The organism is Pseudoalteromonas luteoviolacea NCIMB 1944 (assembly GCF_001625565.1).
GTDB lineage: Bacteria > Pseudomonadota > Gammaproteobacteria > Enterobacterales > Alteromonadaceae > Pseudoalteromonas > Pseudoalteromonas luteoviolacea_F.
Window position 1 is genome coordinate 1 of sequence record NZ_AUXS01000042.1, and the last position, 230,686, is coordinate 230,686.

General features: G+C 42.6%; 205 protein-coding genes and 2 pseudogenes (1 of these 207 cut by a window edge). 88 read left to right on the forward strand and 119 right to left on the reverse strand.

Annotated features, from left to right (window positions below):
• Positions 1-78: 78 nt before the first annotated feature.
• Positions 79-1,425 carry an amino-acid N-acetyltransferase gene (gene argA / locus N483_RS15395; RefSeq protein ID WP_023399641.1) on the forward strand — a complete coding sequence of 449 codons (1,347 nt, stop codon included), beginning with the start codon at positions 79-81 and terminating at the stop codon, positions 1,423-1,425.
• A 51-nt stretch (positions 1,426-1,476) separates the two neighbouring features.
• Here argA and N483_RS15400 read toward each other — a convergent pair whose 3' ends face one another.
• Complete coding sequence (locus N483_RS15400) at positions 1,477-2,172, reverse strand: VC0807 family protein (protein ID WP_023399642.1); 696 nt, start codon at positions 2,170-2,172, stop codon at positions 1,477-1,479.
• 204 nt (positions 2,173-2,376) lie between these two features.
• Between N483_RS15400 and N483_RS15405 the strand changes: the two genes are divergently transcribed.
• The 3 genes from N483_RS15405 (at position 2,377) to sdhD (ending at position 3,549) form a co-directional block, all read left to right on the forward strand.
• Positions 2,377-2,625, forward strand: coding sequence for a hypothetical protein (locus N483_RS15405; protein WP_023399643.1), 249 nt, complete (start codon positions 2,377-2,379; stop codon positions 2,623-2,625).
• A 211-nt stretch (positions 2,626-2,836) separates the two neighbouring features.
• Positions 2,837-3,217 (forward strand): succinate dehydrogenase, cytochrome b556 subunit, encoded by a 381-nt coding sequence (sdhC, locus tag N483_RS15410; protein WP_036976394.1) that lies wholly within the window; start codon positions 2,837-2,839, stop codon positions 3,215-3,217.
• Positions 3,208-3,549: a succinate dehydrogenase, hydrophobic membrane anchor protein gene (sdhD, locus tag N483_RS15415; RefSeq protein ID WP_023399645.1), complete on the forward strand. Its 342-nt coding sequence runs from the start codon at positions 3,208-3,210 to the stop codon at positions 3,547-3,549. Before sdhC ends, sdhD begins: the two co-directional genes overlap by 10 nt.
• Positions 3,550-3,567: 18 nt before the next feature.
• On the opposite strand, the gene N483_RS15420 is transcribed toward sdhD, so the two are convergent.
• The 3 genes from N483_RS15420 to chrA form a co-directional block, all read right to left on the reverse strand.
• Positions 3,568-3,864 (reverse strand): hypothetical protein, encoded by a 297-nt coding sequence (locus N483_RS15420; protein WP_036976396.1) that lies wholly within the window; start codon positions 3,862-3,864, stop codon positions 3,568-3,570.
• Between the two features lie 194 nt (positions 3,865-4,058).
• Positions 4,059-4,214: a hypothetical protein gene (locus N483_RS27030; RefSeq protein ID WP_023399646.1), complete on the reverse strand. Its 156-nt coding sequence runs from the start codon at positions 4,212-4,214 to the stop codon at positions 4,059-4,061.
• A gap of 145 nt (positions 4,215-4,359) precedes the next feature.
• Positions 4,360-5,505: a chromate efflux transporter gene (chrA, locus tag N483_RS15425; RefSeq protein WP_023399647.1), complete on the reverse strand. Its 1,146-nt coding sequence runs from the start codon at positions 5,503-5,505 to the stop codon at positions 4,360-4,362.
• 113 nt (positions 5,506-5,618) lie between these two features.
• On the opposite strand from chrA, the gene N483_RS15430 reads away from it, so the two are divergent.
• Positions 5,619-6,539, forward strand: a complete 921-nt coding sequence (locus N483_RS15430) for a LysR family transcriptional regulator (RefSeq protein ID WP_023399648.1) — start codon at positions 5,619-5,621, stop codon at positions 6,537-6,539.
• A gap of 40 nt (positions 6,540-6,579) precedes the next feature.
• Here the strand turns inward: N483_RS15430 and N483_RS26675 are convergent, their stop codons facing one another.
• Complete coding sequence (locus N483_RS26675) at positions 6,580-7,341, reverse strand: spondin domain-containing protein (RefSeq protein WP_023399649.1); 762 nt, start codon at positions 7,339-7,341, stop codon at positions 6,580-6,582.
• Positions 7,342-7,437: 96 nt separating this feature from the next.
• On the reverse strand, positions 7,438-8,370 hold the full coding sequence (locus N483_RS15440) for a LysR family transcriptional regulator (protein ID WP_023399650.1): 933 nt from the start codon (positions 8,368-8,370) through the stop codon (positions 7,438-7,440).
• Positions 8,371-8,483: 113 nt separating this feature from the next.
• Between N483_RS15440 and N483_RS15445 the strand changes: the two genes are divergently transcribed.
• The 3 genes from N483_RS15445 (at position 8,484) to nth (ending at position 10,417) form a co-directional block, all read left to right on the forward strand.
• Positions 8,484-8,702, forward strand: coding sequence for a hypothetical protein (locus N483_RS15445; protein WP_023399651.1), 219 nt, complete (start codon positions 8,484-8,486; stop codon positions 8,700-8,702).
• Between the two features lie 3 nt (positions 8,703-8,705).
• Positions 8,706-9,635 (forward strand): sodium-dependent bicarbonate transport family permease, encoded by a 930-nt coding sequence (locus N483_RS15450; RefSeq protein WP_023399652.1) that lies wholly within the window; start codon positions 8,706-8,708, stop codon positions 9,633-9,635.
• A gap of 113 nt (positions 9,636-9,748) precedes the next feature.
• A complete protein-coding gene (gene nth, locus N483_RS15455; protein ID WP_023399653.1) occupies positions 9,749-10,417 on the forward strand; it encodes an endonuclease III in 669 nt (222 codons plus the stop codon).
• A gap of 211 nt (positions 10,418-10,628) precedes the next feature.
• Here the strand turns inward: nth and N483_RS15460 are convergent, their stop codons facing one another.
• Together N483_RS15460 and N483_RS15465 are read right to left on the reverse strand one after the other, a co-directional pair.
• A complete protein-coding gene (locus tag N483_RS15460) occupies positions 10,629-11,321 on the reverse strand; it encodes a tellurite resistance TerB family protein (RefSeq protein ID WP_023399654.1) in 693 nt (230 codons plus the stop codon).
• Positions 11,322-11,559: 238 nt separating this feature from the next.
• On the reverse strand, positions 11,560-11,790 hold the full coding sequence (locus tag N483_RS15465) for a helix-turn-helix domain-containing protein (RefSeq protein WP_023399655.1): 231 nt from the start codon (positions 11,788-11,790) through the stop codon (positions 11,560-11,562).
• A gap of 268 nt (positions 11,791-12,058) precedes the next feature.
• Here N483_RS15465 and N483_RS15470 point away from each other — a divergent pair, with 268 nt between their 5' ends.
• On the forward strand, positions 12,059-12,628 hold the full coding sequence (locus N483_RS15470; RefSeq protein ID WP_023399656.1) for a hypothetical protein: 570 nt from the start codon (positions 12,059-12,061) through the stop codon (positions 12,626-12,628).
• A 61-nt stretch (positions 12,629-12,689) separates the two neighbouring features.
• Here N483_RS15470 and N483_RS15475 read toward each other — a convergent pair whose 3' ends face one another.
• On the reverse strand, positions 12,690-13,085 hold the full coding sequence (locus N483_RS15475; RefSeq protein ID WP_023399657.1) for an ExbD/TolR family protein: 396 nt from the start codon (positions 13,083-13,085) through the stop codon (positions 12,690-12,692).
• Positions 13,086-13,322: 237 nt separating this feature from the next.
• Here N483_RS15475 and N483_RS15480 point away from each other — a divergent pair, with 237 nt between their 5' ends.
• From N483_RS15480 to N483_RS15495, 4 genes are read left to right on the forward strand one after another with little or no spacing between them, the layout of a single operon-like run.
• Complete coding sequence (locus N483_RS15480; protein ID WP_023399658.1) at positions 13,323-14,444, forward strand: porin; 1,122 nt, start codon at positions 13,323-13,325, stop codon at positions 14,442-14,444.
• Between the two features lie 16 nt (positions 14,445-14,460).
• A complete protein-coding gene (locus tag N483_RS15485; RefSeq protein ID WP_023399659.1) occupies positions 14,461-16,698 on the forward strand; it encodes a hypothetical protein in 2,238 nt (745 codons plus the stop codon).
• Positions 16,699-16,739: 41 nt separating this feature from the next.
• Positions 16,740-18,680 carry an SLC13 family permease gene (locus N483_RS15490; RefSeq protein ID WP_023399660.1) on the forward strand — a complete coding sequence of 647 codons (1,941 nt, stop codon included), beginning with the start codon at positions 16,740-16,742 and terminating at the stop codon, positions 18,678-18,680.
• Positions 18,681-18,695: 15 nt separating this feature from the next.
• Positions 18,696-19,784, forward strand: a complete 1,089-nt coding sequence (locus tag N483_RS15495) for an ABC transporter substrate-binding protein (RefSeq protein WP_023399661.1) — start codon at positions 18,696-18,698, stop codon at positions 19,782-19,784.
• On the opposite strand, the gene N483_RS15500 is transcribed toward N483_RS15495, so the two are convergent.
• The gene (locus N483_RS15500; protein ID WP_023399662.1) at positions 19,785-20,219 is read right to left on the reverse strand and encodes a hypothetical protein; all 435 of its coding nucleotides are present in this window, start codon (positions 20,217-20,219) and stop codon (positions 19,785-19,787) included. It lies immediately after the preceding gene.
• 171 nt (positions 20,220-20,390) lie between these two features.
• On the opposite strand from N483_RS15500, the gene N483_RS15505 reads away from it, so the two are divergent.
• Positions 20,391-21,758, forward strand: a complete 1,368-nt coding sequence (locus tag N483_RS15505; RefSeq protein WP_023399663.1) for a serine hydrolase domain-containing protein — start codon at positions 20,391-20,393, stop codon at positions 21,756-21,758.
• A gap of 46 nt (positions 21,759-21,804) precedes the next feature.
• On the opposite strand, the gene N483_RS15510 is transcribed toward N483_RS15505, so the two are convergent.
• The 3 genes from N483_RS15510 to N483_RS15520 all read right to left on the reverse strand — a co-directional run bounded on the left by N483_RS15510 (position 21,805) and on the right by N483_RS15520 (position 27,481).
• Positions 21,805-23,991 carry a DUF6359 domain-containing protein gene (locus tag N483_RS15510; RefSeq protein ID WP_023399664.1) on the reverse strand — a complete coding sequence of 729 codons (2,187 nt, stop codon included), beginning with the start codon at positions 23,989-23,991 and terminating at the stop codon, positions 21,805-21,807.
• A gap of 105 nt (positions 23,992-24,096) precedes the next feature.
• Complete coding sequence (locus tag N483_RS15515; RefSeq protein ID WP_023399665.1) at positions 24,097-26,136, reverse strand: bifunctional 2',3'-cyclic-nucleotide 2'-phosphodiesterase/3'-nucleotidase; 2,040 nt, start codon at positions 26,134-26,136, stop codon at positions 24,097-24,099.
• Between the two features lie 262 nt (positions 26,137-26,398).
• On the reverse strand, positions 26,399-27,481 hold the full coding sequence (locus N483_RS15520; protein WP_023399666.1) for a helix-turn-helix transcriptional regulator: 1,083 nt from the start codon (positions 27,479-27,481) through the stop codon (positions 26,399-26,401).
• Between the two features lie 195 nt (positions 27,482-27,676).
• Between N483_RS15520 and N483_RS15525 the strand changes: the two genes are divergently transcribed.
• The gene (locus N483_RS15525) at positions 27,677-28,525 is read left to right on the forward strand and encodes a DUF2306 domain-containing protein (RefSeq protein ID WP_023399667.1); all 849 of its coding nucleotides are present in this window, start codon (positions 27,677-27,679) and stop codon (positions 28,523-28,525) included.
• A gap of 48 nt (positions 28,526-28,573) precedes the next feature.
• On the opposite strand, the gene N483_RS15530 is transcribed toward N483_RS15525, so the two are convergent.
• Positions 28,574-29,017 carry a nuclear transport factor 2 family protein gene (locus N483_RS15530; RefSeq protein ID WP_023399668.1) on the reverse strand — a complete coding sequence of 148 codons (444 nt, stop codon included), beginning with the start codon at positions 29,015-29,017 and terminating at the stop codon, positions 28,574-28,576.
• Between the two features lie 203 nt (positions 29,018-29,220).
• Positions 29,221-29,916, reverse strand: a complete 696-nt coding sequence (locus N483_RS15535) for a LipL32 family surface lipoprotein (protein WP_023399669.1) — start codon at positions 29,914-29,916, stop codon at positions 29,221-29,223.
• Positions 29,917-30,166: 250 nt separating this feature from the next.
• Between N483_RS15535 and N483_RS15540 the strand changes: the two genes are divergently transcribed.
• From N483_RS15540 to N483_RS15555, 4 genes are all read left to right on the forward strand, one after another.
• Complete coding sequence (locus N483_RS15540; RefSeq protein WP_023399670.1) at positions 30,167-31,288, forward strand: saccharopine dehydrogenase family protein; 1,122 nt, start codon at positions 30,167-30,169, stop codon at positions 31,286-31,288.
• Positions 31,285-31,761 carry a DUF2269 family protein gene (locus tag N483_RS15545; protein ID WP_023399671.1) on the forward strand — a complete coding sequence of 159 codons (477 nt, stop codon included), beginning with the start codon at positions 31,285-31,287 and terminating at the stop codon, positions 31,759-31,761. The genes N483_RS15540 and N483_RS15545 overlap by 4 nt, the downstream gene beginning before the upstream one ends.
• A 3-nt stretch (positions 31,762-31,764) precedes the next feature.
• The gene (locus tag N483_RS15550) at positions 31,765-32,148 is read left to right on the forward strand and encodes a DoxX-like family protein (protein ID WP_023399672.1); all 384 of its coding nucleotides are present in this window, start codon (positions 31,765-31,767) and stop codon (positions 32,146-32,148) included.
• Positions 32,149-32,241: 93 nt separating this feature from the next.
• Positions 32,242-33,243 carry a tetratricopeptide repeat protein gene (locus N483_RS15555; protein WP_023399673.1) on the forward strand — a complete coding sequence of 334 codons (1,002 nt, stop codon included), beginning with the start codon at positions 32,242-32,244 and terminating at the stop codon, positions 33,241-33,243.
• 132 nt (positions 33,244-33,375) lie between these two features.
• On the opposite strand, the gene N483_RS15560 is transcribed toward N483_RS15555, so the two are convergent.
• Positions 33,376-33,579 (reverse strand): hypothetical protein, encoded by a 204-nt coding sequence (locus N483_RS15560; RefSeq protein WP_023399674.1) that lies wholly within the window; start codon positions 33,577-33,579, stop codon positions 33,376-33,378.
• Positions 33,580-33,897: 318 nt separating this feature from the next.
• On the opposite strand from N483_RS15560, the gene N483_RS15565 reads away from it, so the two are divergent.
• Complete coding sequence (locus tag N483_RS15565) at positions 33,898-35,955, forward strand: S9 family peptidase (RefSeq protein ID WP_023399675.1); 2,058 nt, start codon at positions 33,898-33,900, stop codon at positions 35,953-35,955.
• Between the two features lie 39 nt (positions 35,956-35,994).
• On the opposite strand, the gene N483_RS15570 is transcribed toward N483_RS15565, so the two are convergent.
• The 6 genes from N483_RS15570 to N483_RS15595 all read right to left on the reverse strand — a co-directional run bounded on the left by N483_RS15570 (position 35,995) and on the right by N483_RS15595 (position 41,609).
• Positions 35,995-36,780, reverse strand: a complete 786-nt coding sequence (locus N483_RS15570; RefSeq protein ID WP_023399676.1) for an ABC transporter permease — start codon at positions 36,778-36,780, stop codon at positions 35,995-35,997.
• A gap of 234 nt (positions 36,781-37,014) precedes the next feature.
• Positions 37,015-37,644 carry a protocatechuate 3,4-dioxygenase gene (locus N483_RS15575; protein WP_023399678.1) on the reverse strand — a complete coding sequence of 210 codons (630 nt, stop codon included), beginning with the start codon at positions 37,642-37,644 and terminating at the stop codon, positions 37,015-37,017.
• A gap of 212 nt (positions 37,645-37,856) precedes the next feature.
• Complete coding sequence (locus tag N483_RS15580) at positions 37,857-38,567, reverse strand: hypothetical protein (protein WP_023399679.1); 711 nt, start codon at positions 38,565-38,567, stop codon at positions 37,857-37,859.
• A gap of 77 nt (positions 38,568-38,644) precedes the next feature.
• Positions 38,645-39,433, reverse strand: a complete 789-nt coding sequence (locus tag N483_RS15585; protein WP_023399680.1) for a lipoate--protein ligase family protein — start codon at positions 39,431-39,433, stop codon at positions 38,645-38,647.
• A 60-nt stretch (positions 39,434-39,493) separates the two neighbouring features.
• Positions 39,494-40,411: a LysR family transcriptional regulator gene (locus N483_RS15590; RefSeq protein ID WP_023399681.1), complete on the reverse strand. Its 918-nt coding sequence runs from the start codon at positions 40,409-40,411 to the stop codon at positions 39,494-39,496.
• 241 nt (positions 40,412-40,652) lie between these two features.
• Complete coding sequence (locus tag N483_RS15595) at positions 40,653-41,609, reverse strand: alpha/beta fold hydrolase (protein WP_023399682.1); 957 nt, start codon at positions 41,607-41,609, stop codon at positions 40,653-40,655.
• Positions 41,610-41,806: 197 nt separating this feature from the next.
• On the opposite strand from N483_RS15595, the gene N483_RS15600 reads away from it, so the two are divergent.
• Both N483_RS15600 and N483_RS15605 read left to right on the forward strand, forming a co-directional pair.
• Positions 41,807-41,989, forward strand: coding sequence for an alternative ribosome-rescue factor A (locus N483_RS15600; protein WP_023399683.1), 183 nt, complete (start codon positions 41,807-41,809; stop codon positions 41,987-41,989).
• A 76-nt stretch (positions 41,990-42,065) separates the two neighbouring features.
• Positions 42,066-42,500, forward strand: a complete 435-nt coding sequence (locus tag N483_RS15605; RefSeq protein WP_023399684.1) for a hypothetical protein — start codon at positions 42,066-42,068, stop codon at positions 42,498-42,500.
• On the opposite strand, the gene N483_RS15610 is transcribed toward N483_RS15605, so the two are convergent.
• On the reverse strand, positions 42,497-43,459 hold the full coding sequence (locus tag N483_RS15610) for a bile acid:sodium symporter family protein (protein WP_023399685.1): 963 nt from the start codon (positions 43,457-43,459) through the stop codon (positions 42,497-42,499). The genes N483_RS15605 and N483_RS15610 overlap by 4 nt on opposite strands.
• A gap of 202 nt (positions 43,460-43,661) precedes the next feature.
• Here N483_RS15610 and N483_RS15615 point away from each other — a divergent pair, with 202 nt between their 5' ends.
• Entirely contained in the window at positions 43,662-45,068 is a 1,407-nt protein-coding gene (locus tag N483_RS15615; protein WP_023399686.1) for an alanine/glycine:cation symporter family protein, read from the forward strand.
• A gap of 52 nt (positions 45,069-45,120) precedes the next feature.
• On the opposite strand, the gene N483_RS15620 is transcribed toward N483_RS15615, so the two are convergent.
• Complete coding sequence (locus tag N483_RS15620) at positions 45,121-46,167, reverse strand: PLP-dependent cysteine synthase family protein (RefSeq protein WP_023399687.1); 1,047 nt, start codon at positions 46,165-46,167, stop codon at positions 45,121-45,123.
• Between the two features lie 276 nt (positions 46,168-46,443).
• Between N483_RS15620 and N483_RS15625 the strand changes: the two genes are divergently transcribed.
• Positions 46,444-48,237 (forward strand): ABC transporter transmembrane domain-containing protein, encoded by a 1,794-nt coding sequence (locus N483_RS15625; RefSeq protein ID WP_023399688.1) that lies wholly within the window; start codon positions 46,444-46,446, stop codon positions 48,235-48,237.
• On the opposite strand, the gene N483_RS15630 is transcribed toward N483_RS15625, so the two are convergent.
• Positions 48,234-49,001, reverse strand: a complete 768-nt coding sequence (locus N483_RS15630) for a hypothetical protein (protein WP_023399689.1) — start codon at positions 48,999-49,001, stop codon at positions 48,234-48,236. The genes N483_RS15625 and N483_RS15630 overlap by 4 nt on opposite strands.
• A 208-nt stretch (positions 49,002-49,209) precedes the next feature.
• Between N483_RS15630 and N483_RS15635 the strand changes: the two are divergent.
• Positions 49,210-49,661 (forward strand): annotated as a pseudogene (locus tag N483_RS15635) (CreA family protein).
• A 354-nt stretch (positions 49,662-50,015) separates the two neighbouring features.
• On the opposite strand, the gene N483_RS15640 reads toward N483_RS15635, so the two are convergent.
• Complete coding sequence (locus N483_RS15640; protein WP_023399690.1) at positions 50,016-50,780, reverse strand: hypothetical protein; 765 nt, start codon at positions 50,778-50,780, stop codon at positions 50,016-50,018.
• Positions 50,781-50,980: 200 nt separating this feature from the next.
• Here N483_RS15640 and N483_RS15645 point away from each other — a divergent pair, with 200 nt between their 5' ends.
• Entirely contained in the window at positions 50,981-51,448 is a 468-nt protein-coding gene (locus N483_RS15645; protein ID WP_023399691.1) for a CreA family protein, read from the forward strand.
• Between the two features lie 40 nt (positions 51,449-51,488).
• Here N483_RS15645 and N483_RS15650 read toward each other — a convergent pair whose 3' ends face one another.
• Complete coding sequence (locus N483_RS15650) at positions 51,489-51,866, reverse strand: YybH family protein (RefSeq protein ID WP_023399692.1); 378 nt, start codon at positions 51,864-51,866, stop codon at positions 51,489-51,491.
• 102 nt (positions 51,867-51,968) lie between these two features.
• On the opposite strand from N483_RS15650, the gene N483_RS15655 reads away from it, so the two are divergent.
• On the forward strand, positions 51,969-52,841 hold the full coding sequence (locus N483_RS15655) for a LysR family transcriptional regulator (protein WP_023399693.1): 873 nt from the start codon (positions 51,969-51,971) through the stop codon (positions 52,839-52,841).
• A gap of 34 nt (positions 52,842-52,875) precedes the next feature.
• Here N483_RS15655 and N483_RS15660 read toward each other — a convergent pair whose 3' ends face one another.
• Positions 52,876-54,975, reverse strand: coding sequence for an alpha-amylase family glycosyl hydrolase (locus tag N483_RS15660; RefSeq protein ID WP_023399694.1), 2,100 nt, complete (start codon positions 54,973-54,975; stop codon positions 52,876-52,878).
• A 215-nt stretch (positions 54,976-55,190) separates the two neighbouring features.
• On the opposite strand from N483_RS15660, the gene N483_RS15665 reads away from it, so the two are divergent.
• Positions 55,191-56,903 carry a CocE/NonD family hydrolase gene (locus N483_RS15665; RefSeq protein WP_023399695.1) on the forward strand — a complete coding sequence of 571 codons (1,713 nt, stop codon included), beginning with the start codon at positions 55,191-55,193 and terminating at the stop codon, positions 56,901-56,903.
• A 4-nt stretch (positions 56,904-56,907) separates the two neighbouring features.
• On the opposite strand, the gene N483_RS15670 is transcribed toward N483_RS15665, so the two are convergent.
• Positions 56,908-58,434: a response regulator gene (locus N483_RS15670; protein WP_023399696.1), complete on the reverse strand. Its 1,527-nt coding sequence runs from the start codon at positions 58,432-58,434 to the stop codon at positions 56,908-56,910.
• A 242-nt stretch (positions 58,435-58,676) separates the two neighbouring features.
• On the opposite strand from N483_RS15670, the gene N483_RS15675 reads away from it, so the two are divergent.
• Entirely contained in the window at positions 58,677-64,211 is a 5,535-nt protein-coding gene (locus tag N483_RS15675) for a two-component regulator propeller domain-containing protein (RefSeq protein WP_023399697.1), read from the forward strand.
• A gap of 152 nt (positions 64,212-64,363) precedes the next feature.
• On the opposite strand, the gene N483_RS15680 is transcribed toward N483_RS15675, so the two are convergent.
• Positions 64,364-65,587, reverse strand: coding sequence for a right-handed parallel beta-helix repeat-containing protein (locus N483_RS15680; RefSeq protein WP_023399698.1), 1,224 nt, complete (start codon positions 65,585-65,587; stop codon positions 64,364-64,366).
• 177 nt (positions 65,588-65,764) lie between these two features.
• Between N483_RS15680 and N483_RS15685 the strand changes: the two genes are divergently transcribed.
• Positions 65,765-66,871 carry a LamG-like jellyroll fold domain-containing protein gene (locus tag N483_RS15685; protein ID WP_023399699.1) on the forward strand — a complete coding sequence of 369 codons (1,107 nt, stop codon included), beginning with the start codon at positions 65,765-65,767 and terminating at the stop codon, positions 66,869-66,871.
• Positions 66,872-66,978: 107 nt separating this feature from the next.
• On the opposite strand, the gene N483_RS15690 is transcribed toward N483_RS15685, so the two are convergent.
• Positions 66,979-69,015, reverse strand: a complete 2,037-nt coding sequence (locus tag N483_RS15690; protein ID WP_023399700.1) for a S9 family peptidase — start codon at positions 69,013-69,015, stop codon at positions 66,979-66,981.
• A 397-nt stretch (positions 69,016-69,412) separates the two neighbouring features.
• Between N483_RS15690 and N483_RS27035 the strand changes: the two genes are divergently transcribed.
• Complete coding sequence (locus tag N483_RS27035) at positions 69,413-69,559, forward strand: hypothetical protein (protein WP_155735414.1); 147 nt, start codon at positions 69,413-69,415, stop codon at positions 69,557-69,559.
• Between the two features lie 79 nt (positions 69,560-69,638).
• On the opposite strand, the gene N483_RS15695 is transcribed toward N483_RS27035, so the two are convergent.
• Both N483_RS15695 and N483_RS15700 read right to left on the reverse strand, forming a co-directional pair.
• Entirely contained in the window at positions 69,639-70,064 is a 426-nt protein-coding gene (locus N483_RS15695; RefSeq protein ID WP_023399702.1) for a GNAT family N-acetyltransferase, read from the reverse strand.
• A gap of 17 nt (positions 70,065-70,081) precedes the next feature.
• A complete protein-coding gene (locus N483_RS15700) occupies positions 70,082-70,687 on the reverse strand; it encodes a LysE family translocator (RefSeq protein ID WP_231105471.1) in 606 nt (201 codons plus the stop codon).
• Positions 70,688-70,792: 105 nt separating this feature from the next.
• Here N483_RS15700 and N483_RS15705 point away from each other — a divergent pair, with 105 nt between their 5' ends.
• Complete coding sequence (locus N483_RS15705) at positions 70,793-72,178, forward strand: PLP-dependent aminotransferase family protein (protein ID WP_023399704.1); 1,386 nt, start codon at positions 70,793-70,795, stop codon at positions 72,176-72,178.
• Between the two features lie 37 nt (positions 72,179-72,215).
• Here N483_RS15705 and N483_RS15710 read toward each other — a convergent pair whose 3' ends face one another.
• The 6 genes from N483_RS15710 to N483_RS15735 all read right to left on the reverse strand — a co-directional run bounded on the left by N483_RS15710 (position 72,216) and on the right by N483_RS15735 (position 82,795).
• Positions 72,216-72,572 carry a RidA family protein gene (locus N483_RS15710; protein ID WP_023399705.1) on the reverse strand — a complete coding sequence of 119 codons (357 nt, stop codon included), beginning with the start codon at positions 72,570-72,572 and terminating at the stop codon, positions 72,216-72,218.
• Between the two features lie 312 nt (positions 72,573-72,884).
• Positions 72,885-73,514 (reverse strand): J domain-containing protein, encoded by a 630-nt coding sequence (locus N483_RS15715; protein ID WP_023399706.1) that lies wholly within the window; start codon positions 73,512-73,514, stop codon positions 72,885-72,887.
• A 156-nt stretch (positions 73,515-73,670) separates the two neighbouring features.
• Positions 73,671-75,854 (reverse strand): penicillin-binding protein 1C, encoded by a 2,184-nt coding sequence (pbpC, locus tag N483_RS15720; protein ID WP_023399707.1) that lies wholly within the window; start codon positions 75,852-75,854, stop codon positions 73,671-73,673.
• A 46-nt stretch (positions 75,855-75,900) separates the two neighbouring features.
• A complete protein-coding gene (locus N483_RS15725) occupies positions 75,901-80,427 on the reverse strand; it encodes an alpha-2-macroglobulin family protein (protein WP_023399708.1) in 4,527 nt (1,508 codons plus the stop codon).
• A gap of 298 nt (positions 80,428-80,725) precedes the next feature.
• On the reverse strand, positions 80,726-81,598 hold the full coding sequence (locus N483_RS15730; protein WP_023399709.1) for an AraC family transcriptional regulator: 873 nt from the start codon (positions 81,596-81,598) through the stop codon (positions 80,726-80,728).
• 144 nt (positions 81,599-81,742) lie between these two features.
• Complete coding sequence (locus tag N483_RS15735; protein WP_023399710.1) at positions 81,743-82,795, reverse strand: alpha/beta hydrolase; 1,053 nt, start codon at positions 82,793-82,795, stop codon at positions 81,743-81,745.
• Positions 82,796-82,898: 103 nt separating this feature from the next.
• On the opposite strand from N483_RS15735, the gene N483_RS15740 reads away from it, so the two are divergent.
• The gene (locus N483_RS15740) at positions 82,899-83,774 is read left to right on the forward strand and encodes a LysR family transcriptional regulator (RefSeq protein WP_036976401.1); all 876 of its coding nucleotides are present in this window, start codon (positions 82,899-82,901) and stop codon (positions 83,772-83,774) included.
• 1 nt (position 83,775) lies between these two features.
• On the opposite strand, the gene yacG is transcribed toward N483_RS15740, so the two are convergent.
• The 7 genes from yacG to nadC all read right to left on the reverse strand — a co-directional run bounded on the left by yacG (position 83,776) and on the right by nadC (position 90,269).
• Positions 83,776-84,015 carry a DNA gyrase inhibitor YacG gene (gene yacG, locus N483_RS15745; protein ID WP_023399712.1) on the reverse strand — a complete coding sequence of 80 codons (240 nt, stop codon included), beginning with the start codon at positions 84,013-84,015 and terminating at the stop codon, positions 83,776-83,778.
• A gap of 79 nt (positions 84,016-84,094) precedes the next feature.
• A complete protein-coding gene (gene pilB / locus N483_RS15750) occupies positions 84,095-85,771 on the reverse strand; it encodes a type IV-A pilus assembly ATPase PilB (RefSeq protein WP_023399713.1) in 1,677 nt (558 codons plus the stop codon).
• A 128-nt stretch (positions 85,772-85,899) separates the two neighbouring features.
• Positions 85,900-86,505: a dephospho-CoA kinase gene (coaE, locus tag N483_RS15755; RefSeq protein WP_023399714.1), complete on the reverse strand. Its 606-nt coding sequence runs from the start codon at positions 86,503-86,505 to the stop codon at positions 85,900-85,902.
• Position 86,506: 1 nt separating this feature from the next.
• On the reverse strand, positions 86,507-87,391 hold the full coding sequence (locus N483_RS15760; protein ID WP_023399715.1) for a prepilin peptidase: 885 nt from the start codon (positions 87,389-87,391) through the stop codon (positions 86,507-86,509).
• A gap of 34 nt (positions 87,392-87,425) precedes the next feature.
• On the reverse strand, positions 87,426-88,661 hold the full coding sequence (locus N483_RS15765; RefSeq protein ID WP_023399716.1) for a type II secretion system F family protein: 1,236 nt from the start codon (positions 88,659-88,661) through the stop codon (positions 87,426-87,428).
• Positions 88,662-88,727: 66 nt separating this feature from the next.
• Positions 88,728-89,177 (reverse strand): pilin, encoded by a 450-nt coding sequence (locus tag N483_RS15770; RefSeq protein ID WP_023399717.1) that lies wholly within the window; start codon positions 89,175-89,177, stop codon positions 88,728-88,730.
• A 252-nt stretch (positions 89,178-89,429) separates the two neighbouring features.
• Entirely contained in the window at positions 89,430-90,269 is an 840-nt protein-coding gene (nadC, locus tag N483_RS15775) for a carboxylating nicotinate-nucleotide diphosphorylase (RefSeq protein WP_023399718.1), read from the reverse strand.
• 166 nt (positions 90,270-90,435) lie between these two features.
• Between nadC and ampD the strand changes: the two genes are divergently transcribed.
• Entirely contained in the window at positions 90,436-90,999 is a 564-nt protein-coding gene (ampD, locus tag N483_RS15780; RefSeq protein WP_036976403.1) for a 1,6-anhydro-N-acetylmuramyl-L-alanine amidase AmpD, read from the forward strand.
• Between the two features lie 5 nt (positions 91,000-91,004).
• Positions 91,005-91,889, forward strand: a complete 885-nt coding sequence (ampE, locus tag N483_RS15785) for a beta-lactamase regulator AmpE (RefSeq protein WP_023399720.1) — start codon at positions 91,005-91,007, stop codon at positions 91,887-91,889.
• Between the two features lie 19 nt (positions 91,890-91,908).
• On the opposite strand, the gene N483_RS15790 is transcribed toward ampE, so the two are convergent.
• The gene (locus tag N483_RS15790; protein ID WP_023399721.1) at positions 91,909-94,407 is read right to left on the reverse strand and encodes a PilZ domain-containing protein; all 2,499 of its coding nucleotides are present in this window, start codon (positions 94,405-94,407) and stop codon (positions 91,909-91,911) included.
• A gap of 139 nt (positions 94,408-94,546) precedes the next feature.
• On the opposite strand from N483_RS15790, the gene radA reads away from it, so the two are divergent.
• Together radA and N483_RS15800 are read left to right on the forward strand one after the other, a co-directional pair.
• A complete protein-coding gene (radA, locus tag N483_RS15795; protein ID WP_023399722.1) occupies positions 94,547-95,917 on the forward strand; it encodes a DNA repair protein RadA in 1,371 nt (456 codons plus the stop codon).
• A 9-nt stretch (positions 95,918-95,926) separates the two neighbouring features.
• Positions 95,927-96,850: a hypothetical protein gene (locus N483_RS15800; RefSeq protein WP_023399723.1), complete on the forward strand. Its 924-nt coding sequence runs from the start codon at positions 95,927-95,929 to the stop codon at positions 96,848-96,850.
• 46 nt (positions 96,851-96,896) lie between these two features.
• On the opposite strand, the gene N483_RS15805 is transcribed toward N483_RS15800, so the two are convergent.
• On the reverse strand, positions 96,897-98,234 hold the full coding sequence (locus tag N483_RS15805) for a peptidoglycan DD-metalloendopeptidase family protein (RefSeq protein WP_023399724.1): 1,338 nt from the start codon (positions 98,232-98,234) through the stop codon (positions 96,897-96,899).
• 151 nt (positions 98,235-98,385) lie between these two features.
• On the opposite strand from N483_RS15805, the gene tyrS reads away from it, so the two are divergent.
• Positions 98,386-99,585 (forward strand): tyrosine--tRNA ligase, encoded by a 1,200-nt coding sequence (gene tyrS, locus N483_RS15810; RefSeq protein WP_036976467.1) that lies wholly within the window; start codon positions 98,386-98,388, stop codon positions 99,583-99,585.
• A 38-nt stretch (positions 99,586-99,623) separates the two neighbouring features.
• On the opposite strand, the gene N483_RS15815 is transcribed toward tyrS, so the two are convergent.
• The 4 genes from N483_RS15815 to folE2 form a co-directional block, all read right to left on the reverse strand.
• Positions 99,624-100,568 carry a cobalamin biosynthesis protein CobD/CbiB gene (locus N483_RS15815; protein ID WP_023399726.1) on the reverse strand — a complete coding sequence of 315 codons (945 nt, stop codon included), beginning with the start codon at positions 100,566-100,568 and terminating at the stop codon, positions 99,624-99,626.
• Position 100,569: 1 nt separating this feature from the next.
• On the reverse strand, positions 100,570-101,277 hold the full coding sequence (mtnN, locus tag N483_RS15820; protein ID WP_023399727.1) for a 5'-methylthioadenosine/S-adenosylhomocysteine nucleosidase: 708 nt from the start codon (positions 101,275-101,277) through the stop codon (positions 100,570-100,572).
• A gap of 119 nt (positions 101,278-101,396) precedes the next feature.
• Positions 101,397-101,987 carry a DUF2726 domain-containing protein gene (locus N483_RS15825; protein ID WP_023399728.1) on the reverse strand — a complete coding sequence of 197 codons (591 nt, stop codon included), beginning with the start codon at positions 101,985-101,987 and terminating at the stop codon, positions 101,397-101,399.
• Positions 101,988-102,097: 110 nt separating this feature from the next.
• Entirely contained in the window at positions 102,098-103,018 is a 921-nt protein-coding gene (gene folE2 / locus N483_RS15830; RefSeq protein ID WP_023399729.1) for a GTP cyclohydrolase FolE2, read from the reverse strand.
• 262 nt (positions 103,019-103,280) lie between these two features.
• On the opposite strand from folE2, the gene arcB reads away from it, so the two are divergent.
• Positions 103,281-105,608 carry an aerobic respiration two-component sensor histidine kinase ArcB gene (gene arcB, locus N483_RS15835; RefSeq protein ID WP_023399730.1) on the forward strand — a complete coding sequence of 776 codons (2,328 nt, stop codon included), beginning with the start codon at positions 103,281-103,283 and terminating at the stop codon, positions 105,606-105,608.
• A 4-nt stretch (positions 105,609-105,612) separates the two neighbouring features.
• Here the strand turns inward: arcB and arcA are convergent, their stop codons facing one another.
• The 5 genes from arcA to trmB (N483_RS15860) all read right to left on the reverse strand — a co-directional run bounded on the left by arcA (position 105,613) and on the right by trmB (N483_RS15860) (position 110,578).
• The gene (gene arcA, locus N483_RS15840) at positions 105,613-106,338 is read right to left on the reverse strand and encodes a two-component system response regulator ArcA (RefSeq protein WP_023399731.1); all 726 of its coding nucleotides are present in this window, start codon (positions 106,336-106,338) and stop codon (positions 105,613-105,615) included.
• 107 nt (positions 106,339-106,445) lie between these two features.
• Positions 106,446-106,973 carry a YfiR family protein gene (locus N483_RS15845; protein ID WP_023399732.1) on the reverse strand — a complete coding sequence of 176 codons (528 nt, stop codon included), beginning with the start codon at positions 106,971-106,973 and terminating at the stop codon, positions 106,446-106,448.
• Positions 106,973-108,592: a sensor histidine kinase gene (locus N483_RS15850; RefSeq protein ID WP_023399733.1), complete on the reverse strand. Its 1,620-nt coding sequence runs from the start codon at positions 108,590-108,592 to the stop codon at positions 106,973-106,975. The genes N483_RS15845 and N483_RS15850 overlap by 1 nt, the downstream gene beginning before the upstream one ends.
• 145 nt (positions 108,593-108,737) lie before the next feature.
• Entirely contained in the window at positions 108,738-109,775 is a 1,038-nt protein-coding gene (locus N483_RS15855; RefSeq protein ID WP_023399734.1) for a methyltransferase, read from the reverse strand.
• 77 nt (positions 109,776-109,852) lie between these two features.
• Positions 109,853-110,578: a tRNA (guanosine(46)-N7)-methyltransferase TrmB gene (gene trmB, locus N483_RS15860; RefSeq protein ID WP_036976469.1), complete on the reverse strand. Its 726-nt coding sequence runs from the start codon at positions 110,576-110,578 to the stop codon at positions 109,853-109,855.
• Positions 110,579-110,703: 125 nt separating this feature from the next.
• Between trmB (N483_RS15860) and mutY the strand changes: the two genes are divergently transcribed.
• Together mutY and N483_RS15870 are read left to right on the forward strand one after the other, a co-directional pair.
• Positions 110,704-111,762 (forward strand): A/G-specific adenine glycosylase, encoded by a 1,059-nt coding sequence (gene mutY, locus N483_RS15865; RefSeq protein WP_023399736.1) that lies wholly within the window; start codon positions 110,704-110,706, stop codon positions 111,760-111,762.
• Positions 111,763-111,801: 39 nt separating this feature from the next.
• Positions 111,802-112,074, forward strand: coding sequence for an oxidative damage protection protein (locus N483_RS15870; protein ID WP_023399737.1), 273 nt, complete (start codon positions 111,802-111,804; stop codon positions 112,072-112,074).
• Between the two features lie 33 nt (positions 112,075-112,107).
• Here N483_RS15870 and ispB read toward each other — a convergent pair whose 3' ends face one another.
• Positions 112,108-113,082, reverse strand: coding sequence for an octaprenyl diphosphate synthase (gene ispB / locus N483_RS15875; RefSeq protein WP_063383359.1), 975 nt, complete (start codon positions 113,080-113,082; stop codon positions 112,108-112,110).
• A 379-nt stretch (positions 113,083-113,461) separates the two neighbouring features.
• Between ispB and rplU the strand changes: the two genes are divergently transcribed.
• From rplU to galU, 7 genes are all read left to right on the forward strand, one after another.
• The gene (gene rplU / locus N483_RS15885) at positions 113,462-113,773 is read left to right on the forward strand and encodes a 50S ribosomal protein L21 (RefSeq protein WP_023399739.1); all 312 of its coding nucleotides are present in this window, start codon (positions 113,462-113,464) and stop codon (positions 113,771-113,773) included.
• A 19-nt stretch (positions 113,774-113,792) separates the two neighbouring features.
• Positions 113,793-114,050 carry a 50S ribosomal protein L27 gene (gene rpmA / locus N483_RS15890; RefSeq protein ID WP_023399740.1) on the forward strand — a complete coding sequence of 86 codons (258 nt, stop codon included), beginning with the start codon at positions 113,793-113,795 and terminating at the stop codon, positions 114,048-114,050.
• 129 nt (positions 114,051-114,179) lie between these two features.
• Positions 114,180-115,328: an Obg family GTPase CgtA gene (gene cgtA / locus N483_RS15895; RefSeq protein ID WP_023399741.1), complete on the forward strand. Its 1,149-nt coding sequence runs from the start codon at positions 114,180-114,182 to the stop codon at positions 115,326-115,328.
• Positions 115,329-115,380: 52 nt separating this feature from the next.
• On the forward strand, positions 115,381-115,872 hold the full coding sequence (folA, locus tag N483_RS15900; RefSeq protein WP_023399742.1) for a type 3 dihydrofolate reductase: 492 nt from the start codon (positions 115,381-115,383) through the stop codon (positions 115,870-115,872).
• Positions 115,873-115,950: 78 nt separating this feature from the next.
• Positions 115,951-116,325, forward strand: a complete 375-nt coding sequence (locus tag N483_RS15905) for a DUF3718 domain-containing protein (protein ID WP_023399743.1) — start codon at positions 115,951-115,953, stop codon at positions 116,323-116,325.
• A 250-nt stretch (positions 116,326-116,575) separates the two neighbouring features.
• On the forward strand, positions 116,576-116,932 hold the full coding sequence (gene hpf / locus N483_RS15910; protein ID WP_023399744.1) for a ribosome hibernation-promoting factor, HPF/YfiA family: 357 nt from the start codon (positions 116,576-116,578) through the stop codon (positions 116,930-116,932).
• 108 nt (positions 116,933-117,040) lie between these two features.
• Positions 117,041-117,916, forward strand: a complete 876-nt coding sequence (galU, locus tag N483_RS15915) for a UTP--glucose-1-phosphate uridylyltransferase GalU (protein WP_023399745.1) — start codon at positions 117,041-117,043, stop codon at positions 117,914-117,916.
• Positions 117,917-117,982: 66 nt separating this feature from the next.
• Here the strand turns inward: galU and N483_RS15920 are convergent, their stop codons facing one another.
• The gene (locus N483_RS15920; protein WP_023399746.1) at positions 117,983-118,660 is read right to left on the reverse strand and encodes a hypothetical protein; all 678 of its coding nucleotides are present in this window, start codon (positions 118,658-118,660) and stop codon (positions 117,983-117,985) included.
• Between the two features lie 112 nt (positions 118,661-118,772).
• On the reverse strand, positions 118,773-119,042 hold the full coding sequence (locus N483_RS15925; protein ID WP_023399747.1) for a ribbon-helix-helix domain-containing protein: 270 nt from the start codon (positions 119,040-119,042) through the stop codon (positions 118,773-118,775).
• A 14-nt stretch (positions 119,043-119,056) separates the two neighbouring features.
• Between N483_RS15925 and N483_RS15930 the strand changes: the two genes are divergently transcribed.
• Complete coding sequence (locus tag N483_RS15930) at positions 119,057-119,452, forward strand: VOC family protein (RefSeq protein WP_023399748.1); 396 nt, start codon at positions 119,057-119,059, stop codon at positions 119,450-119,452.
• Here the strand turns inward: N483_RS15930 and recG are convergent.
• The 3 genes from recG to asnC all read right to left on the reverse strand — a co-directional run bounded on the left by recG (position 119,449) and on the right by asnC (position 122,789).
• Positions 119,449-121,533 (reverse strand): ATP-dependent DNA helicase RecG, encoded by a 2,085-nt coding sequence (gene recG, locus N483_RS15935; protein ID WP_023399749.1) that lies wholly within the window; start codon positions 121,531-121,533, stop codon positions 119,449-119,451. The genes N483_RS15930 and recG overlap by 4 nt on opposite strands.
• A gap of 2 nt (positions 121,534-121,535) precedes the next feature.
• The gene (gene trmH, locus N483_RS15940; RefSeq protein WP_023399750.1) at positions 121,536-122,237 is read right to left on the reverse strand and encodes a tRNA (guanosine(18)-2'-O)-methyltransferase TrmH; all 702 of its coding nucleotides are present in this window, start codon (positions 122,235-122,237) and stop codon (positions 121,536-121,538) included.
• A 93-nt stretch (positions 122,238-122,330) separates the two neighbouring features.
• Positions 122,331-122,789, reverse strand: a complete 459-nt coding sequence (gene asnC, locus N483_RS15945) for a transcriptional regulator AsnC (RefSeq protein ID WP_023399751.1) — start codon at positions 122,787-122,789, stop codon at positions 122,331-122,333.
• 177 nt (positions 122,790-122,966) lie between these two features.
• Here asnC and asnA point away from each other — a divergent pair, with 177 nt between their 5' ends.
• Entirely contained in the window at positions 122,967-123,962 is a 996-nt protein-coding gene (asnA, locus tag N483_RS15950) for an aspartate--ammonia ligase (RefSeq protein WP_023399752.1), read from the forward strand.
• A 24-nt stretch (positions 123,963-123,986) separates the two neighbouring features.
• Here the strand turns inward: asnA and N483_RS15955 are convergent, their stop codons facing one another.
• The 12 genes from N483_RS15955 to N483_RS16005 all read right to left on the reverse strand — a co-directional run bounded on the left by N483_RS15955 (position 123,987) and on the right by N483_RS16005 (position 136,985).
• A complete protein-coding gene (locus N483_RS15955) occupies positions 123,987-125,597 on the reverse strand; it encodes a DUF342 domain-containing protein (protein WP_023399753.1) in 1,611 nt (536 codons plus the stop codon).
• A gap of 378 nt (positions 125,598-125,975) precedes the next feature.
• Positions 125,976-126,368, reverse strand: coding sequence for a RidA family protein (locus N483_RS15960; RefSeq protein ID WP_023399754.1), 393 nt, complete (start codon positions 126,366-126,368; stop codon positions 125,976-125,978).
• Between the two features lie 11 nt (positions 126,369-126,379).
• Positions 126,380-128,482, reverse strand: coding sequence for a bifunctional GTP diphosphokinase/guanosine-3',5'-bis pyrophosphate 3'-pyrophosphohydrolase (gene spoT, locus N483_RS15965; RefSeq protein WP_023399755.1), 2,103 nt, complete (start codon positions 128,480-128,482; stop codon positions 126,380-126,382).
• Between the two features lie 183 nt (positions 128,483-128,665).
• The gene (gene rpoZ / locus N483_RS15970; protein WP_023399756.1) at positions 128,666-128,941 is read right to left on the reverse strand and encodes a DNA-directed RNA polymerase subunit omega; all 276 of its coding nucleotides are present in this window, start codon (positions 128,939-128,941) and stop codon (positions 128,666-128,668) included.
• Positions 128,942-129,063: 122 nt separating this feature from the next.
• Positions 129,064-129,687 (reverse strand): guanylate kinase, encoded by a 624-nt coding sequence (gmk, locus tag N483_RS15975; RefSeq protein ID WP_023399757.1) that lies wholly within the window; start codon positions 129,685-129,687, stop codon positions 129,064-129,066.
• A 97-nt stretch (positions 129,688-129,784) separates the two neighbouring features.
• Entirely contained in the window at positions 129,785-131,797 is a 2,013-nt protein-coding gene (locus N483_RS15980; protein ID WP_023399758.1) for a methyl-accepting chemotaxis protein, read from the reverse strand.
• Positions 131,798-132,484: 687 nt separating this feature from the next.
• Complete coding sequence (locus N483_RS15990; RefSeq protein ID WP_023399760.1) at positions 132,485-133,300, reverse strand: hypothetical protein; 816 nt, start codon at positions 133,298-133,300, stop codon at positions 132,485-132,487.
• A 762-nt stretch (positions 133,301-134,062) separates the two neighbouring features.
• Positions 134,063-134,203, reverse strand: coding sequence for a hypothetical protein (locus N483_RS27040; protein ID WP_023399761.1), 141 nt, complete (start codon positions 134,201-134,203; stop codon positions 134,063-134,065).
• Positions 134,204-134,618: 415 nt separating this feature from the next.
• Entirely contained in the window at positions 134,619-134,765 is a 147-nt protein-coding gene (locus N483_RS27045) for a hypothetical protein (RefSeq protein WP_023399763.1), read from the reverse strand.
• A 200-nt stretch (positions 134,766-134,965) separates the two neighbouring features.
• Positions 134,966-135,493 (reverse strand): hypothetical protein, encoded by a 528-nt coding sequence (locus tag N483_RS15995; protein ID WP_023399765.1) that lies wholly within the window; start codon positions 135,491-135,493, stop codon positions 134,966-134,968.
• A gap of 6 nt (positions 135,494-135,499) precedes the next feature.
• Positions 135,500-135,784, reverse strand: a complete 285-nt coding sequence (locus N483_RS16000) for a helix-turn-helix transcriptional regulator (protein ID WP_023399766.1) — start codon at positions 135,782-135,784, stop codon at positions 135,500-135,502.
• A 526-nt stretch (positions 135,785-136,310) separates the two neighbouring features.
• A complete protein-coding gene (locus N483_RS16005) occupies positions 136,311-136,985 on the reverse strand; it encodes a hypothetical protein (RefSeq protein ID WP_023399767.1) in 675 nt (224 codons plus the stop codon).
• A gap of 242 nt (positions 136,986-137,227) precedes the next feature.
• Between N483_RS16005 and N483_RS16010 the strand changes: the two genes are divergently transcribed.
• Together N483_RS16010 and N483_RS16015 are read left to right on the forward strand one after the other, a co-directional pair.
• The gene (locus N483_RS16010) at positions 137,228-138,352 is read left to right on the forward strand and encodes a helix-turn-helix domain-containing protein (RefSeq protein WP_172642412.1); all 1,125 of its coding nucleotides are present in this window, start codon (positions 137,228-137,230) and stop codon (positions 138,350-138,352) included.
• Positions 138,353-138,503: 151 nt separating this feature from the next.
• A complete protein-coding gene (locus tag N483_RS16015; RefSeq protein ID WP_023399769.1) occupies positions 138,504-139,361 on the forward strand; it encodes an alpha/beta hydrolase in 858 nt (285 codons plus the stop codon).
• Between the two features lie 153 nt (positions 139,362-139,514).
• Here N483_RS16015 and N483_RS16020 read toward each other — a convergent pair whose 3' ends face one another.
• The 7 genes from N483_RS16020 to N483_RS16050 all read right to left on the reverse strand — a co-directional run bounded on the left by N483_RS16020 (position 139,515) and on the right by N483_RS16050 (position 150,386).
• Entirely contained in the window at positions 139,515-141,617 is a 2,103-nt protein-coding gene (locus N483_RS16020; RefSeq protein WP_023399770.1) for an AIPR family protein, read from the reverse strand.
• Positions 141,595-142,590 carry a PD-(D/E)XK motif protein gene (locus N483_RS16025; protein ID WP_172642413.1) on the reverse strand — a complete coding sequence of 332 codons (996 nt, stop codon included), beginning with the start codon at positions 142,588-142,590 and terminating at the stop codon, positions 141,595-141,597. The genes N483_RS16020 and N483_RS16025 overlap by 23 nt, the downstream gene beginning before the upstream one ends.
• Entirely contained in the window at positions 142,577-145,372 is a 2,796-nt protein-coding gene (locus tag N483_RS16030) for a Z1 domain-containing protein (RefSeq protein ID WP_023399772.1), read from the reverse strand. The genes N483_RS16025 and N483_RS16030 overlap by 14 nt, the downstream gene beginning before the upstream one ends.
• Positions 145,360-146,718: an ATP-binding protein gene (locus tag N483_RS16035; protein WP_023399773.1), complete on the reverse strand. Its 1,359-nt coding sequence runs from the start codon at positions 146,716-146,718 to the stop codon at positions 145,360-145,362. The genes N483_RS16030 and N483_RS16035 overlap by 13 nt, the downstream gene beginning before the upstream one ends.
• The gene (locus N483_RS16040; RefSeq protein WP_023399774.1) at positions 146,711-147,052 is read right to left on the reverse strand and encodes a hypothetical protein; all 342 of its coding nucleotides are present in this window, start codon (positions 147,050-147,052) and stop codon (positions 146,711-146,713) included. Before N483_RS16040 ends, N483_RS16035 begins: the two co-directional genes overlap by 8 nt.
• Before the next feature lie 622 nt (positions 147,053-147,674).
• Positions 147,675-149,213, reverse strand: a complete 1,539-nt coding sequence (locus N483_RS16045; protein WP_036976414.1) for a DNA cytosine methyltransferase — start codon at positions 149,211-149,213, stop codon at positions 147,675-147,677.
• 312 nt (positions 149,214-149,525) lie between these two features.
• Positions 149,526-150,386 (reverse strand): YicC/YloC family endoribonuclease, encoded by an 861-nt coding sequence (locus N483_RS16050; protein ID WP_023399776.1) that lies wholly within the window; start codon positions 150,384-150,386, stop codon positions 149,526-149,528.
• A 153-nt stretch (positions 150,387-150,539) separates the two neighbouring features.
• On the opposite strand from N483_RS16050, the gene rph reads away from it, so the two are divergent.
• The 6 genes from rph (at position 150,540) to N483_RS16080 (ending at position 155,756) form a co-directional block, all read left to right on the forward strand.
• Complete coding sequence (gene rph, locus N483_RS16055; protein WP_023399777.1) at positions 150,540-151,253, forward strand: ribonuclease PH; 714 nt, start codon at positions 150,540-150,542, stop codon at positions 151,251-151,253.
• 14 nt (positions 151,254-151,267) lie between these two features.
• On the forward strand, positions 151,268-151,912 hold the full coding sequence (pyrE, locus tag N483_RS16060; protein WP_023399778.1) for an orotate phosphoribosyltransferase: 645 nt from the start codon (positions 151,268-151,270) through the stop codon (positions 151,910-151,912).
• A gap of 139 nt (positions 151,913-152,051) precedes the next feature.
• Positions 152,052-153,401, forward strand: a complete 1,350-nt coding sequence (gene mpl, locus N483_RS16065) for a UDP-N-acetylmuramate:L-alanyl-gamma-D-glutamyl-meso-diaminopimelate ligase (RefSeq protein ID WP_023399779.1) — start codon at positions 152,052-152,054, stop codon at positions 153,399-153,401.
• A 4-nt stretch (positions 153,402-153,405) separates the two neighbouring features.
• Positions 153,406-154,023 (forward strand): flavin prenyltransferase UbiX, encoded by a 618-nt coding sequence (locus N483_RS16070; RefSeq protein ID WP_023399780.1) that lies wholly within the window; start codon positions 153,406-153,408, stop codon positions 154,021-154,023.
• 42 nt (positions 154,024-154,065) lie between these two features.
• Positions 154,066-154,986 (forward strand): ABC transporter ATP-binding protein, encoded by a 921-nt coding sequence (locus N483_RS16075; RefSeq protein WP_023399781.1) that lies wholly within the window; start codon positions 154,066-154,068, stop codon positions 154,984-154,986.
• 2 nt (positions 154,987-154,988) lie between these two features.
• Positions 154,989-155,756, forward strand: a complete 768-nt coding sequence (locus N483_RS16080) for an ABC transporter permease (RefSeq protein ID WP_036976472.1) — start codon at positions 154,989-154,991, stop codon at positions 155,754-155,756.
• Positions 155,757-156,081: 325 nt separating this feature from the next.
• On the opposite strand, the gene N483_RS16085 is transcribed toward N483_RS16080, so the two are convergent.
• Positions 156,082-156,438 carry a hypothetical protein gene (locus N483_RS16085; protein WP_023399783.1) on the reverse strand — a complete coding sequence of 119 codons (357 nt, stop codon included), beginning with the start codon at positions 156,436-156,438 and terminating at the stop codon, positions 156,082-156,084.
• Positions 156,439-156,739: 301 nt separating this feature from the next.
• Between N483_RS16085 and trmB (N483_RS16090) the strand changes: the two genes are divergently transcribed.
• The gene (trmB, locus tag N483_RS16090; RefSeq protein WP_023399784.1) at positions 156,740-157,414 is read left to right on the forward strand and encodes a tRNA (guanine(46)-N(7))-methyltransferase TrmB; all 675 of its coding nucleotides are present in this window, start codon (positions 156,740-156,742) and stop codon (positions 157,412-157,414) included.
• Positions 157,415-157,429: 15 nt separating this feature from the next.
• Here the strand turns inward: trmB (N483_RS16090) and N483_RS16095 are convergent, their stop codons facing one another.
• Positions 157,430-159,319: an EAL domain-containing protein gene (locus N483_RS16095; RefSeq protein ID WP_023399785.1), complete on the reverse strand. Its 1,890-nt coding sequence runs from the start codon at positions 159,317-159,319 to the stop codon at positions 157,430-157,432.
• 295 nt (positions 159,320-159,614) lie between these two features.
• Here N483_RS16095 and panP point away from each other — a divergent pair, with 295 nt between their 5' ends.
• A complete protein-coding gene (gene panP / locus N483_RS16100; protein WP_023399786.1) occupies positions 159,615-161,243 on the forward strand; it encodes a pyridoxal-dependent aspartate 1-decarboxylase PanP in 1,629 nt (542 codons plus the stop codon).
• A gap of 329 nt (positions 161,244-161,572) precedes the next feature.
• The gene (locus tag N483_RS16105; protein WP_231105466.1) at positions 161,573-162,658 is read left to right on the forward strand and encodes a sensor domain-containing diguanylate cyclase; all 1,086 of its coding nucleotides are present in this window, start codon (positions 161,573-161,575) and stop codon (positions 162,656-162,658) included.
• A gap of 5 nt (positions 162,659-162,663) precedes the next feature.
• Here the strand turns inward: N483_RS16105 and N483_RS16110 are convergent, their stop codons facing one another.
• Positions 162,664-166,083, reverse strand: a complete 3,420-nt coding sequence (locus N483_RS16110; RefSeq protein ID WP_023399788.1) for a PAS-domain containing protein — start codon at positions 166,081-166,083, stop codon at positions 162,664-162,666.
• Positions 166,084-166,484: 401 nt separating this feature from the next.
• Here N483_RS16110 and N483_RS16115 point away from each other — a divergent pair, with 401 nt between their 5' ends.
• The 10 genes from N483_RS16115 (at position 166,485) to N483_RS16160 (ending at position 178,381) form a co-directional block, all read left to right on the forward strand.
• Positions 166,485-166,748 (forward strand): DUF4212 domain-containing protein, encoded by a 264-nt coding sequence (locus N483_RS16115; RefSeq protein ID WP_023399789.1) that lies wholly within the window; start codon positions 166,485-166,487, stop codon positions 166,746-166,748.
• Between the two features lie 11 nt (positions 166,749-166,759).
• The gene (locus tag N483_RS16120) at positions 166,760-168,484 is read left to right on the forward strand and encodes a sodium:solute symporter family protein (protein WP_023399790.1); all 1,725 of its coding nucleotides are present in this window, start codon (positions 166,760-166,762) and stop codon (positions 168,482-168,484) included.
• A gap of 61 nt (positions 168,485-168,545) precedes the next feature.
• Positions 168,546-170,399: a DUF294 nucleotidyltransferase-like domain-containing protein gene (locus N483_RS16125; RefSeq protein WP_023399791.1), complete on the forward strand. Its 1,854-nt coding sequence runs from the start codon at positions 168,546-168,548 to the stop codon at positions 170,397-170,399.
• Positions 170,400-170,403: 4 nt separating this feature from the next.
• Entirely contained in the window at positions 170,404-171,024 is a 621-nt protein-coding gene (locus N483_RS16130; RefSeq protein WP_036976477.1) for a 3'-5' exonuclease, read from the forward strand.
• Between the two features lie 159 nt (positions 171,025-171,183).
• Positions 171,184-172,197: an erythrose-4-phosphate dehydrogenase gene (epd, locus tag N483_RS16135; protein WP_023399793.1), complete on the forward strand. Its 1,014-nt coding sequence runs from the start codon at positions 171,184-171,186 to the stop codon at positions 172,195-172,197.
• 30 nt (positions 172,198-172,227) lie between these two features.
• On the forward strand, positions 172,228-173,406 hold the full coding sequence (locus tag N483_RS16140; protein ID WP_023399794.1) for a phosphoglycerate kinase: 1,179 nt from the start codon (positions 172,228-172,230) through the stop codon (positions 173,404-173,406).
• 148 nt (positions 173,407-173,554) lie between these two features.
• A complete protein-coding gene (fba, locus tag N483_RS16145) occupies positions 173,555-174,619 on the forward strand; it encodes a class II fructose-bisphosphate aldolase (protein ID WP_023399795.1) in 1,065 nt (354 codons plus the stop codon).
• 636 nt (positions 174,620-175,255) lie between these two features.
• A complete protein-coding gene (gene phoB / locus N483_RS16150; RefSeq protein WP_023399796.1) occupies positions 175,256-175,945 on the forward strand; it encodes a phosphate regulon transcriptional regulator PhoB in 690 nt (229 codons plus the stop codon).
• Between the two features lie 61 nt (positions 175,946-176,006).
• Positions 176,007-177,335: a phosphate regulon sensor histidine kinase PhoR gene (gene phoR / locus N483_RS16155; RefSeq protein WP_023399797.1), complete on the forward strand. Its 1,329-nt coding sequence runs from the start codon at positions 176,007-176,009 to the stop codon at positions 177,333-177,335.
• A 77-nt stretch (positions 177,336-177,412) separates the two neighbouring features.
• Complete coding sequence (locus N483_RS16160) at positions 177,413-178,381, forward strand: PstS family phosphate ABC transporter substrate-binding protein (protein WP_036976419.1); 969 nt, start codon at positions 177,413-177,415, stop codon at positions 178,379-178,381.
• A gap of 89 nt (positions 178,382-178,470) precedes the next feature.
• On the opposite strand, the gene N483_RS16165 is transcribed toward N483_RS16160, so the two are convergent.
• From N483_RS16165 to sfsA, 8 genes are all read right to left on the reverse strand, one after another.
• Positions 178,471-178,707, reverse strand: coding sequence for a hypothetical protein (locus tag N483_RS16165; RefSeq protein WP_023399799.1), 237 nt, complete (start codon positions 178,705-178,707; stop codon positions 178,471-178,473).
• Between the two features lie 199 nt (positions 178,708-178,906).
• Positions 178,907-179,755, reverse strand: a complete 849-nt coding sequence (gene panC / locus N483_RS16170) for a pantoate--beta-alanine ligase (RefSeq protein ID WP_023399800.1) — start codon at positions 179,753-179,755, stop codon at positions 178,907-178,909.
• Entirely contained in the window at positions 179,755-180,549 is a 795-nt protein-coding gene (gene panB, locus N483_RS16175) for a 3-methyl-2-oxobutanoate hydroxymethyltransferase (protein ID WP_023399801.1), read from the reverse strand. Before panB ends, panC begins: the two co-directional genes overlap by 1 nt.
• Complete coding sequence (gene folK, locus N483_RS16180; RefSeq protein ID WP_023399802.1) at positions 180,549-181,055, reverse strand: 2-amino-4-hydroxy-6-hydroxymethyldihydropteridine diphosphokinase; 507 nt, start codon at positions 181,053-181,055, stop codon at positions 180,549-180,551. The genes panB and folK overlap by 1 nt, the downstream gene beginning before the upstream one ends.
• Entirely contained in the window at positions 181,052-182,473 is a 1,422-nt protein-coding gene (gene pcnB / locus N483_RS16185) for a polynucleotide adenylyltransferase PcnB (RefSeq protein WP_080672613.1), read from the reverse strand. Before pcnB ends, folK begins: the two co-directional genes overlap by 4 nt.
• 277 nt (positions 182,474-182,750) lie before the next feature.
• Positions 182,751-183,716, reverse strand: a complete 966-nt coding sequence (gluQRS, locus tag N483_RS16190) for a tRNA glutamyl-Q(34) synthetase GluQRS (protein ID WP_023399804.1) — start codon at positions 183,714-183,716, stop codon at positions 182,751-182,753.
• A 45-nt stretch (positions 183,717-183,761) separates the two neighbouring features.
• Entirely contained in the window at positions 183,762-184,205 is a 444-nt protein-coding gene (dksA, locus tag N483_RS16195; protein ID WP_023399805.1) for an RNA polymerase-binding protein DksA, read from the reverse strand.
• A 163-nt stretch (positions 184,206-184,368) separates the two neighbouring features.
• Positions 184,369-185,076: a DNA/RNA nuclease SfsA gene (gene sfsA / locus N483_RS16200; protein ID WP_023399806.1), complete on the reverse strand. Its 708-nt coding sequence runs from the start codon at positions 185,074-185,076 to the stop codon at positions 184,369-184,371.
• 82 nt (positions 185,077-185,158) lie between these two features.
• On the opposite strand from sfsA, the gene pepB reads away from it, so the two are divergent.
• On the forward strand, positions 185,159-186,454 hold the full coding sequence (gene pepB / locus N483_RS16205) for an aminopeptidase PepB (protein WP_023399807.1): 1,296 nt from the start codon (positions 185,159-185,161) through the stop codon (positions 186,452-186,454).
• 52 nt (positions 186,455-186,506) lie between these two features.
• Here the strand turns inward: pepB and N483_RS16210 are convergent, their stop codons facing one another.
• The 5 genes from N483_RS16210 to gpmM form a co-directional block, all read right to left on the reverse strand.
• A complete protein-coding gene (locus N483_RS16210; protein WP_023399808.1) occupies positions 186,507-186,926 on the reverse strand; it encodes an HPP family protein in 420 nt (139 codons plus the stop codon).
• Positions 186,927-187,024: 98 nt separating this feature from the next.
• The gene (locus tag N483_RS16215) at positions 187,025-187,786 is read right to left on the reverse strand and encodes a divergent polysaccharide deacetylase family protein (protein ID WP_023399809.1); all 762 of its coding nucleotides are present in this window, start codon (positions 187,784-187,786) and stop codon (positions 187,025-187,027) included.
• A gap of 114 nt (positions 187,787-187,900) precedes the next feature.
• Positions 187,901-189,124, reverse strand: coding sequence for a S41 family peptidase (locus N483_RS16220; RefSeq protein WP_023399810.1), 1,224 nt, complete (start codon positions 189,122-189,124; stop codon positions 187,901-187,903).
• 38 nt (positions 189,125-189,162) lie between these two features.
• A complete protein-coding gene (locus tag N483_RS16225) occupies positions 189,163-190,308 on the reverse strand; it encodes a murein hydrolase activator EnvC family protein (RefSeq protein ID WP_023399811.1) in 1,146 nt (381 codons plus the stop codon).
• 2 nt (positions 190,309-190,310) lie between these two features.
• Positions 190,311-191,855: a 2,3-bisphosphoglycerate-independent phosphoglycerate mutase gene (gpmM, locus tag N483_RS16230; RefSeq protein WP_023399812.1), complete on the reverse strand. Its 1,545-nt coding sequence runs from the start codon at positions 191,853-191,855 to the stop codon at positions 190,311-190,313.
• A gap of 272 nt (positions 191,856-192,127) precedes the next feature.
• On the opposite strand from gpmM, the gene N483_RS16235 reads away from it, so the two are divergent.
• From N483_RS16235 to gpsA, 4 genes are all read left to right on the forward strand, one after another.
• Complete coding sequence (locus N483_RS16235) at positions 192,128-192,559, forward strand: rhodanese-like domain-containing protein (protein ID WP_023399813.1); 432 nt, start codon at positions 192,128-192,130, stop codon at positions 192,557-192,559.
• A gap of 12 nt (positions 192,560-192,571) precedes the next feature.
• Complete coding sequence (gene grxC / locus N483_RS16240; protein WP_023399814.1) at positions 192,572-192,829, forward strand: glutaredoxin 3; 258 nt, start codon at positions 192,572-192,574, stop codon at positions 192,827-192,829.
• Between the two features lie 76 nt (positions 192,830-192,905).
• Positions 192,906-193,388, forward strand: a complete 483-nt coding sequence (gene secB / locus N483_RS16245) for a protein-export chaperone SecB (protein WP_023399815.1) — start codon at positions 192,906-192,908, stop codon at positions 193,386-193,388.
• 3 nt (positions 193,389-193,391) lie between these two features.
• Complete coding sequence (gene gpsA, locus N483_RS16250; protein ID WP_023399816.1) at positions 193,392-194,399, forward strand: NAD(P)H-dependent glycerol-3-phosphate dehydrogenase; 1,008 nt, start codon at positions 193,392-193,394, stop codon at positions 194,397-194,399.
• A gap of 53 nt (positions 194,400-194,452) precedes the next feature.
• Here gpsA and N483_RS16255 read toward each other — a convergent pair whose 3' ends face one another.
• Entirely contained in the window at positions 194,453-195,616 is a 1,164-nt protein-coding gene (locus N483_RS16255) for a DcaP family trimeric outer membrane transporter (protein WP_023399817.1), read from the reverse strand.
• Between the two features lie 368 nt (positions 195,617-195,984).
• Here N483_RS16255 and acs point away from each other — a divergent pair, with 368 nt between their 5' ends.
• Both acs and N483_RS16265 read left to right on the forward strand, forming a co-directional pair.
• The gene (gene acs / locus N483_RS16260) at positions 195,985-197,925 is read left to right on the forward strand and encodes an acetate--CoA ligase (protein WP_023399818.1); all 1,941 of its coding nucleotides are present in this window, start codon (positions 195,985-195,987) and stop codon (positions 197,923-197,925) included.
• 92 nt (positions 197,926-198,017) lie between these two features.
• Positions 198,018-198,671, forward strand: a complete 654-nt coding sequence (locus tag N483_RS16265) for a response regulator transcription factor (protein ID WP_023399819.1) — start codon at positions 198,018-198,020, stop codon at positions 198,669-198,671.
• A 38-nt stretch (positions 198,672-198,709) separates the two neighbouring features.
• On the opposite strand, the gene purU is transcribed toward N483_RS16265, so the two are convergent.
• The 4 genes from purU to N483_RS16285 form a co-directional block, all read right to left on the reverse strand.
• Complete coding sequence (purU, locus tag N483_RS16270) at positions 198,710-199,540, reverse strand: formyltetrahydrofolate deformylase (RefSeq protein WP_023399820.1); 831 nt, start codon at positions 199,538-199,540, stop codon at positions 198,710-198,712.
• 144 nt (positions 199,541-199,684) lie between these two features.
• Positions 199,685-200,278: a Crp/Fnr family transcriptional regulator gene (locus N483_RS16275; protein ID WP_231105467.1), complete on the reverse strand. Its 594-nt coding sequence runs from the start codon at positions 200,276-200,278 to the stop codon at positions 199,685-199,687.
• Between the two features lie 37 nt (positions 200,279-200,315).
• Positions 200,316-201,182: a DMT family transporter gene (locus N483_RS16280; protein ID WP_023399822.1), complete on the reverse strand. Its 867-nt coding sequence runs from the start codon at positions 201,180-201,182 to the stop codon at positions 200,316-200,318.
• A 23-nt stretch (positions 201,183-201,205) separates the two neighbouring features.
• A complete protein-coding gene (locus N483_RS16285; RefSeq protein ID WP_023399823.1) occupies positions 201,206-202,024 on the reverse strand; it encodes an arylamine N-acetyltransferase family protein in 819 nt (272 codons plus the stop codon).
• 199 nt (positions 202,025-202,223) lie between these two features.
• On the opposite strand from N483_RS16285, the gene N483_RS16290 reads away from it, so the two are divergent.
• A complete protein-coding gene (locus tag N483_RS16290; protein WP_023399824.1) occupies positions 202,224-202,865 on the forward strand; it encodes an NAD(P)-dependent oxidoreductase in 642 nt (213 codons plus the stop codon).
• A gap of 10 nt (positions 202,866-202,875) precedes the next feature.
• Here the strand turns inward: N483_RS16290 and N483_RS27510 are convergent.
• A pseudogene (locus N483_RS27510) lies at positions 202,876-203,121 on the reverse strand (helix-turn-helix transcriptional regulator); the annotation flags it as partial.
• A gap of 12 nt (positions 203,122-203,133) precedes the next feature.
• Complete coding sequence (locus N483_RS27515; RefSeq protein WP_231105469.1) at positions 203,134-203,592, reverse strand: AraC family ligand binding domain-containing protein; 459 nt, start codon at positions 203,590-203,592, stop codon at positions 203,134-203,136.
• 163 nt (positions 203,593-203,755) lie between these two features.
• On the opposite strand from N483_RS27515, the gene N483_RS16300 reads away from it, so the two are divergent.
• Positions 203,756-204,472, forward strand: a complete 717-nt coding sequence (locus N483_RS16300; protein WP_023399826.1) for a glutamine amidotransferase-related protein — start codon at positions 203,756-203,758, stop codon at positions 204,470-204,472.
• Positions 204,473-204,561: 89 nt separating this feature from the next.
• Positions 204,562-205,047 (forward strand): MarR family winged helix-turn-helix transcriptional regulator, encoded by a 486-nt coding sequence (locus N483_RS16305; RefSeq protein WP_023399827.1) that lies wholly within the window; start codon positions 204,562-204,564, stop codon positions 205,045-205,047.
• A gap of 9 nt (positions 205,048-205,056) precedes the next feature.
• Here the strand turns inward: N483_RS16305 and N483_RS16310 are convergent, their stop codons facing one another.
• The 6 genes from N483_RS16310 to N483_RS16325 form a co-directional block, all read right to left on the reverse strand.
• On the reverse strand, positions 205,057-207,009 hold the full coding sequence (locus N483_RS16310; RefSeq protein ID WP_023399828.1) for a BCCT family transporter: 1,953 nt from the start codon (positions 207,007-207,009) through the stop codon (positions 205,057-205,059).
• 83 nt (positions 207,010-207,092) lie between these two features.
• The gene (locus tag N483_RS16315) at positions 207,093-207,923 is read right to left on the reverse strand and encodes a GNAT family N-acetyltransferase (protein ID WP_023399829.1); all 831 of its coding nucleotides are present in this window, start codon (positions 207,921-207,923) and stop codon (positions 207,093-207,095) included.
• 488 nt (positions 207,924-208,411) lie between these two features.
• Positions 208,412-209,554 (reverse strand): fibrinogen-like YCDxxxxGGGW domain-containing protein, encoded by a 1,143-nt coding sequence (locus tag N483_RS16320; RefSeq protein ID WP_023399830.1) that lies wholly within the window; start codon positions 209,552-209,554, stop codon positions 208,412-208,414.
• Positions 209,555-209,901: 347 nt separating this feature from the next.
• Positions 209,902-210,057 carry a hypothetical protein gene (locus tag N483_RS27050; RefSeq protein ID WP_023399831.1) on the reverse strand — a complete coding sequence of 52 codons (156 nt, stop codon included), beginning with the start codon at positions 210,055-210,057 and terminating at the stop codon, positions 209,902-209,904.
• An 18-nt stretch (positions 210,058-210,075) separates the two neighbouring features.
• On the reverse strand, positions 210,076-210,246 hold the full coding sequence (locus tag N483_RS27055; protein WP_023399832.1) for a hypothetical protein: 171 nt from the start codon (positions 210,244-210,246) through the stop codon (positions 210,076-210,078).
• A 420-nt stretch (positions 210,247-210,666) separates the two neighbouring features.
• The gene (locus N483_RS16325) at positions 210,667-211,083 is read right to left on the reverse strand and encodes a hypothetical protein (protein ID WP_023399833.1); all 417 of its coding nucleotides are present in this window, start codon (positions 211,081-211,083) and stop codon (positions 210,667-210,669) included.
• A 155-nt stretch (positions 211,084-211,238) separates the two neighbouring features.
• Between N483_RS16325 and N483_RS16330 the strand changes: the two genes are divergently transcribed.
• The 7 genes from N483_RS16330 (at position 211,239) to N483_RS16360 (ending at position 219,838) form a co-directional block, all read left to right on the forward strand.
• On the forward strand, positions 211,239-211,793 hold the full coding sequence (locus N483_RS16330; protein WP_023399834.1) for a TetR/AcrR family transcriptional regulator: 555 nt from the start codon (positions 211,239-211,241) through the stop codon (positions 211,791-211,793).
• Positions 211,794-212,115: 322 nt separating this feature from the next.
• Complete coding sequence (locus tag N483_RS16335) at positions 212,116-214,953, forward strand: TonB-dependent receptor (RefSeq protein WP_023399835.1); 2,838 nt, start codon at positions 212,116-212,118, stop codon at positions 214,951-214,953.
• Between the two features lie 61 nt (positions 214,954-215,014).
• A complete protein-coding gene (locus N483_RS16340) occupies positions 215,015-216,397 on the forward strand; it encodes a DUF5690 family protein (protein ID WP_023399836.1) in 1,383 nt (460 codons plus the stop codon).
• Positions 216,394-217,200: a phosphonoacetaldehyde hydrolase gene (gene phnX / locus N483_RS16345; RefSeq protein WP_023399837.1), complete on the forward strand. Its 807-nt coding sequence runs from the start codon at positions 216,394-216,396 to the stop codon at positions 217,198-217,200. The genes N483_RS16340 and phnX overlap by 4 nt, the downstream gene beginning before the upstream one ends.
• A complete protein-coding gene (locus N483_RS16350; protein ID WP_023399838.1) occupies positions 217,197-218,591 on the forward strand; it encodes an FAD-dependent oxidoreductase in 1,395 nt (464 codons plus the stop codon). The genes phnX and N483_RS16350 overlap by 4 nt, the downstream gene beginning before the upstream one ends.
• Entirely contained in the window at positions 218,588-219,139 is a 552-nt protein-coding gene (locus tag N483_RS16355; protein ID WP_023399839.1) for an HD domain-containing protein, read from the forward strand. The genes N483_RS16350 and N483_RS16355 overlap by 4 nt, the downstream gene beginning before the upstream one ends.
• A gap of 6 nt (positions 219,140-219,145) precedes the next feature.
• A complete protein-coding gene (locus N483_RS16360) occupies positions 219,146-219,838 on the forward strand; it encodes a UTRA domain-containing protein (protein WP_023399840.1) in 693 nt (230 codons plus the stop codon).
• 65 nt (positions 219,839-219,903) lie between these two features.
• On the opposite strand, the gene phnW is transcribed toward N483_RS16360, so the two are convergent.
• The 8 genes from phnW to N483_RS16400 all read right to left on the reverse strand — a co-directional run.
• Entirely contained in the window at positions 219,904-220,995 is a 1,092-nt protein-coding gene (gene phnW, locus N483_RS16365) for a 2-aminoethylphosphonate--pyruvate transaminase (protein WP_036976426.1), read from the reverse strand.
• A 511-nt stretch (positions 220,996-221,506) separates the two neighbouring features.
• Positions 221,507-224,416 carry a type III restriction-modification system endonuclease gene (locus N483_RS16370; protein ID WP_023399842.1) on the reverse strand — a complete coding sequence of 970 codons (2,910 nt, stop codon included), beginning with the start codon at positions 224,414-224,416 and terminating at the stop codon, positions 221,507-221,509.
• Positions 224,416-226,365: a site-specific DNA-methyltransferase gene (locus N483_RS16375; protein WP_023399843.1), complete on the reverse strand. Its 1,950-nt coding sequence runs from the start codon at positions 226,363-226,365 to the stop codon at positions 224,416-224,418. Before N483_RS16375 ends, N483_RS16370 begins: the two co-directional genes overlap by 1 nt.
• A gap of 27 nt (positions 226,366-226,392) precedes the next feature.
• Positions 226,393-226,677 (reverse strand): hypothetical protein, encoded by a 285-nt coding sequence (locus N483_RS16380; protein ID WP_023399844.1) that lies wholly within the window; start codon positions 226,675-226,677, stop codon positions 226,393-226,395.
• Positions 226,678-226,817: 140 nt separating this feature from the next.
• Positions 226,818-227,243 (reverse strand): hypothetical protein, encoded by a 426-nt coding sequence (locus tag N483_RS16385; protein WP_023399845.1) that lies wholly within the window; start codon positions 227,241-227,243, stop codon positions 226,818-226,820.
• Positions 227,244-227,386: 143 nt separating this feature from the next.
• A complete protein-coding gene (locus N483_RS16390; protein ID WP_023399846.1) occupies positions 227,387-227,824 on the reverse strand; it encodes a hypothetical protein in 438 nt (145 codons plus the stop codon).
• Positions 227,817-229,904 (reverse strand): hypothetical protein, encoded by a 2,088-nt coding sequence (locus N483_RS16395; RefSeq protein ID WP_023399847.1) that lies wholly within the window; start codon positions 229,902-229,904, stop codon positions 227,817-227,819. The genes N483_RS16390 and N483_RS16395 overlap by 8 nt, the downstream gene beginning before the upstream one ends.
• Before the next feature lie 9 nt (positions 229,905-229,913).
• Positions 229,914-230,686, reverse strand: the 3' end of a protein-coding gene (locus N483_RS16400; protein WP_023399848.1) for a hypothetical protein. 931 nt of this gene lie beyond the right edge of the window; 773 of the gene's 1,704 nt are visible here — the last part of the coding sequence; the start codon falls outside the window, past its right edge — the gene reads right to left on this strand; its stop codon occupies positions 229,914-229,916.

Genomic DNA, 230,686 nt, shown 5'->3' on the forward strand with positions numbered 1-230,686 from the left:
ATTTTGAATTTTAATTCTCTATGATGGGGTTGTTTTGGTAAGTTAAATTATTGGCACTTTTATAAAAGGTAAATGCTCGTGCGCACGACCGAACTCGTAGATGGTTTTCGTCAATCAACTCCTTATGTAAATGCTCACCGAGGGAAAACTTTTGTTGTGATGCTAGGTGGTGAAGCTGTTGATCAGCCTGGATATCGCAGCATTATTAACGATGTGGCGTTGCTGACCAGTCTTGGTATTAAAATTGTGTTGGTGTTCGGTGCTAGACCTCAGTTTGATACTGCGTTGGCCAATGCGGGTATTCACAGTGAATTTCACAATCATATTCGAGTCACTGATGGAGATTCACTCCACATTATCAAGCAAGTGAGTGGGGCTATGCAGCTTGATATTACAGCCATGTTATCAATGTCTCTGAGTAGCACACCAATGTCAGGAACATCACTTAATGTGGTGAGTGGGAATTTTGTAATTGCGCAACCAATAGGTATTGATGAAGGGGTGGATTATCACCATTCTGGTCGAGTGCGGCGTATTGATGTAGAGGGTATTCGACACCAACTTGATAATAACAGTATTGTCTTACTCGGCCCCATTTCGGCCTCGGTAACAGGAGAAAGTTTTAATTTAACTGCCGAGGAAATTGCAACGCAAGTCGCACTGCGTTTAGATGCGGATAAGATGCTTGGTTTTTGCCATGAAGCCGGTATCTTGGACGAACACGGTGAAGCCATTGCTGAGTTAATGCCCAATGAAGCTGAGCTGTTACTGGCCCGTGGAGAAACTTGTAATGCACCTTGTAAAAGTGCAGCCGTGTTTTTACAGGCCTCAATTGATGCATGTCGTGGCGGGGTACACCGCTGTCATTTAGTCAGTTATCGAGAAGATGGTGCCTTGTTGCAAGAGCTTTTTTCACTTGATGGGATCGGTACTCAAATTGCGCCACAGAGTTCAGAGCAACTGCGAAGCGCCAGTATCGCTGATATCAATGGCGTGCTTAACTTAATTCGCCCTTTAGAGGAGCAGGGTTATCTAGTTAGGCGCTCTCGTGAGCAGCTGGAAATGGAAATAGAGCAATTTACTGTGATAGAGCGTGATGGGGTGATTATTGCGTGTGCTGCGTTTTACCCTTTTTCGGAGGAGCAGGTAGGTGAATTTGCCAGCCTTGCTGTTCATCCACAATATCGAGATGCCGATCGGGGCAGCTTTTTACTGCGCACTGTCATTAATAAAGCGCGCAGGCAAGGGTATAAGGCCCTGTTTGCGCTGACAACACGAAGCATTCATTGGTTTTTAGAACAAGGCTTTGATTGTGCGGGTATAGAAGACTTACCAGCAAAGAAGAAATCACTTTATAACTACCAAAGGCGCTCTAAAATTCTTAAGTTAGATTTAACTCGGTTGCCTAAAAACCGATTGTTATAAAAAACGGGGCTGAAAGGCCCCGTTTTGCGTAATAACGTGAAATGTATTGCGCTATTGCTCAATAAACATCTCTTCCATTTTCAACCCTGTGAGCTTTTTCAGCGAGTTAATTAGGTAGTACAGGGCAACAAAAAAGATCACCATGGTGGGTAATACAATAACCGGATAACTCAATGCGGTCATACGGCCTAATTCATTGTTATATGCTTCAGTCCCAGCTGGACTAACGACAATCATTTTAGCGAGCACATAATTGAGTACGGATGATAGGAAAAAAGATCCAGCAAGAATATTAGACGCAACAATTTGCACTTTGGGTAACTTATCTAAATTCCCTTTTTCTTTTAACGCGGAGTCAATTTTGGGAATGTCCATGACGTTTTCATTAAACAGCATGGTTTTAAGCAATGGGTACTTGGTATACTGACTGACCACAATCGCAACCCCTATCACCCCAGGGATCAAGGCTTCTTTAATGGCGATATATTTGGCGTCGAGCTCGAGAAGGCTAATCCCGCCAGTTAATAAAACAGAGACAATACCAAGGGCGGAAATAAAGTTAAACTTCCCCGTTTTTTGGCGCTCCCAAAGACCAAATCCAACAGGGAATGCCAGTGCGACTACGACACCCAGTGACGGCCCTAAGTGCTCTTCTCCTGAAAAGCGCGTCAAAATAATCACTGGAAGAATAATATTAAAAAGCATCTGGCTAAAGAAGCCAGAGGGTTTGTTGTCGGGTTCAGCCATTGATACCTCAAAAAATAAAATGCATTAATGCCCAGAGTGTACGGCAAGAGGGGGCTGTGCGGCAATCCCTATACGCCATAGTGGTAATATTGCAGAGCACGTAGCTGGCAAATGGATTGCGAGATATAATAGAGCCATTAATGTTTATTTTGAGTTTAATTCATCTCAAAGTAGCGTGAATAAGTGTATAGAGAGTTAAAAACCATGATCAACGACCAAGAAGAAATCAGCAGTTTAGCTGAATTAGAAGCATTTTTACTGCTAGTGGAAAACGGCGGGTTAGGCCTTGAAAACGTGGCGGGAATTGCACTGGCAACCCACAATAGCAATGGTCACCCATTCGTCGCAGTACTTGACGACAAACATCAACTGCTACTAGGGCGTTGGGTTACCCAAGACGTATTTGAGAACGGTAAAGAGTTGGTACGTACTGGACCGAAAAAAACACATTGATGGCTTCGGTGAGGGTGGGGGTCTATCCTCACTAACTCACTCCCCTCATGGTCGTCATGATCAACTCATTGATACGAACCTAATATACACAAGTTAATTTGGTTCCTATTTCTCTTCGCATACCCACCCTTACAAGATAATATTTTACTACATTTGTAACTGGTAATGATTTGCGTTAGCATTTATGTACATTTGCATTTGGGTATTTAATATGAAAAGAGAACGGCCTACGAATCTGGCAATTCAGACTATGGCGTTACCTATCACGGCGTACGCGTCAATTTTACACCGTGTCAGCGGCGTAATTGTTTGGATGGCATTGGTTGTTTTATTACCGCTGCTTATCTTCGCACTTCAATCGACACACAACTTTAGTACATTAACGTCTTTATTTACCGAAAACTTCTTGATCCAGTTTATTGTTTGGGGCCTGTTAACAGCATTGGGCTATTACTGCTTGGGTACAATTAAGCATATTATTCAAGAGTTTGGCTACTTTGAGGAGCTTGCCAGTGGCTGCATGATTTCACGGGTTGCTATTGGTTTGGGGATCGTATTGAGTATCGTAATTGGAGTTTGGATATGGCTATAACGGGAATTGCACGCTCGGGAACAAAGCAGTGGGTATTACAGCGTATTGGCAATGCACTGATCGTTGCATACAGCATTATGTTGCTTGTATTGCTGTTCAATGCGCCTATTTCGGATCACCAGAGTTTGCGTGATTTTCTAGCGCCAACTTGGTTCAAAGTGGTGTCTACGCTGTGTGTGAGTATTTTTGCTTTGAATGGCATGCTTGCCGGGTGGCAAATAGCTGGTGATTACGTTAAAGGCACCGGCGCAAATAAGGTATTTAACACACTGTGTGTTATTTTAAGTTTAACAACCATTGCTGCGGTGATTAAACTGCTTTGGTTATCCTGATTTGATCAACCAGCTATGCTAGTGCTCTTCTTCTAAGGAGAAGAGCAAATCTAGCCCAGGTAACAACACACTGACAGCCAGTAGAGCTGCACACAATGCCCAAGCATAGCTCAATTCAGTATGCGTCTTTACCAGCCAAGAAACGCTGCTACTTAGCCAAAAAACATTAATAAGCATAATACTAAAATTGGGTCTTAGCGGCTTGGCACAGTATTTACAAGTCAAGGGCTCGCGATTCAGTAAAGCGATACGCTCGGTTAGCTTGAGTGGCTTATTACAGCAGGGGCAGGTTCGAGTAGCAAAATCTTTAAACATACGCGTAGACTTGAATGATAATTGTTATCATTCAAGTCTACGCGTATTATGGAATAATTAAAAGCCCAATGAGAAATTTATTGTGTAGTAAGGGGCGTTTTTGTGTTTCAGTTGGAGGGGGAGTTGTGGTTGGTTTTGACTGCGTTAAAACGGGTAAGTAGCGAAGGTGAGTTTCCTTCGCTATGATGATGGTGTTACGCCGTAGTACCTGGGCAGGCAAAAGCGAGTTTGGTTGGCAAAGGCATATCACCTTGTCTACCACCTGCAATGATTGCTGTGGTATGTGGTGAAATCGCCTCGCTGTGTTGAGACAAATTCTTAAGTTGCTTTTTATTAATTTTTGTTTTCATAAAATATTCCTTATTTATGTTGTTATTTGAAACAAATATACAATTTCATGTTTGTAATTGAATTGCAAGCCTTTTAAGGCCTTTAAGTACAATAATAAGTAGCTGAAAATGCAAATGAAGACATCCGTGTCTCCCGTTTAATTAGTTAAACAAGTCCAGTCACGATCCCGGCCAATATAAAAGTTAACACCAACCAAATGATGGGGAGCTTGAGTTGTTTCAGTAAGAAAAAACCCACCAGTACTAGCGCAATATCATAGGGAGCGAAGACCGCGCTGACAAATACCGGCTGGTACAAAGCGGCTATTAACAGTCCCACTACGGCGGCATTAACGCCATTGAGAGCTCCTGCGACGTGCGGCATTTGCGCGAGTGTTTGCCAGTTTTTTAGCACTGCCAACAGCAGTAAAAAGCCAGGTAAAAACACGGCGATTGTTGCAATCAGAGAGCCTGCAATCGGGTTGTCTGGTAGTAGTTCATAGCCGATATATGTTGCAAAAGTAAACATTGGACCGGGTACAGCTTGTGCCGCGGCATAGCCAGTTAAAAAGCTATCTTGGCTGAGTTGATCACCTACGATGTTTTGTAATAGAGGCAGAACAACATGACCACCACCAAATACTAGGCTGCCCGCTTGATAAAAATCATTAAACAGGGCGACCGAGGGCATGAGCTTTGCGGCAAATGGCAGACCAATTAAAAGTGCTAAGAATAAAAAAAGTGGGGTGTAACTCGGTTTAAAAACTTGGTTTGTTGGTTTGGGTTGCGTCTGTTTTAAATAATGTGCACCGACCATAGCTGCAAGTAGTAAGATCCCAATTTGCACTGAGATACTTGGTGCGATGAGTAACACCGTCGCTGTTAAAATACACAAACCAACGGTAAGGGTGCTTTTGCAAAAGTTTTTGTACATACCCCATGCAGCGTCGGCAACCACGACGACAGCAAGCAATTTCAAGCCATGTACTACGCTCTGAAAGAGGTCATTTTGGGTGATTTGGCTGGCAACCACAGCTAAGCCAATCATGATTAATATCGACGGTAGTGTGAACCCTAAAAAGGCGGCCAAAGCGCCGGGCAAGCCTCCTCGTTTATAACCAAGAGCAAAGCCCACTTGACTTGATCCCGGCCCTGGTAAAAATTGGCTGAGAGCAACTATTTGGCCATACTCATGGTCATCGAGCCATTTGAGTTTTTCAACAAAGGTTTGTCTAAAATAACCGATATGTGCAGCGGGTCCGCCAAAGCTAACCCAGCCAAGCAAGAAAAAGAGTTTAAATATGGTAAACATGTTGAGTGCTTTTTTGGATGCGAGTTTAATTCATGCCATTAGGTTAAAAAATGCATTACAATTAATCAAATTAATAGTATTGATTGTTTCTATGAATTATATGGGATGTTTGGGTGAGTTTTAGTGACGTACAGTGGCGTAATGTAGATCTGAATTTATTGGTGGCCTTTGCGTATTTATATCGTTACCAAAGTGTGAGTGTTGCAGCACACAAAAGTTGTGTTAGCCAATCCGCTATGAGTCATAGTCTTTCACGACTGCGCTCGCTGTTTAACGATGTGCTATTTGAACGGCAAGGACATAAAATGGTGGCCACCGAGCGTGCGCATCTCTTGGCACCAACAATCACCAAACTACTAGATAGTGTAAGTAACGACCTTTTGACGAGCACACCATTTAATCCGGCAGAGTATGCAGGGGTGTGCCGTATCGGGCTAACCGATTATGCGGAATTTATCTTTGCTCCGGCGATTTTTGATGCCATCCGTAAGCAGGCACCGAAGGCACAAATTAGCTTTATCAATGTAAATCGAAGTAACTACGTCACTTTGGCAGAGCAAGAGAAATTGGATATTGTCATCGGCAGTATCGCAAAGCCTGATCCCGCTTTTTGTGCTCATCATCTTTACACTGAACGGCACGTATGTATTGCTGATCCTAGGCATGTTGTATGTGAAGAAGGGCTATCTGCAGCGGCATTTGCACAGGTTGAGCACGCCTTGGTCAGCCCCGATGGACAGTTGACAACGGGCGTTGACGACACGTTAAAAACGCTAGGGCTCACACGCAGAGTCACTGTGGCCACGCGTAACTTTATGACTATCCAGAGTTTATTACAGGGTCGAAAATTAATCGCCATAGTGCCAAAAAAGATGGCTGATATTGCATGTAAAAACAGCCGGCTGCGTCATTTTGAGCCCCCCATTGTGGTGCCCGATTTCGCCATTGCGATGCTGTGGTTTAACCGCAAAGAAGGCGATGACAAAAATGTGTGGCTCAGAGCCCTATTACATGACTTGCTGGCAAGTGCATAAATGATAGCCACCGTTGACTAACCGTGGCTATCTTATGAGCCTATTGCATTAAAGTGATCTTGATAAATCCAATATTCTCTCCACTTGTAAAGTGAACGCCATTTGTAAAGTCAGTATCAGTGCGTTCACTGCTGAGTAAAGTGATGGTGGCTTGTGGATCTGTGGGCGAATCAGCGGCGCTAAATGTCGCGCCACTGTCACTGCCAGCATCGTACACTTTAAGTTGGATAGTTTGTTCATCTACCCACTGATTATCATTAAAAAGTAACAAGCTATCGATCCCAATAAACCAGTCAGGGCTGGGAGCAACCATAGAAACCACACTCAGATAAGGGAAAGACTGGCTTGCCTCAAATGTCATTGAAACACTTTTACTGCTACCTGAAATGCCAGATTCATCAATTAAGTAACTCGAATTACCCAGATTTTGTATATCGCTTATTTCATTTCTAAGTAGTGTCTTTGAGCCAGTTTCTGCCATGCTGGCAATCCCCGCGCTCGCCGAGGTTTCTCGCTGAAAAATCCGCCCTTGTTCATTGTGTGTGAGGCCGATAACAGGTGAGAAGTGAGTACCGCTGGGGTAATTTGTCGGAAAGTTGCTGCGCTCCCAAGTACGGGTAAATGTCAGCTCATAAGTCACTGTATTGGCAGGTGCAGGCGTCGTGGTTGTTGTAGAACCAGTGGATGTATTGGTGGGTGTTGTTGCGGCTGGCGAATTTGTTGGAGATGACGAGGAGCTGCCGCCGCAAGCAGTTAAGCCCATAACCGTACACAGTATTGCCAATTTGAGTGGATTTATCATAATTGAGCCCTCAAGCGAATTAAAGTTGCCTGTCACACAGACCTTAATAACAGTAGTTATATTTCACTTATTCTGCGTTTTTTTTGCACAAAAGTGCTAAATCCTGATCGCGTTTTGCATAATGGCTCTGCCTTCGGTTTCAACATAGGTGAGAAACACACTGGCAATGGGGGAGAGTGCTTTTCGCTTGGTCCAAGAAAAAGACCACTTGGAGCGAATCGGTAGTGACTCGACATTGATCACGTTGACATCATGTATCTCGCCAAATGCGAGGGTATGCGACGAGAGTATGGAAACCCCTAAACGTGACAGCACTGAGTGGATAATGGCCTCGTTACTGGCTATGGTCATTTTGATATTGGGTGTAACATCTTTGTTTTTGAAAAAAGCTTCGGTTGCAAAGCGGGTCCCAGATCCAGACTCACGGATCAAAAAATCTTCTTTGCAAAACGCCTCTAGCGATACGCATTCTTGTTGGCTAAAAGGATGAGAAGCTGGTGCAATGGCAACCAGATCATTGGACATAAATTCAATCACTTCCAAATCTAATCCCTCTGGTAAATGACTAAACACATAAAAGTCATCCAACCCTTGTTCAAGACGCTCTATTACCTGCTGTCTGTTGGCAACCGTAAACTGAATATCAATATCTGGATAACGCTCGCAAAATGGCCCAAGTAAATGGGGGATAAAATATTTTGCGGTGGTTGCGCTGGACAATCTGAGTGTGCCGGCTTTGAGCCCACGCATATTGGCAAGGTGCATGTCTAATTCTTCGCAACTTTGCAATATTTGTTTTGCCGTAGAAACGGTTGCTAGCCCGGCATCGGTAAATTTCAGCTGTTTTCCTACTTGTTGATATAAAGGGAGTCCGATAGCCTCGGCTAATTTTTTAAGCTGCATTGAAACCGTTGGTTGGGTTAAATACAGCTTTTCGGATGCCGCTTTAACACTGCCGCCTTCATGCAAAGCAAGCAAAATTTCGAGTTGTCTAAAGGTGCCGATGTGGGCATGTAATCTGGAAGCCATATATCCTACTTAATTATCAAGTTAGATTTTTATCTATGGTTATCATAGTTACTATCTATTTTTATCTATGTTGTGACTTTTGTAAAATCTTCAAAAATACAGAGGAGAGAGTTATGGCATTTAAAAGTTTGGTGTTATCCCTTATAACGAGCTTAAGTCTGTTGGCGTTTTCTTATTTGAGTAACTTACTCGGTCATGGCGGCATTGGGTTTATTTTATTGGCCGTACTTCTCTTTACGTTGTCAATTTTTAGCGTGTTAAAATCTTCACCTAACAAAGCTCAAAAATCGCAAAGCACCTCTCATTCTTCTCGTTTAGCTGAGGTTAAGTAATCCATGATAGACGCGGTTGTTGCTTTTTTTATACTGGGTATCCTAGCCCAATTATTAGGTGCAAAACTCTCGTTCCCAGAGGGTCTGTATAAGACATTAAGCCTCTTTTTGATGGTGGCTATTGGCCTAAAAGGCGGAATAGCACTGCAGCAACATATTGACCCCGCACTGCTGACAATGTCTCTTGCCGTTGTGGCGTTTGGACTACTATTGCCGTTGGTGGCGTACCCGCTATTACGTTATTTTGGTCAACTAGATAAGATCAACGCCGGTGCGATTGCGGCGCATTATGGCTCGGTCAGCGTAGCAACTTATGCTGTGGCTGTGGCGCTTTTAGAAGCCGCGAATATTGCCTATGAAGCCTATTTCCCGCTGTTTGTGGTGTTACTTGAAATGCCTGCAATTGTGGTTGGTTTAGTACTTGCTAAAGGGAATATAAAGGTTATCAATCGCGCGTTTGTGAAAAAAGAACTGATAGCCAACCAGAGTATTTTGTTAATGGTAGGGAGCTTAATCATCGGCTTTGTCGGTGGTGAGAGCGTGCAAAAACTCACGCCTTTTTTTGTCGAGTTATTTTCCGGTGTTCTGGCTCTATTCTTATTAAAGATGGGCCTAGTTGCGGGTGAGCAATTGGGCACATTAAAAAAGAACAGTATATTTTTAATTAGCTTCGCGATTTTAATGCCAATGTTAGGTGGCCTAGCAGGGACAGGTCTTGGCGTGATGTTAGGGCTCAGTGCCGGTGGACTTGCGCTAATGGCGGTGCTTGGTGCCAGTGCCTCTTATATCGCGGTGCCAGCTGCAATGAAAGAGAGCTTACCTGAGGCCAATGCTGGGATGTCTATCACAGCGTCACTGGGGATCACTTTTCCGTTTAATGTGCTACTTGGTGTGCCTTTTTTCATTGCTTTAGGGCAATATCTCGGTGCTTAGTCAAATGTACAATGTGAAGTAAAATCGAGAAATTGATGTTTTATGCTGACGCAGCTGTGGCGTCAGTGTAAATTAGGCGCACTGCAATGAGAAAGTAACCTAGGCTAGCAAGTGTGTCTGAAAAAAATCTATTAAAAGCTGAGCGTGTAGCATATATATTGACAGAGCTTCAATCTCGTTACCCTGAGCCTCCAATCCCCCTTGATCACAAAGATCCGTATACATTATTGGTTGCGGTTTTATTATCAGCGCAATGTACCGATGAACGTGTCAATCAGGTAACACCGGCACTGTGGCAACTGGCTGATAATCCATTTGATATGGCAAAACAGTCGGTTGAGGATATAAAAGCGATTATCCGCCCATGTGGTTTATCACCACAAAAATCCAAAGCGATTAAAAAGTTGTCAGAAATTTTAGTCGCTGAATATGACGGGATTGTGCCTGAAGATATGGATACTTTGGAAACCCTACCGGGCGTTGGACACAAAACCGCAGGTGTTGTGATGTCGCAGGCATTTGGCGTGCCCGCTTTTCCTGTTGATACCCACATTCACCGTTTGGCACAGCGCTGGGGTTTAACCAGTGGTAAAAACGTGGCGCAGACTGAAAAAGACCTAAAGCGACTATTTGCAAAACAGTATTGGAATGACCTTCATCTGCAGTTTATTTACTATGGTCGCGAGTTTTGTACCGCCAGAGGGTGTGATGGCACTGTATGTCCTATGTGCACCACCTGTTACCCAAACCGTAAAAAGCCCAAAGTGGTTAAAAAGCCATAAGTGTGTTGTTGCAGGTTATAAAAGGTTATTCCCTCTGTGTTTATAGTGGAATGACCCGAGTTTATCTGCTCAGTTTTAACTAACTTAGAAAGGGTAAGCCATCCACACTTAGGCGTGCTCTTTTGTGTACTTTGTTGAGCAAATTCAAGTTTAAAAGAGTCACGCCTGCTTAGCTAATTCCTTGGTAAATAATCAATATGATTGTTTTCCACTATAGCGTATCAAGTTGTTGATGGATGCTATTGACCAACTCGCGAGGCAAACAAAGCTGATTGGCTAGCGCTTGCAAATACTGTAAAGAGACTGCCTGTTTAAGGTCAATCGCGCTCGCACTTGCTGCATATACTTCAATACCCGTTTGTGCGTTTGGCACCGCTGCCACTAATTCGTTAAGGCTCATAGGTGCTCTTAACTCATCAAACAACATGGCCTTCTCTTGTACGCTTAAGGTCATGGTTTCGACTTGCGCAAATATTTTTTGCCGTTCAGTCTCATCGATATGGCCGTCGGCATATGCGGCAGCAATCATTGCCCGCATGAGTAACAGTTGCCCTGAACCCGTATCATCTTCGACAACTTGTTCGAAGCTTTGTTCGGGCATACTTGCAGGTTGAAAATCAAATGTCCGATGAGAGTGTGAACGTTTTGCCATCGCTTGTTCATATGCTTGGCTGTCGCGTTGTTGTGATGCGGATTGAGTTTGTTCGCTGTACTGTTTGTATGCTTTCCAAGCGAGCCCACCAACAGCTGCTAAGGCACCATATTTAACCGCTTTTTTGCCGGTTTTTTTACTTTTTTTACCACTTAATAGGCTGCTGACCCCGCCTCCGGCGACACCACCTAAAAAGCCGTTCAGTGCACCAGATTTATTCAAGCCACTGACTAACTTTTGTAATTCTTTCATCGCGTTCTCCATTTGCTTTTACCGTTTTAGAGTAGGGGAAAGCATTGTCATTGAAAATAGCAAATTTGTTACAAATCGATTCAGCAATACGACGCTTGTGCTCAGGGGGAATCTATAAATTCATCATGCGTTTTTAGTCGCTGTTTACTAACGAATACAGGCCTAAAACATCAGCGCATTCATACTGTGGCTCTATTTAGAACAAAAACGACTTTATTTCGCAGTTGAGTGCTGTAGTTTAAATGGGTTGATCGCTCAATAAATCTTTTACCGGGATTTGATAGAAGCGAGCCAGTTCCCGTGCAGTTCGGTGGTATACTTTGCAGCCGCATTCAGCGCGTTTAAGGGTTGCAATGGAAACACAGAGTGCTTTCTCTTGACATGCACATGCGAGCTTTTCCTGACTTAACCCCAAGTCACGGCGTAGCTGTTTTAGAATTTTACAATCCAGTTTTACCCTGCCATCCATAATCTGACTCCTTGAAAAAGGGATGTTAAGACTAGCAACGCGCGGTGATTTACGCCAATAACTGAGGTGAAGTTGGGTGTGCGGATTAGTGTACAAAGATGTCAAAAATGTTGCACAAATTTACGGCATTTAATCTGATACCAAAGTGATACTAAAGTGATACTAAAGTGATACCAACAGGCCGCCCAATTACGCCTAGACTAGTCGCATCTCAAGCAACTCCGAGGTATGGAGTATCTCTTTCTCAATGACATAAAAGGATAAGACAATGTCTGAAGCAAATCGTATTTTAGGTGGTTTTGGCCCAATCGTATTGGCGCAGGATTTTGACAAAGAATACATCAATGCATTTGAACATATTAATAAGCGTGAAGGTGTGGATATCAAACCTTTAGCTGGACAATCTCAGATTGTAAATGGCACCAACTATGCGTTTTATTGCTTTGTGTCACCGGCTGTGGCGCCAAACGTACCAAAAGTAAATCGCCTAGAGCTGATTGTAGTCAATCAACAAGGTGAACATTTTACTCAGCTATCGGATCGCACATTCAGTGAGCCTGTATTAGTGCCGCCGATTGGCTCGTTTGATTCAGTTGCCTTACGTGATGACTTCAGTGAAGCGGAGCTGCGTGCCGCACAACAGATCGAATCACTGGAAGGTGTTAATTACAAGATTCTGGCCGCACAGCAACAGGTTGTTGCAGGTCTTAACTTTGCGTTTTATTCAGTTGTGATCCCGGTTACACCAAATGCTCAGGCATTCTTTGCGCGAATTGATGCACACCGTGATTTTGAAGGCAAGTTAGTCAACACCCAGCTTCACCATATTAACCCTTAGTATTGGCTGCCATGGTGTAATGTGATGCGACACCATGGCTTCTTCCCTTCGCCTTTCTCTACTAACTACCCAAAGCAACGGGGGCATCAGTTTGTGATTTAATCGCATTTAACACTGTAACCAGCGTGTTGTGCTCACTCATTGCGTGTGCTTTTAAGCTAATCGAAGTTATCTCCCCTTGGGCTGCCAATCGAGCGATGTTCACTGCGATGGCGTCAGGGTCTACCTGTTTTTGATTCAAGAAAATACGGTTTCGCTGATCGATGCTAAATTGGGGAGTCAAAGTTTGCGAGAGTGTAACGTTTGCCTTGTTTGGTCTATCAATATCAAGAACGTGTGCTTTTTGAAAGCTGGCTGTCACAATAAAAAAGATCAGCAGAATGAAAACGATATCGAGCATAGGGTTCATATCAACATCAGTGTTCGAGGGCGCAGCGGTGTGGTTTTTATGCTTCATATAGTTCACCTTGTTTCTGAGGAATGTGTGTTTATATGTATAACGTTGGGCGCAGAAAAAAGGGGTGATGAATGGGCCACTTTTTTGTGAAAAGTGTGTATTTGGGTGTTGTACTTGGTTTTTAGCATTAATGAATGAATCGTAATATTCACGCTATTTTACCTTCAGAGCCCCAATTATTGTGCGCTCAACATACAGATACTGGATGTGTTTATAGCAACCAATCTGAGTATCAAAATGAAATTAAGCTCTCTATTTCCACTCTGTGCATCTGGATGTTTTTTGGTGCCATCACTGACTCATGCGACGACTTCGTCACTTCAGGCTAAAAATGACCATGCCCCTCAGGTATATGGCCGTGCTCGTTTGTCCTTTAATACAGCCGATTTGGGAGAACAAAGTACGGCTGAGGATACCCGCCGACAGTTTATTGCGACGCATGGTTCTAGGTTAGGTGTAAAAGGCAAACAAACGGTCGATGAGCAATGGCAAGGGCTGTATAAAATTGAATTTGGCATTAAGGCCTCAGGTGATGAAGACAGTGAATTTTGGTCTTTGCGTAATACCTATGTGGGGCTAAAGCACCGTGATGCTGGGCGGTTCCGAATTGGTAAAATTGATACTGCTTATAAATCGATGACAGGAAAGCTCGATATATTTTCTGGCACTGTGGCAGATTACAATCAAGTCATTGGTGCGGCCAGCGGCGAAAAAGCATCGAAGCTTTTCAACGTACGGGCCAAGCAAGTGGTTGTCTATGATAGAGCCCTGCTCAAAGATTTATCCATATCAGCTAGTTACTCAGAAAATCAGCTGGCAACTGAAGATGTTGAAGTCGGTGAGCGAGACAATGTGTCATTCGCACTGCGCCAAAACAAAGGTGCTTTTACATTTGTTACGGGCTATGAACGGCAGCGCTTCGCTGATATCGAGTTGTCTGGCAAAAAAGTTGCGCTGCAATATCGACTGCAAAAGGGCAAATTTAGCTGGATGTATGAATCCATCACGGATTCTCGCCTTGCCTCTAGCTATTCCCGAGATGCTTTTTTATTCAATGCGCAATGGCAACACGATCATTTCACCTATAAAGCGCAATTGTGGCGAGCGGGAGAAAGCGACGCAGGCAACGATGGCGCAAAAGGTGTGAGCATCGGGGTTATATATCGTTTCTCCAAGCAGTTAAGCTCGTCGCTTATTTACTCTGCAATCAATAATGAGGCTCATGGCCGCTATGGTTTTAATGCCGGAGTTAGTCCCACCGTTACACCAGCCAAGTCTAATATCCTGAGCGATGGCACTGAGCAAGGGGCAGATCTCGCCATTGTGTCACTGGGTTTAAATTATCACTTTGGCTATTAAGCAGGTGTAACAGTGTATGCTTGATTATTTGATCCGATGCAATCGCTATGTTGGACTGTTGTTACTGCTCTTGCTTATTTATTTGGTCCCTCAGTACTTCCAAAATAAAACCCAGGTGTTTGAACAAAAAAACACGTTGGCGTACGAAGAGACCCTCTATGCAGCTAAGCATATTGAGCGACAAATTGCATACCTTATCGAGGTTGGCGACACCATAAAATCTCAGCTAAGTGAAGAGAATTTCAGCCAGCAGCATATGAGTTTAGCGTTAAATACAAAAGTTAAACGCATATTGACTCAGACATTGCAGAGCAACAAACACCGCCAAGAAGGACAGATTTTTGCTGTTGGCGTATCGCTGGACAAGCATATACTCAATACACCGGATGCAATTGCCAGTGATCAATATGAATTGAAGTCTTGGTATGCATTTCAGTCTAACAACCAAATTCAAATTAAACCCAAAAACTATGATTACACGCAAATAGGCAGTAAAAAAACTCAGTGGTATACCAAAGCCGTAGAGCAAGGGCGTGCAATTTGGCAAGAGCCTAAATTCAGCAGCACCAGTGGTGCATACATTATCGGCTACTCTATCCCATTTTTTACCGATGCGAGTCGCTCTCAAATTGCGGGTGTGATCTCTCTCAACTACTCCCTGACCGAGCTTAAATCCATTATGCGTGCGCGGCACTTTTGGAAAACTGGATATGGTTTTGTGGTGTCTGAGCAAGGCAATCTGATTTATCACCCGAATGAACAACTGGCTAAACAAGAAGTGGTGCTAACTAATGGCGGTGTGAGCCAGTATGCCAGTAAAAAAGATGTGATTTTAGCCTGTTATCTGCGCGGTGGGGCTTGTTTTACAGAGCGGTTGTTGCAGCGAGAGGCACAAGCAAAAACATTTCAATTGCAAAGTGGTAAAGCAAAAGTGTTCTCTAAACTCATTGCCCACACCAACTGGCAATTGCATGTGGTGTTTATGACCAATGAACTGGGATATAACGCCAAAGAATTGCATCGCATGTACGTTAACTTGGTATTGGTTTCAACACTATTTGTGATCAACTGCATTATAGGTCTGTATTTTAAGACTAGACATCGCATTACAACACCGAGTTGGTTGCCATCTAGTTGGCTGTTTGTCGGGGCGATTTCCATGAGTTTTATGGTGGGCCTTGCACTGATCGCCAAAGAGGCAAGTGTTCATTTATACGAGCACCAGAGCGACTCACTTAAGCTCACCGATGAGCAAGATGTATCAAAAGCGCGGGCGAGATACCTGAGATACAGCGATCAAATAAAACAGCACCCTGCCCAGTTTGTGAAAACAGGTATATTGGTGCGCTCCATTGAATACCAAAACCTCAATGAGCTGGTGATCAGTGGGTACATTTGGCAAAAGTATGATCTTGACGGTCTTATTGAAGATGAGCAAAAGGGCGTGGTGTTTGCCGATGCTGTAGATGGCAAGTTATTTTATCGCTTCGGTGAGCATCACTATCGGGACATAACACATAACACCGAAACCCTTGGCTGGTATTTTAAAGTCGTCTTGCCATTGGCAATTGACCACAGTTATTACCCATTTGACAGTGGTACGGTTTCATTGCGCTTAAAGCACCTAAACATGGCAAATAACATTGTTTTGGAGCCCGATTTAAATGCTTACCCCTTGGTTTACCACTCTGCTAAACCAGGCCTCAACACCGCCGCTAAATTGGCTGGGTGGGATATCGCAAATAGTTATTTCAGTTTGCGCAAAAGTCATTATGAAACGGACTTTGGTATAAGCAATTACATCGATAGATATAACCTCGCTGAGCTGTACTTCAATGTGTCTATCAAGCGCGCTTTTATCAATCCATTAATCACCCATGTCGCGCCGATGATGATGGTGTTTATCATTTTATTTTTGTTATTGATTTTATCCACGGCAAATCAAAGCCAGGCGGATGTGTTTGGATTCAACCCCATGGCGGTGATCACAGGTTCCTCAGCTTTGATGTTTTCAACCATGCTGTGGCACAGCACACTCAGAGGCGAGTTAAACGATGCGGGGATCAATTATTACGAGAGTTACTATTTTCTCGCCTATTTAGCCTTAGCGCTAGTGACCATTAATAGTGTGTTGTTGTCACGTACAGAGCGTATGTATTTCATCCACCACAAAGATAACTTATTACCCAGACTGTTTTATTGGCCCTTTTTAAGTTGTGCCTTGTTTTTTATTACCTATTTGAAACTAGGTTGATTTCAATTCGATTTAAGTAGCGACAAGCTCGGAACCATATTATGAATGAACAATTATTAGCAAATAAACACAGTGCGCTTGACGGCGTCCACTCAGATGGGGAGGCCAGTCGTGATTTACCTGTATTACAGCGAGATATTGAGCGCCTTAGCCAAACAGAAGAGTTCGAAGATTGGAGCCGACAGCAGCTCGCGAGATTATTGCCTTATATACAAAAGTATCAAGTTGCCCCTGGTGAAAAACTGTTTCAACAAGGGGAGTCGGCTGAGCAATATTATGTACTACTAACTGGTAGTGTGCTGCTGACGAGCTCCACAGGAGAGTGCCAAACCTTGAGTGAGGGGGTAGTAGGTAAAGAAGCGCTACTTGGCGTGAATGGCTATCTCAGTGAGGTCGTTGTTTTAGAGTCATCGATATTTTTGGCCATTCCAAGTGATAAAGCCCATGAAATTGCGCCTGAACACACCGCCTCTAAGGACATGTTTCGCAAAGTGTTACTAGAGCAAGTGCACACGCCTGCGGCGCTGGATGCACAGCAAGAGCTGCTAGAAGTCCCTGAAGTTGATACTCAATATAAAGACTGGTTCAAGGCGCTGGGTTGGCTTTTGGTTGTTCTGACGCCCGCTTGTATCTTGTATTTTGGCGAGCAAGGAGGAGATGCACTGCTTAATTGGCGGCAAAAGCAATTTATCGCCGCATTTAGTGTGACTTTAATTATGTGGGTATTTCAACTCATTCCTATGTACGCCGCAGGTTTGTTTACTCTCATTATTTGCTTAAGTTTGGGCGTGGTGCCCAGCGAGGTCGCGTTGTCAGGCTATGCGTCGGGGAGTTTTTTTATGGCCTTGAGCATTTTTGGTTTGGGCTCGGTGTTGGTCGCATCAGGCGCAACATACCGCGTTGTATTATGGATTTTGCAACGCTGCCCAAACTCGACCTTCAGTTACAATTTTAGTTTGTTGCTACTGGGGATTTTCTTGACGCCCATGATCCCAAGCTCCAATGGCCGAGTGGGGCTATTGTCACCCATGTTGGTCGATATGAGTAAAAGTCTGGGATTCAAAAATGGCAGTGCGGCAGCAACGCGTTTAAGCCTATCTATGTTTGCTGGCGTGAGTATTTTTTCAGCCATATTTATGACCAGTAAATCACTTAACTTATTGGTGTTTAGCTTACTGCCTGTGCAGCGCCGAGAAGAATTTCAATGGATGAATTGGTTTACCGCGGCATCTGTAGCGGGCTTGGTGATGTTGACACTATTTTTGGTGTGTTCACATTTTATGTTTAAACACAGTGAAAAACCTAAAATATCGAAGCAAGACATAAAAGATCAACTGGCTATGCTAGGCCCAATAACGAGTTTAGAGTGGTTTGCCTTGTGTGGCGTATTGTTTTTTCTGTTGGCTGTGGTCACAGCTTCATTTCATAAAATCCAGCTATCATGGGTAAGTTTAACGGTATTATTTGTCTTTTTAGCTCTGGGTATGATCAGCAACAAGCAAATTAAAAATGACATTGATTGGCGTTTTTTGATTTTGCTTGGTTCAATGATTGGCATGGTGCATATCCTCAACTATACACAAATTGATGTGTTACTCAGTGAACGACTAAATCTTGTTGGTGTGTTTATGGCCCAAGATTTTGAGTTTTTTGTACTGATATTAATAGGCATTGTTTTTGCGCTGCGATTATTCTTACCGATAAATGCTGCCGGTATGCTCACTGCCGCTATTTTTATTCCTTTGGCAGAGTCACATGGTATTGATCCTTGGGTGGTGGCCTTTATCATTCTCATGCTTGCAGAGTGTTGGCTTTTTCCCTATCAAGCCTCGTATTTTGTGATGTTTCAGGGAGTCGTTCAGAAAAAAGCAAAACTTTACAACCATGCCTCTTTTCTTAAATTTAACGCGCTGTCGGTGCTGTTTCGCATCGTGGCCATCTATTGCACACTGCCGTTTTTTCGCTGGTTAAACATGTTATAAGACAAGGAGCCCATCATGGTTAATCACTTAAATCGATTGATCCCGTTACTATTTATATTCGGATTTATTGCTTACACCCTTATTGCGGTACAAAACAAACCCAGAGTGCTGGTTCTGCACAGTTATCACATTGGTTACTCTTGGACTGATAGGGTTAATATCGGGATAGCCCAAGTCCTAAAAGATGAGGCATTTTCGGTACGATATCATTATATGGATACCAAGCGTCATTCTGGCAGCGGGTTTAAATCGCGCGCGGGCACGCGTGCTCAAAAGTTGATTGATAGCTGGGAGCCGCATGTGATCATCGCAGTTGATGACAACGCGCAAAAATATGTGACCAAACACTATTTAAATCACCCCAAGATAAACGTGGTATTTTCTGGCGTAAACGCCAAACCTGAGGCGTATGGTTTTGATCAAGCAGATAATGTAACGGGAATTTTAGAGCGACGGCCGCTGCCGATTGTCAAAGAAAGTATCTTAAAAATATTTTTTCCCGATAGCATTAATATCGCCGATTCTAATCCGGTAGACGTGGTTTTCATTACCGATAACTCGACAACCAGTAAGTTAAATATTGAGTTGATCAAGCAATATACTTGGGCGCCAGAAATTAACCTAGATATCATCAAAGTTTGTAGTTACAAACAATGGCAAGAAGCGGTGTTATTGGCCAATCAGCAATCTGATTTAATTTTATTAAATGGCTACAAAACACTGGTCCCAGCCAAAGATGCCGAAGGGAAAGATCCATGTAATAGCAAAGGGAAAGATCGTGTAGCAGTTAAAGAAGTGATCAAGTGGACACAGGAAAACACCGCCAATGTGCCTGTACTTGGGTTTTCTTCTTCCTATGTTAATGATGGAGGACAAATAGCGTTTAGTGCGTCGCCAGTTGAGCAAGGCCATGTAGCCAGCGAAATGGCCATTCAAATAATTCACGGTAAACGCCCCAGTGAGCTGCCTATAGAAAGTGCTAAGCAGTTTACCTTTTACATGCGTGAGTCACTATTTGAGCGTTACCCTGATATTGAAATTCCTTTTGTATATAAAGCATTGGCAAGGGCGACGGGCAATTACTATGAAAGTGATAAAAAGTAACTAGATGGGTGTCTGCGAGTCTTTAAGGCGTTCCAACACATTAATGGCACTGAGGTAATGCTCTTTAGAAGCGCGGGAATGCCCCCCCAATGAAGCTGATATCTGAAACGTATATTTCATATCATTGAGCATGTCATGTTTTTTTAGAGGTGTCTCGTTCATAGATGAGGGGGCCATTAAGATCATCATTTGGGAGGTATTAATAAAGCCGGCTTCGAATAAATCTCGTGACATAGCGCCTGCTTCTGCCTCTGAGATATTGTGCACATCATATTTATTGGCAATGGATTGCCATTTAGTTTCCGCAGTTTTGCCGCCTTCGCTTATCAGTACCTGCTCTGTGTCGGTGGCATTGTTCTGATCGAGCTTTGCTGTTTTTGCCGTTGCGGTGCTCGAATAGTTGTAAAGTGAGTATGTTGCGTCGTTTACATTCATCGTTTGCGTGTCCTTTGCATATCGCGAGTGTAAATAACTAAGCAGGCTTAATGCCAAGAATATCCCGACAGTTTTATATACTTTGTAACAACAAAGAACACTTTTTCGACAACAAAAGGAGAGCCTAGATGCTTGAATAATAGGCGTAAACCAAACCACAAGGAAATTGAGATGAAACCTTCTTTAATTGTTACAGTAATAGCGGCAACTTTGTCACTAGGCACCGCAGATGCGATGGCTAGTGATTCCAAATCTTATCAAAAGGAATATCGTAAAGTACTGCGCAGTGAACTTAGCCACAGTGAACCTGGGGCTGCTGCTTTGATCAGTAAAGACGGTGACGTGATTTTTAAAAAAGCCATTGGCCGTGCCAACTTAGAGTTGAATGTACCCCTAAAAGCCAAAAGTGTTTTTAAAATTGGCTCAATCACCAAGCAGTTTACCGCCGCGGCGATTATGATTTTGCAAGAGCGTGGGAAGTTGTCTGTAACGGATGATATTCATAAATATGTGCCCAACTTTCCTACTGACGGGCATGTGGTCACTATCGAGCACTTATTAACGCATACGTCAGGCATTGCCAATTACACCGAGGATAGAGAGTTGATGCTAAAAGAAGCAACAGCTCCAGCAACCTTGGATGAGATACTTACAAGGATTGCTCAGCACCCGATGAAATTCCAGCCCGGCGATGATATGGCTTATTCAAATACAGGCTATCTATTGCTAGGTAAGATCATAGAGGTGGCCAGCGGACAGTCCTATGCGGAGTTTATAGATGAGCAAATCTTTCAAAAACTAGATATGAAAAATAGCCATTATGCTGGACGCAAAGTCATCAAAAATCACGTGTCAGGCTATGATGCTACATCAAATGGTTATATTACTCCCGTCCATGTTGACACGAGTTGGCCTCATGCTGCAGGTGCGCTTTCTTCCAATGTGTTTGACTTAAATACTTGGTTTTATGCGCTTGCAAATGAACAATTAATCAGTGAGCAAAGCTACCAGCAAATGCTGGCACCGGTAACATTAAATGATGGTCGCATTTCGAATTATGGATATGGCATTGCTGTGGCCACCTTGGGCGATTACCAAGTGATCACGCACAATGGCGGGATCAATGGCTTTGTTTCTGATGCGCTATATGTGCCTGAAGAGGCACTTTATGTTGCTGTGTTGTCAAACAACACCAATATTTCGCCACCAGTTCTTAGCCAGCGCTTGGCAGCAAAAGCGCTAGATATAAATATGCCGAGCTTTAAAGAAGTTTCTCTCTCCGATGAACAACTTCGCGCGTTTGCGGGTGATTATCGCCTGCAAAATGGGGCTGTCTATACGGTCGCTTATTATCAAGGTGACTTGTATTTCCTACAGCAGGGATGGGGGTATCAAGAGTTATATGCGATGTCGCCAAATAGCTTCTTTTTTGAGGACAGTAATATCTACCTCACTTTCACCCAAAATAGCGATGGTCAGGCGGTATTGAATCAATATGTGAACTTTTCATCGACACCTATTAAAGCAATAAGACAGTAAAACAAAAGGTTCGGGCCAATGTTGCCCGAACCTCGTCACGATATGATTAATTTAACAGCGTTAACTTGCTCACACTGCGCACACCTGGGTGGCTCATATAGTCATTTTTAATGCCTTCGACTCTCAAGCGTTTACCGATTAATTCAGGATTGAGTAAAGGGCTGTATGTATCGCGCTGTGAAGACTCAAGCTTAATATAAAGTTTATTACCAGTATTGTTTGAGTCTGTCAGTTCCAGTGCATATTTATTATTAATTGCTGCTGTGATAGTGCCAGATACAACCACAGGTTGACCATTGCTCATTGCTAACACATCAGAGACACTGAGATCGCTGCCTTGATCTGGGTTAGTGCTATTGTCATCTGAAGTCAGAGTAATACTCGAAACTTGGCGTACCCCGGGCTGACTCATATAGCTGTCACGTACCCCTTTGATCACTAAAGTTGCATTGAGCACATCCGGGTTCAACACAGGACTAAACTGCGCGCGCTGGCTGCTTTCTAATTTGATATTGATGGTAAAGCTTGGATCATTAATGTCTTCTAAAATCAATGCATAAATATTATTTAAAGCAGACTTTACTCGACCAGTTAACTCGATAGACTCACCTTGTGCAGTGGCCAATGCTTGTTCAACTGACATGTATGACGGCGCTATTTGCAATTCAGTGACATAGCGAATGCCTGGTTCACCCATATAGCTGTTGCGCTTTCCTGTCACAATAATATTTTGATTTAAAATTGCAGGGTTTAGCTGTGGGTTAAAGTCGGCTCTTTGGTTGCTTTCCAGCTTAACAAAAATGTGTGTTGCGGGATTGTTGAGGTCGCTTAGTTGCAATCCGTAAATACCATTGACCGCCGCAGTAACCTTACCGATCACGACCAGAGGTGTATTCTGCTGTGCCGCTAACGCATCGCTGACAGATACAGCATTACCCGGTGTAGGGTTTGGATCCGGGTCAGGATCAGGATTTGTTTGACCGTCTCCATATGGAGCATTAAACGAATTGTTTTTGTAGGTATCTGTGTCCCATGGATTAAAACCGCTAGCTGGCGTGCCCCACGGTTGACCATTGTTGGGATCTGACATTTCTTGAGATGCCATGGGGGTCGGTGTAGCAAACCCGCTGGCATGGCCATTTTGACCATCGAAGTATTGATAACTTTCAGGGGATGCAAGCCAGTTTATGATATTAACAGCGAGTACAGAAGCATGACCGGGATCTGTCCAACCAGGATAGGTTTTTTTAGTGTTGCCGTTGTCTTGGCGACGGTATTTTGGTGTCGCATCTTCTATCGGAGATGAATCACCGATGAAAGCGGCTTTACCGGCACCAGATTTGGCGATAGCAACGTAGGGGCCTTCAGCTTTTCCGCCAAAATATAATCCGTCATCTTTGGCATGTCGCCATTTGACTGGTGTATCTGACTCTGAGAAGTAAACCAGTCCCTTGGCTTTTTGTGGGTCAACAATTGCGAGGGTTGCACCAGCTGCCATCAAGATCGGGTCAACACCTTGTGTGATCCCTTCAGTTTGAGTGCTAGGTTCTACACCACTCACACCTTGTTTGTAATCAACACCATTAAAACGGAAGCGGATCCCAAAGTTTTCAACTAGCCATCCAGCATGAGCCGATTTGGGGTTGCGCCAGTCGCCATATGCGCCACCCATGTTATATTTACTCAGATCTGAGCGGTTGTAGCCGTTGAATACTTCGGTCGCGTCCCAAGTATTTAAATTGCGATCCGCATCATAGTGATCGGCAACGAAAAATATGCCTTTGCCACTGGCGACATATTGCTCAAGCGCAGCTTGCTCAGCCAATGTAAATGGTCTATTGGTTTCCGCCAGTACAAACACATCGGCGTCTTTGATTGCATCAAAGGTAATGATGGCTTCATTTGTTTGTGCGCCATTAGTACGATCATCGTAAAAGCGGATACGGCCATCATTGTTTAGGTCAACACCGCGGTATTCTTTGACGGTATAACCTTGTTGAACAAGTGCGTCTGCAAAGTCTGAAAAAGCGCCGTCAATGACCCAGTCAGCATTGCCTTCAACGCCACCATGAGATACGTCAAAATAAACGGTCTTGCCGTTATTATTGGCTGCACTAGGTACTTTAACTGGCGCTGTGTTATTCCAGTCGTAGGCTGCGGCGGTTGTAAAGGTTGAATGGGCAAGTAAACCCGCACTGAGCAAGACTGATAAAGTCAGTTTATTTACAGTCATTTTTCAATTCCCGTTGGTTTGGTTTATTGTTACAGCCAACTTCCTAAATAGCTGCAAAGGAGGTGAGGTGCACTCTTTTGTGCACCCCGTATGGGTATTTGGGTGTTATTGGTTGTTAAGTTGAGATAAGTTCAGCTGATACAGTGCAAAGCCAGCTTCATTGGTTTTATCAAGCGGCTGAATATGGTTGAATTGTTCACTGTATGTTTTAGCGTGTTCACTGTTTGACGTAGTGAACTGAATTTGTGCGTTTTCAATGGCAGTAAATGACCAGTTCAAATCGGCAGAAGGATCTAAACCTTTCCCTTCATTAGCACCGCTTTGGTGGGTGATATAATTGGCAACAACTTGACGATTCTCATCAGGTGATGGGTTGATGATTTTATCAGCGCTGATGCCCGGGAAGTTACCACCACCAGAAGCGCGATAGTTATTGGTGACAACTAAAAAAGCTTGTTCTTGGGAAATAGGCTTTCCTTGATATGAGAGTGCTTTGATACGCTGCCCATCAGATACTTTTTCGCCTTTGCTGTTGTAACGCGCAGGTTGAGTGATATCTATTTGGTAAGTGACGCCGTCGATAACATCGAAATTATATGAAGGGAAGTCGCCATTGATCAATGACTGCATTTCCATTGAATCAGGGTCAATTTGATTAAACTGCCCAGCCGACATTTCTAGCCACTCTTTTACTTCGGCGCCATTTAACTTCAAGATTGTTAGTGTATTTGGGTAGATATACAAATCGGCAACGTTACGGTAGGCAATATCACCAGCAGCGATATAGGTATAGTCGTCGGCGCCTCCACGTCCAGCTCTAAATGGTGCGCCGGCAGAAAGAATAGGTAAGCCATCATACTCACTTCCCTGCACCGCTTCTTGAGTATACCAGGTCTGTGCATCGGTCACGATTTGGATGGAAGGGTCATCGTTGACGAGGGCAAAGAAGCTATTTACTTGATTGGTGATTTTTGCAAAAGGTTCATTTACCCAAGTGCGAGTTTCTTCGTGGTCATGATGCACAGCAGCTTCAATATCGGCATCGTTGTCAGCCAAAGAGGTGACGTTTCTATCTGCATCTTGTTCATATATCGGCATGAGTGTCGATTGCGATCCTGTTACAGCCCAGCCGTCAGCTTGATAGGTGAGAGTTACATCGATAATACCGAGGTGATTGCCCCAAAAGCCCGGCATAACGGCGGCCACGCCATTAACCGTGCCTTTTTTGGTGTCAATCCCTTTGTCTTCCATGCCTTCATAGCGTGGGCCTGGGAAATTGGTATGAGAATGACCAAACATGATGGCATCAATACCGGCAACTTTAGACAGGTGGTAGCTGGCGTTTTCTTGTTTTTCAGTATGTGCGGAGGTATCGATCCCTGAGTGTGGAATGGCAATGATGATATCCGCGCCTTTTGACTTCATCTCTGGCACGTATTTGTTCGCCATCGCGACGATGTCTTTGGCAATGACTTTACCTTCAAGGTTAGCCTTATCCCATTGCATGATTTGCGGAGGCACAAATCCGATATAACCGACTTTGATGGTATGAGTATTACCATCTGTATCTACAAATGCTTTGTCTTGAATAAGATAGGGAGAGAACAGAGGCTCATCATTGCTATCATCATCGTCTCCATCGTATTTAAAGACATTGGCAGAAATATAGGGGAAATTTGCGTCATCAATGGCTTCTTGTAAAAACTCTAAACCGAAATTAAATTCATGGTTACCAATATTGGCAACGTCATAGTCCAAGGTGTTCATCGCTTTATAAACAGGGTGAACTTCACCGTCTTGCAGGGTTTTTATTTTAGCTATGTAGTCACCTAAGGGACTACCTTGGATGAGATCGCCATTGTCGACAAGTACTGAGTTTTGCGCTTCGTTTCTTGCTTTATGGATTAAGGCTGCGGTTTTTACTAGGCCGACTTTGTTGTCTTGCGCATCTGTAAAATAGTTAAAATTAAGCACATTGGCATGTAGATCTGTGGTTTCCATCAGGCGCAACTCGATAGCTGTGCCAATCACCACTTCTTGATTTGGGACTTTGGCTTTAACTTCGTTGTCATCTGAATCAAAACAACCCGTTAATAAGGTGGTTGTGCTACATAACAGCGCCAATGGCAGTAATTTTGTTTTCATAATCCTTTCTCATTTATCGGTTTTAGTGACGCTACTATAGAGAGCAAAAAAGACAAATAAGCTAAGAAAAAGTGGCAAGTTGGTTCCAAAAATATGACAAAAATATTGAGTGGAAGAATCGTGTTCGGTTTGTTCTGAAATACTTTTACCTTATTAATTTATATGAAATTATTTATTTTTAGGTTGGGTGAAATGCCTGTGGGTTAGAATTTTTTATTTTGGTTTTAGGCGTATTTTACATCGTTTTTAAGACCGGAGAGGGTCAGATAGATACCTGTGTCGCAGGTGGTAGAGTTTGTCTATATTGGTTTGGTGTTGAGCCTGTATAGGCTTTAAAGGCGCGAGTAAATGGACCGACGGAGGCAAAACCGCTTTCAAGCCCAACGACAAGTACCGACCAATGTTGTTTATCGGCGTCGCTTAATAACTGCATGGCATGTTGAATACGAAGCTCATTGATATACTGGTTAAAGTTACGGGCGCCCATATGCTCTCGTAATGTTTTGCTGATCTTGTACTCAGAGACATCGAGTTTCCTTGCAATGTCTGCCACTTTTAAATTTGTTTGCAAGTAGCCTTGTTGCTCGATGATAAGGTTGTGAATTTGCTTTGCAAGGAAGTTAGTCGCTTCAGCGCTGGGAGCTAGTGGTTTTAAACTATGTGCGTGAGGCGCAGTAGTGTCCTCTTGTGCTTGTTTGCGCAATGTGCTGCGCCAAATAAGCAGTGCTTGTAAGCAAATTAAGATACCTATGGTGAGCAGCGATGTGATCAAATCCAGCTGGGCTGGGTTTCCATTAAGCACATTTTGCGCGGTTTTACTGATCAAAATAGCACTACCAAAAATGCTTAAAAACACAATGCGCTGTTGTTTATCCCTGCGAGATGCACGATTAAACCCTCTACAGGCTTCCCAGCAAGAGAGCATCAATATGCCTGACGACAGTAAAAGGGTGACCTCTCCCAACGAGCTGACCAACAAGCTAAGCCAGCGGGAGTGCAGGGTCCAGTGTGCCGTGACAAAGAGGTAACCTTGCTGAAACACGACCAGTACAGCAATCGTAATTGCAACGGCGATGTGCTGCCATGCAATCGGATTCTTTTCTCGAAAGAGCGCTCTTGCGATCAACCAAAAGCAATTACAAGTTGCACAGGCAAGCATGCCGATAAGGTATTGATAGGGACCAAAGTCTGCGCCAGTAATACGTTTGGCTGCGGTCATTGCAACTGAGCCACAGAAGATTGCAAATAAAATATGGAGTGTCTTTTTATTACGCACACCGAGCTGAGCAAATAGCAATATAAGGCTAACAGCTAGCAAAATGACATGAATGTGTGGCTGTGTCATGTTGTGGTCCTAAAGCTCGAGCGCAGGTAAAAAGTCAACATGTCAATCGTACTCAACTGGTCCCCATACCTCAATTTTGCTTTTGTAAGTAAAGATTGCAAAAAATCATGCGCCGAATTTCGAATTCGGTGCGACTAGTCGCTTTATTTTTGCCACCTTAGTAAATAAATCAATAGATTACAAAAAGGGGCTAAGATGATTTCTTCGACTTTATCACAATTTAAAATACCCACATTGACGGCTGAAAAAACGCTCTACGGTGCGGCTAAAAGCTGGATGGTGGTGGCCTTGGTAGGCCAGTGGGCATTTGCCATCTATATCTTGAGTTTATATGCGCTGCCATTGGTTATGGGGAGTATTGAAAAAGCGGGAGCGATATCTCCAGCGCAAGGACTCAATAGCAATATTAATTTTCAATCAGCGATATTTTTTGCGCATGTATTACCAGCAGCTTTAATGGCATTAAGTGGTTTATTTCAACTGATCCCGAATGCGCGCAAGCGCTACCCTCGTTTTCACCGCTACAATGGTCGCGTATTCTTTTTACTTGGCCTGTCAGGAGCGTTGACCGGGTTATATCTAACATGGGGTGCAGGTCACCGACTAAGCGATATAGGGTCATTGGGGGTCACGCTCAATGGGATTTTGATCCCTATTACCATTTACTTTGCTTGGCGTTATGCCATCGAAAAGCGTTTCGGTGCACATCAACGTATGGCGGTACATAGTTTCTTATTGGTAAATGGGGTTTGGACGTTTCGTCTGTATCTGATGGGGTGGTATTTGGTCAATCAAGGGATGAATGGTAACACGCTAACACTTGATGGTCCTGTTGATATATTTCTTTCATTCGCCTGTTATCTGTTGCCAATGGCCATGTATGAAATAATTTTATGGGGTAAACGCCACCAACATGTGGGTGTTAAATGGTGTGTAGCTGGGGTAGCTTGCTTTGGTGTTTTGATCACTTTTATTGGTGTTTCTGCCGCTGGGATGATGATGTGGTATCCAAGCATAAATGCAATCTTAACGGCTGTGCTTTAAATTTCCTTCAGTGCGCTGAGCTTATGCGGTCAGCGCGCTTGTTCGAGCTTAGGGTAGTTCAGGTATGACTGTTTGTTTGAAACGGGTATAACCTTTGTGTGCTATTTTCCACTCGTTTTGTACTTTAAGGAAAAATAAGTAATCGGTATAGGCTGTGCCCGTTTCGACATTGACATTGTTGACCTTGGCCATCGCTGCATCATGTGTGATGTCGATAAAATAGACTCTTGTTTTTAAGGTCTCCGGCGCACGGGTCTTTAATCCCTCTGCTAGTTTGTCACCTTGTAGTATCCAAGGTTTGCCTCTGACATTACCTATCATTTGCATCTCAGGTAGAAATACGTCTTGTAAGTTTTGTGCATTGGCTTCAGAAAAGGCAGCGAAATATTTGTTGATAGCAGCGCGGATTGCGGTTTCATCATCTGATTGTGCCGCGCTAATTGGGGTATGTAGCAATGTGACTAAAAATAAAAAGCACTGGTACTTTTTCATAACGAGTTCCTTGTAAATTCTTATTAAATGACCTCTTCTATGTGTGTGAAAATACAAATTTGGCCTATTAATTAGCCTAGTTTGTACCCCTAGTTGGTGCAAGTGTGTGCAGCTTATAAAATAAGCTATTGGTCGCAGGATCCTGTAGGCTGGTTACTGGTGGGGAGGGTTAAGGTGATGCACTGCATCACCTTGATGTATTTTTATAACTTACCGTCATTAACCAGCTTATGAAGTTCTTCCAATGAAGCCGCAATTTTCACACCGGGTACATTGGTACCAATGGTGGCTTCAAACGAGCCCTCTACTTGAGAGCGGAAAGAAGTGAATGAAATACGATAAACCCCTCTGACTAAAGATTCGGTCGGGTTGTTTAAATTGGTTGTTTGTCTCAATAGCGAGTTGTAATAAGCGCCACTGGGATTTGCTGGTAGCTCTTGTGTGTCATCGTTGTATCCCAATGGCTGCAATACTTTACCGCCTTGCGCTATTTTTTTGCTATCGATGATATTCATGCGATCAAAAACGATGTAAGTATCAAAGTACTTAGCTTGGTCTTTTTCCATTCCCGGAGCAAAGTTTGTGTGCACAAAGTCTTTGTCAGTTGGTTTTGACTCAACGGGCGATTGCATTGAGATACCAATTTCGTCAACAGCGGCAGGTACCCAAGCGTACAAATAGTATGTATCTTTCCCTTTATACACGCCTTCTGGTTTGACCGTAGCGTCAACATAGCCATAGTAATTGACGTAGTTTGCATAAGGGGCTCTAACCTCTAATGGACCAACTCCCTGAGATAGAGAACTTTTTAAATAAGGTGATTGAGATGTGCTCATACAAGCGGTAAGTGTGGCAAGAGAAAGGACAGCTATCACCTTTCCTGTTGTTTTAAGCGTCATTAAATAACTCCTTGTCCTGATAGAATTCAAGGCAAGTCTAGTTGTGATCGCACACTTTGCAATGTGAAATGAATGGATTTTTCTTCATCTTAAAAAGTTGAAACTGCGTCAACCCCATCGCTTTTTTGTGTCTGTGATTTTAGGTATTATAGCGGTCTGTAAAGGTTGTTGATTTGTAATAGATTCTTTTGCCTTTATGGGCTTAAAACCTGCAATCTTGATGCTGTGGTGTTAGAAGTAAGGATAGGCAATGTCAAAAAAGGTAATCATATTAGGCGGCTATGGTAATTTTGGTCAGCGAATAGCTAAATCTTTAGCTAGTCACGATATTACCTTGGTAATAGCAGGAAGAAATCTAGCAAAAGCAGAACACTATGTGGAGCTACTGAAACAATCCGCTAAAGCAACACTTGAAGCTTGGCAGATAGATTTGCATGCAAGCGCATTTTCACAGCAATTAAAAGCACAAAAGCCGTTTATGGTGATCCACACAGGGGGGCCTTATCAAGGCCAAAGCTACGCAGTACCGAAGGCCTGCATTGACGCTGGTGCCCATTATATTGATTTGGCTGATGACCGACAGTTTGTATGTAATATTGGCAGTTTAGATAAATTGGCGCGGGAAAGTGGTGTGTTAGTCGTAAGTGGTGCCAGTTCGGTGCCGGGGTTATCTTCGGCGGTGATCGAGCACTTTTTACCTTTGTTTGAAAATATAGACAGTATTGATATCGCCATCGCACCCGGTAACAAAGCCCAAAGAGGCACCGCAACAATTGAGGCCATTCTAACCTACACCGGGCATCCTTTTTCGGTATTTAGACAAGGTCGCTGGCAACCCGCCTATGGTTGGATGGATGCTAAAAGCCATGACTTTGGCGGTATTGCAAAGCGCCGTTTGTTAGCCAATGTAGATGTGCCAGATCTGGCCTTATTTCCCGATCGGTATGGTGTTTCCGAGCGAGTTAGTTTTCAAGCTGGGTTGGAATTACCTTTATTACACTGGGGAATGGTCGCAATGGCCGCCATTGCAAAGTGGAAAATAGTCAAAAATTGGGCTCCTTTGGCCAAGCGGCTCGATGTTTTGAGCAACTGCTTTTTAAAATTTGGCAGCGATATTGGCGCAATGGAGGTATCGATTAAGGGACGAGATTTAAGCGCCCAGCCTCAGACATTGACTTGGCGACTGTATGCGCCAAATGGTCAGGGGCCTTATATTCCCACTTTTTCAGCGATAATTCTTGCTAAAAAACTGTTATCAGATAGCGTCGCTCACCGAGGAGCCACCGCGTGCGTTAGTCTGCTGAAACTATCGGAATTTTATACGCACTTCAATGCGTTTGGCATATATCAAAAAGAGCAGGTATTGAAATGATGGAGCCTTATTTTATCGCCAAATTTATTCATATCTTAGCGGCGATTGTGGTGATGGGGACGGGCGCAGGTATCGCGTTTTTTATGTTCATGGCAAACCGCTCTAATAACCCTCAAGCAATTTATGTGACCACGCAACATGTTGTATTAGGAGACTGGCTATTTACTACACCGGCCGTTGTCACACAGATAGTAAGTGGTCTCTATCTAATGCATTTGCTTGGCTATTCCTTTCAATCCCCTTGGTTTTTCGCGGTTGCCGGGCTTTTTGGTTTTATAGGTCTTTGTTGGCTACCAGTATTGAAAATACAATATCGATTACGTCGATTAGCCAAAGAGTCTATCGAAAAAGGGCATGTGACTGCAGAATTTAAAGCCTTAATGCGACGTTGGACCCTGTTGGGGGTCCCGGCTTTTATCGCTATTTTAGGGTTATTAGTGCTCATGGTCTTTAAGCCACTATCGGTGGTATAACTGATGTTTTTACAGCACAACACATTGTATAACTATGCCTGCTTTAGCCTCGCTTTTATCTGGATATTTACTGGCTTAACTTCAGTGTTTTTTGCGCCACATATTGGTTTTGATATTCTTGCAGAAGCACAAATTTATGGCTCCGTGGCCAAGGCCGCTGTCTATGGTGGTGGCGCATTGGATATTGGGTTGGGGTTATGGTTGTTGGTTAAGAAAAAAATCAAATTGTGTTGTGTGGTGCAGGTGCTGACTATTATTGTATATAGCGGGCTATTATCTTGGATTGATAGCAGTTTTTGGTTGCATCCGTTTGGGCCCGTTACTAAAAACTTGCCAATAATTGTGCTTATTTTATGGGTCTATCATACTGATTCAAAGCAACCATAGCGGTCAGTGTTTTGCGTATCAAGCGCTCGGTTATTTTGAATAATACGCGCTGCCTATCTATATTTTAGTTAACTTATTCGGTGGAGAGGTGATGTGCGAGCTGCTGAGGTAATTGCCTTACTTAGTCTTATTTCAGGTACGGTTGTGGCCGCTCCGCTGGACGATAAGCTTAAAGAAGCGGAGGATTATCTACGTGTTGATCCTTCTCGAACACTGAAAATTCTCAATAATATACCTACGCCTCACGCCTTGACGGATGTACAGCAAATTAGATGGCATATTGCTGCGATGCGGGCGTCCGTATTTACTGGCGATCTGAAACAAATTATTGATTCTATAGAAGCAATTTTTCATCATCAAACACATCCATACTTTATTGATAAGCTCGTAACTGTAACGAGTGGCACTGGTATTTGGCTGCGTAAACACGATTACATCATTGACGCACAGATCAGTCTTGAGTGCTCGGTGAAGTATGCCATTAACGATAGGCAAAGGCTGACCATTACAAATAGTTTGGCACTGCTTGCTCGGCAACTTGATGAATTGGAAAAAGCGAAAGCCTTGTATAGCAAAGCGCAGAAATTAGCGAAACTTGCAGATAGAAAGAACTTATTGGCAATCATTGAGAATAACCAGGGTTTGATCGCACTGGAAGAGGGGCGTATTGAGCGGGCAGAGCAGCACTTCAGGGCGGCACTGGCAGGTTATCAAAATATTGATAAACGCTCGGGCCAGATCTCTGCAGGCGTAAATTTACTATTTGTCTTTGCCTTGCAGCAACAATGGGTCAATTTTCAAAGGTTATATAGCCCAACAGAAACCTTAACGTTGGCATTTCCAAATGCGGGCAAGCAGGCTTTGCTACTGTGGCTCAATACACGATTTAAGCATATGCATGGGGAGCCTTTAACCGTTGAAGAAAAGAAATCGCTGCTCGACGCTTACGCACAGTTAGATGATGATAGGATCCGTAAGTTAGTGCGCGAACACTTATCAACAGGCATGGATATGGTGTTACCAGGATTAAAAAAGCCGGCCACAAAGCGTTTTAATCGACCATGGTTTGAAAAAGTGAAGCGCTGTGACTGGTAGTCGCTGAAACGGATTGCAGTTGCTTGTGGGCTCATCGGTAACTAAAGCGAGCTATCGCATGTGGAAAGTTTACTGCTTATCAATGCCGTACCACCTAGATCGGCATTAATATGGGGAACCTAGTACAGATTATTAGCCTTGACACCAACCTCTGGTATTACAACCTTTATACGGGGTTGTGATACAGGGTCCATTGGTCCAGCATGGCATTTGACCAGATTGACACCAATAGTCTTTCGAGGCAATAGCACCACCGCCAATTTGCCTAGTTGCATCTGAATCGAGTCGTTTTTGGCTTAACTGCTTAATGCCTTTTTTATTTAGTTTTAATTTCATGTTATATCCTTTTTGTTTGTTTTTTGTACTGCATGCTCAGAGTCACAATTAACCTCGTGTTAGTCAATTGCATTTTTTTTATAGTGTGATTGTGTGCTTCAATGGTATGAGCTTTGCAGGATTTAAAAGAGGGTTTTCAGTGTGAAGTCGATCATCTCTTACTACGGTAATTAGTCGCAGTTGTTTTGAATAGTCCATTTGTTTAAGGCATCTTAGCACTGAACTGATAATTGATATAATGTAACAATACTCATTGACATCTTATGTCGGTAAAAACCGTGATGTTAAGGCGATGAGTTCATTACTAAGAGTCTGAATATGAAAAATAAAAACAAGCTACATTTGACGCTGTTGGCAGCGAGTATGCTAGCGCTACCAGCTATGGCTAAAGATACTCACTCAAACAACACGTGGCAGTATGAGGATGTGTTCAATATTGAATACGCGGCTTCCCCGCAGGTTCACCCCGACGGTTATAAGGTTGTCTACGAGCGAAGAGCGATGGACATCATGTCTGATAGCACTCGTATTAACCTATGGGAGGTAGATTTAAAAACCAATACCCATCAACCATTATTGTCTGGTAAAAATCATTTTCGCGGCGCGCAGTATTCACCAGATGGTAAGCGATTGGCATATTTAGCTAATGCAGAGGGGGATAATCAGCTGTATGTACGTTGGTTAGACTCAGGGCAAACGGCAAGGGTAACCAATGTGCATCAGAGTGTGGGCAATATAAGCTGGTCGCCAGATGGTAAATGGATAGCATTCACCATGTTTAAGCCAAAGAGCAAAAGCGGCCTTTTCAAAGATATGCCAAAGAAGCCTAAGGGCGCTCAGTGGGCGGGTAATGCAACATATATAGATGACATGCTGTACAAGCGTGATGGCGGTGGCTTTATTAAACATGGTTATCATCATATTTATGTGGTACCAGCGGAAGGCGGAACACCTCGACAATTGACGCAAGGGGACTTTCATCACCGCTCGTCATTAACTTGGAGCAAAGATGGAAAAGCGCTTTATTTCAATGCAGATCGTCATGATGATTGGCAAAATAGGCCACGCCAATCAGATATTTATCGCATCAATGTCGCTGATAGCCAGGTTACTCAAATCACCGATAGCAACGGTCCCGAGTATCGTCCTAAACTGAATCAGCAAAGAGATAAAATTGCCTATCTCCACTATGAAGATAAGCGCTTATCGAGCCAAAATTTTGATATTTACATGATGGATCCAGATGGCAAAAACCCGGTCAATCTCACCGAGTCATTAGATCGCCCAATCAGTGCCCATCAATGGGATAAAAAAGGACGTGGGCTTTACTTTAGCTATGTAGATCATGGTCAGCAATATGTAGGTCATGTCACTTTAAAAGGCAAAGTGACAGAGAAAGTTGCTGAGCTGGGAGGATTGTCACTTGGACGTCCGTATACTTCGGGCCATTTTGCCGTAGCTGGTAGTGGTCGCTTGGTGGTCACCACAGCTGATGCACAGCGACCTGCTGATCTAGCACTGGTGGACAAAAGAAGAAAATCAGTACAGCTTACAGACTTAAATGAAGATTTGTTAGGGCATAAAAAGACTGCTGAGGTCAAAGCAATCACCGTCAAGTCTTCGGTCGATGGCAGAGACATTCAAGCTTGGTATGCTCTACCCCCTAATTTCGATGGTTCAAAGAAGTACCCAATGATTTTGGAGATCCATGGTGGTCCACACACCGCATATGGTCCGAACTACAGCACGGAAGTGCAACTGATGGCGTCAAAAGGCTATGTGGTGGTCTGGGCTAATCCAAGGGGCAGCACGTCTTATGGTCAGGAATTTGCCAACCTCATTCACCATGATTATCCGTCAAAGGATTACAACGACCTTATCGATGTCGTCGATGGTATGGTGGCGAAAAAGTTTGTTGATGAAGATAACTTGTTTGTTACTGGCGGCTCAGGAGGCGGTGTATTAACAGCTTGGATCATTGGCAACACTGATCGCTTCAAAGCCGCCGTTGTGGCAAAACCTGTGATCAATTGGATTAGTTTTGCATTGACGGCAGATGCGTATAATTACTACGCAAAATATTGGATGCCAGGCATGCCATGGGAAGCAACAGAACACCTATGGAAGCATTCTCCACTGTCGCTGGTTGGCAATGTTAAAACGCCAACTATGTTGCTAACGGGTGAAAATGATTACCGCACGCCAATGAGTGAAACTGAGCAGTATTATCAAGCACTACAGCTGCGCGGTATAGAAACGGCAATGGTGCGTATCCCCAAAGCGGGGCATGGTATTGCCGCAAGGCCTAGTAACTTGATACAAAAAGTGGGTCATATCGTGGCTTGGTTTGAAAAATATCGAGATACCGACAAATAAAATCACAGAATAGGCAGCCTTCGAGCTGCCTTTTCTTTTTTAACAGAGGCTGACTTGAGGTTTTCCTTCCACGGAAATACTGCGCTTTGCCACCATCCATAAACTGACAGTGATGGTAATACTCATCATGACAAAAATAGCGAGCATGATCATCAGCTGATATTTAATTGCCACCATGGGGGATGCGCCGCCTAGTATTTGCCCTGTCATCATACCTGGTATGGTGACCAGTCCCGTTGTTGCCATTGTAGCGAGTATAGGGGACATGGCTTTTTGCAATGCCTCTTGTACAAACGGTCGAGTTGCAGCACTTGGAGAAGCGCCTAGCGCCAGTGCCCCTTGATATTCAGGCCAGCGTTCTTGCAGTGCGCTATAGTAGCTTTGTAAGCAAATAATATTCCCAGAAATGCTATTGCCAAGCAACATGCCAGCTAAAGGGATAACATAGCGCGCGTGATAAAAAGGTTCTGGTTGAATAATACCCAAAGAGAGGATCGTCATTAAAGGCAACAGTCCCGCAACTAAGCTGAGCGCAACGGGTATCAATACAATGCGTCTTGGAAAATGAAGTTTGTTGATGATCGCACTGCTGCCAACGAGAACCATTGCAAACATCCAGGCTAAGTTGACCCAAATACTATTGAGATCAAACAATAACTCTAGATAAATGCCGATCAAAATCAGCTGTAAGGTCATTCTAACTAGGCTTATGACGGTTTCTTTCAACAAGCCTAGCTGGTAATGCATATTGATGTAATAAGGAACGATAAGCGTTAGGCTAAATACCGCCAGCTGCCACCATTGAATATCTATGACGCTTTGCATACTTCAAACTACTGTAATTGAGTGCGTAAAACTGGGTTGTTGTTTACGATTATGCTCACGCTATCATGGTGATATGACACTTTTATTGATAGCCATAAAATGCGTTGAGTGGATATCAAGAGGTGAAAATACATGGCTACGTTGTTGTGAAGCCACCTCAATGTAGTCGCCCATTCAGCGAGGCCTGTTAAGGAAAATTAATACTGAATGGACAATTCGTCTTGCAAGTAGGCGCTATACTTTTGCAAGGACAATGTCATATCGATATTGATTGGCTTTTGATGTTGCTTTGGCGGTCATCAAGGCCTGCTCTTGGCGTGTTTTACTTCTAAATAAACCGTCTTTATCATTGAGAGGATGATCGGGAAAGTACATTTGAGTCAGTAGCGAATGATAACCTCTTTTTGAAATTTTTAAGTGAATGTGCGGTGTACGTTGTTGTGAAGCATTCAGCGGGTAGGCGCCGGGAAAGACGGTTTTAAAGCGAAAATGCCCCCCAGCTTTTGTTTGTATTATCGCCCATGCCTGAAAGTGCTCGTCAATGGGGGCATCGCTATTATCGTGTGGATGATGGTATTTGCCAAAGCTGTTAGCTTGCCATAGATCTATGGTTGCATCTTCTAAGGGGTTCCCCTGATTGTCGAATACCTGTCCGTATATTTCTATCACGATACCTTTTGCTTTACCTTTTTTACCAACAACTTGAGTGAGATCTGCATCTTGATCTTTTTGCGGTGTGATCGGGTAATAGGGTCCTTCCATTTCGCTGGGGGTAAGGGTACGTGCGTGTACGTGTGTGCCAATTAAGCCCACAAGAGAGCCGAGTGTAATGTTTTTGATAAAGTGACGGCGATGTAATTTCATTGTGATTCCTCATGCAAAATGTTAAATCGCACCACACAAACCATATCGTACACGGCCTATCATTGCCAATAGGCAAGGTATTTGAGCGCTTGAGGCAGTCTATGTGGCGGCGTGATATGAGTGTTGAATATCACGTCCCTCTCTGTCTTAATGAATATCTATTAATTGCTCAATAGAGTTTTAATAGATATCTAATAACATGATTTATAAGCTTATATTGTATTATCATCAGTGACTACAAGGTGTTTTTGATAATTGCTAAATGTGGTCTTGGATGTTTCTTCTATCTCGATAAAGAAGGAGAAGGTACCGGTCATTTCCATCGTGTTATATTTGGGAAGTACCGTATTATCTATGGTCATAAACTGCATATGCAGCTTAAAGTGATCAATCTCTGCCAAGGCGACGGGGCTGAATTCATCGGTATTGTGGATGGATATATGGTCAATATTCAAATGACGTTTATCTATCTGAATGCTACCAACTAACTTACCGAGGGCATCTTCGCCCAGATCAGATAATTCGACGGGGTAAGTGAAGGTGATGTATTCAGGCGTTTCATGGTGAAGTGTTAATGCGTCTGTTTTTATCAACTCTTTGATACTCACAGAAAACCCTTCGTTTTGTCGCTTTTTAGCGAATTTTTCAGCTTGTTTCGAGGATGGCTTCTTACCATTGAGTTGTAGTAGGTGCCAGCGTTTATCAGCGTTGGCGTGAGGTATGTGCTGTGCAAGTACTTCAGTTTTTTCTCCTTCCTCAATTTCTATACTGTGAACTTGATACGACCAATGTTGCTTATTGGCTTGTGTAAATCGCTCAACAGCTTGGTTGACCAAGTTTTGGTGAGCAATCGATGCAGCCAATGCGGGCGTCGCAAGCAGAATAAATGAAGAAATAACAACGTTACGGATGTGACTAAACATGAGGCGGCTTCCTTTTTTGCATTACTTTGCAGGTGACGATGTGAAGCCAATGTGAAAACCAAAGGGTCCTTGGTATTTTAAAGTTCTAATTGAGATGCAATATCTGCATTAAAGTCACGCAAGGCTAGTAAGATTTCTTGTCTGATGACTTGAGTCAATTTGCCTCTTGGGTAGTGGCCTGCTAAATGTCTATCGACACTAGTTGACGCATGGGGATCGTAGCAGTTGTCACCACCTGCTAGCTGGTAAAACTGATTGACGATGCCTGTCGTATCATGCGGATCGGCTTCAATCATGATCATGGCTTGCGCTAATACGGCGCGGTAAAGCCCAAATTCATTGGTGGGAGAGAGTGCTACTCGCTGAGCGGTTCCTGCCACTTTGAGTGCATCAATATTGAGATTAAATCGACCGTCGCAATATGCCCCAGGAGTTTCTCCATATTCACTCTGCAAGCCAAGGTTGCGCAGTGCATTGCGAATAGGCTCACACAAGGCGATATAGATAGCGTCTAAATCCAAAGGTTGGGTTTTGGTCTGTGCAAAGATGAGCGAAAAATTTAAGATACCAGGACCGTGAGGGACCGCTGTGCCGCCACTTTCTCTGACCGAAACAGGCCAACCCAGTTGAGCTAAGGTGTCACAGGCGCTGTTAAAATCCACTAATTTGGCTTCTTTACGGCTAACAATCAATGATTGAGGGCATTCCCATAAACGTATTGTTGCAGGTTTTTCACCGTTGGCGACCTGCTTAAGAAGCGCCGAGTCCAGCTCAAGAGCACGTTGTGTGCAAGTATCTATGGGATCATTGAGCACAGACCATTGGTGTGCGCTATAAAATTGCGTTGCTAGCTGTTTTTCATTCATGGTTGTCCCTAATAAAATTGCTGCACCATACAAGTATAGACGCCAAAGCTGCGTGGCGATTTACTGTTTATCGACCTCAGCGCTTTGTGTCGTTGGCATAATCATACTTTGGTATCTGAGCTCACCTAAAAAAGTCCTTGCTGCAGGCCCTAGGCTATCTCCGTCGACAAAAGTCAGGTGTAGTTGGGCTTGACGCGTTCGCCCTGATTGTAAATTGAGCGCAACAAGCTCACCACTTTCAAGCTCTTTTTCGATTAAGGGCACTGGCAGCCAAGCAAAACCAAACCCATTTCTAATCATATCAATGGAGGTACGCATATGGCTGACTGTCCAGCGTTGACTTGCCTGTAGCCATCCTGAATCATGACTTTTTGATACGGCGGAATCTCGTACTACGATTTGTCGGTGTGATTTTAAATCTTCTAACGTCAGTGCCCTGTCACTTTGATGAAGGGCATGTTGTGGGCTCGCAACGGCGAGAAACTCTATTTGGCAGAGTTCTTCACTAAATAAGCCTTCAAGGGTGAATGCGGAAACGGCGATGTCGACGTTGGCATTTTGCAGCTGCTCATTGGCGCCATTGAGGACGGACTCAACCAGTTCAATTCGTAAAAAAGGAAACTCTTGGGAGACTTTGTCGAGCACCCGGTAAAGCAAATGGGCTGGGAAGATCTCATCAATGGCGATACGCAATTTGGTTTCAATACCTTCTGCAAGGTTGGCACCTATGGTTTCTACCTTAGCGGCTTCATCAAGTAAGTATTCAACACGGCGTAACATAAGTTCACCAGCAGCAGTCAGTAGTGTTTTTCGGCCCTCAACACGAAATAGTTTGACGCCAAGCGCGGTTTCAATTTTATTGACCGCATTGTGGATACTAGATTGGCTTTTGTGGATCTGAGCAGACGCCTGGTTAAAGCCTCCATGTTCAACGACGGCTTTAAACATACGCCATTGTTCGAGAGTGACTTTGAGCATATTACACCTGTGTACTTTAGTTACTTTGACTGTAGAGATATCAGCATGATACACGAAATACTAAGAGACTATCACACTGTTCAAGTAAAGCTATGAACCAAAACATGAGGGGAGAAAGTGGCAATAAGGGTGCGGTCTAAATTTATATTATTCAGGTACAGTCAATATTTCCTTCGCTAAAGTACTCGCTCCCAAGCAGTGAGGCTCATTCATTTCTGAATGGGCTTTTTTAATGCCCTTATTAGATAGGGGCGGACCCCCAATCTCGTTTCTGTCCTTTCTGGGCAAGTTTTTTAGCTCGTTTGAGTTCACTTTTACGAACATGCTTTGCAATCCACTTGATCATTTTAGGGGTAAGTTCGGGTGGCAAGTTATGACCCATACCAGGGACAATTTTGAGTTTGGATTTACGGATCTGCTGAGCTGTTTTGATACCCTCTTGGCTCGAAATAATGGGATCTGACTCTCCGTGGATCACCAAAGTGGGTGCTTTTACTTTGGCCATTAAATTTTGACGGCTGCCGCTGGCGGCCATTGCAGCGAATTGCCTTTGGAAAGCGTGTGGGTTATAGGCGCGCTCTACGGTTTCAACCGCTTGCGCTTTTAAAGTTTGCTCGTCCTGAGGGTAAGCTGGGCTACCAATTAATTGATTAAGCCGAATGTTGTAGCGGATCGCGGCATCACGATTGGGTTTATCGGGGCGTAGTTTTGCGAGCTGTAAAAATACTTTTAAGTTAGCGTGAGTCAATTTAAGTGAGGATGAAGAAGACATGATGGAGGTTAAGCTCAAAACCTTCTTTTTCTGTTTTGCAGCGATAAGCTGCGCGATCATGCCACCCATGGAAGCGCCGACCAAGTGTGCTTTTTTAATTTTGAGTGCTTTCATTAATGCCAGCGTGTCTTCTGCCATTTCTTCCAGTGTATAGGGGGCTTGGCTGCGAAGTGGCAAACGGGCGCTTAACCAAGATTTAAAGAGGCTGGGTTTCCCGAATTGTTCTAGATGAGTGGATAATCCAGCATCTCGATTGTCAAAGCGTACAACTCTAAAGCCCTGATCAACCAAGCCATAAAAAAGCGCATCGGGCCACAAAGTCATTTGTGCACCAAGCCCCATGATCAAGATAATAGCTGGATTGTTTTTATTTCCCACGTCTTGATAACTAATGGAAATGTTGCCGCTAACAGAGATTGATTTCATACAAATTTGCGTCGCGTTTGCTCTTTATGCAGTTTAGGCATAAAAATAATAAATGCGTATGAAATCGAGTATTTTATGGTTACAGGCTCGATGATTGCACTGCGATACTTTTTGGTTTGGGTTTTTACTTGCAGAGGCGAGTATGACAATGAATAATAAGTGCTCATTTAATTCATGCAGACACAAAAGGTCAAACTATGAGTAAAAAAACACAACACACCTGCGAACATCGCCGTGGTGAAATTAAAGATAATGCGCTCAAAGCATTGGTTACAAGCCCAGTGTTTAAATGTAAGGTTGAAAAAGCGAAAAAGGGTAAAGGTAGCTTTCGCAGAAAAGCAAAACATCAAGGCCAAGAGCCTTATTTTATGGCAGCATAACCGAAGAGGTTGTGGCGAGTCATAAAATAGGGCTTTTAGGCGAGAAACACTGAACAATAAACATGGAGCAATTGATATGAAATGGAAGTGTTTAGTAACTTTCTTGCTTGCTTATGGGTTGATAGGTTGTCAATCAGCCCCATTTACTTACAACCCCGACGGGTTGGGCCAACTTCAATTGGCGCGTATTCAGGTTGACCAAGGGCCGCGTAAATACGCCAGTGATTATCTGGTAGAAATAGAGTATATCTGGAATGAGCAAGGGCAGGAGCTCAGTGGACGATTACCCTATGTGAGTGCCAAGTATAATCACCTGACACTCTCTTCTGGGGTATACCGTATTCAAGCAACTTGTGCCAATAAACAGCATACCGGCAGCGTAGAAGGTATTTTCAAATTTAGTTCTAGACATCACTATCGCTTGTACTGTGAGTTAAAAAAAGACCGCCATACACTCGGGTTTTCGGTCTCAACACATGTGGCTCTAAAATTAGAAGTGACTGAGCCCTAATCAGGGAGTCGGGCACACTCAGTGGAAGTAGCTTGGTCTTCCTCTTGCGCTATGACTGGGCGCTTACTCCAATAACTCGCGAGCATTGAGCCGCTGATGTTGTGCCAAATTGAAAACAGCGTGCCTGCAATGGCAGCAGTTGGTGAGAAAAACTTCATGGCTAGCGCAACTGCTAAGCCAGAGTTTTGCAAGCCTACTTCAAAGGCGATGGTTCTGCAGATCTCTTCACCAAATCCACACCACCTTGCAACCCAGTATCCGCTTAACAGTCCGATCCCATTGTGCATGATAACTGCGATAAGAATAATAGGGCCGACCGCGGTGATATGTGATTTATTGAGGGCCACAATAATGGCAATGATTGAGACAATAGCGAACATAGATACCAAGGGCAGAATACGATGTACTTTGGCAACTTGGTTTTGCAAAAAAGTGTTGATCAATAACCCCAGAACAACTGGTGCGAGAACGATTTTTAATAGGTTGAGGATCATCGCTTGAGTCGGAATATCGACCAACTGTTGGGCGTACAGCGAAATTAAAAATGGCGTGATCAGCACTCCTAGCAAAGTACTGATTGCCGTCATGGTAATGGATAAAGCCACATCGCCTTTGGCTAAAAAACACATCACATTACTTGCCGTACCACCTGCGACGCAACCAACGAGGATCATGCCAAGGCTGAATGAGTCATCTAATTTAAGCATAAATACGATGATCAGCGCCACCACAGGCATAACCAAATATTGTAGTAGCACACCCAGCAAGATAGCTTTGGGGGCTTGCATAACTTTATTAAAATCAGACCAAGTTAAGGTCAGCCCCATACTGAGCATGATCACAGTTAACAACGGGATAATGGCAGATTTAAACGGTGTAAAGTGCTCTGGCGTGAGGTATGCGACAGTGCTAAGAAGCAGTGCCCACAGCGGAAAGAGTTGTATCGCTCGGTTTAACATGGTGCTCTCAGAATGATTGATAGTTTTGGTATTGAACCGCTAAATTGTGGAACGAATATGTTGCTGCGCAACTGTACACACATTTGTATGTTTTTCATTCTGTTGTTATGTTAACAAGCAGTAACACATAGTCAATATTGTGCAGCTTAAAGCCTTGTCCTAAAGTGACTTTTGAGCCGCAACGCATATGCAGGGTAAATTTATGGTTGAGCAGGGTGTCGCATTTATCAATCAAGTATTGTGGGGAGAAGGCCAACTTCTTATTTATGTTCTGTTATTTGCTGGTGGCTGGTTTACTTATCAACTGCGCGCTATCCAGCTGGTTGACTTCAAACATATGTTTGGCTTGGTGAGGCACAGCGCGAGTTCGGATCCAAACGGGATTAGCTCTTTTCAAGCTTTATGTACTGGGCTAAGTGCAAGAGTGGGTACTGGTAATTTAGCCGGTGTGGCGATGGCCATTTCTTTGGGGGGAAGTGGCGCGGTTTTCTGGATGTGGGTAATAGCGCTGCTTGGCATGGCGACAGGATTTGCTGAAAGTGTGTTGGGCCAGCTATACAAAGTGAAAGACAGTCAAAAGGAGTTTCGAGGCGGGCCTGCATACTACATTCGTGCAGGGCTAAACAAGAAGTGGCTGGCCGTATTATTCTCAATCTGTTTATTTCTAGGCTACGGTGCGAGTTTTAGCGCTATGCAAGCCAATACTATGGCTGAAGCACTCAATAACACCTTTGCGATTCCGACTTACCTCAGTGGTTTGATAATCGCATTGGTTGCAGGCGCGATTGTGCTCGGTGGGCTTAAACGTATCGCCCGTTTTGCTGAGGTGGTTGTGCCTTGGATGGGGGCTACCTTTGTGCTGACTGCGATCATCATCAGTGCTGTGAACATAACCCAATTGCCAGGATTAATTGCAGATATCGTACTTTCAGCATTCGGTTTAACTGAAGCATCAGCTGGGGCATTGGGCGCGGCGATCAAAAGTGGTATTCAGCGCGGTATGTACTCCAATGAGGCCGGTGCGGGTAGTGTGCCCCATGCAGCAGCCGGCGCAGCGCCTAATCCTAATCATCCGGTTGTTCAGGGGTATATTCAAATGTTGGGGGTTTTTGTTGATACTATTGTATTGTGCAGCTGTACGGCCGTTATAGTGCTACTGGCTGGCATTGGTGCCAGTGGTGAAATGGCGGGGATCGGTGTGACCCAACAGGCAATGACCATTCATTTTGGTGAGTTTGGCGATGACTTTATCGCGTTGGCAATTACGCTTTTTGCCTTTACTTCTGTGGTAGCAAACTATGCTTATGCTGAGAGTAATCTGCACTTCTTTAAGCTAGACAATCGGCTTGGTAGGCTCAGCTATACAGGTATTTATTTGGCGATGGTGGTGTGGGGAGCAAATGCAAGTTTACAGCAGGTTTGGAACTTGGCTGATATGTCTCTAGGGCTGATGACGCTAGTAAATGTGTATGCCATTGTTTTGCTGACGCCAACGATAAAAAATTTAACGCAGGACTATCGAAATAAAAAGCAAGCTGGGAACTCTCTGGAGTTTCGACACGCTGACGTAACAGTTCAAGGTAAAACAGCAAAGGGGGTTTGGGAGTAAAAGACCGCCAAACAATGAAAAAGTGGCCAAATTAGCCACTTTTAATGATTTATCATTTATTAAACCAAGTTTTAAGCTGCGCCTGATAGGGAGTAATATCACCAATGTTATTTTTGACCCACTCAGGATTGTAGTAGGTATCTAAGTAGCGCTCACCGCTGTCACAAATCAAGGTGACGATGGCTCCGCCTTTACCTTGGTTGTTCATCTTTTCAGCCGCGCTGAGGGCGCCCCATAAGTTAGTGCCTGTGGATGGCCCTGCCTTGCGACCGGTAAATTCTTCAAGCCATAGCATGGCTGCAATACTGGCGGCATCAGGAACTTGCATCATGTGATCAATGACGTCAGGTTGAAAAGATTTTTCTACTTTTGGGCGGCCAATACCTTCGATGCGGCTAGAGCGGCCTGTGCAAATAGCGTCGTTATTTTGCGTGTACCCTTCGTAAAAAGCAGAAAACTCAGGGTCGACTACCATCAATTCAGTTTCATACCCTTTATAAAGAATATAGCGACCAAGGGTTGCGGAAGTACCGCCAGTCCCAGCTCCCATCACAACTAAGTTAGGTACAGGGTAGGGCTCGAATTTCATTTGATTAAAGATGCTTTCGGCAATGTTGTTGTTGCCTCGCCAGTCTGTGGCACGTTCTGCATACATGAATTGGTCCATAAAATAGCCATCGAGCTGTTGAGCGAGCTCAACGGCTGTGTCGTGCATATTTGTCGCGCAATCGACAAAATGACACTGACCACCATAAAATTGAATTTGATCTATTTTACTTTGTGCCGTGGACGCTGGCATCACAGCGACAAAGGGAACACCTATCATTTGCGCAAAATAGGCTTCGGAGACCGCGGTGCTGCCGGAAGACGCTTCAATCACTGGGGTATTTTCTTTGATTTTGCCATTACATAAAGCATATAAAAATAATGAACGTGCTAAACGGTGTTTAAGACTGCCTGTGGGGTGGGTGCTTTCATCTTTGAGGTAGAGATAAATGTCATTAAATTGAGGGAGCTGAAATTTAAACAAATGTGTATCAGCCGAACGGTTTTGGTCCGCTTCTATTTTTGCAATGCTTTGTTTTACCCAGCTTTTCATTTTCTATCGCTCCTCTTGTATGGTGCGAGTTCCACCAATGAGTTTATATTCTTTTTAGTTATAACTTATTCTATATGCAAATTGGAGATATTTTAAGCTTTATTTTTCGGCTTGCACTAATAAGCGCATTTGTCTTGTTACTTTTTGTAGCACTCTAGTTGCTTAAAACCTAGATGGCCTACTTTTTATTGGTTGCTTGAATATGGCACACTTACTCAATGGGCAGCGCATTTTATTTTGTCATCGGCTGTGTGAAACAGTCATATAGGAACTAATTTGAGTAATTCAATCAATCAAAAACCACAAAAGGCAATAGCGAGCTTATTGCCGATTGTTTCCTTTGTTAAACCCTATAAATGGGTTGCGATGCTGGCGCTATTGGTGCTGTTAATTACCGCAGGGCTCAACCTTTCTATCGGGCAAGGCGTGAAGTTTGTTATTGATAGTGGATTTATTGCAGGCTCCAAAGCGCAGTTAACGCAGGCGATCACAGGTTTGGTGGTGCTGATATCTCTGGTCGCAGTAGGCACTTTTTGTCGTTTTTACTTGATGAGTTGGTTGGGCGAACGGGTGAGTGGTGATATTCGTAAAGCAGTATTCAATCAAATTGTTCACCTTCACCCCAGTTACTTTGAGGAAAACCGCAGTGGGGAGATGATGTCTAGGCTGACAACAGATACGACTTTATTACAGTCTATTGTTGGTTCTTCTTTTTCTATGGCACTGCGCAGCTCTCTGGTGCTGATTGGTGGGTTGGTAATGTTATTGATCACCAATTTAAAGCTGACCTTATTGGTGATCACCTGTGTCCCCCTCACTTTGGTGCCGATCATGATATTTGGTAAGCGAGTGCGAAAACTCTCTGAAAATAACCAAAGTGCCATTGCGGATATTAGCACGTATGCCGGTGAAATTATTCAGCATATTAAAGTAGTCCAAAGCTATACTCACGAAGAAAAAGAAAAGCAGGCATTTGGTGGTGAAGTTGAAAAAGCCTTTAATGTAGCCAGACAAAGTATCAAACAGCGTTCATTTTTGATTGCGGCAGTGATTTTTCTTACCTTTGGCGCGATTAGCATTATGTTGTGGGTCGGCGGTATGGACGTACTGGAAGGACGCATGACTGGCGGTGAGTTAGGCGCATTTATATTTTATGCCATTATGGTGGCGATGTCCGTGGCAACCATCGCTGAGGTATATGGTGAGTTGCAGCGTGCGGCGGGAGCTGCAACTCGATTGCTAGAGTTGTTACAAATTGACAGTGCAATTAAAAATATCGCCCAGCCCAAACCGATGCAGCATGGCAATGAAATCAGCATTGCTTTCAAAAACGTTGATTTTTATTACCCATCAAGGCCTGATACTGCTGCGCTAAAGGGTATTAACTTGTCAATTCCAAAAGGTAAAATCGTTGCATTGGTTGGTCCTTCAGGCGCCGGGAAAACCACGTTATTTGAGTTGTTACAGCGTTTTTATGATCCGCAAAAAGGCGACATAATGTTTAACAATGAAGCATTGACGCAGTTGGCGCTGACAGATCTACGCCACTGTATGGGGATGGTGCCGCAACACCCTGTGTTATTTAGTTCAAATGTCTGGCATAACATTCGCTATGGTAACCCCAATGCAACGGATGAACAGATAATTGAGGCAGCAAAACGCGCCCATGCCCATGACTTTATTGAGCAACTGCCTGAGGGGTATGATAGCTTTTTGGGAGAACAAGGAGTGAGGCTATCTGGTGGTCAAAAGCAGCGTATTGCTATTGCACGAGCGATTTTAAAAGATCCAGAAGTACTATTATTGGATGAAGCAACCAGCGCACTTGATGCGCAAAGTGAATTTCATGTTCAAGCGGCGCTCAATGAGTTGATGCAACACAGGACGACTTTGATCATTGCGCACCGTTTGGCGACCGTGACCCATGCTGATTTAATTGTGGTGATGGACAAAGGGCAAATTGTTGACTCGGGGACACATCAGGAGTTGCTGGCACACTCTGAGCTTTATCAACGTCTATGTGAATTGCAGTTTGATAAAGCACAGACTGTGAATGAGTCAACCGTTTAGAATTGGTAAATCAAATTGACATTGGCTAAGGTGTCATCTTCGTTTCTATCGAACCAATTTGAGCGACTATGCACCAGTTCTAGTGAGCCTAAAAAGTGATTGGTAAACGCATACTCAAAGCTGACACTGAGGCCATAGGCAGAGCCATCATCTTCAAATGTGCCGACCTCGCATTCTGGAGCGTGTCTACCATCGCAGCGAGTGAATATTGAGCTGTAGTATGCGCCATCAATTTCACCAGTTTGATAAAATATACTACCGTACAGTAATGCCTCTGGTGACAGGCGGTAGCCAGAGACCCAAGCAATATCAATCAGGTCATGGTCCAGCTTCCAGTCGCTTCTATCATCTTTGTAGGATTTATCGGCAGCTCTGAAATATTTACCAGTCTCTTCGTCAGAGAGGTAGGCTAATGTGATTGCATGAGAGACATTGCCTGTCTGTGCTGATTCAGCGTGCTGTCCTGAAAACTGGTATATTAACGTGGTTTTGAGCGCTTTACCCGTTTGCACTTTGGCTGCAAAGCCGCCGCCTAATGACACCTCTAAACTGGCGTAGCCGTCGATATCATCGGACTCCCGTGAGGCATCACTAATGGTAATGGGTTGTCCCTCATCTAAGCCAATTGCCATCTTTACATTCAGAGGTTGGCCGTGAACTTCTGGGTTATCGAAACGTACTGAACCTATATCTGACTCCGGTGGTGTTGTGAAACAGCCTGTCAGTACCAGTGTAGAAGCAAGAGCAGCTGCGCACTTTTTCATATTTTTTAGTCCCATTTTATATTAAGTAATGATTACTATTAGTAAGGCGGGATGGTATCTATATTTCCTGTAATAGCAACAATATTGAGAAAAAACTAATTGTTTCATGAAACTTCTCATTCTTTACTATGGGGTTGTGGGACTTATGCGAAGGTGTTGTTGAAGCCATATGCTTACTGACATTTAATGAAAGGATAGAAATGAAAAAATACATTGCGTTTGCTTCGATACTGCTACTTGCTCAGACAGTGAGACTGGTGATGTATCTCTGGGGTTATTTACGCTCAAAGATATAAAACTGAATTCAATGATTGATCCTGTAGTGGCGGGAGTGACTTATCATGTGGCCAGTGTCGAGGCGGACCTGAGCTTATCAGATCCCAGTGATAGTTCTATTTCTTGTCGTCAAACAGGTGAGATAGCTCCTGCCATGATAGCTAAATTGACAAGCCAAAATCAGACGAAGTGGCGTTTAAAAAATCCAAAAGTATATTTTTAAAAGCGATGAAAGTGCATCGTATTTATGATGCAAAAAGTAAAATAATCATGTGCTTATCTTATAGTGCTAAAGAAACCTCAGGAAGCTTTAAACACAGCTTGTCGACAGTGCTATTGTGGGGGACGCAAGCTTATGTGACGCCGTCGTTGTCGTCCAAATAACCATTTTTGGCCGAGTTTAGCTCGGCCCAAATTAATGTCGCTACTTTTCACCTAACACTTCAAATTCATCATATATCAGGCGCGCGAGACCGTCCTGCTCTACAATCCAATGCCGTTTGTGCACCACGCCGTACGCTTTATTTATAGTCCACTTAGAGGTCGAAATATAGCCACTTTGAGGTGAGGGTTGCCATTCGATATCTCTATAATCGACACTGTGAAAACCTTGATCTATGATACCTTGCTCTGATCTTGGCTCAGCGACACATCAGGACATGCTGACACACTCTGAGCTTTATCAACGTCGATGTGAATTGCAGTTTGATAAGCACAGACTGTCAATGAGTCAACCGCTTAGAATTGGTAAATCAAATTACCATTGACCAAGGTGTCATCTTCATTTCTATTAAACCAATTTGAGCGGCTATGCACCAGCTCTAGGGATCCCAAAAAGCTTTTGGTAAACGCATACTCGAAGCTGACACTGAGGCCATAGGCAGAACCATCGTCAGAAAAGGTACTCTGGGCACATTCTGGAGCATGTCTCTCAGCGCAGCCACCAAATGTTGAGCGGTAGTATGTGCCATCAATTTCACCGGTTTGATAAAATATACTGCCGTACAGTAACGCTTCTGGTGAAAGGCGGTAACCAGTGATCCAGGCGATATCGATGAGGTCATGGTCTAGCTTCCAGTCTCTTTTACTGTCTTCATTGATATACTCGCCTGTCTCGAAGTCTGTACCTGACTCTTCGTCGGTGAGATAGGCCAATGTGATTGCATGAGAGACATTGCCTGCCTGTGCGGATTCCGCGTGCTGTCCTGAAAACTGGTATTTTAAAGTGGTTTTGAGCGCTTTACCCGTTTGCACTTTGGCTGCAAAGCCGCCGCCTAATGACATTTCCAAGCTGGCATAGACGCCGGTATCATTGGAACCTAGGGGAGAGTCGCTAATGGGAATGGGCTGACCTTTATCTAAGCCAATTGCCATTTTTACTTTCATAGGTTGGCTATGGACTTCTGGACTATCTAAACGAACCGAACCTGTATCCGCTTCAGGTGTTGAAAAACAACCCGTCAACATCAGTGTAGAAGCAAGAGCAGCAGCGCATTTTTTCATGGTTTAATCCCTGTTTTAAATAAGATTATTACTATTTTTAGAAAAAATTGATGGTATCGTTATTTCCTGTAATAGCAACAATTTTTATCAAAAATTAATAGTTTCATGAATCTTTCTAACAACTATTATGGGATTGGGAACCCTGTGATATGGTGAATTCATATTGATACGCTTACAGACATTTAATTAAGGGATAAAAAATGAAAAAACACGTCGCTTTTGCAGCCATATTGTTGCTTTCAGGTTGCTCAGACAGTGAGGTTGGTGATGTCTCTCTGGGGTTATTTACACTCAAAGATATTAAGCTAGATTCTATGGTTGATCCTGTGGTGACGGGCGTAACCTGTCATGTTGCCAGCGTCGAAGCGGATTTGAGCTTGTCTGATCCCAGTGACAGCTCTATTTCTTGCCGTCAAACGGGCGCAATTACCCAAGCTATGATAGCCAAAATCGACAAGTCAAAATCAGGTGAAGTGGTTTTTAAAAAATCCAAAAGTATATTTTTAAAATCGATGAAAGTGCGTCGTATTTATGATGCTAAAAGCCAGACTATTATGTATTTATCCTACAGTACCAAAGAAACCTCAGGGAGCTTTAAGCACAGCTTGTCGACAGTGCCATTATGGGGGACGCAAGCTTATGTGACGCCGCCGTTGTCGTCCAAATAATCTTTTTAGGCCGAGTTTAGCTCGGCCCAAATTAGCGCCGCTACTTTTCACCTAACACTTCAAATTCATCATACACCAGACGTGCCAGACCATCCTGCTCGACAATCCAGTGTTCTCTGTGAACAACGCCATAAGCTTTGTTCATAGTCCATTTAGAGGTCAAGATAAAACCTCCTTCAGGGGATGGCTGCCAATCGACATCACTGTAGTCAACACTGTGAAAACCTTGATCTATGATGTCTTGCCAGAATTGGGCAATTTGTTCTCGGCCATGAAATACGCCAAATGGTTTTGCTTCCATAATAGCATCTCGAGTGTATTGCATTGCACAGGCTTGCGCATCTTGGCGGTTAAACGCTTGCTGCCAAGCAGCAATACCAGCTTTACACTGGGCTAATGGTGTTGATTCTGTATTCATGATGATCTTCCGCTAAATTTAAACTTGTTTAAGCTTAGAGGTTTAATTAAATTAGAAAAACAGTGTAAATAGAATCAATTGTTTAACTGAGAAGAACAATCAATGAATAAATTGCGCCATATGTCACTATTTGCCCATATTGTCGAATGCGGTTCCATCACTGCCGCAGCAAGTGATTTAGGGTTATCTAAATCTGTATTAAGTCAGCACTTAAAAGTACTTGAGCAGGAATTGGGTGTGACTTTGCTCAAGCGTACGACCCGAAAACAAAGCTTGACCGCAGCGGGGGAGAGTTTTTATGGGCAGTGTAAATTAATCAATCAAACCGCCCAAATTGCATGGCTTGAGGCGGCGCAGTTTAATCAAGAAGTAAAAGGAAAATTAAAGATCACAGCGCCAAATGTATTGATGACTACGCTTGTGGCGCCTGCGCTGGCTCAAATATGCATTCACTACCCCCAATTGCAGTTAGAGTTGCTTGCTGATGACCAACAATTGGATTTACAGGCGCAAAACATTGATTTGGCGATCCGCGTTGGGCGATCTCAAAATAGCGATGCCAAACAACGAAAAATCGGTGAATTCAGAGATGTCTTATGTGGCGAACCACAATTACTGTCAGCTCACCCACCGCAGCAACTGAGATATATCGCCAATGTTTGGCAGGGGGCGGACATTGAACATGTGTTCATATCTTCTGAAGGAAATGAAAAGCGGTTTTCAGCTACACCAAGCTGTGTCGCTAATTCATTCGATACTTGTATGACTCTGATTTGCCAAGGCGCAGGGATTGGTTTGATCCCTGAGTTTAAGTTATCTCAGTATGCTGCGCACTTGGCAGAAGTTTTTCCTCACTATAAATTACCGCTCAACCCTGTGTTTGCTTTGCATACGTTCGACAAACAAGTTCCACTGAGTATAAAAGTGTGCTTAGAAGCAATAGAAAATCAGCTTGCACACGGGATGGGGAAATAGATGACCACACAGTAAGTAGTGTGGTCAAAAAAGCTTAATCTTTTGGATAAGTCTGTAAGTCACCTTGTGGTACATAAATGGTATAACCACGACTTGGTGCGCTAAAATAGCCTCTGCCATCTTCATAGACTGTGACTGTATCATCGGGGTCAAAGGCATTAACTAAGGTTTGCCCGGCTAAATTACTAAACCCAGTAGCGTGCGTAGTAACCCAAAGCCCTTTGCGCTGCGTATCATGGTTATTTAATACTACAATGGCTCCCTGTTTTTGTAGTTTGCCGAACCGTCTCGCAACATAAACATGTTGAACATCACCATAGGGAGAACCTATTTTTGATAGTACCGCTAACCCACCGTCCATGTAGGTATTGCGAGCAAACATGAGTTTGTTGATTTCTTGCTTTAAGCTCGCAGGGGCTGTGATGGTTTTGCTGGGGTCATGATAATCGTATTGCTTTACACCATAATAGTGAGAGTAAAACACCGTTGGTTTGCCTTCATGACTGAGGATGTAGGCATAAGCAAGTTTGTGGTCTTTGCTCACCCACTTATCGTACTCTTTTCCTGTATCGTGGTTCTCGACAAAGGTGACCACTGACGTCCCCGGCAATTGGTGTCCTCGGTCATTCCTTACTAGCCCCGCATGATTGAGTGTTCGCATATCAAAATTTTGGTTTTGATTGGTCATCTGTGTAAGCACTGACTTTAAAGGGAAGTCAAACGCATCGACATCGGCGCCCGCGTTGTGCACTGTATCCACCCAAGATTTGATGCTGCTGTCACCACCCCAGTATTCAGCGACGACAAATGGCTGTTTGCCATTGTGTTTAGGTAGGTTATTCACCCATTTTGCGGCAAACTCTGGCTGAAAGCCGCGAACGAAATCAAGGCGAAAGCCATCAAAATTGTGCTCTGTTTTAAGCCATTTCCCCCAGTCGATCAGCTTTTGTTGTACTCGGGGTGAAAAGGTATTGGTATCATTGCCAAAAAATTTGGTATTGGTGATCACTTCGTCATTGCCCATTTCGCCAAGCCAGTCATCGCCATCAACAGGATGGAAGTCATGATACCGCCAGCCATCATCGCTGTTTGGGTAGTTGCCATCAGCTTTGCGCTGAGGAGGGGCTATACGTGTATTGGTATAGGCGAATAAGTGACTGGCTGTGATATTTACTGCGGGGCTGTCTGGCGTACTTTGTTGCCAGACTTCAATGGGTAAGAAACCGTTTGTTTGCGATGTATCAGTCCAGTTTGTTTGGCTGCTTGGATCACCTTGCTTTGCACTGAGGCTCAGATATAAGCTCTGTTTATTTGGGACATCTAGCCAGTACTCGTCAATATCAGCTTGGTCAATTACCTGGCCTCTCATCGTTGTATTCAGCCCAGAAAATGCGTTACTTCCGGGTCTTATTGCCGAGTAGTTGCCATCGTTGGGTTCTTGCTCGCGGTGGATTGCATTGGAGGGGATTTGTCCTTTAGAATCCTTAATTGACAGCGCATATCCTCGTGTTGTGATACTTTGTTGCCATGGCATGGTTGAGCCATAGCCTTGCACTTTAATGAACACCCGTCCTTGTACATCTTTGAGCTGCCAGTTGATTTCATTGCTCGGATAGGCCACATATTGGTGCTGATGAGCTTTACCAAGTGCGTAGGCTTTCACTGCAGGATTTATTTCACTGTCTTGTTCGTTGCTATAAATATGATTTAACACTACATCTGCATATACGTTAATGTGGTGCTGTTGCAGTGTACTTATCATATTGGTGAGCTCAGCTTGGCTACCAAAGCGGGTTTCAATACTGCCCTTTTGCAAGTAGCGACCTAAGTCATAGTGGTCGTAAACACCATATCCCATGTCAATGATCCCCCAGTTCCCTTTTGATGGAGGTGGGATCCAAATGCTGGAAAATCCAGCTTTTGCGAGTGCAGGTGCCTGTTCAGCGAGATGATCCCACCAAATACCATTTTTGTTTTTTTCATCTACAGGCACATCCCAATAAAACCCTTGTAGCATCACATCGTCAGTGGCGATGCATAAGTGGGAGGTGAGAGATAAAAGTGTACTCGCTATTATATATCGGGGCTTGAAGCGGGTGTGTAGTCCGAGTGACTTATTGGTATTTTCGAGCATAGCAGTTCCTTGCAAAATAATGGTTGAGTTTTATCAGCATTGAAAATAATTAAAGTAGCACTTTTGTAAGTTTTTTGTTTTGAATACGTATGCATGACTGTATTTTTATCAAGGAATAAAGGAGGAGGTATGTATGTAGCTAATCGTGAGGGGTTTGTTATGTTATTTAGGTTATGTTATACCGTATCTTTCTGGTGTTAATAAAGGGACTGATTATGTATTTTGTCGCATTGTTTATTGTGCTTTCTAGTTTTCAATTAATGGCATTAGAGGTAACAGAGTTGAGGATCCCCGTTCGTGACAAAACGGAGCTGGCTGCAACGATTTACACGCCCGTTTCTTCACCCAGTAGCGAGAAAAAGTTTCCAGTTATTGTACAGTTTACACCCTATGGCAGAAGTGAAGCGCTGCAAAGAGGGCGCTACTTTAGTAAGCATGGCTATATCTTTGTAGCAGTGGATAGTCGGGGGTTAGGTGACTCAAACGGCGTATTTACCCCTTTTATTGACGAAGGTCGTGATGGTTTTGATGTAATTGAGTACCTCGCAAAACATCCGATGAGCAATGGGCTGGTGGGCACATTGGGGGGGTCGTATCGTGGCTTTGCGCAATGGGCAATCCAAAAATATCGACCGCCCTCGTTGCAGTCAATGATTGCCATTGCATCGGTTTACCCTGGCTATGACTTCCCAATGGGCAATAATATTTTTTCTGACTATACAATTTCATGGCTAGATTTTGTATTGTCCAAGGGGAATAACAAACGTTATGGCAATGGGGATGGGTGGCAACAAGCGTACTTAAGGCAAAAAAATAGCGGTACAAGGTTCAAGGATTTAGACAAAAACGCAGCGCATTTATCTGATGTATATCAGACTTGGCTTGCGCACCCAAGCTATGATGAATATTGGCAGGAAATGGTGCCCAAACAACAAGATTATGCCGCCATAACTACACCAATATTGTCTATAACGGGTCACTATGATGGTGACCAGCGAGGCACGTTGCAGTATTTTAAAAATCACCAACAGTGGGGCAATAAGGTAGCCCGTTCTGAGCACTATTTGATAGTTGGGCCGTGGGATCACAGCGGCACTCGCAAACCAAAAAGCCATGTACATGAAGCGCACTTTCTCAATCTCAGTATGCTCGACATGTTTAAAATTTACTTAGATTGGTTTAATTGGACCCTAAAAGGCGCGGCAAAGCCTGCTTATTTGACCGCGCCTGTGATGCACTATATCCAAGCGTCAGGTTTGTGGGTTGGCCAGACGCAATTAAAGTCGGGAGCCGATGTTCAACACTTGTCTTTGCAATCACTACAGACTCAAGGTGAACAGCAACCTGTGAGCAGGTATCGTTATGACCCGGCTACACCACACGCATTGCCATTATCAAAAGATATGACGGGCTCGGTCAACTTACCCAATGAGCACGATGGTTATGTGGTATTTGAAACCCAGCCTTTGGACAGTGACAAAGTATTGTTCGGTCGCTTGGAAGCAGAGGTTTGGTTAGCGATGAACGTACCAGATAGTGATTTTTATCTGGATGCATTTGAGGTGTGTGCTAACACTCTTCCTCGGTTACTAAGTAAAGCACGCAAGCGGGCAAAATATCGTGATAGTTTAGCTAAGCCAGTTTCAACGCCCATTAACGAGCCTTTTTTGATCCAGTTTAAAGACTTTGATTGGGTGGCGCGAAACATCGAAAAAGGGTGTAAATTGCAATTTGTTATACGCTCGTCACAGTGGCATCGGCAAAAGCATTTTAACAGCGCTTTACCCGTTGCATTTCAGACCATGAAACAAGCGCAAATTGCTGACATACAGATATTACATCAGCCACAATATCCGAGTTACATTACAATACCCTGGTTACAACCAGGCGATGTAGGCAAACCCGTTGTTTTACCTTTGAGTCAGTAGCCGCTTAGGCGGTGGGCAAATTAACAAAGACAGAGGTGCCTGTTTGCTCATCGCTACGATATTCAATGTAACCCTTTTGTTGTTCTGCAAGTACTTTGGCTGTATAGGTGCCTAGACCAGAACGCGCCTCTTTACCGTATGAAACAAACTTATCAAAAAACTGATTGCGTATCTGTTTGGCTATGGGATCAGGGTTGTGGATTGCAATAGTGTGGAATTGGGCGTTATTTTCACTTTGTATGCTAATAGAGACTGTTTTGTCTCGAGATGTTGCTTCTAAGGCGTTTTGAATCAAATGGGTAAACAAGGCAAATAAAAGCTGTTGCTCTCCCTTTACATGCAAATTGTTTGGCACCGTGTTGGTAATATTGATCTGATGCTCTGAGATTATGTGGCTCAACCCCATTAGAACCTTGTCGAGCAGCTCACGCAATGCATGGGGGGAGGGCTCTAATGTATACTCGTCACGTTCAATTTTTTGCAAGGTTTGCATATTGTCCAAATGAAGCTGTAATTGTTGGCAGTTCTGTTGGATAAAATCTAAATATTGCTGTGCTTTTGACGGGTTATTTAAGTTATCCGACAATTGGTGGCTGGCAGTTTGAATTTCTTTGATTGGGTTGATGACTTCCTGCTGATTTACAGTATCAAACTGATCTCTGAGTTTGGCATTTTCCATCATGGTGTCAATTTGGGTGCGCATTAACCGATTTGAATCTATTGCGCGGCAGTGTGCTTTAACTCTCGAACGCACAATAGAAGGGTTTGCCGGTTTGGTTATATAGTCCACAGCGCCTAGCTCTAACCCTTTAACGATATGCTCTGTTTGCTCTAAAGCCGACAAAAATATTACGGTAATATGCTGTGTATTAGGGTCGGCCTTAAGTCGTTTACACACTTCAATGCCATCCATGTCTGGCATCATAATATCTAACAGTACCAAGTCGGGTTGGGGCTCCATTGCACATATTTGCAACGCTTTTTTTCCATTTAAGGCTGCCTTTACTTTGTAATCTTTGCGCAAAATATCACTGATAACCTTGATGTTATCTGCGACATCGTCGACCACTAGAACTTGAGTTACGTGCTCACTTTGTGCCGTCTGTTCTGCTGCATTGGCTTTCATCGGCCTAACTGGCTTACTTAGTGCGCGCTGCAATCGGGATAACAAAATTTGGCTAGAGAATGGCTTGACAATGTATTCGGATACGCCACTTTGAATGGCTTGCATCACATTACCTTGATCTATGGTGGCAGAGGTCATAACAAAAGGGATCTGCGCTGTGCGAGGAGTACTGCGGACATACTGTAGTAAAGAAATCCCATCTAATTTGGGTAATTGCCATTCAGAAATGATGAGTTGCACATCGTTATAAGTGAGTTTTTCTCGAGCATCTACACCATTTGAACTCTGTACGACAGTGACATTTGCGGCGAGCTTTTTGGCTGTACTGGCTATCATGGAACGAATGGATTCGTGAGGTTCCACAAGAAGAATGGTGATTGGCTGGGGGTTGTCACTCCAGGTCATAGCGCTCTCCGCGTCAAGTTTGCTTAATGGAAGTTAAAGGCTAATTGGCTGTCCTTGGCACGCGACTACATAACTGAGTGATTGATAGACAAAAATTAACTCTTCTTATTTTGCACATGTTATCGAAAAGTGTCTAATAATTATGCATACACTCATATTGATTGAATAGGCAGCACTTATTTCCCTGATGTGTTGCTACAGAGTGAAAATGTTTGCAATCCAGATATCTCAAGGAGTCAGATATGCGCCTTTGGCGGCTGTTTTTGTTTTTAATAAGTTTGTGTATGTATGTCGAAAGTGTCGACGCCACCTCGCAAGTTAAGGTGGAAGCCATTTCAGCATATAATGGTTTAGCAAACCCACAAATTTACGCGGTGTCAAAGGATCCTCAGGGATTCATGTGGTTTGGAAGTGCCGACGGTGTTAAGCGCTATGATGGATATCAATTCGTCAGCTTTAATCACGACCCAAACGATCCTCATTCGTTGTCTGCAAACAGTGTTGGAGCATTACTCTTCGATAACCAAGGTCGATTATGGGCTGGCACATGGGGTGGCGGTCTAAACCTGTTTATTCGCGAAAAACAGCATTTTGTGCACTTTAAACATGATGACAGTGATCCCAACTCCCTCGGCGCCAATAAGGTACAAACACTATTTGAAAGTCGCGACGGTACTCTGTGGGTTGGCACCAATGGGGGAGGACTAAATCGATTGAGGGGAGATCTGCAAAGCTTTGAGCGGTTTGTACAGCAGCAAAATAATCCCCATAGTTTAGGCAATAACCGAGTGTGGAGTATCAGTGAGGGGGAACAGGGCGGTATTTGGGTTGGAACATCAAATGGGTTGTATCGGCTAGATCGAGATACTGGGCAATTTCGAGCATTCGGTGTAGCACCTCGCTCTTTGGATCACGCTGAAGTACGTCAAGTATCAGTGGACGATATGGGCCGGATCTGGGTAGCGACGCGAACAAGCTTTGGTTTGTTTAACCCTGAAACGGCTGAATACCACACTTTTAACTTACCATCAGGTACCTTACCGAGTGTCACTAGGTTACATCATTTTAATGACGATATTTTATTGGCCACGTTTGCAGGCGTGTATCGCTTTTCACCTCGGGTGAATCAGTTTGTTCCCGTGATAGATAATGGTGAGTTGACGCTACTTCAAAACCGTGATGTCAGGCAAATCCTGATTGATGACAGCGGGTTGCTGTGGGCGGCGACGCGATACTCCGGCGTGCAAAAGGTGTTTCCAAACCCGCCTGCTTTTGTGTCTTGGCAGAACTTTTTGAACGAGCAATTACTCTCTGGGTTATTTAATCAAGTACTGGCTATTGAGCCTGCCAAAATGGGCGGGGTTTGGTTGGGCACAGGTCGCGGTTTAGTGCACTTCGATGGCAAATCGCAGTTTACACCTTTTGCCGATGCGAAAACTTTACAGGGCAATTATCGGTTGCGTATTCACAGTATGGCCCGAAATGCACAAGGCCAGCTATTTGCAGCAACCAGCTTTGGGCTATATCAAGTTGATGAAAACGAAAAATCGCTAAGCTTAGTGCCTCTACCTTGGTTAGATGATTCCCGTCGCTCCGTTGAACATGTCAGCTTTGATAAACAAGGGCAAATGTGGCTTGTGCTGGCTGGGCGTAGTGGTTTGACACGACTGAATACGACAAACAATGGAGTGACACACTTTTTAGCGGGGCAGGACTTGGAGTTTACCTTTCATGACAGTGAAGGACAGGTATGGGCAGGCACCGATGGAGAAGGGGTATTTAGAATCGACCAGCAAACCTCTGAGTTTGTGCAATATACGGCGCACACAGGGCAAGTAGGGCCCAATGGCAACTATGTGACTCATGCAATGCAACAAGGTGAATACATTTGGCTTGCCACCAATTTGGGGATAACGCGTTTCGACATGTCTAACAAGCGTTTTAAACAGTATGACAACACCGCGTCGCAAGTTAACTTTGCAGTGAAATCAATCGCCCAAGACAAAGACGGTTTTTTATGGTTTGCCAGTGCCAGTGGCGTGTTTAAATTTGACCCAACCTACGGTATTTTTCACCAGTTTACGACAAATGATGGTTTGATAAATCATCACTTTTTGGCTCGTTCATTTATTGTGATGGATGAGCAAATATTGTTTGGCAGTATCGATGGGATCACAGGTTTTAATCCCAAAGATGTCAAAGTGAATACCAGTGCACCCCCAGTCGCGTTCACGCAAGCTTTTATTGATGGTCGCCCTACCGCAATCGACAACGGTGAAATCCGTCTGAGTCATCGCGACAAAAACTTATCGATTCATTTTGCAGCACTAGATTACCAAGCCACTGACGACAATCGCTATCGCACTTGGTTGGATGGCTATCATGATAAGTGGAGCGCCATTACCCCCGAGCACATTGTCAATTATCGCGAGTTACCGCCAGGCACATATCGCTTTCGGGTTCAAGGAAGTAACAACCACGGTGTGTGGAATCAAGTTGGTATTGAACTCAAAATCATCAGTGTTCCAGCATGGTATCAAACTTTGTGGTTCCGTATATTAATGCCATTGCTTGGGGTGTTAATTCTGTTAGGGGCATTTTGGCTCAGAGTAAGGCAGTTGCGAGAAAACAGCATCGAGCTTGAACGCAAAATAGCCCGTAGGACGCGAGATATTGTGGTGTTGGGGGAAGTTGGGAAGGAGGTCGCTGCAACCTATGATATGCATGTGATAAGCGAAACTATATACAACCATTTGAGTGATATATTGCACTGCGAGTTTTTTGCTGTTGGGGTATTTTATCCGGAAAAAGACTATGTCGATTATATTTATGCGAACCAGCAAGGGGAGCTATACGAGGCATTGGAAAGCCATACCAAAGTGATCAGCAGTGCTGACGTATACTGTGTGTCAAATGGCCAAGAGTTTTATGCTGCCTGCGAAGAAGAATGGCAAAGTGTTGATTTAAAAGCATGTAATAACCTCTATGGGGAACAAACTAAGTCGGTATTTTGCGCGCCTTTGGTGGTAGACGGTAAAGTAATCGGAGTATTTACCGTGCAGTCAAACAAACCTCGCGCATATAAAGAGGTTCATTTAAACGTACTGCGGTCCGTGGCCAATCACATTGCTGTTGCGCTGGCGAATTCTTTGTCTTATAGCGAATTAAAAGAGGCTGAACAACGATTGGACTTGGCGATGCAAGGAGCAAATGCGGGCACGTGGGAATGGGATTGCCAGAGCGATTTATTGGTCACAAACGCGATTTGGTCAACCATGTTAGGTTATCAAGAAGGTGCGTTGGAATTAAACTATGGAAATACCATAAAGCGCTGGCGAGAGCTTATTCATCCAGACGACCTTCCCCTTGTAGAAAACGCACTTCAAGCCCACTTATCAAAACAGACAAAAACTTACCGCTGTGAGTTGCGGATGAAAACGGCCAGTGGAGAGTGGAAGTGGATATTAAGCATGGGTCAAAGTGTTTTCGTGAATCAAGATAGCCGACGCAAGGAGATGTTTGGTATCCACATGGATATTTCAGACTCCAAAGACTTAGAAGTCGCGCTAAAACAGGCCAAAGAACGCGCTGAAAGTGCAACGCAAGCCAAGTCAGACTTTTTGTCAAATATGTCTCACGAGATCCGTACCCCGATGAATGCCATTATAGGTATGAGCTACTTGGCATTGGAGACAGAGCTTAACTTTAAGCAACGTAATTATGTTCAAAAGATCCATCGTAGTGCCGAATCCCTGCTTGGTATTATCAATGATATTTTAGACTTCTCTAAAATAGAGGCTGGCAAGCTGGATATTGAGCAAGTTGAATTTTGTGTAGAGGAAACGCTGCGCAGTTGTTTAGATTTAATTGCAGTCAAAGCCAAAGAAAAAGGCTTGGAATTGTGCGCGCATATAGAATCTGCCGTACCGAGCAAGTTAATTGGCGACCCGCTGAGACTGTCGCAAATTCTGCTTAATTTAGGTAGTAATGCGGTTAAATTTACAGAACAAGGGGGCGAAGTATTAATTGATGTGCGCGTTGAGCAGCAGCTTGGCGGAGAGATCACGTTACAGTTTGCAGTGGTGGACTCAGGAATTGGTATGTCTGAAGAGCAGCAAGCCAAGTTGTTTAGCTCATTCTCTCAAGCTGACACATCAACAACACGAAAATATGGCGGTACAGGGCTTGGGCTCGCGATTTGCAAAAAGTTGGTGGAACTAATGCATGGTGAAATCCATTGTCAAAGTGCATTGGATGTCGGAAGTACCTTTAGCTTTACGTTGGTTTTGGATGATGCGCTGTATGAACCTGAAGCACGGGGCAATATACCTGCAACTCAAGCTGTGATCATAGATGACAACCACAGTGCCAGCCGTAATCTCGTTTCTTATTTGTCTAACTTTGATATTCAAGCGCACAGCTTAACTTCTGTCGAGGTCAAGGATGTGACGAGTTTAGTTGCAGATAAAGATATTATTTTTATTGATATGAGAATTGAGTCGCAATTTGGATTGGTACAACAGCTCAATAAAGCTGGATCTCAAACCCCGGTAATTTTAATGCCACTGTACGATGCGCAAATAGTTGAACCTTATCTGCAAAATCAGCAAAAACTGAGCTTCGTAGTTAAACCATATTTGGCGGTTGATGTCTTGGCGGCCTTACAGCGAGTTTTTGGGTTAAGTCATGATGGCGACTCAGCTTCAGTGACTCAGCAAGAGAGCATTCATTCATTGGCGGGAGCGCGTTTGTTATTGGTTGAGGACAACGATTTGAATCAAGAGTTGGCGATTGCCCTGTTGACTGGGAAGGGTATTGCCGTCGATGTAGCTGAACATGGCCAGCAGGCCTTGGATATGTTGGCGCAAGCGCAATACGATGGTGTCCTCATGGATTGTCAAATGCCTGTAATGGATGGCTATACAGCGACACGCGAGATCAGAGCGCAAAGCCAATTTGAATCCTTACCTGTTATTGCTATGACTGCCAGTGTGATGATGGATAACCAAGAGGCCGCATTGGCTTGTGGCATGAACGATATTATCAGTAAGCCGCTCAACGTAGACAAAATGTTCGCGACATTGCAAAAGTGGATAAAGGTATCCGAGCAAAGTCAGCATCATGCTGAGCAAGTGGTCCCCGCAAGTGATGAGCTTCAATACCCAAAAATTCCTGGCGTTGATGCAGGTATTGCCAAGTCTATATCTCAAGGAGATGTGGCACTTTACATGCGTTTATTGCAACGATTTGTTGATAGACAGCAGCATTTTCACGCACATTTTGAAGAGGCACTTGAACAGGTTCACACAGATCCTGATGGGCCGATGCGCTGTGCACATACGCTAAAGGGGACCGCAGGTAATATTGGGGCTACGCAGGTACAGTCTGTTGCGGGAGAATTAGAGCGAATTTGCGCAGACCAAAAAGCGCATACGGTAGCCTTGAATCAAGTGCATGAAAAGCTTGAGCCATTAATATTTGCGATTCAGCAAGTACTTAATAGCATGGATAAGGAAGAGCAGAGTGTCCCGATTAACTCAGTCCAGCTAACTGAACAGCAGATTGCACAAAAATTAAGCCAGCTAACTGCTTTGCTGGAAGATTATGATACTGACGCAATTGATCTGGTTAGTGAGCTTCTGCCTATGTATCAAGGGACACGATTTTTCGATGTCTTTACGCAGTTAGTAACATTGATTGATGATTATGACTTTGATGCGGCAAGTGAATTGCTAAGTCAAATTAAACCTGAACTACGCGTATCAGAGCAGGCTTAAGGCAAATGTGTAGTGCATCTAAGTCGCTCGACTTTTAACTAAAAAATGCTGAGCGTGCCAGTCAAGGTATGTTGGCAAGGATTGACATTTAGGCACGCCCAGCAAAAAGTTTTGGCAAACTATATTCGCCTATCTTGTTCGAAATAATCCGATTAGTAAGCGGATTGCGTCACGTAATGATGGTTATTCAGCTCGTGTCGCAATACCGAATCATTCAAGTATGAAAAGGTTTTTGGGCGGCCAGCGGCATCTACTGAGCCGTCATTTTCTATACTATTCTCAATGATTCGATGTGCAGAAGCTGTATTGATTGCATAGAGCTTCAAAGCATAACTTCCCGGGTGAATAATCAAGTTCCCTTTGTAGTCGTGCGGCAATCCATTTTGAATACTAGCGTCCTGCTGTGCCATATTTCGTGCAAAAATGCCATTTTCACCAGCATAAATAATGTGGTTATTGAGCACTCTAACCGCATCTCCCTCGATCATCATGCCATTGCCACCACTGCGATAAATGAGGTTGCCTCTGACTTCAACGTCATTACCACCAATTTGAATCCCTGTATTTTGCCAGTGGAGATCGAAAGGGCTGACACCTGTTCGGTAAATCGTGTTGTTATTGACAAATGTATTGCCTTGGATGGAGTTAACTTGAATACCATCCGCTCCGATGTTTTCTAACTTATTGTCAAAAATATGTACATCTTGGAGTTTGTGCGGATAAACGGTCGTCAATGTGTTATCACACAATAAGGTACGTGATCTCCCTGTATATCCGATATACATGCCTTCTCCACTTTCAGTGTCGTGGATGTAGTTATTGTGAATGCGGATCCCTGTCATAGTAAAATTTTCAGCCCATGTGGCTGCGTCACATGTGGGATCTGTTTTTATCAACATACCAGCAAATCTGGCGCGATAAATTTCAAGATGATCAATTTCGATTTGTTCACTCAAAGTGCCAACACCCAGTGTGCCGCCTAATCGAAGTCCATACTCAGACACATCTTCTACAGGCTTTGAGGTGATCCGCAGCCACTGGCTATTTTCTACTGCAATACTGTATTCATAAGGAGAAAATGTCACTACGCTATCTTGATTGCGAATGATAATTGGCGCCGATGCACTTCCTTGCACATTGCGTACTCTAAGCGGCCCTCTTGTGCCGCCTTCGAGGCATAAAGTGTCACCTGGATTAACGCCCATGGTTTGGCCGTCTATCAAGTGCTGATTACGATTTATGTAATGATCACACTTTAGATTTGTTATCTGTTCGTGGCTATTATTTTGCAGGTCAATATTTGCAAAACTAGGGGCTGTGATGAGTACACTACATACTACCAAAGCGCTTTTTGAGGATTTAATTGCATTCGTCATTGGACACTCCATTATCAAATGTTTGAATATATTGTTGATTCAAAGTGAATAAGAAATTGCGTTTATCTTGATGAGCATGTTCAGAAAACACTAGAAAAATAGGGTAAATAAAGAGTAAAATTACTTTTACCGGATATGGGTAAGTGTTAGTTGTTGATATTTATGGATAAGTTTTTTATGGATGAAAAAAAGTTAAGTTTAGAAAAATGTAAAGGGTTCTGGGTTGGTAGTGTTTATGCCGATTTAAACACTAAAACTTTGAGCAAAAATGAACTAAAGCAACCCTTATCGGAACTGTCTTTCTCGCTTCTTTTGACCTTGATTGAACATCAAAATAACCCACTGCCAGCAGAGCAATTGCAAAATATTGTTTGGCAGGGCGTGATCACAGGCAATGAGAACGTAAAACAGCGTATCAGTATTCTCAGAAAAGCCTTCCAAGCACTGGATGAACAAGAGCAAATAAAAAATATCCGCGGCAAAGGGTACTTGTTGGCACAACCCGTCAAATTAGATTATATGGATCACACATTTAAGAGGTGGCCATTTGTGATTGCCGGAGGTGTCGCTGTAATCGTTGTCTTGATTTGGCTGAGCTGGTTATATACTTCAACCTCTAAAGTATTAAAAAGTGAGCAGTATCAACTGTCTGTATTGAAGGGAGAGATTATCAAACTCGCCAACAAGAAATCCGATATGGCCTTTTGCTTAGATGGTTTTGACGACTATGTTGAGGTTGTTGATTCTGAATTGGATGTGAGTACAGGTGATTTTTCAATCTCTACTTGGATACAAACTTCATCGACAGGTCAACATATCATTGTCGATAAACGGTATGAAGACCAAGTCTCCGATGTACAGGGCTATGTATTTTATATTGACGATGGTTATTTGGCACTTCAGCTCGCTGACGGAGATGGCAGTTGGTATTGTCAAGAGCAGGACTCGTCTTGTACTTTTTACGATTCGCAGGCGTTTGTTGCAGATGGACAATGGCATCATGTTGCGGTCAGTATTGATAGAGACCGTAATAAAGGCATTCGATTTTATCTCGATGGGCAGTTTAATAGTGCGTTCGACCCGACAGGCCGTCAAGGTTCCTTGAGCAATGAAAAGCCGCTGCGTATTGGCAGCCGTTCTTCGTTTAAAACAGGCTTATTTAAGGGCGCGATAGGTGAAATTCAAATACACCATAATGTGATGACGCCATCACAGATACGAGAGCAATATAAGCAAGGTAATTACCGAAGTTGCAGCGGATCTGGTAGTAAAGGTGGGATATGAAACAAGTTGGCGGTCGAATTCTAGGCGAGTAAAAAGGCGCTTCAATGGGGTCGAGAATAGCGCAGTTGCTGGGTATATTCCCAGCAACATATGTTTAGATTAAGACGTTATTTTTTGTACATCTCAAACCATGCGAGGGTATGTTCGATTTTAGAGATCATACGAGAAGGTCGGCCAGCAATACCGTGTGGAGCGCCAGGTACACGTACTAGTACTGTGTCAACTTTACGTAGTTTTAATGCTTGATAAAACTGCTCTGACTCCGACATAGGCGTACGTCTATCCAGCTCACCTGTCATGATTAAAGAAGGCGTGGTGACGTTGCCAACCAATGATAGTGGTGAGCGTTGCCAGTAATGGGCCAGATTTTCCCATGGAAGGCCGGGGAACTGATTGCGAATTTGGCCTAGGTAACTATCTGCTGTGAGCACTTTACTGATCCAGTTAATCACAGGTTTGGTGATGGCTGCTGCGTTAAACCTGTCTGTCAACCCAATCGCATAAGCTGTTGCAATACCACCCGCTGAACCACCAGCAATGAAGAGGTTTTGCTCATCTATAAAACCTTTGGCGATCAGTGCATCCACTGCAGAATTGTGGTCGGCAAAGTCTTCTTTTGAGCTGTATTTACCATCGAGTAGGAGTGCAAATCGCTCACCATAACTGGTTGAACCGCGATAGTTAACATAAACAACAACGTAACCTTGTGCTGCATAACGCTGTAATTCAGCACTAAAATGTGGGCCATAAGCGAGATGCGGACCACCGTGAATTTCGACTAAAAGCGGGTACTTTTTCGATTTGTCAAAATTTGGTGGCGTAATGTACCAGCCTTGGATCTGTTCGCCATCAAACTCTGATTTGTAATTGAGTTCGTGAACTTCTCCGAGAGTTCTGTGGGCTAACAAGTCTGCGTTTAACTGTGTCAGTGTTGCCGTTTTCCCTTTGCGCCAATAACCTACATCGGCAGGAGAATGGCTATTGCCTTGTGTATAAGCAATGGTGCCATTATTTGCCATCGTAAAATTACCGCTGACATACGGGCGGCCTAGAGTTGTACCAGAGACATCATCAGTTAATTGAGAAATTTTGCCACGGGTAGAAACTTTTGCCAGCACTCGCTTTCCAGTGTCATCATATTGGATCACAAAGTCGCCTTTGCCTGCCCATTGGTAGTCAGCCACTGAACGGTCTAGATCATCTGTCAATGAAGTAAGCTTCTTATCCTTTATTGACAATAAAGTTAGCTGATTATTGATATAGGGAACCGGGGCATTGCCACGACTGATAAAAGCTAGCTTGTCACCTTTTTTGGAAAATGTTGGGTTGTACTCAGAACCAGGTAAATCGGTTAGTTGTGTCAGAGATTGATCTGTGACGCTGACTTTGAATAGATCCGTTTCGGTTGTGCGGTACTCCCACTCAGGGTGTTGATCCGATGAGAATACGATACTTTGATTGTTAGGGCTCCAAGCGAGAGGACCTCGGTGTTGAAAGTCTCCCTTAGTCAGCTGTCTTGGTGTACCACCGTTGGCTGGTAACACAAAAACATGCCTAAAAGCAGGCTCTAAATAACCTCGGCCATCGGCTTGATAGCGTGCTTTTTCGAAGATTTTAACAGGCTCAGACCATTCGGCGCCTTTGGGTTTGCTCGGCAGCTTAACTGATTTTGCAAATTTGGATTTGCCTTGCGGGACATTCATCGTGAATGCAATCTGTTGGCCATCTGGTGACCATGTAATATTCCCAATTGCTTTGGGAAGCTGGGTTAAAACGGCTTGTTTATCTTGTGCTAACCAATACACATGCAATTGGCGAGAGCCACTGCTGTTACTGGTAAATGCGATTTTTTTACTGTCGGGAGACCAGCGCGGCTGACTGTAATTAAACTGATCAGCAAATAGTGGGTAATGTGCTTTTTCAGCGATGTCATATAACCACAGTGTACGTTTCGGCTTGTCACGCATAATGTCGTAACTGCTTCTTTCGTAAACTATTTTCTTACCGTCTGGGCTTATCTGCGTGCTGGCCGCATACTCTAGCGCAAAGATATCATCGGACTTGAAGGTTGAGCTAGCGACACTTTCAGTGGCCGCAAAGCCAAATAAGGCACCAGTTAAGGCGAGCGTTGTTATTGGTTTCATAAAGAGAGTCTACCGTTTTTAATTTGCTTTACATTAAAAGTGAATCGTAGGATAAACAAGCGTTATGAGATGGGATCACGCAGTGCTTAGTCGAATGGATGTGTATGGTTTTGATTTAAATCAAGTAATATAAAATAAGGATTATTGCTAAGACTAAAGTAGTAATTACTGGAGAGGCATAAGCAGTGTGCTTCGTACCGCAAGTATACCCAAGTGTTGGCCCGGTTTTAAGTTTTATCATTATTTAGGATTGTGCATTTTTCTGCTTCATTATTAATCATATATTCTATTGTGTAGGGATTTTGTGGGTAAATAATTCCTTGATATTGGCTGGTAAAAGGATACTTTATGCATGCCAGACAGAGCTGGTACATAAGTTATATTAAATAAGGAGATAATGATGAAACTAAATCTTAAAACAAAGAAATTAGCTAACCTTTCGAACAAAGTGGTTACTCAGCACCTAACCGACAAAGTTGCTGGCGGGGCAGTGATCACTGGGTGTTATTTTCCATGTAAACCACAAACTCATACGGGCAAATAACCCGTAAGAAGCGGTGCCATATCGGGTCGAAAGACGATGAATGGCACCTGCTCAATATGAAGCACTGAGCACTTAATGGTTATGTGTGCTGGCGGGTAAAAGAAGATTGGGCACGACGCTCCATTAAGTATTGTGGCGCTTCAACACTGTCAAAGCCAAATTGTTGGTACAAGGTATGAGCATCGTGTGTGGCTAGCGAAAATCGTCTAAGCCCCTGTAACTTTGGGTGTGTGACCACAGCATCCAGTAACTGTTTAGCATGGCCAACACCGCGAAATGGTTCTAATACAAAGACATCTAACAGATTGGCAAATGTCGATTGATCGGTGACAACTCGGGCAAAGGCGATGAGTTGATTATTTTGTACTAAAGCAAAGCACAATGAATGATCAATGGCTGTTTGTAGTTTCTCTTTTGAGATCCCTTTACTCCAGTAGCTACGCAGCGACAAAAATGTGTGTACCTCATTGAACTGAGATTGAGTTAGTTGATTCACTATGTGCATGAGATGAACTCCTGTATCTAATTGAGGTGGATCAGTGGAAGACAGGCGAGCAATAAACTGGCCATCAGATAGTTGAATTTTTGCATGCGAGCTTGGCTTTGCAGCTTTTTGCTGATCACCTTGCCAAAGTAGGTCCAGCTGAGTCCACTGCCTAGCGCGACAATATTGAATACCAACACGCCAAGTATCGCAGAGTGCCAATAAAAGTCTCCGGGCAATGTAAGTGCTGTGGTCAGTGACAGCAATGTGGCCATGGTTTTAGGGTTAATAAGCTGAAATAACGCAGCTTGCATAAATGATAGTGGTTTTGCTTGCTGGGGTTGAAGGCTGTTTTTCGCGTGTTTAAATGCAATCTTATAAGCTAAGTAGATGATGTATCCACTTGCCAAAAATTTAAAGGTTAAATGCAATTGTGGGTTTGCCAATACTAGGTGACCTAGCCCCATTAGCATGACGATATGGATAGCTGTCATTCCTGCGCGAATACCAATGAGATGTGGCATGGTTTTTTTAATACCAAATTGAGACCCAGAGTAAGTCAGCAGGATGTTGTTAGGGCCAGGTGTAATCGATGCCGCAAAGCTGAATAGCATCAAAGCTGGCAGTAAGGTAAAAATTTCCACTGATGGCAAAGTGAACTCCTTATATTGTATCAATACAATTGTTGCTATTTGTTCTGTTTTTAATTATTGTCATAAGTACAAATAGGCATCAATTTATTTATTGTTATGGATACAATTTGGCAGGCTGATTGTGAACAGTTTTCACAATTAGCAAGTACTCAACCTAAATATATGGCACTTGCTGAGCTCATAGAGCAAGCAATAGATAATAAACAGCTGGCTTTTGAGCAGCGATTGCCTGCGCAAAGAGCATTGGCAGATGCGTTGCAGATAACACATGGCACAGTGACGCGCGCTTATGAGCTACTGGAGCAGCGTGGTTATGTTCAGGCAAAATTAGGTGCAGGTACTTACGTAACTAAAAACAATAGTCTACACCATCAAATGCAAATAAGTGATTTAGCATCGAGTGTGCAGCCATTGATGGGACAAGAAAGCATCATTGCACGAGCCATGCAGTCGCTTGCACACAGCCATACTGATCTATCGGAGCTGTTAACTTATAAGCTCAATGGTTTGCCTCGCCATCAAAGCTTTTTCCGGGATTGGTTAATTCAGCGCGGGTTTGCGTGCGAAAAACATGAAGTGGTCTTTACGCAGGGCGCACAGCAAGGGATTTATAGCTGTTTATCAACGCTCTGTGATCCTGGCGATGTTGTTTTACACGAAGCTTTAACGTATCCCGGCTTTTTCAAAGCATGTAAGAGTTTACAGATACACACCAAGGGTATTCCTGTTAACAGTGAAGGCATTGACTTAGCTGTGCTCGAATCAATTTGTCAAACCCAGTCGGTGAAAGCGATTTACATTACACCAAACTGCCAAAATCCAACCAATGTGCGCTATAGCGAAGCGAGGTTGCAAGCGCTGTTGGCTTTGAGCCGTAAATATCATTTTTTCATCCTAGAGGATGATGTGAATTATTGCTTGCCAGAAAACTGGCGATTACCACTTTGGCAGCAAGCGCCCGACCGTGTGTTTTATCTAGCCAGTTTTTCCAAGTATTTTAGTGGTGGCTTACGCGCAGGTTATCTGCTTGCGCCTTTATTGTGGCAACAGCAGGTGATCAATACGGTTCATGCACAATGCTGGTCGGTGTCGATGACGAACTTTGAGTTGTTGATGCGTGCGCTGCAAAGTAAAGAATACCAATATGTACAAACAAAGTTGGAGGACGAAATTCGTTATCGCCAAGCAGCGTTGAACAGTGTGCTAGCTCAGTTTTCATTTTCAGCGGAATTTCAGGGCTTGAATGTTTGCTGGCAATTACCTGCAAATTTAAATATGCACTATGTAGCAGCTCAGTTTAAATCCCACCAAGTCGAGGTTCGAGCTTTAGATGTCTTTTCTTCTCCATCAGAGGCATGTGAGGATAATGGAATACGGTTTACTTTGGGCGGGCCTGCAACTCGGGAGGCATTTAACTTTGCAATGTCACGGGTTGAAGTGGTGTTACAAGAGCTATTGATGCAATCGGATGTGGTCATTTAAAGGACATTTGCCGACTTTGGTCGGCAAATGTGACTGATCAGTCTTTTTTCACAGCTGCAACCACAGACACTTCAACGAGCAGTTCAGGTCTGGCCATCGCCGCTTCAACGCAGGCTCTTGCAGGCGCGTGGCCTTCAGGGACCCAAGCGTCCCATACTTCATTCATTTGTGCGAAGTATTGCATGTCACTGATATAGACGGTTGCACTTAACATGTGCTTTCTGTCACTGCCTGCTTCTTCAAGTAGGGCATCTACTTTATCGAGCATGGTTTGCGTTTGCTCTTTAATACCTTGTGTCGCATCTTGACAAACTTGTCCACATAAGTAGATGGTATCGTTATGCACGACGATACGGCTCATTCGTTGGTTTGTATGTGTGCGCGTAATGGTCATATTTATTCCTCGTTAGCAGGCCTATATTTCAGGCTTGGGTAGTTAGGTTGAAGTTCGCTTGTCATACATGTTCAGTGTCAATGTCCATGTGTGGGCGTGATGTATTTGTCCAGTAGTATATTGCAATTAAAGCGCTTAATTAAGCGCGATTGTCAGACGTTGTACCTGTTTTACTAGTTAAACCGCTGTTTGTACTGGAGGCAACAAGTGGGATGTTCACATTAAAAGCGAAACGCTTTAAGTTAGCGTGAAGGGGGCTGATATGATGAAAAAAGGCCAATGCTAGCACAGGCCTATTTTAGTTAATCCTATTTACACAGAGATCATGATTAAGCCGATGGCGCAAATGATGGTTAGGCCAATAAATATGTTAGCTAAGTTACCAGTATCAGCAATTGGTTCTGGAATGATTTCAGGCTGCGGGATCTCTTGTTGCGTCATGCGATAATAAAAGTTATCACCATAGCGTGCTTTTAGATCATCACGCTTGGTCCACTCCAATTGTGTGGTGAGAAAGATCAGCACTTCGCTGGTGACCATTTCTTTATCATTTTGACAGGACTTTTGGTGCGCCAATACTCGATCAAATATCAGGGCGGCTAAGTCTTGCCTGAGCTCTATCTCTTGGCATGCTGGATGATCTATAAGCAGCTGCCATGCGGAGACTTGTGTATGCCTATGTGCATTGCCCAGTAACTCATTTAATTCTTCACTAAACTCGCTAAACAGCGGGTTCGCTATGCTCTGCTGCGAAGGCGTAAATGGCTCTGCCAGTCCGCTGATCACCGATTGATAGGCTGCATTGAGCTGCGTTTCTTGTTCAGCTCGGGTTTCTTCTGGGGATGTTTTTAAGTCTTCTAGCTTTTGTTGATACGCCGCTTCAATTTGTTGCTTATCTGAAGTTGGAGTTAGTTCTAGTACATTCCAAGGATCTTTTGACACGGTTTAGCTCACCTTTCTTACTCTGTCAGTTTAATCTGTCATTATTAATGACATAAAGACTACAGTCATGTGGTTGAGTGTAGCAGACTCCTTCTACTTTTCTAAACCATAGGTGACGGTTTTGTTGTTACTTTGGGTAAATTTAGGGAGGACGGTTTACGGGTGAATATAAATGACGTGCTTATCGCATTGCGAACGAAAGCATGCTGATACAATGGTCTTGCCTAAGTATTGCTCTAGCTTCAGCTCTGGCTTTTTTTGCGGTGCATGATTGATGAACCAATTAACATCAACTTGGCGTGAAGATCTTAACGGCAAAACGTCCAATTGAGATCGGTAGTAATGTTGTCCACTGCGCAGAGAGGTGATGGCGATGCCGGTATCAACGGTAGTCGCATCTGTCGTGGCAGACCTTGGGTTGGGTTGGCTAGGGCTTTTTTTGGTGTTCAGCCAATCAGAGAGCTTTTCTGGCCAAGATGAGAAAGTCGTAAAGTCACCATTTATATTCATACTTGGTGGCGTTGCATGGTTTATTGTCCAAGCTTGATGCTGAGAATCACAGCTATCTTTTGACACCTGAGCCAGTGCTAAGCCACTTGGCCAGCATATGATGGTATTGGTAACTTGCTGAGGCCGAATAAGTTTACGACTATCTGGTGGTAACAAGTCAAATGCATCAAACATCAAAGGTGCAGCTTGTGTTGCTCCGAGGTAGCCAAGCATAGGGCTGGCATCTGGGCGGCCAACCCATACTGCAACAGTGTAATCAGGGCTGACGCCCACCGACCAGAAATCGCGATACCCATAACTTGTACCTGTTTTCCATGCGATTTTTCTGCGTATAGACGGGACCACTCGATCTGGTGCACTTTGAGCACTGAGCATTTGGAAGGTGATCCAACTGCTTTGTGCAGAGAGGATTGATGTTGGCGACTGGAGGTTGAGATCATGACTTAGCACCTTGAGCGGGGCGACATAACCGTTGCTGGCTAATGCACGGTATAGTTTCGCCAAAGTAAGTAGCTGGGTGCCCGTCCCCCCTAGACCCACAGACAAATTGGCTTTTTTATGACTGAATTCAATACCCGCACGGGAAAGGTTGTGTTCAAATCGAGCGGGTGTAATACGATTTAATAGCTGAATTGCAGGTACGTTTAATGACTTTTGCAAAGCGCGCTCAGCACTGATCGGGCCGTTAAAATGACCATTTAAATTTTGTGGCTTGTAACCGTCGAAGTTTGCTGGAATATCACTCAAAAGGCTTTTACTGTGAATAAGGCCCATATCTAGTGCTTGGCCGTATATAAATGGTTTTAGTGTCGAGCCAGGTGAGCGTGTGGCGCGTACCATATCAACGTGTGCAAATCGGCTGACATTTTGGAAGTCGATAGAGCCCTGATAGGCTCGGATCTCTGCACTGGGGTTATGCAAGACAACGATTGCTGCGGAGGCCTTGTGGGGTAAATGGGTGCTGGTGTGACGCAGTAGCGCAGCCAAACGTTTTTGTAGCGAGTAATCTATCGTGGTAGTGAGTTTGTGTGCATTGGAGTAACGTTGTTTTAAATAGCGGCTTAGCAGTGGTGCTAATGTGGGCTGCGGATCTTTGTGCAGCTTAACGGATTCTTTACGTAATAGTTGGTACTGCTCCGAGCTTAACAACTTCCCTTGTTGCAAACGCGAGAGTACTTTATTGCGCATGGTTTTTGCGCGTTCTAGATATCTGTCTGGTCGATATAGAGAGGGCTTTTGTGGCAACACAACCAACAATGCAGCTTCGTTTTTATTGAGTAATACTGGCAACTTATCAAAGTATCTAATGGATGCTGCGGCGACACCTTCAATATTGCCGCCAAATGGCGCTAAATTGAGGTAGAAAGTGAGGATCTCTTTTTTACTATAGTGCCACTCCAATTGGATAGCCCTTGCAATTTGATGAAGCTTTCCGCCAATGGTTCTGGAGTGGGGATCAATTAAACGCGCGACTTGCATAGTCAGCGTAGAGCCACCCGATATGACTCGTCCATTGCGTATCCACTGCCCAGCGGCGCGCAGCAACGAAAAAGGATTAACGCCAAAGTGATAATAAAACCATTGATCTTCGTAATGCAGAAGCGCATTTAAATAGAATTGATCTACGTCCTTTGGCGTTACGTGATAGCGGTGTACACCTTGCTGGTCACCAAAGGAGCGCAAAGTCCGTTCGTTACTGGCGGTGACAAGTGTCGATGGCCCGTGTGGGTATATAGCCGGCAGAGGGTTATGGGTATGCCAAACAACCGCAGCCATGATTATGGCAAGGGTGGAGGCTGCGACTGTGAACAAAGCTTTTTTCAAAATCATCTAATGCTAATTGGCAGGAATAAAAGCCCCGTCTGGGGCTTTTTCGTTACCGTTCGATTGTGATTGTAGAAGGAAACTGTGTATACAACACATGTTTTTGAGGTCGATACATAGACTCCATAAAGCTTGCTGGGTTTGCATAGACTCCCGGTACTTCTGCTCGTAATAAATAGGCAAATTGCTGCCTTGGGGCTGCATCATTAAAGCGAGTGTATGATCTTGGCTTAAGATCTGTCACAGCAACATATCTATCATTGCGATATTCTTGGTGCTCTACATCGCTTAAAACTACGCCCTCAGGAAGCAAGCTTTGAATGTCTAAGTCTTGCAAAAGAGCTGGGTTTTCGAGTACGAATCCCGCTGGGATTTGATCGACAATCATGGCGTCATGGATCCGCTCTTTGGTCTCGACATCTAGGATGACCAATATGCGTTCACCGACTTTGATAGGCGTTTTATAATCTAAAGGCTCTGCGTTTAAATTAAACCAGCGCCTCACAAAATGTTTCATTTTAACGGTGTTAAAGGGGTTAATTTTGTTTGCGATGGAGCTATCAAATTCGACATAACCAGTATGTAGCTGTTGAATATAAAGGGTTGAGTCAGTGTCGTTTTTCAAATGCAAGTCTGGTGTGAGCGGGTATTCCAATACGCCGTGGTGAGTAATAGATTGACCGTTGATAGTCACGCTTAAAGGAGCTTGATTTTGGCTACTCGCGGATACAGCGCTTCGTAATAAGGCGGCACGCTCTTGGGTACTCAACCAGGGGTTATTTGCCGCCAGATCGGGTAGCTGCTCGATGAGCCTATTGACAATTTTTTGCGCTTTAGAGTTTAGTCCTCGTAGTCTTTTTATGTCGTATAAGGTGTTAATAGTCAGCGCTTTGTCGCGGATATCACTGCCGTAATCGTAGATGTAGTCTTCGACTCTGGATTGATTGTCAAATTGGTTGAGGAGTTTTGAAGCTTGTGCAATGGCACCGGTATTAGCCAGAGCTGCAACAAACTGGATCAAACTCAATTGTGTCGGGAAAGTGGTGATATCTAATGCCTCTAAGTCGCTGTAGCTGAGCTTACCTAAACGGCTAGAAAAATATGCTGCATAGGTCGTGGCAGCAATAGCGGCATCGGGACTATATGAGAGAGCATCGACAAAGTCACCTCTGGCGTAGCGAAGCACACGGTACTGCGCTTCTTGCAACATCTCTGTAGGCACAAGTTCAGGGTGTTGTTGATGTACTTGGGTAAGAAAGTCCGTTACATAGACGGTGAGCCAAGGGGACTCTTTGCCGTAGCTGCCCCAAGTGGCAAATCCCCCGGTGGTTTTTTGCATGGTTTTTAGTCGGCCCACTGCCATGCTGAGATATTCTTTATTGGTCTCGAGTTGAGCATCTTGGCGCAAGGCGGTGTGTTGGAACTTGTCTAACTGTGGATGTTGTAGTGTAAATGGCCAAGCTTTGCTGGTAGTCTGCTCCGCACAGCCATAGGGGTATGCGTGCAGCCCAGACGCAAATTGGGCAATGTTTAGGATCGGCGAATGGCTGATCAGCAGTTTACCTTCTTTCCCGGTGAGCACTTTAAGCCCACTCCAATGTGTGCCATCAATTGTTATGGATTGCTCAGGAACGAGTTGGCTGTTTACGGTGTTGGTTGTCCAAGGTTCAATGTAGTTAATGGGTACTCGCCAACTGCGTTCAAGGTTGAGGTTTTCACCTGTTACTTTAAGCGTAAACGTCGTAATGCCAGCCGCGTTATTATCTAATGTCTTCACAGAAGTACTCGCACTCCAGTGTTTACCATCATTGAGTACAACGCTGTGTTCAGCCTGACCTGTCAGTTCAACGGTGTTATTGGCACTCAATTTGACCGTCAACGCCTGTTCTTGACCACTTAAATTGTGAATATCCAGTGTGACGGAAGAAGTATCTCCAGGGATCAAAAAGCGCGGTACACTGAGTTCAGCAACGAGGGGCATACGAATAATCTGGTCTTGTACCAGTTGACCTACTTGCTGCTCGTTAAAAGCGGTGATAATGATCTGTGCTTCACCATTGTAGTCAGGTAATGTGAGTTCTATCGATGCTTGCCCGGCTTGTAGCCTTACGGGTTGAGACATCAATTGAATGGTTTTACTCTCGACTAAGTCATCATTACGATTAGTATTATTCTCGACGCTGTCACTGCCAAAGCGTGACTGTGCAAATGGGTTTGGGCGCGGATCGTATTGACGTGAATACAGGTCAACAATATCCCCGCTGTAGCGTCGTTGAGCGAAAAAGTGATCAAATGGGCTTTTGGGTTTAAAGCGACTGAGGTTTACGATCCCTTTGTCTACCATAGATACAGTCACCCAAGTTTCTTGATCAGCCATCAGCCCAGTTGCTTTGATGGGAATTTGAATCGTTTGTAGTGGTTCAATTTGCTCTGGCAAAGTGGTTGATAATTGGATTTTTCTCTCGCTTCTATCCAGTGAAATTGGTATGACGCCTAAATAGCGTTTCGGTGCACCTTGTTGCTGTCCAAATACACTGGCTGTGATATATAAATCGTGGCGAGCGAGGTTTTTATCGATAGGGATATTGATATGTGATTGCCCTTTTTTTACTGGTATTTTTTTAGACCAAAGGACACGATCGGATTCAAGGGTGACTAACAGCTGACCATTTATGGGCGAGGTCAAAGTTGCTTGTGCCTGCTCTCCAGCTCTATAGGCTTGTTTATCTAGAGAAAGCTGTAAATGCTCGGGTTTAACGGCTGGCTGGCCATAGCCACGGTACCAGCCAGCATAAAATTCATAGCGTGTTTTTGTTCCACTACTTAAATCTGTGGCTTCCAGGCGATAGTTCCCCCAGCTTACGGGTAACTCAATACGCATTGTATCTGCTGTTAAATCAATCACACTTTGGTGATCTTTACGCCATCGATCTTGTTTTTGCTGTTGCCAGCCGATGCCGTCTTCATACATCCAATAGTATCGACCTTGATCATAATAGAGCTCAAGTTTTACACTGCCACTGGACAGTGTTTGCCCGTCAGCAGACAAAAGAGCCACTTCGAAAGCGGCATCGGAGTTGTACTCAATCGATTTGTTGAGAGGTTTTATACCGGGAATAGTCGTGTTCTTCCAACTAGTGAAAGAGACGGAGCGCTGCACGGCAGCGCCTCCTGATTCTTGTAGTGCAAAATAAACTTTTGTTTTAACAGGGCTTTTTATCTTGTTTGCACTTGGCGTCGCAACTTTTACTTGTGCGTCACCTTGCTCAGATAGTTGCTTGTCCTTCAGGTATTTTAAATTGTTGTACAAGTAAAAATCTTGGCCGACAATGAAGTCTTTATAGGGGCCTAAGAAGTGTCTAACTGGCTGATGGATGATATGTGTTGTAAATGTATTGCCTGCCGCTGGGCTACCAAATAAATATTTACCTGAGAGATCGACGCTATTTTCTTCACCCGAAAAGACAAATTTAGTTGCTGTTTTGGCCTTTAAGTCCATGCGCTCAGGCACAAACTCTTCGAGTTGAAAATTAAACTCTGCGATTGTTTGCTCCGCGCTGGGGTCTAGCTTTACACCCACTGTATAGCGTCCTGTAGGCCAGTCTTTGGCAGTTTTGAGTGATTTACTAAAATAACCGCTTGCAGATGAGTGCAATGTCTCTTTGACAACCTCTTCCTGACGCGGGTTTTTTATCGATAGGGTGAGTGTATTGGTATCTATAGTACGTCCATCAAAGTCACGCAGTAAAATATTGAGAGGTAGGGAGTCACCCGGCCTGACTAAATCTCTATTACTGTAGATAAACGCTTCAATGTCTTGATATAAACGACCTCCTAGCTGATATGCCGAGAGGTCAAGTGGCGTTTCTTTAATTGGAAGTAACGCTATTTGCGGAGGCTGACCAGCTTGCTCAAGCTCGGCAATAACGATGTCGCTTTGTTCTAGTGATACAAAAAAATCAATGCTACCTTGTGTGTTTGTATGTCCTTGACGCACTAGCTCATGCTTGCGATAGATACTGACTTTTGCATTGGCTACGCTAGCCCCATCTTGTAACTGACTGATAGTAAATGTTGCTGCATTTTTTTGTACTCTTGCTTGGATCCCTAACTCAGTCAGCAGCATGTGCTTGACTTGCAGCTCATCAAACTGCCCAGCCGCTTTTAGTGTGACAATGTACCAACCAGATGAAAGGTGAGCTGGGATAGGCAGCTTTGCAGAATGAACGGTATCTGAGACTTTGTTTGGCAGTGTATACCTGTCTGCAAAAACACTTTCGTAGCTATAACTTAACCTGTCAAGTGTACTCGGATAGATTGAGCCGTTTAAATAATGGCGTTGTAAAAAGTCATGAGGGCTTGTCAGTCGTAGGATCTCAATGTCCACTTCGGTAGTATTTTTATAGCTAATTGGAATAGCTTGGCCAGCCCCTTTGGGTACGAGTGGACCGGCACCGACAATGGCCACTTGAGGTGTTTGCAGTTTTGTATTGTTTGCTTTTGCAGCATTGTGCCAGCCAACGAAGAGCAACAATATCGACAAAAATACACAGTACGCTCGCACGCTCCATGTGTTCATGATTTTCCCCTAATAATACTGATTTTAAATAAGTTTAAGTCACTTATCATGAATGTAATGTGATTATCTTACTTCTTGCCTTTAAGCGCAAAGGCTTAATATCAATTTGACTAATTGGGGACGCGGACTGAATAGTCTTAGCAATGGCATGTGCCTTTTACCACTTTGTGACGCTAAATCTGAGTGCTTAAATTGAGCAGATTGTGGCGCAAAAATACTGGTGCCCGTACCTATAAATTTAAGAGGTTGTTTAGATTAGCCACTATATTTAGTGGCTAATTGAGTATGTGCGTACTAACTACTTAACTAAAAAATTGATGCGAGTTAACAGGTCTTTGGGCGCTGTATTTTTAAGGTCGTTGAGATACTCTTCAAAGGGAGGAAAGTCAGCAAGTTCGAATTGACTTTGTGGTAGCCATTGACCATACAGCCAGTTGTATGGCTTTTCAAGTTCTGCATAATCGCCTTTAAATAAAATGCTCACGGTGTCGCCTGCTGGGATAGTTAGCAGCTCAAAGTCGTGTTGCGGTGGTAGCTTGTTTTTATCAATGGTAATGCAGGCCATAGACTTGAGTTTATCTTGAGGCACAGATTCTGGGTCATCAAAGTAAATACCAAAAAAACGCGTGGTGTCATCAATCAGTGCTGATTTGCCAGCCATCAATGATAATTTTTCAAATGCTTGACCAATTTGCATATAGTCGCCGTGGTGGTTAATGCCAATTAATTCAATGTCGGAAATCGATTGCTGCTCTACTGGATACATGATGTGATACTCCTTGGTTGACTTAGGATAAAGTGCAGTGACAGAAGAGACTGGTTCAGCACGCAGTTGGCGATACTGATTCGGTGTTTCTCCATAATGTTTTGTGAAGGCTCGGTTAAATGCTTCAACGCTGCCATAGCAAACCTTTTTTGCTATTTGCTGTTGGCTTAAGTCACTGCGGATCAAATAAGTCGCCGCTTTCAACATACGCATTCTTCTGACTGTGACATTAATTGTCTCCCCGGCGTATTCTCGATAAATTCGATGAAAATGGTACGCTGACATACAAGCAATATCTGCCAAGGTGTTCACGTCTAATTCGGACTCTGCATGCTCGTATAGGTGATCAATCACCCGCAGCAGCCGGCCTTCATAGTAATTTTGTGTACTTAGCTTATGTTTCATCGTTTCACTACTCAATTGGGGTTAGTCTAGTAGTACGCCTAGTTGATTGTGACGACAAGGCTAAAGTAGCGCAAGGTGGATTGATAATGTTTGCGAATTTTGAATTGAAGAAAAGGGCCCGAATAGTGTGGCCCTTTTTTGAAACTACAGACGTTCATTAAAAAACGGCAGCATATGATGTTCTAAGCGTGCTAATGCTTGGTCACTGTGGCCACCTGGGAATACATCAAATGTAATAGGCACCTTATTCGCTTGCGCTTTTTGTTTAAGAGCAAGCACCCCCTCTGAAATCCAGATATAGTCATCTTTGTCGCCCACATCTATGCGTACTGAACTAAGTTGCGCGACCACAGATGGCGTCGAATACAGGTCAATAAGCTCACCAAATCCACTGTACCATAGAGGCTTCTGTGCTGGATCAATACTATAGTGCACGCCAAAAGGTTGTTCTGCACTGCCAGCAAAAGCACCGGCATAGGCCATAAGGTAAGCACTATAACTATTCGCTTGACCATTATTCCAAATTTCACGGCCTTGAAATGAAGCAAACTCTGATTTCATAACCGCTCGAGGATCTTCAGCTGTGGCCAATTTTTTCTTAAACGCTTGATAGCGTTTAATGGCGACTTCAGAGGTTAAGTATGATTTTGCCATGCCTTTCTCATCGAACATGCCTGGGCTTAGCGCATAAACGTGGCCAAATAGGTCTGGGTTTTTGGCTGCAAATCTTAAAGCGCCAGTTCCGCCCATCGAAAAGCCCGCAATACCGCGGTGGTTTGCTGAAACTTTAGTACGATATTTGTTGTCTACCCAAGGTAATACTTCTTTGATCACGTAGTCGCTAAAATTACCATGGACCGCTGAATTGACATAAAAGCTGCCTCTCAATGGCGTATTACCTTCTAACATCACAATGATCATTTCCATATTTCGACCATTTTTTTTATGGTTATCGAGCATGGCTTCGATGTGCTGGCTGTATTTTATTGGCCAGCTATAAGCGCCTAATAAATACAATACTGGGTACCTTTTGTTGCTCTGATGGTAGCCCTCAGGTAAGTAGATATGGATATCTCGTGTACTTTGAGTACCAATCAAACTGTTTTCGAGTGCTTTTGAATGAAAAGGCAGCTTGATGATTTGTGCATGCAGTTGACTACTTGCTAAAACAAGTAACAAAAATATTATAGTTTTCATGATGATGACTCCTGCTGATAAAGCTTGCAGTTAACTTACAATGTGCCTAAATTAATAACAAATATAAAAACAGATTGATTTATATGTAATGAATATAAATTGGATGGATATTAAAAAACTAAATTATGTAGTTACAGTTGCGCAGGAGTTGAGTTTTAGTCGAGCTGCACAAAAACTCCATATGTCGCAGCCGCCATTGAGTCAGCAAATCCGCCAAATCGAGCAGTATTTAGGTATGCCGCTATTTGAGCGTTCAACGCGCTCAGTCAGTTTAACGACTTTTGGTGCGCTATTTGTGAGCAAAGCTCAGCGGGTTCTAGCTGCGCACAACGATTTGGGGGAGTGTGTAAAAAGTTTTCAAAATGGCGTCCAGCAGCCTATCAAGTTGGGTTGTATTGGACTGGCGTTTGAAGCATTAATGGCAAAGAAGATGGCGATTTTATCTGAGTGTTCGCCAAAGCTTGACTTGGCTTTGGAGGAAGGGAGCAGTGCTGAATTGGTAGCTCGGTGCCAGTCCGGGCAATTGCACGGCGCAATTATTCGTCTCTTTGCTCCCGATTTACCCGCAGAAAATATTCATTATCTTTGCAGTGAACGATATGTTTTTGCCTGTCCGAAACAATGGCACTTGGAGTCCACGGTTTCATCAATAAAGGCATTGTGTGGTAAGCCGTTCATTCATTACCCAAAGGCATTGCAACCAAAATTGCATGAAGCAATAGAGGAGGTTTTTCATCAAGCGAAAGCTACAATGAATGTGGTACAAGAAGTTAAAACCAAATCGACCACACTATCTTTAGTTGCCGCAGGTCTGGGATTTGCGATCGTACCGCAATCAATGATGAACAAGTACCAATCTCAGGTGGATTTTATTGCTATTGAAGAGCACTTGCCTAGTGTGGATTATTATTTGTATTGCCAAGATTGGCAAGTGCACCATCAAATTAAGAACTTATATCAATTACTGAGCGAACCATAAGCTATTTGAAGAAGTCATCGTCATTTTTAGCTAGCATGGCTTCAATATCTTCAATGAGTGCCTGTGGATCTGGCTGAGCGAGATCTGTGCTCTGCACTGGGCTGGAGATTTTATTGTTTTCTTCTGACCACTCGCCTAGATCTATAAGCTGACAACGTTTAGAACAAAATGGACGGTGTGGGCTTTGTGCCGACCAGATCACCTCTTTTTGACAGGTTGGGCATTGGACAGCTGTTGGCATAGTAATTACTCATATTGTAGTGGAGCGGTATAGTTTACTGCTTTGAAGTAAACTATACCAGCGCCGCTCAGAAACTCGGTTAGTAGTTTGTGACGCGGTTGATTTCAGCCAAAGAAGTGACGCCGGATGCGGCCTTTTTGAGGCCGGATTTACGCAAATTATCAAATCCCAGCTGATCAGCTAATTCGGCAATTTCTAGAGAGTTAGCACCAGCCATGATCTTATGTGACATTTCTGGGGTTATTTTGACAACTTCATAAACACCCACTCGGCCTTTATAACCGTCTGTGCAGTGGTCACAGCCTTTTGGCGAGAATAAAGTGAGCTCTTTTATCTGTGTGTCGTTAAAACCTTGTCGACGCAGCTCTTCTTCAGGGAGTTGTTCCGGCTCTTTACATTTAGGGCATAGCCTTCTCGCTAATCGCTGAGCAATGATTAAGCTGACTGAGCTGGCAACATTGTATGCAGGCACGCCCATATTGAGTAGCCGAGTAAGTGTTTCAGGGGCTGAATTGGTATGCAGTGTACTCATTACCAAGTGGCCTGTTTGTGCAGCTTTTATTGAAATTTCTGCGGTTTCCAAATCACGGATCTCACCCACCATGACGACATCCGGATCTTGCCTTAAAAATGCTTTAAGCGCATTGGCAAAAGTCATATCGGCTTTGGTGTTGATCTGTACTTGGTTGATCCCTTCAAGGTTAATTTCTACTGGATCTTCTGCTGTACTGATGTTTCGCTCAGGCTTGTTTAAAATATTAAGGCCAGTATAAAGTGACACGGTTTTACCAGAGCCTGTTGGGCCCGTAACTAAGATCATCCCTTGAGGCTGCTCCAGTGCATTCAAATATAGATCTTTTTGCTCTGGTTCATAGCCCAATACATCGATGCCTAATTTGGCAGCAGATGAATCGAGTATACGCATTACTATTTTCTCTCCCCACATAGTTGGGAGGGTACTGACACGAAAATCGATGCTTTTGCGTTCAGAAATTTTAAGCTTTATACGACCATCTTGTGGTTTTCGTTTCTCGGCAATATCGAGGTGTGACATAACTTTGATACGTGCCGAGAGGCGGCTTGCCAACGAGTTTGGGGGGCTGGCCATTTCATGCAAAATGCCATCAATTCGAAAACGAACTCGGTACTTCTTTTCGTACGGTTCGAAGTGTAAATCTGAGGCGCCTTTTTTTATCGCGTCCATCAATATTTTATTGATGTATACGATGATAGGAGCATCATCTTTTTCTTCATCTTGCTGTTGAGTCTGAGGCTCATCTTCGACATCTAGGCTCGCGAACTCTTTAAATTCATCCTCACTGAGAGAGAGTCCTGAACTTGAGTCAAAGAGCTGGTCAATTTTTTGTTCAAGCAGTTTGTGATCGACGACTACGATTTCACATTGCAGTCCTGTGCTAAACTCGAAATTTTCGAATGCACCATAATCCGTGGGATCGGATGTTGCGATAAACAACTTACGATCTTTTTTCACCAACGGCAGCAGGTAATGCTGACGAATTAACTTTTCTTTGATCAGATCTTTGGGCACATTGGCAACATCAAAGCCATTGAGATCGAAATAAGGCACACGAAATAAGTCGAGACATTGTTCCGCTAACTCTTGGCCAGACATACCGCTACATAAGCAGATGAGCTCAGCAGTTGTGGTCGCATCGGCTTGCTTCGCCTTAATTTGATCTGGCGTAACCCTACCTAAGGTAATGAATTTTCTCAGTAATGGAGAGTGATGTTCCATAATGTCCTTTAATACTTCAACAGCTTACATTAATGTAGCAAATAAACAGTAAACCTGCTCAACCTTAGCTAAGCCAGTTTATATCTAATCATTCTAAAGAATCATATAAAATTCAACAAATAAAGCGTTTAAATAACCTTGCTCGCGTCTAAAAATTTTTTGTGCAAGTGGTTCAATTCTTCATGCACATCTTCTAAAGGCCGATTATTATCGACAATATAGTCTGCTTTTTGGCACTTATCTTCTCGGCTCATCTGTGCAGCGATAATATTTTTAACCTGCTCTTGAGGTACTTGATCTCGGTTGCATGTGCGAGCGATCTGTACATCTACTGGCACGTCGATCAATAAAGTTTTTTGGCAGTAACGCTCTAAACCATTTTCGAATAAAAGAGGGGCACAGAGAATACAGTAGGGGCTTTTGGCTTGCGCGAGCTGTGTTAAAATTTGCTCTCTTATTATTGGATGCAATAAGGCATTGAGCCAAGCTTTGTGTTCTTCATTATCAAAAATAATACTTCGTAGTTTCGCTCTATCAAGCGTGCCGTGCGATGATAAAATGTCGTCTCCAAAATGAGCAACAATGCTATTTAGCCCTTGTGTGCCGGGCATTACAACTTCTCGAGCAACAATATCGGCATCTACAATATCTATGTTGAGGCTTTGAAAGTAGTTTGTTGCTGCTGATTTTCCTGCGCCGATGCCACCAGTCAGACCCAATATCCAAGATGACATGTTACACTCCTAATAAATTCAAATACCAATTTTTCAGTGCATCACCATAAAACAAACATAGCCAACCCGCGATAGCTAGATATGGACCAAATGGAATTGGTGTCGCTTTGTCTTTACCTTGTATGCTTAGCTGAGCACTTCCGATCACCGCGCCAACGACACTCGACAATAATATTATGGTGATAAGCGCTTGCCAGCCTAGTAGCGCGCCAAAAATAGCTAACAGCTTGAAATCGCCATAGCCCATGCCTTCTTTCCCTGTCAGCAACTTAAACAGCCAGTAAACACTCCATAGGATCAAGTATCCGATGGCTGCACCCCATAAGGATTCAACGGTGGGGATGGTATACCCTGCTGCTGAGGATAAAAGGGCCAACCATAACATGGGTTGGGTAATTTGATCTGGAAGCAGCATTTTGTCTATATCGATAAAAATGAGCGCAATTAACCCCCAAGTGATTAAAATATAAAGCAAGGCGATTGAAGTTGCGCCAAAATGCCAGGCCACCCATAAAGAGCTTATTGCAGTGAGCATTTCTATACTGGGGTATCTGACAGAGATTTTGCTGTCACAATACGCACAACGGCCTTTGAGCATGAGCCAACTCAAGACTGGAATATTGTGGTGTGCTTTGATTTGTGTTTTGCAGCTAGGGCATGTGGACCGTGGTGTTATAAGGTTGAATGTACTTGTGTTGGTTGTGGCTGCGTCAGGGCTCTGTTGGCCGAGAATAATTTTACATTCTGATTTCCATTCGTTTTCCATCATTACAGGTAGACGGTAAATGACGACATTTAAAAAGCTGCCGATACAGGCGCTGATTAAGCCAACCGATAACATAAAAAACCAAGGTTGTTGCTGCATTAAATGCCAAACATCTTGCATAGGGTGCTCTTATTATTGTTGAGTTTATTGTCCGTTAAATTACGGAACCGAGTTGGAATATAGGCAGATACATAGCCACGATCAAGCCGCCAACCAAAACGCCTAATGTAGCCATTATTAAAGGTTCTAACAAGGTCGATAGGCCATCTACGGCATCGTCCACTTCTTGTTCATAGATACTCGCGACTTTGCCAAGCATACTATCTAAAGCGCCAGATTCCTCGCCAATAGCGACCATTTGAACGACCATATCTGGGAAAATTTTTGAGTTGCGCATGGCCCAGTTCATTTGGTTACCTGAGCTTACTTCGCCTTTGATATCCAATATCGCATTTTTGTATATCACATTTCCTGCGGCACCTGCTGCAGAGTCGAGAGCATCTACTAAGGGCACACCAGCAGCAAAGGTGGTGGAGAGAGTCCTAGCATATCTGGCAACAGCGGCTTTTCTTAAGATTTCCCCAACAACAGGGAGTCTTAGCACAAGCCTGTCGTTGGCATGTTTTACATCTTGGTTTCGTATCAATAATTCTTTATAAATGTAGCCACCACCGCCAAGAGAGAACAGTATTATCCACCAATACTCTTGCATAAACTCTGAAATTGAAATGACTAGCCGAGTAAAGGCTGGTAATTCGGCACCAAAGCCTGCAAAAATATCTTCAAATTGCGGTACGACGAAAATAAGAAGTATAGATGTGACAATAAGTGCCACAGAAATAACCGCGATAGGGTAAAACATGGCCTTTTTGATTTTTGACTTGAGCGCTTCTGCCTTTTCTTTATACAGCGCGACTCGATCAAAAATTCTATCTAGTGCGCCGGACTGCTCTCCAGATTCAATCAAGTCGCAATATAAATCGTCAAAGTAACGGGGGTGTGCACGCAGACTTTTTGCAAGCGGTTGACCTGCTTTTACTTCATCAGCAATAGAGCCAATAAGCTTAGTCACACTTTTATTTTTTGCGCCGGAGGCGATCATATCGAGTGATTGGACAAGCGACACACCAGCGGTGAGCATGGTTGCTATTTGTCTGGTGACAATTGAAATGTCTTTTGCAGAGATTTTTTGAACGCTTTTAAAGCCAAATAGAGGCTTTGGTTTGCGTTTTACCTTTGAAGGGGTAATACCTTGTTTACGCAGTTGGGCTTTAACTAACGCTACACTTGTGCCGGTCATTTCACCTTCGAGTTTTTTACCTCGTGCGCTAACACCAACCCACACAAATGTGTCGATTTTATTTGTACTTTCTTTTGAGGAGAGAGCCATAGAGTTTATTCACGTAAAAAGGAACTGAGGTCAACTCAGTTCCTTTTTTAAAAACGATTTAGGTGATTATACCGTACAAGTACTTGGTAACCAGTTTGCTTTACTCGCTACATCAACTGTTGCAGTACAAGTCCATGAATGGATTGAGAATGAAGCCTTGAAGTCGTCTTTGACTACAGCTGTATTAGCTGATTTGTTAGGTGTTAATACCATAACGATACCAGCTAGGTCACCAGTTCCTGTGATTGTCATAGCACCTGTGTCGCCAACACCTAAAGTTGTAACATATTGACTTGCTGTGAAGCCATTTGCACAGTTTGTAGGTGTAGCTGCAAGTTGTGCTTTCTCTTCTACACATGCTTTTGGCATACTTGAAGCGGCAAGCATTTCAGAAGCTTTGGCGCGGTTAACATAGTCAGTGTAAGCAGGAAGTGCTACTGCTGCCAAAATACCGATGATTGCAATCACAATCATTAATTCGATAAGGGTAAAACCACCCTGTCGTTGTTGCGTCATGATGTGTCTCCTAAGGGATGTTAGACCCGGTGGCAGTTAATACTTACACCAGGATTTTTAAATTATCGTAATGGCGCTGCCTGTTAATGTCTAAAATTACACTAATAGCCAACTGCAGTATGTAACACGATTAAACGTAAAGAATTAATCTAAATCATTAATTTAATTCTTTTTTATTAAATATGCTTTGTAAATAAATGTCAACGAAATAAATGAATATTTAGTTACATTTTTATTACACGAAAAACTACATTATTCAAATCGCATTGATAAGTCTATGCTGTGTACGTGTTTAGTTAACGCACCGCTCGAAATGTAGTCTACGCCCGCTTGTGCATACTGTGCCAGAATGTCTAATGTCATATTACCCGAGACTTCGAGCTTAGCTCTACCTGAGGTTAGTCTAACGGCGTTTTGAATGTCTTCAACGGTAAAATTGTCCAGCATGATGATGTCACTGCCTGCAAGTAGCGCTTGTTCTAGCTCATCTAAACTCTCAACTTCCACTTCGACAGGCTTGTCTGGGTGAGTGCTTTTGGCTTGTTGAACTGCTTTGTCGATCCCGCCACACGCTGCAATATGGTTTTCCTTAATCAGGAATGCGTCAAATAAGCCAATACGGTGGTTTTTACCGCCACCACAAGTCACCGCATACTTTTGTAGCGCCCTCAAGCCAGGAATGGTTTTTCGAGTGTCTAGTAATTGTGTGTTACTGCCATCCAGTGCTTGCACATAGTGTGCGGTTGTTGTTGCAGTACCGGAAAGTGTTTGAACAAAGTTCAGAGCAGTTCTTTCAGCGGTAAGGATCGCTCGTGCCGAGCCCTTAGCTGTAAAAATACGAGCGTTGGCGCTTAGCTTGTCTCCATCGTTGGCTAAGACCGTCACTTCAACATTGGGGTCTACCTGTCTAAAGACTTCTAGGATTAAATCTTTGCCACAAAACACACAGTCTTCACGGGTGATAACATAAGCGTTCGCCTGTTGTTGCTCTGGGATCAGGGCTGCGGTGATATCACCTTGTGCAGCGGATTGATGGTTAAGGTCTTCATCGAGTGCAAGTTTTACAAGTTGCGAAATAAGTTCAGGTTGCATAGGTGAATCATCATTGTTTCTTATACTGTAAATTCTACTGTGATTAGTGCAATGAAACAATTTTCTTTCATAAAAGGATGTATGCTTTCGTAAAATAAATTTGCAATAGTGCTGAGAAGTAATTCTTGCTAAGGTAGTGAGGTTACAATTGAAAGCTAATTTTTTTATGGAAAATCAAGATCAATGGCTGAAGTTTGCCAAACATAGACCTTCGCCTCATCATGATGAACGACCCAAAGATTGCGATATCGATTTGCTCGTCATTCACAATATCTCTTTGCCTGCAGGCCAATTTGGCACGAGCTATGTCGATGATTTGTTTATGGGGACTATCGATTGTCATGCGCATGAAAGCTTTGCATCTTTGCAAGGAGTAAGAGTCTCTGCTCACTGTTTTATTCGCCGAGACGGTGAAGTGATCCAATATGTGCCTTTTTCAAAGCGAGCATGGCATGCGGGTGTATCGAGCCATCAAGGACGCGAAAAATGTAACGATTTCAGTATCGGCATTGAATTAGAGGGAACGGATAATGACGCATATACAACTGCGCAATATGAAGCTCTCGTGGCTGTAAGCCGCGCTATCATGGTGCGCTTTCCGAAAATTACCACTGAGCAGATTGTTGGCCATTGTGATATTGCGCCGGTACGCAAGACAGATCCAGGAGAGGCATTTGATTGGTCGTACTATTTGGATCTATTACAACGTGAATTAGAAATATTTGAGTAAAAATCATGATATTAATTTCGATATTATTGGCACTGATCATTGAGCGTTTAGGCGCAAGGTCAACACACTGGCAAATCGACTACTATTTGTCTCGTTATCAGCAGTGGAGCTATCAACAAAGTGCGGCAAGTTGGCTATATAAGTCCAGTTTAGGTGTCATGTTATGGCTGACCATTCCGGCCTTGCTGGTTGCATTTTTATATAGCTTGTTTGAATTTGTGTTGTGGCAACTCGTACTTAACGTATGTATTTTGCTGATTTGTTTTGGCTGTGCGAAATACCGCAAATCCTACAAGGGATACCTCAATGCCCTAGCAAGAGATGATAACGAAGCTGCCACTTTGTACGCTTTGCAAATGGGCCAAACGAAAACAGAACATGAACCCGGAGGGGAGACCTTTGGCCAAACATTGGCGTGGATAAATTTCACCCATTATTGTGCGGTGATGTTTTGGTTTGTATTGCTAGGTGCGCCAGGGGCTGTGTTATACGCCACAACACGAACAGTTGTTGAGATACTAAAAGATAAAGTGAATGGTGAGCCGTCAATAAGCGAACAAAAATGTATTGAAGTTATGTCTGCGCATACTCAGCGTTTTAGCACACTGTTTCATTTCCTCAATTGGCTTCCAGCAAGGCTCGCGGGCTTCGGTTATTTGATTATCGGCAACTTTTCAAAAGGCACTGGCAGCTGGCTTAAATACTTATTGGACTTTCAAGCTTGTAATCGCAAAGTGGTCGCAGAAACAGCACTTGCAGCCGAGCAGATAGAGCAACAATATTTTGGTTGCACATATGAGGCTGCATGTATGATGCGCTTGGTTAAGCGTAATGTTTTATTTTACTTGTTTTTAGTCGCTGCATTGACATTATTCGCAGGGCTCAACTAAACGGCCCGTCGGTGGCTGACTAAAAGTGCTTAGTTAGCCACTCGCGTTTTCGATTTTGCATACGCTCAATCAAATGATTCTCCAGTCCCAATACTGGCATCATTACATCTGTTACATCGACGACATCACAAACACCGTTAACCGACCAAAGCGCTTCTTCTAGGCCTTTAGCCTTGTGTAGAGCGTAGTGGCTCACATAACGCAATTCATTGGCAAGATGATCCATATCAGGGCGGCCTGTTTTGGACACATATAAATGGCAGATAAACAAAATGCCATTCTTTAGGGCTTTTTTGGCAAATAAAAACAGCGGCTCAATAGGCTCACCAAAAGGAATGCATTGGGACTTAACGCCATGGTTTGATTCATCTGATTGTTTTTCATCGTAGTGTACAAACAGTGTAAACCGCAGCGGTTTGTCTTGTCTGGATTTTTCTTTCAATTGCTCGGTTAAAGAATCGCCAATGAATTTGTTGGGAAATAACTTATTTGGGAAAAGGAGCTCTTGTCCATTGTGGTTGATGAGGTGTGGCAATAATATATTGTGTAATGGTGAAGGGTAGAGTCCATGACCTACGGCGCCAATTTCCATATGAGATGCCTTTTTATGGAGGTAAAGCGGTAGCTGACAGATGCTTTTGGTAACCATATTTCTGAGCGCAGTGGCGAGGCCCGGTATCTTAGGTGCTTCTTCACTGGGTTGGAGCTTGTCTTTGTTATTGTCGATCAGCGCAGTGAAAAATTCGATGGCTGTATGAGATGCATTGGTGACTTGTTTGACCTTAAGATTGATGATGGTTTTTGATTTGCTAACAGCCATGACTTCATATCTCAAACCTGACAGTACATGCTGTTTGGTGATCTTTTGCAGGTCGGGCAAATCGACAGTCACGAGGTCCCCTTTGGCTACATCCACAGCGTGTTCAACTTCAATTTGCAAGCCCATAATCGAAAAATCACGGGTATTACCATTGAACACCTGACTTTCAGAAATATTTAACGCGACCCCGGTGCGATATAAAAAGCGTTTGTGAGACCTTAAATTCACATACTCCAACGCGACCTTTTCCAATGGCGGCGGATTCTTAGACTTACCATGGCCAAATTCTTTTAAGCGGTTGATGCTCTCTTGTGGATAAGTTAACTTGCTGCAATGTGATTTATGTTCAGGTGTGGTTATCTCAGTGAGCAGCATGAGATGGTGTACCGGTTCAATTAATCCTTGTGCACGAGGGGGAGGCCGCCTGTTAAGCTTTTCAACATTCTTCCCCGCGCTTTTAGGTAATGATAGCGGAATGTAGGCGTCTTCATGGTGGCTTGGCATCAACTGTACTTTAAATACTCGCCAACTTTCTTTTTCACTACCAAACCCTAAAAATAGGCTTTTTAATTCAGGGTTTTCTTCGAGTTCGTAATCAAAGGCAGAGTAAAAGTAGATCTTGCCACCATTTGAGTGAGTAAATGTGTAGCAGTAGGCCTCTTTTACTGGTGCTGACTGCAATAATAGTTTTTGTAGCCGTTTGTTGTTGAAGATACTGTATAAACAGGAGGTTTTGCGCTCATCTTCAAAGTAGTAATTGATAAAAGCGTTGTTCTCATTGGTGAGCGCCATGCTCGGTAGTAACATGTTGTTGATGCGACTAAAAAACACAAATAAAGAGCTGACACGAGGCAAATAATATTGTTCATACCCTTTGCAGACAACGGCATCCATAGTGTTGTCTAAATTTATCTTATAGCGTCGTTTATTGCCATGAATAAAGCTTTCCAAAAACTCGTCAAACCCCGAGTTGTTCTCTACGAAGGTTCTTTTTAAACGAACATAGTTATAATCTGAATTAGACTCTTCAACAGCGACAACCTCGTATTGGATACCCTCTTTTAAGCCGAGTTCGAAATCTTGCTCTAATCCGACTAAGCGCAATGTAATGACGTTTTTTGGGTGAACATGGTAGCTTTTCCCCAACTTTATTTTTGCGCCACTTAAAGAGATGTCAGAAGTACTTGCGGGTATCGTAGTACCGCTTTTTAGCTCAACTGTGATCTTGATAGAGTAATTCATACGCTCTTCGATACGGCTCTCATAGGAAGCAAAGCGGATTAATTGGGCTTCATGCTCAAATACGACTTCTGGCTCAGTGTCATCTTGGACCTGAGCTTGTTTTTGCATTACCTTATAATTATTGTCGGTATGCATGACCGCTTCATATACAGCCATTGTATAGCCACCGTGCTGCGCAACTTCACGCTCAAATACACTGATAGCAAGGTCGTCCATAAAGTGCTGCTTACCGTCATGCTCGTATGGTTTTACATCACCAGATACCTGTCCTCGCAAATCAATAAAGCGCGCAACAGGTTGCGATAGGCGTGTCATTTCCATTTTTAACAAAAATTGGTCTGGTTTGCTCAGTTGTGCTGTTTTTTGCTTGAAGATAAAATCAAAATTTGGATCGCCTAAATCTCCTTTTAGGTCATTAATAAGGTCTTGATGTAGTTCTAGTTTATCTTCACTCATAGCCGTTCGCAGTTTGTCCGCAGACAATGTCTCTTTGTTATTATTTCAGCCTTCGCCAATTTTATGTCAGTATAGCTTCATTCTTAACTTGTAGCTTAACTGGGTTTTCCTTTTAAGCAATAACTATGCCTTGATATATATGGGAAAAAAGAAAACCGCATTTGTATGTAGTGATTGTGGAGCGGAATTTGCTCGTTGGCAAGGGCAATGTTCTGAATGTAAAGCTTGGAACACTGTAACAGAGTTTCGTGTACCTTCTGTGAAAACGGCTCCACGTAGTGCTGGTACCACCGGGTATGCCGGTGTGGTAGAAGCAAAAATCCAAACCTTAGATGAAGTAAATCTTGAATCGTTACCTCGATTTTCTACAGGCTTTAAGGAGTTTGATAGAGTTTTGGGAGGTGGTGTGGTCCCGGGGAGTGCCATATTAATTGGTGGTGAACCTGGGGCTGGTAAAAGTACCTTACTTTTGCAAACTATGTGTTTACTTGCGCAATCTATGCCGACGTTATATGTAACTGGTGAAGAGTCATTGCAGCAAGTCGCTATGCGCGCAAAACGTCTTGGGTTGCCAACAGATAAGCTTAAAACTTTAGCTGAAACCAATGTTGAAACCATTTGCCAACTAGCACTGAGAGAAAAGCCTGCCATTATGGTCATCGACTCGATTCAAGTTATGCATATGACAGATGTTCAATCTGCGCCTGGAAGTGTCTCTCAAGTACGTGAAAGTGCAGCCTATTTAACGCGCTTTGCGAAACAAAACCAAGTTGCCATTGTAATGGTTGGCCATGTAACAAAAGACGGGACGCTGGCAGGGCCTAAAGTTTTAGAGCACTGCATAGACTGCTCGATCCTATTGGAAGGCAGCAGTGACAGCCGATTTAGAACACTGCGAGGAAATAAAAACCGCTTTGGTGCAGTCAATGAACTGGGGGTTTTTGCGATGACGGGACAAGGCTTAAAAGAAGTCAACAACCCTTCCGCTATTTTCCTTAACCGGGGTGAAGAACAAACCCCTGGCTCATTGGTTATGGTAATTTGGGAAGGTACTCGTCCACTTTTAGTGGAAGTTCAAGCTTTGGTCGATTATTCGCAATTAGCAAACCCGAGACGTGTTACGGTGGGTTTGGAGCAAAATAGATTGGCGATGCTGTTAGCGGTGTTACATCGTCACGGTGGCTTGCAAGTCGCGGATCAAGACGTATTTGTCAATGTTGTCGGTGGCGTAAAGGTCAATGAAACCAGTGCGGATTTAGCTCTGATCACAGCCTTGGTATCCAGCTTTAAAAATTATGCATTAGATAAACAGTTAGTTGTATTTGGTGAAGTAGGATTGGGCGGTGAGATCCGCCCGGTGCCAAGTGGTCAAGAAAGATTACGAGAAGCGGCGAAACATGGTTTTAAACGTGCTATTGTACCTGTCGCAAATAAACCAAAAGAAGATATCGAAGGGATGGAAGTGATAGGGGTTTCCAGCTTAAACGATGCATTAGAAGCGCTATTTTAAGGAGTTATTATGAATAAAGCAGCTCTTACAGGTGTCGCACTTGCTGTTGCAGGTGGCGTTGCAGGTGTTAACTGGTATGCAAATAAAACCGCAAGTGAAGTTGTTGCTGAGCAGGTACTGCAATTCTCAGAGCAGACCGGATTTGATGTCAACTATCAAAGTGTAGATTATAGTTTGCTAAGTAATACGGTTGTACTCGAAAACATTTCATTTAAAGCACAAGAAAGTGAGCACGCATTGGTAGATATTGCGCGCTTCTCCCTAAAAGGGTATGAAAACGGTAAAGTTAGCCCTCTCACTGAGTTGGAGATAGAAGGGTTATCTTTGACTGACGAACTTAAGGCCCTTTCTTTAGAAGCGCTTCCTACTACATTGGCAAATGCGAAATATAATTTAAACTCGACAATGAGCTACGATGAAGCCAGTGGAGACAGTCAGTTTAAATTTGCTGTTTCGGCCGAAAAAGTGGTTAACTTTGGTATGGATATCGCTTTAGCAAATAGCCAAGATTTGATGGATTTACAGCAGGATATCCAGAAAATGCACGACCAAGGTGAGGTGTCTCTGGAAGCTGAGTTACAGATGCAGAGTAAAATGCTCAGTGCATTACAATCTCTTCAACCCGTTGATATGGCTTTTACCTTGAAAAATGAAGGAGAGTTAAAAGCCTTAGTTGATGAAGTATTGCAGCAAAGCGGCTTAGATCACGAACAGTTAAAAGCGTTATTGGCAGTACAAATGGAAAATGTACCTGCAAGTGACAATGCTAAGCAGGCAATTCAGTCTTTTGTATCTGGGCTCTCTTTACTTGAAGTAAGCATGCAGTTTCCAGAAAAGACGAGCTTTATGCAGTTAGGTATGCAACTTCAACCGCTAGCTGGTGATCCTCAAGCGCTCGAAGAGTTTTTAAAGCTCAGGATTGTTGGTCGATAGATAGAAAAAAGGCGAGGAATTCCTCGCCTTTTTTATTCAAACTTCGTTATTTGTCATTCAAAGCTAACATCAATTCACGTTTGCGCTCTAATCTCACTAACATTTTGTCTGCAAGAGGTCTGAACTTAGCAAGCTCCTGCTTTGGTAGTGGTAGCGATTTTGGCAGTTTGACTGTTTTTGGGTTACGGTGATTACCGTTGACCAAGAATTCGTAATGCAGGTGTGGTCCTGTTACGCGTCCTGTTGCTCCAACAGTACCAATCTTTTGTCCCTGTTTGACCTTTTGACCAGCTTTTACATGTAACTTGTGTAGGTGCAGGTACTTTGTTGTGTACTGGCTACCGTGTTCAATAAAAATGTAATTACCGTTGAGTCGATGGTAACCAGCTTTGGTTACTCTACCATTACCTGCCGCAACGACTGGTGTACCAACCTTTGCAGCATAATCAATTCCTCGGTGCGGGCGCACTTGTTTGGTTACTGGGTGCAATCTTCTCGGGTTAAAGTTCGAGCTGATATACTTAAAATTCACCGGTGCACGTAAAAATGCTTTTTTCATACTGCGTCCTTCGGGAGTATAAAACTCACCGTTGGTATGCCTAATTGCAGTATATCGATCACCTTGGTTTATAAACTCAGCGGCAATAATTTTTCCATTGCCAATTTCTTCGCCATCTACATAGTGAGATTCATACACAAGAGTAAAGGTATCACCTTTACGTATGTCGTTTGCAAAATCTACATCCCAGCCAAAAATGTTGGCAAAGTTCATAATTTGTCTTTGCGTCAGACCCGCTGAAATGCCAGCCGTCCAAAAACTCGAACGAATTTTTCCACCGGCGGTTTTTTCTCGGGTTTCAATTTCTTTGCTCGCTATTTTGGTTTCGTAGCTGCCATCGTCTATGCGCGTTACGTACAAAGTATCTGTTTTGGATAGCACATATTTCAGTTGCGCGAGGTTACCCTGTTTATCGCTGGCAAAGCTCAGTGTTTCACCTGGGTGTATTTTTGTTAATTTACGTGTTTCTTCATTGGTGTTAACTAAGTTATGAAGTGTTTGGGCAGAATATCCGGCGCGCTTAAACAAAACAGCTAAACTATCCCCTGAGCGAACTTTGTGATCAACGTAATCATAAGTGTATGTATTTTCTTGCTCTTTAGTGGGTTCAGCTTCAGCACTTAATATAGTGAGCTGTTCAGGCTGCTGTTCTTCAACTTTGATAGGAAGCTCATAACGCTTGCCAACTTCCAATGCATCGTCTTTATGATCTTTGGATGCAGTGGCCTTTTCTGAAGGCAGCAAGGCAATCCCAGTCATTGCAGCTAACAAACCGACAATAAGCATTTTGTGTTTTTTGGGAAGCTTATTTACTGCAGGTACCATAACGTGCCTTTTTCGCTGTCAAGAAATTTTATGAATAATAGTGCAGCATATACGTAATAAAGCGTTAATACCAGTATTTTGTGCATTTAAACTCCGTGAAATATAGGCTAGAATCGGGCGATAAACTGAATTTAGAGTTGGAGTGATAATGGTGGACATTGAAACTGCATTTGCTGAGATAAAGCGCGGTGCAGAAGACATATTGGTTGAAGATGAGCTAAAAGAGAAATTAAAGTCAGGTAAAAAGCTGCGTATTAAGGCTGGATTTGATCCAACAGCGCCTGATCTACATTTAGGTCACACAGTACTAATTAATAAATTAAAAACTTTCCAAGATTTAGGTCACGAGGTCATTTTCTTAATTGGTGATTTCACCGGTATGATTGGAGACCCAACTGGCAAAAATGTCACGCGTAAGCCGCTTACCCGTGAAGACGTACTTGCAAACGCTGAAACCTATAAAGAGCAAGTATTTAAAATTCTTGATCCGGAAAAAACCACTGTTGCATTTAACTCGCAATGGATGGAGAAATTAAGCAGTGCAGAGATGATTAAGCTTGCATCGCGACAAACTGTAGCTCGTATGCTAGAGCGTGATGATTTTAAAAAGCGTTATGCTGGCGGTCAGGCAATTGCCATTCATGAATTTTTATATCCGCTAGTTCAGGGCTGGGACTCAGTTGCACTAGAAGCCGATGTTGAGCTAGGCGGTACGGATCAACGCTTTAACCTATTGATGGGTAGAGAGTTACAGAAAGAAGAAGGTCAAAAGCCACAAACAGTCTTAATGATGCCGTTGCTTGAGGGCACCGATGGTGTTCAAAAGATGTCTAAGTCATTAGGTAACTATATCGGTATTACAGATGCCCCAACTGAAATGTTTGGTAAAGTCATGTCTATTTCCGATGACCTTATGTGGCGTTACTACGAGCTATTAAGTGCTAAATCATTGACTGATATTGCAGCGTTAAAAGAAGAAGTTGCAGGTGGTCGTAACCCTCGCGATATCAAAATTGATTTTGCGAAAGAAATGATCGCACGTTTCCATAGTGAAGATGATGCGCAGGCAGCCCATCAAGATTTTATCAAGCGCTTCCAAAAGAATGCACTCCCTGATGAGATCCCTGAAGTAACAGTGAGCATTGAAGGCGATACAACATTTATTGCCAACTTACTAAAAGAAGCTGGCCTTGTGGCAAGTACTTCAGAAGCAATGCGCATGATTAAACAAGGTGCGGTGAAGCTCAATGGTGAAGAGAAAATCACTGATACTAAGCTAGAAATAGCAAAAGGCAGTACTGAAATTTACCAAGTAGGTAAGCGTAAGTTTGCGAAAGTGACAGTAGACTAAGTCATTTATTCAGTAGCCAAGTGATAAAGCTCACTTGGCTATATTAAATTAATTGCAAACCAAATTAATACGGTTAGACCCAGCCAAAACCACCTCATACTGTTCAATAGCTTTAGCATGTGTTGAATATCTTCTACAGTAGGTTGGCGATCGCTTCCTATCCTAATGTTGTCAAAACGCTCTTCATGGTAAAAGCGGGGACCTGCGAGCTGCACATTCAAGCTGGCAGAAAACAACGCTATGATCCACCCCGAATTTTTATTTACGTAGTGCTGTGCATAATGCTTTAAGTAATGCTGCGTTTTCGCAAGGTTTTGGGTTAACGCCATAATTAGGATGAAGAATCTAATAGGAAGCCACTCGAGAAGGTATATGATTTTTTGTACGGCAGCCATGAAAGGGTGTTGCACGCAAAGTTGTTTTCGCCAGCTTTGATCGCATAACAGTAAAAGTTTATATGCCAGTGCTAAATAGGGGCCCGCAATCAGATAAAAGATGATAATTAGATAAAAATGACGGACTGTATTAAGCGCCAGAGAATCTAACGATGCCTTTATGATGCCAACTTCAGATAACTTTGCAGTGTCTCGAATTACAATGCTGGCTAATAGTTGTTTAGCTGAGCCTTTTTGACCTTGAGATAACAGTCTCGCAATGCGCTTTGCCCGTCCTTCAAAGTGGGTATCCAAACATAAAAATAAAATTAACCCGCCAAACCACTGTGGATAAAAAGAAATATAGGACAGTGCAAATAGCAGTAAGACGACAGTTAGTATAGGCAACATACAAGCGAGCGCGCCAGAGAGCTTATGCTGAGTAACCGTATTGCTTTTTTTTACTACACGCTTGGCTAAGTTACTAGTTATTAGCGTAAAAATGGTATTGGGGTGATAGAGCTTAGATAGATTTAAGCTAAATGCACAAAGTACAGCTAGGCAGAAGATAAGCAAGCCCTCTTGGGCTTGCAATAAAATGAGTGCCACTTTATAGGGTTACCTGTGTTAACTCTTCAAGTAATGCGATGACAAGCTTTGATGAGTTTACAGATGCAATTTCTAGGTATTCTTCAAATGATTGAGGAGATTCCTTACCTGCAATATCAGACAATGAACGGATCACCACAAATGGTGTATTTAGTACATGACATGCCTGTGCAATTGCTGCTCCTTCCATTTCAACAGCAAGCATATTTGGAAAGTCTTGACGTGTTTTATCAATACGTACAGGATCGCACATAAATGAATCACCAGTACAAATCTGACCTACCATTGTCTGGATATCTTTTAGTACATGAATGCTGGCTTCTGACGCTTTAATTAAAGCTGGGTGAGCTTCAAATCCTGCGGGCATTTGAGGCACTTGCCCCATTTCATAGCCAAAAGCTGTAACGTCTACATCGTGGTGACGTACTTCACTTGATATAACCACATCACCCACATTGAGTGAAGGTTCAAAACCACCCGCTGAACCTGTATTGATCACGCAATCTGGTGAAAAGTTGTCGATAAGTAGAGTGGTTGCAACAGTTGCGGCAACTTTACCGATACCAGACTGCACTAATGTTACTTCGTGGCCGCCTAACTCACCGGTGTAAAATGTAAATCCGCCTTTTGTAAGTGTTTTTGGAGACTGCATGGTGTCACGTAAAATCGTAACTTCTTGCTCCATCGCACCAATAATGCCAATTTTCATAATTATTCTCTTTGTATTTTAGTTACTGCTCATTATATACATTCTTATTTTGAAAGCATTCTTTTGGCGGCAAAACAATGAAGCAAGCTGCTTGAAGCGCTCAAGCAGCCATATGAGGTCTAAATTTCTGCGAGTTGTGTACTTGCGGCTTTAGCCTGCGATGGAGAAAGTACTGCTGGCTTGTAACTGCGGTTTCGTACTGGTTTGGTTTGCTCTGGTTTCTGTCCAAGCTTGAATAGGATAGCAGCTCTTACCTCTGGGCTCTTATAACCAGATTTGATTTTCATGCGGATATGAGGGATCCCTGCGGATTCTAATGCACCACTGACAAACCAATCTTTTTGTGCTTTATGGCCATTCTTATTTGAGTTATTGACCAAATCCACAGCCGCTACAATATTAAGCGTGCTTTTATCTACCAATACATAATCAAGCTGTTTATTTTGTGCTTTAGTGATAGCTGAGCGACGTGCTTTTTTGGATAAACCCGGTTTACACTCTATGACATCGACAAGTTTAACACGGCTGACTATCTTAAACCTGTCACCAACGGCACGTTCAAGTAGCTGCAAAAATGATGCTTCGACGGTCGTAAAAACCGAATCTTTGCGATTAAACGGATATGGATTGCCGCCCACATCGGTATATTTTGAAATTACGATAGAGGCAATGACTACAAGCGCTAAAATAGCTAAAAGTGTTAATTCCATAAATCACTCCACGACAACAAATTGACTTTGGTAATTTACTAAGCAAAGAGTGTGCCGGAAGTGATTTATCATTGGCGTTACAACCACAAAATTTAACGCCACTTTGAATATTAAACTTGGTAACCGCCTTCTACGCCTTTGACAGCGTACGCTACGGCATCGTGAGCGTGAAGTGATTCGTAGTGATTGATTTTGACGTAAAAATCGTCGAAGTTATTTTGGTTGAGCAGTGCTTTGAGTTTTCTTGCCGCATCTTCACAAAACATCAAGTTTTGGCCATTCAATCTGGCAAACTCTTGCTCATCTTCTCGCTTAACTGCCGCTTGTACAGGCGTTTTTAGTTCTTGTTCTGCGATATCTATTAAGCCTTTAATATCGAATTCAGTGGCGCCTTGTGGCAACTTAACTTTGATATTAGCAATAGAGCGCTGTGAGTGCGGAGTAGCGACTACGCCTTCAGTTGTGCCTAACCAAGCGTGTACGCTATCGTGATCTAAAGGCTTGCCAGAAAATTGCTCTTCAAATGCATTTTGAATAAGTTGTCTTGCAAGCGCAGCTGAACATGGACAAGTTGATGAGTAAGTTACATCGACTGCCAGTTCGATACTTAATGCTTGCTCTTTTATCGTCGCTGTAATGGTTACAGGGTAGCTCTTCCAACCTTGCTTACCACTTAAAAGTGATGCACGACGTAAAGGCAATTCAAAATTGAGTACAACTTTTGCCGCGTTACTGAGATCTTTGTGCGTTGTCACAAATTGATCAAGCAATGATGCTAGTGTGACAGGCGTCAGAGTTTGTTCACATGATAGCGTATCTAAAGCCAAAAACAGTCGTGACATGTGTATGCCTTTTGCTTCAGGCTTGTCTAAGCTGACAAATGCATCAGCCTTGGCATTCACAGGAAGATCATTAAGGTCCTTACTAGCTAATTGTAGAGGCAGCTCAATGTCCCCCATTCCTACCCATTCTAAGGTTCCGGTTTGAAGCGCATCTGCATTGTGTGCAATGTCTGGCATTGAAGTTGGCATTTAAACTCTCTTTAATCACGACATCAAAAATGCTCTCATATTACACTAAAATGAGTTTTTTTTCTGTGGATATTCTTAATTAGAATAAACAAAATCCCATTGAGTGTGCAGTATTTGATACGTTATCACACTATTTGTGTGGTTACTCAGGTTCGGTTATTTTTTAAAAGTTTGAGATTTTTCAATAAAGTTACACTATTTGGCCGCTCGCATATGTGCTCAGCTGAGGTATAATGGTCAAGTTAACAAGGTGACTATTATTATGCTTGATTCTTCGTTCGGGTCTTGGGCTCGAATTCTCTCTAATTTGGTTCGAAAATACGGTGAACGCAAAGCTGGAGCAATTGCTTATGTTCTGGTGCTCGTGGCGTCATTGGTTTTATCCTGTATGTTTTATTATGTGGCACTAGGAACAGTCACTTTGGTAAATGTATTGTCTGTTGTTGTATTTGCAGCACTGACTTCGCCTTTACTTATCTCAGTTGCTGTTTTTGCTATTCGCCAATTGGAGAGCTCGAAAGAGTACTTAGAGTCAGCCACTCAACAAGAAAAATTGTTGAACCAAACACTAAAAGACAATATCAACCGACTTAATAATGAAATAGATGAACGAAAAATGGCATTGCATGCAAAACACCGTGCAATTGCAGAGCTGCGAAACGAAATAACTGAACGTCGAAAAGCAGAGCAAGAGCTTGCCCAGCAAAGTATGTTATTGCGCTCAATTGTTGATTCATCCCCTGATTTATTTTATTACCGAGATGAACACGGTGTGTTTGCTGGGTGTAATAAAAAGTTCGAACAAGTGATTGGGAAAGATAGCGAAGGCCTAATTGGTAAAACCGCAGATGAGATTTTTGTCGATCAGGTCGTGCCTAAAGTATTGGAGACAGATGCACAGGTCAGTGCCACTCAGCAAACCATTTCGTTGGATGTAGAATATCCAGTCAAAGATGAAAACCGCTGGTTCGAGATGCGCAAACTGCCTTTTATTAATAATGAAGGCGAATATATTGGATTGTTAGCGTTTGGCCGTGACATTACCAGTCGTAAAGAGGCGGAGCAAGCATTAGAAACGGCATATAAAGACAAAGGGAAATTTATTGCCACGTTAAGCCATGAACTTAGAACGCCGCTTAATGGGATCGTAGGTCTAACACGCATGCTTTTAGATACCGAGCTCACTCAGCAGCAAAAAAGTTGGTGTAATACGGTTTTCTCAAGTGCTGAAACCCTTGGTAATATTTTTAACGATATTATCGATCTGGACAAGATCGACAGGGAGCAATTAGATATCGCGACGGATAGCATTAATGTATCTGATTTTATCAACGACGTAGTCAACTTTTCAGATCTGATTGCTGGACAAAAAGGACTCGAGTTCAAAATTCAACGCTCTGGTGTGTTAGATGTTTACGCATTGCTTGACCCTACACGATTGCGCCAAGTGCTTTGGAATCTTATTAATAATGCTGTGAAATTCACTCACCGTGGCTGTGTGACTCTTGAGTGTCGCAGAGAAAACCGCGACAGTGGACCTTGGTTGAGTATGAGTATTATTGATACCGGGGTGGGGATCTCAGCAGAGCAGCAAGATAAAATCTTTGATATGTACTACAAAGCGCCTGATGCTGAAGGCAATAATGCTATCGGGTCAGGGATCGGATTAGCGGTGACAAAGGCCTTGGTATTAGCGATGAAAGGGCGCATCGCAGTCAGTAGTATGCCAGGTAAAGGAAGTCGATTTGATGTCGAGATCCCATTGGAGTTGTGTAGTGCACCAAATCAGCAAAGTTATGCCGGCCGTGGTTTATACATATTGCTTGTAGAAGATGTTCCGCTAAATGCTGAAATAGCGACAAACTTACTTGAGCAGCGCGGTCATGAAGTAATTTGGGCAGAGACAGGTGAAGATGCATTGTCCCTTGTTCAAACTGAGGATGAACTTGACCTTATTCTACTTGATATGCAGTTGCCTGATCTAAATGGTGACGAAGTTGCTAGACAAATTCGTGACGATAGTCATTTTGATGCTTTGCCAATTGTTGCTTTGACAGCAAATGTCAGAAGTGCAGAGCAGGAGCTACAAGGAATAAGCATTCAAGGTGCATTGGCAAAACCTATTAATACCACCAAGCTAGACAAGATGCTGGCTGAATTATTTGGCATCGATAGTGTTAAAGAAGACGTCAGTACGATTCAGCAAAACACGGTAGAGGTATTAGAGATAGAGCGCAATTTACTCGATATTGAAACTATCACGGACTTCGTAGCATCTATGGGGGTTGATACCTTTAAACGTAGCTGCGAATTATTCGCTAAACTAAACCCAACGTACTGTAACGAGCTTACTGTTGCAAATCGTGACGATGATGTCGCTGAGTACGGTTCTGTGGCGCATAAATTAAAAGGTGCAGCAGGATCTGTTGGACTTAAACTAGTACAGCAACATGCGAAGGTAATGGAAACTGAGTGTGGAACCGCGGATACGGAGATGCGTGAACAGTGGATATCAGACTTAGAAGAATTAATAAGAGAAGGGCAGTTAACCCTTCACTCATTAATTGCAAAACTCGCTGAAAGCTCTTAGCGAACTATGGTTGAGTGTTATCGATTTTACCAATGAAGCGATAACCTTCACCGTGGATAGTACTAATAAGCTCAGGTGTGTTACTGTCAGTTTCGAAGTGCTTACGAATACGACGGATAGTAACGTCTACAGTACGGTCATTTGCACGAAGCTCACGGCCCGTCATATGCTTAATTAGTTGCTCACGGCTGAAAATGCGACCCGGAGAGTCAAGCATTAAACGTAGCGCTCTATATTCACCTTTTGGTAGGCGTTTAGATTCACCTGTAGGTGATGTAAGACAGCGACTATTTTCGTCTAATTCCCACCCGTTAAACGTGATCACACCATTGCTGTCGATTGTCGACTCTTCAGGCGTTGATCCTGTACGTGAAATAAGATTACGTACACGAATAGTTAATTCACGTGGGTTGAATGGTTTTGTAACGTAGTCGTCTGCACCGATTTCTAAACCTAAGATTCTATCGACATCGTTGTCACGACCTGTTAAGAAAATTAAGCCTACATTTTTTTTCTGGCGTAACTCACGAGCCAAAATTAGGCCGTTTCTACCAGGAAGGTTTATATCCATGATTACACAGTTGACATCGTCGTTTGCTGTCAATTTTTCATGCATATCATCGCCATCAATGGCTTCAATTACCTTATGACCTTCGGCTTCAAATAAACTAACGAGGTTCAGTCGAGTTACGTCTTCATCCTCAACAATTAGAATGACTGGCGTTTGCATTATTAATTAACCTTTTCGGAATGTTTTATTTACAAAAACTTCGGTGTTATATAATAAAACCGAATGTTAACGATTATAGGAGTATATTCAATTGTTAACAAGTAAAATCAGTCAGGATAGAACTTAGAAACTGCGAGTAGCCTAGAGAGCACTTTAAAGTTATGTTGAGCAACTTCTTGTCTGTTAATATATAACCGAATTTTACTCCCTTCTTGGACCAAGGAAGCAATCCCACCCCCTTCCAAAAATTCGATACTTTCGCCTACAGTCACCATATTTAAGGTAATTGTATCGGTCCAAGAGGATAGTATATCATCTTCCATTGTTTCATCAATGTATGTGATATCACAGCGCTTGGAAAGTTCCCTAAAAGGGTCAGAAAGATTCACTTTTATTATATCTATGGGCTTACCACGTATTTTTAAGTTATTATTTTTATTTAAAATAGCGCCTGGACCATGATTTAAATCATAAAAACAAAATCTGGTTACTTGTTTATTTTTTTGCTCTGGAAAATCGATTAGCTTAGCCATTTGATATAAAAAAGCGGAACGGATTTCATGTGGTGATTTTGCGTCAACGTTTAAACTACAAAAAATAAAAATAAATGCAGCTATTAGGTACATTATTTTCATTAAATTACCCCTTTTAGAGGCAAAGTTATAATAAATTCCGTACCTTTTTTATTGTCATCTGATAGCGTTATAGTTCCGCCTAAAGCTTGAGTAATTAAATTGTAAACCAAATGCATGCCCAGCCCACTACCACCTTCTCCGCGTTTTGTGGTGACAAACGGGTCGAAAATACGTTTTTTTATTGCATTTGAAACACCCACGCCATTGTCTGTGTAAATAATTTCAAGGGATTGACTACGCTGCTCAACATAAATGCTTATTTGGTTGTCTTTAAGGTCTAAAAAGCCGTGGATGAGTGAATTAGATAGCAGTTGTTCAAAAACTTGTTGAAGGAGTCCGGCTTTTGTTCTCACTGTGAGCTGCTCTGGGCAAGAGAGTTGCCAAGTGACATTCTTAATATCTATTTCTGCCCGCATACTGCTAATAATTGCACTGAAAAGCTTGTTGATATTCACTTCTGAACTTACTTCGACGTCTTGGCTTACCGCGACCTTTTTAAAACTGGATATTAGCTCTGCGGCGCGATTGAGATTACGATAAATGAGATCTAAGTTTTCAATGCCATCATGGATAAAACGTTCTAATTGTTTTGAAGTAAGAGTTTTTTGTTCAAAAGCTGCGTTGATATCTGCAAGTTTGTCTCTCAGTAACGTTGAGCCGGTAACCCCTAACCCGATAGGTGTATTTACTTCATGGGCAACACCAGCAACCATTTGGCCTAATGAGGCCATTTTTTCATTCTCAACAATTTGGTTTTGATACTGGTGCATCCTCTCTAAGGTGTTGAGTAGCTCTTGGTTAGCTTCGCGCAAAGCTATGGTGCGTTGATTGACCTTTTCTTCGAGGTTTTGGTTAAGTTGCTTTATCTCGAGTTTATCAGCTTGATGACGTGCCAATTGGTTTTGCGTACGGGCCAGCATAATATTGAGGTTATTTGCCAGCATATTTACTTCTTCAATATCACTTTTAGTTGCTCGGGCTGAGTAGTTGTGATTTTTCGAAACGTCTTGTAGGAGCAATGATAAGGAATCTATCGGGTTGGCTATGCGCTTTTGAATAGCACGGGCAACAAATAGCACAAGAATAAGCACAATTAACGTCAGTGCTATATCAACGAGTATTTTCTGGTTGATATATTGAGATAGTCGTTCTAAGCCGCCTCTGACATACACATACCCCTCTATTTTTCCTTCGTATTCGACGGGAATGATTAACTCAACATAGTCTGTGGATACTTTAGGCTTTTTAAGTGTTTCTATTTCATTTACTTTGAGGGGGACCGGGGGCGTTTTACTGGCGTTATAGCTGGTGAAAAACACCGGTTTGTTGGTGACATCATCAATGGCATAAATATGGATATTTTTAACCAGTTCAACTTTGTTGAATGATTTGAGTCGTTTTTCTTCGGTTTTTCTGTCGTCAAAAATCAGCGTGATCTGCGCATTAAATGCGATGATCTCCGCAATCATTTGTAACTTATTGACAATTAGTTTCTTCTGCTCTTTTACATCAAGGTAAGTTGAGATTGAAATGGAAAGTGAGAGCGACAAAGCTGTTACTAACATAACAGCACTTATCAAAACTTTTCTTATACTTGTTTTTGTTGCGTGTTTTCCCATTGCGCGCTCATAGGTGGACCTCTTAACAGCTAATCTTAGTTTAGCAGCTTAGTTAAGTAAGTTAACAAAAAAGCAGATAATTCCCATTAACTTGTTATCAGCTAAAGGTTTAACGCTGTCTTTAGCTGAAATAAAAAGTGAAATTTTAAGCTTTTTGTGCTCGATATACGGCGAACTTCGAGTTTTTAACTTCTGTTTTGAACTGACTAAAGTGCTGGTCAATAATTGGTGGGTACTTTAAGAAGCTATTTGCAACAATTTGTAAGTTAGCGCCCTTTTTCATTTTATGCTTTGCATTTGCTATAAAAGCTTCTGCAATGCTGTAATCAGTATTCAGGCCAGTATGAAATGGCGGGTTACTCACGATTGCGTCAAATTGATGTGTTACTTGCCCTAAGCCATCACTTAAAATGAATGTCCCGCTATGACCATTGAGTTCCAAGGTTTGTTCGCTAGCGTACAAAGCCAGTGCACTGACATCTAAGCAATGCAGTGATAAGCTTGGCTGTGCATTAAGCATAAATGTTGCGATCAGACCTGCTCCGCAACCAAAATCTAAAACAGCTCCCTTGGAAGGGATTAGGAGGTTGTTAAGTAACAATTCGGTTCCCACGTCTAGCTTCCCGTGGTTAAACACGCCCGGTACACTGATTGCATTGAAGTTTTGTTCTGCGACTTTGACACTGAAGATTTGATGGTAGTCGGCGATATCAAAGCGCTCTTGGGCTTCTAGGTCGTTAAACTCGTATAAAATACAATGTTTAGCACTGTCTAATTTGTAACTAGCTTGTGCATATGGTTTGAGCTGCTTTTCGACTGATTTTACACCCCCTTTATTTTCACCGACAACCAAAAGTCGAGTTGCCTTACCTAAATTTGCCCTGATGTTTGACAACATCATATTGGCTTCAGGTTTTGACTTAGGGTAATAATAAATAACCAAATCTAAGTTTTCGATACTCGGCAAACTGTGGCCAACAAAGCTATTTATATTCGAGTGCTTAGACGCTGCGAGGTGATCGGCAAAGTTGTAACTGAAGGCATAAATTTGTGCTGATGAGTTAAGGTTGGCTAACTCAGATAAAAAACCATCATCGCTGTGATTTATGACCAGAACTTTATTGCCATGGAGCTCTTCTTCATTGCGCAGTAAAAGTAGGCTAGGGTTAGATAGTTTTTGCATTTTTTATCTCAAAAATGTTAGCTGGTAGGGTCGTGTGGTTAGATTTAAAAGGGGCTATTGTGCCCCCTCAAAAGCACTTAAGCTGTGCGTTCAAACATAAGGTCCCACACGCCGTGGCCCAAACGGTGACCACGCTGTTCAAATTTTGTTAGCGGTCTAAACTCAGGTCTAGGTACGTAATCGCTAGTTCGAGATTGATTAGCATAGCCTTGTGCTTGTTGCATGACTTCCAACATATGCTCAGCATAGTTTTCCCAGTCAGTTGCCATGTGGAATACACCACCAACTTTTAATTTCGCGCGGATCTTTTGTACAAATTCAGGTTGTACAATACGGCGTTTGTGGTGGCGCTTTTTATGCCATGGATCAGGGAAGAACAATTGCAGCTTACTTAGGCTGCTGTCAGCAATGCAATCTGCCAAAACTTCCACAGCGTCGTGCTCAAAAACACGTAAGTTTGTTAGGCCGTGCTCGTCGGCTTCCATTAAACATGCGCCTACACCAGGACGATGAACTTCAATACCGATGAAGTTTTGCTGTGGGTTATTCTTAGCCATTTCAACCAATGACTTACCCATACCAAAGCCAATTTCTACGACAACATCATTGTCATTGCCAAATACTTCATTGAAGTTGAGTAGGCCTTGGCTATGCTCAAGCCCAAGGGTTGGCCAGCACTTTTCTAGTGCAGCTGCTTGGCCTTTAGTAAGGCGACCTTCACGTTTTACAAAGCTGCGCACTTTACGGATATATTTACCTTCCTGCTCAGCTTGCTCTAGTGCTTGTTTACTCGATTCGTTCATTGTCATCATCTGCGGTGTAAAAATTGGGCGCACATTATCCCTGTTCACGCTGATAAGTACAAGGGCTTGACGTTTTTAAAAAGCTTCTTACACTGGCGGCTGAAGCAAGTAGACAGAGAATAAAGATGGCCGTTGATCGTCAAACAGCAGACTGGTTTGCAACAAAAGTTGTGGATTGGTACCACGTCCATGGTAGAAAAACACTGCCATGGCAAATAGATAAAACACCTTATAAGGTGTGGGTGTCCGAAGTAATGTTGCAACAAACCCAGGTCGTAACTGTGATCCCCTACTTTGAGCGCTTTATGTCTCGATTTCCTACAGTTATCGACTTGGCGGATGCACCGGAAGACGAAGTTCTTCATCATTGGACGGGATTAGGCTATTACGCGAGAGCAAGAAATTTACACAAAACGGCTAAAATCATTCGTGACCAATATCAAGGAAGGTTTCCAGAAACATTCGAGCAGGTTGTTGACTTACCGGGTATAGGGCGTTCAACCGCAGGTGCAATCCTCTCTTTAGCACTGGGTCAACATCACTCTATACTCGATGGCAATGTAAAACGCGTCTTGGCGCGCTTTTTTATGGTGGAAGGGTGGTACGGCGTAAAGAAAGTTGAAAATCACCTGTGGGAGCTAACGAATGCTGTGACGCCTGCTGGTGATGTACGAGAGTTCAATCAAGCTATGATGGACTTAGGTGCAAGTCTTTGTTCGCGCTCAAAGTTTCAATGCGAATCTTGCCCTTTGGTTGAAAGGTGCCTTGCACATAAAAACAATAAAGTTAGAGAGTTTCCTAACTCTAAACCCAAAAAAGAAAAACCTAAAAAGTCGGCATATCACCTTATGGTCAAAGTCGATGAGCAAGTGTTGATGGAAAAAAGACCAAGCAGTGGTATTTGGGGGGGGTTATTTGGGTTCTTCGAATTTGCGGAGTTATCGGAGTTGAACGCTTTTTTAGTTCAACAAGGAATAGAAGCGACAACATATTCGTTGGCACCTTTTGTACATATATTCACGCACTTTGAACTGACTATTAATCCTATTTGTGTCGAGTTAGCGCAGATACCCGATTGTGTACATGACAATCAGCTGCTCTGGTACGATATAAATCAGCCGCCAGAGGTTGGACTTGCCGCGCCAACAAAAAAGTTAGTTAAAGTATTAAAGGCAATGGGGTAAACTTGTTGCATCATACGAGACTGAGTTATAGGTAAGAAGATGGCACGTACAGTTTTTTGTCAGAAGTTAAATAAAGAAGCTCCCGGTTTGGATTTCCAATTGTATCCAGGTGAGGTAGGCGAGCGTATTTTCAATAATATTTCGAAAGAAGCGTGGCAGCAATGGCAGCATAAACAAACGATGCTGATCAATGAAAAGCATTTAAATATGATGGACCCTGAACACCGCCAGCTGCTTGAAGAACAAATGGTTGGATTTTTATTCGAAAATAAAGAAGTAGAAATTGAAGGCTATAGACCGCCAGAAAAGTAAAAAAGCTGCCTAGGCAGCTTTTTTATTAGGATATTAATACTCTCTATCTACAGAAAGCTTAGCAAGGGCAATGAGTGCTTCTTTGAATGTAGAGTTGTCTAAACAATCTAATTGTGCAATTGCTTTGTCCGATTCTTGTTGGGCTTTTTCCATTGTTTTTTGCAGTGCTTGAGTATCTTCAAGTGTTTGCAAAATATCAGACAAGTTATCAATGCCATTGCCTGATTCGATCGCTTCTCTAATTTGTGCAACCTGAGTATCGGTGCCAGATTTCATCGCGTAAATAAGCGGTAATGTTGGTTTGCCCTCTGCTAAGTCATCCCCGATATTTTTGCCGAGAAGCTCAGCGTTAGCGCTGTAATCTAGTACGTCATCTACCAGCTGAAAAGCAGTTCCAAGGTGCATGCCATATAGCTTCAGAGCGTCCTTTATGTTTTGAGGTTGCTCAGATACGACAGCAGGGAGCAAGGTTGCAGCTTCAAACAGTTTTGCTGTTTTGCTATAAATGACCTGCATATAGCTTTGCTCAGTTGTATCTGGGTCGTTGCAGTTCATTAGCTGCAGTACTTCGCCTTCAGCAATTATATTGGTCGCATCGGCTAATATTTGCATGACCTCCATATTGTTAAGGCCAACCATTAGCTGAAAAGAGCGGGTATAAATAAAGTCTCCAACAAGTACGCTCGCAGCGTTGCCAAATTCAGCATTGGCAGTTGGCTCTCCGCGCCTTAAATTAGACTCATCAACAACATCATCGTGTAACAAAGTTGCGGTATGAATAAACTCTATAATAGTTGCTAGCGTGATGTGTTTGTTCTGTTGTTCTGCTTCAAGTGCCTTTGCAACAAGCAAAGTCAACATTGGTCTTACGCGCTTTCCACCACTGTTGACAATATACAAACCCAATTGATTTACCAATGCAACATCTGACTGCATTTGCTCAAAAATAAGTTGATTTACAGACAGCATGTCTTGCTCAATCAATGATTGGATAGTCTTAATATCCATAGTATACCGTGCTAAAGCCCCTGTTAGAGATAAACGCCGCAGATTGTACATTAAAATTTCAGCCGACTCGAATTTTATGAGTAATGATAGAGAAAAAAAAAGCATTTGGATTAAATACTGATCAGTTTTGTGGTCGTTATGTGTACTGTCATGAACTGTCAAGTGTTTTTGTTGAAAGTTTTTGCAGTAAAAAACAGTTTGGCAATGCGAACTTTTTAGCTAGAATAGGCGAAAATGAATTAATGCTCTCAAACAAGCCAATTTTTATTCATTATTTTATCCTTAGGGTATTGCGCGCAGTTCGACATTAGCGTAAACTTCGCGCCCTATTGAAGAATATTAAGTTGCGTCGATTTGAGGGCGCACAACGGAGTTAATTATGTACGCGGTTTTCCAAAGTGGTGGTAAACAGCACCGTGTGACTGAAGGTCAAACAATTCGTCTAGAGAAATTAGACGTTGAGACTGGTGCATCAATTGAATTTGATTCAGTACTTCTAGTTGCTGATGGTGAGAAGATCGAGATCGGTGCACCATTCGTAAATGGCGGTAAGGTAACAGCTGAAGTTGTTTCTCACGGTCGTGGCGAGAAAATTAAGATTGTTAAGTTCAGACGTCGTAAGCATTCTCGTAAGCAGATGGGCCACCGTCAGTGGTTCACTGAAGTTAAAATCACTGGCATTAGCGCTTAATTTTTAGAGGTACAGAAAGATGGCACATAAGAAGGCAGCTGGTAGTACTCGTAACGGTCGCGATTCAGAAAGTAAACGCTTAGGTGTTAAGCGTTTCGGTGGCGAATCAGTTTTAGCGGGTAACATCCTTGTTCGTCAGCGTGGTACTAAGTTCCACGCAGGTTCTAACGCAGGTATCGGTAAAGACCACACTATCTTTGCAAAAGCAGATGGTAAAGTAGTTTTCGAAACTAAAGGTCCTTTAAACCGTAAATACGTTAGCATCGTAGCTGAGTAATCGGTAAAAGATTTAAAAAACCCCGCTTAGGCGGGGTTTTTTGTTTTTATAGCTACATATTATTTATCAGCAGCTAAGCGTACCTTGCTATAATAGCTGTTGCTATTCTAATCCAGTAAGAGAGTAACCATGAAGTTTGTCGATGAAGTAGAGATCCGTGCTGAAGCCGGCGATGGAGGGAGCGGTGTTGTTTCGTTCCGTCGAGAGAAGTTTGTCCCAGATGGTGGTCCAGATGGCGGTGATGGTGGCGACGGCGGCAGTGTATTTTTAGAAGCTGATGAAAACCTCAATACTTTGATTGACTATCAATTTGAACGCTTTCACAGAGCTGAACGTGGTACAAATGGTCAAGGTCGCAATTGTACTGGTAAAAAAGGTACTGACTTAGTTCTAAAAGTTCCAGTGGGAACACGCGTCACAGACGTGGATACACAGGAAAGCCTTGGTGATTTAACTCGTCACGGGCAAAAGCTTTTGGTTGCTAAAGGCGGTTATCATGGTTTAGGTAACACTCGCTTTAAATCTAGTACTAACCGAGCACCCAGACAAAAAACTCTAGGTACACCTGGCGAAGTTAGAAACTTAAAGTTAGAACTGATGCTATTGGCTGACGTCGGCCTGCTTGGCTTGCCTAATGCGGGTAAGTCTACCTTTATCCGCAGTGTTTCAGCAGCAAAGCCGAAGGTTGCAGATTATCCATTTACTACATTGGTGCCTAACCTTGGTGTTGTGAGACCTGAGGCAAACAAGTCATTTGTGATCGCTGATATTCCAGGGTTAATTGAAGGGGCATCAGATGGCGCTGGACTGGGTATTCGATTTTTGAAGCATTTGGAGCGTTGTCGTGTGCTACTGCATGTCGTAGACGTGATGCCAATTGATGGCACAGATCCAGTTGATAACGCATTTGCCATTATCAACGAATTGCACCAATACAGTCCAAAACTTGCGGAAAAACCTCGTTGGTTAGTACTCAACAAGATTGATTTACTTGCTGAAGATGAACTTGAGGAAGTATGTGAGCGTATCGCTCAAGAGCTTGATGCCACAGAAGTATATCGAATTTCAGCTGCGAATAAATTCAACACACAGCAATTGTGTTACGATATACAAGGCCTGCTGGATACCTTGCCAAGAGATAAGTTTGACGAGGAACAGCAAGAAGAAGTTGAATTCAAGTGGGATACTTATCATCGCCAAGCTACACAAGAAAGCAATGACGATTGGGATGATTGGGACGAAGATGACTACGATGTAGAAGTTATCTACGAGCGATAATAGAAGGGCCACTAGGCCCTTTTTTAATACAAAAATATTATTGGAGTAAATTGTGCTTATATCAATGATAGCAGCGATGGCAAAGGATCGTGTGATCGGTGATGACAATAAAATGCCGTGGCATTTACCGGCAGATCTTCAGCACTTTAAAAAAATAACCATGGGTAAACCAGTTATCATGGGACGTAAAACCTTTGAGTCAATTGGACGTCCATTACCCGGAAGACGAAATATTGTTATAACGCGAAATGAACACTATCAAGCTGAAGGCATTGAAACAGCATCTTCAACTGAAGAAGCCTTAGCTTTAGTAGATAAAATAGACGAAGTTATGATCATTGGAGGTGGAAATATTTACGAACAGTTTCTACCATTATGTAATAGGCTGTATCTAACTCATATCGATCTGAAGGTCGAAGGGGACACGCAATTTCCAGATTACTTACCATTTGGCGAGTGGGTAGAGAGTGAAGTTGAAAGTTATGAGCCTGATGATCGAAATAAATATCACTATAAGTTCGTAACTTTGAATAAAGGATTATGACTTTGTTGCTAACAGTTGTCTGTATTGCTACAATAGTGTTTGTCCTTATGTAATAAAAAAGTGCTAGGTGAATTGGCAATGAAATTTGTACCTGTTTTGTTAAGTGTTTCTATTGGTTTGGGCGCGTTTTCTTTAAGTTTTGAAACTAAAGCAAACGATCAATTAGCTGTGACGCTATGCGAATACATCGCAGTAGATGATAAGGGGCGTGTTCGTAAAGCCTTAAAGAGTTCTCGTGTTAAAGTTCGTAATATCTTTGGTTCAATTCAGTGCAACGGCAATAATATTTTACGCCACGCAATTGCAAGCAATGCAGTTGAAACGGGTAAACTTATTGTCAAAGGTTTACCTAAAAGTGCATTAGCAGACGGTGCTGACATTGCTTGGGCAGAAAGCAATGGTCACGGTTCTTCACCGCTTATTGCAGAAATTAAGAAAAGAGCTGGCTTATAATAAGTTAACTTGCTCTGAGAAAGCTCCCTGATGGGGGCTTTTTTTGTGCCTGGTATTCCCTAAAAATGTAACTTGCGCCCAGATGTGAGCGCATTCTTGACCTCTTTCCTTGCATAGTTCAACCAACAAAGTTATATGACCTAAATCAAACGTATAACGGCATGATGACATTTTTCTTAAATTAGGCCTTGAGAATTGGGGCTTATGCTCCAATACTTATTTATAGGGTAAATAAAAAAAGGAAGATCCTATGAAGATTAATCTTTCTGGTCATCACGTCGATATGACAGATTCAGTGAAGCAGCATGTACAAGAAAAGTTTGCAAAGATTGCGAATCATTTTCCTTCTTTGTTATCACTGGACATTATTATCAGTAAAGAACACAAAAAGTTTTATACGGAAATTAGCACCAACTATGCGGGGTCTAGGATCTCAGTTAAGGGGGAAGATGGTGTAATGTATCCAGCGATCGCAAGTGCAGCGAAAAAGCTTGATGCTTCTTTAAAACATAGGAAAGGGCAATTAAAAGCAAATAAACATGAAAAGCCAGTAAGTACAACTCCACCAATAGCCCATGAAATTATTCAAGAAATGAATCTCAATTAGTATTTAGAGGCCTTTATAGGCCTCTTTTTATGTTGTTCATTCCAATGACATGATTAGTAATCTACAATCAATTTCAAAGTTAAATTATATTATTTAAAGCGAACATTTATGAAAGCTGTGATACCAGTTGCGGGCTTAGGGACTCGCATGTTGCCTGCAACAAAGGCAATTCCAAAGGAAATGCTTCCCATTGTGGATAAACCACTTATTCAATATATCGTGAAGGAATGTGTGTCTGCTGGTGTAAAAGAAATTGTTTTGGTGACTCACTCTTCAAAAAATGCAATTGAAAACCATTTTGATACAAGCTTCGAATTGGAGGCGACGTTAGAGAAGCGTGTCAAAAGAAAACTGTTAGATGAAATACACTCAATTTGTCCTGAAGATGTGACTATTATGCATGTCAGGCAAGGCGAGGCTAAAGGCCTTGGACATGCAGTATTGTGTGCAAAACCTATCGTCGGTGATGACGATTTTATCGTTGTACTGCCTGATGTCGTATTGGATGAGTACAGCGCTGATCAGAGAAGTGAAAACTTGGCTGCCATGGTCAAACGTTTCGAAGAAAATAACAGCAGCCAGATTATGTTAGAGCCTGTTCCTGTTGAAGATGTCAGTAAGTACGGTATTGCCGATATTAATGGCGTAGACTTGGCCCCAGGTCAGAGTACAGCCATTAAGTCTATGGTAGAGAAACCAAAACAAGCAGAGGCGCCTTCGAATCTAGCTGTAGTTGGTCGTTACGTGCTCTCAAGAAAGATCTGGTCGTTATTAAAAAGAACACCGGTCGGTGCCGGTGGCGAAATACAGCTTACTGATGCAATTGATATGCTTATGGAAAATGAGACTGTGGAAGCTTTTCATATGAGTGGCGTATCTCATGACTGTGGTGATAAGTTAGGCTACCTAAAAGCAATCGTTCAATATGCAATGAAGGATGAATATTTGGGCACTGAATTTACTCAGTATATTAAATCTCTATAGCGAGCATAGATCAAGCAGGCACTTGAAGCCTGCTTGATAGAAATGATCAACGTCTATACTCTCACTCTAGTGGCGCTCAACGAATCTTTGCCAGCTAATGTGGTTATTGACCACCCTCACAGGTTTTATCACCCGAGACAGTATTTCAAGGTCGAGCTTTTCAACAGCAGCTCCGTCCTCTTTTAGGCCTAGTAAATAGCTCATAGCTGGACGTTTTCCCAGTTGAATTGCCGAGATATAAATTTGCTGCTCGAAATTTAATCTTAAGCTGCTGATCGCAGTTTTTAAACCTTGTTGATCAATATTAGGCAGACCACATTTTTGTAAATAGCCTAGACGCTCGCCTTCTCCGGAAAACCAAATACGTACTTTTTCGCTATATCTCCCTGACTTTGACGGCAAATCAAAGAGTAGTCGATCATGGCCCGATTCTTTTACAAGCTGTATGTAGCGCTCGAGCCCGGCTTCCCACAAGGCGCTATGAATAGGAACCTGTCTAGATTGAATTTTTCCATGAGTATGAAAATCGAAAGTGTGAATGGAGTCTACTTTCTTAATATCATTGAGAGTTAGGTTTCCCAGCTCGTCGCTGTATGCACCTGTATAATAAGCCAATAACGGCAACCAAAAATGCCAGTGTTTGGGCTGCTCTCGTTTGAGTTTCTCGTCACCATAAATGTAGCCATTAAATAGACTATATAGTTCCATGTGGGTAAAGGCGCGCCTACCAAACTGAGATTTCATGGGTAACTGCTTTAACTGTCTGACATTTGGTAGACAAGTCTATAGCGTTTATATGGATTGATAAAGTGATTTATAAATCCTTATGTAGTAATAGGTTACTACCACTCGCTTTTTAATTTTGTGTACCATTTTCCAAATAGGTAAGGCAGGAAATACGCAGTAAAGAGGCTAGGTTACTAACAGCACCATGCCTTTCAACTGATTCCTGGTAGAGCATAGAAATGAACTTCGCAACACTGATCTGCTCTTGTGCTGCGATCTGTTCCAATACTTGCCATACCTTATTTTCAAGCGCCAAGCTGGTCACGACTCCCTGTACGCGAATTGATTTTTTGCTGACTAAGTACAAGTCTGGTGACTGGGAGGCGTAGAGTTCGCACATTTTTGGAGGCTCCAATGGCTAAAATGATTCATTCAATGATCCGTGTAAAGGATCTCGCAGGCTCAGTTAAATTCTATCACGAACTGTTTGGGTTTGAGGTGAGAAGAACAATAGAGTTTGATAACTTTTCGTTGACTTACCTAGGTGATCGCGAAAGCCACTTTGAACTTGAATTGACACATAACTTTACCAATACCGCGCCCTACCAGCTGGGTAATGGGTATGGTCACTTGGCCCTGTGCTCGAATAATATCGAATTTCTGTGGCAGAAAGCTAAAATGCAGGGTTACCAACCCTCTGAAATCAAATCTTTAAATCAACAAAATCAGCTGGTAGCAAAATTCTTTTTTGTGACAGATCCGGATGGTTATCAATTAGAGGTAATTGAACGAAACCATATTTTTAATTAAGCCATTGCAAATTCGTCACGATTGCCCATCCAGCGAAGTATCAGCGGGTCAACGCACTCCTCATGTTGATTGAGTAATGAGAATGCAAGGCCTCTGATGCTGGGCAGCATATGTTTGTCTCGGGTCAGATCGGCAATTTTTAGATCCGCAAGTCCAGTTTGTTTAGTTCCCAGTACTTCACCAGGGCCCCGGATCTCCAAATCTTTTTCAGCAATAACAAATCCGTCGTTACTATCTCTGAGCACTCCTAGCCTTTTTTGTGCGGTATTTGATAGTGGTGCGTGATATAGCAATAAACAGTGTGACGCTATGGCGCCACGGCCAACCCGCCCTCTTAGCTGATGCAGTTGAGCAAGGCCTAATCGCTCAGGGTTTTCAATGATGATCAGACTGGCGTTAGGTACATCAACCCCGACCTCTATCACTGTTGTTGCCACTAAAACATGATAATTTCCGGCTTTAAAGTCTGCCATGATCTGCTGTTTTTCTTGGGCTTTCATGCGCCCATGTACGAGTGCAATTTTGAGTTCAGGTAATTGTTTTGTGAGCTGCTCAGCTGTATCTTCTGCCGCTTGACATTGAAGCACTTCCGATTCATCAATCAGTGTACAGACCCAGTAAACTTGCCGATCTTGTTCTAGGCAAGCACTTTTAACGCGTTGAATCACTTGATCTCGGCGTGTATCAGGCACTGCAACTGTGGTAATGGGTGTTCTTCCGGGCGGCAGCTCATCAATGACGGATGTTTCCAAGTCGGCATAAGCCGTCATCGCAAGGGTGCGGGGGATAGGTGTTGCTGTCATGACTAACTGATGAGGGTAACAATCACCAAATTTGCCTTTTTCCCTGAGGGAAAGTCGCTGATGCACCCCAAACCTATGCTGTTCATCAATGATAATTAATGCCAGGTTTGAAAAGTTAACCTGCTCTTGAAAGAGAGCATGGGTGCCAACCACCATTTGCGCTTTACCTGACGCTATTTTTTCGAGGGTTTCTTTGCGCTCTTTGCCTTTTGTTTTGCCACCTAGCCAACAGGTTTCGATATTTAATTTAGCAAACCAGTTCTGAAAATTGAGCGCATGTTGCTCTGATAGGATCTCAGTAGGTGCCATGAGCGCGACCTGATAACCTTTCGCGATGGCAGTAAGTGCGCTCAGTGCGGCAACTAAGGTTTTACCAGAGCCGACATCACCTTGTACTAGGCGTAACATGGGTTCTGATTTTTGCAGATCTTGTTTTATTTCACTGACGACTCGACTTTGCGCATTGGTTGGTTTAAAAGGGAGCAGTGCTAAAAACTCGGGTTCTATTGAGTTGGTCGGTGGTAGGGCGACAGCTTTAACCGCTTGGCTTTTTTTTCTTAGCTTTAAAAGGCTTAGATTTTGTGCCAACAGCTCCTCAAAAGCCAAGCGCTGTTGTGCCGGATGCTGTCCCAAATCCAATTGAGTTAAATCGACATCTTGTGGTGGACTGTGTAACAGCAGTAACGCATCTTTCAAGCTCAACTGGTTGGGCCTAAATTGAACAGGTAAGTGGTCATCAATATCATACTTTTGCAATAACTCGACAGCTTGCTCGGCAATGGCTCTAATGCTTAATTGTTTAAGCCCCTCGGTTGTTGGGTAAACTGGGGTCAGGGTTTCATCTACCTGATCAATATCATCTAGTGAGCTTTTAATATGATACTCAGGGTGCGCCATTTCAGGTCCAACTCGACCTCGTCGCACTTCTCCGAAACAGCGCATAATTTTACCTGGCTGCATGGCATTTTTTTGCGCTGCAGAAAAGTTGAAAAAGCGCATAGTTAGCCTACCTGTGCCATCATTAATTTGGCAAACCAACATACGACGTTTGCCAAATGTGATATTCGCCTGCTCTATTTCACCTTCCACGCTTACATGCATATGCGGCATAAGAGACGCGATACTATATGTTTTGGCTCTATCTTCATAACGCAAAGGTAAATGAAACAGCATGTCTTGTACGTGTGCGATACCTAATTTAGCCAATCGCTGCGCCGCTTTAGGGCCGACGCCTTTTAAGTCTGTGATTGGGTAGTGTGCTAAATTAGGTGAAGACATAACTATCCTTTCTGTTTGCTAAATTTAAGCGTGTTCCAAAATGTATCATCGGCAATGATTTCGCCTTGATCATCTAGCTCGGGGTAGGGTAATCCTTTTTCATTGCAACGGTTTGCAATGATTGGGTGGCAGCCTTCAAAAAGTAACTTGTGTTTTACTTTTGGGTCTAGCATATCTTTTTGCAGATACATGCCCGCAGCTTCTCTTTGTCTTTGTGCTTCGTACAAAATCAATGCCGCTGCTACGGACACGTTTAAAGACTGCACCATACCCGCCATGGGAATAACGATATGCTGATCAGCATGTTCAAGTGCTCGATCTGAAATACCTAGGCGTTCTTGACCAACAATTACCGCAGTCGGTTTTGTATAATCGATTTCTCTAAAGTCTACTGCGCTGTCGCTCAAATTGGTGGCCAGTAATTGGATCCCCGGGTTTTGTTCTCTGATAGTAGAGACAGCCTGATCGATATCATCATGCATTTGTGTGTCTACCCAGTTTTTGCTACCACCTGATGTGTTATTAGTCAAACGTCGCTGATCTTGTGGCCATACGGCATGAACGTAGTGACAGCCAACTGCGTCGGCGGTACGTACAATCGCTGACAAGTTATGATGCTTATGCACCTCATCAAGACATACCGTTAAGTCTGTTTGTCTTTGCTCTAAAATGCGTTTAACGCGCTGAAAGCGATTTTCTTCCATCGAGAACTGCTCTTAAATTCAAAATTGCAGCGCATTATATCAAATTAATTACTGTATAAGTACACACCTATTTATTTACCAAGCTGGCTAAACTTAGGGTTGAATCTCGCGCATGATAGGGGCTTGCAAAGAGATCAAAGTTTCGGTGGACTGTATTGCTTCAATTGATTGTATTTTATTGACTAGTACATCGTGTAGGTGATCCATCGAGCAGCTCAGCACTTTGATAAATATACTGTAATTACCCGTTGTATAATAAGCCTCAACAACCTCTTCAAAGCTTTCAAGCTTGGCGATGGTGTCTTGATAATCTCTGGCATGTTTGAGGTTAATACCGATAAAACAGCAGACATCATAGCCGAGTTTTTTGGCATTGATACATACTTTTGTACCTTCAATAATACCGGCCTGTTTCATTTTCTCTACTCGTACGTGAATTGTTCCTGCACTGACAGCAAAGCGTTTGGCTAATTCTGCATATGGCGTCCGCGCATCGCTCATTAATGCGTTAAGGATAGATTTGTCGAGATTATCGATCTGATAATTTTCCATGGCTTATAGGGGGTGAAATTATTGATTCAATAAATATACAGGTGTTTTTTTAGTGATTAAAGTTACTGTTGGGTATTTTTGTTTTTGAATATTGAATTTATCGCGAAATTTGTTGACGATGAGTACATCAGATAAATCACAACACAGAATCATCGATAATTTGGAATGGGGATCAATATGAAATCACAATACTTAAAAACACAGCAGCAAATAGCACGTGTCAAAAGCGTTTTCTCAGCGCAGCTAACCGAAAAACTGGGGCTAGTAGAAGTACAAGCACCTATCTTGGCAAAAGTTGGTGATGGCATTCAAGATAACTTGAGCGGTACAGAGAAAGCGGTAGCTGTAAACGTAAAAACCCTTGCTGACAGTGAGTTTGAGGTGGTTCATTCGCTGGCTAAATGGAAACGAAAAACACTGGGTGACTATGGCTTTGGTGTTGGGGAAGGTCTCTACACGCATATGAAAGCACTGCGCCCAGATGAAGATCGTCTATCTCCAATTCATTCAGTATTTGTAGATCAATGGGATTGGGAAAAGGTCATTTGTGGAGATACACAGCGAGATCTTGCAACGTTAAAAGATACCGTTAGCACCCTTTATCAGTGCATCAAACACACAGAGCAGGCAATTGCTGATGAGTTTGGTAGTCAGCCATTTTTACCAGAACAAATTACTTTTGTTCACGCTGAAGCGCTGCGTAAAATTTACCCTGATTTTAGTGCAAAACAGCGGGAAAAAGCGATTGCGCAAGAATACGGTGCGGTGTTCTTAATTGGCATCGGTGGCGAGTTAGGTGATGGTGAAATTCATGATGTTAGAGCGCCTGATTATGACGATTGGTCAACGGCAACATGCGACCAATATCAAGGGTTAAACGGAGACATCCTTGTATGGAACCCTGTGTTAGAGGATGCTTTTGAAATCTCATCTATGGGGATCCGCGTATCACCTGAGTCTTTATCTCATCAATTAAAAATCAGTGATGCGCAGGAGCGACTCGCATTTGATTGGCACAAGGCGTTATTGGCGGGAGAGTTGCCACAAACGATTGGTGGTGGAATTGGTCAGTCTCGTTTAGTTATGCTGCTACTGCAAAAGCAGCACATTGCGCAAGTTCAGGTCGGCGTTTGGCCAGACGAGCTCAAAGAGACTATTGAAGGTGTTTTATAATTGGCAATAGGGGGCAACGTCCCCCTAACTTTTAAACTCAATCTCAATTTGGCCATCAATTAATTTTGCGGTGCACGGAGGGTAGCTGCGATTTGTCGTATATGTTTTATCAAAAATATGGAGCTCGACGCCAGAGTGAAGTGCTGATGTAGCCTGCAAGTGTGTACCTTCGAGTAATTCATGCAATGTATGGTCGAGTTCGCTGAGCTTATTTTCCAATGCTTCAGCTTGTTGACAGTAATGAGTTTGGGTTGCACTGATTTTTGCCATGAGCACTTTCTTTTTTTCGACATCTTTAAGCTGATCTGCTTTTTCAACCGCTTTTTGGAGATTATCAAGTTGCTCGTCAGTTTCTCCCAAGTCTCTTATACACTGGTCGGTTTTACTGGTGATTTCAACTCCTGAGTTAGCAAGATAGACTGACATGGTGGCACCTGATGGGCTGCCGATCTCTCCCGCTGTGATTGATTGGGCATCAAATACTGTACCGCCTATAAGTTTACCGCGAGGGTTATCTTCCAACCCTATTCTGACAGTTCGTAAGGCTTTTATATCGCAGTGATTTGCTTGTTTTTGAATGTAGATATTTCGCGCTTCCAAATAGGTGTACTGTCCGTGTACGATATCAATGTTGCCCTCGGCAATGAGCTTGCAAGTTAAGCTTTGATCGTTGTCACTGTGATCCAAGTGGCCAATAACACCTCCACGCACTTCAATGTTGCCATCACTGATAATTTCTCCTGACTCAACCGTGCCCATGACAGTAACATCACCAGACGCTTTTACGCGCATGCCGGGTTCGACATTGTGAGTAACAATGACACTACCGCTAAATTCAATATGTCCAGATTTAACATTGACGTCAGCGATGGTAAAAATATCATCTACGCGCATACCATTTTGAATATCTGAAGGGCAGCCGGCAATGGTTGCAATGAGTTCTAGCGGGTTCGTTGGAGAAATTTCTGTGCCTTCTCCTGCAACTAACTGAAATGATTCACCTGGCATAGGTTCAATGCTTTCTCCTGTCACTGTAAATCCCTCTTTGCCCGGCGTGGCAGGGCGTTGAGTGATCAATAGTGTGCCGGGAGAGACGCTGGATAAAGCGCCAAAATCACGCATATCTACTGTGCCATCTTCTCTGAGTTTTGGCTGCTTCAAGCGTTCTTTTAGGGTCAAAACATGCGAGATCAGCTTGGCTGGCAGACCATTTTCTGGTGGGCGACCTTGTGCGATAACACCGTGATGCTCAGAGCCCGGAGGTGCATCAAATTGTTTGGAAAGAATACTTTCTAAGAAGGCTTGCTTATACCCTCTGCATACGCCGGACTTTACGATGATTTTTTTAGCTTGATCTAGGCTAATGAGACTGCCACCTTGCGCAGTCCTTAAAGTGGCTGAAGCCTGCATCTTATCTTCTGAAATGGAGATCCGTAACTGGGCGTTTTTTTGTTTTGCGACCAGCAATTGTTGCTCAGCATCTTGACTCTGGAAATAGGCGGCAATGGAGTCGTGATCTACTTCACAATCGGCATAGGGTGAGCACTCAAGCGCCTCGACGATGAAGGCTTGGCTAGGTGGCGTAGCTGACGCAACGTCCATTAATATTTGGCCATCTTTAGTGACTTTAAACACAGACTATTCCTTATAGACCGAGCGGCTCTATAAAAGAGTCCGCACTTCAACTTACCCTTTTTATTTGCAGTGGCGGCAAAAAATACCTCTTACACATAACATATTATTTGTAGTTAGTATGACAACCAAATGCTCAATAAATTCCGACATTCACCTTTAAAGCTGTAAAACCAAGCATCGATTGACTCATTTTATTAGGTTATACGTATGTATGTGTTACCAGCTTGCTTAATTAATATTATGTAGTCAAGCTGTTAAGATCAAAGTTCGCTGGAGAATTTTAGGCTTTTTGTGTATTTGCTCTCTTCGTTTAACACATAGAAGCAAAAACGGCCCGCTAAAAGCGGGCCGTTTTGATGTAAGTTCAACAATGAAAATTTAATTCATTGAAGGCAGTTCCATAATACCGTCAATCTCTATTTGGACATTTTTTGGCAACTCTTTTACACCTATAGCTGCTCGTGCAGGGTAAGGGGTTTTAAAGTACTGGCTCATAATTTCGTTGACGGTTGCAAAGTTACTCAAGTCAGTCATGAAAATGTTTACTTTCACCATGTCCTGAAGTTGCCCGCCAGCCGCTTCACATACAGCTGATAGGTTTTTAAATACTTGGTGTGTTTGCTCACTAAAATCTTCTGAAACGATTTCCATAGTGTTTGGCACCAATGGAATTTGGCCCGATAAATAAACAGCGGTGCCAACCTTAATTGCCTGATTGTATGTACCGATTGCGGCCGGAGCTTGATCGGTAGAAATAATCGCTTTGTTCATAATAACTTCCTTTAGCGTTTTCTATACACGCGTTGCACGTCTGGCATAACGCGAATCTTACGCATAATATTTGCGACGTGGATCCTATCTTTAACGGTCACGCCTAAATCTATAATATATAAATTACTTTCTTTTTCTTCAGTGGCGATTTCAACAATATTCGCTTGAGCACTGGAAACCACGTTGGTCAGCTTAGCAAGTGCACCTTGGTGATTGATGATTTCAACGCGCAGAGCTGCAATGTATTCTTTTTCTGGGTTATCTTCCCACTTTACAACACAATATTTAGCACGCTCGCTTTCCCAGCCTTTGATGTTGCGACACTCTTGTCTGTGCACCATTAACCCTTTGCCTTGGCTAACATAGGCTGCGATGGCATCACCAGGAACAGGACGGCAGCATTTAGCATAGGTGACAAGCATACCTTCAGTACCAATTATTGCTGCCTTTGCTTGTTTGGCAAGGCTTTCAATGCCATCGTCCGCTTGCAGTAGGCGTTTGGCTATGAGCACACTCATAATATTACCGTTGCCAATCTCGACTAAAAGCTCAAGCAAGGTATTGAGGTCGTGCTCTTCTAGTACACGCTCAATTTGCTCGGTTGGAATATCATCCAGTTTTTGTTCACCTAACGCTGAATCGAGCAGTCGTCGGCCAAGTTGAATTGACTCTTCTTGATGCTGACTTTTCAGATAGTTTCTCACGCCTAAACGCGCTTTACCTGTGACGATAAAGTTAAGCCATGTCGCATTGGGGTGCGCCCCGGAACTGGTAATAACTTCTACCGTTTGGCCGGTGTCTAGTGCTTTGCTCAGCGGATAAGGTTTGCGGTTAACTCGAGCCCCAACGCAGGTGTTACCAACATCGGTATGAACGGCATAAGCAAAATCAACAGCAGTCGCACCCATGGGGAGTTCGACGATTCGGCCATCTGGCGTAAACACATAAATCTCTTCAGGGAAGAGTTCAGTTTTGACGTTTTCGACAAATTCAAATGACGAACCAGCACTTTGTTGTAATTCAAGCAAGCTTTGCATCCACTGACGTGCGCGTTGCTGAGCTGTATGTCCTGCACTGTCACCGGATTTTTTATACATCCAATGTGCAGCAACCCCTTTGTCAGCCATATGATCCATGTCGTGGGTACGGATCTGAATTTCAACAGGAATACCGTGTGGGCCGACTAGCGAGGTGTGTAAAGATTGATAGCCATTGGTCTTAGGTACCGCGATATAATCTTTGAAACGCGTTTCAATTGGCTTATACAAGTTGTGAGCCACACCGAGGACACGATAACAGGTATCTATGTCGTCGACATTGATGCGAAAAGCATAAATATCCATGACTTCATTAAACAGCAGCTCTTTATTGAGCATCTTACGGTAAATGCTATAGAGGTGCTTTTCACGTCCTTTGACAGAAGCCGAGATACCGCTTTCTTCCAAACGAGATTCAATCTCTGTCTGAATATTGCTGATCACTTCTTTGCGGTTACCACGCGCTTTGGCAACTTCAGATTTTAATGCTCTATGGCGCATCGGATATAAGGCTTGAAAACCTAAGTCTTCAAGCTCATTTTTGATATCGTGGATACCTAAACGATTGGCAATAGGTGCAAATATTTCGAGTGTTTCTCTGGCAATGCGTCGACGTTTTTCAGGTCTTAAAAACCCTAATGTACGCATATTATGTGTTCTATCAGCCAGTTTGATAAGAATAACACGTATATCTTGTGTCATTGCCATGATCATCTTGCGATAGTTTTCAGCTTGAAACTCTTTTTTATCTTTAAAGTCGAGTTTGTCTAGCTTACTGACTCCAGCAACGAGTTCAGCAACGGTTTCACCAAATATTTCAGCCAGATCTGCCTGACTAAAATCGGTGTCCTCGATAACATCATGCATCAGCGCAGCCATGAGGGTTTCATGGTCTAACTTCATGCTGGCAAGTATCTGTGTCACTTCAACCGGGTGAGTGATATAAGGTTCACCACTTGAGCGAGTCTGACCTTCGTGCGCTTCGCGAGCGACAACATAGGCTTTTTGTACCAGCTCGACGTCTTCTGGTGATAGGTACTCTGAGATTTTTTTCTTGAGGCCTTCAAATAGATACATTCACACTCCAATGTTCCAGTGAAGTTAATAGATAGTTATTATTGAATATACGATGAATTGGCTCGGAAGCCAACGCAAAGGCGTATAGCTTTTGCAATATAATGAAAAAAAACGCCAGCTAGAAGCTGGCGTTATCTTAAACTTTACTTAGATTCGGCTTAAAAAGCCGTCTAGAAGTTTATTTTAGCGGTTACCACCAACGATAGCTGCTACAGCTGCAAGCTCAGCGGCCTCTTGGTTTTGTTGCTCTTCACGATCGATCAAATCTAGAGAGTCTGTTGTTACCAGACCTTCTTCAATTTCACGTAGCGCAATAACGGTTGGCTTGTCATTTTCAGCATCAACCATTGGATCTTTGCCACCAACAGAAATTTGACGAGCGCGACGCGCTGCAACAAGGATTAAATCGAAACGGTTACCAATTTTATCTACTGCATCTTCTACAGTTACGCGAGCCATCGAAGCACTCCAAAAAATTATACATTTAGCAAAGGGCTAGTTTACTTGAAACCACCGAGTTCGCCAAGTGAATGGTTAAAATTTATCGTTAATCTACACAGTAATAGGGGGACAATGCAGGTTTATTCTGCTAAAAGTTCCGCAATTAGTGCCTGATGACGTACTTGTTGTGCTTTAGTTTGTAGTCTCGCGGCAACAACGATGTGCTCAAGTTCGGTTAAAGCTGTCTCAAACTTGTCGTTGACAATGACATAGTCAAATTCGTTGTAATGACTACTTTCTGATTTTGCTTCGGCCATTCTTGCTGCTATTACTTCTTGCGAATCTTGGCCGCGATTGTTTAAGCGCTGCTCCAGTTCATTTTGAGAAGGAGGCAAAATAAAGATTGTTTTTACTTCAGGCAAAAGCGTTCTTACTTGTCTCGCTCCTTGCCAGTCAATGTCTAGAAAGACATCAATGCCATTGTTAAGTTGATCTTCAATGGCCTGTTTTGATGTGCCATAGTAGTTTTCAAATACTTGTGCCCATTCAAAAAAGTCCCCTTTATCAATCAAGGCTTTAAATTCATCCACTGTGACAAAGTGGTAGTGCTCACCATTATTCTCTCCTGGGCGAGGGGAGCGCGTTGTATGGGATACCGAAACTTTAATGTTGGCTTGTTTGTCCAATAAAGCTTTGATCAGGCTAGATTTACCTGCACCTGAAGGGGCAGATAAAATAAACAAGTTACCGCGTGTCTTTGTCATAGTGGAACCTTTGTGTACGCAAAAGGGAGCAATAGAGCTGATTACTGCCCGTAAAAAGCCCTATTTTAAATCTTTGTGCGCCTCGTTACCAGTTTGACTAACTGCGCAATCTAAATCGACTCACTAAAACGGCTAACTCTTCGGCTTGCTTATTCAGTTCCTGTGCCGAGTGCGCCGCGACTTGTGTGTCTTGCAACGAGCTCTGACTCGATTGCTCAATTTGTGAAATATCACGTGCCATTTCGCTTGCGACAACAGATTGCTCCTCTGTGGCGGTTGCGATTGACTGGATCATGGACGCAATTTCACTGGCGCCTGTAACAATGCCTTCAAGTTGTGTTCCTGCATCTTCAGCCATAGAAACACTATGATTTACTTGAGCAACACTATTTTCCATGGACTTAACAGCATGCTCGGTTTGAGATTGAATTGACTGCACAGTACTGACAACTTCTTCAGTGGCTTTTGAAGTGCGCTCAGCCAAGGTTCTAACTTCATCTGCTACTACGGCGAATCCGCGGCCCTGTTCGCCCGCACGTGCAGCTTCAATTGCAGCATTGAGCGCCAGAAGATTAGTTTGTTCTGCAATGCTTCCTATCACGCCGATCACATTACCTATTTGGCTACTTAGCTCACCCAAGTGGGTGACATTTTCAGCGGTGTCTTGCACTTCATTGGAAGCTGATTTTATTTTCTCTACCGTTGATGTAACCGTTGAGCCCCCTTCAGATGCGAGACTACGCGCGCCATCGGCATGACTGGCAGCGACCTGACTCTGCGATGCCACCTCTGATACTGTGGCACTCATTTGTTCGATTGCCGTAGCAACCTGAGTGGACTGATCCGCTGACGCCTGACTGCGAGATGCAATCTGGTTATTGGTATCTGCAATGTTGTCACTGGAAGTTTTAACATCATTCACCACGTTACTGATGGCCTGTAACAACGTGTTCAACGAGTTTGACATTTTATTAGTGGCTTCGGCCAAGCTATCTATTTCATCTTTACCTGCATGAGACAGAAGTGGCCTTGAAATATCACCTTCACTTATTCTTTCGGCTATCGTAAGCACCTGGCTCAATCTGGTTACAATCGAGCGGCTGATCACATAGGCAACCGCAATCGCTATAATGGCCGCGATTAAAGTGATCATAATAATAATCACCAAGGTGGTATTGAGACCTTCTACGAGTAAGTCTAATGCCCTTATGGCGTCGTCTTTTTCTTCTTCGCTCGATACATCAAGGATTTTAGACAGCTCAATCATTTGCTTTGACGTCAAATCGGCGAGTTTACGCTGTGCTTTCACATACGCCGTAGAGTCATAGCTTTTAAATATATCTTTAGCTTCGCTTTGAATCGTACCGAACATCTCTTCAATACGGGCAATATCTCGCAGTTCATTCGGTTTTTGTTCTAGTGGCTTGAGTAAATTCAAGTAGTGCCTAAAGCTTTCTGCATCGTCATTAAAATCAGCTTCCGCACCGCTTGCTCCTGTGGTATGAGAAATGATGGCCGCTATCATATCGCCAGCTTCATCAACCAGTTCTAGGTAGTACCGGACTCCCGGTAAGTCATCGTTGAGTGACTCTTGTAAGTCAGTAGATTTCAGTGCGTCATTGAATTCTTGCTCTTTTAAAGAGTCCAGTAAACTTTCCAACTGTTCGCCAGTTTCTTGCTCAAGCTTATCTACGCGTTGCTTCACCTGCTCATAAGCTCTTGGGTCGTATTTGGCGAATATCTCGTTGTTAACTTCACGGTGGAAGGTTTCAGCAAGGGTCATGATCCGCGCCATTTTCTCGCGGTCAGCTTGTTTTGCCGACTCATATCCATACAGCTCTTTTTGGGTGGATTTGAAGCGCTCAAACAGCTGGTTAAACTGCCCCACTTTACTGATATCTCCGTTGAGGTATTCAAGCGCGATGTTGCTTAATTGGTACTCTAGGTGCAGTAATCGGTTGTATAAAATCATCCCCGGCAAATCATCGCCTTTTACTTCGAATGCACGGGCAGTTTCGGTGGAAACTTTAAACCAAACGACAGTACTGGAAAACACCATCAATGCTATGAGGCAGCCAAAGGCCAAATAAAGCTTTTTACTCAAGTTCATATTGTTACCCAAGAAAGTTATGTACTCCGATTCCTTGGAATATCAAATTTGCCTTCCCAAATTATTATTTAAGGATACGAAAATTGCGAATTTCAGAATTAATTTGAGTGATTGTTTCTTATCCAGATATGAAGAAGTTCATAAATTAGGGTTACTTGGTTAAAGTACAGGTTTTAAGCGTCAAACAACCAAATACTAGATTTGAACAACTAATATCGAGCTGTGGTATTGGGCTTACACGTATTTTTGAAACATAGCTTTGTTTAATTAGGCGGTAATAACGTTGGTGAGTTAGGCTAAAACGCAGTGTGGCTGCAGAGCGTTCAATTGAATTGTGCAAAGGATTCTCAAGCTACACTTTTGTTGCGAGAAATATAGTCACAAATCCAAGTCACAGAGAATGAGCTTTTAGGCCAAGCCCAAGCCGCTATGTAGGCTCAGCCTATATGCCAATCAGTTTTCACTGTTGCTCAGAGGCTTTCTTGAATGAAAAATTGCCAAGGCAATATAAACACACGTCGCATACATATTTAGTAGGGGGACCACCGCCATGCAAACTGCAACAACCTTACTGTATTTATATTTCTGTGCCACGAAAATATTAATCGCAAGACAAATTAACACTTGAATCACAAGCACTACCGGGGCTAAATGTAATTCGCCATTTCTAAGCATTTCTATCATAGTTTAAGTCCTGTTAATGGGGACGATCGTAACTCTGCCCCTTACTCCTGAATAAATTACTCTTACTCTAATTCCGTACTCAGCCGCTTTTTGAATGTACTGCTCAAGCTTATATTGCGACGAAAATTGATAAGTTCCTTCGATAGATGTACCTGCATCTGGAATTCGATTTCCATCAGAGTCAATCGCACTATGCCGTGTGTAGGATAAGCGCAATTTAGTACCAGATCGCAAAGTTGCTGCTTTCATTATGAGTTGAGAGCCATCTTCGAACTCAAATAATAGTTCAATTCCAGCAAGTGGGTCGTAAAATAAGCCGCCAAATATCGAAATTATTTGTGTCGACCAATACTTCAATGAATCGTTTTGTGCAGCCCAATCGTCAAATCTATCTCTGCTACTACTATTTCGCGCCATCTCCCAAGCGGAGCGGTAGCCGCTAGAGGCGGGAACTCGCGTCTTTTTGGCCAAATACATATAAGATTGTGCACGTTTGGCCTGATCAATTAGGTGTTGAGGCGTCGATGACCTTCTTGCGGTCACTGTGGTTTCAATTTCTCCAAACCTATTTAATTCTGGTCGAGAAGTGACGCGAAATGAGCCTGCAATGCCATTGGGAATACTAACTAAATGAACGATATAGGTAGATGACATACTATCGCCATTGGTCCTATCAAAAATGTAAGATTTGGCTTTACTTTGCATTGCGCCAATAGATGAACAACTAGAGCAAGTTATGTAATTGTCTGCGTGTGCTTCTAGGTTGGTAAAAAGCATAAATAGCGTGAATAAAACAGAGTTGAGTAGCTCTTTTTTCATATTGATATCTCCTTATTGAATTGCTTGTTAAATGTTGTGTAGTTTGGTTGATTCAGCAATTAAATGGAGTTGAGTAAATATCTGATTCAATTGACTTTATATTAACTATTTTATCGAGTGAGTGGTTTGTTGCACATATTGAGAAGTGGTAGCAAAAACAGGGTTTAAGTAGTTGTTTTTATGAGGGGGCTTTAGGCTTGTTCGGTCGCAAATATTCTCAATTTAAAATTTTATATCGTTAATTATTGAATAGAGCGCTTGTCTTGCGGTCTTGCTTGGTCTTAGGGTGGGGGGAGCTTGTTTTGTTGGCATCTTGGTCTAGGGTATTACTTATGCTGAAAGCTTCCGAAGAATAGAAATAATGGGTACGTAGCCGTTTGGTAACCTGGACTATATTGAGAGCTTTATCTATCTTACGCCTTGTTCTGATATGAACAATTTTTTAAGTGAGCAATTAGGAATTTCTTTATTCAGAATGTATTCAATTGAATGATAGTCATTACCTTCGTATTAAGGGGGAGATTGTATTCTTAAGTTTAGGAAAAGAGTTAAGATGACTTCTTAAGTCACTGAACTCTAGAAAATTAAGCTCTTAATTACGAGTAAAGAGAGAATGTATTAGAAAATAAGTACTTTGATATGTTTGTCAGCAGGAAATCTTCATATTTTTGCAAATCAACAGCCGTTATAAAAATGTATATATTCATACAAAAAGCGCCATTAAAGGCGCTTTCTGCACTAAAGAATGAATAGGCTCAGCTACTATCTAAAACAAGAATGTGGAGTAATCTTGGGCTTAGATGCTGGTTGGTTCACCGACTGAGCACGTTGTGGCAAGTCAGGATCTCTAGAGTGCTGTCCACCTTGGATACGCGCTAAAAATTCAATATTTAGTTTGTTCATCGTTCTATTCCTTCGATTGCAGTTGTATCGTGTGGCTAAAGTAATGCGTAGAAAGTCCTACTAAATGTGGTTATTACATTACCTGAGCTTTTTTCATAGTTTGTTTTAGTAAGTTCTATTTAAGACAAATAGCACTGAGAATCAGAGTCGAGAATGCTTAACCGGCTCTTTAACTGTCGACTAAATGTCCAGCGTTAGAATTAAAGAGTCGTTTGTTGAAACATTAGGGTTTATTTTGTGCAGTATGGTCTGAGTTCTAGGTGGGAGCTTGGGGGCATTGGCACTGCCACAGACAATATGTTTTGTATGAATTTTACTAAGTACTTTCATATTTTAATTTCCTTATAAAATACTTTTTCATGTATATTTTCATCGGAGTAAGCGCAAACATGCACCTACTCATTGAAGTGAAGGTTTAATCTTCTAGTGACTTTTTATAAATTCCACTTTTCTCAATTCTTGGTAGTGCGACATGTTGAGCTCTTTGTGGTAAACTTGGTGAATCTGCACTTCCTGTCCCGCCTTGAACGAGCGTTAAAAGATCAAGTTTCAGCGATTTCATAATGTAATTCCTTACAAAATACTTTTGACATGTTTATATTCATAAGAGCAAATACAGTAGCAATGAACATATTCATAAAAAGTTACTTTGTTGATCTAATGACACTTTTAATATCGGGTTGCGAGGCTCCTTGTGCTCTCACAGGCAAGTCCGGGGAGTTTCCGTTTGCCCCTCCTTTTATCTTTAGTAATTGCCTGTAATTAAGTGTTTTCATAATTTAGCTCCCTTGATTCTGCTTTATTCGCATAGGTTAAAAAACATCCGCACAAAATAATTTGAAGAAGCAAAACAATATTGTCTCTTAAGTAAAGCTTAATAAAGGCATTATCAATCCAGTAATATTTGTAAGACAGAACTTCAAGCCATGTAATAAGATTTACTGCAACTAAGATAATAACTACAAGTACAATCATGCATTCCTGTGCAGAAAGTGCCTGTTTTCTGTAGACACAACGATAAAACTCATTGCCAGTCATGTTGTATAGAAACAGTGCAAGATCCCTACGATAGATGATTGGTATAAGAAAGGCAATGGAGACCAACGCATCAAACAAATAGTAGTGAGTATTCCATTGGATAGTTAAATGCATAGTTAACAAATTAGTGACGACAATAGCTGAATAAGAAATCATGAACCATCTTGCAGTCGCTACCTTCCAACTAAGAATTAACCCAATTGCGACGACTAACGGAAATACGTGATCAACGATAGAATAAATATCAAACATAATAAGCTACTCCTTTTCTTGCTCTTCTTGTTGTTTATCTGCAATTACCGATGTTTTAAAATCGAAGATACCGCTTAAGTCCTTACCAAAAATAAGAAATAACTCAAATAGTTGAGTAAACGTCATATCCGTTTTTCCAGACTCATAATTACTGATGGTTGCTTGGTCAACTCCTAGCTTTCTACCTAGCTGCTCTTGAGTCCATTTCTTTTCCCTGCGCAGTTGCCGCATTGAACGCTGGACATACATGCGAAAGTTCTCTGTTTTGATCCTTCTTGTGCTGCCTACCACACCCTTATACCTCTTCCTTAATAGATTGTCGTAAATTATCAACAGATGAAACTTTGCGCAACTAAAAATTAACAAAAACCCTTTAAAATTAGCATTTTATAAAAGTATTAATAAAAATAAGGTGGATTAATCGAAGTCTCAATAGGGGAGTTGTTTACATGAATGTTGTTATATAAGGTACTGTTATGGAAGCGTAAGCTTACAGTTTTTATGTGCGCTTCTTTTGCCCTTTATCAATACAGCTTTACATTAGCGCCTTCTCTCATTTCTAAGTAGGCTGTTATTTATGTCCTTAGCGCGGTCACCAGATTGTTAACACCACTTTAGTTCTTTCTACTTCATGTTTGCATTGAGCTATTTAAGCACCTTCACTAATAGAGGTGCTGCAAAGCACGACTGTTGTTTAAGTTTTTTTGCTATCGGTGTGTGGGTAACTGGTTACTTATATTCCTTATGCAAACGTTTTTTTAGCAAACAAAAGCCAGTGCGCTAGCCACTGGCAATCAATACTGAATAGTTTACAGCGCTAAAACTTATGCCAAAGTTTTTTGATTTTACCTTTAAACAACCAGTACACCATAAGGCCGAGTACGAGCTTTTCTGGCAAGCTTAACCATACCGAATATTGTAGATTTTCAGGGAACAACTTGGCTTGCCCTTCGAAAAAAGCACTGCACGCGATATATAAAGTAAAGGCCATTCGCCAAATGTGTTGGCTCATGCGCTGTTTAAAGCTGTGAGCTTTCCCAAGTCCAAACAACAAGTCATAGCCAAAAGCAATTAAGGTGACTAACGCAAATTCATAGTACTTGATCGCTGGAATTTGGAAGTGGCCAAAATCATCGGTGATGCCATTCATGGCAAGGTAGCTTAAATAACTGGCATAAACAAAAACGGGCAAACCCAAAAATATCGGTAAGTACCTTGTAATTATTCGATATTTAATCTTTTTTTGAACGTATAACCAACTGGTTGCAACCAGATAAGCTGTCAACACCGCGGCAAACATAGAAATATGTACAGCTCTTATATAGGCGTAATAAAACCCAGTCACAGCCATTAATATCATGGCTATCACGTATATTCGGCCAATGAAGATGTGGTTAAGCGACCCCTTTTTAGCAATAAAGGCTGAAAAACCCGCAATTAGTCCCGCACCACCAAACACCATGTGGCCAACCATTCCCACTGTTAAACTCATTATTACCTCTCTTTGTTTTAACAAGGATATCGCGTTAAATCTGCACTATTTGTTGTAACGATGCGTCCGAGAAAGCTAGGTAGGACTAAAAACTGCTTCAAAATGAATGATTAAAAGCGTGCGCTGCGGTAAATTAGGGGTAACTATAAAGCGCTCAGGAATACCATTTAGTACCGATGGCAAGTCTAGATATTTGGAAAGTCATAATTTCGTCAATGACCATTGCAATGTGTTTTTTATCAATGGCAATAGTGCTGACTAAGCAGTCTGGGCGAAGTGATCAAGAGCGATTCCTTGCGCTATTTTTGTTTATTTATGGTTTGGTTAAGTTTGACCAACTTTACATGCACACTAACAGTTTTGAAATATGGCCGCATCTTGCGGGGATCATGTTCTCGCTCAAGCTATTTTTACCTTCTGTTATGTACTTTTATACTAGGTCGTTAACCGAACAAAAAGAGCAATGGTTTAAGCGCCAAGATACTTTTGCATTATGCGCTCCTTTTATCGCAGCGTTAGTTGCTACGCCTTATTATGTGTTGTCGGCAGAGCAAAAGGTGGCGCTCATGAACCCGTTAACGCGCGATCCTGTGTTGTATGAGCGTGCTGTATTAGGGTGTCAGATAGGTTTGGTTTTATTTGTTGTCACTGCTTTTACATACTTGGGCATGTCCTTTAAGTTGTTCAGAGCCCATACATCGCGACTGAGAATGTTGTTTTCACAAATTGAAGATAAACAAATTAGTTGGTTGCGATGGGTAATTATCGTAATCACACTGGCTTGGATATGGTACGCAATTTGTGAACTATGGCTGTTGACAGGTAAGCAACCGGGCAGTGTTTATTTAACCAATATGGTTATTGAAATGTTCTTTGTTGGTTTTATTGCACTTCGGGGCATCAATCAGCAACCGGTGTATCAAGAGTCTAATGCTGAGTTGGATTGGGTCGAAACAGCCTCAAATTCAGACAAAGAGTCTGTGTATTCAAAATCGAGTTTGACTGAAGAGGCGAGAGTAGAAATTGCCAAAAAGCTCCTTTATGTGATGGACGTTGAACAGCTCTATAAAGACAGTGAACTCTCGCTGCGGACTTTGTCTGACAAAATCCAAGTCTCTGAAGTGCGAATATCAGAAACTTTTAGCCAGCATATGAAGACAAGCTTCTTCGATTTTGTGAATCAACACCGAGTGCGCGAAGCATGTCGATTACTTCAACAAACGGATCACAAAATTGTCGCCGTTGCTTTTGACGCGGGTTTTAATTCACGTTCGACATTTGGTGCTGCATTTAAAAAGTATATAAAACAAAGCCCTAGCCAATATAGAAAGCAACACAGCGCAAACGCTGCATCAAGGGGAGGTTAAAAGAGATGGGTAAGGTGCGTGGGCAATAACGTGTCCAGATAAGCTGGGTCGGTCGCCTACATAGTGTTTTGGTGAAAATATAGCGTTTCGCTGACCAATACTTTTTTTGGTCCAGATTTAACGACAATATTTAGGCCGAAATAGGATTAATATGTACAGATTCTTTATTTTATCTCTTTTATTTGTTTATCAGCACCTTGCATGGGCAAACTATGATTCAACAAGCCAGGTGTCTTCTTTTGCTATACCCAACTCATCTGTTTATGAAATTAAATCAGAGAAGTTGAGTAGAACCTATTCAATATTTGTTGCTGTTCCCAAAGGTTACTCAAAAACAGCAAAGACCAAATACCCCATGGTGATTGTGAACGATGGCCCTTATGCATTTCCGTTGGCGGCCAGTTCATTGAGTGTACCTATGAGTGCAGGTGTGCTCGAAAAAGTCATTTTAGTGGGAATTGGCTATTCAAAGGGAGACAATATGATGCATAGCCGCATTCGAGATTATACCCCTTCGACTGATGCTAATTGGCGCGCTTTTAAACCCGGTCAAGCCCAGCAATACCTAAGCTTTATTGAAAGTGAGTTACTGCCATTTATTGAAGCCAGATACTCAATTGACCAAAACAAACGTACCTTGGTAGGGCATTCTGCTGGTGGCTTATTTGCAAGTTACGTATTACTCAATAAACCCGACTTGTTTGAGAGCTATGTGGTATTAAGCGGCGCTTTTTTCTGGGACAAACGATTGTTGTTTAAACAAGAAAGGGAATACGCAAAAAATCACGATGACCTAGCAGCTCGGGTGTATTTTGCCGTAGGCACACATGAAACATCAAAAAGGTATCCTTTCCAATGGCTGGAAGATCAAACTGAATTTGTAAAACAGCTGTCAGCTCGGCGCTATGCAAACTTAAACATTAAACAGGATGTGATCGAAGAAGGGCTGCATGAAACAACCTTCCCAATTGGATTTATGCGCGCAATGCAATGGCTTTATGCGAGGTGATATAGCGCCTACTTAAACTGTTGACCTCACATTAGGATTGACCAACCCTAGTGTATCCGCCCCTGTAATCGTATTTGTAAACAAACACAAAAAAGCCCAGCTATGCTGGGCTCTTGTCAAGACTAAAACTGAACTGCCACTCGTGCTAACATTTTAGCTGATGAAATCAAACCCTTCGCTGTATGCTCGATTTCTAATATTTAGAGCTTCCTTACTTTGCTTATTTGACGGAAGCTCTCCACCCAAAAACATATTTGCACATTTAGTCGGAAGAGAGATGTTCTTATGGTAATGGGGGTAGCCTTGATTTTTATAGAAGCTACTTATTGCAAGCCACTCTTCTTTTTTAACATCCATTACCCCTGTTTGGGAGTCAATTTGAGCACCAGCTTCATTGAAGTGTCTATTATCTTCTTTTTTCTCTTTTAATTCAGTGCTATCAAGAACGTCAGAGCTAGCAAGTTCATTTAAATCGAAACTTAAATTTTTAATAGCTTCCCAGCCTTTTGGAGATTTACAAAACTCAGATGGGTTTCCTTGGCCACCCCTAAATGTTGGATTCAATATCTTACCTCTAACAAATTTACCCAGAACTTCAATCTGTTTTGATAATGTTGGAGAAACACATTGGTTTTGAAAAATTCTTACGAGATTAATATCTTTTTTCTGTTGAACCAATAAGTGTCTCAGAAATGCTAAGGTGTAGGTAACAGCTTCGGCTTTAAACCCTTTTTCTTCCTTGTACCAATCTGATTTTGAGATAGTTGAATCTGCATTTTTAAATAATAATGCTTTTGCTATCAGCTCCCTGTAAAACGCGTGCCTATATTGTGTTTCATCTTTGCCATATTCTTCTGAAATAACTTCACCAAGCAGTTTTAAGTTAGCTTGAGCACCTTTTTTAACCTCGTGAGGATTCATTCTCCATGTGTTTTCATATTTCGCCATGTCAGTTTTCGAAAATTTTTGACTTTTGGGAAACTCAAGCATAAAGCGCTCTTTTTGAGCTTTAGTTAGTGCTCTACTTCTAGTCGCGTACTGACCTCTTGCTCGCTCGTAAAACCACTTTGTAGACAAACCAGATTCACCAGCAGGCATCGGAATTGAAAGTGCCAGCTTTTCTAAGTTTCGATGGAATGGGTGATTAGAAACTAAATCTGATTTTTGGATTGAATTTTGAGTGTTAGCATATTGGCTTATTCGTGATTTGAGGTTTTCAATTTTATCTTCTTCACGAATCACCGTAAGCTTCATCTGAATAAAAACTTTTCCGAGGTCAATATCTTTATATAGTTTATTTCCGATACCTCCGTTTTCTCTAGGTGCAAAATATATCGAAGCTGTCGTTTGACCACCGTTCACTATTTGTAGGTTGTCCAATTTAGATATAACTCTTCCCCCACCAACATCTGAAAACTCTACATTGGTAGCAGTGCAAGTTAAACCATTATTGTATGCGAAGAAATTTTCAGGCTCCGTTAGTAGTGCTCTTCTAATACCGTTATTTACAGAAGAACGAAAATCAAGGAATGTCCTTACATTAGCCTCGAGCAAGCGTTGTCCATATTCATCATATATTTTACTTAGTACTTTTCCAGGCATTACACATAGATAAGTATGGGTACCTTCATTCTCTGTATTCGCGGGTAAATTGTTAAGACCATTGCAATAATTGAGGAAATTTATAGAAAAAGGCTCATTTTCTGTTCCTGATTCAGACAAAGTTTTTAACCGTTCTAAGTCCCAAATCTCAATTGACGTTGGCTTATTTCTTATTTCTTCAATAGCAACTTTTTTAACTCGATCACTTAGCTTTCTAGTACTAAGTACAACAACTCTAAATTTTAAAACATCTGGAAGATAAAAATTCATTGAATTAGCGATAACTCGGTCAGTAGATTCTTCTAGTGAGTTTAAAAAAACTTCATCATCGATCTTTTCCAAAAATCTTGATACGTTCTTACCAAGCTTAACCAAGTCGGATTTGGTTATTGTTAAGATGCCTTCTTCGTCTTCATAGTCTGTAATAATGCCGCTAAGTGTCTTTTCTAATGGATTCCAGCTATATCCATCGATCTTCATGTACTTATTTGTGTTTCTGTAAGAGTGATACTCTATATTATCTAAGATTCCAGCTTCAGAAATTGACTCCGAGATAAGCTCAAAAAACTTTTCTTCTTCAAAACAGAGATCTTTTTCAGATGAGAGCTTTACGCCATTGATTAGTTCATTTTTAAACTGAAGTAGCTGTTCCATTCTCAATGATCTCACTTATTGTTTTCGATGTTTCGTAATTCCCAAGTGAATTGCCATCTATCGTATAATTCACTTTTAATATTTTCTCATGTGGTGAGTTCTCTGGAACTATTCGAGGGAAGTCTTCTGATATTTCATAAGTTATCATATGTAAATCAATGAACTTTCGTTTAAGTTCAACATCAGTAGCTTTACCATATTTTTCAGAGATCTTATGTTGAAATTCACTTTTTAATGCTTCGTTATTACCGATTAACGATACGCATTTATCTACCAAATCTGTGATGCTTAAACCTGAATATTCGAAATTCTCATTAATTCTAAAGGCTATTAGGTATAGATTGCTTGTAATCTTTTGGAGCTGTTCAATTGAAGAAATCTTAAGGTTATTATCATCACCAACAATGCTGGTTTTGATCTCGAAAGAAACATCATCAAAAGTAAAGTCCTGCTTTTTGTTTTCTGGTCCTATCCATGCCTTCAAAGCATTTTGAAATCCGCAATTTTTAGCGAAGTATTCGTGAAATATAAATAATTCGCCCCAAAATCCAATTAGTTCACGAAACCCCAGACCTGACCTTGATGGTTTCAAAAATTCACTCCATGAATAAATTCTCAATATAACACAACGGAACATATTCAAACCGCCATACTCTGTCGAATATGCAGCAACATCTTTAGCAATTGTACGAAACTTATCAAACATTTCGGCGTCTGTAAGAATACATACAAGTCGAGTTTTATCACTAACCTGATCTAGCCTAATGTCTAGACAGTCCAATTTATTGGCTATATCAAATTCAAAACAACCTTCTTCTTCTGCAAAAAATAGAAAGTTTCCTTCTGCATTAACTGAAACCCAAAACCTAGAATCCTCTTTATACAACCTTCTAGCTGAAGACGGATAAGAACCCGATTCTATACCTTCCCAAGGGTTATCTTTAAAAAATTCTTGATAGTTATTCGTCATCATCTTCATACTCAAGTACAAGATCTTCATTGAGAGCTTTCCATATCTGATTGACTACATAGGAGACTTTTGTTGCTCTGCTCAGACGATCAATCTCTCTTTTTGACTTACCTTTTAAGTTTTCGATTAAAGGAAAAGAGACTGAGTAGCTAATCGTTGGATCTTTGTGAGGAACTCCTAAAATTTCATCGCCACCCTTCTTAGCATTTTTAGGTAATGTGCCGATAGATAGCGTGTATATTATTAGCCCTGGCTGGTTGCGCTCTGGATTTGTAATATAATAAAAGGGGTTCGATTCTTCTGGTGCATTATCGGGGTCTTGCAAGAAATACCTTTCGTCATGCTTATCACCAATCTCTTGTCTCTCCCAGCAAACAGTATTCCCGCTGACAGATGCCAATAACTTCCGCTTGGACGGTTTTATTTGAGGTAATCTATGATCTAATGAAATAATACTTGGTAACTCAGGATCTCCATCCTGAACTTGCTTTTGAGACCACCATAAATTTTTCTCGTTTTTTATATTTTTGATACATACGGTAAATTTAGGTAAACCAGACTTTTCAAGTTTAGAAATATACTGTAGTAACAAATCATCGGTGACTTCTCCCTCCACATACTTCGTATCTGAAATAAAGTCTTTAATGAAAGAGTGATCAACATCATAAAAGATAGTTGAGCCATCAGCGGCACTGTATTGATTTACACCTTCATCAAATAGACGATTTATCAGGTTTCTAGTAACATTTAGATTGTTTAAGTTATTTTCATCCGAAACGTAAAACTCATACTTTCTTAATCTCCTCCCAGCTAAGTCTAGCGAGCGTGTATGGTTGTGTGCCGCATTCATCTTCTGTTTCGCAGTAATCAACAACGCTCCTGGGTGCTCTCTAACCTTTAATCCAAATTCGCCAGGGGTTTTCTTTTGTTCTGACATCCTTTCAAGCTCAAGATAAAGCTCATCAATTGCATTGGAAATAAACTCGTACCATTCAAATGACTCCTCTGTTATGAATAGTTTGCACAAGTCTTTATATCCAGGTCTATATCCAAACCAGCGACACATTTGCATCAACGTATCATAGGTTTTAGAGTTTCTAGTGAAATAGGATATGGTGAGTCCTTCTAAAGTAAGTCCTCTAGACAGCTTATGCCCTCCAATAACAATTGCTGATAAACCGTTAGCCTTGTATGCTGAGTAGTCTAAACTTTCTCCTGACTTGCCGTGTACAGCGAATACCTTCGTTTTACCAATTGCTCTCTTTAAATGATTAAAAATTTCCTCAAAAGATTCATTTATTTCATAAAACTTATAGAAACTGTCTTTAATATCTGAGATCACACGACTTTTTTTAACCGCTAGCTCCATCGAGTAACCCAGTGCAAAATCAGCGGCGCTGCGTATTTCATCCATGTATTCATCAACTACTTCTGCAATTTTATCTTGTAGAAGAGTTAAGTGAGTCATGTTAATTAGCATTGTGCTATGTGCCTTAGGCGTGCCCCTAAGTGACCTCACAGCAACAGTAATTAAATAACATCTGATTGCTTCCTTTAACGATTCTGGCAATACACCTACGGGAGTCTCTTTGTTACTTTTTGCAGGTAGAAGAACCTCATTGTCGTCAATTATGACAACTGGGTCGGACTTACTGTCATCATTAGATTGAAAAAAGTGTTTTTGTCCAACGTAACTATCAGGAGTGGGAATTCGGATCATGAAGTCTTCAGGGAAAAGATCATCACCAATATCTACATGTTCCTCGTCAGGATCGATAAAGATGTTGGCAAATGGTGTTGCTGTGTAACCAATATACGTAGAGCGATTAAATAGAGATAAAAGCTTTCTTATGTTGTTGTTTATAGCTGTAATATCACCTTTTTCATGTTTGGTATTAATTGAAGCATAGTCAGCTTCGTCATCTATTAATAAGACTTGAGTGTCTAATTTTTTCCCCTCTTCTAAATTTAAACCGTGGTGATCTTCAATCCATTCAAAAAGGTTATTCAATACAGATGCCCACTTTTTTATTACAAAAATTATAGGGCCTTCAACTTTTGTGAAATTAATACCAAAACGATTAGCGACAGGCTTGCTAAAGTCACCTTCAATTGTTGTAAGAGGATGTGCCACATAATTTTTGTCTCTATATTTACCAACACCAATAGGTTGCCCCCCTTCATAGCGCCTTTTCGATTCCTTACCGGTAACCCCTTCATCCAATCGTACCTGAGTTTGCATTCTTAGCTCGTTGAGGTGCCCGCCAAGGACGATTATAACTTTATAACCAGCATCAACAGCTTTGTTTATTAAACCAAGGTAATTTTGAGTCTTTCCAGATTGGACATTGCCCATAACAAGCCCTCTTCGGTTCCACTTCCCTTCTATAGTAGGGTCACCAGAACAGTCCAAAATATCGTCAATTGTTTCTTCTGTTTTCTTTATTACCGTTTTATTTCTGCCTTGATCTAGTAAATAATTTTCATAAGCTTTCCAATACGTCCATTTAATTTCGCCGCGCTTATGATCTAACCAGCGTTCCACTTTGGGATTAGCAAGAACTATTGGTGGCTCATCGATATCGACGTTTATACTAGTTTCAATTTTGAACTTAACAGTTTTCCAATCTTCTTCACTCAGTTCTTTGTATTGGGGAAGCATAACTCTAAGTTGTTGAGTCGTACTGTCTATAAACTCCTGATCAACTTTTTTTCCAGATACCTTTGCATCATTAAAAATTCTAAGGAGCGTATTAGTGCAATCTTCAATAGCTACTTGTTCCATAATTTCTTCAATCCTTCCAATAAGTCGGTATAACTAATATCATTCTGATTAATCTGATTAGGCTCAGAGGACATTTTTTCGTATATATGATGAATAGGTATTTCTGCGGATAAATTTTTTAAATACTCAATTAGAGTGGATGCTTGTTCATTATTTAGCGTCGATAAAAGGTGTTTTAGCAAGGTATTATCTTTTGCTATTTCGTAGCTAATACTCTTATCCCTTTCATTCTCATTAACTTTCCAGAATGCGTTAGCTTCTTCTAAACGGCCTCTATAACGATAAGTTTTTTGTGATCTTTTAATTGGTTCTCTGATCAATTGTTTAAGCTTAGCTTTAACTTTATGTGGTATTTCTAGTGATGATTTCTTTACGTCTGTTGACCATTCTTCATCGAGGCTTGTTGGCACATTTACTTCGACTCTAGCTAGTTTACCCAGTTGAGATAATCTAGTTAAACCAAACCATCCACCTGAGATGATGAGCCGATTTGCTCTATAAACGTATAGTCCTTGGTTAGCTGTTATCTGATCTGTGCCACCTAACTTCGCTAAGTCAGATTTTGTTAACTTGGATTCGTGAGGAAGTATATGCACTCTGAGCTCAATGCTGCCACCTTTCTTAACCCTAAACTTTTGAGATGGTCCTTCTTGATAGCCGCTACGACTTCTTAAAAAGGGATCGAAATGTTCTAGCTTTTGATAGTTAAAATAGAAGTTTATTGCTCTTTTACCTTCCATAAACTTATGGAAGTGTAATCGAACATAGCTTTTTAAATTAGTCAGGTCTTGACCCAAGACAGCTTGAAGCTCTGAAACTGGATATCCATCATATTTTCCTATATTTTCCCATATGATGGCTGTCCCTTGCTTACCGAATTGGATATTGAATTTGGAACATAAATCATTTGTTTCTACTTCGGAGTGTTTGATAAGTTTCCAGGCATTTTCATGTTCAACTAAATCCAAATCCCAAGTTGCACTCTGGGGTTTCGAGTTTGAATCCTTACTTATTACGGTAAGCTTTCTCGCTTGAGAAAAACTAGCCATTTTCATTCCTGAACCAAATCGCCCCAGATCAAACTCGTTTCTAATATCAGCCGGGTCTTTACACCCAATTCGCATTGAATCTATAAGCGTCTCAGGGGTCATTCCGTAGCCATCATCTAGAATAATTAAAACGGCTTTCTCATCAATAATATCTATTTCAATGTAGATGTTGTTAGATTCTGCTGTGACAGAATTATCAATAATATCGCTTATTGCAGAGTTAAGGTTGTACCCTATTCTTGCTAACGTTTTAATATGTGATTTAGGGTTTGGAGAAAGGTCTATATGTTCAGGCACCTGTTATCTCCTTCCAAGATATTTTCCAAAAATTCATTACCTTGTGGAGGGCTAAGTTTTCTTTTAGATCTAAACCGTCTGCTGAGGCAGTTTTAACCGCTAAGCTAAGTGCTAGTAGTTGACTTTCTTTATCGGTGATTTGTTCGCAGTAACTTTCTAATTGAAGGTCTTCTTCAAAGAATTCATCGATCCAAGAATCTAGAGACTGCCTGCTAACGTTTGGAATATTTTGGGCCACCAACTTGATTAATTCACTTTCTTCCTGCTGGGAGAAGACTCCGTCATTACATGATATATAGAGTGCTACCTTTACAAGTGACTTTTCGAAATTCATTGAAGCAATATCCCTTTTAATTTTAACTTAGCATAGGAAACATTTTTAACATAAATTTATCTAAAAATCATTGAGCTAGTTAAAAAATATGTACTCAATGTAATAGTTGTTTTCCTTATAGTTACATGAAAGGTGAAATTTCCACAAAGTTATTATATATATGCTGAGTCTCTCGTTTTAGACTCGCTTATAATATTTATATTTTAAAAGATGTTGGGAGTTGAACCTCTGACCACTTAAGAAAAAGTTAATTAAGAAATAATGTATATAGATAGGTTTTTTATTTTTGGAGTGTATTTGTTGTTGAAGTGGTTGTGAAGTGTAATTTAACTCTATTATTTAAGGGTTTTAAAAATAGAAGTGTGTATGGTAAATTCCTGGTGGGGTGGTTGAAAGTTTTCGCTTCGTATAAAGTGGGTTAAGTGTATATCTAATATGGGATTTAGTGTTTTTTAATTATAATCTCTGGTTGTGTTCGTTATTTAGATATTTAATCAGATGGCCAAAGCAAATGGGAGATTATCAAAATAATATTGGCCTTGGCTTTCAAATTAAGGTACAGAAATACTCGCAAATCGAGGAAAGTATAAAAATCAGGGTAGCTCTTTTTAAGCTTAAACTCTTATGAATTTAACATATTTAATACAATTTTTCCTATTTGCAATGCCAAATATGGAGGTACTGCATTCCCAACTTGGACATATTGTTGTGTTCTATTTCCTTCAAAGAAGTAATTGTCGGGGAAAGTTTGCAGCCGAGCAGCTTCTCGTACAGTAAGGCTTCTACATTGCTGAGGGTCATAGTGGATAAAGTAATGACCATCTTTCGATATATGACTTGTCACTGTAGTAGCTGGTTTATTTTCAGCCTGTGTTCTAAACCTATCAGCATGAGAACCTGAGTTCCAGTTCTCATGCTCTGGTGCTAATTCAACAGGAAAGTCTCTAGATTTAGGGGATATTCCCTTACTTAGTTTTGTGAAAGCGGCACTATATCCATAACGTAGTAAATCAGAAGTCATGTGTCCTCTAGTTTCATGATTAAGTACGCTTTTTGGTGAGTTAGTTAGATACCATTCTTTAATATGGTTCGGCATTTTAGGCTTTACTTTGGATTTTTGTGAGCTCGAACGAGTTAGCCCTTTTATTGGATAGAGTGCAAGAGTTGAGGTAGCTTCATTACCAAACCTATTATTCAATAACTTAGTAAGTATTTTAGAGTTGTTAGCAATTTGTTCTTCCCAATCTGATTGAATATCTTTTTGTTTGGAAAAGCCACTTCTTAAAGCTGGCAGGTCTGCTATAGCTTCTTCAACAGTTACTTGCCGTTTTACTTCATCAATTATTTTAGGTATGCAACCTAAGTCTTCTCTGACTCCTAATAAAATTACTCTATGTCTAGCCTGAGGGATCCCATAATATTCAGCTTTAATCAGGAAATCGGATGAATTCTTATATTGAGGATTGTTGGAGTTTTCTGCAGGTGTCACCAATGAGTAGATTTTATATCCGGGTACACCTTTCATTTTTGTAACTTTTCCTGGTTTTCTTAAATCTTTAAGAATTTGAGGAAACATTACTTTGCCATTAATTTTTGCTGAAAGGATACCTCTAACATTTTCCATAACGAAAATATCAGGCTGAGCAATCGATAGGACTTTCAAATATTCTAAATACAAAAAATTGCGGTGATCTTTTTCTGCTTTATAATTCTCTATGCCAGCATTACGGGATCTTCCTGCAAGTGAGTAAGCTTGACATGGAGGACCACCAATAACTACCTTTGGCCCATCGTGGTTATTAATTAATTCCTCGATACGGCTATGAATAAGTTTATTGTCTTCACCAAGAGCTTTTGGGCCGTCAAGTGTTTCTCTTAAAGCAAGTTCCGATTGTTCTGGAAACTTTTCAAAGAGCTCATCACGAGATAATTCACCTTGCAAATATTGGTTATAGAAGTTTAACCCCTCAGGCATTGATTCAATTTTTCTAAAGAATGATCTAGTCGTTAAGGTTTTATGAGCAGAAGGTTCTTTTTCAACAGATATACAAATATCGAACGGTCTATTGCCTTTTTTATCCGTTGTAGCTGAAATGCCTTCTCCGAGCCCTCCCGGGCCAGCAAATAGGTCTATTACCAAAACCTTATCTTTATTCTTCAATCTTAATTACCAATTAGAAATGCCGGAATTGATCATACCAGGGTCATCGGCTTATAAAAAGCTAAACCACATTATTTCTTCGGGCATGTTTTATAGGTTTCTTTAAAGGCTAAGGAATGTAAACCTCTATCTACATAAATCGATGTCGTGACACGGCTTTTTGTCAACTTGATTGAGTTGCTTGGAGGTATCTCTCACTATTTCATTTGTTTTTACTCTTTTTAGCCCGTATATTTTTAGAAATATTTGTAAAAAACACAAAAAAGCCCAGCTATGCTGGGCTCTTGTCGAAAATTCATTGTTACCAAAATATCACTCAATATTCTGGATCTGCTCTCGCATTTGCTCAATCAAGACTTTAAGCTCAACGGCGGCGTTGGTGATCTCTGAATTGATTGACTTAGAGGCCAAGGTGTTCGACTCGCGGTTAAACTCTTGCATCATAAAGTCCAAACGACGGCCGCATGCACCGCCTTTTTTCAAGATTTTATGGGTCTCTTTAACGTGAGACTTTAAGCGGTCTAGCTCTTCTGCTACATCTTGTTTTTGTGCAAGGTAGATAAGTTCTTGCTCTAGGCGAGACTCATCGATATCAGCTTGTAGTTCTTCAAGTTTTTGCGAAAGCTTGTCGCGCTGCCACTTGGTGACTTCTGGCATATGGCCTTCAACGATAGATACTTGCTCAAGAATGCCGTCTAAACGCGTGGTGATCATGTTCTCAAGGTTTGCACCTTCAGACGCTCTGGCTGCTTTAAAATCTTGAACTAGCTCATCAAAGCCAGCTAACAAAGCGCCATTGACTTCGTCTAAATCAACTTCTTCCGCTTCCATAACGCCGGGCCAGCGCAAAATTTCAGTCGGGTTAATGTCACCACCGCTGATAGATTGCACCCATTTTGCGTTTTCAAGAATTTGTTTTGCAAGGGTTTCATTGATAGACAGCTGACCAACGTGAGCTGGGTTTGCTGCAAATTTTAAATAGACTTCCACTTTGCCTCGCTGTAATTGCTTGCGAAGGCGTTCACGTACTACTGGCTCTAGTGCCCTGAATTGCTCCGGCGCGCGGATAAATGTTTCGAGATAGCGTTGATTAACTGAGCGGATCTCCCAAACCCCAGTGCCCCAATCGCCTTTAATCTCTTTTCGAGCGTAGGCGGTCATACTATGGATCATATAAAGTTCCTATTTAATTTAGTTTGCGTGGCCATTATAGCCTAAGAAAAACGCTGCTCGATAGGTAAAGCTAAGATTTCTTTTGGTATTGCGTGGCATAGCGCAAAGGATCCCTTTATAATATTGCGAAACTTTGATGATAGGGGAACGTGGATGCGTCCAAGCGAAAGAACTGCAAATCAGATTAGACCTGTAACATTTACCCGTAACTATACAATGCATGCCGAAGGGTCGGTGCTTGTAGAGTTTGGCAATACAAAAGTGCTGTGTACAGCCACTGTGGAAGCGGGCGTACCGCGTTTTATGAAAGGACAGGGTAAAGGTTGGATCACTGCAGAGTACGGTATGCTTCCTCGCTCTACTCATACCCGTAATGGTCGCGAAGCTGCAAAAGGCAAGCAAGGCGGTCGTACAATGGAAATTCAACGCCTGATCGCACGAGCTTTACGTGCCGCTGTTGACCTATCTGCACTGGGTGAAAACACCATTACTATTGATTGTGATGTACTGCAAGCAGATGGCGGAACACGTACTGCATCTATCAGCGGTGCTTGTGTTGCCCTTGTTGATGCCCTGACGCATATGCGTGCCAAAGGTATGATCAATGCCAATCCTCTTAAGTTTATGATTGCAGCGATCTCAGTTGGTGTATACAACGGTGAAGCCATTAGTGATTTAGAGTACCTTGAAGACTCAGAAGCTGAGACTGATATGAATGTGATCATGACAGAAACAGGTAAGTTAATTGAGGTTCAGGGCACCGCTGAAGGTGAACCTTTCTCATTCGAAGAACTTGACGAGTTACTGGCACTAGCCAAGCATTCAATTCGTGAGATCATCGATATTCAAAAACAAGCATTAGCGTAAACAAAAGGTTAGTTATGAAACAGTATCAAAAAGATTTTATCGAGTTTGCTCTTGAAAAGCAGGTACTTAAGTTTGGTGAGTTTACGCTTAAATCAGGTCGTACAAGCCCTTACTTTTTTAACGCTGGTTTATTTAACACTGGCCGCGACCTTGCGCGCTTAGGTCGCTTTTATGCTGCGGCACTAGAGGATGCGGGCATTGAGTATGATGTGCTGTTTGGCCCTGCGTACAAAGGTATTCCAATTGCAACAACTACGGCGGTTGCACTTGCTGATCACCATGACAAAGATGTGCCTTATTGCTTTAATCGTAAAGAGAAAAAGCAACACGGTGAGGGTGGCAACCTAGTAGGTTCTGAGCTTAAAGGCCGTATCATGTTAGTTGATGATGTGATCACAGCAGGTACAGCGATCCGTGAGTCGATGGAAATCATCAAGGCGAACGAAGCGGATTTGGCAGGTGTGTTAATTGCGCTTGATCGTCAAGAAAAAGGCAAAGGCGAGCTTTCAGCGATTCAAGAAGTTGAGCGTGACTTCGGCACTGCAGTGGTATCCATTGTAAAGCTAGCTGATTTGATTACTTACCTTGAGCAGCAAGGTAGTGCTTCTGAGCACTTAGCAGCAGTAAAAGCTTACCGCGACCAATATGGTGTTGCTTAATCAGCTTCACTCGATTTGAAAAATACCAGCCAAGTGGCTGGTATTTTTTTGTCTGTGCAAAACTGTTTTGCATATAAAGTCAGCCTAGGCTCATTGGAGTATGTTACTCTTACTGCAATTTTCATAACTAGCTGAACTTATGCATATTCATATTCTTGGGATCTGCGGCACCTTTATGGGGGGCATTGCAGCCATTGCACAATCTTTGGGCCATAAAGTAACAGGCTCAGATCAAAACGTTTACCCGCCAATGAGTACCCAACTAGAGTCTTTGGGGATTGAGTTAACCCAAGGCTATGATCCAGCTCAGCTAGAGCCCAAACCAGATGTGGTGGTGATCGGTAATGCTATGAGCCGCGGCAATCCGTGTGTTGAATATGTGCTAGAAAAAGGCCTACCATACATCTCGGGGCCTGAGTGGTTAAAACATCATGTGTTGCAAGACGCGTGGGTACTGGCAGTTGCCGGCACCCATGGCAAAACCACCACGGCAAGTATGCTCGCATGGTTACTAGAATACGCAGGCCTTAAACCCGGATTTTTAATCGGTGGAATTGTACAAAATTTCGGTCTGTCAGCACGTGTAACAGACACGCCATTTTTTGTGATTGAGGCGGATGAATACGACACCGCTTTTTTTGATAAGCGCAGCAAGTTTGTACATTACCTCCCTCGTACTTTAATTTTAAATAACTTGGAGTTTGATCACGCCGATATTTTTGCGGACTTAAACGCCATTCAAACTCAGTTTCACCACCTAGTAAGGACTTTACCGGGGCAGGGGAAAGCCATCTATCCAGCACAAGATAATGCAATAAATGAAGTACTTGAACGCGGATTTTGGAGTCAAAAAGAATCGCTCGGCGGAGATTGGTCGTATCAATTAATCAGCTCAGATGGCAGTCGCTTTAAAGTACTGCTCGAGAGTGAGGTTGTTGGAGAGGTAAGCTGGTCTGCTATTGGTGAGCACAATGTGAAAAACGCCATGATGGCGATAGCGGCAGCGCGTCATGTTGGGATCCCGGTGGAAGTAAGTATCGAAGCATTGCAAACCTTTAAGTCGCCAAAACGACGTATGGAGCTCAAAGCTGAGATTGGCGGAGTGCGAGTATATGATGACTTTGCGCACCATCCGACCGCGATAAAAACGACCCTAGCAGGTCTTCGTGCAAAAGTGGGTGATGATGAAATTATTGCCATTTTAGAGCCGCGTTCAAACACCATGAAAATGGGCGTACATCAAGATACCTTGATGAATGCGTTACAAGCGGCAGATAGCGCGTTGGTATATGAGCCTGATGGACTGGCTTGGTCACTCAAAGATGCGGCGCAAAAAGCTGGACGACAGTGTTTTTCAAGTACTGACGAGATCATTGCTCAAGTCATTGCGCAGGCCAAACCAAATCAACATATTTTAATTATGAGCAATGGTGGTTTTAATGGCATCCATGATGCCATAACGACTGAGCTAGAAAAGGTAATGTCATAAACATATGTCACAATATAAAGATCCTATCACATTAGCATTTAGTGGAGCATCCGGTGCGCCCTACGGTTTAAGGTTACTAGAGGTTTTAGTTGCACTGGACTATCAAGTGTATGTACTTATTTCCAGCGCGGCACGGGTGGTACTAGATACCGAATCTAATGTTAAGCTTTCTGGGAATGAGGCTAAGGCAACTGAACAGCTCAGTGCTTTGTGCAATGCCAAAGACGGTCAAATTCAAGTGTTTGGTAAAGACAATTGGTTTAGCCCTGTGGCATCTGGTTCTGCGGCACCGAAAAAAATGGTCGTTTGTCCGTGTAGTGCAGGTAGTGTATCTGCCATTGCGTTAGGGGCCTCGGATAATTTACTTGAGCGCGCAGCCGATGTGGTAATTAAAGAGCGTGGTCAATTAATTTTAGTACCTCGCGAAACGCCGTTTAGCCCAATTCATTTAGAAAATATGCTCAAACTGAGCCAATTGGGCGTCACCATCATGCCAGCAGCACCTGGTTTTTATCATCAGCCTCAGTCTATTGAAGACTTGGTGGACTTTATGGTTGCGCGGATTTTAGATCATCTGAACATAGAGCATAATCTCGCCAAACGCTGGGGTTACGGGGAATAAATTGATTCAAAACACATTATGGGGATTGGGGATCCGAAGTACATGACAACTGCATTAAGTATAAAAGGCTTAAGAAAAGTCTATAAAAACGGTGTTGAAGCCGTCAAAGGGATCGATTTGGAAGTCGAAGAAGGGGATTTCTTCGCATTATTGGGCCCAAATGGTGCGGGTAAATCAACCACCATAGGCGTAATCGCTTCTTTGGTAAATAAAACCCAAGGTGACGTCAAAGTTTTCGGTCACTCCATTGATACTGCATTGGAAGATGCTAAATCTGAATTGGGGTTAGTACCGCAAGAGTTCAACTTTAGCCAGTTTGAAACTCTCAACCAAATATTGGTGAATCAGGCGGGTTATTATGGTGTACCTCGTCAAGTGGCGCACCAGCGAGCAGAAAAATACCTTAAACAGCTCGGTTTGTTTGATAAAAAAGACAAACAAGCGCGTACCTTGTCTGGTGGTATGAAGCGTCGTTTAATGATCGCACGTGCATTAATGCATGAACCTAAGTTGCTGATACTGGATGAGCCAACAGCTGGTGTAGATATTGAACTGAGACGTTCAATGTGGGACTTTTTACGTGAGATTAATAGCCAAGGCGTCACTATCATACTAACGACCCACTATTTGGAAGAGGCGGAGCTGCTGTGCCGTAATATCGCCATCATTGATAAAGGGGTCATTGTTGAGCACACCACGATAAAAGCGCTACTGGCAAAACTAGATAAAGAAACCTTTGTCTTGGATTTACACGCGCCGATAAAACCCGTGAACCTATCGGGTTATGCGTATTCCTTGGTAGACGATCATACTCTTGAAGTCGAAGTTGAAAAATCACAGGGTTTAAATGGGGTTTTTGCTCAATTAAGTGAGCAGGGAAACACTGTTTTAAGTATGCGCAATAAAGCTAACCGCTTAGAGGAGTTATTTGTGGGGTTATTAGAGCAGGGGCGTAATCAATGAGCATATTAAAATATCGTGTTGCGCTAAAAAGTATATGGATCAAAGAGTGCATTCGCTTTTTGCGTATCTGGGTTCAGACTTTGGTACCGCCAGCGATCACAATGACGCTCTATTTTATTATTTTTGGTAGCCTGATAGGCTCACGCATTGGTGAAATGGGTGGTTTTGGCTATATGGAATTTATCGTCCCAGGCCTAATCATGATGTCGGTGATCACTAACTCATACTCTAATGTGGCGTCGAGTTTTTATTCCACCAAGTTTCAAAAAAGCATTGAAGAGCTGCTAGTTGCACCTGTACCAAACTACGTTATTGTACTTGGTTATATGGGCGGCGGTATGGCGCGGGGCATTCTGGTGGGCTTGATTGTCAGTATAGTCAGCTTATTTTTCGTCGACATCCAAATTCACAATATTGCAGTGATTGTCGCCACTGTGGTTTTAACCTCAGCGGTGTTTGCTTTGGGTGGACTTATCAATGCCGTATACGCAAACAGCTTTGATGATATTAGTATTATCCCAACGTTTGTATTGACACCGTTGACTTATTTAGGCGGAGTGTTTTACTCAATTCAACTTTTGCCTGAGTTTTGGCAAGGGGTATCGCAGATCAACCCAATCATCTATATGGTTAATGCGTTTAGATTCGGCTTTTTAGGTGTCTCTGACGTTAATATCTATGTTGCATTTGGCGTGTTAATTGGCTTTATTTCTGTGCTGTTTACGATAGCACTAACCCTGATTAAACGTGGTGTAGGGCTAAGGCACTAATGGCAATATAAAGGGTCAGCTGAAAGGTATCCTACTCTTTTAGCTTGCCTCATTAAAAAACCGATATCAGCGATGGTATCGGTTTTTTTATTGGCGCAAGACAAAGAACAAATGTATGGTGCGCTTTTTGGCGTGTTAATGTGATTCGAGTTGCATTAAGGAGTCTGTGTTCTAATACACACAGTTTAATTGGCAATAACGTCATTTGATAAACGCGCTTAGCGCTTTGTTTTTTCATGCAGTAATGTTCTGTCCAATATAATCATACACGGCGAACTGCTGCTCGCCGTGTATGCAAATTGAGCCTAAACAACAAGCTTAGCTTTTAAAGCAAAGTAATATATTGAAGTAAGCAAGTCACATCGCCTTGCATTTTTTTACTGTCGTCTAGCGTCAGTAAAATTTTTGAGTTAGACGCTTTGGCCATAAGGGCAATACTCAAGGCGCTATCATCACCCTTAGCAACGGCAACTGCGTATTTATTGCGGTATTTTACGCAGTTCGGGTTTTTATCTGGGTTTTCTAATGATATCCAAACAACCCCATTCCAATGGCTACCAGCCGTTGACTGAGTCGAACCGTGAAATCGAATTTCACCAACATTTGCTGTTATGTCATATCGCGCAGCATTAGCTGAGGTAGTAATTAATAGCGCGAATAAAGCGATGATAAATGTTTTCAATTTTGTATCCTTAAAAGTTTTGTAAATTAATGATATTTAAGCTGTAATTATATCTCGTATCATTACGCTTGTGCATATTGTACCCAAGTAAGGCATGAAAAGAAGCATAGAATGAGGGGGTTGGGTCTAACGATGCGCTTTTGATATTTTGGTGAGGGCGTTGACTTATACGTATCGAAATGTTGATTGTCGCTGTATTGCTATACCTTAGGGACAAGTCTATTAAAATTGGCAGTCCCCTATTTACTTTACTTCTCAAACTTCTAAAATTGCCCCATTTAAAGTTAACGATACGAGCAAAATGGCTGACGCAAACTCTCGGAGTATCACCTCAAACCAAACTGACTTGCACGAAAAGTTAGATGAAATCGTGCAAAAGCATCTGGAAGCTGAGTTCAAAAAACCCATTGCTGAGCATACTTTAAAGGCATTTAATGAAGTAAATGACAAGGTTCAGGCATTTTCAGGCCCAATTATTTTGGATTCATGTTGTGGAGTTGGAGAAAGTACAGCTAATTTGGCTAAACGCCATCCCGATGCCTTAGTGATTGGAGTTGATAAGTCTTCTCACCGACTTGATAAGCACGATATAGAATACAAGCAAAGTGAGCGCGGACAATACATTTTAGTTCAAGCCGATTTAAACGACTTTTGGCGTTTAGCCGTTGAGGCTAAATGGCAACCGAGCCATCACTACTTGTTGTACCCAAACCCATGGCCAAAGTCTAAACACATTCAAAGACGCTGGCACGGCGCGGCAGTATTTCCTTTCATAGTTAAGCTTGGTGGTGTGTTAGAGGTACGAAGTAACTGGTCAATATATATAGAAGAGTTTGCTAGAGCTTTGCAATTAGCCGGAGTTGACGCCGCTGCTGAAGCATATGAAAGTGCACAAGCTATTACACCATTTGAGCGCAAGTACTGGGCCAGTGGACAGTCCAGTACACGCTTGGTCGTGAGTTTAACGCCTCAGTAGTTTGAAGCAATGCCCTTATGATACATCCAATATTGGTGGGGCCAAGTTATCTTTAATATGCGGCGCTGCGGCGCCGATATACTCCCCTTCAAACAAGGTAATATGGGTATTAGCTAGTTGCTGCAATTGCGCTTTACTCTTAATGCCTGAAACTATCAAAGCAATCTGACTATTTTTACACTGCTCTCCAATATGTTGAACGAGCCCTTTTACTTGTGGGTTGTCAGCCAGTTGCTCGATAAGGGTTTCTTCGAGTTTAACCGCATTAATAGACATTTTTAACACTCGGCTGATAGTAAGCAAGCCACTATTACGTGAATTCACTAAAATATTAACCCCTTTGCTGCGCAATATACTGATAATGGCAGTCATATCATTGAACTGGCTGATCAGGGCTTGTTCATCTAATTCAAAGGTGATCAAATTGGGCTGCGGATAGCGGTTAATGGATTGTGTGATGCATTCCATCATTTGCGGGTCACGCAGATCTTGAGGTGTTAACGCTAAACTCCAAGCAATATTGGTTTTTCTAAACTGGGTCACGCATAGTTCAAGCATCTGTTTGGTTAACTGTGAGTTCAAACGTGAGTGCTTAATAACTTCACCAAAGGCTTGAGACTTTAAGATCACGCCCTGCTCGGTGAGTACCCGAGGCGCACAGTGATATTGCACTATTTGATGATCGTCGATGCTGGCCCGCGGGGTAAAATACGGAATGATGCGATGTTGATCAAAGGCACTTTGCACTGTTTTGGCGATGGCTAAGTTGGACTCTTGTAACAACTTTGTTTTTTGTGTCTGCTGACCGTAAATATAAGTCGTTTGATATAGCTGCTGCGCTTGCCGACAAGCGATAAAAGCATTTTCAAGTAGTAGCCCTTTATTCCCTCGGGCGATCCCCGCTTTGAGCTGAATGTATAGCATAGGCTCATTGAGAATTGGTCGAGAGAAGGGAAACTCTGAAATTAAATTGTTTAAATAGTGCTCACCGTTTGGTGTGTCACACAGCAAGACCAACTTTGAGGTCGCCAACCGATATACCTTAAATGGCGAGGTTAAGTTTTGGAAGTAGCGCATGACATTTTGAATGACTTTGTCGCCTACGCCAGCACCATAAAAGCTGATGATCTCTTCAAGTTCACAAATTGAAATGATAGCAAGACTGAGGTGTGGTCGTTTTGCCCTCGCTAAGTCTTGCTCTAGTGCCAAGCGATTCGCAAATCCTGTTCTTGCGTCAGTGGTTAGGGTACGTCGATACACCAACATATAGGTGCCTGCTACTAACAGTGCGATGCAGAAAAAAAAGCTTGCAGACAGCGCTGCCTGCGTTACATTTTCCTGCAATTGAGATTCTATATGTGCAATTGGGATGTCAGCACCCGTTAGGTATATTTGACCTCCAGGTGTAATGTGAGGCACAAATATGGTCTTAAAATGGCCCCATTTATCTATTGATGTTTCAAACACCTCAGTGGTTGAACGAAACGCCCCTTTGTTAATGGTTGTGGCTTCTTCGTAGATATCTCTATATTGAGTAATATTACCTTGACTGACATCTTCAATCGTATAGCTCGAAGCTGTAAAGCGAACATGGGGAGAGTCGTAAATCATGGTATAGACATATTGTACCCCGACAGCCTGCGCGAGCTTAGTAAGACGCTCACTCTGAGCTTTAAATTCTTGAGTTGATAACTCATCTAGGCGGTCATGGTAATCTGCCCCGACAAATAGGTTTGCGCTGTGCGCCGCGATACGCAGTTTTTCATCAATATCACTCATGATGGTTGTTTTACTACTTTGATAAGTGTAATAAACGTAACCAGCGAGCGAGATCACAAAAGTTAAAAAACCAACGAGTACCCAGGTTAAAGAAAGTGTACGGTGAGCAAAGTTCCATTTATTCATTGCAATTCCGGTTTGCGAGGTGATTAGAAAATATTACAAATTTTATATCTTTGGTGCTGAGTTTACAAAATTTTTAGTAAATTGAGTATGTTTTTTGTCCCTAAAAACTTTTATTTCCTCTGTTTATGAAGAAAATAGCAACCGAGTTTATTTTTTTGCTCTGCATTTGCAGACTTTCCTACAACTTTAAAGTAGAGTTAGTCATTTCGTAATAAATTAGTAAGGTGGATGTGTCTGTCAGTCGCTATGTTAGCGCTTGAACTAATCTACTCTTTATTTGTGATTGGGAATAACAATGGGTCCAAAGCGTTGTGCAGTCGCTTCTGAAGAAAGCTTGATGCGAATCTTTACCGTACCGGAAGCCCCTGGCTCTACACTCAGTAAAATTGAACAAGAGATCTCTCATAATCTAGCGGGTTTTTTGAACGAAAATATTGCTGCGGTTGAAAAGCCTCTGCATGAGATAGAGAAAGACTTTCAGTCTGCGGCTATCCCAGAAGAACCGACTTTTGTGTCAGATTATGCTCAAGATATCATGGAGCAGTTGGTTGCACATTCGGTTCATACAGCGTCGCCTAGCTTTATTGGTCATATGACCTCTGCCTTGCCTCACTTTTTGCTACCACTTTCTAAGTTGATGGTAGGTCTTAACCAAAATTTGGTAAAAATTGAGACCTCAAAAGCATTTACACCATTAGAGCGTCAAGTTTTAGGCATGATGCACCACCTGACGTACGGCCAAGATGAAGGGTTTTATCAACAGTGGATGCACAGTGCGAAAAATGCGCTTGGGGCGTTTTGCTCAGGTGGGACGATAGCCAATATTACGGCCTTATGGATCGCACGTAACCGCTTGTTGAAACCTGATGGCGATTTTAAAGGGATCTCCTCGCAAGGCATGTTTGCGGCAATGATGCATTATGGTTACAAAGGCTTAGCTGTACTTGTGTCAGAGCGCGGGCATTATTCATTGGGTAAAGCCGCCGACGTGTTGGGTATTGGTCGAGAAAACTTCATTGCTGTACGCACCAATTACGACAACAAAGTGGATATGGTCGCAATGCGTGAAAAAGCCCGAGAGCTTGAAGCGCAAGGGATCAAAGTCATGGCGATAGTTGGGGTTGCGGGTACAACTGAAACGGGCAGCATTGATCCGTTAAATGAGATGGCTGCGCTCTGTGAAGAGCTAAATTGTCATTTTCATGTGGATGCTGCATGGGGTGGTGCAACACTGCTGTCAAATACATATCGCCACCTTTTGTCTGGTATTGAAAAAGCAGATTCAGTGACCATTGATGCACACAAACAAATGTACGTACCAATGGGCGCAGGCATTGTTTTATTTAAAGATCCAACGGCAACTGACGTAATCGAACATCATGCCGAATACATTTTGCGAAAAGGCTCCAAAGATTTGGGTAGCCATACTCTTGAAGGTAGTCGCCCGGGTATGGCGATGCTGGTACATGCGTGTCTTCAAGTGATTGGTCGCAAAGGTTATGAAATGCTGATTGATCACAGCATTGAAAAGGCACATTATTTTGCCAATCTAATTTCAGAGCAAGATGACTTTGAGCTGATCTCTCAGCCTGAGTTGTGCTTGCTAACTTATCGCTACGTACCTAAAGAGATTAAACAAGCACTGCAAGGTGCTGATGAACAAGAAAAACTCGACATTTATGCAGCCTTAAACCGCCTAACCGCCAGTATGCAAAAACGCCAGCGGGAGACCGGCCGTTCATTTGTATCAAGAACACGTTTGACACCACCACAATATGGTAATCAGCCAACAGTTGTGTTCCGTGTTGTACTGGCTAACCCTCTGACGTCTTATCAAATGCTTGCTGATATATTAGAAGAACAAAGGGAGATGGCGAAGGACGATCCCATCTTTAAGAAATATCTAAGTAAATACATCGCATAATAAAAGGAGCTAACAAGCTCCTTTTATTTTGGCGTAAATTAGATACGTGGCGGCCTCTTAAGGGCTTTAATTAGGGTTTTTACCTATAGTGGGTGCAACTAAAATAATTTATCTCTCGACAAGTTCCTTTTATGGGATAAATTGAGTGCTTTTTTATCTTATAGGCGTATTATTAATGTAACAAGTAGCCGATGGTTTTGCCTTAACGCGTTATACCTAGTTGAGCTGTAGACCTAGAATAGTTGAGAAAATGAAGGCTACAAGCTAGAACAAGTGATCAGCAACTGAGGTCACACTGTGTATTAACTAGATGTATTTGGGTGAAAGCATTGGCTGTAGATGTGAAAGAGAATGATGGAAGTGTGTCGAATAATCGGCACAATGAACTAACACATGTCACACAGAGACTCAGAAGAGTTTTGTCGAAAGAGGTTGACGTATCTGTCGGCCATCAGCAATTTTTATCAGACATAATTTTAGAAGCAAAGGCATTGCTGAACGTAAGCCGTGTATCGGTGTGGCTATTTGATGATGTGTCTAATCCGAAAAAGTTGATCAACTTTGCCAATACGGATTGGGAAGGTGTGATCACGGGACCTTTGCCTGAACTGACAGTATTAGATTACCCCAATTATTTTCGCGCGATTGTGAATGGCGAGACCATTTCTGCATGCGATGCAATAACAGATCCTAGAACAAAAGAGTTCACGGAGGGTTATTTAATTCCGCAACAAATTTGTGCACTGCTGGACACGGCCATTTTTCAAAATGGCTTGGCCATCGGTGTGGTGTGTTGTGAAGGGCGCTTTGAGCCTCGAGATTGGTTGCAATGGGAAGTTGTGGCAGCGGAGTTGATCGCGGATTGTTGTAGTCGACGACTGTTAGTTCACGAGCTGTGGCAAATGCAGCAGCGCTTAACGGAAATGGCATTTCAGGATGTCCTTACCGGACTAAAAAACCGACGCTATCTGATGGATTATGCGAGAAGTGAAATGAGCCGCCATCAGCGCTCAGATAGACCATTAAGCCTTTTGATGATTGATTTAGACAGGTTTAAATTGATTAATGATGAATATGGTCATGATGGTGGAGATGAAGTACTTAAACAATTTGCTAATTGTTGCAATGCACTGGTTCGCACTGAAGATTGCGTGTGTAGACTGGGTGGTGAAGAGTTCATTATTTTATTGCCCGAAACTGAAGTCGCCAAGGCAATGAATGTTGCGCAACGTTTGCGAGAAGAAGCCGCGGGATTGAAGGTGCAATATGAAGGCAAGGAGATCCGCTTTACAGTGAGCATAGGCGTTGCTGATGTCAATTTACACATGCCATTTAGCCAATCACTAAAAGCGGCAGATCAAGCTGTTTATCAAGCCAAGGCTGCCGGCCGGGATCAAATAAAACTGGCGCTATAGCTTAATCATTGGGAATGATTAAGCAGGGCCTTGAGTTTAGCTGGTTTCAATGGCTTTGTTAGATAATGGATTTGCTGTGCTTTTACTTGAGTTTTAAGCGCTTGATCTCGCACAGCAGTGATGAGCACGGCAGGAATATCATGTTGCCAAACCTCTCTGAGTGTTTTTATTAAAGTGACACCGTCACAGTGCGATCCGAGCTGGTAGTCAATTAACAGTATGTCTGGTGCTTTATTATTTTTCGCGTAGTCCAGAGCTTCGTCAACCTGAGAAAATAATGTGTGTTGCAGTTGCCATTTAACCAGCAGGCTGGACATGGCTGCTAGGTTATTTGGATCATCATCTACGGCCATCACCGTTAGCTTTCGTTTATTGTCACTGTGTCCAACTGCATCAACGGTTTGTACTTGTTGTTGCTCACCAAGGGGGACTTCAATGAAGAAGCGACTGCCTTTAGTCAGCTTAGAATGCATTGTGAGAGGAATACTCATTAAATCACACAAGCGTTTTACGACCCCAAGACCCAAACCAACACCGCGATTGTCACCTGCCTCAATACGGTAAAAGTCATTAAATATCTTTTCTTGTTCGTAGGGGGAAATACCCGGGCCGGTATCCCAAACTTCAATACGCAAGCTATGGCCGCGTTTTCTACAAGCGATCAATACCGCGCCTAAGTCAGTATACTTCACTGCATTAGAAACTAAGTTTTGAATGACACGACGTAAGTAGGTGATATCACCGTGTACAACGTGGTTGATATTACGCACTTTGAGTGTCAGTCCTTTGTCTTGGCAGATCAGGGCATATTCGTTTGCAAGTGGATTAAGGATGTCACTCAAATTAAAGTGTTTGGGTGTTGGTTGCATCGCACCTTGTTCGAGTTTGGCAATATCAAGGAGCGATGACATGAGATGTACAGTAGAGTCTAAGCTGTCTCCAAGCTTGCTCAAATTGCTTTGCTCTGTTTCGGGAAGCTGTTGTTCGTTGATGGCTCCAAGGTATAGTCGTGCGGCATTGAGTGGTTGCAAGATATCGTGACTTGCAAGGGCTAAAAAGCGCGTTTTACTATCATTGGCGCGTTCAGCTTCTTTTTTGGCGGCAACTAAGTCTTGCTCTATTTTTTCTCGTGTGGCTATCTGTGCTTTCAAGTCTTGGTTTATGGCGCGTATCTCCAGCATTCTAGCCTCGATGCGATTTTCCAAGTCCATGTTAATTTCTTCAAGCGCATTTTGTGTTGCCATGTGCATGGTAATGTCCGAAAAGCTGGTAACAAACCCGCCTCCCGGTAAGGGGTTACCTGTCATTTCAAAAACCTGCCCATTTTCCCTGTGGCGAATATAGTGGTGAGGAGTCCCATTTCTCAAGTGTTGAACGCGTTTTTCAACCAGCTTTTCAAGTGCGCCAGGACCACATTCACCTCGCTGGGCGTTATAGCGAATTATTTCTTCAATGTCTTGACCAACTTGGAGGTAACCCTGTGGGTATTCAAACATTTCATTGTAGCGCTTGTTCCAAGCAACCAATTTGAGGTCCCGATCGACAACGGATATACCATGGCTGAGATTCTCCAAAGAGGTAAACAGTAAATTTTGATTAAACTGCAAAGCTTGTGTGGTTTCGTCGAAAAAGGTGACAACTTCTTCGAATGCCATTTGTTTTCCGGAAGAAACTGCATGGATCAGGGCCTGAGCTGAAGATGCACCAAGTACCCCTGTCAAAGCGCGTTCACAAAAACTTATAAAATCAGGGGTTGGCGATGCATTGTTTTCATCTATGTCTTCATTGAGTGCATAGTGCCCAAGCAGTTGTTGGCTCCTTTGAATACCCAAAAATGTCTGTAGTAACACTTTAAAGTCATAGACCGTTGCTTTGACTTCTTTGTTTAGCTTTTTGGCCAGTGCCGCTTGTTCTTTAGGTCTGACAAATGCGGTCGCTTGTAGTTTATCAATCAGTCGTTCATGGGCTCCTAGAGAAAAGCTAATGTAGCAGCTGATGTTTGCCAGCAAAGCGAGTAAGGTACCTCTGGTGACAATTGTCTGTTGAGTTTGATAATCGAGTAACTCAGGTGACGATACGATGGGCAATAACATAAACAACGCCCAACAGATAAGTCCGGCAAGCAAGCCTGCGTAGACGCCATAAGCATGACCCTTGCGCCAGTATAAACCGCCGACAATGGCAGGAAGTAATTGAGTAACCAGAGAGAAAGCAACCAAGCCCATACTCGCCAGCGCCGCACCATGACCGATCCATTGCTGATAAAGATAAGCGAGCAATAAGATAGCGCCAATAATAAAGCGTCTGACCAATAAGATCTGGGATTTGTAGTTATTGGTTAATAAACTCTTTTTAAAGCGTCTTTTTAGGAGTAAGGGTAAGACAATATCGTTAGATAGCATGGTACTGAGTGTCAAAGTCGCAACAATTATCATGGCGGTGGCTGCGGAAAGCCCGCCTATGAAGACAAATGTCGACATAACAGGGTAGTCAAAGCTCAGTGGCAGACCTAAGACAAAGCTATCAGCCGCAATATTCTGCCCTATCTGTGGATGAATCGCCGCGCTGGCAATGGGAATGATCATCAGGGCTATCAGCAGTAAATATAAAGGGAAAGCCCACCTCGCGGTATTGAGATGGTTACTATTTTGGTTGTCGACCACTGTGACGTGAAATTGTCTGGGCAGGCAAATAATTGCTGCGCCAGCCATGAGTGTTTGACCGATAAAATTGAAATCCGCAAAATTAAAGGTTTGCCAATGATGCCAAATTGATTGGGTCTGGGTTTGCATAAGTAATGCTTGCAATGAAATGTACGCCACTGCAACGAGGGCCAAGAGTTTAACCAAAGATTCAAATGCGATGGCTAACATCAACCCAGAGCGATATTCCGTGACATCGACCTTTCTAGCACCGAAAAATATGGCGAATAGTGCCATCATTAAGGTGCCGATGAGTGCTAAAGTTGCACCAGATACATCGTCATTTTGACGCAGAAGTTCAAAGCTATTTGCAAGCGCTTTTAACTGCAAAGCAATATAGGGAATAGTTGCTAGCAGTGCGATAAGCGTGACCATAACTGCGGTCATTTGCCGCTTGCCATAGCGCGCACTGATAAAATCTGAGATTGTCGTTATATTTTGTTTTTTACTTACCAATATCATTTTACGTAAAAAGCCATGGCCGAATATAAACAGCAGCATGGGTCCAAGTAAAATTGGGAAGAAGTGCCAACTACTGGCTGCGGCAGTGCCAACTGAACCATAGTAGGTCCAAGAGGTGCAGTAGATCCCTAAAGCTAGCGCATAAACAAAGGGGTGATGGCTTATCTTTTGTGCCAACGGCGTATGTTTATCTCCCCAATTGGCGAGCCAAAAGAGCAGGCCAATATAACTTAAAGCGACCAGAATAAGCGCAGCTGTCATCGTAAGTCCTAGTTGATGTTATTGATAATATTATTAAATTCGATGAACGGTTTGAGGGGTAATCTTATCTGGCTTAGCTGGAATAAGCCAGAGTGCCCTTGCTGGAAATATAATACGTCGCTTCAGTCTTAAAGCGCATACTTTATTGTGCTAATTAGACTAATGTCTTATACCGTACGAATTGTTAATTATTCTGAATGCTCAGAAATACAAATTTATCTAACCGTCTGATTATTAAGACTATTAATTTTGTTCAAGTTGCTTTAATTCGCAGTTTACGTAAACGTCAAAATGTGTTTACGACTAAGGTCTCAATTCAATCGTGACAAGCCGTTGCTAAAGTCAAAGGGTCAATTCATACCAACGCATTCATACAGTTTGCGTTAAACGGGGAGTTAATCATGGCCTTTAAAAGTGAAGAACAAGCAAAAGCATATTGGTCAGAAAATCTAGCCTTGATGTTTAAGCTATTAGCAGTTTGGTTTGTGGTGTCATTTGGGTGTGGCATCTTGTTTGTAGACGTATTAAATGAAGTACGTTTTTTTGGGTTTAAGTTGGGCTTTTGGTTTTCACAACAAGGCGCAATTTATACATTTGTTGCTTTGATTTTTGTCTACGTATCGAAAATGGGTGCGCTTGATAAAAAATACGGCGTAGATGAGTAAGGAGCAACATAATGGATGTTCAAACGTTTACATTTTTAATTGTTGGGCTGAGTTTTGCCCTTTATATCGGTATCGCTATTTGGGCTCGAGCAGGATCAACCAATGAGTTCTACGTTGCTGGCGGCGGCGTACCACCGTTAGCCAATGGCATGGCGACGGCTGCCGATTGGATGAGTGCGGCATCGTTTATTTCAATGGCGGGTATCATTTCCTTTGCAGGGTATGATGGTGGTGTATACCTGATGGGGTGGACTGGAGGCTACGTACTACTCGCATTGTGTCTGGCACCTTATTTACGCAAGTTCGGCAAATTCACTGTGCCTGATTTTATTGGCGATAGATATTATTCGCAGGTTGCGCGTGTGGTCGCTATTTTATGTGCCATCTTTATCTGCTTTACCTATATTGCCGGGCAAATGCGTGGCGTAGGTGTCGTATTCTCGCGCTTTTTAGAAGTCGATATTGAAACGGGTGTGTATATTGGCATGGTGATTGTTTTCTTCTATGCCGTTTTAGGTGGTATGAAAGGGATCACCTATACACAGGTTGCGCAATATTGTGTGTTAGTTTTTGCCTATCTAGTGCCTGCAATTTTTATCTCTATGATGATGACAGGGCATTTGCTACCCCAAACAGGGTTTGGTGCGACATTAGCTGACGGCTCAAATACTTACTTACTCGATAAACTCGACGGACTCAGTACAGAGCTCGGCTTCGCGCAGTATACCGAGGGCTCGAAGAGCATGATTGATGTGTTTGCAATCACCGCAGCCCTGATGGTCGGTACTGCTGGTTTACCGCACGTAATTGTGCGCTTTTTTACTGTACCTAAAGTAAAAGACACGCGTATTTCAGCTGCATGGACTTTGGTGTTTATAGCGATTGTTTATACCACAGCACCAGCGGTTGCATCGTTTGCTCGAGTGAACATGATCGACACCATTAATGGTAAAGATGGCAGTGGTACAGCGTATGCTGAAGCGCCACAGTGGGTTAAAAATTGGGAAAGAACAGGCCTTATCACATTCAATGATAAAAATGGCGACGGCAAGATGTTCTATTCAGCTGGCAAAATCGATGATCCAGCCAGTGCCAACGAAGTAAAAATTGACCGCGATATTATGGTACTTGCCAACCCTGAAATTGCCGATTTGCCAGCTTGGGTTATTGCACTCGTTGCCGCTGGTGGTATCGCTGCGGCACTGTCAACGACGGCGGGATTATTATTGGTTATTTCGACGTCTGTGTCTCATGATTTGCTCAAACGCACACTTAAACCGGATATCAGCGATAAACAAGAATTAATGGCCGCACGGCTCGCTGCAATGGTGGCAATTGGGATCTCAGCTTACTTTGGCATAAATCCGCCTGGGTTTGTCGCCTCGGTGGTCGCGTTTGCCTTTGGCTTAGCTGCGGCGAGTTTCTTCCCTGCAATTATCATGGGGATCTTCTCGAAACGCATGAATAAGGAAGGTGCAATTGCCGGTATGATTTCAGGTATAGGCTTCACGGCGGCGTACATTATTTACTTTAAGTTTGTTAGCCCAGAGCTGAACGCGCCGGCAAATTGGTTATTTGGTATTTCACCGGAGGGGATAGGTATCATAGGTATGCTGGTTAACTTTGGTGTTGCGGCTGTTGTTATGAAGCTTACAGCAGAGACGCCAGAAGAAGTAAAACGCATGGTCGATGGGATCCGTAATCCTAAAGGTTCAAGTGCGGCGCACGCACACTAAAAGTAATGAGGAAAAACTAGCCCAGCAGTTTGCTGGGCTAGTGTCTTTTTAGGGAGCAAAAATGACACATTCTCAGAGTGTTTCGCCTGTAGTTGATGTTTTGGACTTTGTGACAAAGCAATTGCCCTTCAGTGAACTGCCCCCTTCATGTGCACATTTTTATGTAAATCACGCCAAGGTGGTTTATATCACGTCACTGAATCAGTCAGAGTTACTGGCATCCACAGACAAATATTTATACCTAATTCGCTCTGGTGTGTTTGATTTAGTCAATACCGTAGGTGAGGTGGTAACTCGGTTGGGGGAAGGGGACTACTTTGGCTATCCATCACTGTTAACTGGAGAAGAGATAAAAAACCACCTGGAGGTGCAAACCAGTGGATTGGTCTTTTTGTTACCACAACAAGACTTTGACTTTTTGCGAAGAGAATACCAAAAGTTTGAACAACATTTTGTTCGAGCGCACAAAAAGCGCTTATTATCAAGCCACTATCAAGAGCGTGGACGGGCTTGGCCTGAACATAAGGTATCTGCTTTGATGGGGAAATCGGCTGTGACCATTGAGCCCCATGCGCGCATAGTCGATGCAGCTAAATTAATGCAAAAAGCAGGTGTGTCATCGGTGATAGTCACTGAAAAAGGCGAGCTGTCTGGAATTATAACCGATCGCGACTTGCGCAATCGAGTTTTGGCAGCCGAACTTGCTCCGAGCGCCAGTGTTGCGCAAATCATGACTCCAAACCCCAAGTTTATTTTTGAGAATAATCGCGCGTTCTCTGCGCTACATTTGATGCTCAAGCACAATATTCATCACCTCCCTGTACTCAATGAAGAACGCGTGCCGTTGGGTATGGTGACCAGCACGGATCTGCTGCGACAACAAAAACATGATCCTGTGCAATTGATTGGGCAAATTTACAAAGCCCACAGTCATCAGGAAGTGATCCGTTTAGCGATGGAAATCCCAGCATTGTTACGCGGCTTTTCCAATACCGTTGAAGATATCTCATTTATTGGGACTTTGCTCAGCGGTTTAACGGATGCGTTGATGAGTCGTTTGACAGAGTTATTCATTCAACAAGCAGGTGAACCGCCATGTAGTTTTTGCTGGATCTGCTTTGGCTCACAAGCGCGAGAAGAGCAGACATTACACTCAGATCAGGACAATGGATTGGTTTTTTCCAATGCCATTTTGGACCATCAACGAGACTACTTTGCGCGTTTGGGGGCATACGTGTCTGGGCATCTTATCAGTTGTGGCATCAAAGCCTGCCCAGGTGGCATTATGGCGAGCAATGCTCAGTGTCGAGGAACGGTTGACGAGTGGGTATTGCGCTATGAGCAGTGGGTACATACACCAACGCCTCAAGCCATGTTAAACAGTAAAATATTTTTTGATAGGCGTTTTATTTATGGTGAACAAGCGTTGTATCAAAGTCTTAATACGGGGCTGAGGGCATTGCAACAACAAGAACTATTTTTTGCCGCTATGGCAACGGATATCAGCACCAATAGTGTGCCTATCGGCTTGTTTATGCAGTTTAAATTGGAGCAAGATAAACACAAGCACCGATATTTGGATTTAAAAATAAGGGGCGTAGCAATTGTGAACGATCTAGTGCGTCTCTACGCGCTCAAGTGTGGCATTAACAAAGCCAACACTCAAATGCGCTTGGCTGCACTAAAAGATTTTGGCGTGCTCAGTAAAGAGGACATATACAATTTACAAGACTGCTGGCGATTTTTAACTCAGTTGCGTTTTAAAATTCAAATAGAGGCCCCTGATTTACCTCCAAATTGCATTAACCCTGAACACTTAAGTTCACTTGAACGCCATCAACTAAAAGAAGCATTTCATTTGATAAAGCAAGCTCAGCAGGCGTGTGTATTTAAGTTTGCTCGTGGAAGTTTATAGCGCAATGAAATGGCGACTACCTCAGCTTTTTCAGCGCACTGAAAGTGCGTTGTGGCTAAATAGTGAACTTTTAGTTGTGGACTTAGAGTTAACCGGGCTTGACCCCAACTCACATGAAATCGTATCGATTGCTTGGGTGTTGATCAAAAATGGCCGGATCGAACTTCAGCAGGTGCAACATAAATTAAACAGTGATGTAAAGCAGCTTGCCCAAAGCCCTGTGTATCATGGTATAGGTGAGCATCAGTTAGCACAAAGCGGCGAGCGTCTTGAACAGATTATCAGAGCTTTGGGGGCGGAGTTGGCGTCCAAGTCACTGGTGTGTCACAACGCATCCCTTGATTGGGGATTTTTACAGAAATATATGAATCAATATGGTGTGAATGTAACGCCGGTACATATCATTGATACACTGAAAATTGAAAAAAATAAGCTGTTGCGTAGTCAAACATATTTGGCTCAAGATCAGCTGACTTTAGCAGCATGCAGACGTCGCTATGGTCTACCGACTTATCAAAACCACAATGCACTCAGTGACGCGCTCGCGACAGCTGAACTGTTGTTGGCACAAGTGAGTCATTTAGATAGGCAAGGGGTAATAAAACTGCGCAATTTGGTATGTTGAGTAAGTAGCCCACATCGGTTTTTTGGCAATTTACCTCATATAAAGAAAAATTTTTGCTTATCACTTACACATTTGTTCAAGGTCGATTACAATAGCGCCATCTTTACAAAGGAGTCTTGGTCACTTCTTTTTGCATTTAAAAAATGGGTCTTCTAGTTAATGACAATCAAACTGGCAATCAATGGTTTTGGTCGCATAGGTCGCAATATTGTCCGAGCCCTCTTTGAGTCTGGGCGCCACAACGAATTTCAAATCGTCGCTATTAATGAGTTGGCAGATCCGGAAGGGATCGCACATTTAATGAAATATGACACATCACATGGTCGTTTTTCTTTTCCCGTAACTCTTAATAAGCCCTATCTAGAAGTTGCCGAACAACAAATTCAAATTTTTAACGAGCAAGACCCGAGTCATTTACCCTGGCATGCATTAGATATTGACGTTGTGTTGGAGTGCACTGGCGTGTATCACTCGAGGCAACATGCAGAAGCACACTTGGCCGCAGGGGCAAAAAAAGTTCTATTTTCGCACCCAGCAGATGCCGATGTAGATGAGACAATTGTCTACGGTATTAACGAAGATAATTTACGCGCTGCGCATACAATTGTGTCAAATGGTTCATGTACAACGAACTGTATTGTTCCTGTCATTAAAGTATTAGATGATGCTTTTGGTATTGAGTCTGGTGCGATTACCACTATTCATGCGTCGATGCATGACCAGCAAGTGATTGACGCATATCATAAAGATTTGCGAAGAACGCGCGCAGCAAGCCAGTCTATTATACCTGTTGATACCAAGCTAGCGCGTGGTATTGAGCGAATATTACCTAAATTTCATGGTCGCTTTGAAGCAATCGCTGTCAGAGTACCTACAATTAATGTGACTGCAATGGACTTAAGTGTGTCGTTGCAAAGCGATGTCACATTGGAACAAGTTAATCAAGTATTGGAACAAGCTGCCTCTGGCAGGCTACATGGAATCCTAGATTACACCGAAGAGCCTTTGGTTTCGGTTGATTTTAATCATGATCCACACTCCAGTATTATTGATGGCACCCAGACCCGAGTGAGCCATAAACGCTTGGTGAAGGTGTTAGTTTGGTGTGATAACGAGTGGGGTTTCGCAAACCGCATGCTCGACACCGCAATGGCAATGATCAAAGCCTCTTAATTTTAGTATCGTTCTTTTAAGGAGATGTCCATGTCAGTCATCAAGATGGCGGATTTAGATTTAAACGGCAAACGCGTGCTTATTCGTGAAGATTTGAACGTGCCAGTGAAAGACGGAAAAGTAACGTCTGACGCACGTATCAGAGCATCGTTGCCAACCATTAAATTGGCACTGGAAAAAGGCGCCAAAGTAATGGTTATGTCTCATCTAGGTCGCCCAACGGAAGGGGAATACGATGCTCAGTATTCACTTCAGCCAGTTGTTGATTATCTAAATGAAGTACTTGAACAAAACGTCAGATTAGTCACAGATTACCTAGATGGTGTTGAAGTTGCTGATAACGAAGTGGTTGTTTTTGAAAATGTACGCTTTAATAAAGGTGAAAAGAAAAACGACGAAGCACTTTCTAAGCAGTTAGCTGCACTGTGTGATATTTATGTAATGGATGCGTTTGGTACAGCTCACCGCGCGCAAGCGTCAACGCATGGTGTTGGCTTATTCGCCGATGTAGCATGTGCAGGACCATTACTGGCTGCGGAGCTTGATGCTCTTGGTAAAGCGCTTGATAACCCTGCTCGCCCATTAGTGGCAATTGTAGGTGGCTCAAAAGTGTCAACTAAACTAACTGTATTAGATTCACTTTCAACGGTTGTCGATCAACTTGTTACTGGTGGTGGTATTGCAAATACATTTATCGCGGCGTCAGGTAGCCCTGTAGGCAAATCTTTGTATGAAGAAGAGTTAATTCCTGAAGCGCAAAAGCTAAGTGCTGCAGCTGAAGCGAACGATGGCGCAATTCCAGTGCCAACCGATGTTGTTGTTGGTAAGGAATTCTCTGAAACAGCCGTTGCAGTGATCAAAGATGCGTCTGAAGTTGAAAGCGATGACATGATTTTCGACATTGGTCCAAATACAGCAATTGAGCTGGCGAAAATTATTGAGCAAGCTGGCACTGTGGTTTGGAATGGCCCAGTTGGTGTCTTTGAATTTGATCAATTTGGTAATGGTACAGAAGCCATTGCACATGCGATTGCTAAGTCAAAAGCATTTTCAATTGCTGGTGGCGGTGACACGTTAGCAGCGATTGATAAATATGGTGTTGGCGATGAAATATCGTATATCTCAACTGGCGGTGGTGCTTTCTTAGAGTTTTTAGAAGGCAAAAAATTACCAGCGGTTGATATGCTAGAGCAAAGAGCAAAAGCATAAAAATTTGTGGGGGCCTTTGGCCTCCAGCTATTAATTTAAACACTCTCTCACTCTTTGTTTAGGTTAATAGAGGTTGTGATCCAACCAAACTAAATCTACCCCGTTCAAATAGATAGCCAAGAGCTATCAAAAATTGGAGAAAAGCAATATGGCTTTAATCAGTATGCGTCAACTTCTCGATCATGCGGCTGAGAATGGATACGGCGTTCCTGCCTTTAATGTGAATAACCAAGAGCAAATGCGCGCAATTATGGAAGCGGCTGACAAAACAAACAGCCCAGTAATTGTACAAGGTTCTGCGGGTGCAAGAGCCTATGCTGGTGCACCATTTATTCGCCATATGATTTTAGCTGCTGTTGAAGAGTGGCCACATATCCCTGTTGTTATGCACCAAGATCACGGTACATCTCCGGCGGTTTGTCAACGCTCGATTCAATTAGGTTTTTCATCAGTGATGATGGATGGTTCATTACTTGATGATGGTAAAACACCGTCAACGTATGAGTACAATGTTGATGTAACACGCCGCACAGTTGAAATGGCCCATGCCTGTGGTGTATCTGTTGAAGGTGAGCTAGGTGTTTTAGGCTCGCTTGAAACTGGCGAAGCGGGTGAAGAAGATGGTATCGGTGCTGTTGGTAAATTGACGCAAGATCAGCTTCTTACAGACCCAGAAGAAGCGGCTGATTTCGTCAAGAAAACGGGTGTTGACGCATTAGCTATCGCTTGTGGCACGTCACACGGTGCATACAAATTTACTCGTCCACCTACGGGCGATATCCTTGCAATCAACCGAATCAAAGAGATCCACGCACGTATTCCGGATACACACTTAGTAATGCACGGCTCTTCATCTGTACCTCAAGAGTGGCTTGCTGTGATTAATGAGTTTGGCGGTGAAATCCCAGAAACTTACGGTGTGCCAGTAGAGCAGATCGTTGAAGGGATCAAACACGGTGTTCGTAAAGTAAATATCGACACGGATCTACGTTTGGCTGCAACTGGTGCTATTCGTCGCCACTTAGCACACAATCCTGCTAACTTTGATCCTCGTAAATACCTAGCGGAAGCGACTAAAGCGATGACAGAGATCTGTATTGCACGTTACGAAGCGTTTGGTACAGCTGGTCAAGCATCTAAGATCAAGCCAATTTCACTAGATGACATGCATGTGAAATACCTATCTGGTGAGCTTGCTCCAAAAGTAAAATAAGATACTAATTTTAAATAACTAAGCCCCAATAGGGGCTTTTTTTATGGGTGTTTGTTTTACGCCGGTGGTCACACTGAGTGTACTTTGGTGCTAGACGGTCAGTGATAATTGATAGATCTCTTGTTGGGATCAGTTTTCTACCAAGTTGCGCAATGTCGGATCACAAGTTTACCAACATCAGTGTTTAGGGATCAGATTTTTACTAGCAAGTTCGTGTTGTGATCGTAATTTAGTGGGTGCTTTGATCAGAATGTGAGATATGTGGACCAAAAGATCAATGACTTACATGTAGTTTATAGGGGAACGTGCGATCATAGTAGGTATAATAGTGATCCCAAAATGATCCTCTAAGTAAGATAGTGATCTCGTGTGCTGTCACTTAGAAAAATAATGATCCGTGCTGGATTACATGATCTTAATAATTTTTTAATTGAAACCAAGATCGCAAATAAACCTGTTTATTCGATGCTAAATCACGCTATTTGCTGATAAATTAGGAACAAATGAGTTCTAACTCATTGAAACTGTGTTCTAGAGAAATGAATTAAGGTTATATTATCGGGTAACCTTTCATAAAACTGTCATACTTAGTCATAATAATGAAACCGACTTCGGTAACGTAAGAGATAAATGGGAATGTCACGTAGAGTACTAGTAGTTGATGACGAAGCACCAATAAGAGAAATGTTGGTGTTTGTGTTAGAACAGAATGGCTTTCAAGCAATTGAAGCTGAAGACTATGATTCAGCGATTGCAGCCATGGTAGAGCCATACCCAGATATGGTGCTCCTGGATTGGATGTTACCTGGTGGTAGCGGTATCCAAATTGCGAAAAAGTTTAAGCAAAGTGAGTATACTCGTCAGATCCCTATCATCATGCTAACAGCGCGTGGTGAAGAGGAAGACAAGGTTAAAGGATTAGAAGTAGGTGCAGATGACTACGTGACTAAGCCTTTTTCACCAAAAGAGCTCATGGCAAGAATAAAAGCAGTGATGCGTCGAGTGTCGCCAACTTCTTTAGAAGAAGCGATAGAAGTTCACGGCTTAAGGCTTGATCCTATTTCGCATCGTGTTACGTCTGCGGGGAATGAACTTGAAATGGGGCCAACCGAGTTTAGGTTGCTACATTTCTTTATGACTCACCCAGAGCGTGTATATAGCCGTGAACAACTGCTTGACCACGTATGGGGCACGAACGTGTATGTTGAGGACCGTACGGTAGACGTACATATTCGACGCCTAAGAAAAGCGATTGCACCTCTTGGACATGACAGGCTAGTGCAAACTGTGCGTGGCGCAGGCTATCGTTTTTCTAGTAAAGTATAAAGCATTAATAAGTGCGCTGTGGTAGCGTTATCCTAGCGCTTAATCTTTAGGATCATTTTATATGTATAGAGTGATTGATAAACAGGCGTTGCTAAAACGCCTGTTTTTGTATTTTCTGCCTCTTACCCTCATCGGTATTTTACTTGGTGCACCATTTGTATTGTTATTTTTGGGCGCCTCAGTTCTACTTTTTTGGCATTTTAAACAACTGTATAAGCTGAGCGACTGGTTGATCAACCAGCGTAGCTTTAATCCGCCAGAAGGATCCGGCGCGTGGGAGCAAATTTTTGAAGGGATCTATCATCTTCAGCATCGCAATCGCAAAAAGCGTAATGAACTCGCAGCATTGATCCGCCGTTTTCGTGAAGGTGCAGAAGCGGTTCCCGATGCCGTTATCGTGATGCAGCAGGATCTCAGTATTATTTGGTGTAACCAGTTGGCACTTAAGATCTTAGGTTTGCAATGGCCGACAGATCATGGTCAACGTTTAGATAACTTGATCCGCGATCCTAAATTCGTTAAATACATGCAAGATCATGACTTCACCGATCCATTAGAACTTGAAAGTGGTCATAACGCAGAACGCGTATTAGAGTTTCGTGTTATGCCGTATGCAGAGCAATTGATGATGGTGGTGCGAGATATATCACGATTAAAGAAATTGGAGCAAATGCGCAAAGATTTTGTTGCCAATGTATCTCATGAATTGCGTACACCACTCACTGTGGTAACTGGTTACCTCGAAATGATGGAAGGGGATCAGGTGCCACCTCCGGCGATCTGGCAAAAAGCACAGTTGACAATGATCGAGCAGTGTAAGCGTATGGACAGCTTGGTCAATCAACTGTTATCTTTATCGAGAATTGAAGGAGATAGAGACCAAGCTAACGATAAAGCGGTTAATGTGCCAGGAATGCTGCAATTGATCCACACAGAAGCACGTTCGCTAAATCAAGATAAACACCACGAGATTGAATTTAATGTTGATGAAACATTGGATATTAAGGGGTGTATTGATGAGCTGCGTAGTGCATTTTCTAATTTGGTCTTTAATGCCATTCACTACACCAAGCCCAATGGCAAAATTGTGGTCACATGGAGCTTAGACGGTGAGCGTCCAGCATTTTCTGTTACCGACAACGGTGACGGTATCGCGTCAGAGCATATTAATCGCTTGACCGAGCGTTTTTATCGTGTTGATAAGGCGCGAAGTCGCAAAACAGGCGGTTCAGGTCTTGGGCTGGCGATCACTAAACATGTATTGAGTCGACATGACTCGAATTTGGAGATCTCGAGTAAATTGGGTGAAGGGTCGTGCTTTTCTTTCTCTTTTCCAAAGGAAAAACGCATTTTTATGACAGTCTCTGATAGTCATAAAAGTGTCATTTAATGGTAATTTTATTGTAATTTGCTGAGCGCACAATGAGTCTCAGTAATCAAATGGGAAGAACAATTGGAGTGACCCAAATGAAATTTAAAAGCTTAGTTGCCGCAATGGGTGTGGCTGTAACAACATTGGTATCAACGCAAGTGGCTGCACTTGACAAACAACTACCAGAGTACAACAAAACCAGCGGTATCTCAGGTAACTTTTCATCTGTGGGTTCAGATACACTTGCAAACATGATGACGTTTTGGGCTGAAGAGTACAAGCGTATTTACCCTAACGTAAATATTCAGATCCAAGCAGCTGGTTCTTCAACTGCGCCTCCTGCTTTAACTGAAGCGACAGCAAACTTTGGCCCAATGAGCCGTAAGATGAAGTCGAAAGAAATCGAAGCGTTTGAAAAGCGCTATGGTTACAAGCCAACTGAAGTACGCGTTGCGATCGATGCTTTGGCTGTATTCGTACATAAAGACAACCCAATTAAAGGTCTTCGCATTGACCAAGTTGACTCTATTTTCTCTTCTACACGTAAGTGTGGTGGTGACAAGCAAGTTAATCGTTGGAGTGATGTTGGCCTAAATGGCGATTGGGCAGCAAAAGACATTCAGCTTTATGGCCGTAACTCAGTGTCAGGTACATACGGTTACTTCAAGAAAAAAGCACTGTGTAAAGGTGACTTCAGAAACAACGTAAACGAGCAGCCAGGTTCTGCATCTGTTGTACAGTCTATCTCTTCATCTGTGAATGCAATCGGTTACTCAGGTATCGGTTATAAGACATCAGGTGTACGTACTGTACCACTGACTAAGAAAGGCGAAAACTTTGTCGATGCAACGTTAGAAAACGTAGCTGCTGGTAGATATCCGCTATCTCGTTTCCTATACGTTTACGTGAATAAGCACCCAAATAAGCCTCTTTCTCCAATCGAAGCAGAATTCTTGAAGATGGTACTATCTAAAGAAGGTCAGAAAATTGTAGAAAAAGACGGTTATGTGCCACTGACAAACAGAATGGCAAGCCGTGAGCTTAAGAAGCTAGGTCTTCTATAACTCATTAAACATAAAGAAAAAGCCGCTCGTATGAGCGGCTTTTTTATTTATACATATTAACAACTCAGGGCTGAGTTAGATTTAATTTATCAGTATTGTGCGGTGCGTATTTTCGTTAGCTCTTCAACTTGCGCTTTGCAGGTATTATAACGCTCAATGCATTCACCGCTGCATATCTGTCTTGTCATGGTCTGTTCGGTAGAGCTAAGTGAGCAGTTTTGTTCACACTGAAAGTTTTGTTGAGCACATTGGGTGAGCTCAGGTGAATTTTGTTGGTTACTACAAGCGACTAAAGTAACCAAAACCAGTGGCAGCGCAAATCTCATAGTCATTCCTATTATTTTGCAGATAGAGAGTAAAATGTACGATTTTAATGTTCTAGTACAATGTTAAACTTAGCATATATTTACAATGAACAGTGGGGAAAGGGCGGTATTATTACGGCTTTTCTTGGTATTACATTGATAACAAATACCTCACGGGCACAAAAAAACGCCCTTAACAGGCGCTTTTTTATCTCTTAGGTTAATTAACAACTTGTATATTATCTATTAACCTTACACTGCCTAAAAATGCAGCTGCTAATACGACAAAGTGCTCATCGCTTTGCTGCGCGGGCTTGAGTGTATCTCTATGTGCAATCGAAAAGTAGTCTGGTTTGAGGCCTGCTTGCTCTAGCTCAGATTTAGCTTCACTTTCCAAATTATCAAATTGACGGACGCCCGATTTCAGTGCGGCAGCCGTTTGTGATAATACTTTGTAAAGTACTTTAGCGACGTCTTTTTCTTGTTCTGACAAGTAGCCGTTACGCGAACTCATAGCCAGACCTGTCACTTCCCTTTGTGTTGGTACGCCAATAATTTCAATTGGCATAGACAAGTCGTGCACCATGGTTTTGATAACTTGCAACTGCTGGTAGTCTTTTTCACCAAAACAAGCAAAGTCAGGTTGGACTAAGTTAAACAGCTTAGTTACCACAGTGGCAACCCCCCTGAAATGTCCTTCACGCGCACCGCCGCAATAACCTTCAGATACACCGGGTACATCGACAAAGCTTTGCGTCGCTAGTCCATTTGGGTAAATTGTTTCAACACTGGGTGTGAACACAATATCAGTCCCAAGCTCTGCAAGCCCTTGTTTGTCTTGAACAAGCGTACGCGGGTAGCTATCTAAATCTTCATTTTTACCAAATTGCATTGGGTTAACAAAAATGCTGACTACGACTTTATCTGCCAGCGTCTTGGCCTTTTCAACTAAAGAAAAATGACCTTGGTGCAGATTGCCCATTGTAGGCACAAAGGCAATACTGTGTCCTTGCTGACGCCAAGCTTTAATTTGACTGCGTAATGACTTTATTTCGGTGATTGATTGCATTAGTTAAACTCGTGTTCTGAACTTGGAAATGCGCCTGATTTAACATCGTCACAGAACTTTTTAACAGCGTCTTGCATATTGCCGGTTTCTGCTAAAAAGTTTTTAGAAAATTTCGGAATGTAGCCAGCAGAAATACCAACTAGATCGTGCATAACTAGGATTTGACCATCCACTTCTTTACCTGCGCCAATGCCAATAACAGGAATATTGACCGCTTCAGTTATACGTTTAGCCAGATCGGAAGGGATACACTCAATAACCAACATCTGTGCACCAGCAGATTCAAGGGCCTGTGCATCGGCAATCATTTGCAATGCTTGCTGCTCCTCGCGACCTTGTATCTTGAAGCCGCCAAAGACGTGTACTGACTGAGGTGTGAGACCTAAGTGACCACACACAGGGATCCCTTGCTGTGTAAGCAGTTTAATTGACTCTGCTAGCCAAGTACCACCTTCCAGTTTGACCATATTAGCACCGCTGCGCATAAGTTTTGCAGCATTTTCGCAGGCTTGTGCCGGGTTTGAGTAACTCATAAATGGCATATCAGCGACGACAAACAGTTCTCTACTGCCAGCTCTTACACTGCGAGTGTGGTAGGCAATCTCTTCAGTAGTTACGCCGAGTGTGTCATCGGCACCTTGCAATACCATGCCCAATGAGTCACCAACTAAAACCACATCAACGCCATTGTCATAAAAAAGCTTCGCAAAGCTGGCATCGTACGCCGTTAATGCTGTGATTTTTTCACCTTGTTGTTTCTTCTTTGCCAAGGTTGAAACCGAAACTTTTGCCATTAATGTGTCTCCTTTGTATCTGTGTTAGGCAGCGCTGTTAAGCCATTTTTTGGCAATTTATCAGCCACACTTTTAAGTGTTGTTCCATCGGGTAATTGAAGTTGAGGTGCTATTTCCATCAATGGGAATACCACAAATTCTCTGTCACATAGGCCGTAATGAGGTACTGTTAAACGTTCAGTGGCAATGGTTTCTTCGTTAAACAAAAGGATATCTAAGTCCAGTGTTCTGGGGCCCCAACGTTCGTCTTTACGTACTCTGCCTTGGCGCAATTCAATCTCTTGAAGCTGGTCTAACAGTGCTTCGGGTTTAAGCGATGTTGAAAACCTAGCCACTGCGTTAACATAATCTGGCTGGTCCTGTGGGCCCATAGGTTTTGAACTATAAAAACTCGATACAACCAGATCGTTAAAGTCTGGGTGCGTGTTTAAGGCATTTACAGCCTGAATTAACTGTGCTTGGGGATCGACTAAATTCGCCCCAAGCCCGATATACACTATATTCATGAATCTTGCTTTGGCTTTCTACGAGACTTATTACGGTAACGGCGTTTTGGACGATCTTTTTGGCCAAGGTTTTTGACCATTTCTTTTTGCCCGCCGACATCTTGTTTAAGGTATTCTGTCCACCAATCAGCGAGCGGCTGTTGGTCGGATTCACCACTTTCAACACGTAATAGTAAAAAGTCATATGAGGCTTTAAACTTGGGTTGAAGACTCAAACGGTAAGCTCGCTGGCCACTGCGTCTATCTAAACGTTGCTGAATATGCCAAATATCGCGGGCACCCAGTGTAAACCGTTTTGGAACAGCAACACGTTGTGCATTTTCGCTTAATACCTGACTGATGGCTTGCATAAACGCATCGTATTCTGAAATGCCCTGCTGTTCTAACAATGCGGCGCGTTTGCGCAATGGGAACCAAAGTAAGGCGGCGTAAATAAACGCAGGCGTCACTTTTTTATTGTTATTTATGCGAGCATCTGTGTTAGCAAACATTTGCTGGATAAAACGTCTTTCAAACTCACTGTCCTCTTGCGCCAAAATTTCTTCAAGAGTTGGAAACAGCTGTTTGAATAGGCCTAACTCTCTGAGCATTAAAAAGTTAGCTTCTGCTTTACCACCTAAAAACAGCTTGAGGGTTTCTTCAAACAATCTTGCCGGTGGGATATTCCCAAGCAGCGGTGATAACTCAGTGATAGGTGTGAGCGTTGCAGGCGCAATCTCCATATCTAACTTGGTAGCAAAGCGAACCGCACGTAGCATACGCACTGGATCTTCACGATAACGGGTTTCTGGATCACCGATTAGCTCAATACGCCTTGCCTTGATGGCTTCAATGCCGCCAGCAAAATCGCGTACACCAAAATCATTGACTGAGTAATATAACGCGTTGATTGAGAAGTCTCTGCGCTGAGCATCTTCTTCGATGGTGCCGTAGACGTTATCGCGCAGTAACTGCCCCTGTTCGCTTGCCTTACTTGTCGGATCATCTTCACCATTCGATAGGTGGTGGCCGCGCATTGTCGCAACTTCAATAACTTCACGCCCAAATACGATGTGGGCAAGTCTGAAGCGACGACCAATAAGTCGACAATTTCTAAATAGGCGTTTAACTTCTTCAGGTGTTGCGTTTGTGACAACGTCAAAGTCTTTTGGCTCAATCCCTAACAAAATATCCCGAATACAACCACCGACAAGGTAAGCGTCATAGCCGCCATCTTTTAATCGATATAACACTTTGATTGCATTGGGGCTAAATTGTTTTCGTGAGATATTGTGCTCACTACGCGGAATAATTTGAGGTGTTAATTTTGCCTCAACTATCCCCTTAGTTTGCTTGGCGCCAACAATTTGCCTACACAACTTGAATATTTTAGAAATAATAACCACTCTCCTACTACTTTGAGTCCCCACCCGCAGCATCATTTGTACAGATATTTTTTGCTCGCACTGCGCTTTATTTTTTCTAAAGTGTAGGCGAGATCATAAGGCTCGCTATCATATACTCAAATGTACTGAAATTGAAGTTTCAGACGTGAATTAGCGATTAAATTTTCAACCAATTAACGCTCTACGAATTGTAACTTTGTTACATCGAGTTATTTTCATAACATCAATAACCAATCTCAATATATCTTCACGATACTGGGTACTTCATTCTGGGTTTTATTTAGCAGTATTTGGAACGTAATGCTCGGGGTTACAACGGTGTGAATTGGTAGTCCGTTGAGCTGAGTTGAGTGACCTGAATTTCTTTGTTTTTTGGTAACTGTACATCATGGTATGCCGCTGTCGCCCATGTGAGTAATTCAGTTACATCATCAATGTGATGTAGTTCAATTTTATTGAAGCCCAAAAATGCCAGTGCGGCTTTAAGTGCGGGTAGGGGAGCGTTGTTGTCAATGGCTGGGGCATAGTTTTGCTTGGATAACTTGAACCCTGGCTGTGCGACGGCGAGCGGAACATGCATATAGTGTGGTGGCTTTTTTGCAAGTTGTTGAAACAGACTAAGCTGTCTTGCGGTCGGTTCAAGTAGGTCTGCACCGCGCACAACATGGCTGATTTGCTGTTCTATGTCATCCACAACCACGACAAGTTGATAGGCGTACAAACCATCTCGGCGCTTTACGATATAGTCTTCTTGCGCGACTTGATCGGGTATGACTATATGACCCTGTAGAGCATCTTCAAACTGGTGAATTGGGAAATTTTGCTTTAGGCGTAACGCATTGTTTTCAAAAACATGGTTGGTCGTGCGGCAATGGTTGTCATAAAAGCCTCCACGCTGTTTGATTTGCTTACGAGTGCAGACGCACGCATAGACTTCACCGGTTGAAGCCAGTGAGTGGAGCACTTCTTGATATAACTCATGCCTTTGGCTTTGGTAAATTATGTCACCATCCCAGTGTAAGCCATAAGCTTCAAGGGTGGTTAAAATGGCATCTGCCGCACCACTTACAACACGTGGTGTGTCAATGTCTTCCATTCGAACTAGCCATTGCCCTTGGTTGGCTTTGGCATCAAGGTAGCTGGTAAGTGCCGCAATTAACGAACCAAAATGCAGTGGTCCTGACGGGGAGGGCGCAAAGCGTCCGCGATAAACTGAAGACGCACCCAGAGCATGTAAATTATTCTGCTCTGGGCCTTTTTTTTGTGGGGTCTGCATAACTGATGAGCTTAACCTATGGTTTATACAGGTTTTTACTCGGGTTTAACCTCGACCCTGCTGTTTTTCTTTGATTTCAGCAAGTGTTTTACAATCCACGCACAAATCTGCGGTAGGACGTGCTTCTAAGCGACGAATACCAATCTCGATGCCACATGAATTACAGAAACCGAAGTCATCTTCTTCAATCAGCTGTAGCGTCTTTTCAATTTTCTTGATCAGCTTACGCTCTCGGTCACGTGTACGCAGTTCAAGAGAGAACTCTTCTTCTTGCGCTGCACGGTCGACAGGATCAGGGAAATTTGCCGCTTCATCTTGCATGTGGTTCATGGTGCGATCAACTTCATTGCGAAGATCGTTACGCCACGCTTCTAATATTTTTTTGAAATGAGCTAGCTGCGCCTCGCCCATGTATTCTTCGCCCGGCTTTTCTTGGTAAGGTTCTAAACCGGCCTGAGCCAATAACCCTAGTTTTTTCTGGTCTGGCATAGCATTCTCCTAAATCCTTAATAAACAACCCCAGCTAACGCCGGCGGCTATAAATAGCAAAATCTTCAACCCTTAGCAAACACTTTTTGCTTCGTCCCTGTTCTAAAACAAGCCGTTGGACTGAAGTTTTAACGGCAGATATATGAGGGTGAAGTTTTTTTTTTCAAGTATCTAGTACAGATACTTGTTTAATAACCTTGACCTCGTTAGGGGTAACTTGTGCTTTATATGCATATATTTCAACCCCTTCGCTTTTTGCCTCAGCCAATAATTGGGCATATTTTTTATCAATATGCTCAGCTGCTTTGACCGATTCAATGCCGTTGTGCATAACAATAAATAATAGCACGGCGCGTTGGTGATTATTTTTTATATGTATCAACTCTCTGAGGTGCTTTTGCCCTCTGGTTGTTTCTGTGTCAGGGAAATAGCCTTGGTCACCTTCTAACAGTGTGACCGACTTGACCTCAACATAACAATCTGGCTGTTGAGGTGATGAGAGTAATATATCAATACGGCTATTTTCATTGCCATACTTTACTTCGCTGGCGATATTTTCGTAGTCATTCAATTGTGAAATGACCCCGGCTTGAATCGCTTCATAGGCAACTTTGTTTGCCACACCAGTATTGACACAAATGAGGTGGCCTTGGCCATCTTCGGTTAATTCAAGTGAATGTGCATACTTGCGCTTCTTATTGTTGCTGGTCGAGTAGTAGGCTTTAAAACCACTGTCGGCACACCCTGTCATCTTGCCAGTATTTGCACAGTGCACGGTAAACGTTTCACCATCTTCTTTGTGCAAGTCGACTAAAAATCGTTTATAGCGCTTGAGCAAAGTCGCGCTTTGAAGTTGGGATGAAAATTTCATAGTTTAGTCGCATTCGTTTTGGGGCTCTGTGATTGCTAGTGTACACTGACTAGCAACTACAAGCGTAAGAGTGAAAACCTATATGTCTGATAAATTTATTGTTCGCTTAAGTGAACAAGCGCCAGCTGCACACTGGGGCAATAATGCATCGCTGTCTTTTGATGAGCAAGGTGCAACCATTCATTTAGCTGAGCAAGAAACCCTAAAGCATATTCAAAAAGCGGCTCGTAGCCTAGCACAACAGGGGATCCCTGCGGTAGCGTTAAGTGGCGAAGCTTGGTGTACAGAATCTCAATGGGCCTTTTATCAGGGCTTTGTTAGCCCTAAACAACTTGATCCAGTTACTTTTGTTGAAAACGCACAATCAGATTTAAATGAGTTACAGGCGTTGAAGCAATCCGCAACTTGGATGCGCCAAATGATCAATGGCACAGCTGAAGATATTTATCCAGAAAGCTTAGCGGGTAAAGCAGCTGAATTTATTCAGTCTTTAGCTCCAGAGCACGTCAGCTATCAAATTATCAAAGGCGATGCGTTACTAGAACACCAATGGATAGGGATCCATGAAGTAGGCCGTGGTAGCGAAAGAGCGCCAGTACTACTTGAGTTAGACTTTAACCCAACAGGTGACGAAGATGCGCCAGTTAGCGCGGCGCTTGTCGGTAAAGGCATTACTTTTGACTCGGGTGGTTATTCAATCAAACCGAGCGAAGGGATGTTGACCATGAAATGCGATATGGGCGGTGCTGCAACAGTAACTGCTGGTCTTGCATTGGCAATTCAACGTGGTATTGAAAAGCGCATTAAATTGTTCTTATGTTGTGCGGAAAACCTTATTTCAGGTCATGCATATAAACTGGGCGATATTTTAACGTACAAAAATGGCACGACTGTTGAGATCGTGAACACGGATGCAGAAGGTCGTCTGGTACTGGCAGATGGTTTGATGGCGGCTGGTGAAACCGGTGCACCTCTGATCATTGATGCAGCAACACTAACTGGTGCAGCTTTAATGGCTGTAGGCCAAGAGTACAATGCTTTATTTGGTCTTGATAAAGAGCTAGTTAGTGAGGTTCAGCAGTTCGCAAGCGAAGAGTTTGAAGCTGCTTGGCCATTGCCACTGGAAAAATGGCACCAAAATAACTGTCCTTCTGCATATGCAGACACTGCAAATAGCCGAGCTCAAAAGGGTGGTGGTTTTGGCGGTGCGTCTAACGCCGCTGGTTTCTTATCGCGCTTTGTGCCAAATGAAGGGCAAGGTTGGGTGCATATAGACTTAGCTGGTTGTTTCCAAAATAATGCGGGTGCTCAGTGGGCGTCAGGTGCGACGACAATGGGTATGCGAACTGTTGCTCGTACACTAATTGCAAAAGTGTAAGCCATAAAGAAAAGCCTCTTTCGAGAGGCTTTTATCTTAATTGATTGGGGTTTTAAGACAGCAAAGCCGCCGCGAGGCGAACAAAATCAGATGAGGTTAGTATCCCCAGTAATTTATTGTTTTCGTCAACCACAGGCATGCAGCCATGGCGGTTTTCGACAAAGTAAGTAACGACTTCATGTAAGCTCTGCTGTGGTGTCACGCTGGCAAAGTCCTGCGCCATGGCATCACTGACTTTTTCCTGCTTTTCTTTTCTCTCTAATGCCAAATTACCGTAAGTAGATAGAATACTCATCACTTTGGCTATCATGATTTTTTGTGTCAACATGCCCACCAAATGACCTTCTTCATCGATCACGGGAATATGACGAATATTTTTTTCGCGCATTAAGTTGTGTGCATCGTGCAGGGTATGTGACGACTTAACGGCGAGTGGATCTGGGGTCATCAGCTGTTCAACAGTATGCAGCATAATATTTTCCTGTAAGTGAACCTTACTAGTAGGTATAACTGAAAATGACTCGATTTGCCTGTGGCTAGATCAACAAAATTTGCAACAGAGTTCGATTTTTACGGGCTCAAAGTTGGCGTGTTTTGTAGTGCAGCCAGACGAATATATTTGTTCTCTACTAAGGTAGAGAGCGGCACAAGCTCGAAGCCTTGGTCTTGCAAATCGCGCAGGGCATCACGTAAAAACCGTTGAGTTTTTGGATAGGGGTGAGCAATACCTATCGCATATCCCTGTTGTGTGGCAATCGTTTTTAGTTGATTGAGCTGTAATTCTAACTGTTTGCTTTCTAGCTCGTTGTCCAAAAAAACATGTCTGGCTATATTGTTGACACCATAGATATTGGCTACGGTTTGCGCCTGACTATAAGGGGTGGTGCGGCTGTCCAAAAAGTACAGCGACCGTTTTTTGAGAATTTCCATTGTCCATTTCATGGGCTCGTCATGTTGTGTCAGTGCTGAGCCCATATGATTATTTACGCCTTTCACATGAGGTAAACTGGAAAGTGCATGTCCAAGTGTTTTTTGCAATTGCCACTTTTGCATGTCCAAGGTCAGCCCACCAGGCCCCAATGTTTTATTGTCTAAAGATTGCATGGGAATGTGTAAGATCAGCTCTTTGTTTTTTAACGCTGCTTGGTAAGCAAAATGTTGTGAGAATGGCGTATGGGGTAAAAGCGCATAAGTCAACTCACCCGGTAAATTTAGAAATTCCAGATCCCGTTGATGGTTGCCAATATCGTCTATCACAATCGCAATTTGTTTGGCATCACAAACAAATGCTACTAGACAAATGAATGTAGTAACTAATTGTATTAAGCGCACAAAGTTAAATCACAGTTCTATTGTTATGTTTTATGTTGGTCGATACACTATGTTCGACGCTTTATCATCTAACCTAGCACGTTTTTTATACCGATAAAAGCGTCTAATTTTTCATTAATTTACTGTAGGTTGCTGTTTTGTCACTAATTGACGAGCAGCATGCCAGTGTTGCTCAAGCCGAGAGTAGAGATCTCTGTTGGCTTTATCATTGCTCATTATAGCCGTTTTATTGAGGCTCGATAGGGTGTTTTTACTGTACTCGATATCCGGTTTTATCCCAGTGCCTTCAATCGATTGTCCCGATGGCGTGTAGTAGCGAGCTGTGGTTAGTTTTAGGGCGCTGGTGCCATTACCTATGGGGATCAAAGACTGCACTGAACCCTTGCCAAATGATCCTTGTCCCAATATCAAAGCGCGTTTATTGTCTTGTAAAGCGCCGGCCAAAATCTCTGCAGCTGAGGCGGACTGTTTGTTAATTAATACCAAGATGGGTGCACCGTTTAAAATATCGCCTTGCACAGCATAAAATTTCTGATTCGCATCGAAAAAACGCCCCTTGGTTGTGACGATTATTCCACTTTGCAAAAACAAATCAGATATTGCGACCGCGCTGTTGAGCGTGCCACCTGGATTGTCTCGTAGATCAATGATAAGACCTTTTAAAGAAAGGCCATTGTGCGCAAACAGCATGTTGATATGTCTGGCAACATCATGGTAACTGTGATTGTTAAATGAAGAGATAGAAATATAGCCAATGTCTCCGTTGAGCAGTTTACTGGTGACACTCTCTAAGGTTATCTCTTGACGCCGCAGCGCTAAAGTAACATGCGCTTCAGCGCGCTCGACTGTGATATGAATGATAGATAATTTTGCTTCTCTGAGTAACTTTGAGACTTCTGAAATACTCTTATTGGTGACATCATGTGTGTTGACGGCAACTAATTTATCCCCACCTTCAATGCCAGCTTGCTCCGCAGGTGAGCCGGGTAATGTATCGACAATAACAATGCGATTTTCAATCTCTTCTACTTCAATGCCAATCCCGGTATAGCGGCCATTGGTCGCACTAAAAAGGGTTTCTAACTCGTGCTCATTTAAATATTTAGAGTAAGGGTCTAGCTGTTCGAACAGCTCGTTGAAGTTGTGTTGTTTAATATGCGAAGTGGGGACTTCTTCAACGTAGTAAGTTTGAATATGGTATAGAATTTCTTCCATATGGGCATGGCTAATTTGCTTGGCCTGCACATTGGATAATAAGAAGGAAAGTAGTATCGCGCATAGAATTATAAGCGCTCGTTTTTGAATATCGGGCGGGGAAATAGAGACGAAGTATTTCATATGCTGCTCCTAGTGACGGGGCAGCATAGGTTATTCATTTAACTTGATCTGCACCACTTAACTGGATTCACAGCGCTTCCTTTATGCCGTATCTCGAAGTATAGTCCAGGATTTTGCTGTCCGCCGCTTTGTCCGACTAATGCGATTGGATCGCCCGGGTTAACGTGATCACCGACATCCCTTAGCAGTGTTTGAGCGTGCCCATATAGGCTCATAAATCCTTTGCCATGATCAAGTACAATGACCCAGCCGAAGCCATTGAGCCAGTCAGCATAGACCACATGCCCAGGCGCAACGCTGTTTACTTCTGTACCGGTTTGACCTGCAATTACAACGCCTTTCCAATTCATTCCGACATGTTTTCGCTGGCCAAATCGCTTCTTTAGTTTGCCCGACAATGGCCATGCTAGCTTGCCTTTTAGGCGCTGCAAGCCATCTAGCTGGGCAATAAAAACTTCTTCTGACGGCGCTTGTACTTCAGCTAATGCTTCCAGCGTAGTTTTTAGTGTCGACTCATTTTCTTCTAGGTAGGCAATCGCAGACTGAGTTTTTGACAATTTGTCGTTGAGCTTGCCTAAGTGGGTTTGACGTTGCTGTTGAGCAAGTTGCAAATCATTTTGTCTGATCTGTTGCTGCTCAAGAAGTGCAACCAACTGTTGTTGTGACTTGGTTAATGCCTGTTGGTTTTTTTCTAGTTCAACAAAAACATTCTTCAGGTCTTCTAATTGGTTTATTCGCGCTTTGTTGAAATAGTCGTAGTAGCTAATTGTACGCTCCAATGCTGATGTTTTTTGCTGGTTGAGCAACATCTTGGAGTAATCATGGCTACCTGTAACGTAGGCACTTTTGAGCTGGGCTGCAAGCAGCTTTTGCAATTTATGTTTGCGGCGATTGAGCTGTGAGCTTTCGCGTTCAAGTGCATATTGCTGCTGTTTGTTCTCGCTGATCCCCTGTTGTGTTAATGTCAGGGCCTTTGCGCTGCGCGCTATTTCAAGCTCAAAAGATTGCAAACGTTGTTTAAGCGCACTGAAGGACGCTTTTTGTTCTTGATAGGCCGCCTGACTTTTTTTAAGTTCAGCTTGAACGGCAGCCAAATCTGCTTTGGTTTGTGACTCATTGGCCGCGACATTTGTCGAAGCCAGTGAAATCAAAAATGCAAAGCCGGTAAGTGCGCCTCGTACCATATTTACTTAAGGCGCATAATTGGCGAACCGGTCATTTCTGCTGGCTGCTCTAAACCCATTAGGTGTAGCATTGTAGGTGCTACGTCACTAAGTGTTTTGTTTGCCTGTGGCTCAGCGTCACGACCAACATAAATAAATGGAACTGGCTCACTGGTATGCGCGGTGTGCGCTTGGCCTGATTTGGGGTCTTGCATTTGCTCCGCATTACCGTGGTCAGCTGTTATAAGTGCTTCACCACCATGTTCTTTCAATGCAGAAACGACGCGACCAATACAATTATCAACTGCTTCACACGCTTTAACCGCCGCTTCAAAAACACCTGAGTGACCAACCATATCGCCGTTTGGATAATTACAAATAATGGCGTCAAATTCACCGCTTTGAATAGCTTCAATTAGCTTATCAGTAAGCATCTCAGAGTTCATTTCAGGCTGTAGATCATATGTGGCAACTTGAGGTGAAGGGATAAGCTCTCGCTTTTCACCTTCAAATAAGTCTTCGCGTCCACCGCTGAAGAAGAAGGTAACGTGTGCGTATTTTTCTGTTTCAGAGATACGTAGTTGAGTTTTATTGTGCTTGGCAAGCCACTCACCTAACACGTTATTTAGTTTCTCAGGTGCAAACGCAATTGGTGCATCAATGTCAGCTGCGTACTCAGTCATCATCACAAAGCTGCTAAGTACAGGAGTCTTCTTTTTCTCAAAGCCGTTAAATTCGGCGTCAACAAACGCGCGAGTCATTTGTCTTGCACGGTCAGCTCTGAAGTTTAAGAACAAAATCGCATCGCCGTCGTTGATTTGTGCCGCTTGCTGGCCCGCCGGCACAATTGTCGTCGCTTTAACAAACTCGTCATTTTCATCTCGCTGATAAGCGGCTTCAAGCGCTTCAACTCCATCGGTAAAGGTAAATTCTGCTTCACCACAGACCATTAGGTTGTATGCTTGCTCGACACGCTCCCAACGGTTATCTCTGTCCATTGCGTAGTAGCGGCCAACAATAGAGGCTAAACGGCCTGTACCGAGAGTTTTAAACAAGTCTTGAATGCGTTCAATCGATGCTTGAGCACTGCGTGGCGGTGTATCACGACCGTCTAAGAATGCGTGGAAATAAATCTCTTTGGCACCGCGCTGCGCGGCAAGTTCGATACTTGCGACAATGTGGTCTTCATGACTGTGCACACCACCTGGACTTAATAGGCCCATTAAGTGCACAGCTTTATTGTGCGCGACAGCATCGTCAATGCTTTTTACCAGTGTGGGGTTATGTGCAAATTCACCATCGTCGATGGCTTTGGTTATACGAGTAAAATCTTGATAGACGATACGACCAGCACCCAAATTAACGTGACCTACTTCAGAGTTCCCCATTTGGCCATCAGGCAAACCGACATCTAATCCAGACCCTGAAATAAGCGTCTTTGGTTGTGATTGCCACAGCTCATCAAGTACAGGTGTATTAGCTGCGAGGATAGCGTTGCTTTGTGTTTCTTCTCTATATCCCCAGCCATCTAAAATCATAAGTACCAGTGGTTTTTTCTTCGTAGTCATTTGGGCTCCTGAAAAATGCACGATAGATGGCGCATAGAATACCTTGTTTAGCGCGAAAATTCAGCCCTGTGCTGGTGATTTATGTTCAAGATTGATTAATCTAATGGTAACACCTTTCATATAAAGGCTTCATCAGCGCGCGTGCGCTCGCTCTGATTTGGGTATTGGGCGTGCGGTGATGTGCACTGATAACAATAGGTTTGTACCAAGACCCGTAAAAAAGTATACTCGCTGCACTGTAAGTTTTATCTGCTAACTAAGTGGCAAGGTCCATGGAACAATATATTACTTTTTTCACCAATCACCCTGTATTAAGCGTTATCTGGGTCGTCCTAGCAATCATGTTAGTACACAGCTGGTATAAAAGCCGTTTTTCGTCAGTCCGCCCAATTAACCCGCAACAACTGACTCTGTTGATCAATCGTGAAGATGCACAAGTACTCGATATGCGTGGCAAAAAAGAGTTTACCGCGGGTCGTATTGCCGGTGCTGAGATGATGAATGTCGACAAAGCCAAACAAAATGACTTTGGCGGACTTGAAAAGTACAAAACAAAGCCCATTATACTTGTGTGTAATACAGGTATGACGGCCAATAATATTGCTGAAAGAATGCACCAACAGGGCTACGAAAAGCTTTATGTGCTTTCAGGTGGCATGAGTTCGTGGCAAAGTGCTGGACTACCAACGACAACTGGAAAGTAATTGGAGTAATAAATGAGTAACGATGTAATTATTTACACTAAAGATTATTGTCCTTTTTGTCATCGTGCGAAGGCGCTATTGGATAGTAAAGGCGTCACATATACAGAATATGATATTGCTGTACAGCCTGAACTTCGTGAAGAGATGATCGAAAAAGCAAATGGCGGATATACCGTGCCACAAATTTTTATCAACGGTCAGCACATCGGTGGCTGCGATGATATGATGGCGCTTGAGGCTCAAGGCAAACTAACTCAATTATTGGCTTAGTCGAGCGAAATTAAACATTTCTAGCATTGTATTGATAAGACAAATGCTGTTTATATAAAAATTTATAGGAATAATAATGACTGAACAAAATCAAAATGTTGCAGCGGAGCAGCAAGAAGGCCCACAATTCAACATCCAGCGTATCTATACTAAAGATGTATCTTTTGAGACGCCAAACTCACCAACAATTTTCCAAAAAGAGTGGACGCCTGAAGTTAAACTAGATATGGATACACGTTCAGCTAAATTGGATGAAGGCGTATTTGAAGTTGTTTTAGCATTAACTGTGACTGCGACAATTGGCGAAGAGACAGCTTTCCTATGTGAAATTCAACAAGCTGGTATTTTCTCTGTAGGCGAGTTGGAAGAACTACAACTTGCTCATATGCTTGGTGCATTCTGCCCGAACATTCTTTTCCCATATGCTCGTGAAGCAGTAGCAAGCCTAGTAAACCGTGGTACTTTCCCACAGCTTAACCTGGCACCTGTAAACTTTGACGCACTATTTGCACAGTACATGCAACAACGTGCAGGTCAAGAGCAAACAGCTGACGCATAATTTATGAATACATCACAGTCTGCTGTGACCGTATTAGGGGCGGGGTCGTATGGCACCGCCCTTGCTATTTGTTTTGCTCGCAACGGTCACCGAGTTACTTTATGGGGGCGCAATCAAGCTGATATTGAACAGCTTGCTGATGAGCGTCAAAACCAACGTTACCTTCCTGATATTAAGTTTCCAGATTCATTGACGCTGGAAGTTGATCTTGCTCGTGCTGTTGAGGCGAGTCAGATTATATTGGTGGTGGTTCCCAGCCATGCATTTGCACAAACACTTAAGCAAATTCAGCCCCATTTACAAGATGGTGCACAAGTGGCGTGGGCGACTAAAGGGCTTGAGCCTGATACTGGGCGCTTGCTAGAAGAGGTTGCTAAAGAAGTACTGGGTGAGTCGATTGCATTGGCCGTGTTGTCAGGGCCCACTTTTGCTAAAGAAATGGCTGCTGGTTTACCCACTGCAATTTCTGTTTCAGCGGGAGATGAAGCGTTGCGCACTGAGCTAGCCAGTTTATTGCACTGTAGTCGCTCGTTTCGAGTATACAGTAATGATGACTTTATCGGTATTCAACTCGGTGGAGCGGTGAAAAATGTGATCGCCATCGGCGCGGGTATGTCTGATGGTTTTGGCTTTGGTGCCAATACGCGCACAATGCTGATCACAAGAGGTCTTGCTGAATTGTGTCGTTTAGGCTGTGCACTGGGCGCTAAAACGGAAACTTTTATGGGTATGGCAGGACTGGGCGACTTGATCTTAACTTGTACGGATAACCAATCTAGAAACAGACGTTTTGGATTGGCGCTGGGGCAGGGGAAAAGTGTTGACGATGCTATGAGTAGCATTGGTCAAGTTGTTGAAGGTTATCGCAATACCAAAGAGGTTTTTTTACTGGCAAAGCGCAGTGGCATTGAAATGCCAATCACAGAACAAATTTATCAAGTTCTGTATGAGAAAAAGGATGTTAAAGAGGCTGCGATGGCATTATTAGGCCGAGAGCAAAAGTCAGAATAAGATGTAAAAAAACCACCATAAGGTGGTTTTTTTATTTGGCCTTCTGGGAGAAATTAGAAGGCGTATTTCACTGAAAGTTGTAGTCTATCCAAATCACCTTCTGCACCACTTTGTACTTCTCTGTTTGCGACTTTATATTCAGCCCCAAAGGTGAGTTTTTTGACAGGAGAATAAAGAATATTTGCGCTGTAACTGGTGGTCATATCAGTAGGATCTTTGGTGATATTTAGCAAGCTCGTATCATTGTCGGCGCTGAAATACGAATAGAGGAAAGTTGAACGCCACTGTGAATTCCAATAGTGTTGATAGGCTATAAACCCGGATGTAGAGTCAATTGCATGGAGATCTTGCCCGTCATACACTGCACCATGCGCTACATTTAACCCTACGTAACGTCCTAACCCCTGTCCATGTGTGAGCATAAATTTAATATTGTTTTTGCCAAAATTCACTCGGCCGGAAGCGCTTATGCCATACGAACTTTCCGTTTCGTCTGCTGCACCGAGTTTATAAGTCAGTTGTCTAGCGAGTGCTGCAACCGTAAAGTGTCCCCAGTCGGCTTTGTAGTTGTATCGCGCTGTAAAATCGGGCATTTGCGCATCATCGGTGACTTTTCTCTCTCCGCCCTCAGTTGTTACTGTACTCTCAGGGTTTTCCGCAGAGAACGACCAGTTGCCAATGGTATATTTTGCCATCGCTTGGCGCACGAATACTGTGCCTTCAGCTGGGCCAACAAAATCTAAGGTTTCTGGCAGTGCGCTCACATTTTGGAAGTTGGACCATGCCTGTCCAAATAGCCACCCTTTATAAGTGACAAAGGCTTGTCTAATCCGAGGCGAATAGGAATTACTCACGCGCTCATTTCCGCCTATTGAAGCGATAAAGTCTAATTCAATTTTTGTTTTTATGGTGCTGCCATCATCCAGCTTTGATGCGGTGCCAAAATTAAACCGAGATTGGCGCGCGTGCATATCAAAAACTGCATCTTCTCCTGTGCTAGGCACTACCGGAGTGGTACCTGGAACATAAAAATCTCGTCCAATATGTTGTGATCCCAGTGTGCCATCCGAAAAATCACTCCAGATAGCATCGAGTTTGATATATCCACCGTAACTTACTTCTGTATTGCCGAGGTTAGCAGCGAGAGCTTGGCTGGAAAGTAAGCTAGACACTGCAACTGCAGTTAGTTTCTTATTTATATTAATTTTAGTTGTCATAATGGAGTTCCTATAATACTGCCGCTTAGTTGCAATGCAGAGAATTATTTCGTCATTCACTGTTGATGATGGGTGGTCTTAACTCAATTACCCATTGGTCTATGAGACTAAGGTTGAATAACGGAGGTCGGCTCTGAAATTGCCTTTGGCAATAATTAATTACACTTATACTTATGTTGTTGTCAGGTGCTCTCTGGTTTTAGGTTGAGAGAGCCAGTATGCTGATGCTCGTTAATGTATAGTTAATTAATCCCAATTTGGATAAACTTAAAGCAACAATTACAACTAAGGTCTAATACTTAATCGCGTGGTTGTAAGTGATCCTTGAGTGAAGCCGTAAAAGGCAAGTAATTAATATGGAGATGAGTATGTCACAGAGCATTTATCCGGTACCTGAAGCGATCAAGCAGGCTGCACTTGTAGATAATGAACAATATCAAGCACTGTATCAGCAGTCTATTGACGACCCCGCGGGGTTTTGGGCTGAACATGGTAAACGCCTCGACTGGTTCACACCTTTTAATAAAGTAAAAAATACTTCGTTCGATAAAGGCCATATCAGTATCAAGTGGTTTGAAGATGGTGTATTGAATGCCTCTTACAACTGTATCGATCGTCACCTCGCAAAAAATGCCAACAAAGTTGCCATGATATGGGAAGGTGATAACCCAGAGCAAAGCGAAAATATCACGTTTCAAACATTACACGATGAAGTTGCGAAGCTAGCAAATGGCTTGAAAAAGTTAGGCGTTGAAAAGGGCGACCGAGTTGCTATTTATATGCCTATGACGCCTCAAGCAATATATGCGATGCAGGCTTGTGCGCGCATTGGTGCAATTCACTCGGTGGTTTTTGGTGGATTCTCACCGTCAGCGATTGCAGATCGTATCAAGGACTCTGGCGCTAAAGTAGTGATCACGTCAGATGAAGGTCGTCGTGGTGGCAACTCTGTACCGCTCAAGGCCAATGTTGACGAAGCGGTTGCACAAGATTCAGTAACGACCATTGAGCATGTCGTCGTACACCAGCTTACTGGTGGTGAAGTTGAATGGAATGCCCATGATGTATGGTGGCATGAGCTAGTGGCCGATGTACCTGCGCAATGCGAACCAGAGCCTATGAATGCGGAAGATCCGCTATTCATCTTGTATACCTCAGGTTCGACAGGTCAACCAAAAGGGGTGGTACATACTACAGGTGGATATCTGGTATATGCGTCAATGACACATGAGTATGTATTTGACCTTAAAGAAGATGATGTTTTTTGGTGTACAGCGGATGTAGGTTGGATCACAGGACACAGCTACATGGCATACGGCCCATTGGTAAATGGCTGTACGCAAGTTATTTTTGAAGGTGTACCTACATACCCGAATTCTGGCCGTATTGGTGAAGTGGTTGATAAGCACCAAGTAACCATCCTGTATACGGCACCGACTGCGATTCGTGCGCTAATGGCAAAAGGCGATGAGCCAACAGCCAGTTCTAAGCGTACAAGTCTGCGCATTATGGGTTCTGTAGGTGAGCCAATTAACCCTGAAGCGTGGGCGTGGTACTACGAGCAAATTGGTAATAGTGAATGTCCAATCGTCGATACTTGGTGGCAAACCGAAACTGGTGGCATCATGATCACGCCTTTACCAGGCGCCATAGATATGAAACCAGGCTCGGCGACTCGTCCATTCTTTGGCATTGCGCCAGCATTGTTTGATGCAGAAGGTAATACACTCGAGGGCGCAACCGAAGGTAACTTGGTGATTCTTGATAGTTGGCCATCACAAGCTCGTACAGTTTATGGCGATCATGAGCGTTTCGAGCAAACTTACTTCTCTGCTTACCCTGGTGTGTACTTCACCGGTGATGGTTGTCGTCGCGATGAAGATGACTATTACTGGATTACTGGCCGTGTTGATGACGTATTGAATGTATCTGGCCATAGACTGGGCACGGCTGAAATTGAAAGTGCGCTGGTTGCCCACGAAGCGGTTGCAGAAGCCGCGGTTGTTGGTTACCCGCATGATATCAAAGGTCAAGGGATTTATGTATACGTGACACCAAACGAAGGTGTTGTGGTTACAGACGACTTGACTAAAGAAGTCAGAAGTTGGGTCCGTAAAGAGCTGAGTCCAATTGCATCACCAGATATGATCCAGTGGTCACCAGGCTTGCCTAAAACACGTTCGGGTAAGATTATGCGTCGTATCTTGCGTAAAATCGCTGCCAACGAGTACCAGCAACTGGGTGATACATCGACGCTTGCAGACCCAAGTGTAGTCGATGAATTAATTGAAAATCGTTTAAACCGTTAATTGAGCGTTAAAAACTTGAAATTTAGCGAATTCTAAACGTACTATATCGGCTGTCTTAATACCAAAGACAGCCGATTTTTTAGGAGCTATGCATGAATCAGTTTTTAATTGCGGATGATCACCCCCTGTTTAGAGAAGCATTAAAGGGGGCTTTGCAAAATCAGTTTGAAGGCCTTGAAGTAATTGAATCAGAGAACTTTGAGCAAACATTAGAGCGGTTGTCGCAGTATGATGACTTAGACTTGTTACTTTTGGATTTGCATATGCCGGGCAATGGCGACTTATACGGCCTGATCCGGATCCGCGAGGACCATCCATCACTGCCTATTGTTGTGGTGTCTGGCAGTGAGGATCTCAATGTTATTTCTAAAGTAATGGGTTATGGTGCGATGGGATTTATTCCGAAAGCATCTTCATCTCAGGATATTGTCAGTGCGCTACAGCAGGTGCTAGATGGTGAAAACTGGCTACCGGCGGATATCAAAGAAAAAATAAATGATCTTGACGGCGAAGACCGAGAGCTTGCGCAGCAAATTGCTTCATTGACACCGCAGCAGTATAAAGTATTGCAGTACCTGCACGAAGGCTTGTTAAACAAACAAATCGCTTATGAGTTAAATATCTCAGAGGCAACGGTCAAAGCACATATTACGGCAATATTTCGTAAACTGGGTGTTTATAACCGTACACAAGCAGTCTTAATCGCTTCAAAACTACAATTAGAACCAATCGAGGCGGCAAAGTAGCACATCGCTACTTTTGCACCTTGCTAAAAACTGAGCGCTTATTTAAATACCACCGTTTTTGTTCCATTGATAAAGAGCTTGCGCTCTGATGCTAATTGAAGCGCGTTACAAAATACCGTTTTTTCAATATCTCGACCAATTTTGGCCATGGCCTCTGCATTGTCGGCATGGGTTATTTGAGTCACGTCTTGAACAATAATTGGACCTTCATCAAGCTCATTGTTAACGAAGTGCGCAGTCGCACCAATTATTTTGACGCCGCGTGCAAACGCTTGGTGGTAAGGTTTAGCACCGATAAAAGCGGGTAAAAATGAATGGTGGATATTGATGATTTTGTTCTCGAACCGAGCAACAAATTCAGGGCTCAAAATGCGCATATATTTGGCAAGCCCGATCAAATCAGGCTGATAGTTAGCGATTAAGTCACCGACTTGCTGATCATGTTCTGTACGGCTTACCCCTTCATGAGATATGCAGTGGAATGGGACATTGAATGCCTCAGCGAGTGGTTTTAAATCAGGGTAATTGGCAATGACAGCTTGTATTTCAATATTGAGCGCATTCTCATATTGTTTGAGCAATGCACCACCTAGGCAGTGTGCTTCTTTCGTCGCGAGTAAAACGACTTTTACTTTGGTTGGACTGTGCAATTTGATTTGTGCATCATCAGGCAAATTCATTTGTAGCTGAGAAAGAAATAGGTTTGTTGGCGAGCCCGTTAACTCCGTGCGCATAAAAAAGCGCTTGTTGTCTGTGTCTACAAACTCATTGTTGCGAACAATATTTAAATTATGCTCATGACATAAACTGGTGATTTTTGCTATTAATCCAATTTCATCACTACATTGTGTTGTTAGTATATAACTCATGGTCCTCATTCCATTTACTAAGCGGTTGTTCAGATTACCGTAGTGAAAAAAAATTGTAATCTTCTAAATGAATTGTTTATTCAAAAATGAGTAAATTTCACGCGCAAAAAATTATGCTATCCTCGGCTATATTTATTTTACCTGTTACATTGCCAGCTTCCGACGGATACGGCTTAGCGCAATTGGCGTAATACCTATGTGTGATGCCACCATTTTTAATGGAACGCGCTCACTAAGTTCAGGATTTTTGTCAATAAAGTTCAAATATCGTTGTTCGGCACTGTGGTGAACAAATGCGTACTCGCGTTCTTCTTTTTTGATAAATAGGTTTTCCAGTAGGCGAGTATAGGCTTCTAAAAAGCCGGGATGCAGCTTCATGGTATTGAAAAAGTTGTGCCATTCAAATTCGAGACAAAGTACATCATCAAGGGCTTCAATGCTAAACAGTGCCGGTGTATTTTGTGTCATGGCACGTGTAGAGCCCGCAATACAAGGCGCACAGGCGAAAGCTTGGGTAAACTCTTTACCTTCTGCAGAAACGTTAAAGTAGCGAACATCGCCTTGCGTGATAAAAAATAAATAGGGGGCGGGGCTGCCTTGGCTCATCAACAAAGCGTTTTTAGGATAGTGTTTGAGTTTGCCCTGTAATCCAAACCTTTGAAAATCTTCTGCGCAAAGCGGTTTGTCCTCGGTACTGAAAAAAGAGACGAAATCAGCGAGTTTGTGTTGTATGTTCAAACGGCATTCCTTGATAATTCGACTTTATAGGAACATGTTATGGCGATCGTGATATCAAGTAAAGTGCAAAAGATGCAACTAATAATGCGGGTAGACTGAGTAAAAGCTGAGATAATCCGCCTTGAAAAAATAACACAAATGCGGGCACCAAATAAGTCATGGCTAAAAAGGTATTTGGGCTGACTTGTTTCAATAGCTTTTGTTGTAAAAAGAAAGTCCCAAGAGTTGTAAACAAGGTTAAATAGATAAGCCACGTCCAAAATGTATAGCTTTGCCACACCAAGTTTGTCAGGTCACCATAGAGCAGCATTACTGGCACTAGTAATACACTGCCAAGCGTTACAATGTAAAATGTGCTGGTGAGTGCAGGCAGTGCTGTCGCCCACTTTTTTATCAGTAACACATGCATCGCAAGGCAAAAACAAGCAACTAAAAATATGCTGTCACCATATTGCCAAGCGCTTAAAATCGTTAGGTCTTTTGGGCCGTTTACCAGCATCCAAATAGCACTCGCCGTGCCAATTACAAAGCCGAACAGTTGACTTATACGGGTTTTTATACCAATAAAAACAAAGCTCAATAGCACACTCATTAGTGGCAATAAGGTATAAATGACCGCGGTTTTTTCTGCTGTGGTGGTTTTTAATGATTCAAATAAACCGACAAAGAACGCCACTAAAAAGCAGCTTATCAGCGCATATTGTACAACTTGTTTTATGGTTAAACGGGCGAACCCTGAGCGCCAGATCAGTGGCGCGAGGCAAATACTTGTCAGAATAAATCGCAGGCACGTGGCCGTAATGGGGCTTGCGTAAGGCAATAACTTGCCTGAGACGACAAAAGAAGAAGATAACAAGCCGACCCATACTAGCATCAGTACGGGCTGCGCGACAGAATGATTCATGATTTTCTCACCTAGGTAATTGGTTAGCTTGCCTGTGCTTGCTGCGAAAACTTACTAAATAAATAAGCACAGACGGCTTCGTCCAAATTTAACGAAAACTGCACTTGGAGTAATTGGTGTAACTGCGCAGCACTCTCTATTTTTGTGATTTCTGTATGTGAGGACGTAATATGGTGGTATTCGCCATTTCTCAAAGAGTGGGTTTCATCTAGCGTCTTTCGGCTGACAACTAGGTTATTCACAAACGCAGCATTGGGGTGCTTATGTGAATAGAAGTGGCTCAGTTCGCAGTCAGCTTCGCTGTAATAGTTGAGATCAAATGTATACAGCGTAAAAAATTCGCCATTCTTCAATACCTGAAAACAGTAATCTTGCGCCTGATTCTGAGTGATCCGGTAAGTCATATGACCTTGTGGTTGTGACACATCTAACTTCAACTTGAGTGGGTATATAGCTCCTTGGGGGCCAAATCCAACATCAAATAAATACTGTTCACCTTGATAGGTGACTAACGTGGCTCTGTGTGTCCTTGGCACCTCTACATCTCTGTTGTAAACAACTTTAGCGAGCAGCAGTTTTACGTCAAAACCTAAGTGTTCTAAGACGTGGAAGGCCAGCTTATTGTGTTCAAAGCAGTATCCACCAAATTGCTTTTTGGTGATCTTAGTAAACAGGTGTGCAATATCTAAGGGTAAAGGCTGTTTTAACACCGCTGATACGCTGTTGAAGGTGTGCTTGGCAATATGTCTGCTTTGCAGTTGTGCTAAAAAAGTTTCGTCAAGCGGGTGGTTCGAAAGCGCCAAATCGGTTAGGTATTCGTTCACAATTTGCAGATCAGTCATCGCTTTTATTCCTTGTCATTCAGAAGAGTACCCAGCTTAATCGCGGTGGAGCATGCTGTAATGAACCTAGGTTTATTTTGAGGTTATTTTTATTTTTTTACTCAATGCTGTTTGCACTAAACCTAGGTTAATTTCTTAACGCTCACGAGAGGTTAAATTGAGTGTGTTGTTAACGCAAAATAACTCAAAGGAGAAGCAAATGCGTATCACAGTATTCGGTGCAACAGGTAATGTGGGTCAAGCGGTCGTGGCCGAGGCTATCCTTCGTGGTCACCAAGTAACCGCGGTAACAAGGGATCCACGTAAAGTCGCAGAGCTACCTGCGCAGGCGTTTGCGCAAGTAGGTGATGTGAACAATATTGGCGATGTGATCCGCCTCAGTGAGGGACAAGATTTAGTGATCAGTGCAACGCGCCCAACAGCAGGGCAAGAGAAACAGCTTATCAATATTGCTGAAGCCTTGTTAACCGGGCTAAGAGAAACACATACACGACTATTATTGGTCGGTGGAGCGGCCTGTTTAACGGTTCCTAATTCTGATGGTCAGCTGGTTCTGAATGATGAATCCTTAGTCCCCGCAGGTTGGAAAGACATAGCACAAGCCTGTTTTGAGCAATATCAGCTTTGTGTCGCCCACCACAATCAAAATTGGAGCTACGCCAGCCCTTCAGCCTTGATAGGAGTTGGTGAGCGCACGGGGCAATATAGAGTGAGTGAAGGTGAATTGTTGGTGGACAATACAGGTAAATCACATATTTCTTGGCAAGACTTTGCGTGTGCATTAATCGATGAGGCTGAGACTGCTCAATATGTGGGCAAAGCGTTTACTGCCGGGTACTAGTAATACGGATTTATAGGTCTGAGGCAAGGGTCAGCTTTCGATATTGATTCGGTGTTTGTCTAAATAGTTTTTTGAAAGCGCATATATAGGCTGAGTCAGATTTGTAGCCTAATGTCAGTGCGATGTCATGTACACTTCGCTCACTTTGCAGCAGGCGCAGTGATAAAACGAGGCGGATATGTTGACGCCAAGCACTAAATGATTGCTGAAATTCCTTTGCGATTAACCTGCTTAATGTTCGCTCTGACGCGCCGACTTGTCGAGCCCACTATGCGAGAGTATAAGGCGTTTCTGGTGCATCGATTAGCGTCGTGAAGATTGCACTCAAACGTCTATCTTTTGGCGTAAGCAAGGGGATAGTATACGTTTGTGCAGTGGCTAGCTGGTCGCCCAGTACTTGCAAAAGATGATGTATTATCTGCGCTTTTGCATTTTCAATCTGACCAATTATTTCCAAAATAAGGGCTTTTAAAAAAGGGGTTACTAAACAAGTTTGAGCATGTGCAGGAAACCCGGCTTCTATACTTGGATTGATATACACAGCCAAGAATTGGGTATCACAAATAGCCTCAGAGGTGTGCCAAGTGTTGGCGGGCACAAAAAGTAACGCGTTATGGGGCAGTACCACCTGGTTGCCATCGCTTTGTGATTGTATTAACCCCGAGCGCGGAAATATCACCTGATGCCATGGATGCTGATGCCATTTATCGACGAAACCCGCTGGCATGATAAGGTGCTTTGAGAGAGCTGCTTGGTCAGGGTGTTGTGCTATGAGCTGATTGGCATCCATACTGTTGGCGGTTTTTCGATGTTTTATGTCTTTTAGTTTAAATTAAGCCAGAGCAAATTGTTATAGGATAATCGCATCAAGCAATGATAGGAACAAAGTGATGCGGATCCACTTTATTGTACACGAACATTTTGAAGCGCCCGGCGCATTTGAAGATTGGGGTAATTCAATAGGCGCGAAGATCAGTTACTCTCGTCTCTATGAGGGACAAGCACTGCCACAGTGTAATGATGATATAGACATGTTGGTGGTTATGGGAGGGCCGCAAAGCCCAGCGACCAGCGCTTTGGATTGCCCTCATTTTAATGCTCAAGCAGAGCAGGCGGTCATTGCACGCGCTATCAAAGAAAACAAAATGGTCATCGGTGTTTGCTTAGGCGCGCAATTGATTGGTGAAACGCTAGGCGCAAAATTTGAACCTAGCCCAGAGCGAGAGATTGGTAAATTTCCCATAGTCCTGAGCGATGAAGGCTGCGGCCATCCCTTGTTCAATCATTTTTCGCCAAGTATGGAGGTTGGGCATTGGCACAATGATATGCCTGGCTTAACGGCATCCGCAAAGGTGCTAGCAAGCAGTAGTGGGTGCCCAAGGCAAATTGTTGAGTATCAACCGTTGGTATACGGATTTCAGTGTCATTTGGAGTTAACCACTGAAGTGGTTGGTATGTTGATAGAGAATGAGGATTTCAGTGATGCAGGTAGTGACCCTTATGTCGAGCCACCTGAGCGCATCATCGCTCATGACTACACGCATATGAACAAGATGCTAGCATTGTTCTTAGACAAGCTAGTGGCGCGTTATTTAAGCACTTCATGATCCCGAGTTTGTAGTGCTTAATTATTGTGGTTCAACGGGTTTAATCGGATTATACTGCGGTTGTTGGTATTTATCGGTAGCGTTATTAAATGGAAAAGTACGAAGAACTATTAGTCTCAATAAGAAAAGTGATCCGTGCCATTGACTTGCACTCTAAACAGCTCAATAAGTCATCGGGGTTAACGGGTCCTCAACTACTTATTATGCAAGAAATAGCGCGAGTTAAAGGTGTGACGGCAAGCCAAATTGCCAAAAATGTTAACCTCAGTGCCGCGACCGTGACGAATATACTTGACCGCCTAGAGAGTCGAAATATCGTGGAGCGAGTGCGTAGTTCTTTGGATAAGCGTCGTGTGAGTTTATTTTTATCCCAGCAGGGAAAAAGTTTACTAATTGATGCACCGCAACCATTGCAAGAGCACTTTATTCAGAATTTTTGTGAACTAGAAGAGTGGGAGCAATCTTTGTTGTTGTCTTCCATGCAGCGTATCGCAACCATGATGGATGCCAATGAACTTGACGCTGCACCGGTGCTTGAAATTGCACCGATGAGCCAAACCGAATCGGGAAAATAAATAGAAGTGCTACTCTCGTAGCACATTCAAAAAGTGGAGGTGCTTTTGGTACTGTGCTAGCACATCATTGATAATTGCACTTTCTGACCAGCCCATAATGTCATAGTTTTGGCCGCCTTCACTTAAATACACTTCAGCCCGATAGTATGAGTCGCTATCAGTGATATCATTTTGGGTAAAGTCCGGTTGCAGAGCCTCACTTTTGTATACGCCATAGACAAAGTCATGTTCATCGCCATGATGCACGGTCAAGATCACCGCGGCATTGTTCACCTTAACCTCAGCATCCACTTGGTTATTATCAAATTCATCACGGACTTTTTTTAGTGCAGGTTTCACGTCTTTTAGAATAAACTTGTCGACCTTGCCTTTAGCTGGTGTCGCGATGAGTAGCGCTAAGCTTTCTTGCCAAGTTTGTTCATCGTTTACCTGGTTATCAAAAGTCATGGGCATAGTATGTGTACTGCGTTTGGCGTCATCAATACGCAGTGCACGGATCAGCCCATAACAAGCGACCAGTAATACCAATGAAAAGGGGAGGGCACTGACAATCGTCAACGTTTGTAGCGCATCTAAACCGCCTGCAAGGCTTAGCGAAGCTGCAACAACACCAACACCGATGGACCAGAACAGGCGTTGCCACAGCGGTGTATTGTTATTACCGTTTGAACACAGCATATCAATAACCATAGCCCCAGAATCACATGAAGTAACAAAAAATACCACAATCATAATGATAGATAGACCGATCAAAAACTCCGACATTGGGAAGTTTTCTAAAAATACAAACAGCGCCACAGCGGAGTTGTTACTCACCATGTCTGATATGCTCGTTTTACTCTGCTCATAAATCATCGCCAATGCTGAATTGCCAAAAATGGTCATCCACAACAGGGTAAAAGCGGTTGGAATACAGGTTACGCCAATGACAAACTCACGAATGGTTCGGCCTTTGGAGATACGAGCGATAAACAACCCGACAAAAGGTGCCCACGCTAGCCACCAACCCCAGTAGAAAATAGTCCAACCGCCTATCCAATCTTTCTTTTCATAGGCATACAGGTTAAAGGTGGTAGACACAATATCGGATAAATACTCTCCTACATTTTGCACGTAAGCTTGGAGTAGAAATACACTTGGGCCGATAAAGAAAATAAGTGCCAGCAATACCACGGCCAATATCATATTGGTTTGCGATAAAATTTTTATTCCTTTATCTAACCCTGTTGCAACAGATACGGACGCCAGTGCAGTGATGGTGATCATGATGATGACTTGATTTTGTACAGAGACATCAAATGAGAATAAGTAGGCGAGTCCAGCATTGACTTGTGCCGCCCCTAGACCCAGTGAAGTAGCAACACCAAACACGGTACCGACCACAGCAAAAATATCTACTGCGTGACCAATTCCGCCATGGATCCTATCTCCAATGATAGGGTACAACGCTGAACGCAGCGTCAGTGGCAATTTGTGACGGTAGCTAAAGTAAGCCAAAATCATCGCAACAATGGCATAGATGGCCCAAGCGTGAAAACCCCAATGGAAAAAGGTTATTTTCATGGCCTCTTTAATGGCTTCTAGCGAACCACTCTCTTGCGTTGGTGGCGAAACAAAGTGCATAACAGGTTCAGCGACACCAAAAAACATCAGCCCGATCCCCATACCGGCGGCAAATAACATAGCCAGCCAAGTTGAGAAGCTGTAGTCAGGATCTGAATGGTCAGGCCCGAGCTTAATCTCACCAAATCGAGACATACTTAAATACGCGACCAAGCCTAAAATGATGGCGACAGTTAAAACGTAAAACCAACTGCCATTTTGGGTAATAGCTGACTGAGTGATGGAAAATAATGAGGAAGCCGCGGATGGGCTTAAAACGGCAAAAATCACCAGCGCTAGTACAACTGCTGAGGAGGTGTAAAAAACGGGGAGATTGAGCAAGGAGTTGTCTTTTTTCATAGTGAAACTCTATTAATTAGACTACAAATTATTTTGCTAGTTTAAAGGTGAAAATAACTATGTAAGCAGTGGACTAAATGCGTTCAATTGGCTGCATTTAGATGTTTTGACCAAATATTCACAGATTGAAATTGGTCTTTGATAACAAGTTGATTTGCTAAGCGCCCACCAAAATTAAATTCGTGGCGAGCCATCACTTTATTCATGGCGTAATCTCCTGAAAGGCAGTGACAGTGTATTTTTGTGGTGTTTGTGTGGCGCAATTGCATGAGCGCAAAGTCCACGAGTGTTGTGGCCATTCTCTGATTTTTAACAAAGTTTGCTACAACCAGTTCTTGAATGAAGGCACTGTGTGTCGATTTATCGAGCTTGATGTGCACGACTGCAACTATATTGTTTAAATACTCGATCACAAAGTAGATATGTTTTGCTCTGATATTTGCCACCACAGCGGCTTCATCATGTTGTTTATTCGAATATGCAGCTCTATTGTTGGCGAATAACTTTGCGATGTTTCGAGCATCCGCGCTATGAGCTTGGCGTGCCAAGGAGATATTTTGCTCCTCGTTACCCCAGCTTTCAGTGCTAGCAATCACGTGATCCAATACGTCATCATATACTTCCCCTTGAGGTTCAATTTGACGCTGGTTTTCTAAGAATTTTGCGACGTATATGGCATCTTCTTTGTTATAGAACTTGGGGATTGTCGCTTCTATTTGATAACCATTAGACAATAAAGGCAGAGAGTTGGATTCTTGAACTTTCAGTAGAATCTTAGTTGCGCCGTGTTCACTGGCCGTGTGATCTATGTGGCTAAGTGTTTTGTCACAAATATGTTGGGCGAGTACCTCTAATGCCAACAATTTATGTTGATTGTCATTCGGCAATAGTGGCATTGCTTTGCAAGTGTTCATGTGACCCTCATTGCCTGTTTTAGTAGGTAGAAACTCTTTTAATTAGAGTTCTAATAATTTGTATTGTAACTTTTTAGTGTTCACAATTAAAGACGTATTAAACTTCATTACGTGTGACAGGCTTGAAGGGCCCTATTTTTCTGTATTTTTACTTTTTCAAAGTAATTGATAATTGCGCTTAATATCTCGTTCGTTAATTTATTTACCTTTATAAAACTTACTTTTTATTTTTAGCTGTAATTAATATGGGGCCAATAAAAAGTATACCTGATAAGGGGAGTAGGCTTGAAAACGGCGGCGCATTAGTGTGTTTAATTGTGGAAAAATCATTCTGATGTTCGGGCTACTTTTACTTCCCTAGATTTGCTCTAAGGAAATAAAAGCCCGTTATTTCTTGATTGCAGCAGTAGTTTTATTGAGATAAAACAGAGGTATAAGCAGGTCAGCCTAGAATTAAGGCTGACCATAAAGCAAAGCGAGCGCCCGTTTTATTTTATATAAAAGGCACCCTGTACAGTCGGCGCGCTGGTAGAGCCCGCATCAATGGCATGCAGTGCAGGAAAGCGCTCACTTTCAAATGTGATCCCGTTGCCACACTGGGTTACTTGATCACTTTTGCCAACATAAGTGAGGTTCGTGGTCCAAGTTGTCAAACGTGTCGGGTATTGAACTAGACCGTCAATTGAATAATTATGCCAATTTGATTGCGCGATATCTCGACAGGCAAATTTGTCGCCAACTTTTACTGTGGCAAATGGGTCACCGCCATCCACTCTTTTGATCACTGTATCGTCAAAGGTGCTTTTCGCTCTAAACAGGGCGTCGCTTCGTCCATCTACGAGCGCAATAATGGCATTGTGGTTTAACTTGGCACTTTGGGTTAGTCCTGCATGTGACATGCCTTCAAGATTACAGGCGTTAAAATCTGGATAGCTACATTGACCGCCAATACCTGAATACTTTGAGATCAAGGTCCAACCGCCACCTTCTGTGGCCATATCACAGTACACATCAAAGTGTGCTTCACCGTCAGTGCCATCTGGATCTATGGTATAGGTGCCACTTTTGCTTGACGGTTTATTTTGTTTTATCTCTAAACACGATTTTGGATACTGGCCGTTTTCTTCTCTGGTACTGACAAACTCTAAAGCAATCCAGCTTTCGCCCGGATTTGAGAGTGCTTCATTGAGGTTGTCTGATGACGCAGTGTGGATAAGCTCAATGTAATCGCCTGCATTTAACTCAAGTAAAAAATTACCTTGGTTGGTGGCGTTTTCAGCGTAGTTTTCAATTCGTGCGTACTCGTAAGAGGTGGCGGAGATATCTGTACCATTGGTCATTATGTAAGTTTTAACTTGGCGTCTTGCAGATGCGCCCACACCTGACGTGCGCCAACTGAGCGAATAATTGACACGATAAATCCCGGCGTCTTCTACAAAAAACTTACTCCCTTGCTGGGTAATTTTGACGGAACCAATATCTGTATGGTTAAACACATAAGGGGTCGCAGATGGCGTGTTGATATTGGTATTACCTTGATTGTCGATGAATTGTGCAATATTGGTGGCAGCGTAACTGCTGTAGGAAACGAAAGTGCAGGTGAGCGCGGCAACAAGCGATTTTACATTCATAGTGTGTCCTTTGAGATTTATGGGATTATGTAATTTTTTATGGAGGATACAGAAATACTTCGTAATACAGTATCAGTAGATGGTTGGATATTCGAGATAGCAACGGATTTTATGAAAAAGATAATAACATTAAATAGTTAGGTTTGCTTATAAAGGCCATAATAACGCGATTGCGAGCAACGTTTGTTATGAAGTGCTTGCGGGGTTTAGGCCAAAATCTGTATGTGTCTTTACTGAAATAAACAGTGATAGCTTTAAATCAAAAGTGAGGCTTTGACATGCTTAATACGAGACAAGAATTGTCGAAAGGTCGATAACCTATTTCTGCTTGGTTATCGACCATGTTTTTAGCGTGTGCGGCACACACTTAACACAGTACAAAAGTGTGTGTAGGCCGAATCTCTTGGTTTTCCGCCTGCTACTTCTGGGGTAAATTCTGCAGGTAAAAACTGGGCATCATTAGTAAGGCGTTTTAAATCTTTTTTGATTAATTGAATTTTCATTTTCATTTCCTTGTTTCATTAATGGCAGTAAAAAGTCACCCAAGTATGGGTGTTGCATTGACCTTTAGTATCACAAAAGTGGCTTGCTGGCGGCAGAGCACCACCGATCTGCGGTGTTACTTTGTCAGAAATAACCACATCGTTTTTCGTCAGATCTTTGAGTTTGTTTTTCTTAATTGTGAGTTTCATTGTAGAACTTTCCTTATTTTATGTTTCACTGTGAAAAATTGAACCATGTGCGGTTTTGTTATGGTTCTGTATGAAATTTGTACCCGATGATTTCGAATTAGTCAAATGTCAACTTAGAGGAAAAATACCAGTGACATTATGTCAAGGTGGTTTATTGCCAATATAGGTATGACATTCAAGGTTTATCTGGGGCTCTGACTCAAAGTTAAATATCGCAAAGCTATTGTCAGAGCCCGCTTTTAAGTTCATTTATTTCGCTCATCTGCACAACTTCAAATAGCGCGATCCTGCGACATTATGAACATTGCTAATTGTGGTGGACTTCTTTAAACCTAGCGTCTATTCGAGTGCATATATTATGGCTGTTAAGGCGCTAATCTATCTATTTACATCAAACTGATAGACACAGTATTAGGCCAATCAACCTAGGGCTATTGCTTGTCCTATTTGCTCGTTGGTCATCGCGGTGCCATTGAAGTTCCATGAACCATCCACGGCATGTACGACATTGATGTAGATGTTTTCTTTGGGCTGCCTATACCCAGAAAGTTGATGAATGATCTCGGTTACTTCTTTGCCAAAGCCGATTTGAACTGCCCGTTCGGTGAATGCAAATGAGGGCACTTTCCACTCGACCCATACGCCTAAAAACTCTTCTGCACCTGAAAACGTTGAGTTTTTCGGCAGTGTTTGCACGATGGCCGTGATATTGGGCTTCATCACTTTGTTATCCGTGAGTTCATGCCATTTCAGCATTGAATCTGTAATTTTGGCAACAGCCAGTTTGAGTTTTCCTTCAGGCAAAGCGCCTTCTGTGAGTGTCAGTGTAAGTGGCATATATTTTCTCCAATTGATTAGGGTTAGTTTAAAATATAGTGATCACTATATAAAACCATAATATAGCGATCGCTATATTGTCAAACGATTTTATAGTGACCGTTATATTTCAATTGATATAATGATGATTACGCTAAGTAGAGGGGAATTACGTGATGAGTAAAAAAGAGCAAACGCACCAGCGTATTTTGGAGTCAATGCATAAAACTTTTCGCCAATATGGCTATGATGGTGCGGGTGTCAACGGGCTTGCAAGCGGTGCAGGTGTCACGTCTGGTGCTTTTTATGCACACTTTGGTTCTAAGCCCAAAGCATTTCGCGAAGTGGTCACTGGTGGGGTTCGTCAAACAGAGCAGGCAATTCAACATTTTCAAGATATACACGCACAGCAGTGGCTTGATGAGTTTGTAGCATTTTATTTAGGGGAAAAAAGATGCAGTGAGCTGAGTGACAGCTGCGCACTGCAAAGCCTGACCCCTGAGGTTTTGCGTTCTGGTGAAGAAACACGGGAAGTGTTTCAAAATGAATTAACAAAAGTTGTGGAGACCTTTGATCAAGGTAAAGATATGCTGGATGGTGATAATGACACGAATGTTTGGGCAACACTTGCCATGTTGATAGGTGGCGTGACTTTGGCTAGAGCCGTAAAGGACCCAGCGCTTGCAGATGAAATCGCCGATGCAGTTCAACAAGCAGTTAAAAAAGTATAATTAAACTCGCTGCTTGTTAGTTGAGTGCGTCGATCACGCACTCAAAATATTAGTCTCAATGAGTGAATAGCTCTTTACAAAGTCGCCGTAGGCCGCTGTTTAATCCCATATGGACAATAGATAACATGTCAATTCAGTACAGACTCCGATGATATTTTTAATCCTCTCCTGCAAATAAACATACCTAAATTAGCTTGGGTAATTGTCCCGATTAATCACAGTTTAAAAAATGCGACATATTAATGTCACACATGCCCCATACACTGTTCCTAAAAATCTGGTCTAGACCAATAAATATTAAACTCACTTTCTCGGGGTAAACATGAACAAACTAACATCTATTGCGGCGGGTGTATTGGCGATGAGCAGTTTTTCTGCGCTAGCTGATGGTTCGATAACAGGTTTAGTGACTGATGCGTCAGGCATTTTATCAGGAGCAAAAATTTCAGTTGTCGGCACAAAATCAAAAACGTCGACAGATCATCAAGGGCAATTTAACTTATCTCGTTTGCCTGCTGGTAAGCACACATTGCGTGTTGAGTATTTAGGTTATCCGTCATCTGATTTTGATATTACAGTCGTTGATGGCGAAATGTTGGATTTAGGTAGTTTAAGTTTAAATATCAATGAAGCCACCATGGAGGAAGTGGTGGCAGTTGGTCACATGCGTCGCGGTGCCATGATGGCAACTAACATGCAAAAAGAGTCGGACAACATTAAAAATGTGATGTCTGCTGATGGCATCGGAAAACTGCCAGACCGTAATGCCGCCGAAGCTGTTCAGCGTATGCCGGGTGTGTCGATTGAGCGCGACCAAGGCGAAGGGCGTTTTGTTGCGATACGCGGCCTACCTTCTCAGTGGAATTCGACCTCAATGAACGGCGACCGCCTGCCTACCGCAGAAGAAGAAACCACAAGTCGTGCTGTGGCTTTTGATTTTTTCCCTACTGATATGATTGAGTTGGTTGAGGTCTCAAAAGCGATCACGCCCGATATGGAAGGGGACGCAATTGGCGGTAACATCAACTTCGTTACGCGCCGTGCACCAGATGAGCGCATGTTATCGGTGAACGTGGGAGTTGGTGGTGCTGAAAAAGCAGAAGGGGGCAGTTATTCATTTAACATGCTATATGGCGACCGCTCTGAGGACGATAAATTTGGCTTTTTGATCAACGCCACGGCGTGGGAGCGTGATTGGGCAACCGATAATTATGAACCTCGCAGAGCAATCGATGATGACGGCATTGCAGGTGTGCATCGTCTAGAGCTGCGCGACTACACTGGAACACGTAAAACCTACGGTTTAAATATGTCGGGTGAGTATCTACTGGACAATGGCTTAGTGTATGCGTCGGCCATGTATGGCACCTTGTCAGATGAAGAAACTCACTACAAACACCGTGTTCGCTATAACAAAAACCGCGTAGAGCTTCAGCATATATACGATGAATTGATCACCGAAATGAAAGGATTTGAGCTTGGTGGTGAATACGATATTGATTTCAACACCCGAGTAGAGTGGAAGTTAAGCACCTATGACAATCAGTTTGAATATGGCGATATTCCAAATGGTGAAGACAATGCTTACTACGTCGTAAAGTTTAAGCAAGGTGTTGAATTTGATAATCAAGTTGGTGTGCGAAATGGCCAAGATGTAGGAAGCAATTTAGTATACAACACCATTGATGGCGGTACTGATCCCGCCCGTGGTATTGGCATGCACTTGCCGAGTGACTGGGTGATGGATCCTGACAAAGCCGTGTTAGCGGATGTTGAACTGTACGGTATTGATATTCAAGAAAGGGATAAGATCGTTGCTCAACTAGATCTTATTCACACATATTCAGATCAACTTGAGCTAAAAACCGGTTTTAAATACCGTGATAAAGAGCGTAACGCCAATTTTTACGACAAGTTTTATGGCTGGAATGAAGAGCAGTTTGGCCCCACTCCGACACTCTCTCAAGTGGCTAAAGACTTAGGTGTGAGCTTGGTTGACCAGCCAGGTCGCGGTGAATTTCTCGATAACTTTTCCCATGATTATCAAAAGCACTTTTCACAAGTGATCCCAGTAAACGATTTAAAGCGCTGGTGGGGTGATAATAAACACAAGTTGAATTTCTTAGATGGTGACTCTGAGGTCGTGGCAAATGGTGGCGGTTTGAGTCGGAACTTTGACTTAGAAGAAAGCCATTTATCCTTATATGGTATGTCGACTTATAAGCCGTCTGAATACTGGACTGTTGTAGGCGGTGTGCGCGCGACACAAACCAAAACCGATGTATATGGTTATGTCGCGGTGGAGAATGATCAAGGCACTAGCGTGGAACCTGAACAAGGTGGCAAAGATTATTGGTCTGTGTTGCCTTCGGTTCACGTTACCTACCATCAAGATGATATGACCAATGTGCGATTCGCATTAACGCGTACCTTTGCACGCCCTGACTTTGGTCAATTATCACCCGGCGCAACCTACTTGGAAATGGAAAACCAGTTACGCGCAGGTAATCCTGAGTTAGACCCAACCTATTCAAATAATGTCGACTTGATGTACGAGCACTACTTTGATGATGCCGGGGTAATTGCTGTTGGTTACTTCTACAAACAGATCATTGACCCGGTTTTTTCTCAGAGTTATCAAGGCAGTTACCGCGGTAACTCGGTAACGGTAAAAAGCCCGTTAAATGGTGATGATGCTTGGCTACATGGCGTTGAATTTACCGCCAACTCAAGCTTGGCATTTATCAATGAGTCACTCGATGACTTTGGTATGAGCTTTAACTTTACTTTGATGGACTCTGAGATGGAGATCCCAAATCGCAGCGACAAAGTGAAGATCTCTCGTCAGGCCGACGAGTTATACAACGTTGCGCTGTATTACGATGATGGTAACTTTGCCGCTCGTATCGCAGTAAATCACAAGGGTGAGTACATCGAAGATCACGGTAGCAATACCATGTTAGATACTTATTATGGTGACTATACCAGTGTGGATGCCACCGCTTCTTACTACATCAATGACAATGCCATGATCTACATTGAGCTCAATAATCTCACCGATGAGCCACTGCAATACTTCACTGGCTCAGAACGTCGTCCAAACCAAATTGAATACTACGGGATCCGTGGTCAAGTTGGCTTCAAATACGACTTCTTTTAATCGCGCTGTCAACTGGGAAGGCTAACCTTCCCAGCTTCTCTCAATATTAGGTAAGTGATCAATGTCTCTAATCAGTAACTTTCTTCAGCGCAGTAACACGGTTGTGTTTGTAATTTATGCTTCGTCAGCGGCATTTATGACTTACTTTTGCATGTATGCGTTTCGCAAACCTTTTTCAGTGGGCAAGTTTGAGCAAGTTGATGCTTTTATGGGGGTACTCGATTTCAAAATTGCCTTGGTACTTGCGCAAGTTTTTGGCTATTTATTGTCAAAATTCATTGGTATCAAAGTAGTGTCTGAACTTACAGCCAATCGAAGAGCGGCGGCCCTGTTGTCGCTGGTGTTAGTGGCGCAATTCGCCTTGGTACTGTTTGCCTTGGTCCCTGAGCCTTTTAAACCGCTGATGATGTTTTTAAACGGTGTTCCGCTGGGCATGATTTGGGGCATAGTTTTTAGCTTTCTGGAAGGCAGAAAAACTTCTGAGATCCTCGGGGCTTTTTTAAGTGTCACGTTTATAGTTGCCTCTGGCTTAGTGCGTACCGTCGGGCAGTGGCTGATCCTAGAACTCAATGTCACTGAATATTGGATGCCAGCAGCCACAGGTGCAATTTTCACTGTGCCACTGTTTTTGTCTGTGTATTTTTTGGCGCAAACACCGCCCCCGTCAACGAGTGATAAAGCAGCACGTCAAGCGCGGGCGCCGATGAATGGACAGCTGCGCTTGGCATTTTTTTTACGTTATGCCCCCGGCATATTGCTCCTTATCACCAGCTTTTTACTGTTTACCGGCCTGCGAGATTTTCGCGATAACTTTTCAGCGGAGATATGGCAGGCCTTGGGACACGGTGAAGAGCCAGCGATATTTGCCTATGCTGGGATTCGTATTGCCGGGGTTGTGTTGTTGGTATTGGCTGCCATGGTGATGATTAAAAACAATACCAACGCCTTTTTAAGTAACCACGGCTTTATCTTGTTGGGCTGTGCACTTTTAGGTGGCACAACCTACGCCTTTGAACAACAGTGGATCGATGGCAAAACTTGGATGGTGTGGTTAGGCGCTGGGCTATATATAGCTTACATACCTTACAACTGCTTTTTATTTGACCGTATGATCTCCGCAGTTGGCTCTACTGCCAATGCGGGTTTTTTAATTTATCTCGCTGACTCCGCAGGTTACCTAGGTAGCGTCAGTATGCTGCTATACAGAACGTTTGCATCGCCGGATATCAGCTGGCTCGAATTCTTTATCCATCTTTGTTACTTGGTCGCAACCTTAGGGGGCGCGCTGGTGATGGCATCAATGGGGTATTTCAGTATTCGATTACTGCGAAACAAGCCCTCATCACAAACACAGCATCCAGAAGGTAACACGAGACCTTTGGCTTCAAAACCCAAAGAACTATCAGCTAATACTCGCCAACTTATTTATAAGGAAAACACATGAATCACATTGAAGCCGTTATTTTAGATTGGGCAGGCACAGTCGTCGACTATGGCTCTGTTGCCCCGACAACCATTTTTGTTGAAGCGTTTAAACAGGCCTATGATTTTGATATTTCCCTTGCCGAGGCGCGTGTGCCGATGGGAATGGGCAAGTGGGATCACATCAAAACACTGGGTCAATTGCCATCAGTAGACAAGCGTTGGCAAGCTAAGTTTGGTCAAGCAATGACAGACGACATTGTCGATGAAATTTATCAAACGTTTATGCCGCTGCAAAAAGCCAAAGTTGCACAACACGCAACACCTATCAACGGAGCGTTAGACACCATCAGTTGGTTAAAGGCGCAGCAAATAAAAGTGGGATCTTGCTCAGGTTACCCACGGGAAGTGATGGAAATCTTAGTGCCAGAAGCAGCCAAACAAGGGTATACGCCGGATTACTGGGTGGCCAGTGATGACACCATAGGTTCAAGACCAGGCCCTTGGATGGCATTGGAGAACGTACAAAAGTTAGGGATCAATGACGTTGCAAACTGCATTAAGTTTGATGATTCAGCGCCAGGTATTACAGAGGGGCTGCGTGCAGGCATGTGGACAGTGGGCCTTGCAGTAACTGGCAATGCAATTGGTTTGACCGAGGCTGAGTGGCGAGATTTATCTGCACAGGAACAGAGCCTGTTAAGAGAAAAAGCATACAGTGAGCTGTTTCAAGCGGGTGCCCACTTTGTTGTTGATTCACTGGCTGATGCAATTCCTGTGATCCAACAAATTATGGCAAAAAGAGCGAGATACTTACGTCCATGAGTCACACGCAACCTTTTTGGTTTAAGCAGGCATTAACACAGACTGATGATCAAGCAATGCCGCCATTAACCGCCAATATCAATACCGATGTGTGCATTGTTGGCGGCGGTTATACAGGCCTTTGGACTGCCATCAAGATAAAGCAGCAGTCGCCCAATACCGATGTCACTGTGCTAGAAAAGGGACGTTGTGGGCAAGGCGCATCAGGGCGCAATGGTGGCTGTATGTTAACCTTTGCGACAAAACTCAATACCTTGATCAGATTGTTTGGTGTCAGTGAAGCCGTACAGCTTGTTCAAGCATCAGAGCAAGCGGTATTTGCAATTCAGCACTTTTGCGAGCACTACAAAATAGATGCCGATGTGCGTGTTGACGGTGCAATTTATACTGCGACAAATGATGCGCAAGTGCGCAACTTGTACCAACCACTTTCCTTGTTGGCGCAGTACGGCATTAATCGCTGGGCGCAGTTAACATCCAATGAAGCCGTTGAACTCTCTGGTAGCGCTCAGACTCTGGCTGCAATATCGACTGACGCGGCTGGAAGTTTACATCCGGGGAAGTTGGTACTTGGACTGAAAAAAGTGGCCTTGGCTTTGGGTGTAAATATTTACGAAAATACTCCCATGGAGCGCTTGCATGAAATCGTTAGCCCGAGGGTGGAAAGCAAACAGGGCAGTGTGAAAGCCAAAAAAGTCGTCATGGCGATCAACGGCTGGATGGGACAGATGTTTCCGCGCTTTAATCGTCACTATGTGTTGGTGTCTTCGGATATGGTGATCACAAAGCCACAACACGAGGCGTTGGCGGACATAGGTTTATCCCATGGAAAAGCAGTCGCGGACTCGCGAATATTTGTTCACTACTACAGAACCAGCGTTGATGGCAGGTTGATGTTGGGTAAGGGTGGCAATTTGTTTGCCTATTCAAACAGAATGTTACCTGCATTTGAGCAAAAAAGTGCATTTGAACCTATGCTGCGCAATAGCTTTCGACGTTTATTTCCAGCATTAGATGCTGGCTTTGAAACCAGTTGGACGGGGGCTTCAGATCGCTCGGCCACGGGCTTACCATTTTTTGGTCGGCTCAATGACAATCCAAATATTTTTTATGGTTTGGGTTATTCGGGTAATGGCGTCGTGCAAAGTTATTTAGGCGGTGAAATATTGTCGTCATTGGTGCTGGGCGAGAGTAATTTTTGGTCTCAGTGTGGTTTGGCAAAAGGCCCTTTGGGGGCGTTTCCGCCTGAACCAATTCGTTATCTTGGCGCTCAATTAGTCAAGCGTTCAGTGCAGCGAAAAGAGCGTTTTGAAGATGCAAACAAAGCGCCGTGGTGGATTGATAGCCAAATGGCAAAGTTGGCAGCCGCGGCAGGAAAAGCAGACAAATGATCGACAGTGCCATTACAGACATCGCACACTTGTTTAAGCAATTTGGTGATAAAACCTACGGCGAAGCGTGCGACCAACGTACGCACGCCATCAGCAGCGCTTGGCATGCGCAACAACAAAATGCGCCGAAAACCATGGTATGTGCTGCTTTTTTACATGATATTGGGCATTTTATTGCAGATAAAAATCAATTGGCGGGGTTAGATCAATGGGGCCATATCGACCACGACATCTTGGCAAGTAATTGGTTACAACAAAAGGGCTTTGCCGCTAGCGTTTATCTACCAATTCGCTATCATATCGAGGCAAAACGGTATGCCGCGCGGCGCAGCGGGACAGACGCGTTGTCAAATGCGAGCCGGCAAACTTTGCAACAGCAAGGCGGACCAATGACAGACAGTGAAGCACGTGATTTTGAACAGCTCGCTTGCTTTTCACAGGCGATGGAACTGAGGCGCTACGATGATTTAGGCAAACCTAATCAGGCCATCGATACGTCACTTTCACCATGGTTAGCGATAACAAAACAAGTGTTAACAGGAAATTAGGGACCTATGCTGCTCTATCAAGAAATTCGGCAATATTTATTTGCACTGATTGCGGAACATTCCGAGCTTAAAAAGCTCCCCTCAGAACGCGAGTTGTTGGAAAAATTTAACTCGACACGCATTACGGTGAGAGAGGCACTCACTCGGCTCGAAGCGGAGGGGATTATCTATCGACAAAATCGCAAGGGCTGGTTTATTTGCCCACCAAGATTAAAGTGGGATCCAGTTAAAAAGGTCAACTTTTATCAATTGGCCCAAGAGCAACACTTTACGCCTTTAACTCAGCTGGTTTCATTTGAAACTACGGCCGCAAGTGAGGTGATCAATGATGCTTTTGAACTTGGTCCACCGGGTGAGTTTCATAGGATAAGTCGTGTGCGTTCATTGGATGAGCGGCCTGTGATGGTAGAAGAAATATACTGCCTTGCATCCCAATTTGATGACTTACAACATAAGCCGCTAGAGGGCTCAATTACCACCATATTTGAGCAAGATTATGGGGTTAATGTGACCCATGAACGCAGTAGCTTGATTGTGACCGCAATACCGGATGACAAAGCTGAGCTTCTTAATGTCAATAAAGGGGCACTGTGTTTGAAGATCATTCGTCAGCGCTTTAATCAACTGGATAAACTAATAGATTATAATTTGGAATACTGGGTGCACAGTACGATAGAAATTGAAGTGGATAGTAAATAACAGTCAGTAAATTTTACCAAATACTAAGATTGAAAGAGGCCGCAACTGCGGCCTTTTTTGATGTGCTACCAATATTTTGCTTGCGCAATAGCCGACAACAATCGGGCAATATCTTTAGGGTATACTTCCCCGATATTGCCAATGCGAAAGCAATCTGCATCGGAGACTTTGCCAGGGTAGATCACAAATCCAAGCGCTTTAAGGGCCTGATAAAAGCGCTTAAAATCATACTCAGGCTCGGTCGGTGAATAAAATGATGTAATGATGGGCGAGTGCATGTCGGTCGGCAGTAAAGCGTTAAAGCCAAGTTCTTGCATGCCGTGGCACAAAAGCTGTTGGTTTTGTGTATAACGGGCTTGTCGAGCTGATACGCCACCTTCCTCTTCCAGTTCCATCAGCGCTTGGGCAAAGGCTCTTACAACATGGGTTGGAGAAGTAAAACGCCATTTGCCATTGGCATGTTCCATGGTATGCCATTGATCGTATAAATCGAGACTGAGCGACTTTGCATTCCCTTTACAGCGCGTTATTGCAGCTCGTTTAGCAATCACAAAACCAAACCCAGGGACGCCTTGAATACACTTGTTAGCTGAGCTTATTAAAAACTCGATATTGAGCGCAGCTACGTCCATGTCAATCCCGCCAAAGCTCGACATGGCATCGAGAATAAAACGCACTTGATGTTGGTTACACAGCTTAGCAACCTGCTCGAGTGGGTTTAGCATGCCTGTGGTAGTTTCGCAGTGCACCATGGCTAAGTGGCTAAACTGCCCTTGTGCCAAAGTGTCAGCGATAAGTGCTAAGTCAGGTGCCTGTGTTTCTTTAAATGACAATACCTCATGGTTCAACCCGAGAACTTGGCAGATCTCTGCCATACGTTTGCCATAGGCACCGTTATTGATCACCAGTAGTTTGTCATCAGGCAATATCGCACTGCCTAATACAGACTCGACAGATGCTGTACCACTGCCCTGCATCAATACACTAGAGTAATCGTTTGAAGGTGTTGCCAGAGCAACTAAGGTCTGGCGAATTTTTTGTACAACATCAAGGTTGTAATCATCATCCCAAGTACACCAATCTTTCAACATGGCCTTTTTTACGGATTCGGATGTAGTCAAAGGGCCCGGCGTTAACAATAAGTAGTGATTCATAATTTTAACTTGTTTTATTTTGGTCTAGACCAGATTGTAGGGTGAGGAACTCATTTAGACAATATGCCGTAATAACGTTTAATAGAAATGTCATATAGGGATGTGGAATTGCGAGGGTTCAGTGCAGTGAGGTGAGGTGATTGCAGCGAGACGTGAGCTGTGACAGTGAATAATGTTTATATTTACTCGGCTGAATAGCGGTTGATAAAGTGTTTGAAGGGCGTGGTATAGAGTATTAAGCGCGGTACTTGGCGTCCGCGCTCTGTAGTTTGGCTGTGGGAGTTATCTCATAGTACTCTGATACTCTGTACATTTGACTCTGGAAACAATCTGGAAAGCTATATACCATCTAGTCTAGATTAAGTTTCCAGAAAAAGTGAAAAATCGCAATTAAATTTGGAACTTTTTGAGGTCTGGAAAACTATTTTCCAGAAGTAGAATTGACCACAGAAGAAATTTTTAACAACTTAAATCAACCCTGAATAGGGAGGCTTAGCCTCCCTAGAAATATTTTTTAAACCTTAACAGATTGCTTGATTAGGTCATAAATGACATCGTCAGCAAACTGAGTTTTGAACTCCACCTTTACACCTTTACTGATCTCGTTAAACAGCTCTTTAGCGTGCTCAATTTTACGTTCTTCTTCTTTCCTAAGAGTATCTTTTCCTTCAACATTTTTGGTTTCAATAATAAAATTTAAATACTCACCTTCACTGGTCTTTACTACATAGGCAAAGTCAGGTGAGTAAGTATAACCTCCTGCTACAGGAATTTTTATTGAGTTTTTAGGGATCTTTGTAAACACTGATACAGATTCAATTTCACCATTGGTGATATTTAGTTTTTCCAGCTCAGAATCATAAAACACATCTTCAAATAGATAGCTATCCAGTGGTGGCAAAGAATGATCCGAATGGATACCGAGATCACTTGCAGCAACGTCCTTCAGAGCTTGGCCAGCTTTATCTGTAAATTTAGTTGGGTGTAGGCTGTTGGAGATGATGTTATATCCAAGACCAAATTTATTAAATGAGTTATGCAACAAAAATTTACTAAATCCTGATTTTATCTTTCTGATGGTTTGAATGTTCAAATAATCAGTAATATCAATCGTGCCTTGCACTGCAACAAATGCTTTGTGCAGTGTTGATGGTTTGATAAATGCAGTTTGTGATAGGCGATTAACAAACTCTTTGTAGGTCATAGTACAGAGCTTAGTGAAGTCATCATCATCACCAAATACTGTTTTTGACATTGCCGTATCATTGCTCATATACAATTTTTCTCTACGAGTTTGAACCCCAGCCTTTTTGAACTTGTCAGACTCTTCAAGTAGAAAGTTAGTGAAGAGCTTTAGGAAATCATTCTCGCTAGCAATTTTATACTCTAACACTGCCTTTTGGTTGATCATTTCCCACAGTTGTTTTAGCTCATCAAACTTACCAACTCGCATTTTAGAACGAGTTTTCCCCTCTGTGGCAACTTTGATTTTTCCGCTCTTAACACCGCTAGGGAAAGCGTTAGGATACGACTCCTTTAACTGCGTATAAGCCGTTGCCCCGAGTAAGTTTTTACTTTTGTCGATTATCCCTTTTCCAAGTAAGTCCATCATCAAATCCAAAGCTTCAAGGTCAGGGTATTTAGATAAAATTTTATCCTCAAGATCTTGAGTCAACTTAGATGGGACAGTCTCTTTGAATGATGTCTCATTCACTTCTTGAACTAGAGAGGAAACAAAATCTTTCTCAGTAAAATCTACGAAGTAGTTCAGCCTAAACCCACCATTTACACGAGCCATATATTCATTGACTGGCAAACGTAAGCCTCGCCCCACTTCTTGAAGCTTTGAGGTTGTACTACCACTTGAACGTAACTTACAAAGGGTAAAGATGTTTGGGTTGTCCCAGCCCTCTCTAAGCGTCCACTTCGAGAAAATGAATCGTCTAGGGTTATCTAAAGATAGAAGGAGCTCTTTATCGTGCAAAATTTCATTAATCTCTTGCTCGATTTTTTCGTCTTTATCACTGTTATCCTTCGAGAAATAACCGCCGTGAACGCTACTTATATCAGCAATAGTTCTTTCCAAATAGCGCTTGTAGAACTCATCTGTTTCAGTTTTTAGTAGTGCCTTAGCTTCAGCCAAAGTCCACTCTTCAAACTTGGTTTTCAAGCTTCCAGAGATGTTATTTCCGTCACGATAGCCCTCGATGTCATCTATGAAAAACAGAGTCAGAGGTTTGATTCGTGGGCGTTGTGTCAGCATTTCTCTCTCAACTTTGAAATGCTCTTTAATCGCCCTACGCATCATATTATCTTCAAGCGTATCTGAGTATGAGTATGGGTTGATTGATTCATTGACTTTTAACTCAACACCATTGCTCAGAACGATCATTTTTGTGTTCATCGACTCTATGTATAGGTCGTGAATTTCAGTGTGAGCCTTGGCTAATGATTCACCTTTACCAACTTTGATGGTGCTCTTTGTACCATTTTCATTTAACTCAAAACTTGCCTCTTTTGTAGTCGATTTTTTGAGCGTCAAGCTAGCAACATCATCACCGACCATCTCCTCAATAAAGGTATTGATGCCTTTAACGAGATCATCATTAAATGCGTCAACGGCCGTTAAACGATAGACAAGATTTTCGTAATCCTCGTTAAACGTTGCGCCATAGCGGATGATGCTTTGAGCATTAAACTTTTCAATGTTATTCCACGTTGTTTTTGCTTTAGGAAACTTATGCGGTTCATCAATGATAACGAACGGCTTGACGGCACCAATTGCTTCAATCGGTGTGTTGTACCTGTTATCCAATAAGCCACGGTCATATGCTTCCGTCAAAGATGGGGAGTTAACCATTCCTGAGTTAATCACCATTACGTGAATGTATTTTTTGTTGTAATTATTTGCTTCTACAAAATCGTGAATCGCTTGAGGCATAAACGATTTGGTGTTTTTCTTAGATGATTTTTTACTTTCAACAACATACGTTTTAAGTTCACGATCTGTCTCTCTAAAGTGTTCTTTGAGCGCATCACTTTTAAGAAAGTTCACCGTACCAGCTTTGATCGAAAGCGTTGGTACAATGATGATAAATTTGTTGATACCAAAAGCTTTGTTCAGCTCGAACATTGTTTTGGTATAGGTGTAGGTCTTGCCTGTACCCGTTTCCATCGAAACATCAATAACATTACTATTCTCGTTGTAATGTTCTTTGCTGTGCTCTATACCATTAAACTCGTGAATATCCTTTATGTTTGAACGTTGCTGTGGCTTGGTAATAACGAGTTCTGGATTCGCTAAAAGCCGTACACTTTGGTCGTGATCGAATTGTGGTTCTGCACCTCTAAACATACTAAGAACTGCGTCAACACCTGCTTTTTGGTGAGGCAGATTCTTTTCAAAAGTGAATCCTTTGCTCATTAGTTACGTACCACCACATCAATCTCGATAGATTTCTTATTTGCGTAGCTCTTCAGTGCTTCGTTCAGCTCCATCTGCTTAACGCTGTCAAAGTTGTTGCCGTAATAAACAATCTTGTTTGGGTCAAAATCCTTGTCATCCGTATCATCAAGTTTGTGAAGTAACGCTTTGAGCGCATTACTACTAAAATCAGGTGCAATCATATACAAGCGTCTATCACACAGATGTGTTGTGTAACCATCGAGATCAATATCGCAAATAGGGGTCGTTAACTCACTTCCATCATACAAAGCCCAGGTGGTAAGCAAGGTTTGATATTGTTCATCAGTCAGCAGAACATCATCGAACATAGTAAGATTGGATAAGGCTAGTTCCTTATCATCTTCTTCAATACGGAAATCTTCGACTATTTCAAAAATTTTAAAGCCCTGGTTGGTTGATTCACTTACTCTTGTTAAGCGCTCTTTAGTAATATCAAAGATAGATTTATAACCGTTTTTATATGCTTCTGAGTCTTTCTTGTTCTCTTCATCAAGTTGGACCGTGAGAAATTGGTAAGTAGAATCAGTTCGATAATTTAACTCAGCCACTGCATTTGCCGTCGTGCCAGAGCCAGCAAAGAAATCTAAAATCAAGCCTGACTGGCCACACGAGAAAGAAATCAGTTTTTCAAGAAGCTGCGTTGGCTTAGGGTTTGAAAAAGCTTTCTTCATTTCTGGGAATAATTCACGTAACTCATTAGAGCCAGAACGCCCATCCATAGAAATCACTGAGCTAAATTTCTCTTGGTAGTCTTTAAGATAAACCTTAATCTCAACAAGTTTTGTTTCATCTTGACCAAATATAATTCTTTTGTCAGCAATCATCTGGTTCATTGTTGATTCAGGGAATCGGTAGCCCATTAAAGGTTGCTTACAAGGTTTTCCAGTTTCAGGATGAATGATGTCATACCTATAACCCTCTTTCCCCGGGTTATGTACGCCTCTTAAACCTGCGTAAATACCTTGTTTATCAATAAACTTGTAGTTTTCAAGAGCACCAAGTTGAGATTTATTTTGACGATACCAATTTGTATAAGCCGCTTGTAAAGCTTCTTGACCATCATTTTGATCAATCAAGTTTTCACCAACACTCAGCAAGTATTCTTTTAAGTCTGAAATACCCGATTTCCACTCACCTTCTAATCTTTCTTTGTTTTTGGCAAATGCAACAATATATTCGTGTTCAACTGCAATATTTGTAGGGTTATTATCTGTAACGTTCTTCCAAACCACATTCCCCAAGTGATTACCTTCTCCGAATATTTCATCACAGATAATTTTAAGTTGTGAAAGCTCATTATCATCAAGAGAGATGAAAATGACGCCATCATCACTCATTAACTCACGGGCAACGTATAGACGTGGATAAATAAAGGTTAACCAAGCACTGTGATTGCTTGAACCTTGGTCAGAAAATTCAAGAACCCGTGCAGCCTCATCCTCATCAATACCTGCAAGTTCAGACAATTGCTCTTTTGTGAATTTACGATCATCATTATAAGTAAACCCATCCTTACCAGTATTATACGGAGGGTCAATGTAGATCATCTTGACCTTCTCGCTATAGGCATTAACCAAATGCTTTAGCACTTCTAAATTATCGCCTTTGATAAGCAAATTATTGCTGTCTTTATGCTTGTCTTTGGAGTTGTGCTCTACATCTGCGTTAATCAGAGTTATAGGTGGTAAGTTCGCCAACAAACGAGAGTATGATTTACCCAACCAGTTCAACGCATAACTTTCTTTTGAGAGTTCAATTTCATTATTATTGACCACCTCAAGCATTCGCTCTTGAATAAAGTTACCATCACGATCAAAGCAATTTGGGAAGTGTTTCTTGAGAATCGCAAGCTGTTTGCTATTGGCTGTCTCAACGTTTGAATATACTGTTTCTTCTTTAATGTTCATCTTTGTTCCAAATTCAATGATTTGTGATTAGTCGTTGTCTGATTTAGCTGTAATTTTAATAGATGCTTCTGTAAGCCCAATACGCAATAACTCAGCGATAGCACCGTCTAAGCTCTTGAAGATACGAGCCTCATAAGGCTGCCTTGAACTACTCAATACGAGTGGCTCACCACTCCACTCCATACCGTTAAATACGACCGTGTATTCACCTTTGCAGCCAACAACTTGCGCCTGATCTAGAATACCGTTCTTAACTCTTTCTTTCGCCATAGAGCTAAGAATGTAATTTCCACCATTTAACCCTGAAATCATCCTGACTCACTCAATAATTATTTTCGACACGATATCAAATATTGTGTCAAAACTGTAGTTTTGTCATTTTTCTTATAAATGGTTATATAAAAGATGGACTGTTTAATACTTTATTTACCATGTCGCTTTGAAAGGTTAGGTTAACCTTTCTCACCTTTGAGTAGATGGTTTTCGCATTCCAAATCATTTATTCTTTTAAGAAACTGATGGTTAGATAATGCGAGGGCGTTGTGGGTAGCAGCCATCAGTGACATTTCTTCTTTGAGCCTAGCTAATTCATCACGATATTTTTCTTTTAGCCGTTTTTCGTTAGCAAGTTTTTCTCGTAACTTAGTTACATCAGAGCTTTGCTGTGCTTGTTTTTTTGTAGCTGCATTTGACTTTAGCTGCTTAATTTTTTCGATTACGTCTTTATAGTAGTAAGCAGAGCCGTTACCGAGATTGGCTTCCTCTTCAACAGCTATTGCACTTAGCCCACGTTTTGCATCAACACGTATGGTTTTGCCAGAAAGTATCCTGTCAATGGCGTTTAGAAGCTCTAATCTTGTATTTTCTGACTTACTCAAATCTGTCTGATCTCGATTTCAGGTTTGTAAGGAGTGTAACTTATCTCAAAATAATCCATAACTTTTTCAGCTGAACGAAGTTGTATAAAAAAGGTGTTTAGCGGCTATAGAGATAGTGTTTAAGCCTTTATATTATTGCTCCGTTAACGATCCTTGTTCTCTATTCGGTGAACTTTATCCAAATTTTCTAACTCATTAATTTTGAACTGATATTGCTGGATAATTAATGCGAGTTGGTTATGTTGGCTCGCCATACTACTCAGTTGGGATTTTAGCTCTATGATCTCCAAACGATATTTTTCTTTTAACCTTTTCTCGTTTTTCAATTTCTTCTGTAGAGATGATATTTTTTCTTCATACAGTGAGTTATTTTGGCTTTTTTTCTGTGTCTTTAAAGTATGCGCTTTTATAATACTGACAAGCTCAGGATAGTAATAGACTGAACCGCTACCAAGTCCTGCTTCTTCTTCAACTGCTTTTACTGATAGCTTTTGTGATGAATGTATTATTCTTGGATGGCCTTGTAGTATCCGATTAAGTGCCTCCTCGATTTTTACTTTTGTTATATTTGATTTACTCATTTTCGATATCCTTGAAATCAAACTTTTTAAAAGGGATCTTAAAATAGTGCATCACTCTTTCTGTGGCACGAATTTGTGTTATGTAATGACTTTCGATTGAAGAGTTTAATCTATTAATTGAATCTAAATAAATGATTTGTTCAGTTGCCCATTTATGTCGGTGAATCCAGTTTTGGGCTTTTTCTTCATCAATTAATTGGTTTTCGCATTGAAAACAGCTTGCTGTGGAGGCTAATTTATCCATGCGGCATTCATAACCTGCAAGGCAATATGAGTGCAGTGTTCCAACTAAATCAATTATGCCCTTTTCAACAAGCTCTTGGATTTGCTCTCTAGTTTTTAAGTCTGATGGAATTGAACGGCGCTCTTTCATTATTTCGAGGCCTCTTTTTCCATATAGCTTTTCATTAGAATTGAACCAGCGGTACACATTATCAATAATTACTTCATTTGCGACTGAGCTAATTAGTTCTTTCAATTCATTGTCTTTCTGTATCCCTTGCAATGCTGCTGAAGCGCTCCCTTCTCCGTACCAATCAGTAGTGGGTATATCGAGATGTTTGAATTGCTCTTTAATAGCAGTAAGTGAGCAAAGGTTATGTCGTCGAACGAATACGGCATAGGTTCGTCGAAATTGATGAGTTGTAATTCGCCAAATCTTGCCGATTTGAATTTTTTTGTCAGCGTGCAGAGGGTTCCTATTTGGGTTGATAAGTTTAAATTCATCCAAGACTTGCTGGTCAATTAATGCGCCAGCTTCTTTAGCTATCCAATCGAAGTTAGCCCTCAAGTGTCCTTCATACATTAATTTTGGTTCTTCACTTTTCCTGGATTGATTAATCCAAAGGCAGCTAGCTTCATGGTTTTTCATTGGGTTAGGGCTTGAGAATAATTCGACTCGCATATGTCTAGTTAAAGCTTCAGCTAATTCAATTGCTTTCTTTGTAATTGGAGACGTGACCCATTCTGTCAGCTGTCCTCTACCTTGGGTCATTTTGTGATGATAAGACTGAAGCGTGTAAATTGTTTTGCCATTGAATATTCGAGTTTTGAAGCTATCTGAGTGGAGTCCATACAATTCATTTCTTCGCATGCCTGTGAATGCTGCACACAGAACATAGCAGGCTGTTAATATTTTGCTGAACCAACCCTGTGTTCTTGCGACTGATGGGATACAGTATTTTTCTAGAGGTGAACCAATTAAAAATGACTCAATTATGAGCTTGTATGGCACAGGTTTGGATTTATTCACTTCAATACGGTAATTCGGTGAGTCATAACTCAACCATGGCCAAGTACCTGATTCTATTTTCTTATCTATGCTCTTTTTACCCATTGTGTAGTTAAGCCTCAGTTCAGAGGCTAATTCGTTTAAAAGCTCTTTATGTGGGTGTAGTTCTTCAATAAACTTAATGCACCATGAGTATATTTTTTCCATCACGGATGTGGGCATAGCATAGAATTGGTCTGATTTACTTTTTGAAGGGCAGCAGTATTCGGAAGCTAACTCTCCACAACCTTGATCAGTAGGTATTTCGAGTGCAAAAGGTAAATATTTTGATGATTCTTGTATTTTCCCCAGTACTGAAAATATGTGCTGAACACTTATAAAACTGTACTCTAGCTCTTTAATATAATTGCAAAATTCATAAAAAAGAACAGGGTGGGATAGATTTGAAATACTATCTAACTTTAACTTATCTAGGTACTTATAAACTTGTGTCAACTTACTATGAATTGCTATGAGAGAAGTAGGTTTTAGTGGTGAAGTTCGACGCTGCCCTGCAGGGGTGTATATCCAAATAAAAAAGATCAACTTGAACTCGTTAGCAAGAGATTGAGATGATATTTCGTTAAATGTTATTTTATATTTGTTTGTGATTTTTCTATCAACATAAGCGGTTAAATCCCACTCTTCGTCGCCAAAGTAACTGACAATAGAACCTGAGAATGTCTTAGTCACTGGGATTTTGTAAAGGTGCAATAAATCGTTTTTTTTGTATAGTTCAAGTACGTTTAGGTACCCATCTTGATTTTCTTTTAGCACGTTATTATTTGGAAGTTCTAGTAAGACTCTCATAGCTAACTCCTAAAATAGATCATTGATTCCTTCCGGCCATAAACAATGTCGCCCTTCTTTATTGAGCTTATTTTGCGCCTTTCGGCGTACAGAAGGATCGACCTTAAAAATAGCTAATTCAATTTTGTCTATTAAGTCTCGAAAGTTTCTTTCGAATTGCTGTCGATTTGCATGATTTGCAAGAGAGTCGTTAACCGCCTCCTTAAAACTCATCAAACACCAAATATCCTCGACTTCTTCAAGAATCACTTGGTTGGGGCAGCTAAAGCATTTCAGAATATCTGAGCAGGCTAGGTGCTCGACATCGAGATCTTTTGGGCTGAAGTTCATTTTTCTTCTGTAATTGTCAGCTTGAGCACCAAAAGGGTCTTTGCAACCAGAGCCTATGATTGTCGCTTGTGGTTTCTTTTTAAAAAGTGAGTATTTTTCTAGGAACTCCTCGTATGGCAGGACCTCAATATCCAATTGTTGTTTCGCATAATTTTTTGACTCAGCTACGTCAGAGCAACGAGCAACAGCTTCTAGTGTGTAGGCAGCAGCCTGAAGCTGCTTTTTGTTTTCTATAGGACTACCTGTTGTATAGTGACGACTTAATGTTTGGGGTGTGTTACCTAATAGACTAGCTACCCCAACAGCATCTCCCGTCAAATCTAAGTAACGAGCACTACCTGAAGCTCTAAACCTTTTAGCCATTGGCCGCAGTGGTTTTCCGTAATCATCTATGGGGTTGAAGTACTCAAGTAACCAATTAGTTATGTCACGAAGGTTTGAGGATTCAAGGG

What these genes read in the sequence shown, in the direction of transcription:
- N483_RS15400 (WP_023399642.1), bottom strand. Translation starts at nt 2,172, where the DNA reads ATGGCTGAACCCGACAACAAACCCTCTGGCTTCTTTAGCCAGATGCTT.
- N483_RS15405 (WP_023399643.1), top strand. Translation starts at nt 2,377, where the DNA reads ATGATCAACGACCAAGAAGAAATCAGCAGTTTAGCTGAATTAGAAGCA.
- sdhC (WP_036976394.1), top strand. Translation starts at nt 2,837, where the DNA reads ATGAAAAGAGAACGGCCTACGAATCTGGCAATTCAGACTATGGCGTTA.
- sdhD (WP_023399645.1), top strand. Translation starts at nt 3,208, where the DNA reads ATGGCTATAACGGGAATTGCACGCTCGGGAACAAAGCAGTGGGTATTA.
- N483_RS15420 (WP_036976396.1), bottom strand. Translation starts at nt 3,864, where the DNA reads ATGTTTAAAGATTTTGCTACTCGAACCTGCCCCTGCTGTAATAAGCCA.
- N483_RS27030 (WP_023399646.1), bottom strand. Translation starts at nt 4,214, where the DNA reads ATGAAAACAAAAATTAATAAAAAGCAACTTAAGAATTTGTCTCAACAC.
- chrA (WP_023399647.1), bottom strand. Translation starts at nt 5,505, where the DNA reads ATGTTTACCATATTTAAACTCTTTTTCTTGCTTGGCTGGGTTAGCTTT.
- N483_RS26675 (WP_023399649.1), bottom strand. Translation starts at nt 7,341, where the DNA reads ATGATAAATCCACTCAAATTGGCAATACTGTGTACGGTTATGGGCTTA.
- N483_RS15440 (WP_023399650.1), bottom strand. Translation starts at nt 8,370, where the DNA reads ATGGCTTCCAGATTACATGCCCACATCGGCACCTTTAGACAACTCGAA.
- N483_RS15445 (WP_023399651.1), top strand. Translation starts at nt 8,484, where the DNA reads ATGGCATTTAAAAGTTTGGTGTTATCCCTTATAACGAGCTTAAGTCTG.
- N483_RS15450 (WP_023399652.1), top strand. Translation starts at nt 8,706, where the DNA reads ATGATAGACGCGGTTGTTGCTTTTTTTATACTGGGTATCCTAGCCCAA.
- N483_RS15460 (WP_023399654.1), bottom strand. Translation starts at nt 11,321, where the DNA reads ATGAAAGAATTACAAAAGTTAGTCAGTGGCTTGAATAAATCTGGTGCA.
- N483_RS15465 (WP_023399655.1), bottom strand. Translation starts at nt 11,790, where the DNA reads ATGGATGGCAGGGTAAAACTGGATTGTAAAATTCTAAAACAGCTACGC.
- N483_RS15470 (WP_023399656.1), top strand. Translation starts at nt 12,059, where the DNA reads ATGTCTGAAGCAAATCGTATTTTAGGTGGTTTTGGCCCAATCGTATTG.
- N483_RS15475 (WP_023399657.1), bottom strand. Translation starts at nt 13,085, where the DNA reads ATGAAGCATAAAAACCACACCGCTGCGCCCTCGAACACTGATGTTGAT.
- N483_RS15480 (WP_023399658.1), top strand. Translation starts at nt 13,323, where the DNA reads ATGAAATTAAGCTCTCTATTTCCACTCTGTGCATCTGGATGTTTTTTG.
- N483_RS15485 (WP_023399659.1), top strand. Translation starts at nt 14,461, where the DNA reads ATGCTTGATTATTTGATCCGATGCAATCGCTATGTTGGACTGTTGTTA.
- N483_RS15490 (WP_023399660.1), top strand. Translation starts at nt 16,740, where the DNA reads ATGAATGAACAATTATTAGCAAATAAACACAGTGCGCTTGACGGCGTC.
- N483_RS15495 (WP_023399661.1), top strand. Translation starts at nt 18,696, where the DNA reads ATGGTTAATCACTTAAATCGATTGATCCCGTTACTATTTATATTCGGA.
- N483_RS15500 (WP_023399662.1), bottom strand. Translation starts at nt 20,219, where the DNA reads ATGAATGTAAACGACGCAACATACTCACTTTACAACTATTCGAGCACC.
- N483_RS15505 (WP_023399663.1), top strand. Translation starts at nt 20,391, where the DNA reads ATGAAACCTTCTTTAATTGTTACAGTAATAGCGGCAACTTTGTCACTA.
- N483_RS15510 (WP_023399664.1), bottom strand. Translation starts at nt 23,991, where the DNA reads ATGACTGTAAATAAACTGACTTTATCAGTCTTGCTCAGTGCGGGTTTA.
- N483_RS15515 (WP_023399665.1), bottom strand. Translation starts at nt 26,136, where the DNA reads ATGAAAACAAAATTACTGCCATTGGCGCTGTTATGTAGCACAACCACC.
- N483_RS15520 (WP_023399666.1), bottom strand. Translation starts at nt 27,481, where the DNA reads ATGACACAGCCACACATTCATGTCATTTTGCTAGCTGTTAGCCTTATA.
- N483_RS15525 (WP_023399667.1), top strand. Translation starts at nt 27,677, where the DNA reads ATGATTTCTTCGACTTTATCACAATTTAAAATACCCACATTGACGGCT.
- N483_RS15530 (WP_023399668.1), bottom strand. Translation starts at nt 29,017, where the DNA reads ATGAAAAAGTACCAGTGCTTTTTATTTTTAGTCACATTGCTACATACC.
- N483_RS15535 (WP_023399669.1), bottom strand. Translation starts at nt 29,916, where the DNA reads ATGACGCTTAAAACAACAGGAAAGGTGATAGCTGTCCTTTCTCTTGCC.
- N483_RS15540 (WP_023399670.1), top strand. Translation starts at nt 30,167, where the DNA reads ATGTCAAAAAAGGTAATCATATTAGGCGGCTATGGTAATTTTGGTCAG.
- N483_RS15545 (WP_023399671.1), top strand. Translation starts at nt 31,285, where the DNA reads ATGATGGAGCCTTATTTTATCGCCAAATTTATTCATATCTTAGCGGCG.
- N483_RS15550 (WP_023399672.1), top strand. Translation starts at nt 31,765, where the DNA reads ATGTTTTTACAGCACAACACATTGTATAACTATGCCTGCTTTAGCCTC.
- N483_RS15560 (WP_023399674.1), bottom strand. Translation starts at nt 33,579, where the DNA reads ATGAAATTAAAACTAAATAAAAAAGGCATTAAGCAGTTAAGCCAAAAA.
- N483_RS15565 (WP_023399675.1), top strand. Translation starts at nt 33,898, where the DNA reads ATGAAAAATAAAAACAAGCTACATTTGACGCTGTTGGCAGCGAGTATG.
- N483_RS15570 (WP_023399676.1), bottom strand. Translation starts at nt 36,780, where the DNA reads ATGCAAAGCGTCATAGATATTCAATGGTGGCAGCTGGCGGTATTTAGC.
- N483_RS15575 (WP_023399678.1), bottom strand. Translation starts at nt 37,644, where the DNA reads ATGAAATTACATCGCCGTCACTTTATCAAAAACATTACACTCGGCTCT.
- N483_RS15580 (WP_023399679.1), bottom strand. Translation starts at nt 38,567, where the DNA reads ATGTTTAGTCACATCCGTAACGTTGTTATTTCTTCATTTATTCTGCTT.
- N483_RS15585 (WP_023399680.1), bottom strand. Translation starts at nt 39,433, where the DNA reads ATGAATGAAAAACAGCTAGCAACGCAATTTTATAGCGCACACCAATGG.
- N483_RS15590 (WP_023399681.1), bottom strand. Translation starts at nt 40,411, where the DNA reads ATGCTCAAAGTCACTCTCGAACAATGGCGTATGTTTAAAGCCGTCGTT.
- N483_RS15595 (WP_023399682.1), bottom strand. Translation starts at nt 41,609, where the DNA reads ATGAAATCAATCTCTGTTAGCGGCAACATTTCCATTAGTTATCAAGAC.
- N483_RS15600 (WP_023399683.1), top strand. Translation starts at nt 41,807, where the DNA reads ATGAGTAAAAAAACACAACACACCTGCGAACATCGCCGTGGTGAAATT.
- N483_RS15605 (WP_023399684.1), top strand. Translation starts at nt 42,066, where the DNA reads ATGAAATGGAAGTGTTTAGTAACTTTCTTGCTTGCTTATGGGTTGATA.
- N483_RS15610 (WP_023399685.1), bottom strand. Translation starts at nt 43,459, where the DNA reads ATGTTAAACCGAGCGATACAACTCTTTCCGCTGTGGGCACTGCTTCTT.
- N483_RS15615 (WP_023399686.1), top strand. Translation starts at nt 43,662, where the DNA reads ATGGTTGAGCAGGGTGTCGCATTTATCAATCAAGTATTGTGGGGAGAA.
- N483_RS15620 (WP_023399687.1), bottom strand. Translation starts at nt 46,167, where the DNA reads ATGAAAAGCTGGGTAAAACAAAGCATTGCAAAAATAGAAGCGGACCAA.
- N483_RS15630 (WP_023399689.1), bottom strand. Translation starts at nt 49,001, where the DNA reads ATGAAAAAGTGCGCAGCTGCTCTTGCTTCTACACTGGTACTGACAGGC.
- N483_RS15640 (WP_023399690.1), bottom strand. Translation starts at nt 50,780, where the DNA reads ATGAAAAAATGCGCTGCTGCTCTTGCTTCTACACTGATGTTGACGGGT.
- N483_RS15645 (WP_023399691.1), top strand. Translation starts at nt 50,981, where the DNA reads ATGAAAAAACACGTCGCTTTTGCAGCCATATTGTTGCTTTCAGGTTGC.
- N483_RS15650 (WP_023399692.1), bottom strand. Translation starts at nt 51,866, where the DNA reads ATGAATACAGAATCAACACCATTAGCCCAGTGTAAAGCTGGTATTGCT.
- N483_RS15655 (WP_023399693.1), top strand. Translation starts at nt 51,969, where the DNA reads ATGAATAAATTGCGCCATATGTCACTATTTGCCCATATTGTCGAATGC.
- N483_RS15660 (WP_023399694.1), bottom strand. Translation starts at nt 54,975, where the DNA reads ATGCTCGAAAATACCAATAAGTCACTCGGACTACACACCCGCTTCAAG.
- N483_RS15665 (WP_023399695.1), top strand. Translation starts at nt 55,191, where the DNA reads ATGTATTTTGTCGCATTGTTTATTGTGCTTTCTAGTTTTCAATTAATG.
- N483_RS15670 (WP_023399696.1), bottom strand. Translation starts at nt 58,434, where the DNA reads ATGACCTGGAGTGACAACCCCCAGCCAATCACCATTCTTCTTGTGGAA.
- N483_RS15675 (WP_023399697.1), top strand. Translation starts at nt 58,677, where the DNA reads ATGCGCCTTTGGCGGCTGTTTTTGTTTTTAATAAGTTTGTGTATGTAT.
- N483_RS15680 (WP_023399698.1), bottom strand. Translation starts at nt 65,587, where the DNA reads ATGACGAATGCAATTAAATCCTCAAAAAGCGCTTTGGTAGTATGTAGT.
- N483_RS15685 (WP_023399699.1), top strand. Translation starts at nt 65,765, where the DNA reads ATGGATGAAAAAAAGTTAAGTTTAGAAAAATGTAAAGGGTTCTGGGTT.
- N483_RS15690 (WP_023399700.1), bottom strand. Translation starts at nt 69,015, where the DNA reads ATGAAACCAATAACAACGCTCGCCTTAACTGGTGCCTTATTTGGCTTT.
- N483_RS27035 (WP_155735414.1), top strand. Translation starts at nt 69,413, where the DNA reads ATGATGAAACTAAATCTTAAAACAAAGAAATTAGCTAACCTTTCGAAC.
- N483_RS15695 (WP_023399702.1), bottom strand. Translation starts at nt 70,064, where the DNA reads ATGCACATAGTGAATCAACTAACTCAATCTCAGTTCAATGAGGTACAC.
- N483_RS15705 (WP_023399704.1), top strand. Translation starts at nt 70,793, where the DNA reads ATGGATACAATTTGGCAGGCTGATTGTGAACAGTTTTCACAATTAGCA.
- N483_RS15710 (WP_023399705.1), bottom strand. Translation starts at nt 72,572, where the DNA reads ATGACCATTACGCGCACACATACAAACCAACGAATGAGCCGTATCGTC.
- pbpC (WP_023399707.1), bottom strand. Translation starts at nt 75,854, where the DNA reads ATGATTTTGAAAAAAGCTTTGTTCACAGTCGCAGCCTCCACCCTTGCC.
- N483_RS15725 (WP_023399708.1), bottom strand. Translation starts at nt 80,427, where the DNA reads ATGAACACATGGAGCGTGCGAGCGTACTGTGTATTTTTGTCGATATTG.
- N483_RS15730 (WP_023399709.1), bottom strand. Translation starts at nt 81,598, where the DNA reads ATGAAACATAAGCTAAGTACACAAAATTACTATGAAGGCCGGCTGCTG.
- N483_RS15735 (WP_023399710.1), bottom strand. Translation starts at nt 82,795, where the DNA reads ATGAAAACTATAATATTTTTGTTACTTGTTTTAGCAAGTAGTCAACTG.
- N483_RS15740 (WP_036976401.1), top strand. Translation starts at nt 82,899, where the DNA reads ATGGATATTAAAAAACTAAATTATGTAGTTACAGTTGCGCAGGAGTTG.
- yacG (WP_023399712.1), bottom strand. Translation starts at nt 84,015, where the DNA reads ATGCCAACAGCTGTCCAATGCCCAACCTGTCAAAAAGAGGTGATCTGG.
- pilB (WP_023399713.1), bottom strand. Translation starts at nt 85,771, where the DNA reads ATGGAACATCACTCTCCATTACTGAGAAAATTCATTACCTTAGGTAGG.
- coaE (WP_023399714.1), bottom strand. Translation starts at nt 86,505, where the DNA reads ATGTCATCTTGGATATTGGGTCTGACTGGTGGCATCGGCGCAGGAAAA.
- N483_RS15760 (WP_023399715.1), bottom strand. Translation starts at nt 87,391, where the DNA reads ATGCAAGATGTTTGGCATTTAATGCAGCAACAACCTTGGTTTTTTATG.
- N483_RS15765 (WP_023399716.1), bottom strand. Translation starts at nt 88,661, where the DNA reads ATGGCTCTCTCCTCAAAAGAAAGTACAAATAAAATCGACACATTTGTG.
- N483_RS15770 (WP_023399717.1), bottom strand. Translation starts at nt 89,177, where the DNA reads ATGACGCAACAACGACAGGGTGGTTTTACCCTTATCGAATTAATGATT.
- nadC (WP_023399718.1), bottom strand. Translation starts at nt 90,269, where the DNA reads ATGCAACCTGAACTTATTTCGCAACTTGTAAAACTTGCACTCGATGAA.
- ampD (WP_036976403.1), top strand. Translation starts at nt 90,436, where the DNA reads ATGGAAAATCAAGATCAATGGCTGAAGTTTGCCAAACATAGACCTTCG.
- ampE (WP_023399720.1), top strand. Translation starts at nt 91,005, where the DNA reads ATGATATTAATTTCGATATTATTGGCACTGATCATTGAGCGTTTAGGC.
- N483_RS15790 (WP_023399721.1), bottom strand. Translation starts at nt 94,407, where the DNA reads ATGAGTGAAGATAAACTAGAACTACATCAAGACCTTATTAATGACCTA.
- radA (WP_023399722.1), top strand. Translation starts at nt 94,547, where the DNA reads ATGGGAAAAAAGAAAACCGCATTTGTATGTAGTGATTGTGGAGCGGAA.
- N483_RS15800 (WP_023399723.1), top strand. Translation starts at nt 95,927, where the DNA reads ATGAATAAAGCAGCTCTTACAGGTGTCGCACTTGCTGTTGCAGGTGGC.
- N483_RS15805 (WP_023399724.1), bottom strand. Translation starts at nt 98,234, where the DNA reads ATGGTACCTGCAGTAAATAAGCTTCCCAAAAAACACAAAATGCTTATT.
- mtnN (WP_023399727.1), bottom strand. Translation starts at nt 101,277, where the DNA reads ATGAAAATTGGCATTATTGGTGCGATGGAGCAAGAAGTTACGATTTTA.
- N483_RS15825 (WP_023399728.1), bottom strand. Translation starts at nt 101,987, where the DNA reads ATGGAATTAACACTTTTAGCTATTTTAGCGCTTGTAGTCATTGCCTCT.
- folE2 (WP_023399729.1), bottom strand. Translation starts at nt 103,018, where the DNA reads ATGCCAACTTCAATGCCAGACATTGCACACAATGCAGATGCGCTTCAA.
- arcB (WP_023399730.1), top strand. Translation starts at nt 103,281, where the DNA reads ATGCTTGATTCTTCGTTCGGGTCTTGGGCTCGAATTCTCTCTAATTTG.
- arcA (WP_023399731.1), bottom strand. Translation starts at nt 106,338, where the DNA reads ATGCAAACGCCAGTCATTCTAATTGTTGAGGATGAAGACGTAACTCGA.
- N483_RS15845 (WP_023399732.1), bottom strand. Translation starts at nt 106,973, where the DNA reads ATGAAAATAATGTACCTAATAGCTGCATTTATTTTTATTTTTTGTAGT.
- N483_RS15850 (WP_023399733.1), bottom strand. Translation starts at nt 108,592, where the DNA reads ATGGGAAAACACGCAACAAAAACAAGTATAAGAAAAGTTTTGATAAGT.
- N483_RS15855 (WP_023399734.1), bottom strand. Translation starts at nt 109,775, where the DNA reads ATGCAAAAACTATCTAACCCTAGCCTACTTTTACTGCGCAATGAAGAA.
- trmB (WP_036976469.1), bottom strand. Translation starts at nt 110,578, where the DNA reads ATGAACGAATCGAGTAAACAAGCACTAGAGCAAGCTGAGCAGGAAGGT.
- mutY (WP_023399736.1), top strand. Translation starts at nt 110,704, where the DNA reads ATGGCCGTTGATCGTCAAACAGCAGACTGGTTTGCAACAAAAGTTGTG.
- N483_RS15870 (WP_023399737.1), top strand. Translation starts at nt 111,802, where the DNA reads ATGGCACGTACAGTTTTTTGTCAGAAGTTAAATAAAGAAGCTCCCGGT.
- ispB (WP_063383359.1), bottom strand. Translation starts at nt 113,082, where the DNA reads ATGGATATTAAGACTATCCAATCATTGATTGAGCAAGACATGCTGTCT.
- rplU (WP_023399739.1), top strand. Translation starts at nt 113,462, where the DNA reads ATGTACGCGGTTTTCCAAAGTGGTGGTAAACAGCACCGTGTGACTGAA.
- rpmA (WP_023399740.1), top strand. Translation starts at nt 113,793, where the DNA reads ATGGCACATAAGAAGGCAGCTGGTAGTACTCGTAACGGTCGCGATTCA.
- cgtA (WP_023399741.1), top strand. Translation starts at nt 114,180, where the DNA reads ATGAAGTTTGTCGATGAAGTAGAGATCCGTGCTGAAGCCGGCGATGGA.
- N483_RS15905 (WP_023399743.1), top strand. Translation starts at nt 115,951, where the DNA reads ATGAAATTTGTACCTGTTTTGTTAAGTGTTTCTATTGGTTTGGGCGCG.
- hpf (WP_023399744.1), top strand. Translation starts at nt 116,576, where the DNA reads ATGAAGATTAATCTTTCTGGTCATCACGTCGATATGACAGATTCAGTG.
- galU (WP_023399745.1), top strand. Translation starts at nt 117,041, where the DNA reads ATGAAAGCTGTGATACCAGTTGCGGGCTTAGGGACTCGCATGTTGCCT.
- N483_RS15920 (WP_023399746.1), bottom strand. Translation starts at nt 118,660, where the DNA reads ATGAAATCTCAGTTTGGTAGGCGCGCCTTTACCCACATGGAACTATAT.
- N483_RS15925 (WP_023399747.1), bottom strand. Translation starts at nt 119,042, where the DNA reads ATGTGCGAACTCTACGCCTCCCAGTCACCAGACTTGTACTTAGTCAGC.
- N483_RS15930 (WP_023399748.1), top strand. Translation starts at nt 119,057, where the DNA reads ATGGCTAAAATGATTCATTCAATGATCCGTGTAAAGGATCTCGCAGGC.
- recG (WP_023399749.1), bottom strand. Translation starts at nt 121,533, where the DNA reads ATGTCTTCACCTAATTTAGCACACTACCCAATCACAGACTTAAAAGGC.
- trmH (WP_023399750.1), bottom strand. Translation starts at nt 122,237, where the DNA reads ATGGAAGAAAATCGCTTTCAGCGCGTTAAACGCATTTTAGAGCAAAGA.
- asnC (WP_023399751.1), bottom strand. Translation starts at nt 122,789, where the DNA reads ATGGAAAATTATCAGATCGATAATCTCGACAAATCTATCCTTAACGCA.
- asnA (WP_023399752.1), top strand. Translation starts at nt 122,967, where the DNA reads ATGAAATCACAATACTTAAAAACACAGCAGCAAATAGCACGTGTCAAA.
- N483_RS15960 (WP_023399754.1), bottom strand. Translation starts at nt 126,368, where the DNA reads ATGAACAAAGCGATTATTTCTACCGATCAAGCTCCGGCCGCAATCGGT.
- spoT (WP_023399755.1), bottom strand. Translation starts at nt 128,482, where the DNA reads ATGTATCTATTTGAAGGCCTCAAGAAAAAAATCTCAGAGTACCTATCA.
- rpoZ (WP_023399756.1), bottom strand. Translation starts at nt 128,941, where the DNA reads ATGGCTCGCGTAACTGTAGAAGATGCAGTAGATAAAATTGGTAACCGT.
- gmk (WP_023399757.1), bottom strand. Translation starts at nt 129,687, where the DNA reads ATGACAAAGACACGCGGTAACTTGTTTATTTTATCTGCCCCTTCAGGT.
- N483_RS15980 (WP_023399758.1), bottom strand. Translation starts at nt 131,797, where the DNA reads ATGAACTTGAGTAAAAAGCTTTATTTGGCCTTTGGCTGCCTCATAGCA.
- N483_RS15990 (WP_023399760.1), bottom strand. Translation starts at nt 133,300, where the DNA reads ATGAAAAAAGAGCTACTCAACTCTGTTTTATTCACGCTATTTATGCTT.
- N483_RS27040 (WP_023399761.1), bottom strand. Translation starts at nt 134,203, where the DNA reads ATGAACAAACTAAATATTGAATTTTTAGCGCGTATCCAAGGTGGACAG.
- N483_RS27045 (WP_023399763.1), bottom strand. Translation starts at nt 134,765, where the DNA reads ATGAAATCGCTGAAACTTGATCTTTTAACGCTCGTTCAAGGCGGGACA.
- N483_RS15995 (WP_023399765.1), bottom strand. Translation starts at nt 135,493, where the DNA reads ATGTTTGATATTTATTCTATCGTTGATCACGTATTTCCGTTAGTCGTC.
- N483_RS16005 (WP_023399767.1), bottom strand. Translation starts at nt 136,985, where the DNA reads ATGAGTTTAACAGTGGGAATGGTTGGCCACATGGTGTTTGGTGGTGCG.
- N483_RS16010 (WP_172642412.1), top strand. Translation starts at nt 137,228, where the DNA reads ATGGCAATAGTGCTGACTAAGCAGTCTGGGCGAAGTGATCAAGAGCGA.
- N483_RS16015 (WP_023399769.1), top strand. Translation starts at nt 138,504, where the DNA reads ATGTACAGATTCTTTATTTTATCTCTTTTATTTGTTTATCAGCACCTT.
- N483_RS16020 (WP_023399770.1), bottom strand. Translation starts at nt 141,617, where the DNA reads ATGGAACAGCTACTTCAGTTTAAAAATGAACTAATCAATGGCGTAAAG.
- N483_RS16025 (WP_172642413.1), bottom strand. Translation starts at nt 142,590, where the DNA reads ATGATGACGAATAACTATCAAGAATTTTTTAAAGATAACCCTTGGGAA.
- N483_RS16030 (WP_023399772.1), bottom strand. Translation starts at nt 145,372, where the DNA reads ATGGAACAAGTAGCTATTGAAGATTGCACTAATACGCTCCTTAGAATT.
- N483_RS16040 (WP_023399774.1), bottom strand. Translation starts at nt 147,052, where the DNA reads ATGAATTTCGAAAAGTCACTTGTAAAGGTAGCACTCTATATATCATGT.
- N483_RS16050 (WP_023399776.1), bottom strand. Translation starts at nt 150,386, where the DNA reads ATGATCCATAGTATGACCGCCTACGCTCGAAAAGAGATTAAAGGCGAT.
- rph (WP_023399777.1), top strand. Translation starts at nt 150,540, where the DNA reads ATGCGTCCAAGCGAAAGAACTGCAAATCAGATTAGACCTGTAACATTT.
- pyrE (WP_023399778.1), top strand. Translation starts at nt 151,268, where the DNA reads ATGAAACAGTATCAAAAAGATTTTATCGAGTTTGCTCTTGAAAAGCAG.
- mpl (WP_023399779.1), top strand. Translation starts at nt 152,052, where the DNA reads ATGCATATTCATATTCTTGGGATCTGCGGCACCTTTATGGGGGGCATT.
- N483_RS16070 (WP_023399780.1), top strand. Translation starts at nt 153,406, where the DNA reads ATGTCACAATATAAAGATCCTATCACATTAGCATTTAGTGGAGCATCC.
- N483_RS16075 (WP_023399781.1), top strand. Translation starts at nt 154,066, where the DNA reads ATGACAACTGCATTAAGTATAAAAGGCTTAAGAAAAGTCTATAAAAAC.
- trmB (WP_023399784.1), top strand. Translation starts at nt 156,740, where the DNA reads ATGGCTGACGCAAACTCTCGGAGTATCACCTCAAACCAAACTGACTTG.
- N483_RS16095 (WP_023399785.1), bottom strand. Translation starts at nt 159,319, where the DNA reads ATGAATAAATGGAACTTTGCTCACCGTACACTTTCTTTAACCTGGGTA.
- panP (WP_023399786.1), top strand. Translation starts at nt 159,615, where the DNA reads ATGGGTCCAAAGCGTTGTGCAGTCGCTTCTGAAGAAAGCTTGATGCGA.
- N483_RS16110 (WP_023399788.1), bottom strand. Translation starts at nt 166,083, where the DNA reads ATGACAGCTGCGCTTATTCTGGTCGCTTTAAGTTATATTGGCCTGCTC.
- N483_RS16115 (WP_023399789.1), top strand. Translation starts at nt 166,485, where the DNA reads ATGGCCTTTAAAAGTGAAGAACAAGCAAAAGCATATTGGTCAGAAAAT.
- N483_RS16120 (WP_023399790.1), top strand. Translation starts at nt 166,760, where the DNA reads ATGGATGTTCAAACGTTTACATTTTTAATTGTTGGGCTGAGTTTTGCC.
- N483_RS16125 (WP_023399791.1), top strand. Translation starts at nt 168,546, where the DNA reads ATGACACATTCTCAGAGTGTTTCGCCTGTAGTTGATGTTTTGGACTTT.
- N483_RS16130 (WP_036976477.1), top strand. Translation starts at nt 170,404, where the DNA reads ATGAAATGGCGACTACCTCAGCTTTTTCAGCGCACTGAAAGTGCGTTG.
- epd (WP_023399793.1), top strand. Translation starts at nt 171,184, where the DNA reads ATGACAATCAAACTGGCAATCAATGGTTTTGGTCGCATAGGTCGCAAT.
- N483_RS16140 (WP_023399794.1), top strand. Translation starts at nt 172,228, where the DNA reads ATGTCAGTCATCAAGATGGCGGATTTAGATTTAAACGGCAAACGCGTG.
- fba (WP_023399795.1), top strand. Translation starts at nt 173,555, where the DNA reads ATGGCTTTAATCAGTATGCGTCAACTTCTCGATCATGCGGCTGAGAAT.
- phoB (WP_023399796.1), top strand. Translation starts at nt 175,256, where the DNA reads ATGTCACGTAGAGTACTAGTAGTTGATGACGAAGCACCAATAAGAGAA.
- phoR (WP_023399797.1), top strand. Translation starts at nt 176,007, where the DNA reads ATGTATAGAGTGATTGATAAACAGGCGTTGCTAAAACGCCTGTTTTTG.
- N483_RS16160 (WP_036976419.1), top strand. Translation starts at nt 177,413, where the DNA reads ATGAAATTTAAAAGCTTAGTTGCCGCAATGGGTGTGGCTGTAACAACA.
- N483_RS16165 (WP_023399799.1), bottom strand. Translation starts at nt 178,707, where the DNA reads ATGAGATTTGCGCTGCCACTGGTTTTGGTTACTTTAGTCGCTTGTAGT.
- panC (WP_023399800.1), bottom strand. Translation starts at nt 179,755, where the DNA reads ATGCAATCAATCACCGAAATAAAGTCATTACGCAGTCAAATTAAAGCT.
- panB (WP_023399801.1), bottom strand. Translation starts at nt 180,549, where the DNA reads ATGGCAAAAGTTTCGGTTTCAACCTTGGCAAAGAAGAAACAACAAGGT.
- folK (WP_023399802.1), bottom strand. Translation starts at nt 181,055, where the DNA reads ATGAATATAGTGTATATCGGGCTTGGGGCGAATTTAGTCGATCCCCAA.
- pcnB (WP_080672613.1), bottom strand. Translation starts at nt 182,473, where the DNA reads ATGCTGCGGGTGGGGACTCAAAGTAGTAGGAGAGTGGTTATTATTTCT.
- gluQRS (WP_023399804.1), bottom strand. Translation starts at nt 183,716, where the DNA reads ATGCAGACCCCACAAAAAAAAGGCCCAGAGCAGAATAATTTACATGCT.
- dksA (WP_023399805.1), bottom strand. Translation starts at nt 184,205, where the DNA reads ATGCCAGACCAGAAAAAACTAGGGTTATTGGCTCAGGCCGGTTTAGAA.
- sfsA (WP_023399806.1), bottom strand. Translation starts at nt 185,076, where the DNA reads ATGAAATTTTCATCCCAACTTCAAAGCGCGACTTTGCTCAAGCGCTAT.
- pepB (WP_023399807.1), top strand. Translation starts at nt 185,159, where the DNA reads ATGTCTGATAAATTTATTGTTCGCTTAAGTGAACAAGCGCCAGCTGCA.
- N483_RS16210 (WP_023399808.1), bottom strand. Translation starts at nt 186,926, where the DNA reads ATGCTGCATACTGTTGAACAGCTGATGACCCCAGATCCACTCGCCGTT.
- N483_RS16220 (WP_023399810.1), bottom strand. Translation starts at nt 189,124, where the DNA reads ATGAAATACTTCGTCTCTATTTCCCCGCCCGATATTCAAAAACGAGCG.
- N483_RS16225 (WP_023399811.1), bottom strand. Translation starts at nt 190,308, where the DNA reads ATGGTACGAGGCGCACTTACCGGCTTTGCATTTTTGATTTCACTGGCT.
- gpmM (WP_023399812.1), bottom strand. Translation starts at nt 191,855, where the DNA reads ATGACTACGAAGAAAAAACCACTGGTACTTATGATTTTAGATGGCTGG.
- N483_RS16235 (WP_023399813.1), top strand. Translation starts at nt 192,128, where the DNA reads ATGGAACAATATATTACTTTTTTCACCAATCACCCTGTATTAAGCGTT.
- grxC (WP_023399814.1), top strand. Translation starts at nt 192,572, where the DNA reads ATGAGTAACGATGTAATTATTTACACTAAAGATTATTGTCCTTTTTGT.
- secB (WP_023399815.1), top strand. Translation starts at nt 192,906, where the DNA reads ATGACTGAACAAAATCAAAATGTTGCAGCGGAGCAGCAAGAAGGCCCA.
- gpsA (WP_023399816.1), top strand. Translation starts at nt 193,392, where the DNA reads ATGAATACATCACAGTCTGCTGTGACCGTATTAGGGGCGGGGTCGTAT.
- N483_RS16255 (WP_023399817.1), bottom strand. Translation starts at nt 195,616, where the DNA reads ATGACAACTAAAATTAATATAAATAAGAAACTAACTGCAGTTGCAGTG.
- acs (WP_023399818.1), top strand. Translation starts at nt 195,985, where the DNA reads ATGTCACAGAGCATTTATCCGGTACCTGAAGCGATCAAGCAGGCTGCA.
- N483_RS16265 (WP_023399819.1), top strand. Translation starts at nt 198,018, where the DNA reads ATGAATCAGTTTTTAATTGCGGATGATCACCCCCTGTTTAGAGAAGCA.
- purU (WP_023399820.1), bottom strand. Translation starts at nt 199,540, where the DNA reads ATGAGTTATATACTAACAACACAATGTAGTGATGAAATTGGATTAATA.
- N483_RS16280 (WP_023399822.1), bottom strand. Translation starts at nt 201,182, where the DNA reads ATGAATCATTCTGTCGCGCAGCCCGTACTGATGCTAGTATGGGTCGGC.
- N483_RS16285 (WP_023399823.1), bottom strand. Translation starts at nt 202,024, where the DNA reads ATGACTGATCTGCAAATTGTGAACGAATACCTAACCGATTTGGCGCTT.
- N483_RS16290 (WP_023399824.1), top strand. Translation starts at nt 202,224, where the DNA reads ATGCGTATCACAGTATTCGGTGCAACAGGTAATGTGGGTCAAGCGGTC.
- N483_RS27515 (WP_231105469.1), bottom strand. Translation starts at nt 203,592, where the DNA reads ATGCCAGCGGGTTTCGTCGATAAATGGCATCAGCATCCATGGCATCAG.
- N483_RS16300 (WP_023399826.1), top strand. Translation starts at nt 203,756, where the DNA reads ATGCGGATCCACTTTATTGTACACGAACATTTTGAAGCGCCCGGCGCA.
- N483_RS16305 (WP_023399827.1), top strand. Translation starts at nt 204,562, where the DNA reads ATGGAAAAGTACGAAGAACTATTAGTCTCAATAAGAAAAGTGATCCGT.
- N483_RS16310 (WP_023399828.1), bottom strand. Translation starts at nt 207,009, where the DNA reads ATGAAAAAAGACAACTCCTTGCTCAATCTCCCCGTTTTTTACACCTCC.
- N483_RS16315 (WP_023399829.1), bottom strand. Translation starts at nt 207,923, where the DNA reads ATGAACACTTGCAAAGCAATGCCACTATTGCCGAATGACAATCAACAT.
- N483_RS16320 (WP_023399830.1), bottom strand. Translation starts at nt 209,554, where the DNA reads ATGAATGTAAAATCGCTTGTTGCCGCGCTCACCTGCACTTTCGTTTCC.
- N483_RS27050 (WP_023399831.1), bottom strand. Translation starts at nt 210,057, where the DNA reads ATGAAAATTCAATTAATCAAAAAAGATTTAAAACGCCTTACTAATGAT.
- N483_RS27055 (WP_023399832.1), bottom strand. Translation starts at nt 210,246, where the DNA reads ATGAAACTCACAATTAAGAAAAACAAACTCAAAGATCTGACGAAAAAC.
- N483_RS16325 (WP_023399833.1), bottom strand. Translation starts at nt 211,083, where the DNA reads ATGCCACTTACACTGACACTCACAGAAGGCGCTTTGCCTGAAGGAAAA.
- N483_RS16330 (WP_023399834.1), top strand. Translation starts at nt 211,239, where the DNA reads ATGAGTAAAAAAGAGCAAACGCACCAGCGTATTTTGGAGTCAATGCAT.
- N483_RS16335 (WP_023399835.1), top strand. Translation starts at nt 212,116, where the DNA reads ATGAACAAACTAACATCTATTGCGGCGGGTGTATTGGCGATGAGCAGT.
- N483_RS16340 (WP_023399836.1), top strand. Translation starts at nt 215,015, where the DNA reads ATGTCTCTAATCAGTAACTTTCTTCAGCGCAGTAACACGGTTGTGTTT.
- phnX (WP_023399837.1), top strand. Translation starts at nt 216,394, where the DNA reads ATGAATCACATTGAAGCCGTTATTTTAGATTGGGCAGGCACAGTCGTC.
- N483_RS16350 (WP_023399838.1), top strand. Translation starts at nt 217,197, where the DNA reads ATGAGTCACACGCAACCTTTTTGGTTTAAGCAGGCATTAACACAGACT.
- N483_RS16355 (WP_023399839.1), top strand. Translation starts at nt 218,588, where the DNA reads ATGATCGACAGTGCCATTACAGACATCGCACACTTGTTTAAGCAATTT.
- N483_RS16360 (WP_023399840.1), top strand. Translation starts at nt 219,146, where the DNA reads ATGCTGCTCTATCAAGAAATTCGGCAATATTTATTTGCACTGATTGCG.
- N483_RS16370 (WP_023399842.1), bottom strand. Translation starts at nt 224,416, where the DNA reads ATGAGCAAAGGATTCACTTTTGAAAAGAATCTGCCTCACCAAAAAGCA.
- N483_RS16375 (WP_023399843.1), bottom strand. Translation starts at nt 226,365, where the DNA reads ATGAACATTAAAGAAGAAACAGTATATTCAAACGTTGAGACAGCCAAT.
- N483_RS16380 (WP_023399844.1), bottom strand. Translation starts at nt 226,677, where the DNA reads ATGATTTCAGGGTTAAATGGTGGAAATTACATTCTTAGCTCTATGGCG.
- N483_RS16390 (WP_023399846.1), bottom strand. Translation starts at nt 227,824, where the DNA reads ATGAGTAAATCAAATATAACAAAAGTAAAAATCGAGGAGGCACTTAAT.
- N483_RS16395 (WP_023399847.1), bottom strand. Translation starts at nt 229,904, where the DNA reads ATGAGAGTCTTACTAGAACTTCCAAATAATAACGTGCTAAAAGAAAAT.